Here is a 230,686-nt window from a genome sequence, read left to right on the forward strand (position 1 = left end):
ATTTCTTATTAATTATTTAGCGATTGGGTAAACAGAAACTTGTTTCTTATCGCGTCCTTTGCGTTCAAAGCGTACTACGCCTTCAACTTTTGCAAACAAAGTATCGTCTCCGCCGCGTCCAACATTGACACCTGCATGGATGTGAGTGCCGCGTTGACGGTAAAGGATAGAGCCGCCTGTTACGGTTTGACCGTCAGCTGCTTTAGCTCCCAGACGTTTCGCTTGTGAATCACGTCCGTTAGATGTGGAACCTCCACCTTTTTTGTGGGCGAATAATTGCAAGTTAGCAAGATTCATTTTTAACATAATGTTTTTCCTCCGTGTTAGTTTTCTGTGATAACTCTGGTTTGGACGAACTCAGATGAGTCCTCCGATAAGTTTGCCATTCCTAGGAAAAATGATTCAAAGAAAAGCTGAGTCATTTCTCTTTGGTGCGACGGTATATCCTGAGGAATTTCAACCTTCAGATAACCGCCTTCTATTTCGTTTAATTCTAAGTTTGGTTCGTAGCCTGCGAATTTCTCAACTGAATTGACAAAATTAATGGCGAGCGTCGAAACGGACGCACATACGACATCAAAGCCGTATTCACCACTCGCGGCGTGACCTGTGATTTCTGCACGCCTCAGTTCGCCATCTTCGGCTCTTTCAAAGACTGCTTGTATCATTTAATCTCCTTAAAATTAAGCGTTGATAGCGTTGATGACAACTTTTGTATATGGTTGACGGTGACCTTGTTTACGATGGCTGCCTTTTTTAGGTTTGTACTTGTAAGTAACAACCTTCTTTTGCTTGCCTTGTTTTTCAACAGTTCCGACAACAGTAGCTCCAGCAACAAGCGGAGTTCCTACAACAGTGTTTTCACCACCAACAAGAACAACTTCGTCAAAAGTAACGTCTTGACCAGCTTCAGCGTTCAACTTTTCAACGTAGATTACTTGACCAACTTCAACTTTAACTTGTTTTCCGCCAGTTTTAATGATTGCGTATGTGCTCATTATGCACCTCCTATGATTTTTTGGGGTTTCCCCGAATTTTGTGAAGACTCGCCTAGCATCGTGGGACGAACCGCTTCTATCTCACTGAGTGAGCAACGATGATCGTGCGGTTGCACAGGAATGTGCATAGTCAACTCTATAAGTATAGCACTTCTGCAGCTCTTTAGCAAGCTTTTTCATCTCATGAAAACGGATTTTTAAGAATTGTTTTTAGATTTTGTCTGCTAATGCACAAAGAATACTTCTGGTATCTGCTAACTGCTTTATTAAAAAAATATTAGTTCAAAAAATTTCTAAATATAACGCCTCACCCTATCTTGATAGTCTTGATAAGATTTCCCGAATTTTTCAAGACACCAGCGCTCTTCAGAGAGGATAATCCAGTGGGACGCAGTCTGAAACATGACTAGAATCAAAAAGAAAATCACTGACTTGGTCAAAAAAGCTATTCCCAAAAAACAAACAAGGTAAGCTACATACATGGGATTACGGGAATAGCGATAAAGACCCTTTGTATTCATGCCGTTTGCATCTGGTCTAGCGAAATCCCTCATACTGATAGCACACAAAGCCAAACCAAACAGGTAAATAGCCACTCCAGCATAAAAGAAAACAGAAGAATGAAAGTTGATTTCAAGGAAAAAAGAAATTATGAACAAGGCTAGATTGCTCAATTGATAAATCATATAAGCTATCTTTTCTTTTCCTTGGACTGGTGCAAAATAAGCTGCGCGTGACAAAGCGTTTTTGCCGAAATGACTCAATAAAGGAAAACGAATCAGCAAAAAAGGAATTAAGAGAAAAACAGCAAGCATAAACGTCACCTTCTCTCGCTTTTACAACAGCCCTTCAATCAACTCGTCAACTTCATCAGCCACTGCTTGTGGTGTGATTTCTGTAATCATGATGCCTGCAACAGCGCGCTCAACCAAGCCTTCAACATCTAGGTAAGTTTCGTACTTCTCAGCATTCTTGATTTTCGGATTGGTCTTAGGACGGTCTGGAGCAAAAATAGTACAGCAGTCTTCAAATGGCTGGATAGAGATTTGGAAAGTATCAATTTTCTCTGCAATCTCAATGATTTCCAGCTTGTCCATCGTCACGACAGGACGGATAACCGGTGTATTGGTCACTGCGTTGATAGCCTGCATACTTTCGATGGTTTGACTTGCCACCTGACCAAGACTTTCTCCATTGATAATGACTTGAGCGCCCCGCTCCTCCCGAATCCGGTCTGTAATGCGCATCATAAAGCGACGAGTCAGTGTCATCAGGTAGGCTTCTGGAGCTTTAGCCTTGATTTCCTCCTGAATCTCTGTAAAAGGGACTTCGATAAACTGAATATTGCCACCAAACTTGGTCAGTTTGCGAGTCAAATCTTGAGCCTTTTTCAACGAACCTGGACTGGTATAAGGCGGACTGGCAAAGTGAACCGCCTCGATATCTACACCGCGCTTGAGAGCTAGATAACCAGCCACCGGTGAGTCGATCCCACCAGACAGCATGAGCATGCCCTTGCCTGAAGTCCCGACTGGCAGACCTCCAGCACCACGAATTGTCTCGTAAGAGATATAGGCCGCTTCTTCACGGATCTCGACACGTAGCTCAATATCCGGCGCTTTCATCTTGACCTGAACATTTGGAATGGCTTCAAAAACAGCATCACCAAGCGTCTGGTTAAGCTCGCGGCTATCCAATTCAAAGCTGTGGTCACTGCGCTTGCTGGTAATCTTAAAGGTCATACCCTCTTGATAGACTTCTTTCATGATGGATTGGACAGCTTCGATTAGGGCTGGAACAGATTTTTCAATTTTATAAGACGGTGAAAAATTCTGAATTCCAAAAATCTGCTTGAGCGACTCAGCGACCGGCTGATAGTCTGTTCCGTGCAGATAGACATGAGTTCGGTCACGGTCAGCCTTGACATGGACTTTGGGATAGACTGACAAAACAGCCTGGATATTGCGTTTGAGTTTGTTGATAAAGCGCATGCGGTTCTTGCCCTTAGTAGACAGCTCACCGTAGCGCACCATAATTTCTGAATATTGCATTGTTTACCTTACTTTTCTGGTTTTTTCGTAAATGATTTTAAAGGTTGTCAAAAACTGCTCCATCTGGCTCATATCACTGTCAAGATCCAAACTGATACGAACAGCAGTCTGAGCGAGAGATTTCTCAACGCCCATAGCGATTAGGGTTCCTGCTGGCTTACCGGCCTTAGAAGAGCAAGCACTAGTAGTCGAGATATAGATCTCGTAGTCTTCAAATGCATGAACGACGACTTCACCCCGCACTCCCTTGATACCAAAGGTTAGTATATGAGGCGCAAAATTTTCCATGCCTGAGAAAATCACCACATCTGGATACTTCTGCAGCTCTTCAAGGAGAATCTTCTTCATCTGAGCCGTCCGCTGGGCAAATGCTTCTTGCTTTTCCATGGACAAACGCAGAGCCTTGGCTGTCGCTGCAATACCAGCTAAATTTTCTGTTGTAGAGCGCTTATCCGACTCCTGGCCGCCACCAGTCAAGAGGGGACTGATTTTCTTGCCAGACTTGATATAGACAAAGCCTACCCCCCGAAGACCGTGAAATTTATGACTGGAAAATGTCGCAAAATCCACACGATCCGTCAGATAAGCAGCCGTCGGAATCTTCGTAATAGCCTGTACAGCATCCACATGAAAGGAAATGGTCGGCTTATCTGCTAGCAGTTCGGATATTTTCTGAATGAGCTGAATACTGCCGATTTCATTATTGACAGCCATGATGGAGATCAGAGTGGTGTCTGGTCGAATCAGCTCCGCTAGCTTGTCTACATCAACAAAACCTGCCTTATCAACTGGGGCAAAATCTATTTCAAAACCTTGACTCTGCAACCAGAGGGCTGATTCTTTAACCGCGGGATGCTCAATGTTGGATACGATGATGTGTTTGCCAAAGGGAACTTTTTCAAAAGCAACTCCTTTAACCACCCAGTTGTCCCCTTCTGTCCCTCCTGACGTAAAAAAAATCTCCGACGAAGACTTGCCTAAAAGCTCTGCTATTTGCCGGCGTGAAGCTTCTAAGAGACGGGTTGCCTGATTGCCTAAACTGTGCAGACTGGATGGATTTCCCCAGATTTTAGAAGCAACTTCCGTGTAAGCGGCCAAAGCCTCGGGATAAGGCTTGGTTGTCGCTGAATTATCTAAATAAATCATGTTCTTTCCTCAAAATTTCAATACTCCTATTGTAACACGAAAGAGAAACTGGAACAAGAAAGAAAAAGCCCTAAATTCTGCTAAAACTTAGGGCTAAACTTCACCGGTCATAAAACTCATGTAATAAGCCAAAGAGTTCCTGTTGTTGAGCTAACAAGCTCTGACCGATGGTAGTAGATTTGATGAGGGTTCGTTCCTCTACATTTTCAATTACCTTTTTCAGGGAGGTTTGAGCAAACGGCGATTCAACGACTTTTTGAGCGTTTTGGAAAGGCTGATGGGTCACCAACTGGAAGCCATAGGAATTATTGAGCAGTGAATAGCCAGCCGTTCCAGTCTTCTTCTGATAGGCCTTGCAGAGGCCACCATCAATGACAAAGAGCAAGCCACCACCACGGATAGGCGACTCTCCCTTGCCCGTCTTAACCGGAGTATGACCATTGACCATCCTAGACTCTTGAGAAAAGAGGCCAAATTCTTCCAAAATCAGCTGGCAGACTTTCTCAGAATTACGATAAGAAAAATAAGAATTTTCCACTTCCTTGTGGGTGCCCTTATCTTCAATGAAATAGCGCTCCAAGGTAGTCATCTTTTCTTTGCCAAACAGAGGAGACAACTTGCCTTTCCAGCAATACCAAATCAAATCAGTCGACAAATCATCACCCACCTCCTTGTTCTTGGCCGACTGTCGAATATGATACTCAAAAAAATCCAGCAATTCCTTGCCCGCATAATGGGCTTGATTAAGAATGAAAGGCTGGAATTCTCCTGACGGCTCCAGCGGGATGCAGCCGTGAAAAAGCAAGTGCTGGTTGTAAATCTTATACATAGAGCCCTTGTTCATCAGAAGACTCATATGCTCAGCCATCTTTAGAGAACTTTGGAATGAGGCCAGCATACTGTCTACAGCTTGATTTTCTTCTGGTGTCAAAGCTGATGGATTTTCCGGATTGATAGTTTGGAAGCAGGTATTAACCAGGGCATGTTTAGTATCGTCAATCGTAATGCTTTCTTCCCAATAGTCAATCTTGTCCAACATGACATGGTCCTGCATCTGGAATTCAGGCCGTCGTTTGATGAGTTGATTTTCCAGCTTGAACTGGATAATCGCTAAGGCTTGGTGAACCTTTTCCAGCTGCAGAATTTCCTCATCTGAAAATTCCTGCTCTCTGCCTCCAAGAATGGGTCTAAACTTAGGATTAGACTGGTAAGTCTTATCCGCAAAAAGAGTCAAGGAGCGTAGGTTTAAACCATAATCTTTCTCGATATCCCAGAGATAGCCGTAGCGAGCTGCGATGCGCAGCACATTGAGCAAGCAGGCCTTAGAGCCAAAAAAGGCTCCCATCCAGATAATGTCGTGATTGCCCCACTGAATATCAAGCGAGTGAAAATGCTGCAGTTCATCCATGACCTGAGCACTGCCAGCTCCTCTGTCAAAAATATCTCCAACCACATGCAGATGGTCAATCAACAACTGCCGAATACTTCGGGCCAAGCCTAGAATAAAAGGCACCGCTTCCCGCAATTCAATCACATAAGTCAGGATATTCTCAAAATAGGATTTTTTATCAGCTAAAGCCCGGTCACTATAGAGCAACTCCTCGATAATATAGGCATATTGTGGCGGCAAGGCCTTTCTGACCTTGGACCGACTGTATTTGGCACCTGCAAAAGCCAGCAAGTTCAAGAGCTGGGGAATGGTTTCCTGATACCAGTCTTTGCCTTTAGTTTCTTCCCCCAGCACAAGCTCAGGATAGGAAACCAGCGCTGACAGGCGGTCTTTGTGATCTTCTGACAAGCTGTCTCCAAAACAGTCCTTAATCTTCTCATTGAGGATACCTGCACAGCTTCTCAAAATATAGTCAAATGCAGCAAACTCCCCGTGAATGTCACTGATATACAGCTCCGTTCCTTTGGGCAGATTCAAAATTGCCTCTAGGTTGGTCAGCTCTGTAATGACCTTCTGCCGACTGTCAAATTCTTTCAGTAAAATACGCTTATATTGCTCCATCATATGCCCTCACTCTATAACCGCTTTTTGCAATCTTCTCTCTTATCTCAATTTCTTCAAATGATCTTCAATCAAGAAAGCCGTCTCCTCGATTGACTTATCGGTGATATTGATGACATGAGCCCGATACTTTTTAAAGACTTCTTTTGAGTAGTCTAGTTCTTCGTATATCTTTTCCAGATCCGTGTAGCTGGTCGACTGGGTTAATCCCAGAGAATTCAAGCGATTACTGCGTATCTTAGACAGTTTTTCTGGCTCACATAAAAGGCCGATAATCCGCTCCGGATCAACCTTATCCAAAACTTGAGGCAGAGGGACTTCTGGAATCAAAGGCAGGTTAGAAACCTTATAGCCTTTATTAGCCAGATAAATACTGAGTGGCGTTTTAGAAGTACGTGAGACACCCAAGAGGACCAAGTCTGAATCTAAAAATCCTTGTGGTGCCTTGCCATCGTCGTATTTGACTGCAAACTCAATAGCAGAGATTTTATTAAAATACTCAGTGTCTAGCCGGTGCAGAGTACCCGGCACCTCTATAGGACTGGTGCCCGTCTTTTCTCTGATAATCTCAAAAAATGGATGCATCAAATCCAGATAAGCAAGGCCATTGGACTTACTGAACTCCCTAGCAGCTGCTGCCAAGTTGCCATCAACCAGTGTACTGATGACAAGGGCATCATCCTTGATGGCATCACGTAGAATTTCCAGCAATTCTTCTTCCTTGTTGATAAATGGGAAACGATAGCTGTTATTAAAAATAATATCTGGGTACTGGGCTGTCACTGCAGACAACAGCTTCTGCGAAGTCCCCCCCAAAGAATCCGAAATGCTGTAAACAATAATTTCTTTCTTCATATTTATTCCTCTTATCTATTAACCTCAGCGCTTCTGGCCTCTTGAATAATATAGTCCAGCAGAGCTGACTTGGTCACAGTTCCTAAAATTTTACGCTCATTATCCTTATCCACTACCGGCAGTGAATCAATCGCAAAATCCTGCAAAACCGCTGCCGCTTCCAAAATATTCATATCCTTGTAGCAAGTTTTTATATGGGGCATTCGGGTCATGCAGACCGCTACGGGAGTGCTGTCAATGTTAGTATTGAGCGAAGCCCGCAGCAGGTCCTTACGCGACAAAATCCCCAAGAGCAGCTTATGCTCATCAATGACATAGAGAACATCCGCATCATACATAAATAAGGTGATAATGGCATCTTGAATAAAGGAATCATGAGATACCAAAACAGGAGATGTCATAATTTCCGCCACTTCCTTTCGAAAGGTATCGAAAAAGAAAAGCGTCTCTAAATCTGAGCCCGAGTATGTGTAACCAACTTTAGGCGTAGCCTTCAAAATCCCAACCAAGGTCAGAAAAGACAGGTCCGAGCGCAGTGTCGCCCGAGAAATATCGAGTAATTCAGAGATTTTCTCACCGCTGAGTGGCTGGTGTTCTTTTACAATTTCTACAATTTTCTTTTGCCGTTCACTTAATTTCAAATAGGTCTGACTCCTTCTTTCTTTATACAGATGATTATCCTGATTTCGCTTAAAATTTAGGAATTATTGCTCATATTTCATTTTCAGACGTTTAAATAATCATCATTTTGTAACACATTATAACAAAAAAAGAAAAATTGTCAATAAAATAGAATCCTTTTTTCGGTTGACAAATATATGTGATGTATATTACAATGTAGTTGTCCTACAATATGACACATATTTCATAATTTTGGAGGTAAATATGGCGAAATGGATTTACTCCTTCGAGGAAGGATGTGCAGATGACAAGGCCCTGCTTGGCGGAAAAGGTGCCAACCTAGCTGAAATGACCAATTTGGGACTGCCTGTCCCTCCAGGTTTTACTATTACTACAGAAAGCTGTATCGAATATTTAGAAAGCCCTTATTTCTTTGAATCTTCTTTAAAAGAAGATATTTTGAAAGCGGTTACTGAATTAGAAGAAAAAACCGGTAAATATTTCAGCGGCAACGACTCTGCCTTGCTTTTAGTGTCTGTTCGAAGCGGAGCCAAGTTTTCCATGCCGGGCATGATGGACACTATTCTCAATCTAGGCCTAAACGATTTAAGAACCCAGACTCTGGCTGAGCAGACCAATGCTGACTTTGCCTATAACTGCTACCGACGTCTGCTGCAAATGTTTGCTGATGTAGTTTATGGCATTTCCAAGGATGAGTTCGATGACCTCTTGGGCTATTTTGAAAAGAATGCTGGCAAACAGGCCAAGGATTTCACATTGGATGAACATCAAGCATTAATCGACCAGTACAAGCAGCTTTATCGTGAGCATCATCAAACCTTCCCCCAAAGCTCGAAAGAGCAGCTTTATGCTGCTATCAAGGCGGTCTTCAAGTCTTGGAATAATCCCCGAGCTCAGGTCTACCGCAACTTGAATGATATTCCTCATGATTTGGGAACAGCGGTGAATGTCCAAGCCATGGTCTTTGGCAATAGCGACCAGTCCAGTGGTACAGGAGTTGTCTTCACGAGAAACCCTGCCAGTGGTGAGCATCAGTTATTTGGCGAATTTTTGCTCAATGCACAAGGGGAGGATGTCGTAGCCGGCATTCGGACCCCTGAGCCTATTGCTGCACTTGAGACGGCTCTCCCTCAGGCCTATGCAGCCTTCCAAGACTATGCTAAGATTCTCGAAAACCACTACAAGGACATGCAAGATATCGAATTTACCATTGAAAAGGGTAAACTCTATATTCTCCAAACTAGAAACGGTAAACGTACCGCCAAGGCATCTTTGAAAATCGCTTTAGATTTGGTAGACGAGGGCATTATCAGCAAAAAAGAAGCTCTCCAGCGTGTATCTCCTGCTACGATTAGCCAACTCATCCATCCTGTATTTGAAGAAAAAGCTCTGCAAGATGCTCCTTTCTTGGCTCAAGGATTGCCAGCAAGCCCTGGTGCTGCAACTGGCGAGATTGTCTTTACAGCTGAGCGTGCCAAAGACTACCACTCCTTAGGTAAAAAGGTCATTTTAGTACGGCAGGAAACTTCCCCTGAAGACATTGAAGGTATGGTCGTCAGCCAGGCCATCGTAACCAGTCAGGGCGGTATGACCTCTCACGCAGCTGTCGTAGCCCGGGGAATGGGAACCTGCTGTGTGGCTGGCTGCGGTGAGCTGACCATCAGCGAGGACAGCAAAACTGTTTCCTGCGGAAATCTTGTCTTGACCGAAGGTGACGTCATTTCAGTTGATGGCAGCTCGGGGCGCATTTATAGCGGTGAGATTCCGACCGTCCTAGTCGAAAATGACCAAGAACTCCAACGCTTGCTTTCATGGGCAGACGAAGTCGCACAGCTCAAAGTCCGTGCCAACGCAGAGACCGTTCAAGATCTGAAAACAGCTATCAAGTTTGGGGCAAAGGGCATCGGTCTGGCTCGTACCGAACACATGTTCTTTGGCCAAGAGCGGATTCTGGAAATGCGGCGTCTGATTCTAGCCGACAACGAATTGGAAACCAGATCCGCCCTCAAAAAACTGCTGGAGTTCCAAGAAAAAGACTTCTATCAAATGTTCCAAGCAGTTCAGGACAAACCTATGATTATCCGTCTTTTGGATCCGCCGATGCATGAATTTCTACCTAAAGATTCACAGGAAATCAAGGCTTTGGCTGACAAGCTGCACAAGTCACCAGAAAAACTGACTCGCCGCATTGAACAACTGCAAGAAAGCAATCCTATGCTAGGCCACCGCGGCTGCCGTCTGGGGATTACGCAACCAGAGATTTACAAGATGCAGGTCGAAGCCATCTTTAAGAGTGCTATCAAGCTGAGCCAAGAAGGATTAACCGTCAAGCCAGAAATCATGATTCCGCTGATTGCAGACAAAGCCGAGCTGGACTCTGTCAAAGCCGTTCTCAACCAACATATCAACAAATTCTTTAGGCATCAAGGTCAGGAGCCCTTCCCTTATGAAATTGGCACCATGATTGAACTTCCGCGTGCCTGTCTGGTTGCAGACCAGCTGGCTCAGGAAGCGGACTTCTTCAGCTTTGGTACTAACGACCTGACCCAGATGACCTACGGTTTCTCACGGGACGATATTGGAAAATTCATCGGCCATTATAAAGAGAAAGAAATCCTTCCTTTTGATCCTTTCCAAAGTGTCGACCGAGCGGGTGTTGGTGAATTGATGCGGATTGCTATCCGCAAAGGGCGTCAAGTCAAGCCTGAACTTCCTATCGGCATTTGTGGCGAGGTCGGTGGCGATCCTGCTTCCATCCCCTTCTTCCAAGAAATTGGTGTCACCTACGTCTCCTGCTCTCCTTATCGGGTTCCAGCAGCAAGACTGGCTGTCGCTCAAGCGGCACTCCAAGATGAGAAGGCGTAATTACTTTGCTATTCTAGCTCTAGAAGCTGCTCAACCAAAACTTGAGCAGCCTCTTTTCTTGACAGCAATCTTCTGTGTGCGTTTTCATAGATAAAAATTTGATTTTTTTAAGACATTTTCAAATAAAAAACGTATAATGAGAAATAAGAAATCATTGAAATTTTAAAAGGAGATTCTTTCAAGCATGGAAAACTATTCTCGCAGCAATAAAAATAAGACAAAATCATCTAAAAAACCTACTAAACAGCATATTAAAACCGGCCTTTCAGCCTTCCAAAAGACCATTGCAACGGTTGCCAGTATCTTGTCTATCATCATTGCCAGCATCACGATCATGAATCTGACTGGCCAAAAGGATGAAAAATCAAAAACTGATACCAGCAGCTCTACTGCAACGACTACCATTATCAAGGAAATCGAAAAAGAAACAAGCAGCCCTGCTTCAACAACTGCAACTGATACAGCAGCTTCCAGCAGTGATACAGCAGCCGTTGAGACTAGTGCGTCTAGCTCTGCTGCAGATACAGCAGCAGGCGATACTACTGCCTCTAGCTCTGCTGCAGATACAGCAACCAACACTCAGACAGAAGCTTCAAACTAAGAAAGCAGAAAACGCCCGGCTCATTGAGCTAGGCGTTTTTTTGTATTCATCAAGCAAGCTTGTTTGATGATCACTTCCGATACATCTTGACTTGAAGATAGAGGTCGTTGTAAGTCCCCAGCCATTTAGGGCCCAACTGCTCATAAACTTCCAGATGTTTCATCGTTTCCTCAGTCGGATAAAAAGCCTCATCTTCCTGAATTTCCTTAGGCAACATGGCCTTGGCAGGAAGATTTGGTGTCGAATAACCAACATAAAGGGCATTTTTATAAGCATTTTCCGGTCTCAGCATAAAGTTAATAAACTGATAGGCTGCTTTTTTATTTTTGACTGTTTTAGGAATGACAATATTATCAAACCAAAGATTACTGGCTTCTGTTGGCACGACATAGCGCAGGTCTTCATTGGCCTCCAGCATCTGACGAGCCTCACCAGAAAAGGTCACACCAATAGCTGCATTGTTCTGAATCATGTATCCTTTCATCTCATCAGCTACAATCGCCTTGATATTTGGCGTCAGAGTGTAGAGCTTATCAACAGCTTCCTGCAACTGATCTGCATCTTTGGAGTTAAGACTATGACCATCTGAGTTCAGACCAATTCCCATGACTTCACGGGCTCCATCAATCATCATGATAGAGTTTTTGTATTCAGGACGCCAAAGGTCATTCCAATGCTCAGGAGCTTTATCAACCATTTTTTCATTGTAGACAATGCCCAGCGTTCCCCAAAAATAAGGAATCGAGTACTGATTTCCTGGATCGAAAGGCTGGTCTAAAAAGTCAGATCCGATGTTTTCCAAGCCTTTAATCTGGCTATGATCTAACTTCTCTACCAAGCCTTCTTTCATCATCTTGGCAATCATATATTCACTGGGAATAGCAATGTCGTAGGTTGTGCCGCCCTGCTTCACTTTCGTATACATGGCTTCATTGGAGTCAAAGGTATCGTACTGGATTTGGACACCAGTTTCCTTAGTAAACTCAGTCAGCAGCTCAGGATCGATATAGTCACCCCAGTTGTAAATGACCAGCTTATCGCTCTCCTTGCTCTGCGTCCGACTTTCGATCTGGTAACTGACACCCCACAAGACTAGGATAATCAGTAGAATTCCCGCTAAAAATGAATAGAGCTTTCTCATACGGTCTCCTCCTTCTCACGGGTGATAAAGTAATACCCAATTACCAAAGCAATGCTGAAGAGAAAGACCAAGGCTGATAGGGCATTGATTTCCAGAGAAATTCCCTGACGAGCGCGGGAGTATATCTCAACAGACAGAGTAGAGAAGCCATTGCCTGTAACGAAGAAGGTCACTGCAAAATCATCTAGTGAGTAGGTAAATGCCATGAAGTAACCAGCGATGATGGCTGGAGTCAGATAAGGCAGCATGATTTCCTTCAGCATTTGCAACTGACTGGCGCCTAGGTCATAAGCAGCCTTAATCATATCATCATTCATTTCTTTCAGACGCGGAAGAATCATCAGCACCACAATCGGAATGGAAAAGGCCACATGGCTAGCCAGCACAGACAGGAAGCCCAGCTGGAACTTTGCAGTAGTAAAGAGAATCAGAAAACTTGCCCCAATCATGACATCCGGCGCTACCATTAGGATATTGTTGATGGACAGAAAGGCATCCTGATATTTCTTGCGGGCTTGATAAATATAGATGGCTCCAAAAGTTCCAATCAGCGTCGCAATCAGTGATGACAGGAAAGCCAGAAAGAAAGTCTGAACCAAAATCAGAATCAAACGTGAATCCTCAAAGAGATTCTGGAAATGGCTGAGACTGAATCCTGTAAAACGATTCATGTCTTCCCCTGCATTAAAGGCATAAGCAATCAGGTAAAAGATGGGGATGTAGAGCACCAAAAAGACAAAGGCCAGATAGAGATTTGCAATTTTTTTCATCGCCCTCTCCTTTCCTTGGTTGCCCACATGGTAAAGAGCATGGCAACAATCAGTACCACTCCGATAGTAGAGCCCATGCCCCAATTTTGAGTAGTCAGGAAGTGCTGCTCAATGGCAGTTCCCAGAGTAATCACTCGATTACCCCCGATTAAGCGGGTCAGCATGAAGAGACTGAGACTAGGGATAAAGACTGACTGCACTCCACTTCTGACACCATTCAAGGACAAAGGGAAAACGACACGACGGAAAGTCTCCCAGCGATTAGCTCCCAAGTCATAGCTGGCATTGATAAGATTAGGATCCAAATCATCCAGAACATTGAAAATAGGCAGAATCATAAAAGGCAGCTCGATGTAGCTGGCTACAAAGATAAATGAAAAGTCCGTAAAGAGAATCTGCTGCGGTCCTACTCCGATAAAAGTCAGAAATTGATTGATTGAGCCATTCTGACCGAAAATACCAATGAAAGCATAAGCTTTGAGCAGGAGGTTGATCCAGGTCGGCAGCACAATCAGCATCAGCCAGAGCTGCTTGTGCTTGAGCTGAGTCAAAAAGAATGCAGTCGGATAGGAAATCAGCAGTGTTACAACAGTAATAATCCCTGCATAAAGAACCGAATTCAGACTCATCTTGAGATAGGTCCAGTTCTGCGATGTGAAGTAAGTCTGGTAATTTTCCAGAGTAAACTGGCCTTCAATGTTGAAGAAGGATTTCCAGATAATCATGACAACAGGTGCCAAGACAAAAAGGAAAATCCAGAGCAGGTAAGGCAAGAGAAAAAGATTAGAGGTTGTTTTCTTCATCTCGTTCCTCCTCAATAGCATTGATCAGACCCGCTTCTTGCTCTTCTACTTCTACATATTCTTCGATACGGGCATCGAATTCTTCTTCAGTTTCATTGAGACGCATGATGTGGATATCCTCAGGCTCGAAATGCAGACCAATTTCTTCACCGACAATGGCCTTGCGAGTCGAGTGAATCATCCATTCATTGCCCAGTTCATCATAAGCGATAATCTCATAGTGAACGCCACGGAAAAGCTGGGTATCAACTTTAACCTGCAGCTTGCCTTCTTCTGGCAGAGTAATCCGCAAATCCTCCGGCCGAATCACCACCTCGACAGCTTCATTTGGGCGCATCCCACCATCCACTGCTTCAAAGCGCTTGCCATTAAACTCAACCAGATAGTCTTCAATCATCTTACCTGGCAGAATATTGGACTCGCCAATGAAGGTTGCAACAAAATGGTTAATGGGCTCATCATAAATATCGACAGGCGTCCCCGACTGAACAATTTCACCGTCATTCATAACGAAAATCCAGTCGCTCATAGCCAGGGCTTCCTCTTGGTCGTGCGTGACAAAGACAAAAGTAATGCCCAGACGTTGCTGCAATTCCCGCAGCTCATACTGCATATCTGTACGCAGCTTCAAATCCAGAGCAGACAGCGGCTCATCCAGCAAAACAACCCGCGGCTGATTAATGATTGCCCGCGCGATGGCTACACGCTGGCGCTGACCGCCCGACAGTTTGCGAATAGAACGGCGCTCAAAGCCTTCCAGCTGAACCATTTTCAGTACTTCAGCAACCCGCTCTTGAATTTCTTTTTTATCAACCTTGCGCAGACGCAGCGGAAAGGCAACATTTTCAAAAACATTCATATGCGGAAACAGTGCATAGGACTGAAAAACCGTGTGGACGTCTCGTTTATTAGTTGGAATATCATTGATGCGGACTCCATCAAGAAAAATATCCCCGTCCGTCGCGTCCAAAAGTCCAGCAATGATGTTCAGAATCGTTGATTTGCCAGAACCAGAAGACCCCAGCAAAGTATAGAACTTTCCTTCTTCCAGCTCGAAATTAATATCTTTCAGAACGACAGTATTATTATCTTCAAAAACTTTTGAAACGTTTTTAAACTCGATGATTGGTTTTTTCAATTGTCATAAATTCCTTCTTTCTCGTATTAACAGATTAAGGGTTCTGTCAGACCGCTGCTACCTCGTGAGGGCTGTAAAGGCCCTTTATAAATTCCGTGTCGATAGGCTTTCACCCCCTTACTAAGTTGCAGCCAGCTGCAGTTCCTTATCCAGCATACTTCTACTGGAAATCATATCTGTCTTACAGAGATTCACCAATGATGCGGACTTCGCGCTCCAGAGTAATACCTGAATTTTCCCGCACTCTTTCAATCACATGGGCAATAAGATTTTCATAATCCTGAGCCGTTCCTTTATCAACATTAATCATAAAGCCGGCATGTTTCTCAGATACCTCTACACCACCGATACGATGACCCTTGAGGCCTGCTTCACTAATCAGCTGACCAGCAAAGTGACCCAAAGGACGCTTGAAAACAGAACCGCAGGATGGATATTCCAAGGGCTGCTTGAGCTCTCGCAGATGGGTTAAGCGCTCCATTTCCTGACGAATCGTTCTGTGAACACCAGGAGAAAGAGCAAACTTAGCAGAAATAACAATGTCGCCTGTTTCCTGAACAAGTGAGTGACGATAGCCGAACTTCATATCCCGAACGTCCAACGTTTTGACTTGGCCCTGAGGAGTCAGTACCTTGCAAGATACCAAGACATGAGCAATCTCGCCGCCATAAGCCCCGGCGTTCATAAAGACAGCTCCGCCAACGCTGCCTGGAATACCACAAGCGAACTCAAAGCCAGTCAGACTATTCTGCAGAGCGATATGGGTTGTCTGAATCAGATTAGCTCCGGCCTCTGCCTCAATCATATAGCCATCCACCGCTACATTGTTGAGCTTGTCAAACATAATCACGAAACCTCGGATACCGCCGTCTCGCACAATGATATTACTGGCATTTCCCAGCACCATCCAAGGAATGTCTTCTTGATTGGCAAAATTAACAATACGAGCCAGCTCATAACGATTGCGGGGAAAAACTAAGAAATCGGCTGCGCCCCCGACCTTTGTGTAGGTGTATTGACTCAAAGGCTCATTGAAGCGAATGTCGATTCCTTCTAATTCGGTTTTTAATTTCTCTAGTTTTTGCATGATTTTCTCTCTTTTATGTAAACAAAATACACTCTATTATATCAAAAATCTATGGCATTTACGATAGATTACAAAGAAAAAGCTGAGAAAGGTCAGCTTTTTAACGCTTATAATTGTCTAGTAGTAAAACGCTGTGTTTGAGTAGAAAGAGCATTCCTGATGGCACCGAAAGCTAACTCACTCGCCAGAGCCTGTAATTCTAAATAATCCATAAAGTGAATTATCCTCCTTTAAGCTAGACCCATTATAGCACAGTTAGGTATAAAAAGATAGGGATATCCACTCCTTCTATTGTATACGTGTTCCTAGAAAAGAAAAAAGAGGCTCATGGAAAACCTCTTGATGATTTATTTTTCTACCTGGACACCCTCAGTATCCACCTGAAGCCGGAAGATTTGCCCCTTGAAATTCTGTTTTTGCAGAAGCTGATAAATCGTCTCCGTCTTGTGCTTAGGCGATAAGACCATAACAGTCGGTCCCGCTCCTGAGATATAGGTTGCGTAAGAGCCGTTTTTTCTGGCTAAGAACTTAATATCTGAAAATTCCTTGATTAAAGGTTGACGGTATTTTTCGTGGAACAAATCTGACTCGATAGCCCGACCAGCGATTTTCATATCACCTTTTAAAAGAGCTGCAATCGCAACATTGGCAATGGAACTAGCCGCAACAGCTTCCTTGTAAGAAAGCCGATTTGGTAAGACTTGGCGGCTCTCAACCGTCCGAAGCTCATAGTCTGGGATATAGGCGATGAAGTCTGCATCCGGAAAGTCCGCTACCACAGCAGATACCTGATTTCTAGATGAGCTAGATACGACCAAATTACCATAAATCGCTGGCGCAACATTGTCAGGATGACCTTCAATCTTTGTAGCAATTTTTAGCTTCTGATAATCCGACAAATTAAGATGAGCCAGCTGGTTGGCCAATTCAATCCCAGCCACAATGACCGAACTAGAAGACCCAAGTCCACGAGCCAATGGAATATCACTGGTCATTTTCAAACGGCGTGGCTGAATATCTGGAGCCAACTGCAGGGCAATCTTAACCAGTAAATTGCGTCGGTCCTTAGGAATTCTCGGATTGAGGTCATGCTCAATCACCCACTCCTGACTTTCTTCCAAGACTTCAATTTCCAGATATTTTGACAGGGCTACCCCAACGGAGTCAAAGCCAGGACCGATATTGGCACTGGTCGCTGGTACAATAATTTTCATCTTAATCTCCTAATACTTTGAAGGTATTGAGCAAGTCAAACTCAGCAACTTCTTTGAGCTTAGCAGTGACATTTTCCAGCTGTGTCTTACTGACAGCATGGGTAATAATCACCACGCGAGCCTTCTCACCATCTGTACCTTCCTGCAGAATCTGCTTAAAGGAAATATCCTCAGCATTGAAAATCTCAGCCAAATGCAGAACTTGGCCTTTAGAATCAGGTGCCAAGATAGAGAAGTAATAGCTACTCTTCACATCTTCTGGCTTAGCTAGCACAAGCTCACGGCTGAATTCATTAAAGGCCTTGCCAACTGTTCCTTCATTCAAACGGCGGCTGATACGGACAATATCTGCCACAACACTAGTTGCAGTTGGTTTTTGACCTGCTCCTGGTCCGTAGTACATGGATTCTCCGATGCCGATGGATTCGACAAAGACGGCGTTCATCACCCCATTAACACTAGCCAGGGGATGAGCTTTTGGCAGAAAAGTTGGAGCCACTTCTGCTGCAATACCTGATGCTGTTTCTTCGATAGAACCAACCAGCTTGACTACATAGCCCAGATCTTGAGCAACAGCCACATCTTCTGGTGTGATATGACGAATTCCCTGATGACCCACATCTTCAAACTTAACATTCATACCAAAAGCGAACTGACTAAGAATGACCATCTTGTAAGCCGCATCAATCCCATCTACGTCATTGGTTGGGTCGCTTTCAGCAAAGCCAAGGCGTTGTGCTTCAGCAAGAGCGTCTTCATAAGACCAACCCTCTTCCACCATCTTGGTCATCATAAAGTTAGAGGTTCCATTGACCACACCCAAGATACGGGTAATTTTGTCAGAAGCTAATGAATTAACCAAGGTACGCAGGATCGGAATCCCACCGGCAACAGCTGCTTCATAATAGAGAGCTACATTTTGCTTTTGAGCAATTTCCAGCAACTCTGCTCCGTGAACAGCCAGCAAGTCCTTATTGGCCGTTACCACATGTTTGCCAGCTTCAAGAGCACTAGTGATGAACGTTTTCGCTGGCTCGATTCGTCCCATCAATTCTACAACGATAGTAATCTCAGGATCCTTCAGAATTTCTTCAACATTTGTGACAAAGTTAAAGTCATTTCCAGCTGCTAAAAGACGATCTTTTTCAGCATCATCTTTGACCAAGACTTTAGCAACCTCAATCTCTGAATGAGCCGCTTGAACGATTTTTTCTCCGTTTTCTTTCAGTAAAAAAGGCACACCGCTTGCCACTGTTCCAAAACCAAGTAAAGCTATTTTAATAGACATGAAGCACTCCTTGAAAATTTCTTGTATAAAAAATATTATAACAAAATTATAAAAAAATGCCTACAAAACTACTTCTTTATTTGTTATAATAGATGTAAATTTCCGCAAGGAATTGTAATTTTTTAAAAAAAGGAGATATTATGACAGGAAAACACAGAGGAAATCGCATGCAGCAACGCAAAGCTAGGAAAAGAGCTATTTTGCTTTCTTTAACGAGTTTATTACTTTTTCTCGTCCTGATTGTAGGTGGCTTTTCTTTACTAGCTAAGCTGCAAAACTCGCACAACCAAAAAGAAGCTAATAACGTGTCAACGAACCAAGTCAATACTTCATCTAAAACTTCGTCAGCACCGACTCGGGAAAAAAAGACGACTTCGGATGACAGTAGCAAAGACAAGGTCAAATGGGTCAAGCAAGACCAGCCAGTTCAAGTTCCTATCTTGATGTATCATGCCATTCACGTCATGGACCCATCAGAAGCAGCTAATGCTGGTTTGATTGTAGATCCAGCTACATTTGAAAGCCATCTGAAAGCCTTGAAAGACGCAGGCTACTATCCACTAACACCGGCAGAAGCATACAAAGTCCTGACGGAGAATGTCCTGCCAGAAAACAAAAGAGTCGTCTGGCTGACCTTCGATGATAGTTTAAAGGATTTCTATACTAATGCCTTTCCACTTCTCCAGAAATATGACATGAAAGCAACCAATAATGTCATTACCGGATTTGTTCAAGCAGGGCGTGAAGATATGCTGACGCTAGATGAGATAAAGGAAATGAAGGAAAAAGGCATGTCCTTTGAAGACCATACCGTCAACCATCCTGACCTCTCAGCGACTGCAGAAGACCAACAAAAAATTGAGTTAAAAGACTCCAAGTCTTACTTGGACAAAGAACTGTCTCAAACAACTACTACCGTTGCTTATCCATCTGGACGTTACAGCGATGCAACCTTGCAGATTGCTGAAAGCCTTGGCTACAAGATGGGACTGACAACCAATAACGGTCTAGCTTCTCTATCCAATGGCTTGCTCTCACTCAACCGAGTACGCGTAAACCCAACCACCACTGCAGAAGACCTGCTAAATGAAATCGCAACAAACTAATCTTAAAAAAACCTGTTTCAGACGAAGCAGGCTTTTTCTATTCCTATGATTGTATCTTCTTCAAATCACAAAAAACACCAGTTCTTTGGAACTGGTGTAAAGGTTTATTTAGACTTGATATAGTTGATACCATCCGCTTTTGGAGCAACTGATTTACCAAAGAATGCGGCTAAAACAATGATTGTCAAGGCATAAGGCGCGATACGAAGATAAACCGCAGGTATATGAGCAAGGAAAGGAATCTGAGTAGAAACAACAGCTAGGGCTTGGGAAAGTCCAAAGAAAAGACTTGAAAGCATAGCACCTATTGGATTCCATTTGCCAAAAATCATGGCAGCTAAAGCGATAAATCCAGGGCCAACAATCGTCGTAGCAGAGAAATTAACCGAAGCAGATTGAGCATACAAAGCTCCACCTACTCCTCCCAAAAATCCTGAAATCAACACTCCGTAGTAACGCATGAGATAAACGTTAATCCCTAATGTATCAGCAGCTTGAGGATGTTCACCTACTGAGCGTAAGCGAAGCCCAAATTTCGTCTTAAACATGATGAACCAAGCTAAAAATGAGAATCCAACAGCAATGTAACCCATCAAGCTAGTATTCTTAAAGAAAATATCTCCAATAACAGGAATATTAGACAAAATTGGAAAATCAAATTTACCAAAGGACAAATCAATATTATTAGTTTGTCCTTTTCCATAAATAGCTTTCACAAGAAAGACAGCTAAAGCTGGCGCCAGCAAGTTCAGTACAGTACCGCTAACAACATGATCAGCACGAAAATTAATGGTTGCTACTGCATGAATCGCAGAAAAAATAAGACCAACTAAACCACCTGCGAGAAGAGAAAGCCAAATAGTCATTCCTCCTAAGCTTTCAGCGAAAGTCAGGTTAAAAACAACTCCTGTAAAAGCTCCCATGACCATGATGCCTTCCAAGCCAACATTAACTACACCAGCATGCTCAGAATAAGCACCTCCAATACTGGTGAAAATGAGAGGAGCGGCATAGACCAGCATATTTGATACAAGTATTGTTAGAATAGCAACAATATTCATCTTTACTCTACTCCTTTCATTCGTTTTTTAGGTTTGATATATTTTTCAATAATGTAGTGAGCACTTACAAAGAAGATAATGGAAGCTGTTACAATATTGACAAGTTCTGGAGGAATAGTAGCCGTTGTCATACCAGGCGCACCAGTTTGCAATGTCCCAAGTAGAAACGCTGCAAAAATGATTCCGATAGGAGAGTTGCTAGCAAGAAGAGCAACTGCCATACCATTAAATCCAACAGCCAGAGATCCTGCTTGAACATAAACGTTCTGGAAAGTACCTATACCCTCAACTGCTCCTCCAATACCACAAAGAGCTCCAGAAATCACCATTGAAAGAATAATAGTACGTTTCGCCGACATCCCTGCATAATCTGAAGCATTTGGATTGAGACCTACTGAGCGAATTTCAAATCCAAGTGTGGTTTTCTTTATGATAAACCAAATTACAGCAACAGCAATCAAAGCAATGAAAATTCCAATATTCATACGTGACTTAGTAAGCTCTGTAAGAAAGTCTAGACGATAGCTAGCGTTTGCCGAAACAGGAATACTCGATTCGGAATCAACCATTAGTTTTTTAGGAAAATTCCGAATAATTTCATTTCCAGCAAAAAGAACAATATAGTTCATCATAATGGTAACAATAACTTCGCTTGTACCTAAAAATGCTCTTAACAAACCCGGAATTAAACCGATTAAACCACCGGCAACTGCTGCTACAAGGACAGTCAGCGGTAACATTGCAAAACGAGGAATGGTTGGAAAAGATAGGGCAAACCAAACACCTGCAATCCAACCTGCCAAAGCTTGACCAGGTAAACCAACATTGAAAAAACCAGCACGACTAGCCACTGCAAACCCAAGAGCAATCAAAATTAGAGGCCCCATGGTTCGGAAAATTTCTCCAATATTTTTAATGGAACCAAAAGCTGTTTTGAACAACTCTTCATAACCCCACAAGGCATCATAACCAAAAATCCACATGATGATGGCGCCAAGTAAGATTCCTAAAAGAACTGAAATAAAAGGAATAGCAATTTGCTGTGTTTTTTTATCCATTAGAACCCTCCTTGATTTTTCCACCAGCCATGAGAATACCAAGTTCTTGCTTATTAGTTTCAGATGGCTTTACAATTCCTTGAATCTTTCCATCGTGAATAACAGCAATACGGTCTGATAAATTAAGAATTTCGTCTAATTCAAAGCTTACAACAAGAACGGCTTTTCCTTTATCACGTTCAGAAATTAAGCGCTTATGAATATACTCAATCGCACCAACATCCAATCCGCGAGTAGGTTGACTGACAATTAATAGATCTGGATTACGATCAACTTCTCGAGCAATAATAGCTTTTTGTTGATTTCCCCCTGACAAAGCACCTGCTGGAACAAGTTCACTAGCTGCTCTAACGTCAAATTCTTCCATCAATTTACGGGCATATGAATTAATTTGATTATAATTCAAAACACCTTTGTTACTGAGCGGTTCTTTATAGTAAGTCTGGAGAGCAATATTTTCAGAAAGCATCATTTCAAGTACCAAACCATCACGATGACGATCCTCAGGTACATGACTTACTTGCATTTCTGTAATCTTTCGTGGAGAAAGTCCTACAACTTCCCTTCCTTTGATTTTAATACTTCCTGATTTTACTTTTCGAAGTCCTGTAATAGCCTGAATCAACTCACTCTGACCGTTACCGTCAATCCCAGCAACTCCTACGATTTCACCTGCATGAACATCAAGAGAAAGCTCTTTAACAGCTGGTACACCACGATTCTCATTCACTATCAAATCAGAAATTTGAAGTACAACGTCTTTCGGTTTAGCTTCTTCCTTTTCAGTAACAAAAGAAACCGAACGTCCAACCATCATTTCAGCCAAATCTTTATTTGAAACGCCCTCAATGCTAACGGTTTCAATTGATTTTCCACGGCGAATAACTGTGACACGATCCGCTACTGCTCGAATTTCATCTAGTTTATGAGTAATCAGGATAATTGATTTCCCTTCTTTAACAAGAGTTTTCATAATATCCATTAATTCCAAAATTTCAGCAGGGGTCAATACTGCCGTTGGCTCATCAAAGATCAAAATTTCGGCACCACGATAGAGGGTCTTCAGGATTTCTACACGTTGTTGGGCACCAACAGAAATATCTTCAACCTTAGCTGTTGGGTCAACAGCTAAGCCATAGCGTTCTGATAATTCAAGGATATCTGCATTAGCTTTTTTCAAATCTAATACACCTTTATTCGTTATTTCGCTACCAAGAATAATGTTTTCAGCAACAGTAAATGCTTCAACCAACATAAAGTGCTGATGAACCATTCCTATTCCGAGAGCTGCAGCCCTAGAAGGAGAATCCAATTTTTCCGATTTTCCGTTGACAAAAATTTCTCCACTAGTTGGCTCTAAAAGACCAGCCAACATATTCATCAAGGTAGATTTCCCAGCTCCATTTTCACCAAGAAGTGCATGAATCTCACCTTTCCGCAGTTGTAGGTTGATTTTGTCATTTGCGACAAATTCACCAAAAACTTTGGTTATCTCACGCATCTCAATGACATTTTCATGTGCCATTAGAGTATTCCTTTCTAGAAAATTATATTTTATTTCAGTAGAGCCTACTAATCAAGTTAGTAGGCTCTATTGAGACAAAATGTCTCAATACCCTAAAAAAGCAACCCAAGAAGGTTGGGTCGCTTCTGGATCTTTATTATTTTTCAGGTGCTTTTACACTACCATCAATAATCTGTTTCTTAGCATCTTCTACAGCTTTTTTAGCATCTTCAGATAGGTTGGAAGTTGTCAATTCAACTCCACCATCTTTCAAACCAAATGTAATTACTTTCCCACCCGGGAATTTACCATCAGCTGTTTGAGTAGCAATCTCTTGAACAGTTTTGCCAACTTGTTTTAAGCTGGAAGCAAGTACAAAGTTAGATTCCTTGCCATCTTTAGACTTGTATTTACCTTCTTCAGCTTGATCACGATCGACACCGATTACCCAAACTTTTTCATCTTCATTTTTCTTCTCATTCAAGTCTTTTGCTTCTTTAAAGACACCTGCTCCAGTACCACCAGCAGCTTGATAAACCACGTCAGCTCCTGCGGCATATTGGGTTGCAGCAATAGTTCTTCCTTTTTCAGGATTATTAAAGTCTTCAGCATATTGAATATCAACTGAAATATCTTTGTTAACAGACTTCACTCCTGCTTCAAAGCCTTTTTCAAAACGAGTGATAACTTCGCCACGTGCTCCTCCAATAAAACCAACTTTGTTAGTCTTAGTAGTTTTTGCAGCAGCAACACCGGCAAGGTAAGCAGCTTCATTATCAGCAAAAACAGCAGATGCTACATTCTTCTTGTCTTTGATAACAGAATCAATAATAACATAATTAATATCAGCATTTTCATCAGCAGCAGCTGTAACAGCAGGTGCTAATTTATAACCAACGCCATAAACTAATTTATAGCCATTTGTAGCTGCTTGACTGAAGTTATTCGCAAAATCCGCTTCACTTGTAGACTGGTAGTAAGTAAAGCCGTTATCTTTAGAAAGACCGTTTTCTTTACCCCAAGCTTGCAAACCTTCCCATGCAGACTGGTTAAATGACTTATCATCAACACCGCCAGTATCAGTTACGATAGCAGCCTTCAGATCAGTTTTCGCGTCTGAAGAATCTGAGCGAGAAGCACGGTTTCCACATGCAGCAAGTCCGAATGCTGCGACAGTTACTAGACCAAGACCTAGCCATTGTTTTTTGTTCATTTCTGAACCTCCTAAATAAGATGTGCAACACAGTTGCAAGTTTGAGTTTGGTCAGATGACCGATAACAGACTTATGTTAAATCTGTAAAAGAATATGGAAGTAATTCCTTGACCGTCATCACGACCGTCGATTTATCTTTAGCGACCAAGGTCACTTTTAGATCCTCAGCAAAAAATTCTGCCATTACTTGGCGGCAGGCACCACAGGGTGATATGGGTTTTTCCGTCTCACCGTAGACAATCAGCTCCTCGAAGTCTAAAGCTCCTTCTGAAACCGCCTTAAAAATAGCTGTCCGCTCTCCACAGTTGGTCAAGCCAAAACTGGCATTTTCAACGTTAACGCCGGTAAATACCTGTCCGTCTTTTGCGACCAAAACCGCTCCAATCGGGAAATGAGAATAGGGGACATAAGCATTTTTGCTGGCTTGGACAGCCAAGTCAATCAACTCAGTAGTCGCCACTAGCTTCTTCTCCCTTCATAATCGCCACTCCAGCCGAAGTTCCGATACGAGTCGCACCTGCTTCAATAAAAGCCAGCGCATCTTCATAAGAACGAGCACCGCCAGAAGCCTTGACGCCCATGTCAGGACCAACTGTTTTTCTCATAAGGGCAACATCTTCGACTGTCGCACCGCCAGTTGAAAATCCTGTAGAGGTCTTAACAAAATCAGCTCCAGCTTTCTGAGCTAATTGGCAGGCCTTAACCTTTTCCTCATCTGTCAGCAGGCAAGTTTCCAGAATTACCTTGACCAAGGTACCGTTTGCAGCTTCTACAACCGCACGAATGTCTCGCTCTACCAAATCATAATCTTTAGATTTCAGAGCACCGACATTGATGACCATATCCACTTCGCCAGCACCCTTTTGGATTGCGTCCTTGGTTTCAAAAGCTTTCACATCGGAAGTGTTGGCTCCTAAAGGAAAACCAATTGGCACACAAACCTTGACATCTGAGCCTTTTAGCTGCTCCGCAGCAAACTCTATCCAGGTTGGATTGACACAGATACTGGCAAAATCATAAACTTTTGCTTCTTCAATTAACTTCAGAATCTGCTCTTCTGACGCTTCTGGTTTTAAAAGCGTATGGTCTATGTATTTGTTTAATTTCATGTTGACTTCTCCTAGAATTAAGCAATAACCTCGATAATTTCGCTTACTGCAACGCTTTCATCACCTATTTTAACATTTTTTTGAAATTCTGTAACTAGTTCTTGAGAAATTTTTTCATTTGAATAAATTTTTGCGAAAACTTCTCCAATTTCAACCTTGTCTCCGACTTTCTTTTCGAAAACAATTCCAGTTTCATAATCCAAGTCGTCAGATTTAACTGCACGTCCTGCTCCAAGTCTCATAGCAAAGAGTCCGAATTCCATAGCAGGCAGTTCAGTGATATAACCTGCCTGTTCTGCTTTCACTTCTATAATATGAGCTGCACTTGATGGACGATAGAGGTCTTCCAAGTCACCGCCTTGAGCAGCAATCATAGCTTCAAATTTCTTCAAAGCAGCACCGTTGGTCAACTGTTCTCTTACTTCTTCCACCGTTTTCTCAACATCTGCCAGTCCGAGCATAATCTGAGCTAATTCACAAATAAAAGTTGTGATGTCTTCACGGCCCTTGCCCTGCAAGATATCCAATGCTTCTAAGATTTCCAAACGATTGCCAATGCTGGTTCCCAAAGGCTGACTCATATCTGTCAGAACAGCTACTGTTTTTCTACCGACAGCCTTGCCCAAATCCACCATAGTGCGTGCTAGTACACGAGCGTCATCAATATTTTTCATAAAGGCGCCTTCACCGACCGTCACATCCAGAAGGATACTGTCTGCACCAGCAGCAATTTTCTTACTCATAACAGAGCTCGCTATCAGCGGAATCGTATCAACAGTTGCGGTTACATCTCGCAAGGCATAGAGTAACTTATCCGCTAGCACCAACTGATCAGACTGACCGATGACGGACAAACCGATTTCCTGCACCTGCTTGATAAAGTCTTCCTGACTGCGCTCTACCTGAAATCCTTTAATGGATTCCAATTTATCAACGGTTCCTCCAGTATGGCCCAACCCACGGCCGCTCATTTTAGCAACGGGCACACCAAAGCTAGCCACCAAAGGTACCAAGACCAGTGTTACTTTATCACCAACACCGCCGGTGGAATGTTTATCTACTTTTATTCCCGCGATTTCCGACAAGTCAAACTGTTCACCGGTTCCAACCATAATCATGGTTAAATCCGAAATTTCCCGAGTTGTCATGCCCTTAAAATAGACAGCCATCGCAAAGGCTGCCATCTGATAGTCTGGCACAGTCCCATCCACATAGTCCTCAATCAGCCACTGGATTTCCTGCCTGGTCAGTTCCAGACCGTCTCTTTTCTTTTGGATAATATCTACAGCACGCATCCTATTTTTCGCTCCTTAGTATATAGTAGCCTTTGTCCTTCTTGACAATCTCACAATTACTGAAGACAGCTTCCATCTTCGACTTGGCACTGGGCGCTCCTTGCTTCTTCTGAATCACAAGGGTCAAATCACCGCCTTCTGTCAAATGCTCATAGCTTCCGCTGATGACTTCGTGCACGACTTGCTTACCAGCACGAATAGGCGGATTACTGATAATATGGTCGAAAATGCCACTGACCTTTTCATAAACATTCGACTGGAAGATATCAGCTGAAATCTGGTTTCTTTCAGCATTCTTCTGAGCCAAGTCCAAGGCTCGCTGGTTGATATCCACCATGGTCGCAGTCACTCCCTGCGCTTTGGCTAAGGTCAAACCTAGAGGCCCATAGCCACAGCCAACATCCAGCACCTGTTCTCCAGCTTCAAAGTCCAAGACAGACAAAAGAACCCGACTGCCATAATCAATCATCTTTTTACTGAAAACACCAGCATCTGTCAAAAAAGTCAGCCGCTGTCCTAAGAGTTCCACATTTAATTCATGAATATCATGTTTGGCATCAGGATTTTCTGCAAAATACATTTTAGTCATACAACCATTTTATCATAATTTTCCTAGATTTGTAAATCGTTTTCATTTCTCCAAAAAGTATGTTATACTAAAGTCCATCATACAGGAGCAACTTATGACTAACGAATTTCTTCATTTTGAAAAAATCAGCCGCCATACATGGCAAAACCTGCATCGTAAAACAACTCCGCCTCTGACCCAGGCCGAGCTTAATTCTATCAAGAGTTTCAATGACAAAATTAGCCTGCAAGACGTGACGGACATTTACCTCCCCTTGACCAATCTCATTCAGATTTATAAACGTTCTAAGGAAGACTTGGCTTTTTCCAAGGGGATTTTTCTACAAAAAGAGAGCCGGAAACAGCCCTTTATCATTGGTGTTTCTGGCAGTGTGGCCGTTGGGAAATCCACCACCAGCCGTTTGCTGCAGATTTTACTTTCTCGGACTTTTTCAAATGCGACAGTCGAGCTGGTTACCACAGACGGCTTCTTGTTTCCTAATCAAATTTTAGAAGCTAACGGCATTTTAAACCGCAAAGGTTTCCCAGAAAGCTATAATATGGAGCTGCTTCTTTCCTTTCTAGACAGCATAAAAAACGGTCAGGATTTCCAAATTCCAGTCTACTCGCATGAGACTTACGATATCGTTCCTCAAGAAATGCAAGAGGTAAAGGCAGCTGACTTTGTTATTGTCGAAGGGATTAATGTTTTCCAGAATCCTCAGAACGAGCGCCTATATATGACAGACTTTTTTGACTTTTCAATTTATGTCGATGCAGAAGTCGAAAATATTGAAAACTGGTATCTGGATCGCTTTAAAAAAATGCTGACGTTGGCTGAAAACGACCCAAAAAACTACTACCACCGCTTCACCACGCAATCAGAAGAGGAAGTAGTAACCTTCGCCCATAATGTTTGGAAAAGCATTAACCTTGTCAACCTGCTAGACTACATTGAGCCAACCCGCAATCGAGCAGAAATTATCCTGCATAAAGCCGGAAATCATGAAATTGATGAAATTTACTTAAAAAAATAAAAAAGCTTGTCAAATCCTAATTTTTCATATATAATTAGATAGTTAGTATTTTCAATGGAGGTGAAACAACTTGGCAAACATTAAGTCAGCTATCAAACGCGCTGAATTGAACGTGAAACATAACGAAAAAAACTCAGCTCAAAAGTCAGCTATGCGTACTGCAATCAAATCATTTGAAGCAAACCCATCTGAAGAACTTTTCCGTGCTGCTAGCTCAGCTATCGATAAAGCAGAAACAAAAGGTTTGATCCACAAAAACAAAGCAAGCCGCGATAAAGCACGCCTTTCAGCTAAACTTGCTAAATAATGCATACAAAGGGAGCTCTCAGGAGCTTTTTTTGTTTCTCACACAAAGGAGGTAGGGATGAAAATAGCAATCATCGGTTATTCTGGTTCTGGCAAATCCACTCTAGCAGCACAACTGTCCAAGCACGGCTCCATTCCCAAACTTCACATGGATACATTGCAGTTCCAACCCGGCTGGAAGGATAGTGATCGTGATTGGATGCGAGAACAGATGGACAATTTTTTGTCAAAAAATACCGACTGGATCATTGATGGCAACTACTCTTGGTGTTTTTATGAACGGCGGATGGCAGAAGCCGACCAAATCATCTTTCTGAACTTCTCTCGCTGGAACTGCCTCTATCGAGCTTTCAAACGCTATCTAAAATACCGAAATCGGACCAGAGAAAGCATGGCTCCCGGCTGCCCCGAAAAGTTTGACTGGGAGTTTATCTGCTGGGTTCTTTGGAAAGGACGACGTCAGACTGCACTGGCAAGATATAAGAAAATCCGACAAACTTTTCCTCAGAAATTCTACGAATTAAGTAACCAAAAAGAACTGACCAACTTCTTACAGAACCTAAAAACAAGCGAGCCCTAATGACTCACTTGTTTTTATTTGATTTTCTTTTTCTGGGGAAAGAGGGGCAGACCTAAAGAAGCTATTTTTTCAGCTGGAACTTTCATACCGTCCTTAATCCACTTGGAAAGAACGGAAACAACTGCCGAACTCCAGAAGGAATTCATGTAAGAGTTAGTCGTTTTCTTAGCATTGCGATTGCGCTTTTCCAAAAAGTCAAACACGGCCTGAGTCAGCAGCTTTTCAAAATTATAGTCAATGGCTAGACTGATAACCCGAGCTTCTTTCTTGGCTTCCTTAAAAAGAAAAAGCCAAATTTGGTACATCTCAGTTTTAAAGTTAAACTCTTCCAATTTATCCGTAATACCTCGAACAGTGTTTTTAAAAATCTCTTCCAGAATCTGCTCTTTAGAGCTATAATTGCGGTAAAATGCAGCGCGGGAAACCCCTGCTCGCTCAACCAGCTCTGAAATCGTAATTTTTTTGAGTTCTTTCTTCTCCAGCAGCTGCATGAGAGAAATTTCCAGAGACTCTCTCGTGATTTGATTGGATTCCTGATTGTATTTCTTTAAATTCGCGAGTGATTTTTCCGATATTTTCTTTTCCGACATAACAATTTCTTCCCTCTTGTATCAGCTGACAGTTTCCGCTTTCTAGTAAGCATCCTTCATGTTATAATTTTAAAAAAAGACAGGTTTTTTGTCAATTTTTTTATTGTACATACTTGACAAAAAAGGAGAAAAATATGACTTGGAAAATTATAGCTGACTCTGGCTGTGACTTTCGTGAAATGGCAAACTTGGCCAAAGACACTCAATTTGAAAGTGTTCCCTTGACCATTCAAGTGGAAAATGAAATCTTTGTAGATGATAAGCAACTTGAAATTGACCTGATGATGGAGAAGATGTATGCTTCTTCTGCTGCTTCAAAGTCTGCCTGCCCTAGTCCAGATGACTATCTCAAAAGCTTTGAGGGAGCTGATAAGATCTTTGTGGTGACTATCACTGGAACTCTATCTGGCAGCAATAATAGTGCACAGGTTGCTAAGAAAATCTTTTTGGAAGAACATCCTGACGCACAGATTCATGTCATTGATAGTCTTTCTGCTGGCGGAGAGGTGGACTTGCTTGTGACTAAACTCAATGAACTCATTCAGCAAGATCTCAGCTTTGATGAAGTCGTTGAAGTCATTAGTCGCTATCAAGAGAAAACCAAGCTTCTCTTCGTTCTGGCAAAGGTAGATAACTTGGTCAAAAACGGTAGGCTTAGCAAACTTCTGGGAACCGTTGTCGGCTTGCTCAATATCCGCATGGTCGGTGAAGCTAGCCAGACCGGCACGTTAGAGCTTCTGCAAAAGGCACGCGGTCCGAAAAAGGCACTTGCTTCTGCAATCGAAGAGCTACTCAAAGCCGGTTACAAGGGTGGCCGACTCATTATCGCTCACCGAAATAACGAAAAATTCTGCCAACAATTTAGTCAACTGGTACAAGAAAAGTATCCTCAAGCTCAAATCGAAATGGTGCCGACTTCAGGTCTCTGCAGCTTCTATGCTGAAGAAGGCGGAATCTTAATGGGCTACGAAATTTAATAAGGTATTTAAAAAAGTAAAGAATTAGGCTAAGATAATTGACCTAATTCTTTACTTTTTCGATTTAATTCGCTATAATAAAACCAAGTAAAGGAGTTGATATTATGGCCAGAGGAAGAGGCGCAGCAAGCCCCCAAGACAAGGAAGCAAGTCTTCTCATTTCTAAAAAACTCAAAGAACTTCTCAAGGAAACAGGTAAGAAACAAGTTGAGCTATCTCGTGAAACAGGCATTCCTGCTAGTACACTCACTGGCTATATCAAAGGAACATCTCTGCCTATCGCAGCCAATCTAGAAAAGATTGCAAGATTTTTCGACGTAGAGGTTGAAGAAATCGACCCTCGTTACCGACTAATTGCAGATATCCCTCAACAATTTCCCGATTTAAATCGTATTTATCAGCAACTTGACCAAGACAGACAGGAGAAAGGATTAAAGCTACTAGAAGCTAGCCTGACTGAGCAAGAAACACAAGCCAGCTTAAAGGATGACTACTTCCCCTACTTGGTCTATGAGAATTACTATCTCTCTCAGCATAAGCCTGAACAAGCTGATTTAGTCTGGCTGGACAGAGAAATTGACTACGATATTGCCCTTTGGGTACGAACTGACTCGTTAGAGCCCAAGTATCCGAGAGATTCCGTAGCCCTAATCAAGCAGACTCATTTCGAACTTGCTGGCGCAATCTATGCTATTGACTATGACGGTCAAACCATTATAAAAAGAGTCTTCAACGATCCATCCGGTATTCGTCTAATTTCCCTTAATAAAAAATACAGTGATAAGTTTATCCCGCATGAGGAAGAACCTAAACTTATCGGTCGAGTTATGGCGACTTTCATGCCACTGGATGTAGAAAAAATAAAGAAAAACAAATAACAGTTCTGCAAATGTACAGAACTGTTATTTTTATGATTATCAGTCAAAAAATCAGAAAGTCTTTCGACTTCCTGATGCTTGTTTAATAAAATACTGCTAACTCTTCATTCAGCTTTTTCATGTAGTATTTGTGGACTATATAAGACAACACAGCTAATCCTACTAGAACTAGAGCCGCTATCATATAAATTACTAGAGGCGCAAGAACATTGGATATAAAGAAGAGAAGAGTAATGACAATCATCATTCCTAAAATAAGAGCGATGGCTAGGAGAGTTTTCACTATATTGTTATCTCGGCTCATCAATTCTGTGACATTGGACCAATTAGTCACCAGATGCTTGTAGTCTCGGTAGTAACCCCAAGAACTCCACATTAAACTAATCAAGACCCAAACAATCACCATGCCCAAGAAAGTGACTGGATGCATACCGGAAACAAGGCTGGTTATGAAAAACAAGGTCAGAGGCAGGATAGACTGGACGGCAAAGAGTTGCCAAAACTTCAGATGAATATATTGCTTCAAATCAAAGGGTAAAACCTTGAGATAATCAAAATTTTCCCTTTCCAGAGAAATCCCAATAGCCGTGAGGTTGCTGCCGCCTGAGTTTAGTGTTGCAATCAAAACAGCCAAGGCCATCATTGGCAAGAGGAAACGTGGTCCCAGATAAGAAGTCAAAGACAGGCCGCCTTGTATCATGCCCATTCCCATACTGAAAATGACAATGTAAGGGAGAAAGGCCGACATAAAGATGGCTTGCATAATGACAGAACCCTCGCTCAAGAGCCTGATATTGTAACGCCAGACAAACTTTTTAAGATTTTTTGCTTCCGCAATATTGATGTCATGCACGCGCTCCCGCTTTCCTACTGAAGAGCCCGTCATCAGGGCTGCCTCATAAAACTCAGGAATCACCTTGGTCTTTACGATGAAAAATAGAAGAGCCGCAACTGCCACCCATCCCAAAAATCCCAGCAGGGAAGCTGTATGAAAAGGATGAAGAATAAAATCATAAAAGGCTTGAACTGGCAGGAAGAAAGCTTTAACCTCTGTACGATTTACAACGCTTCTGCTATTCATTTGATTAATCATAAAATAGAGGAAAAAGGATCCGACGGAAACAAGAGCCAAAATGACATTGGACAGGATGGTCTTGTACTTTCTGAAAAATGCTGTCTTGGTAATAAAGTGGACGGCAATCAAAATCAGAAAGGTGATAACTGAACTTAAAATCAGAATAGCAAGCAGAGCCAAGGGCAGGCCCAAGAAAGGATTGCCACCTTGAAAAGCCAGAACCAAGAAATAACTGAACATAGGCAGAATGGCAATCAGCAAGGTCAGGATAACTGAAATGCTTTTGCCGACGATGATTTCTGCTTCGCTAAAAGCGTAGGGACGGTAAGATTGCAAGTCTTTGCTTTCATAAAAGACATTGTAAAAAACCAGGAAGCCCTGAGACATTGAAAAGAGTGCAAAAGCGGAAACCAAATTGGCAAAGAGACCAGGATTGCCAACCAGTTGGTTCAGGGAGCCCATCAAACCGAAAAGAAAGAGATAGACCAGTCCTAAGATCAGATACATGCGGATAGCCTTCAGCGATACATTGACCTTACGCTCAGGATTCTTAGCTTGCATCTTGCGGTACTGCTGCAGCTGAGACGGCTGAATGGCGTATAGGATATTGATATCGACTAGTTTTTTTATAGCTTTAATACGCATCAGGACTCACCTCTTCTCTGCGGCCCGCTAGGCCAAGATAAATGGTTTCAAGAGACTGTTCTGGATGTTGGCCTTTTAGTTCTTCAATCGTTCCATAGAAAATCAATTTCCCTTTTTTGAGAATGGCCACCTTATCACAGAGCTGCTCTGCCACTTCCAAGACGTGGGTTGAAAAGAGAACTGTATTTCCTTTATCTGCATGTTGGCGCATCATCTGCTTGAGGTCAAAAGCTGCCTGCGGATCAAGACCCGTCAGCGGCTCATCCAGCACCCAAATATCCGGGTCAGACAAAAGCGCAGCTATGACAAAAACTTTTTGCCGCATCCCATGAGAGAATGAATCAATGACCTCATACCGATGAGAGCCAAAGTCGAAAAGATGGAGCAGATTTCCCAATCGCTCTTCTACTTCAGCATTTGTCATATCGTAAGAAGTCGCTACCAGTTCCCAAAACTCATTGGCAGTTAGACGCAAAAATAGATCTGGTGAATCAGCTACATAGCCAATTTTTTTCTTGATTTCCAAGCGATTAGCGGATAATTCTTTCCCATCCACAAAAATCTGACCACTGCTAGGATTGATAACACTGACCAATGACTTAATGGTAGTAGATTTTCCGGCGCCATTGTGACCAATCAGACCGACGATTTCTCCGCTTTGCAAGGTCAGATTCAGCTGATTGAGAGCTACCGTTCCTTCATAAACTTTAGTGACATCTTTAAATTCAATCATAAGAGAGCTCCTTTACCGATTTCTATACAGATTAGTATACTCTTTTTGCGGCTTTTTGTCTCGTCTCTGCCTAAGGTCAGATACAAGATAAAGCTAAAAGCAGCTGAACTTCATCTAACTATGAAATTCTAGCTGCTTTTTTAAACAGAACCTCTAACGTTGTGAGTATTTCTTTGCTAAACTAGATAAACCTAGTGTGCTGACCAGCAGAGCCAGGCCAAGATGCAGAATTCCCTTATCTGAATTACTGCCGGTTTCAGGTAAGGTAGCTGGAGCTTGCTGCTTGCTTATCTTCTGAACTTTTCCTACTGCCTGATCATAATGTTCTGCATAGTGAACCGCCAACTGAACTGACGGAACTTCTCCGCCTTCCTCGCTATCTAAGATATACTCAGGAACTTCTAAAATTGCTGGTGCGACTAATTTTGCACCAATAATCTCTGGTAGAGCTGCATAAACTGTATCAAGAGCATTCGGTATATAGTTTGCCTTTTGCAGGCGACTAGCTTCCAAAGTAGGTATTAGGGCACTGATAGAGTCCGTCTTGAAAGTCACTTCATATTGACGATCAATCGTGAGATCGCTTGGGTCGTACGTGTTGAAAACCAGAGCCAGCTTATGGCCTTTTTTCATCGTATAGAGATTAGGCTGCAAATAGACTGTATAGTCATGGAATTGACCAATTTGAGGATCAATACTATTTTGCGAGCTAGACGGCACATAGCCCGATTCTGGATTAGCCAGATTGACCCATCCTTTGGCAATGACTTTGTATTTGGTTTTGACAGTCGCAAAATTTTTGATATCCATATTGTTGAGATTGCTGCCCATCCAGAAGCCATCTTTCTGACTTTCATCGCTGGCTGCGCCGTGTCCAACCACATCAAACTCTTGGTCTGATACATCTACTAGGAGAGCATTGACCTGCAGATTACTGCCACCCCCCTTTGCTAGAGCCGCCTTGAAATGGACTGGGATATGTCCTTTAATTGTCATATTCTCTTTGACATCTGTCATAAAGGTCAAATTAGCCTTAGAAGAAGCTTTGCTAACCGCTTCATCACGCTTGCTAGTATCAATTCCCGATCCTGAGTAGTCACTGGAAATCGTTTCTTCTAAGCGCTTGGACTGAGCTGTCAGAATCAAGCGATTACTGCTTTTCCAATCATCATAACTGGTCCATTTATTTGGATCATAGTTATTTTGCGCCAAAACAGCAGGCAGTTTGCTGACATCATTTTCTACATCATAAAGGTAATGAGAGAACCAAGTATTGAGCAGGTCATAAAAATCTTGCTTGTTAGCTGTAATACCAAAGCCTCTAGATATGGCAGCTGGATTGATATGATTTCCTTGGTGAAGATAAAGTTTCACATCTTGGCCGGCTTTTTTTAGCGCATCATACATGAGCTCAAAGTGCTTGGTTTTGACATTGTCATCATTCAAACCATGAACTAGCAGGGCACTGGTCTTTATCTTTTCTGGATGTAGCGTGTAATCCCGCTCCTGCCAGACCGGACTGTAATTGCGGCCGTGGGCATTCTGGTCCTTATTTAACTGATTAATGTAGTCAGCATACTTGTTACTGATAGCAGCCCAATCCTTTTGATCCAGCAACCGTGTAGCAACATAGAGCGACAGCCAAGATAAATCACTGTAGGGCGGATTGGTGTAAGCCGACCCTTGACTATTGAAATAATCATACCAGCTGGCAATTCCAGCTGCTGGAACAATGGTTTTCAAGCCTTCAACGCCAGTCGTTGCCACACCGAAAGTTGTCGTACCAGCCCAAGACAGACCAGTCATACCGACCTTGCCATTAGCCCAGTCGGCCTTGATTTCGATATTGTTAGTTCTGTCTGTGTAGGCCGTTCGTTTACCATTGACCCATTCGACAATATTTTTAAATGCTTCAATTTCTAAATCAGAGCCAGTTGTATTAAAACCTTCAGAACCTTTGGTTCCTAGACCAGCGCTAGAAACAAAGGCATAACCTCGGACGAGGAAATAATCATACCAGTTCAAGTTTTCATAGTCATAAATCCCCTCATATGGACTGTAATAATACCAATCCGATGACATTGCTCTTTTTGCTGCATCAATACTGCTCATGCTAGAAACTGGCTGGCGCTTAGCTGGCTGATTGCGCAGGCTCTTCATGTCATAAGAACCGTTTGTCGGCAGATTGAGACTTTCTAGCGTCACATGGTCTTCGTCCAAGGTTCCAGCGACATAGGGACGAGCTTCCAAGATTGTCGCAGCCTTATAATCACCCTTAGCAGCTGCTTTAGGAAGCTGCACAATAGCCTTGACTAAATCTCGCTTACCGTCACCATCCGTATCGTAGTCAGTCTCTACATAGACTGGGAAACGAACAATCTCACTGCCTTCATAAGTATACTCCTCATATCTGTCTTCACCACTACTATATGGAAAAATTGGCTGTGAACGACCATTCAAAAAAAGGGGCTCTTTCTTTTCGGAGCGATAAGCATCATGCAGTCGCTTGGCAACCGAATACATAGATTGCAGATTAGCACCCTGGACACTGGCTGTCAAATCAGCCTCTTTTTCAATCATCCCCAGACTCTTTGCTAGATTTGCTCTATCCTCGGCACTGCTACCCAACTGAGAATCACTGACTGCTGCCCACTTGAGCAATTCATCTACAGCCTCCTGCAGGGTTAGTTCCTTATCTGAGAGTGAAGGATTTGAAAGACCGCCGGTATAGGCAGATAAATCTTGACCTTTCACAGCAGTTGAGGCAGCGGAAGGTGCTGAGCTGACATCTTTAGCCAAAGCAAGAAGCTCCTGCTCCTGCGCTGGGCTAAGGCTAGGTACCGTTCCCTCAGCCGCAAGCGGTGCCTTGTCTTGCTTTTCCTGCACCGAATCTTCTGAAGAAGTCTGATTTGAAGTTTCTACTGCCGTTGACTCTTGGTCCTTGGAGCCAGTTTCAGAAGCCTTTACAACTGTTTCTGTCTTGAGATTGTCCGTGCGCTCGCTGCTAGCTTGAGTCGCCTCATCCGCCTGAACAGCTTGCGCCAATACCAAAGGTGCAAGTAACAAACTTGGCAGGAGTAATGTAACTAGTCTTTTCTTTCTCATAAAGACACCTTTCTTTAGATAAAATCTTTTATAACAAGTCCATTATACTATGTAAGCGCTTTTGTTTCAATCTATTCTATCTTTTATCTATGAAAGATGTCAAAACATCTATAGAAGCAGAAAGACGCAAACGATTGCGCCTTTCCCCTTCTTTTGGTACAATAAAGCCAATCAGTAAGAATTAGAGGAATCACAGTATGGAAAATCAAACCTTAATGCAGTATTTTGAATGGTATCTGCCAGATGACGGTCAGCATTGGAATCGCTTAGCGGAAGACGCACCAAACTTAGCAGCGAAAGGAATTCGCAAAGTCTGGATGCCGCCAGCTTTCAAAGGAACAGGATCTAATGACGTCGGCTATGGTGTATACGACCTTTTTGATTTGGGCGAATTTGATCAAAAAGGGACCGTCCGCACAAAGTATGGATTGAAAGAAGAATACCTCCGAGCGATTGAAGCACTTAGCCAGAACGGTATCGAAGCTATTGCTGATGTGGTCCTCAATCACAAGGCCGCAGCTGACTACAAAGAGCGTTTTACTGTCGTTGAAGTTGATCCAAATGACCGAAATGTAGAAATCTCAGAACCATTTGAAATAGAAGCGTGGATGCATTTTGCATTCCCAGGCCGCAAAAAAGCCTATAATGACTTTGAATGGCACTGGTACCACTTCACTGGCACTGACTACGATGCCAAAAACAACAAGTCAGGCATTTTCCTCATTCAAGGCGACAATAAAGGTTGGGCAGATGATGAGCTGGTGGATAACGAGAACGGCAACTACGACTATCTGATGTATGCGGATATTGATTTCAAGCACCCCGAAGTCATCCAAAATCTCTATGACTGGGCTCATTGGTTCATTGAAAGCACTGGTGTACATGGCTTTCGCTTAGATGCTGTTAAGCACATCGATTCCTTCTTTATGAAAAATTTCATCCGCGATATTACTGAGAAATACGGCGATGATTTCTATGTCTTTGGGGAATTTTGGAATAGCGATGAGAAGGCCAATAATGATTATTTAGAAAATATTGACTACCGCTTTGACCTAGTCGATGTTAAACTTCATCATAATTTATTTGATGCCAGCAAATCTGGAGCAGACTATGACCTGCGAACTATTTTTGACCAGACACTTGCAAAGAATCATCCTGAATCAGCTGTAACCTTTGTGGACAACCACGATACTCAGAGAGGGCAGGCCCTGGAGTCTACAGTTGAAGAATGGTTCAAGCCTGCGGCCTATGCTCTCATACTTCTAAGAGAAGCCGGATTGCCTTGCGTCTTTTACGGAGACTACTATGGCATTAGCGGAGAATTTGCCCAAGAGAGCTTTCAAGAGCTACTGGATAAACTCCTAGACATCCGTCTCAATCTAGCCTATGGTGAGCAGATTGACTACTTGGACGATGCCAATTGTATCGGCTGGACTCGCCAAGGCAAGGACGATGGTCAACCAATCGCTGTTCTTATCAATAATGACCAAGCAACCAGCAAATCTATGCTGGTCGGTACGGAATGGGCTGGCAGAGAATTCAGCGACTATCTAGGCAACAGCTCCCAAATCGTAACTATTGACGACCAAGGCTGGGGAGAATTTCCTGTGGAGGAAAAATCAGTTAGTGTCTGGAGTGTCAGATAAGTCACAGCAAAAATATGGAAAAAGAAAAATAAGACCAAATTGGCCTTATTTTTTTCGTTCTTTCTTGGAATGTAGTAAGCCAACGGAAGCCAAAAGGCTGATAATTGCTGCTCCCAAGAATGATGAATTTGTGTTTCCAGTATTTGGTAATTGATGTTTGGACACTCGAGACAGAACAGGAGTAGTCTCAGAGTTTTCAACCTTTACAGGACTCTTCTGCTCAGAAGTTTCTGTTCCCAAAGCTATTTGAGTATTCGTTTTTGGCACGTATACATAAGTTCGAACGCCATTTGCTTCCGTTACAGAAACAAAACCATATTTTTCAAAATTCTTAGCATCTAGCAAACCAAATTCTGCTGCTGCCAATGGCCGTCCATCTACATCTAGGAAAAGAGTGATTTCAATAGCCGGCTTGTCCACAATCGGAGCGTCTGTCGGTAATTCATGAACACTTGCTCGGTAGACATGGGTGCGAATGCCATCCTCATCACTGCTGGATTGGAAATCATAACCAGCGATGGTCTTAGACGCCACCAAACCACGCTCTGGGTCTGATAACTCTTGACCTGATTCATCTACAAAGCGAGTCATCGACATGACTGGGCGCTCTTCACTTGGTGCATCTGTCGGTACTTCGTGCACACTTGCTCGATAGACATGCGTACGAATGCCGTCCTCATCACTGCTGGATTGGAAATCATAGCCGGCAATAGTCTTAGACGCCACCAAACCACGCTCTGGGGCTGATAACTCTTGACCTGTTTCATCTACAAAGCGAGTCATCGACATGACTGGGCGCTCTTCACTTGGTGCGTTTGTCGGTACTTCATGCACACTAGCACGATAGACGTGGGTGCGAATACCGTCCTCGTCACTGCTGGACTGGAAGTCATAGCCAGCGATAGTCTTAGAAGCTACTAAACCTCGCTCTGGATCTGATAGCTCTTGACCTGATTCATCTACAAAGCGGGTCATTTCCAAGACAGGCTTGTCCTCGCTTGGAGCGTCATTTGGAAGCTGGTGCTGGCTGAGTTCATACTCATAGACGATTTCTTTGGTTCTTCCTGCTTCATACTCTCCCGATTCAGCATCATAGGCAGTTAGCCGAGATTTATAAGTATAGAGCTTGTTATTATAGGAAATTAGAGGTTTAGGACTGACTGTATATCTAGTCTTACCTGGTTGCTCATCCGTAATAGGGTTAGCAATAGCATGCCCCTGCTCGTCTTGGTACCGGACAAGAACCTTGCCCGGTTCGGTCTCTCCTTCCCCAACCTTCTTAACATCCGAAACTTTAAAGACGAAACCTTCAGCTTTGACCGTTCTGAAAAGTTTATCTAGCTCTCCTTGATCAGGTTCATAACCACCTGTTGTCTGTCCACCACCAGGGATAGTATCTTCTATAAACTTGAAGCCACCATCTGGTGTTTCAGCAATATTAGGAACTCCTGCGATATCAATCGTATAGTCTCGATCAAAATAATAACGAGTCTTATCATTAGGTTTCATCAGATATAGTTTATAGTGGAAGGTCTTAATATTATCCTTACCAAACCAGGGTCTCTCTAGAGAAGGATTTTTACCCAGCCAATCAATATGTACAAAGGGCTTTTCATATAGATTATATTTTCTCAAAATATTATCTGCAACATCATCAATGGCACCATTATTTAAACCTCTATAAAACCCCCAAAATTGATTGCCTATAGGATATAGAGTGTTATAATCAAAAGAATCAAAATAGATGTGATTTGTAGCGAAATTATCCCTTGAATCTACAAGTGAATAATTTTTTCCTTTCCAGTAAGTGTATTCATCTCCAGCTTCCTTTCCACTGATAAGCAATTTTTGAAAGAAAGGGTTCATATAATAACTAAATTCTTCAGAACTTGCTTGAATTTGGAATAAATTAGGATTAGTAAGAATAATCTGCTTAATCTCTTCCATAGACAATACTCTATTATCTGACTCAGGTAAATACTTTCTAGAAAATGCCTCTTCAAATGTTAAACCTGAGTGTTCCCATACCTTCATCTGCAAAAATCTCTTTGTAGGAAAGGTTTCCTCGACAGTCAAATCCAACTCAGAACGCGGAATGATGGCTTTTGGTATCTTCGCTACTTCTTCTGGACTTGGATTTGGATTGAATATAGCCTCCCACTTATTCAAAAAGAAGAGGGCAGTATTATTTTGAATTAGCGATTGACCATAATAAACTTCTCCTGAAGGAACTTCTTGAAAGTGTTCATCTCTGACTAGATTTAAATCTTTTACTTGCTTTAAATCAATGTATTTAAAGACACCATCCATCTTACGGATCGCATAAGCATGATCATACTTTTTAGCTGCTTCTTCTATTTGCTCCACCGACTGTATCTCAGGCATGACAGATGTCATGGTTGCAGCCTTAGTTATTTCATCTCTCTCTCCCTTGGTATGATAGTCATAAAATTCTTGAGCTAATTGTTTGATTTCAGGCGTGACTTGGGCCGCACCCTTCTCTCCTTCTTCTGAGATGGTCAGACCGGAAGCTTCCTCTGCTGGTGTATTTTTGATTGTCCCATCATTTGGCAGTTCTTGATTGACAGGAGGTGTCGCCTGGTTATTCTGGACTTGATTCCCCTCTGTTTCACTACTTACCTCCTCTGCTTGTACAGTAACTGCCATTGTTCCAGCAAGCAGCAAGGACAGAGGAATTGGGACTAATTTCATTCCCAGTTCTAATTTTTTCCCTAAAGTCTTTTTCATCTTCTTCTCCTTTTAATCTCCTATTTTAGACATTTTAAAAACTTTTTCCCATAAATTGACTAGTAGCTCTCTGTTATAGCGATTGGCAAGTTCTTTGGATCTTGCCGACAATCCCCTCCATTCTTTTTCTCCAAATTGGCTAAATTGCTCCAAATGGACAACATATTGATTAGCGTCATTTTGCGGTATAAGCCATCCATTCTCTCCATGCTTAATATAAGCGCGATTAGCATAGCGCACATCCAGACCAATCAGAGGCAAGCCATTGACCAGAGCCTCATAGAGCGATGTCGCAAAGGCTTCCGATAAGGAAGTGCTAATATAGGCATCATAAGCTTGATAAGGTATTTGAGACTGATAGCCCTTAAAGTGAACCAAGTCTTCCAAATCATTGAGCTCAAGGACATCTTGCAGCATGGCCATGTCAGGACCATCTCCATAGATGTCAAGAGTAAACTGCCTATGACCTTTAAATTTCAATAAAGCCATAATTTTCAACAATAACAGAACATTTTTCTCCTCAGATAAACGACTGACTGTCACCAAGTGAATATCCTTTGAATCAAATACCCTCTCTCTTGGATATTGGACTACTTGTTCTGCATAGGTGGTTGGAATAAAGAGGGCCTTATCCCTCATCTTTTGAGGCAGATAGGCCTCCTGACCTTCGCCAACCAAAATCAAAGAGTCTAATACATCCTGATCAAGCCAGCCCATGACTTTTTTATTTAACTCTTGTCCCAGGGCAATCATGTGATCCTGATGAAGGACGCGTGCTACATGAAAATCTTGCTCACGCCTCAAGAGAATATTTTCTGGAATATCCAGACGCTCCATCATCAGCCAGTCTTCTGGCTCAAGCTCCTCCTCAGCAAACTCCTGAAGACTCCTACCAGCTAATTCTATGCCCAGAAAACGGACTTTACTCCTATCAATTCCCAAGGCTTTATAACTATCCAGCACAAGCTGCCTAGAAGAGGCATTAGCATATATATCTGTATCCGCTTCAGAAACCCACAATTCATAAGGGACTTTCATTTCTTCAAAAAGCTCAAAACGATTGCGGAGGGCAATATCAATCCCAAACGCCCTAGAGCGGATACAAGCATCCACACAAACTACTTTCATTTTCTCCCTTTTAACCTAAAGTAATTCTATATAATAATATCTCACAACTTACAATTTTATGCAAGCGTTTCAGATGATTTTTTCTAAAATTTGATTGCTCACTCCACCAAGCCACTCCTTAGATAAGCATCCACCATGCGCTCTGTCGCAACAACTGAATCAATATGGGTACGCTCATAAGAGTGGCTGGATTCGATGCCGGCACCTAGCAGAGCATGCTTGACTTCTGCTCCTGCACTCATAGCTGCAGAGGCGTCTGATCCGTAAAACGGATAGATGTCCAGTTTGTAAGAAATGTCCTGCTCCTTGGCTAAATTTACCAAATGCTGGCGGAAGCCATAGTGATAAGGTCCTGATGCGTCCTTGACACAGATGGAAACCGTATACTCATCTGTCTGCTGGTCGTCACCCATAGCGCCCATATCAACAGCCAGATACTCCACAGCTTGCTCCGGCAAGCTGGAGTTAGCCCCATGACCAACCTCTTCAAAAACACTGAAAGCAAAATGAGTCGTCACCGGAAGCTGAATATTTTCCTCTTTATAAACTCGCAAAAGATTGAGCAAAATAGCTGCGCTGACCTTGTCATCCAAAAAGCGAGACTTGATAAAGCCAGACTCGGTAACTGTGGTACGAGGATCAAAGGAAATAAAATCACCGACTTCGATTCCTAAATCGCGAGTTTCTTTCTCACTTGTCACCTTTTCATCCAAACGAACTTCCATATTGTCCTGAGTACGTTCAACCGTCCCAGCATCCTTATAGACATGGCAGGAAGTCTGGTGAACTAAGATAGTCCCATTGATAGTCTTGCCACTGCTGGCCACATGGACTAGGCAGTTTTCTCCTTCAATCATGTTCCAAGGGAAACCACCAATCCGATCCAGCTTGAGACGACCGTCAGACTTAATAGCCCGAACAATAGCCCCCAGAGTATCCACATGGGCAGTCACTACCCGATGCTGGGCATCATTTTCACCCTTAACCACAACATGGACGCCGCCTTTATTGGTCCGGACAGGCTCATAGCCCATTTCCCCCAGCGTTTTCACCAGATAGTCTGCCACCTCAGCCGTAAAGCCTGTTGGCGAAGGGATAGCCGTTAATTCTTGTAAATATTGAACAGTTTGATTCATGAATGTCTCCTCATCGTTTTTCTTTATTATAGCACAAAGAAAGCCTGAGCAAATAGATTTTCAGCAGGCTTTTAATGATCAAATGCAAGAAAAACTCCTCAATTACTATCGCTGTACTGCTGCTCTTTATCCTCCTGGACTTAATTCTTTTTCAACTCCCAAAAGAATAGATTGCCCAACAATCCTAAGAGAAAAAGCAAGATAGGAATGGCATAAGCTGCTAGGGGATTATAAGCTTCTCCAGCACTAATTTTCATCTGAGAGCCATATGGAGCTATCAACTGATAATAATTAAGACCGCAAAACAAAATCGAAAAGAAAAAGATAGAAAAATAAAGCCGATAGAGATGCCCTAGCAGCTGTCCTTTGAATAAATAAGTAACTTCCCCCATCAGTGTTGCAAAATTCATAACAGCAATTACAAAATAAACAATGACAACAGGAACTAAAAATAGAAAAAGGTAAAGATAACCATAAACAACCCCCGGCTCTGGCTCAATTCCCCAATAACCGTACTGAAAAACCAGTAGATACAAAAATAGGGGCAAAAAAGGAATCACCCTAAACTTCTTATTTTTCATCCACATCTCCCTTTAAATAAAGAAACTTTTTCTTATTTTATTATAACAAACCTTCTTTATAAAACAAGAATTCTCTTTTATTTTAAAGTATTCATTGACTGTGAAATCAAGCTTAGCAAATTTCAGCCACCGTAAAAAACAGCCATTCAAATGCCTGCTTACTTTAGAGTTTATATGTTTAAGCGTCAGTACATTATCAAGGATAGATGGTGACAAAGACAAAAAAATCATCTCAGCTAGCTGAGATGATTTGTCTGGCTAAAATTAATTAGCTTTTTTGAAACGATAGACAAGAGCTGATAAAAGAATCAGTGCAAATCCTGCTGCTATCGCAAAGATAGATGTTTCACTGCCAGTTTTCGGCAAAACTTTTTTGCCAGTTGCTGATCCACGAACATCTTTTCCATCTTTATCTGACGAATTACCTGGGGTTCCATCCGTCGAACCGCTTGGTTTATCACCAGATGATGACGGTGGTGGTGTCGAATCTGAAGAAGATGGTGGTGGTGTTGGTCCTTGTGGACGTCTAGCTTCAAATGTCCATGTGCCTGTAAATTTGACATCTGAGCCTGCAATAGTTTTACTATCCGCGTCATATTTAAGGAATTTCCAAGTACCTCCAGTTACTTCAATAGAATCCTTAGCTGGCTGAACCGCTTGAACTGCAGTACCATCTGTGTATTCATTGGCATCGGTCGGCAGCAATTCTGTTACCTCTGCAGGTAAGGCGCGATTCGGATCTTCGCTTACAAATTCATACGTCACCTTATATTTCGGCGCTGGAATGAAATTCCATTTACCAGTAAATTTAAGGTCCTTATCCGCAACAGTCTGTGCATTCGTTTCTGCATAGCCTTCGAAAGTCCATGTGCCTTCAGTAACTGTAACACTTGTTTTAGCAGGCTGCTTAGCGTCTACATTAGTACCACTAGTGTAGCGATTAGTATCTGCTGGAAGCAAATCAGTTACTTCTTTTGGCAGGTTTGGATAGGCTGGGTTAGAGCTGAGAAACTCATAGCTGACACCATAGTCTTTATAACTGTTGGTGAATGTTGGATTGTTACCTGCGACAGCAGCTTCCAATTTAGCATTGTTTTCAGTCACTGTGACAGTCACAGTATGTTCTTTACTGTCATACGTTACTCCAGCTTCATTTCCAGCCACTTCTTTCAGCTTGTAGGTATAAGTCCCTTCTTTATCATAGTTGATCTCAGGAAACTTGATATTACCATTGGCGTCATTTGTTGCTTGAAGTTCCACGTTATTTCCGCCAACCTCAGTCAGCTTGAAAGTGTACTTACCAGCTTCAAGTGCTTTACCATCCAGAACTTTCTTAGCGGTAATCGCTGCAGTTGCTGGCTCTAACTTGTAGGTATTGGTGAAAGCATCACGGTCATAGGTAACCGCTGCTGTCTTGACGCCGTTGTTGTCTGTTACAGTAACAGTAACATTGATGTCTGAATTTGCATCGTTTGTCACACCTGGCAGATTGCTTGCTCGTTCACGAATGACATAGTTAAAGGTTCCCTCATTTTTGAAACGAAGTTTCTTAAAGGTGACGGCACCGTCTTTGTTTGTTACCGTTTGAACAACTTTGTCGTTGTCATCCTTATTGATCAAATCAAAAGTAAATTCACCATCTGCCAAATTGCGGCCAGTCAATTCCTTTTTGACTTTGAAGATAACTTCATCCGAACGGGTACCTTCCCCGACACCATCAAGAGTTGTCAAAGGTGCAAATGGACGTGATACTAAATCTGGCATCTTTTGTCCATTAGACGTAACGGTTACATCGTTAAAGGCTTTTTTGGTCACCTTATCAACTGGCTCTGTCAAACGTGTCCGATAGATAACATAAATACCTCTTCCACTCAAATCCCCAGCATTGACTGTGAAATGATTGGAGTCAGTGATTGTCACAATCTGGCTCGGATTAAAGGATTGACGTGTGCCAGAAGCACCTTCCCACTCAGTAAAGTAGTAACCTGTAATCCCTGAATCTTCATCCAGCTCTTGGCCTTCTGGAATAGCGTCCTCAATGACAACTTGACCAAGATTTTGGACATCACGATTGACACGGATACGCCAGTTGACGTAGTTTGGATCCTTAGAATCCTGAACCCCCCACTTGGAATACCCCTGAGGTTCTTCATCAACCTTGATACGCTTCAGCCTATAGGTTCTAGCACCTGGGAAATTAACTTCTTGCTCTTGGTCATAAGGCATATTATCAGCCCAAACCACTGTGAAAGAAGATTGAATACGCTTGGTATCTGGCATTTTCGCAAAATACTCAGCATTTGTGACTGTAATGGTCGCTGTATTGGTAACAGGATCTGTCACCAACTTGGCAACAACAGTACCATCCGGTGCACTTATGTTTTCCTCCAAAGTTCGCTCAATTTTGAACTGTGATGGAACACGATAAACCATGGTATCACCATTATTTAATACTTTGCTATCCTCAAATGTATAGGTCGGAGCAATGTAAAATTTACCTTCACCGTAGCCTGTATCCTTTAAAGGATTAGTATTAATGGTAACATCTGTAGTTAGCTGATAATCACTTTCACCTAACTCTGCAGCAGAAACCCTAGGACTTGAGCTTAACAAGGGAAGAAAGGTTGATACCAAAAGCAGCAAAGTCATCAGAGCATGAGACACTTTATGATAAGTTTGTTTCACCTTGAATGCGGTCCTCCTTCTTTTTATATTTTATTTTAGACAAATGCTGGCAGGCACACCATCACCTGTCTACCCCCTCATTTTCAGCCGGTTCTAAATCAAGATTTATTACCAAACTAAAAATGATAGTACTCGTATATGATAAGCAAATATGACATATACATATCAATTATAACATAAAAATTATAATTTACGCCTTGTAAACTATAATTTTTATTAGCATTTTTCTATTCTTTGTCTACTTTCGTTACAAAAAAGTTACAAATTGGTTTTTAATCTAACTCGGATGGATTATTATTGTTTTATTAGAAATAAATGGCAAAAAATACCTAGACTTTTTATAGTCTAGATATTTTTAGTATTTCTGAAAAACATTTTGCCGCTTACTTATTAAAGATTGACTGTCTGAAGTCGTCTGTCTCACGAAGATAAGCATTGTAAATCTTCTTCTTGAGCAGGTTGACCCAGCTAGCATCAACACGGCTGGTAGCATTAGTAATGTTGCGTACATCCTCTGCCACTGCTTCGTCCATTAGCTTCTGCATCTCTTCATAAGAATGAATGGTTACTTTCTTAGTACTGTTTGGATTTTTAAGCTCGTACTCAATAGTGATTGGCTTGAGCTTAGTCAGCTGATCAATCCGCTCCTTATACATAGCTTTCTTGAAGGCTACCCAGGAATCATATTCACCCTTGAATACATTTTCCAAGACTTTCTGGTCAGTTACGAGACCAACATCTCTTCCGGACCATCCATCCCACGTTTTCTTACCTTCATCAAAGGCTTCCTTAGAGTACTTACCAGAAACATACGGGATAAATCCTTCATGGTAACCCTTAGCTGCTAGTAACTCATAGGCTGTACGGCGGAACATGACATCACCCGGAGCTCCATTTGGATTGCTCAAGGCTGAGTAGATTGGTGAGAAGAGGCTGAGACTGAGGTAGCCATTTCGACCGTATTTCCCACTATCCTTATTCTCCCGACGAGTGATGACATCATTTTCAATCAGAGAGTCAAAAGTCTTCAGATGCTTGATTTCCTCAGCAGTAAAGCTTCGCGTCTGGTTACCTGCATGGGTCTCCTTACCATACTTATCTGTAATATAGTAATTCTCCATCTTTCTGAACCACTGAAGTTTAGCATCATCGCTCTGCTTCAGCATAGAAGTACCTTCTAGGTAATCTAGGGTGTAGATCATGTCAAACATACCATGGACATAGTGCTGCAGGTCTTCTGCATTTTGAACGCGTTCCTTGAAGTTATATGTGTGTAGACGCGTCTTAGAATCCTTGTCCACCTTGAAGAGGGTATTGAGAGTAATGGTAGCTTCGTCTGCACTTGGAGTGGACTGCAAGAGACCGCGAGCATAAAGCTCAGCTCCCAGACCTTCGCGGCGGCCATTGCCCTCAAAGTAAATGCCACCGTCAGAATTATGGGTCATTTCATGCGTGTAGACAGAGTTACCATAGTCTTCTAACAATTTAGCTGCATCAAAGTGGGTTACACTTCCTGTAGCATAGGCATTATAGCCCTTGCTAGGATACCACTTGCCGGCTGGTCCAAAGAATTCCTGCATAGCCAGTGATTTTTTGTCATTAGCTGGAGCCCAATATTTTTGACCATTCTTGTCAACCAATGAGAATCCATCGTAAACCAGAACAGAACGGAAGAGCTTGTCCTTGCTTTCATCGCTTAGAATCTTATACCAGAAGTCATAGTGATCGCGCTGGTATTCAGCAGTTTTTCTCACTCTGTCTTCGACAAATTCAGCTAGCTCTGCATCTGTCCGAACCCTGCCATTGGCATCAAGGCGATAACGGTCATAAGCCCCCATGGAGATGGTAGACATATTGGAGATAGCATAGACACCCTTCTCAGTCATGGTCAAGAGTGGCAAGAGCATGCCCTTGTGTTCCCAGTTATCAGCAGTAATCTTGTCGTAAACGCCGACAGAATACTTACTCTTGTCCTCAGCTGCATCCTGAAGCTGTCTCGCTTCTGCTACATCCGACTTAGCCTCAACGATGTAGGCTTTTGTATTGGTCTTGAGCCATTCATTATTGCTCTTGTCCGGCAGGAAGAGCTGACGATAGCCTTCTAAGTAGTTAAAGAGCCCTCGCTTACCAGTCGCTTCAGAGAGAGAGGTATCATAAGCCATATAGTTGTTCTTGGCTTTAAGATTATTAAAGCCTGACTGACCTAGTGAAATGATGGTATCCAGCGTTGAAGCATTATGATTTCCAAAGAAGTCAAACTTATAGGCCGACAAATCCTTAACATTGATATTGTCATAGTTGATATTATACCAACGGTTGAGATAGGTCAGACCCAACAGGAAGGCTTCCTTATTGGCTGTAATCTTCTGAGTTACATAGTCAGCCACGACATCGCCTTCAGTATTGATGGACTTGTCCATAGCCAGAACCTTGCGTAACTCTTCTGACAGCTTGGTCTTGACTTGGTCAAAGGCCGTATCTAGATAGAGATCATCCAGAGAAGTGTCAGCATTCACGCCTAAAACAGTTCGCATAGCCGGTGAGTCCAGGACAACCTGGTTCAACTCCGGCAGCACTTGATTGAGAACCCTGCTATAGTCTGATAGGAAGGCTTCTGGTGTATAAAGGAGGTCTAAGCCATTTACACTGTACTCTGCAATTGCCTTATATTTGAAATCTCCCTTATAGGTCAGATCCAGGTAGTCAACTGTATTATCCTCAAAGTGCAGCATCAAGCGGTTAATTCCGGTCTTATTGCTATTGATATCAGTGATAATCTGGTCGCCCTTCATCGGAACAACGTCCAGCAAGTACTCTGTATTGAGCTTGTGATTATCTGGAAGTTTATTTCCATAGGCAACAATGGTCTCCTTATTGTAGAATGGAAGGAGTTTTTCCATGTTAGCATAAGCTATTAAACGGTCTTCTCGAGCATTCTTTTCCAGAGCATAGTTGACAGAATAAAGGTTGAGATTCGTGTCTTCCAGCGTGGTCGTAATGTCTAGGTTAGTCAGCTTTTCTTCTGCCTCGTTCAGAGTCAGTGTCGAAGTGACAAACTTGTCATTTTCCAGTGTTTTATTTCCTTCAACAGCATAAGCTTCTGTGATACGGTTATTCTCATATCCCTGATCGCCAGAAATACTGTAAACATTTGTACCACTGACGTTACTGATAACATTATCAATCAAGCCATTGAAGTAATTGGAACCTACTACGCCACCAATCTGACCGTTCTTAGTAGAATTTTGAATCTTTCCAGCTACATAAGAACGGCTGATGCGGGCATTGTTTTCTAAACGGCCAACCAGACCGCCGAAGCGTTGGTTGTTGGCTCTAGCGCCTGCTAGAATAGTCACATCTGCCCTGCTTTGGCTAATCAAGGAGTTTCCTCCCTTAAGATTGGCAACCAAACCACCGACATTGTATTCTTTGCCCTGCTTATCATTTGATACGATAGTTCCAGTAAAGGAACTATTGGTGATTTGGGTATTGTTAGCAATAACGACCAAACCTGCCACCTGCGAAGCATTTTCTTTTACTTCTACTCTACCTTGGACAGAAACATCTGTGATTCGAGCATTTTCTGCATTGCGGGCCAGGGCAGCTGAGTCATAAGTACCAACAATATTGACCTCTTTCAGGTCCAGATTAGAAATAGAGGAACCACTCTTGAGGTTTTCAAATAAAGGCTTGGCTAGATTATAAATCGCGTACTGCTTGCCATTATGACTACCAGTCAGACTGCCTGTGAAGTTTCCTTTGAGGTAGACATAATCCGCAGGTGCCAGACTAACCTCGCTAGCATCCAAATCAGCTCCCAGAACGTAGTTGCCAGCCATATTTTGTTTCATAGCGTCTACCAAACTAGCAAAGCTAGTGTAGATATTTTGCTGACTAGGAACAGCTGCCTTACTGATATAGAAGTCATAGCCAGACTTATAGCCTGTCTCACCTTCTTGGACCAGCTCAGGCAGAGAGACTGTCACCTTATAGACATCCCTGCCATCCTTATGACTTTCCGCTATGCTGTAAACCGGCAGGAGCATTTCCTTAGATTCACTTGATTTGACTTTGACGAAGTAGGTAGACAGATCCGTAGGCATAGAGCTCATGGACACGACGCGCTTAAACTGGTCGTTTTCTTTTCTGTAAAACTCTGCCGAATCAATATCTCGGAAGGCAATCTTCTTGTATTCCAATTCAAAATTGCGGCTGTCCGTTTCAAGTTCTGTGAAGCTGCCATTATCCAGTTCATAAGTCAGCTTGGTTTTCAGGGTATAGCCTGTGTAGTAGTCTAAGTCGCCAATCTTCAGACTTCCTGCGAAATTGGTAATCGGAAGAGTGCGAACAAGCTGATCCCCCTGGTATAATTCAGCAGTCGCTGAACGGAAGGACTGGGACTGGTCTTCTAATCTATATTGGACTGTAACCGACTTGTCATCTGCATTTTCTGTCAGACTTAGAATGGAAACCGTTGGCTTGACTTTAGGCACTCCATTTAGAGCATCTTTGGCTGCTGTCAGGCTAGCAAAAGCTTGATTGACCTGCACTTGTGTGGCAGTTTGATTGTTCAGAACTACTTCTGCCTTGGCTAATTCGTCAGTATAAGATGTCTGCTTCTCTGAGTCAGCATTTTTATATTTTGGAGCTGCTTTGATAGTTGGATTTAAATCGTATTCATTTTGAAGAGCCGTTTTGACAACCTCAAGACCGCTTAACTGAGTCTTGGCTTGATTGATTTGTTCCACCAGTTGGTTGACTTCTTCTTGGCTAGCATGTGATCGGTTCAGGATTGCTTGACCTGCTGTCAAAGCAGTATCATAGCTAGATTGATGGCTCTGACTATCGTTGAAATAACGTGCCTGAGCTTTAATCTGATCCGCTTCTGCTAATAGATTGTGAAGTGGAATTAAATCGAATTCTTCTAAAGTTTCTACTTTTGGCGCATCGTTCGGTACCATGCTTGGCTTAGCCGTACCAACTTTAACAACTTGCGTTACTGGAGCTAGAGTTTCCTCGTTGGACAACTCCTGGCGGTCAACTTCTTGGCCGTTGGAGCTGTAAACTCGGGTCTTGATAGTTCGCTCGCCCTCAACACCTGGAGTGGCAATTTGACGGGCATCACGAACCAATTCGTCCGTTTCTTCTTCTCGAATGCTGAAGTTGATTTTTTCTACGCGGGTTTCGTCTGTGTAAGTCAGCGGATACTCTGGCAAAACATCTGCTTTTGGCGCATCGTTCGGTATCATATGCGGCTTAGCTGTTCCGACTTTGACAACTTGCGTCACTGGAGCGAGAGTTTCCTCATTGGACAACTCTTGGCGGTCAATTTCTTGACCATTGGAACTATAGATGCGGGTCTTGATAGTCCGCTCGCCCTGAACGCCCGGTGTTGCGATTTGGCGAGCATCTCGAACAAGTTCGTCCGTTTCTTCTTCTCGAATTGTGAAGTTGATTTTTTCTACTCGAGTTTCGTCCGTGTAAGTCAGCGGGTACTCTGGCAAAGCGTCTGCTTTTGGCGCATCACCTGGTACCATGGTTGGCTTAGCAGTTCCGACTTTAACAACTTGTGTTACTGGAGCCAAGGTTTCTTCATTGGACAACTCTTGGCGGTCGATCTCCTGACCATTGGATCTGTAAACACGGGTCTTGATTGTTCGCTCGCCTTGCACACCTGGAGTCGCGATTTGACGGGCATCACGAACTAGTTCGTCTGTCTCTTCTTCACGAATGCTGAAGTTGATTTTTTCTACACGCGTTTCGTCTGTGTATATCAGTGGATACTCTAGCAAAGCCTCTGCTTTTGGCGCATCGTTCGGTACCATGTGCGGCTTAGCAGTACCAACTTTAACAATTTGCGTTACTGGTGCTAATGTTTCCTCGTTAGAAAGCTCTTGGCGGTCGATTTCTTGACCGTTGGAGCTGTAAACACGTGTCTTAATCCTCCGCTCGCCCTGAACGCCAGGAGTCGCGATTTGACGAGCGTCTTGAGGCAATTCATCAGTATATTGCTCTTCAATATTGAAGGCGATTTTCTCTACACGCGTCTCATCCGTATAAGTCAACGGGTATTCTGGCAAAGCGTCTGCTTTTGGTGCATCATTCGGTACCATATGCGGCTTAGCTGTTCCGATTTTGACAACTTGCGTTACTGGCGCTAGAGTTTCCTCATTTGAAATTTCTTGGCGGTCAACTTCTTGACCGTTGGAACTGTAGACACGAGTCTTGATTGTTCGTTCACCCTCAACACCTGGAGTCGCAATTTGACGGGCATCCTGTGGCAACTCATCAGTGTATTGTTCCAAAATATTGAAGGCTACTTTTTCAACACGCGTTTCGTCCATGTAAGTTAATGGGTTCTCTGGAAGAGCATCGGCTTTTGGTGCAACGTTCGGTACCATATTTGGTTTAGCCGTACCAACTTTGACAACTTGCGTCACTGGGGCTAGAGTTTCCTCATTCGATAACTCCTGACGGTCAACTTCTTGACCATTGGAACTATAGACGCGAGTCTTGATTGTTCGCTCACCTTGCACGCCTGGAGTCGCGATTTGACGGGCATCACGAACCAATTCGTCCGTTTCTTCTTCACGAATGGTGAAGTTAACCTTTTCAACACGCGTTTCGTCCGTGTAAGTTAATGGGTACTCTGGAAGAGCATCGGCTTTTGGTGCATCGTTCGGTACCATATTTGGTTTAGCCGTACCAACTTTGACAACTTGCGTCACTGGGGCTAGAGTTTCCTCATTCGATAACTCCTGACGGTCAACTTCTTGACCATTGGAACTGTAGACACGAGTCTTAATAGTTCGCTCACCCTCAACACCTGGAGTTGCAATTTGACGAGTACCTTGGACTAGCTCGTCAGTCTCTTCTTCACGAATAGTATAGTTAATTTTCTCTACTCGAGTTTCGTCCGTGTAAGTTAGCGGGTATTCTGATAGATCTTCTACCTTTGGTGCGTCAGCCGGAATCAGACTTGACTTACTTGTACCGACCTTAATAATTTGAGTGACTGCTGCAAGAATTTCTTCATCCGATAAAACTTGGCGGTCAACCTCTTGGCCATTCGAGGTATAGATACGAGTGGTAATCGCCCGCTCACCCTGGACACCTGGTGTGACAATTTGGCGACTGCCTTCTGGAATCTCATCAGTATACTGTTCTTCGACGGAAAAATCTATCTTTTCTCTTCTTGTTTCATCCGTCGCAGTCAGCTCTAATTTTGGGGCTTGATGCACAGGTGCTTCATCTGGTGCGGTACCATAAGTTGTTAGTTCCGGAACTTCTTGTACTGGAGCAGTGTCTGGTGCAGTGCCATAAGTCGTTAGCTCAGGCACTTCTTGAACCGGTGCTGTATCGGGCGTTGTGCCATAGGTTGTCAATTCTGGGACTTCATTTACAGGTGCGGTATCTGGTGCAGTGCCATAGGTCGTCAATTCTGGAACTTCTTGTACTGGAGCGGTGTCTGGTGCGGTACCATAAGTTGTTAGTTCCGGAACTTCTTGTACTGGAGCGGTGTCTGGTGCAGTGCCATAATTCGTTAGCTCAGGCACTTCTTGAACCGGTGCTGTATCGGGCGTCGTTCCATAAGTAGTCAATTCAGGGACTTCTTGAACTGGCGCCTCTTTTGGCACAGATTTTACTGCAGCAGTTCCAACCAGCACAATTTCTGAAACTGGCTCTGCAGTTACCTGGTCTGAAATCACTTCACTTTTTACAATTTCTTTACCTGCTATATAATTGCGAGTGACGACAGTGCGTGTTCCAGCGACACCTGCACGAATGACCTGAGATTGCCCCTCTGCGAGTTCATTTGAATATTGGTATTCTGTTCGATAAGGCAGGACTTGGGTCTGGCTACTTTCTTGGCTCTTGAATTCCAGTTCTGGTACTTCAGTGACTGGAGAAAGCCGAGCAAATTCACGCTCTTTGGCAGCAATAATCTCTTTTTCTTGCTCAGTCAGTTTCTCTGTTTCAGTAGATACTGGCTTGTTGGCAGCACCCGGATTCCCAGAAAGACTAGCAGATTTACCTGCTTGCTGATCGACTTCAACAGCTGATAAGTCCTTTTGTGCCGTAGGAAGCTGATGACTTCCTGCTACATTCTCCTTGCCCTGTTCACCGCTTTTTAGATAGCCGACATACTCAAAACCAGCAATCTCTAAAGGTTCCGGCAGTTTATCTCCCACCGTCAAATTCAGCCTTTGATTGTAGGCGGCTAATTCAATATTGGTCACCGCAAATACAGAAGGAGCTAGGAGAATAGAGCCTAGACCTGTCACCAGCAAAATAGAAGACAGGTACCGCTTACCATTTCGACCTCGTGCAATTACTAAGACTGCTAAGGTCAACCCAACAGCTGCAAATGTCGCTTCCCACAGACTTGAGTAGCCCGTCTTTGGCAAACTTTTTGCCGAAAGGCCCTGGGTCTTAGGACGGTAAACCAGATAATAAGCATCAGAGTTTTCTTCCACAAACTTTGGAAGCTCCTTAACAACTGCATTCTTCTCAGCTTCAGTCAGTTCAGACTCTACTACGTAGTGATACTGAACTGGAACGGTTTTGCCGGCTGAGACTTCTGCAGCCTCAACCGTGCTTATATTTCCCCCTATGGCGGTACTCAAAAAGAAGCTTCCGATAGTGGCGGAAACCAATCCTACTGATAACTTTCTAAAAGAATAGCGCTGGAGCGTATCGCCAGTGATTCTTTTTTCCATAATAATTCCCTTTTCTTCATATAATAATCTCTTAAAATTTTACAGAATTTCCTACAAAAATTCAATGCTTTTGCTTAAAAATATATCTTTGAAGGCTGAAATCATCCAGTTTTTGAACAACCTGAAAATAGTGTTCATTTTTAACTAAAAAAATAAAAAAACAAATCTTCGGTTAGAAAATTTGCTTTTTAAAATGTGATTTACTTTGTTAGTCAGGGGTTCAAATTCAACTCAAAGAGACCATACTCATGCTTGTCTCCTTGAAGTTCTGCCGCATAGTGGCGCGTGACAGTTTTTTGATGAATCAAGGCTCCAATAGCTGAGGCTTGTCGCTTCTGCGCTTCTTTAAAAATCGGATAGGCCAAGGCAGAGCCCAACCCCAAGAATTGCTCATCTACTCCTAGATACATAATCGTATAACGTTTTGGAAAACGCTTGGTCCAAAAAAGCTTGGCTAGGTTAAGAGGAGTCAGTTTTTGATAAACCAGAGAACCGTAGTCCGGCATGGCAATCAGAAAACCAGCTAGCTTGCCCTCCTTATAGGCCAGCTTAACCATAGAAAAATCAAGAATGTACTGGTATTTCTGAAAAATCTGACTGAACTGCTGACTGGAAATAGACCGATAAATCGGAAAATCTTGATAGAGACGATTGAGAAGCTCAAAAACCTGCAGCGAGGCTTCTTCCCAGTCCTTCTTTTTGGGAGAGCAAATGGTGAAACCCGCTTCTTCAAAAGACTCAAAGCGATGAGCCAGCTTGTCCTGATGAGTTTTATTGCTGACCTTGGGATAAAAATTGGACAGATAGAGTTCTTTGATCTCAAAACCAGCAGCCTGCCACAGCTCAGGATAATAGGCTGGATTATGAGGTTCTCCAGTAAAAGGGACCTCCTCTGTTCCAGTCAGCTGCATTCGATAACCCAGCCAAAAACTTGCCTGTACCGGACCGATAATCCTGCTAGCTCCGAGACTTCGAGCAAAACCTGCTAAATGCTCGATAAAAGCAGATGCAATCTGTTGATCATTGATCGACTCGAAAAATCCCAAGTAAGCAGCCTCATCATCTGGATAGAAGGTCAGGAGGCCTCGAATACAAGGCTGGCCCTCCTCATAGCCAATAAAGGCATAGGTTTCTAAGTCAGAACTCAGCGGGTGACTGCCCTCAATCAAAGCCATCTCTTCCTCTTCCGACTGCATGAGGTGATCTGGCTGGTAAATCTGCTTGGGCAGAGCTAGAAAATCGGCCAGCTCTGTCGTATTAGGTTTGACTGGTTTAATTTCAAGCATAACCTTCCTCCTTGATCAGTCGAATCTTGCCAGTAAGGCCATCCATCTCAATCCAATCACCGTTTTGCAGCTGGCTGCAGGCGCCTCTGACATTGACAATGGAAGGAATACCCAACTCGCGGGAAATAATGGCCGTGTGCGAGAGCAAAGACCCCTGCTCGGCAATGACACCCTTGGCTTGGGTCAGAAGATAGACCCAGCCCGGATCGGTCATCTTGGTCACGATAATCCGGTCCTGAGCAGACTCAATCTCCTGCACATCTTCCACGACCAAAACCTGAGCCTTGACGCAGCCAGGTGAGCAGCCAATCCCTTGTAAGGCTTGATTGCCCGTATTATGACTGCTGGTACGGTTTTGCGGTTTCAGATATTTCTCAAAGACCTGTCCAGCAAAAACGTAGCGACTAAAGGTTGGCAGCTCCTTATCAGCCTCCAACTTCTCTCGACGCTCGGCTATCAAGCCGCTAACATCTCTGGGTTTTCTGGTCAGCTCAAACAATTCTTCCTTTGTCAGGTAAAAAACATCGTCAGGCGTAGCCAGCAGTCCTTGCTCGGCTAATTGCTGCCCAAGCGTTCGGAAAATCTGTCGCATCATGCCATAGATTCGTGTGCGGTTTAAGCGGGAGCTCTCCCGATATTTAACACCAGTCATGGCTCGCTTGCGAAGAAAATTCGTCCACCAGCCTGATTTTTGCTCAACTTCTTCAAGTTTCTGAGGGGCCAACTTTTTCTCCTCTTGTTGGTACATTTGCAGCAGGAGCTTGAACAGACGCTCTGGGTGCGTTCGGAAGGTTGGTGTTTCTAACTTCAACTCTTCCGGAGCTCGGTCACCAAATTCATGGATAAAATGAGTAATTTCTTGGACCAAAGGATGATGGCGACTTAGAAAAACTGCTGGACTTTCAGTTTCCATAGCCTGTCTAATCTCTGCATTTTCTTCTGCTTTCAGCTGAGCTGTTAAAGCCTGCAGAGCCAAAGCCGGTCTCATGCTTTCAATCTGCTCAATTCCCGCAATCTCAGCCTGAACCGCTCCGCCGCGCCGCGACTTCTTCAGGAGTCCAGTATAGACAAAAGCATAGAGGTCATTGACCAGTGTAATGTCCCAGTGAGCCAGAATATCCTCTTTCAGCTTGCTGACCAAGCCAATCAAGGTCTCCGCATCTGCATCGGGAGAAAAGCTCGCTTCGTATTGGCGCTGAATCTGGGCGAACTGCTCTTCCAATTGCCTCATTTGTTTGGGTGCCGTCCAAAACTCTCGGATGATTCGGAGCATGATTTGCAGGCGTTTGAAAGCAGACAGGTGCACTGGCATCTGAGGCACCTCTGTCTCTCTCACTCCCAGCATATCCTGCCAGATAGGAATGATTTTCTTAGAAAAAGGCAGAAGCTGCAAGAGCTGATACCAGCTCTGGATCTGGTAATAAACCCGACTGTTGACTGGTTGTAGCATATTTTGAAATGTGGATTCATAAGCTGCCAATTCAGGGGCATTCTTGCCAACCAATCGCTGGGCCAGACTGCGGAAAATGCTAGCATAGGCCTCCTGGATAAAGCTAATGGTCAAAGGACTAGAAACGCCCGGATAGCTCTCGACAATGTTGCTGTTATCCAGAATAATCTGCTGGCCTTCTAGCAAGGTAGTAATAGGTCGTGCTTGCAAAAGATAGAGCTGGCCATTTGCGAAGGTAAACTCCATATCCATATAAGGTCCGAAAAGCTGACTTACCTGACCAGCCAAGGCCTGTAAGTCCTCGAGTTGTTCCTGTGATAATTCTGGTGAGTCCTCCGTCTGCTCAGTATAAAAGAGCTGGTCCTTGGGATGGAGCGTCACCATGGTTGTAGGAATCTTATCCTCGACAACCTTATTGCCCAAGCCCCGACCGATGACAATGATGTGCTCGTTCAGAATGCCCTTGGGATTAGCTGTGAAGTAAATCCCAGACAGTTCTCCCTCCTGCATGACCTGAACAAGGCAAATCATCTGTGCCTGCTTCAAGGATAGTCCCTGCTCAAATAGATAACTAAGAGCCGACTCCTGATAAAGAGAGAGCAAAGTCGCTTGGACGGCTTCTTTAAGCCCCTCTGGCTTCACATTGAGCTGGCTCTCAAACTGACCGGCAAAGGATGAAGCCTTCCCATCCTCAATGGTTGCTGATGAGCGAACCGCAAAGCGACAGTCTGTCTGAGAAAACTCCTGATGAATCCAGTTTTCTGCTGCTGTCAGATCTTCTTGCGCAAACTGCTCTTTAGCCCAATCCTGAAATTGCTGACTGAGTTGGGACAATTCCAACTCTCCGGACCGATAGGCTACTTCCATCTGCTCCAAGTCAGCAGAGCTGGCAGATTCTTGAAAAAAGTCAAAAGCAAATACTGCAAAGTCAGGAACCGGCAAACCAGCAGCCTGCATTTTCAGCAAATGATAGGCCTTGCCTCCGACCTGGTCAAGCCCTGTCTGCTTGATTCTTTTCATCAAAGTACCCCCATCAAGAGATAAACAGCAACGGACAGAACCATTGTCGTCTCTGTGATATAAGTATAACGCTCCACCCGCTCCCGGATATTAAAGCGAGTCGGATCCTTGATAAACTGCTCAAACTGGACGGTCATCCAAATGACATTCAGCACCAAGATTACCACTCCAACATGGGAAATATTCCAGAGAAGGGCAAAATTGGTCAAGATATCCAGCAGAGTCACCACCTTGATAAAGCGAGTAGCTTTTTTGTAGCCAAAAAGCTTAGAATAGGTCACATACTCTGTCTCGTCTTTTGGCGCTCGAATCTTGCGGCAGACTTCCCAGATCAGACTTGGGAAATACATGGTAAAGGCCAGCAAGACAGTCGGCAGGGACAAGAGAGGCAGATTGTACTTGTAGCAGACAAAGGAAATAGTATAAAGATTCAAAATCATCATGACCGGATTATGGGTTACTAGAGCCAGTGGCAGAGAATTTTGAATCTTATCACGCTTAAAGAACCAGAAGGACATGAGAGTTCCGTAGATGTAGAGAAAGAGGAACCAGCCGATATTGTTCATAAAGAGGATATTGAGAAGTACAGATACAGCTACGATAAAGCTGAGGGCAATAGCCAGGTCCTTCTTTTTCACCCGGCCAGATGGCAGAGCCCGATGAGGAAAGAGGCGTCTGTCGGTCTCATAGTCCTTGAAATCATCCGCGATCCGCAGAATCATCAGAAAGACGAAAATGGTAAAAATTCCGATCAACTCCTGATGGTCAAAGCGAAACTTGGTCACTCCGTCATTGAGCAAGAGGACAAAATAAATCTCAAAAAACATGATAGCAGCCACAAAAAAACGCGGCAGCAAGGGAAACATTTCCTTATAATAAACAGCTAATCGTTTAAACATAGCTTTTCTCCAATCTTTTCACCCATTTGAATCTGGGTTTCTATTCCAAGGTCTGAGTAAGTCAGGATATCCTGATCCAAGCGAATCGTGCATGCTGGATAGAGGACAAGAATGGTTGAGCCGCCCAGACCAAAGCAGCCCTTCTCCTGTCCCCTGACCAAATGCTCCTGACTGTGATTGTATATTCTTCCGACCAAGAGAGCCCCTACTTCCATCTGCAGGACAGGTCCTAGGTCGGTATCTAAAAGACAGTATTCTCTTTTATTTTCCTTGTAAATCAAGCGCCGCTTCTGGGCTACCTGCCTGACCGTATGGAGGCGTCCCTTGATTTTTCGTCTTCGGGTAATTCTGCCGGATTCAGCCGCCAGATAGCGGTGCAGGTCTTCTACTCCCAAGCGATAGACCAGCGCTGTTCCGCCAGTGAACAGCTGAGCTAACTCTTCATCCAACAGTAAGTCAGCTAGCCTGTATGTCTGACCCTTTATCGTCAGCTGCAAGTCCTGACTAATGGTAAAAGCCTCCAGCTTGGCATCTGTCACAGCCAGTACTTGACTGTCAGGACAGACCGGACGTAGAGCGGGCTTGATTTTCCTCTGGAAGAAAGCCGCGAAGCTAGGATAGGGGCTATCTTCATAGTCAGCCAGATTCAGCTGATAATTTTCAACAAAAGCTGCTATTTTCTTGCGAGAAAAAGGAGTGTAGTCTTTCAAAGTCAGAAGATAAGACAGGCTAGGTCGGGTCAAGAAAGGCAACAAGATGCGGCCCCAAGCAGTACCATAAAGCTTGTCTAATAGACCCGCCTTGTATTCTGTCGGTTCAACTACTTGGCCAGTCCTTCTCTGATAGACCTTAACCATGCGGGAGAACCCCCAGACCAATCAAACTTGCAACAGCCAGAATCGCAAAGATCAGATAGGCCAGCTTATTGGGCTTGGGAATCCGGCAGTTGTAAACAAATAAGAAGGTCAGCAAAAGAGACAAGCCCAGCCACACCCAAGGAAAGAAACCAGGCGCCAGCCATTGACAGACCAGATAGGTCAGAGGAAAAAAGAGGGCGCTGTAGGTCACGGGCAAGCCGATAAAATAAGAGCCAGAGCCTTCATCATGCTTGGCCAAGCGATTAAAATGAGCTAAGCGCGTGACCGCAGCCAAGACATAGAGGACAGCCAAGATGATATTGGCCGCTCCCAAGGGCAGCTGAGTCATGAGGAGCACAGCCGGGAGAGCCGCAAAGCTAATCATGTCGCAGAGGGAATCAATCTCAATGCCGAAGCGCTTCTGACTTTCAGTCCGCTTCATCCGTCGAGCCACCACACCATCAAAGAGATCACAGATACCGCTAACGATAAAGGCCATCATGGCCAGCCGCCGCTGGGACTGAATGATGGCATAGACCGCCAACAGCGAAAAAGCAGCGCCCATATAGGTCAGGATAACAGATTTGTCGTATTCACCAATAAACAAAGGTTCATTCTTCTTCATGAATTCTTATTTCTCCTCTTCTTCCATCTAAAGATACAAGCATGCCAGTTTCTAGCAGCTGAGTTGCATTCTTAGCGCAGACCAGAGCTGGAATCCCGCATTCCCGAGCGACAATAGATGCATGGCAGAGAACCCCACCGTACTCTGTCACAAGACCGCCTAGAATACCGAAAACATAACTCCAACCCGTATCTGTATAGCGAGTGACAAGAATTTCTCCCGGTTCAATCGTCTCAATATCAGCCAAATCCAAGAGGACTCGAACCCGACCGGTCACCTGACCACTGCTGGCTGGCATTCCCATCAGCAGAGCCTGACTATCATGTGCCACCTCTTCCAAGCTCATCTCTTTGTCGGTCAAATCACCCACTGGTTCAAAATTCCGATAGGCCTGGCAATAATGCTGATTATCAGCAGCCTCTTCTTGAAGCTGGTCAGCAGTCTTTTGCCCTTCCATAAAGGAAGTCAGGTTTTCTTTCTTAATGAAAAAAATATCTTGTTCATTTTTCAGAAAACCTCGCTTTTCGTAGGCTCGGCCAAGTTTAAGGCTAATCTGGCGAACGAGGTGGTAATAGCGCGTGGAAATATCCTTGAACTCCTCCCGCCACCAGAGCAAGTTCCGCAGATCTTGACTGATTTTTTCTATCTTTTTCTGCTTGGCTCGAGATAGATGAGCCAAATCCAGCTCAGACTCTGAGACAGGACTGAGCGAAGCTTTGGCCGCTTGGTAATACGCTGAATCAGCAACCAATTGCTGAACCGCTGTCAGAACCTGATGAGCATCTTCTTCGTAACTCGCTACTCGTAAGTCCAGCTCCCGAGCCGAGTGATAGCCAAAGTCCTTTTGGAAATCCTGAATCTTGATGAAATCTGATCGCTCAGGATATTGTGCAGTCAGTTCCTGCAACTCTTCCACCGATAGCTTCAACCAATCGTCTGTCAGTTTCTCGTCTGCCAAAACAAGATCCGCAGCTTCCAGCATTCGAGCCAAAGGCTTGGTATGCGAAACATTTCCTAACTTAGCTATTAGTTGGAAAAATTCATCAATCGTCAGCCATTTGAGCAGACTGGTCTTTTTCATAGACAACTGGACCGTATTGATGTAGGCCTGCCAGAAATAAGTTCCCTCACTGTCTAAATAAGCCTGATTTAGCACCAACTGCCAAAGACTTTCGACCTGCTGGAGCGGGCTTTGGTCGTTCAGTTCTCGTATTTCCTGATTCAGGCGGGTAAATTGCTGGCGCAGCTCTTGAAGCTTGTCTGGTGCCTGATGCAGAAAAGTCTTAGTTACTTTTTGCGTTTTCAAAGCTACCCGCAGGAAATTCAAGAGCAAGGCTGGACTTAATTTGCTGGTAAAACCTTGACCTTGGTAGTCTTTATTAACTCCCAGCTCATCATCAAAGTCTCGCTCAATATAGCCCGGAATCTGCTCCATACCTTGCTTGACCACGCCTAAGTTCCAGAAGGGCCGTGCATAGTGCAGGCGCATCAGCGGTGGCATCACACCATCTGGCTCTAGGCCAATTGCCAGCAAAAAGCTGGAGAGTGCCTCTTGCCAAGAATGACGGTAAAGGCTCCACATCAGGTTTGGACAGGGCTGGGCCGCCACGCCTCCATCCCGAAAATTCGCTGTCGTCCAGCGGCCACTGTCTATTTTAGTTGGTACTGTTGTGATGGGCCGAGCCTGCAGCAGATAGACTTGCTCTTGGACAGCGCACCACTCAATATCCATCGGCCGACCAAAATACGCCACAATCTGCAAAACTTGCTCGTGCAGCTTCTGCAAGACTGCCAGAGGGATTTCAGTCTTTTCAAACTGGAGCCAGTCCGGCTTGTACCAAGCAAGAGTCAGCTGCTCAGGATTGACTTGACCGCTAACCAAGCTCTCAGCCGAGCCTTTTACATACTCAAGCAGCATAGACTGGTCCTGATTAGTCGCCACATCTAGGGAAAAGCAGACACCGCTGAAGTCGGGCTCTATCTGCTCCTGAATCAGCACTGCCATGGCAAAATTCTGCTCCGCCAGACCCTGACGCTGCCAGTAGGCCAAGGCTTCTGGATTAAAAAGAGAAAGCAGACAGGAACGAATGCCCTGCTCAATTTCTGACAGTGTCCGGCAGTCACCAATCGAGTCATATTGACCAGCAAATGACATGGTCTGTCCGTCTTCTAAGATGGCACTGCTGCGAACGATATAAGCTTGATTTTTCTGACAAAAAGCTGCTAACTCCTGTAGCCAAGCTGGCTCCAAGGGATATTGCTGCAAACGCTCGGCAATTTCCTCCTTGCCCAGTTTGATTAACTCTTCAAGTCCCTCTTTTGAATATTCTGGCAGAGCCGCTCTTAGCCAAGCCATTACTTGATCCGCAGGCAAAATCAAACCCTTAGGAACCGAAAGCCCCAGCTGACAGAGGTTGATTAACTGATTGATTTTACCGCCATAGACGACCGAAGGCTCTTTTTCCAGCCATAGTTCTTTCATCAAATACTCCCATCTCACATACGATTTTTTCTAAGCTTAGCCCAGTAGAGCAGACAATTGACTCCTAGATGCGTGCCCGCCCCTAGGATGAGTATGCCCAGCATCTGCTGCCAGGACAGAGGGATATAGAAAAGCAAGAAAATAATACAGCCAATCAAGGAATCAATCTGGTCTATCCAGATAAAAGTCCATTTCCAGCCATTCTCCGCCGTCTTGCCCTCTCTGATTTCCAAACGGCGCTTGATAAAACTATTGGGCAGCTCAAACAAAACATAAGCCAGCCCCAAAAGAGCGCCAAGCATCAGATTAAACAGCACGGTATTTTCGTAGAAAGCATAGACCAAGTGCAGCGTCTCTAGGGTAGGAATACTCTTCAAGAGCAATCCCCAGAGAATCTGAGCCAAAGCTCCCCAGAGAATCATGCCAAGGAAACCTTTCCAGGTCTTGTTAGCCCCAAAAAGCCTCTTCCCATCCTTTAAAATCAGCCCAGCATCCATTGGTCGATAAGCCGCCTCTAGCAGTGAAGACTTGCAAAAGATCATATTCAGAACTCCAGCCAGAATGACCGGCATCAGGGTGATATATAAGGCAAGAATCGAACGCATACTTATTTCCTATTCTTTTTATGAAAATCAGTTTGAAAAGATTAAGAGACTTCTCAAACTTTTATGACTTCATTATATCATAAGTCACTAAAGCCCTTACACAACAAACTGTCAACAACTGTCACATCTGATTATGGTACAAAAATTCGTTATTCTAAAATGTTGCTTCCCGTCGCATCTGTAACTACCTGATTTTTTAAGAAATACTAAGAGTTAGTAGCAACTAAACAAGATTTCAGATAATATGTCAATCAATCTTCTTTTTATTATAAAATGCTTTTAAAAATTTGTAAAGAAGGGTTTTATAATAAAAATTAAAAAACCAGCTTTTCTAGCTGGTTTGTCAGTTTATCCTCTATCATCATAGCCATTTGGATGACTGGAGTGCCATTTCCAAGCAGTTTCGATAATGGTTTCGATATTGTCAAATTTCGGCTGCCAGCCCAGAATTTTTCTTGCTTTCTCAGAGGAAGCAATCAGCGTATCCGGATCGCCTGGGCGCCGCTCTGCTATTTCCAAAGGAATAGGATGTCCGGTCACCTTTCGAGCTACTTCTACAATCTGCAGGTTGGAAAAACCAGTCGAAGAGCCAAGGTTAAAGGCATCTGAAGGCTGTCCTGCACGCAGATGCTCAACAGCCAAAATATGAGCGTCAGCCAAGTCGAAAGGATGGACATAATCTCGGACATTGGTGCCGTCTGGAGTATCGTAATCATCGCCAAAGACGGCAATCTTCTCACGTTTGCCCTGAGCCACTTGAAGCACAATGGGCAAGAGATGAGTTTCAGGTCCGTGGTCCTCGCCAATAGAGCCGTCGGGCTTGGCACCCGCCACATTGAAATAACGCAGGGCTACAAACTTGATGCCATAGGCCTGGTCTGCCCAACGCATAATAGTCTCCATCATAAGCTTGCTCTCACCATAAGGATTAATCGGCTTTTGCGGGGTCGTTTCCAGAATCGGCACTTCCTCAGGAATGCCATAAGTCGCAGCGGTTGAAGAAAAGACAATGTTTTTAACGCCGCATTCCTGCATGACTTCCAAAAGAGAAACCATACCGGCTGTGTTATTGTCAAAATACTTGAGCGGGTCCGCCATAGACTCTGCCACCAGTGAAAAGGCTGCAAAGTGAATGACTGCATCGATGGATGGATGCTTAGCAAAGACATCACGCATAAAGTCCTTATCCGCCAAATCCCCCTCATAAAAGACTGCTTGCGGGTGGACGGCTGCCCGATGACCAGTCACCAAATTATCAACAACGACTACCTCTTCCTTACCTGCTGCTATCAAACGGTCAACCATGTGCGAGCCGATATAGCCAGCTCCACCTAATACTAAAATTGCCATAAAACCTTCCTTTCCCTGTTACGCTAGATTCATTATAACACATTTCCTAGGGCTGGATGCCGACGGATTGGACGAAGCGCATGAAAGCCTCCTGCCCTTCCTCTGTTCGCTTGTAAACTCCCGCGTCTTCCAGTACTCGGCTGAAAATTTGTCCAACCGATGCCTGAACTACTCCTTCCACCGTCTCAGCGGTAACATCTGGATTCTGGTCTTTGAGTTGATTGACCCAATCCCTATGATAGGCAGCGACTTGACAGTCATCTCCCAGCAAGAAAAGTTCCACTTGCTTGAGTTCTTCCTTGAGCCGAGGCGGCAGAATAGCCAGCCCCATAACCTCAATCAGGCCGATATTTTCTTTCTTAATATGCTGCACATCCCTATGAGGATGGTAAATGCCGTCCGGATGTTCTGGGGAAGTTTGATTGTCCCGCAAGACCAAGTCCAGCTCAAAAGATCCATCTTTCCTGCGGGCAATCGGTGTGATGGTATGGTGAGGCTCAACCTCAGACTCTGCCAACACCTGCACACTTGGGTCAGAATAAGTTCGCCAAGCTTGCAAGATCTTGTCAGCCAACTCAATCAACAATTGCTTTTTCTCAGACCTTAGACGAATGACGGACATGGGCCACTTGACAATGCCTGCCTCCACCTCTTCAAATCCGCTAAAAGTAAAGCTGCAATCCAGCTCTGCTATTTCCATAGGGAAGGTATGACGTCCGCCCTGATAGTGGTCGTGGGTCAGGATAGAGCCGCCGACAATAGGGAGGTCGGCGTTAGAACCTGCGAAATAGCCTGGAAAGGTCTCAACGATGTCCAGCAGACGCTCAAAGGTCAGCCGACTGATAGCCATGGGAAGGTGCTGGCTGTGGAGAAAGATGCAATGCTCATTAAAGTAGGCATAGGGGGAATACTGGAAGCCCCACTCCTGTCCAGCCAAGTCAAATCGAATAATGCGATGGTTGGCACGGGCTGGGTGGTCCAAGCGCCCTTGGTAACCTTCATTTTCCATACAGAGCTGGCAGGCTGGATAATTACTATTCTTAACCTTTTTAGCTGCCGCAATTTCCTTGGGATCCTTTTCTGGCTTAGAGAGATTGATGGTGATTTCCAAATCTCCATATTCAGTCGGTGCTTTGAAAGCAATGTTTTTAGCAATGGCCTTGACCTTGATATAGTCATTCTTTTGACTAAGCTGGTAAAAATCAGCTACAGCTTGCTCAGGATTGGAGGCATAAGTCGTCCAGAAGTCCCGATTGAGCTGGCTAGGGGCAGGTGTGATTAAGTTCATGAGCTCAGCTCCCAGTATATCCTGCTCAGCCAGAGTATCACCAATCTTCCCATTCTTGACAGCCAAAGCTACCAAGTCATCCTTCAGGTCAATTAGCTGCTCAGCCTCAGTCTCCTGCTCTGCCACTGCCTCTCCAACTAAAGCCATGACACGATTGCTCAGATAGATGGTGTCCATTTCTTCAAAAGTACTATTGTCAATCACTGCAGATACAAAAGCAGTCAGTAACTTCTTGGACATAGATCTTCCTTTCTTTTGCTAGTAAAGAGAGTGGGACAGAAATCGGTAATTCGTTAGAATTCGATTTCGTCGTCCCACCTCCGCACAGTTGATTAGGGCTGTAAAAGCTGATGAAATCAGCGTAATAGAGCCCACTCAACCACTGCGTCTTGCTCGACAATCCAAAGACAATTGAGAGGCTAGGACTTTTGTCCCAGACCCAAGTTTCTTTTCTGTGAATTAGTCCAGCACTCGGCTTCCGCCAGCTACTTCTGCAATGTAAAAGCTAGGGGCATAGCCGACAACTTCTTGATACTTGCGGCCGACATTTTCTTTGAAAGATTCCACCGCATCCTTAGCAACTAAAGCAATGGCGCAGCCACCGAAGCCTGCTCCAGTCATACGAGCCCCCAGAACACCTTCTTGCTCCCAGGCCGTGTGAACCAAGGTGTCCAGCTCTAGACCAGTCACTTCATAGTCATGCTCTAAAGAAACATGGGACGCATTCATGAGACGGCCGAATTTGTCAAGATCGCCTGCCTGCAAAGCTGCCCGCGCTTGCAAAGTCCGTTGATTTTCCAAAACAGCATGGCGAGCCCGTTTGAGACGATTTTCGTCCTCTATCAGATAGCTATACTCATCAAAGGCCCACTCGTCCAACTCACCCAAGGTAGCGATAGACAGCTTGCGATTGAGCTCTTCAACAGCTTTTTCGCACTCCGCCCGACGCTCATTGTATTTAGAGTCAGCTAACTCACGACGCTTGTTGGTATTCATAATCACTACGACATTATCCTTAAGATCAAGCGGCACCAAATCATATTCGAGAGTATTGGTGTCTAAGTAAATAGCCCGCTGGTCAGCACCCATTCCGATAGCAAACTGGTCCATAATGCCAGAATTAACCCCGATAAACTCATTTTCAGTTAATTTACCGATTTTCACTAGGTCCAAACGTTCCAACTGCAAATCAAAGAGTTTCTCAGCAATGACACCCGTCAAAAGCTCTAGCGATGCAGAAGATGATAAGCCAGAACCATTTGGAATATTTCCATAAACATAGACATCCATACCTCGGTCAATTGTATGGCCTGCCTCCTGCAGAAAATGCAGAACTCCTTTCGGATAGTTGGTCCAGTTATGCTCAGGCTCAAAGTGCAGGTTTTCCAGCGACACTTCAATAATCCCTTTTTCTTCAAAATTCCCTGAGAAGAATCTCAAGAGCTGATCGTCCCGCTTGCGAGCCGCTCCATAAGTTCCTAGAGAAATCGCAGCAGGAAAAACATGGCCGCCGTTATAGTCCGTATGCTCACCAATCAGATTGATCCGACCGGGTGAAAAGAAAGTGTGGTCCGCTTCTACTCCAAAAACCTTGGCAAAATCTGCGCGGACTTGCTCCGCTGAAATTAGGTTTGACATAAGCTAAACTCCTTTAAAATGAATGATCGACATTGTAATCGTTTTCTTATATTTATTATAACTGTTTCCGAGTAAAACTTCAATAAATTTAGTAAAATTTTACTTAACAAAATGTTTACTAAATTCTTCTTTGTTATTTACTAATTTTTAAGTTATAATTTATGTAGACAGTAAATTGAAAAGGATCAAATCAAATGGCTACTATCAAAGATATCGCTCAGGCTGCTGGTGTTTCTCCCGCAACTGTTTCGCGGGTTTTGAATTATGACAAGTCCATGTCTGTCAGCGATGAGACGCGTAGGAAGATTTTCGATATCGCTGAACAGCTCAACTACAAAAAAAGCAACAGACAGAAAAAGACTTTGCCTCAGACCCACCGCATTGCCATCGTTGAATGGTACACTGAGCTGGAAGAGCTGGATGATCTTTACTACTACTCCATCCGCTTAGGCATTGAAAAGAAAGCCCAGAAACTGGGCTATGATATCGTGCGTATTTTCAACAACGACTCTCTAAACCAGCTAGAACAGATTGACGGCATCATTGCCATCGGAAAATTTAGCAGCAAGCAAGTCAAGGAGCTGGAGCAATACAGCCCTGCCCTAGTTTTCGTGGATAGCGATACTCTCGACCAAGGCCACAGCTGTGTGACAACGGACTTTGAGCATGCCGTTACTCATGTTCTTGACCATTTTCTTCAGCAGGGCATTCAAGAAATCGCTATGATTGCTGGACGCGAAGAGACTACAGACGGAACGACAAGTCTTGACGATCCGCGCTTGGCCTGCTTCTGCCGTTACCTTAGTGACAAAGGCCTTTATCAGCCGACTTATGTCAAGACAGGCAAGTTCTCCTCAGAGTCGGGCTACCAGCTGATGAAAGACATGATTGACGAACAAAAAGAACAGATGCCCAAAGCATTTTTCATAGCCAGCGATGCTCTGGCTGTCGGTGCCCTCCGTGCTCTTCAGGAAGCGGGAATAGCTGTTCCCCAAGATGTCCAGATTATTTCCTTTAATGATACATCCATCGCCAAATACGTCTATCCGCCTCTCAGCACTGTGACAGTCTTTACAGAGGAAATGGGCAAGCAAGCTCTGCAGATGCTGGACCAGTTGATCAAAATAGACGAAAGCCCCATCCCTTATATGATCAAGCTCTCAACCAAGCTGACACTAAGAGAAAGCAGCCTTTAAGCTAGAAAGACCACCTATGAAAACCTACGAAAAAATCTTTGACATCCTCAGTCAGGCTGACGACTATGTCAACGGCGAAAAAATAGCCCAAGAATTGGGCATTTCACGAACTTCCATTTGGAAAGCCATCCAAAAACTGGAAAAAGAAGGTATTCAAATTGAATCCGTCAAGAACCGGGGCTATCGATTGACAACTGGTGACTTGCTGATTCCTGATTGGATTGAGGAACACTCACCTGTTCAGGTCTCCTTTAATCCTGACTGCCTGTCCACTCAGATGGACGCCAAGGCTGGCATGGAGGCCGGACGCCCGGCCAACACTCTTTATCTGGCCGCTGCCCAATCTGCTGGCCGTGGCCGTTTCGATCGTGCCTTCTTCTGCCCCAGCCAGGGCGGCTTTTACATGTCTCTCCACCTCAAGCCCAACCTCCCCTTCGACCAGCTCCCCTCCTATACAATCTTGACCGCAGGAGCTATCTATAAGGCAGTAAAAAATCTAACCCTTATGGAGGTTGATATCAAGTGGGTCAATGACATTTACTATCGAAACAAGAAAATTTCCGGCATCCTGACCGAGGCTACAACTTCTATTGAGACAGGGCTCGTCACTGATGTTATCATCGGTGTTGGCTTTAATTTTTTCATTAAAGACTTTCCAGCTGAGATTAAAGAAAAAGCTGGCTCCCTCTTTGAAGAGAAACCAGCCATTAGTCGCAATGAGCTCATTGCCGAGATTTGGAAATGCTTCTACGAAAGTGACCCAGAAGAGCTCATCTATCTCTACAAGCAGCAATCCTTGGTGCTGGGACGACAAGTGACCTTTAGCCAAAAAGGCGCAGACTACCAGGGTTTGGTCAAAGATATCTCAGACAGCGGGCAACTCTTAGTCCAGCTGACTGATGGTCAGGAAATCTGGCTCAACAGTGGCGAAGTCTCACTGACCAGTTGGTAATCAAAAATTTCATTTCAAAAGGACTGAGTCTCATAGCTCAGTCCTGTTTTCATTATTTCGGTCCTAAATGTTTATCGATTTCATCCACAATCCGCCCCATGACATAGGAAATCTGCAGATTGCGCAGCACTAAAACTGCCCAGAAAGCAGCCATAAAATAGCGCCCCGCCATGATAGATTCATTGAAAAAATAGGTTTCTAAGGCCGTAAAAACAGCCATTACAATAAATTGTCGTCTGTTCATAGTTTTATTATAACACGAAAGCCTAGAAAAATCTTTTTTAATCCTCTTGAATGGTAATTTTTTCTGCTAAAAAGTCAAATCCCTCCGGAATCAGGCTTTCCTCTTCCTTCTCTTCAGCCTCTGTCTTGCCATTGCGGCTGCGAGCTGAAAAGTCCGCCCGAATCTTGGTCCACTCTTCCAAGGAAATAGCCAAAATCTCTGGTGAAAAGCCTGCTGCATTGCTGAGGATATTGCCAAACATGGTATTGAGATTGTCCCGCTTCATGGTCTGCTCAGCGTTGAAATTAGACTCAAAAGCTAAGATAGCATGACTTTCATTGGCCGCCACCGGCTGCGAGCCTGCCAGCAAGGCCTTATCAGCTCCAGCCAGACTTTCGATAATCTCACCCCAAGCATTCTGCAGCTTTGTTAGGTTACTACGAGCCAGACTAGGATTCTCAACAGCCTCTTCTAGGATGGCATTGACCTTATTGCGGTCTGCTCGGTAGCCCTTAGACTTCTGCGGTCGAATATCCGAAGTTTTGACAGCTGCTGCAGGTTTCCCATTGCCATTAGCCAGCTGCTGTTTAAGACTATCTATCTCTTGTCTCAGACCCTTGAGCTCATCAGCTAGATTATCTGGAATGACTGCCGCTGCAGGAAGACTGCTGGTCTCTGCCAGTCGAATGGTCATCATTTCTGTATAAATCTTGGGCTGCAGGCTGTTCTTGATGTCTGCCAAACTCTTGGTCGCCATATCTATCATGGCAAAGAGAGTGTCCTGCGGTGTCTTGAGGTTTTCCAGAAAGAGCTCACTAGCATGATGGTTCTCCCCGCCAGTTTTGACAATAATCAAGTCACGCAGGTATTGCAGGAGGTCCGTCACAAAACGAGCCATGTTTTTACCGCTGTCAAAAATCAGATTGAGATTATCCAAGGCTGCTACTGCATCATGAGAAATCAAGGCTGCTACATAGGCATCCAAGGCTCCTAAGCTGATGGATCCAGTGATTTCTTCAGCTATGTATGTAGTTAAACGATTTTCCTGAGTCAAGCTAAGAGCCTGATCGAGGATAGACAAGGCATCCCGCATACCGCCCTCAGCTCGACGGGCAATAATCTGCACACCTTCTTGCTCAAAATTAATACCTTCCTGCTCCAAAATCCACTCAATATGACCAATAATGTCCTGCGTCTCGATAGACTTAAACTCAAAACGCTGGACGCGGGAAAGAATGGTCGCTGGAATCTTATGCAGCTCTGTCGTCGCTAGGATAAAGACCACATTTTCCGTTGGCTCTTCCAAGGTCTTGAGCAAGGCGTTAAAGGCCCCAGTCGAGAGCATGTGGACCTCGTCAATGATATAGACCTTATGCTTAGCTAGACTGGGTGCATAGGTAGACTTGTCCCGAATGTCACGAATCTCATCTACTCCATTATTAGAAGCAGCGTCGATTTCGATGACATCTTCAAGGCTCCCCTCAGTAATAGCCTGGCAGATATAGCAGTCATTGCAGGGCTCACCGTCCTTTTGATTCGGACAATTCATAGCTTTGGCAAAAATCTTAGCAACACTGGTCTTCCCTGTTCCACGAGGACCAGAAAAGAGATAAGCATGGCTGATTTTCCCTTGCTCCACAGCCTGCCGCAGGGTGGTGGCCACTACTTGCTGACCCACTAGCTGTCCAAAGGTCTGACTGCGATACTTTCGATATAAAGCTTGATACATTAGGCTTTTTCTCCAAACATTTCAAAAATCCAAGTCGTTTTTTCAAGCAAAATCTGAACAAACTTTTCCAGATATTCCTGATCTACCTTATCATAATCACCTGTCAAGGATGAGTCCAAATCCAGCACTCCAAGCAGTCGGCCGTCTTTTACCATGGGCACCACAATTTCGCTCTTAGCCCGGCTATCACAAGAGATATAATTGGCATGCTGGGTCACATCATCTACGATAATCGTCTCTTTTTTCTCAGCAGATTCCCCACAGACACCCTTGCCCAGCGTAATATGGACACAGGAAACACCACCCTGAAAAGGCCCTAAAATCAGCTCACTCCCATCAAAAAGATAGAAACCTGTAAAAACCGAATTTGGCAAAGCTTGATTGAGCAAGGCGCTAGCATTGGAAAGATTAGCCAAAGCATTGGTCTCACCCTCTAACAAGGCTTCCAGCTGAGCCAGTAAAAGTTGATAACTTGAAATTTTTTCTTTTGTATTCATAGAGTCTATTATATCAAAAAGCCGGTCTTTCAACCAAGCTTTTCTTTAATTTTGTTATCCAAAAATTCATCAATCAGTCTATTTACAATATCGGGTTGGTCGGTATTAGAATTATGTCCCGCCTTATCAATCCATTGAACAGACTTCCCAGTATTTCTTTCATAGGCCTTCAAATATCGTATACAAGACCCTGCACGATCTTCTTTTCCACATATAACCAATTGTGGACATTTTACTTCATAAGAAAGTTTCTTCTCTACTGCTTCTGAAAATATCTTATATCCGTATCCCGCAAGACGAGCATACCTTTCTTGATCACCATCATAAACCATCATCATATCATACATAAGTTTTCTTCCATAGTCTGTTGTTGATACGCTTTTAGGGCCTGATTTCAAAAGAGATTTCCATCGATAGATTCTATAAATTGCTTCCATATTTTTTAAGAGCCACAACTCTATAGCTGTATAATAGTTCCTTTGCAGAGAAGGTGAATCAATCGTAACAAGGCCTTTTAATTTCTCAGGAAAAAGTTGATCATAAACCTGTCCTACATATCCTCCCATTGACTGACCAATTACTATTGGATTTTCTATTCTCTCTTTGATAAATATTTCATCCAGCCAAGTTGCTAAATCAAATAAAGTAAAATCGAGACGAAATGGATAAGATGAAGCGTGTCCAGGTGCGTCCCAAACCAAGACTCTATATGTATCTTTAAAATATTCTATTTGTTTTTCAAATAACCTATGATCAGCAGTTAGCCCTGGTAAAAAGATAAGAGTACTTTGGGATGATTCAACAGCATCATTTGTCCAATAATGAATTATTCCACTTGGTGTTTCATATATTTTTTCAATCAAAGTTCAATCCCCGCATTCTAATTTGTTTAATCTAGTTTATCGCAATTTCACTCATTCCTTTTATTATAGTTTCTCAAGTAGGTTCACTAGAACATATATTCTGATTACTTATCCTCCAAAACCTTCACTTCTTCACCCTCCACAAGCACAGCTTGGCGATTATTGAGGGAAAGCAGATTCAGCTGGTCGCTGTATGTATCCAGAGTGTCCTGGGCACTTTCGACAAAGGGTTCTTCGCCAAGATGAGGCAGGACATAAAAATCCACCTCGTTTAGTCCCTCTGTATTGCTCAGTTCTTCTGCAACGGACTTATCATCCATAAGCTTGTTATAGTCAATGTCCTTAGCTGTGATGATAGCACCAGCAGATTCGCCCACATAAACCATGCCATCCGCAATCTGCTCTTTTATCAAGGACAGAAGCTGCTTTTTCTTTAGTTCTTGCAGAAGATAAAAAGTATTGCCGCCAGAGACATAGAGGAGTTTGCTTTGGAAAATTTTTGCTTGAGCTGTTTCTCTATCACAAGCTGAAATATCTAAAATTTCTACCTGAAATCCTAAATCTGCAAAGGTCTGCAGGGCTTCGTCAATATAACCTCTGTACTCTTCTACATTTCCAGACGTCGGGATAAAAAGCACATGTTTGCCCAATTGCTTTTTAGATGCATATTGTTTAAATAAGCTCTTAACTCCCGCAAAATAAGAACATAAAAATAATTGTTTCATAGGATACCTCCTTATTTTTTCCTGATTTTATAAAGAATCCATTGACCCTTTCTTTGGCTATTGATGAGATGTAGATTCAAGTCTGTCAAAAAGTTTTCCAGTTTTTCTTGCTTTGTAAAGCCTGGTAGGTAATAAGCTAATTTGCTCCATTCACATGCCAGTAAGATGATTCCATCTGGCTTAAGTTCTAGGAACGCCTGAGTTAGATTCGATTAATAAAAATGAGTTTAAAATGCTGTAATCAAATTCTTTGATTGGTAAATCAAGTAAAGAAAAGCAAGAATAATCAGAAGGCCAATCATTGCTATATAAATCATCTGTCTTCCCCCTCATATCTTCTGCCATAAAGCTTTTTAGCTTTCTCTGTATAGTTCTTGATAAAATCCGTTTTCGCCTCTGTATAGGCATCACGGTTGTGCTCATATTGCTTCCACAAGGATAGCTTGAGCTTTTCATAGTCTTTAGCTACAGCAGGGTGCTCCTGTAAATAGTCTCTAAAGTAAAGTTCATCATGATCACCCTCATAGCGCAGATGCAGATGGAAAACCCGCTCGGCAAAACCACTCGGTGTGTAGCCTTTATTGAATGACATCCGCCCTTGGCTTTCTGACATGAGCAGATAACCATTTTGCAGTAGCAAGTCTTTCATTACCGCCATATCTGTTTCTTTGGGAATTTCCAGTAAAATATCCACTATTGGCTTGGCCCAGATGGTCTCTACCGATGTTGAGCCAATATGGCTAATCCGAACCAGCTGTTTTGCGGGCAAAAAAATCAAAAGCCGAAGCCGCTCCTCCTCATACCAGTCTTTCCACTCATCCTGATGCTCTCTTAAAAAAATCGGAAAAAGCTGCCACAGCTCCTCCAGTGACATTTCCTCTAAAGATGGACTCATAAGCACCTCCTTAGGTAATTTATACAAGCTTTTTCTCTAGTTATGATTATAGGAAAAATACACATCCTAGTCAAACCTAGTACTTATTGAACAGATATTTATTTTTGTAATATTTTTGAAAGGTTTTAGTTGTCAAACAATCTATTTTTTAGTAGAATGATGTCGGAGATATATTATTTAAAAGGAGTTCTTTATGAAAAAGTTTAGGTTTGGCACTTGGCTTGTCCTGTCAGCCGGCTCTTTGTTGTTACTTTCACAGGCTCTTCCTGCAGAAAATGCTGCTGCCAATCAGAAGAACCAGATTAAGGTCCAGCTGCTTAACCATAGCGATGAAACAGCTATCGGGACTCTGGAGTTGAATGGAGAGTATCAGCTAAAGCTTGGGAAAAAGGACAAATACGGTCGGGCTACTGCTGCTCATGTACAAATGCAGGAGCAACACAAAGCCAAAAAGAAAAAGGAGACCAAGGTCACTTACAATCCCATCGGTTGGCACAATTACAAATTTTACTACGGAAATGGAGATGATCGGGCTTGGCTCATGAATCGAGCTCATCTGATTGGCTTCACTTTCAGCGGCCTCAATAACGAAGGGAAAAACCTCGTTCCGATGACCGCTTGGCTCAACTCTGGCAGTTTCCAAGGACTGGATGACAATAACCCAGATAGCATGCTCTATTATGAACATCGCTTGGAGCGCTGGTTAGAGGAAAATCCAGATTATTGGCTGGATTACAAGGTTACTCCGATTTACACGGACAATGAGCTTCTTCCTCGCAAGATTGAGCTCCAGTATGTCGGGCTTGACGCAGAAGGCAATGTTGTCAGCATCCAGCTAGGAGGCAAGGAAACCATAGATGAAGACGGAATGTCTCATGTCCTCTTGGACAATGTTTCTCCAAATGCAGAGATTGACTACCAGACAGGCACTGCTGTCAATACCATGATTGAGTAGAGTTATAGATCAGAACATACAAACAGACCATCGCTATGATGATCTGTTTTTTTATTTTTTTACCAATACAGACAGCCATAAACCAACAAGACTGCAATCATACTGAAAAGCGAGCCAATCAGGTAGTATTCAGCAAAGGACTGGCTTTCTGAAATCTTATTATAGCGGGCAATAGACTTAGCCGTAAAGACTAGCCCAATGGCAGTAAACTGCCCGAAAATAAGAGAAAGTCCCATAATCAAGCGCTCCAAAATCCCAATCATGGCACCAGCCCCCGCAATAGTCTCTCCGCTGTCTTCCCCTGCCTGATACTTACTAAAGAAGAGTTTAAAGAGGATATTAATTGGCTTACCAGTAAGGGCGAAGAAAAAGAGAGCCTGCAGCATGAGGTAACGGTCAGTCAGCCAATTTGGTGCTGGAATTTGCTGCTGCCCTAAGAGAAAATAAAGAGCAAAAATGCTCATCAGATGTAAGAGCTGATCCAGTAAAAAGGCTGACTTTTGAGCATGCTGCCGGACAATCAATGAATTCAGCCTATTCTTCAAGAAGTCAATAAGCGCATGACTGAGCCAGACCAAAGCGAAATATAGCAGATAATTAGGTAAGATGAGCACCAAGAGCAACAGGGGCAAGAGAACAATTCCCAAGTGGAGAATTAAGAAATTCATCCGCCGGCTTTTGAGGTCAGCCATCTTCTGACTTTGAAGCTGAAAATCAGCTAGTACATGAGCCAGCAAAGTCAGTACAAGAATCGGATTCTGCATGAAAAATTCTGAAAATCCCATAAAATTTGTCATTGTTCAGCCTCCTTTGCTGCCTGTAGAATCATTCTCATAGCTAAACGGCGATTTCTCAGATAAATCTTCAAACCAGACGACTTGAGCCGCTTACTAAGCGCACTGGGACTAATCTGCAACAGCTCTGCTATTTCTCCATGAGAAAAATTCTCGTCATAGATATATTCCATGAGCATCCGCTCCAGAACCTCTCTCTGACTGCTATTCCACTTACTCTGGATAAATGAAGTAGCTGCCAACACCGTATTGACCGACTGACTGAGCTCTTCATCTCCCAAGGATACAGCTATACGGCTGCTGCCGTAGTCGTTCTTCTCATGAATAACATCAATGGCCGCGCGTGCCCTCCAGTAGGCCGGACCGTCCGCACCAATACTCTGCTCCCGATTGATATCCGTCACAATCTCCCCCAGACCAAGTCCAAAGCGAATCGGATGAGGAAAGCCCAAGGCAATCTGATCAAGGAGCTGCATGATCTCTGGATTAGGCCGTAGCAAAGCTTGGAACTCATCTCCAGTCGTTACCGTGAAAGGTGACACCAGATAATCCCGATAATCCTGATTTAGCACCGCCATCATGTCCTGCAGGTTCTTCTGAGCCTGCTTACGATTTTTCAGCTGTTTGGATTCTATTAAATCTCCAATAAGAGCAATATAAAGCATACCAAACCTCCTTTAAGTCCATTATAAAAGAAAATTTAAAAAATGTCCATTCAAACGGCAACTTTTTAGAATATCCATTGTAAAGGAAAGACTATTTTTTCTTTTTTGGTGCTGGTAAGGCAGGATAGGAAGCTTCAATCAAATTACAGAGAAAGGCAGCATCTTCTACTTCTTTTATATGAAGCATTGGCTTTGCGCCTGGATAAGGAAACTCATAAACCGGATTTTCAAAAAAATCCAGGGCTGGCTGGACTGACTCAAGCAACAAGCGATTGTCATAAATCCCGCCAAGTAAGCGCCCCCGATAATAGAGCAAATACTCTCCCATCATCTTGCGAAAGCTAATTTCTTGGCCTAAGCCCTGCAGCTGCTTCAGAATAAAATCCAAATATTCTTGACTAGATGCCATCGGAATACCTCCATGAATTGATACTTTATTATACCAAAAATGGATGAAGATTTCCTGACTAAGAGATCAACTCATCTCCTTCAATTCGTAGTTTGTCTATCCTCAGGTAAGTAGAAAAGTTAGACATTATAACGGTGGTTTAATATATAGCAGTTTAAAAATAGCTCTCTCTCCAGTATGATACATACAAACCTATCAAAATAATTATTAGGAGAGCATAAAATCTTTCAGCAGATAATAAAGAAGACATTAAATGATATCTTGTCCTCTTTTTATTTTATATATTCCTTAAAACACTTATAAATTATATAAATTTATCGATGGCTAGTCTGTATGCTCTTGATTTTCTGTAACATATCCATTAGTTCATCTTTATCAATTGGGTTCTCTTCATTCTCAGTTCCATTATGTAATGCTCCACCTGAGCAACGCCCATGAATAACATGTAATGTGTCAATGATCTCCGAATTGTTTTCGATTTTCTTTAATTCTTCCCAGTTGATTCGGCTTTTTTTATTACTATATTTAGTAGGTACTTGCTTATTCAAAATTATTTCATCAATAGCAAATTCAACCGATCTTCTTAGTTTACTGCAAATAAGCTGTTTACTATTATCTGACAATGGACTCTCTAATAATGATTGTTTAATATCAGAAATATAATTAGATAAGTTTTCAGTTTGTTTTATTTTTATGATGCCTTTTCGGTCTTTTCCTTCACTCAAAGTTTCATAAAGATAAACATGCTTACCTTTAGATTTATTACATCCTCCGTTTGTATTTTTACATATATGACCTAGTGAACTTATCATGAATCCATCGAGAAACATTTTATTATGGGTAAATATAATAATTTGGTTTTCTAATGACATTAATAATTCAGAAAAATTATTCATAATGCGATGGTCCAAACTATTAACAGGATCATCAAAAATTATAGCACTTTTATTGTTTGAAAGACTAATTTCAGAGATAAACAAAGCTAAAGCGGTGGCTTTTTGCTCACCCTCACTCAAGATGTCTTCTATATTTTTATTGGCACCTAAAACCAACTCTGTTTGTTGTTTCCCTTTACTGTTAGAACCTTGTAATTCAATAGATAGATTATTTAAACCAAGCAATTTCAAATTTTGTTTAAATGTTTTTAAGAGATTGTCTGTAAGCAAGGCAGTATGTGCTTTTTTACTTAAAAAACTTAATTTTGAAATATTTATCTCAGATACTGATTTTCTTTCTTGAAATAATCTATTTTTTTTCTTAATAAATTCACTAAGTTCGATAAATTGAGAGCTCAGCGACTCTTTCTCTTCAAGTATTATTAATTGCTGATTGTATTTCTTTAAAGATTCTATTCTCTGAGACTGTTCAGAATTTAATTCAGTATGCAATTGTTTGGTGCTATCTATTTCTTTAGACAGGTTATTTAATAACTCTTCTTGTATTTTAGGTGCTTCTATAAGATCTTGCTCTCTCAATTTACTTAAAAGTGATTCTGTATTTTTAATTATCTGCTCATTTAAGGTCATAAGTTCAGACTTTTGTTCAAGGGAAAGTTGAATCTCTTCGCTCTGTAAATCCACCAAAGAAATGGTCTGTAATTTTATAATTTTTTCCTTTATACTTGCTGTATTTTCGTCTAATTGAGTTTGGGTAGTGTCTTTTATAAATTTTGAGTAAGCTTTTGTAATCTCTAACGAGGTTTTATCATAAGAGCGATGACAATATGGACAGGTATCCTTCAATTTAAATTCTTCACAATAAATTATTCCTGATTTAATAAAATTAATCCAAGTATCACTATCGGTACCAGGTATCTTGCTAAAAAGTTCGAACTGTTGTCTAGCAGTTGAATGCTCCTGTCTTAGTTTCAACCTTCTCATAACTAGATTATCTACACTTTTTTGCTCTTCCTCAAGGAACATAATTAAGTTCTTGAATTCTAACTTTATTTTTTTGAGTTTATCAAGTTTTATTTTATTAATCTTAATTGCATCATCTGAGTTTGTTTTTTTAAGATTTTCTATAGATTTTTTAACATTTTCAAGTTGCCTTTGCTCTTCTGAGGAAAAACTTTCAAAGCTTTTTATTTTATCAATATCTTGCTTCTCAAAACTATCTTTTTTTAAAAATTCTCTGAAATCTTCTGTAACCTTATCAAGATTAATATTCGGTAATGACTCCTCATCCGATTTGATTTTTTCTTCTGCTAATTCTTTTATTTTGACTATTAACTCACTTATCTCAGAAAAATATGAAAGTGCATAGGGTTTAATTAGTAGTTCATCTGCGTTTCTTTTCTGTAAATATTTATTAGTATATTCTGTATCAAAAACTCTAATTGATCGTAAATCTGAAATAGTCGAAGTATTTGACCAAGCGCTTGATTTTGGGGTGCCATCTATACTATATCCAATATTAACATTAATATTCTTTGGAGACTCACTAAAAATATTTTGCAAAATATTTTTAGATTTCATATATCCCGTCATATTATTTAGTATTCTGAAGTAACTACTCTTTCCAGTACCGTTAAGGCCATAAATGATGTTAATTTCTGAAGAGAAAGAAAGGCTTTGTTCTTCCGAAAGGGCATTTACACCCGAGTGATGTTCTAATTTTGTTAATATTATTTTTCGTTTTTTGTACTAAAATTAGTAGATGGAGATACTATATTTGGTATTTTTTTTCTCTGAAGTAAATAATCAGCTAAATCATTCTTTGCATTATCATCAATAATTCCTTGTTTCTCAATAAAGAATTTTATAATATAGGATAACCAAGCATTACAATCACCTTTTTCAGCTAGGTCTATTAAATAATCAATGGCGTTGTTTTTCATATATACTCATACCCCTCTTTTTATTTAGAAATAACTTAAAGCTACCGCTTTTATTATATCATATTGTAAAGATAAAGTGAGGCAGAGCATAGCCTTAAGCAACTTTTTAAAAGCTATTTTTCACATGACTTACCGTGTAGTTTATCGTATTCTACTTTAATATTTTGGTTGGAAAAATCAGATAATGTAAAGATTCATTAGAATTTCTAAATTGACGAACGATTCGTAAAATTAAGCCAAACTTACAAAGAAGGACAAAAACAACTTTAGCCTTTCATTTCTAAATTAATCGAAAAACTCTCCAAACAACAAGAAGACAGCCACGATATCTCTAAGTTTATAGTAAGAATTTTGAAATGTACAAAACTTCCAGAATTAATTGACAAGGCTGTAAGTGAGCTGATTGATAAAAATACGATTAATAAGCTAACTAGTACAAAACACAATCGTATTACCCAAATAAAGATTTTTTGCAATTCCGTAAAAAACTAAGTAACAAAAAGTGAGCCAGATGAACTAACCCACTAACATACCTAAATTAACTAAACTGCTTTAAATCAGTCTAACAAAGTCTAACTTTTTTGCTTATTTTTTTAGAAGTCCTTCCTTGACCAGATAGTCACGCGCAACAGCTTCCGCTTTTTTGCCTTCAATGCCAACTTGATAATTCATCTGGCTCATCTGGCTTTCCGTAATTTTACCAGCCAGCTTATTGAGAACACCTTCCAATTCAGGGTGCTTTTCTAGCAATTCAGCTTTCAGGAGAGGTGCCCCTTGATAAGGAGGGAAAAGATGCTTATCATCTTCTAAAATCTGAAGTTGATAACGCTCAATTTCAGGGTCAGTTGAGTAAACTTCCATAATCTGGATATCGCCTGATTGAATCGCATCATAGCGAAGGGCTGGCTCCATAGTTGATACATTGAGATTCAGTCCATAGACAGATTGAAGCCCCTTGTTTCCATCTTCACGGTCATTAAATTCCAAGGTGAACCCTGCCTTGAGCTTGTCTTGAACTGCCTTAAGGTCAGAGATGGTTTTAAGATTGTATTCTTTGGCGACACTCTTGGGAACTGCAATTGCATAGGTATTCTGATAGGCCATGTGATTGAGCAAGACTAGATTGTCCTGTTTTTTGATTCCATCACGTGCTGCTTCAAAAACTTCTTCAGCATCAGTACTGACCTTTGGAGCAGGCTGCAAGAGAGTTCCGGTAATCGTACCGGTAAACTCAGGATAGATATCAATATCACCTTTCTTTAAAGCTTGATAAAGGAAGTCGGTTTTACCAAAGTTTGGTTTGACCGTCACAGTCATATCCGTATTTTCCTCGATGAGGAGTTTATACATATTCATGAGAATTTCTGGCTCTGGACCCAATTTCCCAGCTATAACCAGATGATCCTTCTCCTGCTTGGGAAGCAGACTCGGTGTGTAAGACGCACCAAGTCCGAGTATTAAGACAGCAAAAGCTGTAAATACAGTCCGAAGCTTAGCCTTTTCCATCCATTTAAGGAGACTGTTGAAAAGAATAGCCAAAACTGCAGATGAAATAGCTCCAATCAAGATCAGACTGGCATTGCGACGGTCAATTCCTAGAAGGATAAAGGAACCTAGTCCACCAGCTCCGACAAGAGCTGCTAGAGTTGCTGTCCCGATAATCATAACCGTTGCTGTCCGAACTCCTGACACGATGACAGGCATAGCTAGAGGCAGTTCAAACTTTTTGAGTCGCTCCCACTTGGTCATCCCAAAGGCGACTCCGGCTTCTTCTAAACTAGGATCAATCCCATTCAAAGCCGTGACAGTATTTTCTAAAATCGGGAAAATAGCGTAAATCACCAGAGCAGTCAGTGCTGGTAGTGTACCAATCCCCATAAGGGGGATAAAGAGTCCCAGCAAGGCCATTGAAGGAATGGTTTGAAAGATTCCTGCAATTTGCAGCACCCAATTGGCTGTCTTTTTGTGACTATGAAGATAGATAGCGAGCGGAATGGTCAAGAAGATCGCCACTAATAAGGTCAGAAGAGACAGCTGGAGATGTTGCCCTAAGGCTGCCAACCATTCGCCAAAGCGCTCCTGAAAGGTAGAAAACAAATTAGCCATGTTGAACACCTCCAAACAAATCTGCTACAAAGCTGGTCGCAGGTGCAGATAAGATTTCCTCAGGTGTCGCCACTTGACGAATCTCTCCTTCCTGCAGAACAGCAATCCGATTCCCCAATTTCAAGGCCTCGTCCGTATCATGAGTCACAAAGATTGTCGTCATCCCAAACTGGTCATGGATACTCTTGGTCAAGCTCTGCAATTGCTTTCGCGAGATAGCATCAAGAGCAGAAAAAGGCTCGTCCATCAGCAGGATTTTGGGTTGGGCGATAATGGCACGGACAATACCCACCCGCTGCTGCTCACCACCAGACAGCTCGCTCGGCATACGCTGGGCATAGTCATCAGCAGGCAAGCCTACTAGCTCCAACAATTCATCAGTCTTCTGCTGAATATCTGCCTTGCTCCATCCTTTCATTTCAGGAATGAGAGCGATATTTTCAGCCACCGTTAGATTTGGAAAGAGGGCAATCGCTTGTAAGACATAGCCTGTAGAAAGGCGCAGCTCCCGCTCATCATAGTCTTTGATGCGCTTGCCATCCATATAGATGTTTCCATCTGTTGGCTCTAAAAGACGGTTGATCATCTTGAGCATGGTTGTCTTACCGGACCCAGAAGGACCTACTAAAACCATAAATTCACCATCCTCAATCTGTAAGTTGACATCTCTCAAGACATCCTTTTCTGTATAGCCTAGCGCTACATTTTTATATTCAATCATTCTTTGTCCTCAATTTAAAACTTCCCTCGATTAGTTAAGTCTTCTACCTTAGGCATGACTTCTTTATTGTCCCAATGCTCCACAATTAATCCATTCTCCAAACGGAAGATGTCATACTGGGCATAAGCCACCCCATCTATCTGAGTCTGCCCATAGCTAACCACATAGTTCCCTTGACCCAAAAGCTGGAAAACAAAGTCAAAAGTAAGATCGTGCTCAGCTACATAGTTTTTATAAGCCTGACTTCCTTGGCCAATCTCATGATTATGCTGAATCAAATCTTCTGCCACATAATCACTCCACTGCTCTAGCTCCCCATTTTGGAAAATTTCTGTCAAGAAACGACGAACGGTTTTTTTATTTGCTACTGTCTTGTCCAAATCCTTGATTTCAAAATCTCCAAAGATCTGGTCTAACTGTCCATTTTCTGGAACACGATAGTAGTCAATGACATCCCAATGCTCCACGATACGGCCATTCTCATCCGCACGGAAAGTATCAGTCGTCACCCATTGAGCTTCCCCGCCATTGAGATATTGATGAACATGGACGAAGACTAGATTGCCGTCTTCAATGGTGCGAACAATCTTCATCTCACGCTCGGGATGGCGCTCAAAGAAATTTGCAAAGAAAGCCGCAAACCCTTCTTTCCCATCTGGCACACCTGTTGAGTGTTGAATGTAGGTATCCCCTACAGACTGAGCTTGAGCCTCGGCAACGCGCCCATCTTGAATGGCATGAATGTATAAATTTTGTGCATTTTCAACTTGTTTTGACATGATTTATGCCTCTTTTTCTTTTAAATTCGCTAAGATGCGTTCCTGATAACTTTCAAACTGGCGAATTTCTTCCTCTGAGAAACCTTTATAAAAAATAGCATCCAATTTTTGACTGATACGATGGCCAACTTCTTTCTGGGACCAACCTTGCTCCGTCAACTTGACATATTTTTTTCGCTTGTCTAAACCACACTGACTAAAGGTCACCAACCCCTGTTCTTCCAACTTTTTCAGCATAGTCGTCAGCGTATTATTGGCCAGTCCTGTCGCCAGCGCAATATCTGTGGCCGTCGCACAGCCCGTTTCACTATTCCATAAAACTGTGAGAATCTTGCCCTGTTCACTCCGATAAAGGGCTTCAGGATCCTGATTCAGTAACTTTTGAAAAATCCGCCCATTCAACAAACGAATATGATAGGCTACCAAATGACTGTCTTTCATACTCCCTCCAATTTATTTCTATATCGAATCGTTTTTAAATTGTAACATCTAGAATTATATCTGTCAAGCATTTTGTTCTATTTGGAAATAATTTTAAACTGAATAAAGATTATAAACAAAAAAGCCCAGTATAAACAGGAAATCCCCTTCTTACACTGAGCTTCTTTTTTATATTAGTAATATTCACCCTGACGGTAATCCCATGAGTTAAAGGTATCAGACAGGTGCATCATGATTTTGTCGATGTCCAAGCCTTTGCGGATGACCACTGGTGCTGGTGAGATGGAACGTTGCCCACCTTGTTCTGGAATCAGTTTTCCATCCTTGTCTACCATAGAGACCATAACACCTTGCTCGTAGCGAGTTTCAATGGTCTTGTCTGGCTGGATAGAGGCTACATAGTCGTCTGCTTCAATAACCAAATCAACAGCATTTTCGATGCGCTCGCCAATTCCTTCTACCTTGCCGCGGTTTCCTTTACCAGATGGGTTGGCTGAGGAAGCATAGACCATCTTGCCTTCTTCCCAAAGCTTAGCTGCCAGCTGCTCGCCCGCCTTACCAAACTTAATAACAAAACAGCTAGTGCCACGAACATCTGTCATCAGCTCTTCCCGACCGTCGCCAAAGGCCTTGAGCTTTTCAAAAGCTTCTGGCTTCCATGGAAGGATACAGCCCAAGAGGATGTCTTCATCCCAATGCTTTTGATAAAAAGCTTCAATTTCCGGATTTAGCTGAGCCAAAGCACGGAGCTCATCCATACTGCCACAGAGGACAACACCTGGCTTATTACGGTTACGAGCCTTAGCTTCGAACTTACGCTCCAAGCCAGCTTTATCGCTGGTCATGATGATGTAACCCACCTTGGTCGGGCAAACGATACAGCCACCATCGCCTTTCAAGATATCATAACCTTCTTGTGAAAGCTGTCCGTTCCATTGAATGTGTTTTGTCATAAGTTTCTTCCTTTTCTATTAAATTAAGATTTATTTTACCATATATTTTTATCGGAGACAAGGTTTTTTCAGAATTTTCTCAATATAGAAAAAATAAGGTTACTGCCAATAAGATGGACGATTTTTTTCATATTCTGCAATCAAATCCTCATACTGCAGTGTAATGCCAATGTCATCTAGACCGTTGAGGAGCTTGTGCTTCCATTCTCCATCAATGTCAAAGGAGAATTCTCCAACCGGCGAAAAAATCTTCTGCTGCTCCAAATCCACCGTCACTTCATCTGTCGGCTTCAGATTCGCCAAGGCTTGCCGTACTTCTAGCGGCTGGACGATAGGCAGCATACCGTTGTTAAGCTCATTATTGTAGTGAATATCTCCGAAAGATCCAGCAATGACTACCTTGAAGCCATAGTCAGCCAAGGCCCAGGCAGCGTGCTCCCGAGAGGAACCAGCCCCGAAATTATCCCCTGTAATCAGAATAGTTGCCTTGCGGTACTCCGGTCTATTAAAGACAAAATCAGGATCTTCCGTGTACTGATTGTCTAGATAGCGCCATGCGTACATGAGGTACTTGCCAAAACCTTTTTTATCAATCAACTTGAGAAACTGCTTGGGCAAAATTTGGTCCGTGTCAATATTATCGTTCATGAGGGGGACTGTTGTCCCCGTGTAAATTGTAAATTTTTCCATAAACCTTCCTTACTGGACCTCCGGTAGCTGGCGGACGTCTACAAAGCGCCCGGCAATGGCTGCCGCTGCTGCCATGGCTGGACTGCAAAGATGAGTCTTAGCTCCAAATCCCTGCCGATCCTCAAAGTTCCGATTACTGGTCGAGGCACAGTGAACTCCGTCTGGCACCTTGTCTGGATTCATTCCCAGGCACATAGAGCAGCCGGGATCGCGCCACTCAAAGCCTGCATCCATGAAAATCTTATCCAGTCCCATCTTTTCAGCAGCCCTCTTGACCGGACGAGAGCCTGGTACGACGATAGCTGTCAGATTGGGAGCAATGTGCTTACCAGCGACAAACTTAGCAGCCAGCTGCAAGTCACTGAGTCTGGCATTAGTGCATGAGCCGATAAAGATATAACCTAGGTCAATATCTTCTGCTTTCTTACCCGGGGCGAGGTCCATGTAATTGTAGGCGCGCTCGTCGTTCATGTCGCGGATTTCTGGGAAAGCTGCACCGAACTCTACTCCCATAGAAGGATTGGTTCCCCAAGTCACCATTGGTGCAAGCGTGGAAACATCAATCTCAATGACCTTATCATAGACGGCATCAGGATCACTGACCAAAGTCTTCCAATCAGCTACCGCTGCTTCAAAGTCCTTGGGAGCGTCCGGCCGCCCTTTAACGTAATCATAAGTCTTCTGGTCGGGATTCATAATGCCCATCTTAGAGCCAAACTCAATGGACATATTGCAGATGGTCATGCGCTCTTCCATGGTCAGATGATCAATCGCATCACCAGCATACTCGACCACATGACCAACACCAGCGGCCACACCATATCGGGCAATCAGAGCGAGGATAAAGTCCTTGGAATAGACACCTTTAGGTGGCACCCCAGTAAATTTGACCAGCATTTTCTTAGGCTTGACTTGCCAAATGGTCTGCGTGGCAAAAACGTGCTCCACCTCCGAAGTACCAATTCCAAAAGCAATAGCTCCAAAAGCTCCGTGAGTAGCCGTGTGACTGTCACCGCAGACGATGAATTTGCCCGGCTGAGTCTTGCCCGTTTCCGGTCCAACCATATGGACAATCCCCTGCAGTTCCGATCCGTGAGCCGCGTGTTCAATGCCAAAATCCTTGACATTCTCAGAAAGTTTATCAATCTGAGCCTTGGAAATCACATCCCGAATATCATAGATATTGACCGTAGGAACATTATGGTCAAAGGTTCCAAAGGTTAAATCCGGCCGTCTAACTTTGCGACCTGCATCTCGAAGGCCCTGAAAAGCCTGAGGGCTGGTCACTTCATGAATATAATGCTGATCCACATACATAAGCTGGGGCTGGCCTTCTTCACCAGTTATCAGATGCCTTTCCCACAGCTTATCAAAAATCGATTTTCCAGCCATACTAGCTTCTCCATATGTAATATAAAATTCCAATTTCCACTATTATTCCGCAAATCCAAGCCAGCCAGAAATACCATTTTCTGGTCTTGTGGTGAAAGAGTCGACCGCCTAATAAAGCGCCCAAACCTCCGGCTGCCAATGCTGACAAGAGCAAAGTCTTCTCTGGAATGCGGTAGTGATTTTTCTTAGCCTTACGCTTATCCCAGCCATAAAGCAGGAAAACGATAAGGTTCCAAAGTAGGCAAATACCTGTTAATATCCATTTCATAAATTATTAATAATTGACTCCGTCATTTGAGCTGTTGTCGCCTGACCGCCCAGATCTCGGGTTAAAATCCCTTGAGCCAAAGTCTTCTCCACTGCTGCTTCAATAGCTTCTGCAGCTTCAAACTCTGCAAAACTATCCCGCAGCATCATGGCTACAGAAAGGATCATACTGATAGGGTTGGCAATACCTTGCCCTGCAATATCAGGAGCTGAACCATGGATAGGCTCGTAAAGACTGGGTCCTGCAGCCGAATGACTGGCCGATGGCATAACTCCCAGCGTCCCTGACAAGACACTGGACTCGTCTGAGAGAATATCGCCGAAGAGATTTTCCGTTACCACAACGTCAAACTTAGCAGGATTGGCAATCATGAGCATCGCAGCGCTGTCCACCAGCTGGTGCTCCAAGGTCACATCTGGATAATCCTTGGCCACCTCATCTGCTACTCTACGCCAGAGTTTGGATGTCGCTAGCACATTTTGCTTGTCAATACTGGTCACGCGCTTTCTGCGAGCACGCGCAATATCAAAGGCTTTACGGACAATTCGTTCCACCTCTTCATAGCTGTAGTCGTTAATATCACGAGCAGATTTATCCTCCAAAATATGCTCACCAAAGTAAATCCCACCAGTCAGCTCGCGCACGACCACGAAATCCACACCAGCAATTCGCTCTGCTTTCAAAGGAGACAAATGCTTAAGAGCATCAAAAATCTTAACTGGACGGATATTGGCATAGAGTTCAAGCCCCTTACGCAGAGCGAGCAAACCTTGCTCCGGCCGAACTGGGGCATTATCATACTGGGGACTACCGATAGCTGCTAGGAGAATAGCATCCGCCTCCTTGGCTGCTACCAGAGTTGACTGAGGGAGAGGATGACCTTCCGCATCAATACCAGCCCCCCCAAAAGCCTTCTCCGTGACATGATAAGTAAAGCCGAACTTGTCCGCAACAGCAGCCAGCACTTGAAGACCCGCTTCCATGATTTCTGGTCCGATACCATCACCCGCCAGAGCTACAATTTCTTTTGTCATAGTCGCTTCCTTCTAATTATTTGCAGGCAGATCGCGGTAGGATACCTGATGGCCGATTTCACCAGCATTTTCCTTTTGCACAAAGGTATTGGCATGGATATAGGCAATGGCGCTGGCCTTAAGAACATCAAAGTCAATACCAGAGGAGTTGAAAATTGTATCTGTATCCGTATTTTCAACAGCTACCAAGACGCGAGCCTGAGAGTCAATACCATCCGTTACCGCCTCGATGTTATAAGACAAAAGCTGAACAGACTGGTTAAAGAATTGGTCAATGGCATTAAAGATAGCTTCGACACTTCCCTTACCTTCTGCTACACAGCTGACCGTCTCGCCGTCGCCATTAACCAGCTGCACATCCGCTGTGATGGTATGGTCGTCATTGGTCGTCAACTGTAGATCATCAAAGTGGAAGCCTTCAGGATTTTCGACAGTCGTTCCGGCAATCAGAGCCCGAATGTCAGCGTCTGTGACTTCATTTTTCTTATCAGCCAAGACCTTAAACTTAGCAAAGAGATCATTGATTTCAGATTCTGCAAAGTCCAGAGCTAGTTCTTTAAGTTTTTCGACAAAGGCATGGCGACCAGACAGCTTGCCAAGCGGCAGTGAATTGCTCTTGACTCCAACCAGCTCAGGTGTGATGATTTCATAGGTCAGTGGATTCTTAAGAACACCATCCTGATGGATACCGGACTCATGAGAGAAGGCATTGCCACCAACGACTGCCTTGTTCTTAGGCACTGGAATACCTGAGAAGCGGGACACCAGCTCAGAAGTGTTGATGGTTTCATTAAGGACGATATCCGACTCAACCTGATAATAGTCCTGACGAATCTCTAAGGCAACTGCTACTTCTTCCAGTGCTACATTTCCAGCCCGTTCACCGATTCCATTGATAGTCCCCTGAACACGACCAGCACCGTGCTTGATAGCCGTCAAAGTATTGGCCGTTGCCATGCCAAGGTCATCATGGCAATGAACACCAAATACCACCTTATGATCAGAAGTCACATTTGCCACTAGGTAGTCGAAAATATTTGCAAACTCTTCTGGCGTGGTAAAGCCGACTGTGTCTGGAATATTGATATAAGTCGCACCTGCATCAACCGCTGTTTGTACCACCTGAAAAAGGAAATCCAGCTCTGTTCGTGTCGCATCCTCTGGTGAAAACTCGACTATATCAAACTTGGAGCGCGCGTAGGAGACATGCTCTTTCACAGCTTCTAAAATCTCTTCCTTGGACTTTTTCAGCTTGAACTCTCTGTGAATAGGACTGGTCGCAATGAAGACATGAATCTGTGGATGCTTGGCATCCTTGAGCGCTTCATAGCAGGCATCAATATCGGATTTGACCGAACGCGCCAGACCAGTAACAGAAGCTTTTGTAATGACTTTAGCAATCTCGTGCACCGCAGCAAAAGAATCTGGACTCGCAGCAGGAAAACCAGCTTCAATGACTGAAATCCCCCACTTCTCTAACTGCTTGGCAATTGCCACCTTCTCCTTGATAGAGAAATTCACTCCTGGTGTCTGCTCGCCATCCCGGAGGCTGGTATCAAAAAACTCAACTTTGCGTGTCATAGACAACTCCTTTTCTAAGATACATAGACCAATTAGGAAAAATTCTTTCCAAACTTCTAGGTCGTGTTCAATGACTGAGACGGTCTGAGACAAATTGATTTCAGAAAAATCAAGATAAACTCCCACTCCCGTCGCTCCTTTAGAAACCATTTCTTCCTCATCAGAGTTTGAGGTAAGATAGGTGAAATAAAAAACATCTCACTTGAAGAACAAGCGAGATGTTGATTTACTCCCGCTTGGTAAGCCAAACAGGACTAATGCTTTTGCACTAGCCCGAGTAACGCAACAACAAAGCAAAGTTTGAAGATTGGGTTGACTTCATGTTTGACTAACTCCTTCTTGAGATGGTTTCTTATTGTTTAGTATTCTAACACAGTATCATAAACCTGTCAAGAAAAAGTCGATATTTTCTGAAAATTTTTAATATGCTGGATTATTTTTGGGGATTTAAACTGTAAATACGAGAAAAAGGAAGTGAGGTAACTTTGCTTCTTCTATTTTTTCAGGAATCGTAGCATAGTTTATTTACTCACTTCATCCAGCTTATTCTGAAAGCGTCTGTTCTCCTGATAGCGAGCTTCTAGAACATCGTCTATGCGCTTTTTGTATTGCTGATGGTATTGTTCCAGATTATCCTCTATTTGAAAAATATAAGGTTGAGCCGCTGTCAAAGGAACCTCTCTACATGCATAAGAAATTGCCTCTAAGAGTTTGTTCGTCTCTCTGTCAAACTTATAGTAGTATGTATCTAAGTCTGTCTCTACTCGCTCAAACTCACGCATTTTTAGAGCATGTTCATCTTCCAGTTCCTGAAGCTTCTTTTTATCCAGCATTGCCTCACCTCCTATCCCTTAATCGGGCTATCCAAAGAAGGCATCTGCATCGTCTGAGTTAGATGAGTTTCAGCAGCTTGCGCTGCCTTCCCTTCAAATCCACCCTTAATATCATTGACATAGTTAGTAGAAGCATAATTTTTCATATCCAAAGCCGCCGCCTGTAGCTGAGCTGCCAGATCTAATCCTTTTGCAAGGATAAGCAGCTCTTTGGCCACTATCAAAGCCTTGATAGCCTGCCTCTCCTGCTCCTTCATCTTTTCTTTAAACTGTCTCTCTAACTCCACTCTAGTTACGAGCGCATCATCATTTGGTATAAGCATTTTCAATAACCCTCCATGATCCTTTCACATCTGCTAAGAGATTATTGAAATCCTCAGCTTGCTGAGTATCGACTGCTGCAAAATCTCCACTTGCTCTGACCAAAGTCGTTCCCAACTGTTCAATCTCTGTCAGGAATCCTTTTGCGGATGTGTTTGTATTTGTTTCAACCGAATCGTCCCAGTAGTGCTTTATATCGAAATCAATCAATAAACTCTCCACTTCTGAGTCGCTCAAATAAGTAGCAAGACCGAATGCCTCTGTTCTTGCGTCATTAATTATCTTTTGGACAGATTCCTTGGCATCCGACAATAAGGTTTTGACATGCTTAACTTTATCTTCTATTTCAAAGATAGCCAACTGAGCTGCGGTCTGAAGGAGACGAGCACGAACTAAAATTCTCTCTTCACCTGTAAGATTGCCATTTCCAAGCTGTTTCTGATAGCTTGGAATCATCTTCTTGTCCCACTTCATCGACTCTCTACGTGCTTCATCAATGATTGCTTGATAATCCCGCTTAAATTCATAGAAAGCAGATGTAGAAATACCTGCACGCGCAAAATTTGCTGTTCCAAAAGAAGAAACGTCAACAACAGCATTCATGAATTTTATCGCCTCATCATCAGTCAAACCTTGCATACGAAGCAAATCTAAAAATTTCGCTTCTAATCTCGCAAGCTTCTCCCCTGCTCTCAGAAGTTCTGGATGAAAATCTTCTGAAGCGACTAAAAATCCCCCCTTGCCGTCTGCCTGAAAAACACCAAAATCATGAGCACTATCAGACATAAAGTCAAAGCGAGTATAATGAAGAGGCACAACTATATGAGCTGTTCCCAATTCCTTACGAGTTGGCTTTTCTCCAGGTTTCTCTAAATTATAGATTGTATTTTCACGATTGAGCATACTAACAATATCAAAGGGATTGACATAGTATTCAAGTTTTGCGCTAATCGCTTTAATCCTATCATCATCAACTCCCATTTTTTTCAAACTATCGGTAGTATCCGGTCCATCGAAAAGAACGACCTTTCCAATTTTATCAAATTCTTGTTGGCTCAGATTAGCTATTCCTTGAACTGTCACCATAGTCCCCAGCGAGTGGGCTGTAAGATCCATCGTAGCATTGGGAGCTTTCTCGCTCATTTCTGCAATGGTGGCTTTCATTCCCTCCGTTGCTAGTCTAGCCTGAGGTATATGCGAATCAAATAAAGCAAAATTAGCATCATTAACAAGCCAGTCATTCAGATTTAAAGGCTTAATTCCTTCTTTCTTAAATCTCTTAATATTAAAACCATCACTGCCTCGAATAGCCATATAAGTATGCTTTGTATCCTTGCCCAAAGTCGGTGTATCTGTTAGAAAATATGCATTAAAGCCAACTCTCTCATTAGTTAAACGACCTTTCTGGTAAGGGCCTAAACCTGCTTTCTCTTTATAATCAGCAATTTTCTTATCATTATCATCCACAAAGGGTAAATCTAATCCCTTTTCAACATGCAAATCTGGATCTGGCTGCAAGTAAACTTTGCCATCATTATCGAGTTTCTTACCTCCAGGGGTGACTTCTGTTACCTTCCCATCTTCATCCCTTACATAAGCATCATTTGAGAAATCAAATTCTAGAGAGCCACCATTATCTAATATTTTTTGATTATCTTTCAATTGAGACTCATAGGGGAATCTAATTGGTCTTCCATGGTAAGCAGATTGAGCTAAATCTGCATAAAAATTATCAAAGTTTTTTAAATTACTATTACTCAAAAATTCTACCTCCTACTCGCAATGGGCTTCCTTGCATCATAGTATCAAAAGCAATTTGCTCATTTTTAATTCTAAACATAACCTGCCATGTTGATCCCTCTATGTTATTGAAGCCTCCTCCAACTATTACAACCTCACCTCCTCCTTGCGGTGTTCCATTTCCAACTTCTTCCCACATGGTTTCATTCCAATCTATCTGAACAGATTCTATCTTTGAATTTTGAGATTTTACAAACTCCTTAATCTCTTCTTCATGCTTCTTAAGATAAGCCAGCTGTTTTTCATGTGGGTCTTGCTCTTTCTTTTTCTCCTGCTTAGTTCCATGTATAAACAAATTTTTATTTTGAAGTGTCATAATTGTTCCTCCAATAACTAGAGTAGCGGTTAGCGCTACGATTGATAGAGTAGCTATTTTGCCTTTTTTCACCATTTGTCCTCCTTGTGAATAGAAGTTACTATTATTATATCATGAATGCATTAAAAAAATACTTTTGAAAAGTATTCTCATCAAATTAGAAATTGGCTGACTGCGCTAAATCTTCACATAAATTATCAAATGTTTTTAAATTGCTGTTACTTAAAAAGCTCACCTCCTAATCTTATACCATTGCTGATACCCATGCTTTCTAAATCAACTTTTCCATCTTTGATTTCTATTAGAACATTCCAGTCTGAATCTTTTAAATTATTAAATTCACCAAATATACTCACAACTTCCCCTCCGCCTTGTGGGGTTCCATTTCCAACTTCTTCCCAGCGCGTTTGATTCCAATCAATTTGAACTGATTCTATCTTTGAATTTTGAGATTTCACAAACTCCTTAATCTCTTCTTCATGCTTTTTAAGATAAGCAAGCTGTTTTTCATGCGGATCTTGCTCTTCCTTTTTCTCCTGCTTAGTTCCATGTGTAAACAAATTTTTATTTTGAAGTGTCATAATTGTCCCTCCTATGACCAGAGAAGCTATTACTGCTGCCACAGATAGAATCGCTATTTGTTTTTGTTTCATCTTCTAGCCTCCTTGTGCATAATAATAAGTTACTATTATTCTATCATGAATGCATTAAAAAATACTTTTGAAAAGTATTCTCGTTAAATTAGAAATTGACTGACCGCGCTAAATCTCCATAAAAATTATCAAATGTTTTTAAATTATTATTACTCATATTTGTCCCATCCTCCATTTTTTAATACACTAGGTGGATTTAGCATTCCAATTAAATCTATCGAAGGGATAGCATTCTCATTTTCTAGCGGAAAATCTACTGTAAAATCAGAATCTTTTATATGATTGAAAGTTCCTTTCAACGATAGATTAAAACCCGCTCCTTGAGGAGTCCCATTCCCTATCTCTTCAACAATTAAACTATCCCAAATAAGCTGAACTGATTCAATCTTTGGATTTTTAGACTTTACAAACTCTATAATTTCCTCCTCATGCTCTTTCAAATAATCCAATTGCTTTTCATGCGGATCTTGCTCTTCCTTTCTCTCCTGCTTGGTTCCGTCTGTAAACAAATTTTTATTTTGAACTGTCATGATTGTCCCTCCAATAACTAGAGTAGTGGTTAGCGCTACGATTGATAGAGTAGCTATTTTTCTTTTTTTCACCATTTGTCCTCCTTAAGAATAGAAGTTACTATTATTATATCATGAATGCATTAAAAAAATACTTTTGAAAAGTATTCTAGTTAAATTAGAAATTGGCTGATTGCGCCAAATCTGCATAAAGATTGTCAAAACTCTTTAAATTACTGTTACTCATAAATATCCCACACATTCCCTTCCAAAATTCTTATCGGCTGCATTTCATAAATAACTAGCTTATCAGGAACTTCATTTGAATCGTAGTTTAAAGGGATTCCTAATGTAAATTCAGTGTCTTTGTTATTATTTATTCTACCATCCAAGGTCAAAATATATCCACCGCCTTGTGAGGTGCCATTCCCTATGTCTTCGACCTTCATACTGTCCCAATTAAACTGAACACTTTCAACCTTAGAATTCAAAGCTTTAACAAAGTCGGTCAACTCTTCTTCATGCCTTTTGAGATAAGCAAGTTGTTTTTACGCGGATCTTGCTCTTCCTTTTTCTCCTGATTAGTTTCATGTGTAAACAAATTTTTATTTTGAAGTGTCATAATTGTTACTCCAATAATCAGAGTAACAATTAGCGCTATAATTAATAGAGTCGCTATTTTGCTTTTTTTCATCATTTTTTCTTATATTTCTAATACTTTCTATAATTTCACAATATCACTTCTTAAGACACTTCGTTTCTAAGAAAATATACACACTCATCTCCTCATATACTGAATGCCTCAGAAAAGGAGAAAAGCTGTTAGAATCAGGGAAACAAGCCAGATGGTCTTCAGGAGGTAAAATTGAATCAGATAGGTAGAGATGATGGCTCCGACTACAAAGCTTGCCAATAGAGCAACAAAGAAAAGGCCTTCTTTCAAATCTTTCCCTTTCTTGTTTCGAGCATAGCTACCAAAAGCTACCATGGTTTTCTTGATATTCCCCGTCATAAAGGAGTTGTTATAGACAATACCGTCCACCTCGCCAAAAGCCGTCGCGACCAGACCCATGCAGAAAGCCAGTGGCGGCACGATATAGAGATGGGGGACATTTGCTGGTAAAAATCCAGCGATAACTGTCGTCAATATCAAGGGAAAAACACTGGACAGCCTGCGCCAAGAATGCTCAAAATGATGCTGAAAAACGGTCATCAGAAAAATACCCAGCATAAAGGCCAGCATAGTTGCCAATTTTACTTCAATTCCTCTTGTCTCTTGATTGATAAGCTCAACCGAAAGGAAAACGACATTTCCCGTCTGTCCTGCCACCAAGGTGCCTCCCCTCTCAATGAAGGTATAGGCGTCAATAAATCCTGCACAAAAGGTCAAGAGGCAGGCAAAAAATTTTGAACGAGAGTGAAACTCTCTTTTTACAAATTGTTTCATAAACCACCCACAAAATAAGGGAGTGACCAGACTCCGAAAATCATGGATTTCAGTCCGTCCACTTCCCCTTGCTAAATTACATTTCAAAAATCTTGCAGCTACTGCGATTCACCAGATTGACAACTATTTATTTCCTCAAATGACAGAACTAAAAAGCTGCCTGTCCTAGCCTTCTCTGGCTTCCTTAAGGATTTTTTCAATCTTGGTCGTAATCAGGTCAATAGCCACCTTATTAGAAGCTCCCTCTGGAATGATGACATCCGCATAGCGCTTGGTTGGCTCGATGAACTGATGGTACATAGGCTTAACGACACCCAAATACTGCTCAATAACGCTATCCAAACTGCGGCCACGCTCTTCCATGTCCCGCTTAATCCGGCGTATAATCCGAACATCATCATCTGTGTCCACAAAAATCTTAATATCCATCAAATCCCGCAGACGCTGGTCCTCTAAGACCAAAATCCCCTCAACGATGAACACATCCTGAGGCTCCTGACGATAGGTTTTTTTGCTGCGGGTATGCTCCGTATAGTCGTAAGTGGGAATATCCACTGGCCGACCAGCCAAGAGCTCTTTGATTTGCTCAATCATCAGGTCCGTATCAAAGGCAAAAGGATGGTCATAGTTGGTCTTCACCCGCTCCTCAAAAGTCAGATGCGTCTGATCCTTATAGTAGGAGTCATGCTCAATCATGGCAATATTTTCGTTTGGAAAATTAGCCAAAATTGCTCGAGAAACACTGGTCTTTCCGCCTCCGGAACCACCAGTTACACCAATAATAATAGGTCTATTTTGCATTATAAGCTCCATCTCTTGTTATCTTATCTATTTTACCGCAATTCATGTTATAATGAAAGAGCTAAAATAAAAAAAGTACATGCTTAAAAATAGAAAAAAGGAGGTTTTTATGCTCAAACTTGGAATCATCGGAACAGGTTCTATTTCTCATGAGTTCATCAAGGCTGCTCACTCAACAGGCGACTATCAGCTGGCAGCTGTTTACTCTCGGACTCTGGCTTCTGCTGAGCGCTTTGTGCAAAACTATGAAAATACAGCCGTCTATACTGAAATGCTGGACTTTCTGTCATCTGATATCGATGTCGTTTATATCGCCAGTCCCAACAGCCTGCATTTCAATCATGCCAAGGTAGCTATTCTGGCTCGTAAACATGTTATTGTCGAAAAGCCGGCGGTCTCTCGACCCAAAGAATGGCGGGAATTGGTCAAGCTGGCTGACGAGCATCAAGTCTATCTCTTTGAAGCTGCCCGCAACTATCATGAGCAGGCCTTTGATACGATCAGTGATTTTCTCAAGGACAAGACCGTCTTGGGAGCCAACTTCACCTATGCCAAGTATTCTTCTAAAATGCAAGCTCTGCTTGCAGGAGAGCAACCCAACGTTTTCTCAGCTAAGTTTTCCGGCGGCGCTTTGATGGACTTGGGTGTCTATCCAGTCTATGCGGCTATCAGACTTTTTAGCCATCCCCGCTTCGCTCGCTACAGCGCCCAGCAGCTAGCTAATACGATTGATTTAAATGGAGCTGGCTGTCTCATCTATCCAGATTTTCAAGTTCAGATTCAGGCCGGTAAAAATATAAACAGCAATCTGCCTGCAGAGATTTACACAGATCAGGGAACTCTGACTTTAGACGGGATTGAATTTATCAGCTCTGCTATTTTCCAAAATCTGGACGGCCAAGAGGAGGTGCTACCTATCAAGCGTGCTCCCCACACCATGCTGGAAGAGGCTCAAGCTTTCGCGCGAGTGCTCAAGGGCGGACAGGATGCGGCTTACGAGAAATGGTTGGATGCGGCGGCGGCTGTTCATGAAAGCTTATTTGGCATGCGCAAGGACGCTGGCATTAGATTTGAGGTTGATGATGATTAAGGAACAATTTCCCCCGAGCTGGCAAAATCAGCTGGCTAAACTGGGCTTTGAAGATTTGACGGCTATTCAAGAGAAGATGTTTGAGCCTATTTCTGCAGGCGATACGGTGCTGGGAATCAGTCCGACTGGTACTGGTAAAACTCTGGCCTATCTCTTTCCCAGTCTGCTCAGGCTGACACCTAAAAAAGCCCAACAGCTCTTGATTTTAGCTCCTAACACCGAGTTGTCTGGACAAATATTTGAGGTCTGTAAGACTTGGGCGGAGCCTTTAGGGCTGACAGCCCAGCTTCTGCTCTCCGGCTCCAGCCAGAAGCGACAGATTGAGCGTCTTAAGAAAGGCCCAGAAATTATCATCGGAACGCCTGGACGAATTTTCGAATTAATCAAGCTCAAGAAAATCAAGATGATGAATGTCGAAACCATCATTTTGGACGAATTTGACCAGCTGCTCAGCGATTCTCAGTATCACTTTGTAGATAAAATCACCCACTATGCGCCTCGTAACCACCAGCTGATATATATGAGCGCCACCGCTAAGTTCGACCACGATAAGATTACTGAAAATACTCTAGAAATCAGCATTGACGACCAAGTTTTGGACAACATCCAGCACTTTTACATGCAAGTCGAAAAACGTGATAAGGTGGACTTGCTCCGCAAATTATCCAATGTTGAAGATTTCCGCGGACTAGTCTTTTTCAACGCTCTGTCAGACTTAGGAAGCGCTGAGGAAAAACTCCAGTATCGTGAAGCCAACGCGGTTTCTCTGGCCAGCGATGTCAACGTTAAGTTCCGCAAGGTGATTTTGGATAAGTTCAAAGAGCACCAGATTACTCTCCTGCTAGCCACTGACCTAGTTGCTCGCGGCATTGATATTGACTCCCTAGAATGCGTCGTCAATTATGAGCTTCCGCGCGATTTAGAAACCTATACCCACCGCTCTGGACGAACCGGCCGCATGGGCAAGGAAGGCTATGTCATCACCCTCATCAGCCATCCTGAAGAGCTGAAAACATTGAAAAAATACGCTTCCGTTCGTGAAATTCTATTAAAAAATCAAGAACTTTATGTAACGAGTTAAACTGAAAAAGCTTTGGAAATCTAATGTTTCCAAAGCTTTTTGCTTTTACTCATTGCCAACAACGATTTCAAACATCTAACCCCAAGGACCGTCTTAGTCTCTGCCGTAATAAATACGATGCGGCTCTATTTGGCCTTCCAGCAGCTCATCGACCGTTACCAAAGTATAGCCGTTACTCTTCAGATACTCGAGGACACTTGGTAGGGCGTCAATACTGGTCTGGTGAATATCATGCATGAGGATAATCGAACCTGGCTGAGTTTTAGCAATCTCTTGCATAATAGCTTTAGTATTGCGTGTCTTCCAGTCTAGGCTGTCCACATTCCACATGATAAAGGACTGGTCAACCGAATTTTGGATTGTAGTATTAATAGCTCCATAAGGAGGCCGCGTAATCATTGGCTTGATGCCTATGACATTGTTAATAGCGGTCTGGGTATCAAGGATTTCTTTTTTGGCTGACTCCAGAGGTAGTTTGGTTAAGACTGGATGGTCCCATGTATGAATCCCAATCTGATGACCTTCATTGTGCACTCGCTTGACAATCGCTTCATTACCAGCAATGTTTTGCCCAACCATAAAGAAGGTCGCCTTGGCACCGTATTTCTTAAGGATATCCAGAGCCTGCGGTGTTGTCTTAGGATCTGGACCGTCATCAAAGGTCAGAGCAACCATTTTCACATGCTTCTTAGCTTCAAAATTCTGATAAGCAGCCAAGTCATCGCCAGTCAGATAGTCCGCATTAATCTGGTCATAGAAGCTAGACAAAGGAACGTCAATGCTGGTTAAGCCTTGCACTTCCTTACTCAGCTTAATAGAAAAATGGCTGTACTCATAACGGAAGGACCACTGACCCAACTCCGTTCCATTGAGGGTGTTGAGAATTTCCGTCTGCACCGCCTCATCGGCCTGTCTAAAGGTCAGCTGGCTGGATATTTCGTTGATGAAGATTTCCTTAGCTGCATCAGGATCCTGAAAGAGCTTATCCAGAGTGAAAGGGCTGTCGTCTGGACCGAGATAGCTGTCAGCAACTTCCCGCTCTTCTCCTTTACTGATTTTCATCTCTTTAACATGATAGTCCTTGCGATGCACCAGTACTTCTTTGACATCCTTCAGGCTCGTTTCTTTTTCCTCAGCATAGTAGAAGGTCAATTCCTCAATCTTATCGTCCTTCTTCTGATTATCCTTAATCGTCTGGCTATCAGCGTCCATCTGCTCCTTGACGCTTGCCATAACCTGACCATCTAGCAGAGGATAGAAGGACTCCACATAGTGGCTGCCAATCATCTTGCTCTGCTTTTCAGTTTTTTCAGCGTGGTAGGTCTCTTCTTGAGCAATCAACACACTAACTTTCTCTTGCAGTTCCTTTTCTTGGAAAATAGCGTAAATTTTTACAGCACCCAGAAATAGAGCAGCAACAAAAGTCAAACCTAGTAAGCTAAGAACAATGAGTGTTTTCTTACCGTGTTTCTTGTTATTTTGTCTTTTCATACACCTGTCCTAAATGAATAAAAATCATCATTTATCTTGCAAAATTAACTGCAGCTAGATGTTAGAGACTCTTCTCACGAATGACTTCCACCTTGTAGCCATCAGGATCTTTTACAAAATAATAATTAGGCGGGTTACCAGGAAGACCCTTTGGATCTGTCACTTCATAGCCTTTAGCCTTGTGCTCAGCGTGCAGACCTTCCAAGTCTGGCGTGCTAAGTGCCACGTGAGCAAAACCGTCCCCAATCACATAAGGACCATGGTCATAGTTATAGGTCAGTTCCAGCTCATAATCATCACCTTCCAAACCTAGATAAACGATAGTAAACTGATAATCCGGAAAATCCTTGCGACGAAGCTCCTTAAAACCAAAAGCCTCTGCATAAAAAGCGATAGACGCTTCCAAATTCTCCACACGCAAACAAGTATGTAACATTTTTGATGCCATAATTTCACCTCATTCTTTCTTGTTTATTATTATACCCTATTTTGGGCAAAACTTATATTAAATTTTTAAAAAAGTAAATAAAAGCAGATAAAAAGCAAGCCTCAAGGCCTGCTAAGAATTGTTTTTCAAAAAATGTTCAATGAAGTCGCTATACGAATTCCATTGAGGCATGGGAATGCTTTCTTTCTCAGCACTTCTTTTGATTTCAAAATATTGATCAACCCATTCGGCATAGCCTGAATGCATGTGATTTGTGACCATTTCGGCAACCAAAGGCTGACTCAACATGAACTTCATTACTGGAACCAAGAGAAATAGGGGCAGGGATAGATATTTAGTAGGTTTATAACGATGTTTAGGAATGCCATATCGCTGACAGAGTTCTAAACCTTCTCGCCAAGCGCAAATCATCTTTCGAATTGCTTTTTTATCTTTCAAGAGTGCATCAAAAGTCCCCGCTTCTGCAACTGCACCTGCCATTACTGCCTCCTGAAGGCAGTGAACCTTCATCCAAGAAGCCAAGTCAGGCATAGCATCAATGCCTATACCACTAGCTGTGAAGATAGGAGACAACTCTGCTGTGTAAGAATCATCATCAAGTAACGTAGCTTCTTTGAAAATGATAGCTTGGATCCGACCATCACTCTTTCGCCCTCCTCCAACAGAAGAAGGAAAAGCTAACGACACCTGCTTTCTGTTCAAATAAGAAGGAATCTTGGAGTTGATATTCCAGTTATTCTGTAAAATAAGTAAATGAGCTTTTTCCTTTATATCCGCCAAATGATTCAATGCCTGCTCTAGTTGCAAACTATTTACCGTTAAGAGAATCAGGTCATAGTCTTGAGCAATACTCGTCACCAGAGGCGGCTGGAAGTGATGTTCTTTATAGACCTGATCATCTTTTCTTAAATCTTTAATAGAAAGTGTGAAGCCTTGCTCTAAAGTCGACAGCTTATGCTCTCTAACTAAGACAGTAACTTGATGTTGATTAGACAGTAACCAAGCGTATGTCAAACCAATTGTGCCAGCACCATAAACCAAAATGTTCATATTAGGCCTCTCCCGCTATTTTACAGAACGCTTTTTCGTTTCTTTCAGTAGCAGTTTAACTTCAAAGACCGTACCTTTTGGTTTGTTGTCCTTGACATAAATAGAGCCCTTGAAAGCATCGACAATCTGCTTGGCTAGAGAAAGTCCCAGACCAAAGCCACCTTTCTGACGGGTCCGAGCCTTATCCACCCGATAAAAGCGATCAAAAATCTTCTTCTTATCTTCATCGCTGATACCAGGACCATTGTCCGCCACTCGGAAAATAAGGTAGCGATCTGTCGAAGTAGCCATGACACTGATTACGCCATCATCATCTGTATACTTTATAGCGTTGTCAAATAGAATGGTCATCAGCTGTTTGAGAAAAATTTGATCGGTCACAATAGGGTGCTTGATCATATTTTCTGAATGAAAGGCTTTTTTATTCTCCCTTGCGATAATGCAGTAATTAGCAAAGGTCGTATCAAAAAATTCTGGTTCAACTTCACCATATTGAGGCTTGATGCCATCATCGCGACGGGCCAGATTGAGCAGATTGGTCGTCAGCAAGCGCATATTCCGTACTTCATCCAAGCTAGAAGCAATATTTTCACTGCTCTGCATAATTGTAGCTTCAGGCTTACGAAAGAGCGTCTCTAAGCGGCTCTGCAATACTGCCAGAGGAGTCCGTAGCTCGTGACTGGCATTTTCCACGAAAGCCTTCTGCTTCTGGATACTTTCCAGCAGAGGCTTGACACTCATCCGAGCCAGATAAATACTGGCAATCAGGGAAATTCCCCAAAAGCTGACCATAACCATGGCAATCAGTTGCTCATGCTTGCTGCTGGTCTGCTCCAGCTGGCTGATACTAGTCATGACCACAGCGTACTTGATATCAGGGTACTCATTTTTAGGATCAATATCAAAGAGATAAGCCCGATAGCTTTCTGTCTGACCAAAGCTGTTGCCAAACACAATCTCCTTGATTTGATTCAGATAGGACTTGTTAAACTCTAATGAATTAAAGTCCAGAAAACCATCGCTCTTGCTGGTGGAAATATTTTTATAATCATCATCCAAAAGCAGGGCAAAGGTATTAGAGCTGACATTTGGCGTAGTTAGATTGTTAGGCTTAGGCTCTTCATCTGAATCACCATCTGGCTCTTTACTGCTTTTAGGACTTTTAGTGTTGACCTTATTGCTCGGATCAGACTGCTGACCTGTCGTCCGATAGGCCAAATCAGCTACCGAACTAGGATCATTACTCAGATTCCTCAGATTTTCATCAACTGACGTATAAAGGCTGGAGCGCATAACCTGAATAATAATCAAGGTCATGGCTGAGAAGATTAATGTAAACAACCCAAAATAGCGAATGAAATAAGAGAAATCATCCGCATAAAAGGTCTTCTTGATTTTATTCAGCATCTTTTAAAATGTAGCCGACACTACGAAGAGTATGTAGGTTTTTCGCAAATGCCGTTCCTTTCAGTTTTTTACGAATCTTTGAAACGTACACTTCGACAACGGAAACAGTGGTATCACTGTCAAAGCCCCACAGACGGTCAAAAATTTGAGTCTTAGGCAAGATTACATTTTGATTTTGCAGGAAATAAACCAAGAGGTCGAACTCTTTACCAAGCAACTCTACATCTTTACCCGCCTTCGTGGTTGAATTTGTAGATAGGTTGACAGTCACATCACCATAAGAAAGAGTATTCTCGTTGAATTTACCAGCGCGTTTCAAGAGCGCTTGGATCCGCATTTTCAGTTCTTCCAAATAGAAAGGTTTTGTCAGATAGTCGTCAGCGCCGAGCTCAAAGCCATGTCCTTTGTCATCCAAGCTTTCCTTAGCTGTCATGATGAGAACAGGGGTTGTAACCCCTTTTGCTCGGAGATCTTTCAGCACTTGGAAACCATCCTTTTCAGGCAACATGAGATCCAGTAAGATGAGGTCATAAACACCGCTTTCTGCTTCATATAGACCTTCTTCACCATCAAAAACCTGCATTACATCTGCAAAATCATCTAAAAAATCAAAAACTGAGTTTGACAGTCCAAGGTCATCTTCTACCAATAGAATTTTAATCATTTTTCTTTCCTCCAATAAAACTTTCCAAGATTATGTCTTTTGGTTTTTGTTTTATTTGCTATTCTTATTATATCATGACTTGGGTCAAAATCAGTAAGTTTTTTCTACGACTGCGACGTTTTATTTTCTTTTGTCGACTTATTATTGTTCTTGTCCGATTGTTCATTTGTGTTCGTTGAAGACTTTTTCTTGTTTTTCTTCCCGTTGTCATTTTGCTGAGCAGAAGAATTCTTGCTCTTGTCATTGTCAGACTGCTGGCCGTCTTGAGGCGGCATTCCTTGGTCTTGACCGTTCTGTCCTGGACCACCATCCTGCGGCTGCATGCCATTACCCGGTCCACCATCCTGCGGCTGCATGCCATTACCCGGTCCACCATTTTGACCATTCTGACCAGCTTGTGGCGGCATTCCATTTCCTGCATCCTGGCCATTCTGACCCTGCTCCGGTGCTCCAGGCATAGCAGCTGGCTGTTGAATAGCTGATTGCTGATTGTTTGTTCCGTGAATAGCTGTCGCAAGACCATAGCCACCTAGAAGTCCGACTGCTAGAGCACCACCCGTCGCAACCGTCAGCCACCATTTAGTACTTTTTTCTACAACAATCATTTTTTCCATATCCATTTAATACGTTCCTTCTTTCTTTTGTAAATTTTTCTATCTGTTTCTATCAAACAAGAAGCTAATGCAGCTTACAAGTCATCCTATACACATCCTTTCACTTGAATAGCATTATCATATAGATTTTTACTTAAACAGGACTGAATTTTTTCTTAAAAAAGGCTGAAAGATAGGGAAAATGGTTTATGAAAAGTGCTTTTTCAATATACGGCTATATTTATCTAATAAAAGAAAATCAGCTAATCTTGAAGACAGAAGATTGAGTTTAGCAAACAAAGATGCCCCTCGTCCCATTAGGATGACTCTTTGATGAGACTTAATACCTTTTAGCAAAGCTAGGCAAACTTCGTCTGTAGTTGAAATCTTAATTCCCATTTCCTTCCAAACAGGATGGTAAGGCTTTTCTGAGGGTGTGTCCGCAGCATTGGGACAAAAATAGGTTAAATACACCTTTTTCTGCTCCTGCTTTAATTCGCGATTCATTGATTCAATAAAAGAAAAAATCCCTGCACGACTAGCCACATCTACGCTATAGTAAGGGAAAGCGAGCCGCCCATCTGCAAAACCGCCAGAATGCACAATTGTAGCACCTTTTTCATTTGCTAATAAGGGCAGAAAAATCTTGCTAATCAGAATGGCGCCAGATAAATTGATCAATAGTGTCTGATCTATGTCCTCAAGGGAATGCGCTGACAAAGATTTTCTTACATCAAAACCAGTTGCATTGATAACAATATCTATACATTCCGACCACTCTTGTATCTCTGATACTACATTTTTTAGAGACTCTTCACTTGTAATATCCACTGAGCTTATTGGAATAAAAGACGAAAATTCTTGCACAAACATCTTTAACTTCTCTATATCTCTTCCTAATAGATATAACCTAGCACCTGCTTGATGAAAAGCCCGTGTATAGACTCTTCCCAAACTACCACTTGCACCAATAATTACAACCTTTTTATTTTTAAAATAATTATCAAACATATAATTCTCCATTCTCTAGTGAGTCTTTTGTGATAAGTTCAATAAAACAAGTCCGACAATAACTAGACTTATCCCTAAAAGGCTTACAGCTGTTACTTTTTCGTGCCAAAGCAGAATAGATAATATCGTTGTCCCTACTAGACCTATTGCAGACCAAATAGCGTAAGCTAGATTTAACTGAATGCCCTTTAAAGATAGAGATAAAAAGAAAAAGCACAAGCCATAAAACATCAAAGCAAGGCAACCGAAAAATAGTTTCGAAAAACCTTGAGATAGTTTTAAAAGACTTGTGGCGGCAATTTCAAATAGAATTGCGAGAGATAAATAAAAATAGTAAAACATTGTTTTCCTCCTAATATTCTAAATAACTAAAAAGTTAGCAGGAAAATCAATAGAGCTATCCGAGAGAGGAAACAAAGCAAGTCCAAAGTGTACAGGCATTTGTCAAAATCATTGATTTTATGCTCGAATCTTTGGAGATAGATAAAGCTTTTCGACCACATAGCTCATCTAATGAAATCTGGTAAAAATCGGCTAGACGAATAAGACTTGCACTATCTAGAATCGTCTTATCATTTTCCCAGTTCGAGATGGTCTGCCGAGTCGTTCCTAATGATTCTGCAATCTGAGCTTGGCTATAGCCTCTTTGCTCCCGTATAAACTTCAATTGTTTTCCTAACATTATCTTTTCCTCCTCATCATACTTATTTTTTAGTTGTTTGGCTAGATGAAATTCTTTAACATTAGTGATTATTGTAGGTAAAAATTCTTTGACATGGCTATTATAACACGATTTACGTTCATCTTAAAATACTTGCCTATCTAAAACACTTGATACATCTATCAAACATTTGCCCCAAAAATCCGCAGCAAAAAAGACTGGGACAAAATTGTCTCAGTCTAAATTTATCATGTTCAAAATCTCTGGATGCAGGAGCTGTTTATCTTTTTATGACTTTTTCTTAGAAAGACGGAAGCCGGCTGAAGCTAGCAAGGCCGCAAAGCCAAGATAAGTGAGAAGAGAGCTCGAACTGCTTCCAGTTTTAGGCAATTGACCTTGACTGGTTTGGTAGCTGACAGATAGCTGCATGTTGCTTGGTTGCTTACTTGCAGATCTTTGATGCTGCAAAGTCTGGTTTGAAAGAGGCTCAAATTTTTGCGCTGTTTGAACAGTAATCTCTGCAGGAGGTGTCGAAACACTAACCTGATTGGATTCTATCCGGTATTGATTATTAATCAGCAAGCTGAAATGATTGGTATAAGTTCTGCCTGAATACAAGAGTCGACCGACTGCTGCTGGAGCTAGGGTCTCGGTCGCAGAATTCAAGTCAGCATTGTAGCGTTCAAGCAGACCTGGTGCAGCAACAAAAGTCAAGACTCTGGTGCTCGGGTCATAAGAAACCTCGTAACCAGAACTTTTCGCTCTAGTAGCTTCTAGATCTAATTCAAAACCTTCCGGCAGGCGATCTTCCAATACGAAAGAATGAATTGGCAGGCGATAAGCAGGCAAAGCATCCGTTACCAGATTAAGGACAGCAAAACTTCCCTGGCTAACCTCTTGTTGATGAATATTCTTCTTGGACTCATCCTCCAACTCTTCTCTGACTTTTAACTGGATAAAAAGCTGGTTATAGTGATAAGTTTGAGTCGGCGCTTGCGGACGGCTTGGCAAAGCTTGATAGCTAGGTTCAGCCGGCTTTTGAGGAAGCTCTTTATAGTTCGGCTTGTCAGGCTCAGCAATCAAAGGCAAGTCACTTTCTCTGATAGGTGACTGGGGTTCAGGCTGAAGAACTGGTTCTTGAGGAAGCTGTGGTTCCTGCAGATAGCTTGGCTCCTGAGACAGCTCCTCTAAAGCAATTTCTTCTTCATAAACAGGCGGTTTCGGAGCCTCACCCGTGCTTACTTCAGGATCTTTTTGAGGTTTCTCTGGTTCCTTCAAATAAGATGGGAGCTGTGGTTCCTGTGGCAGCGCTTCTTCAACCGGAGCTTGCGGAAGACTCAGCAAGGACTGCTCCTTCTCATAGGTCGGCTCTTCAATTGCATCCAGCTCTTTCAATAAAGAAGGGGCGCTAGGTTCGTCTGGCAACTCCTGATAAGCTGGCGCCTGCGGTTGAAGCGGCTCAGCCTTATAAGTCGGCTCTTGCGGTAAAACTTCCAAATCTCTTTCCGGTAGAGCTACTAGTTCCTCAGGCCGACTTGGAAGAGCAAGAGGCTGAGTTTCTGTCGGCTGGCTAGGAAGTTCTTGATAGGCTGGCTGAGCTGGCTCTTCTGGCAAAGGTTGATAGACTGGCTGACTCGGAAGAGGCTGCAAGGCCTTGACTTCCTCATAAGCCGGTTCCTGAGGTTGAGCAACTTCTGTCGGAGCAACAGGCTTCATTGGAACACCTTTGGCTTTAATATCAGAGTTAAATACAAACCAAGCAGAACCCCGATTTCTTGAACCAATATCAAAGGAAATGACATCTCCCTGTGCCTTACCTACGATAGCGCCATACCAGTTATAGGGACTGTTCGGCGAGTCCCATTTGTTATACTCAAAGCGAGAGCCTTCCCGCTCAAAGTTAATTGAAATATCAGCGTGAACACTAGTATCTGGGTGAACATTAATGGCAGAGCCTGTAATAGGAATATATTCACCATTAAAATTCTTGATATATTCAATCGCAACTTTGTTCGTATTTAAAGACGAGAAGCTGACAAGCGAACCTGTCATATCAAGCTTTTCTCCAGCCTCATCGAAAAACTCAGCTTGAACATTGACCCGAGAATGGCCATGAAAATCCAAGGTCCAGACAGTCAAGGTCGGATCCTTAACTAAGAAAACTGGCAGCTTATCCTGACTCTTCGTTGATTCTTTCAGAGTATAAGTGTAGACAACTTTAGCGATTTTCTTGCCCTGAATACTGGAATTTTTGATATTGGTATAAGTAGCTACCAGAGGCACATCTTTTTGCAAAATGACTTTAGTCTGATGCTCTTTCCCTTTTAAAACACTGGTCAAAGCAGTTATTCCTTGTTGATCCATTCCCCAAGAACGCACCTCATCAGTCAGCTCATCATTGGTATAGGTTCTAATAGACGGATCAAGCGTCAAGACAGCCTGGGGCTCAGATTTGAAAACAAAAGGCTGGCTTTCAACCTTACTGAGATAGCCTTCTTCATTTTTCTTAGCTTCAGCTTCCTGCAACTCTCTCTCAAAAGTTACAAGAGCTACATCATACTTAGTTTTGGCTTTATCATAGGCAGCTTTTGCCTTCTTATATTCTTCCAAGAGCTTATCATAGTCAGATTTCAGGCGGGCATTTTTTTCCTCAATGTTTGCATTTTCCTGCTCAATCACTGCGTTCTGTGCTGAAATAGAAGCAAGGTTTGCCTCATAATCTTCTTTTAGTCTTTGATTTTCTGCTTCAATCCTTGCAAGATTTGCTTGGTAGGTCGCTAAGTCAGCCTGATAAGCAGCTAATTTATTCTTGTTTTCCGTTTCAATCCGAGCAGTCGCCTCCTGATAGGTAAGTAAGGCTTTCTCATATGCTTCTCGATTTTTCTGGTTGCTTTCAGTGATTCGAGCCACATCCTGCTCATATTGAGATAATTGATTTTTATAAAGCTCTTGTTTTTCCTGATTTTGCTGACGAATCTGGGCATTTTCAGCTTGAATGGCAGCATTACGGGCTGTTACTTCTGCTTTTTCTGTCTCATAGGCAGTTTGCCGCTTATTATTTTCAGCTTGGACACGCTCAAGTTCAGATTGATAGGCAGTCAAAGCTGCTTGATGATCTCTCGCTTTGGCATCATTGGCCGCCTCGATTTCAGACCGATTCTTTTGATAAGCAACTAATTTGCTCTCATAGTCTTTCTCTGCCGCTTGATTTTTTTGTCGAATCTCAGCCAATCGCTCTTGATAAGCGGCTAAATCAGCCTGATACTGCTCCTTTAAGGCTGCATTTTTCTTCTGAATAGCTAGATTTTGCGCCTCAATCTCTTTATTCTGCTCTTGGATTTTAGCCAAGACCGTCTCATAAGATTGTTTTGCTGCTTGATTGGCTCTTTGAATGCGTTCTACTTCCTGTTGGTAAGTCGTCAATTCTGACTGATACTGCTGTTCTAGCTCGGCATTATCTTTATGAACTCTAGCCAACTCTTTCTCATAATCAGCCAAGGCAGCTTGATAAACGGCTTCTTTTTCTGCCTTAACCTGAGCCAGTCTGGATACTTCAGCTTCATACTGCTTGACTGCTTCCTGATAGCCTTTTTCAGCTGCCTGATTTCGTTCTGCAATGGCTGCATTTTCAGCTTGAGCAGCTTCATTGTGATCTGAGACCTGAGCAAGCTTTGCTTCATAGCGACGCTTTGCTTCTGCATTCTTCTCCTGAGTAGCTTTCAGCTCTGTAGCATAGCTCTCCATAGCAGTTTGGTAGTCTGCTTTTGCTTGAGCATTTTCTTGTAAAATCCGTGAACGCTCCTCTTGATAGGCAGCTAAAGCTGCTTGATAGGAGGTTTCTTTCTCTTGATTGATTTTTACTATACGGTTCAATTCTGCTTGATAAGCAGCCCGTTTCTGCTCATAGTCCGCCTGTAGCTGAGCATTTTCAGCTTGAATACGACTGGACTCTTGTGCATGGTAAGCCAGAGCCTTGTCATATTGGTCTTTCAAGGCTTGATTGGCAGACTCTTTCTGACTGAGTTCTTTCTCATAAGTCTTCAGTTGCTCTTGATAAGCTGCTGTGGTTTCACGTATTTCCTTGACTTGGGTCGCATAATCTGTTAGGGCTGTCTCCCGTTTACTAGCAGCTTCTTCTGGATCTCTAGCTGTTCCTAAATCAACAGTCGGCTCCTGCTTTAGCTGAACTCCTGCTTTCCCGGCCTCTGCCAAAGCTTGGTCAATTTCTGCATGAGAAACCTCCAAGGGAAGCTTGTCTTGATTAACTGGCTCTGACTGAGCAGGCGCAACAGTTGGCTGGGACGCTTCGGTTGGCGAAAGAGTAGCTTCAGAAAGGGCAGACTGTCCTGCTGCTGAAGATACCTTTTCCTCTGCTTGAACTGATCCGGCAGCTACCAACAAAGCCGCACCCAAAACAGCTCCGCACAAGCCCTTAGAAAGGCGGCTCTTGCGGAAGCCATAGACTATTTTCTTTTCCATTATAAACTCCATTTCTCCTTTAAACAGTTTCCTGTTTATTTCACATACTTTTCTATTTTATCAAAGCAAAGGCATATTAGCAATGTTTAAATACTCAAAATGATAAAGAAAAAGCCTGAGATAGGCTACTATCTCAGACTTTCTAGTCAATTTAATTAAATCCATCAGATCGCAGCTCGAATTGCTTTTTCCACTGCTTCTTTCTCACGCTTAACCAGTTCAACACGCGCAGCGATTTCCTTGATTCCCATGCTGATGTTTCGGCTAATCGCCATATCGTCCAACTGCGGTTCAAAGAAGGCTTTGTACTCTGCCAATCTCTTCTCTGTCTTGAAGACCACTGCTGGGCTAATGACAAAGCTATCAAAGCTCATGTCGCCACCTAGTGCTGCCTTGATCCAGTCCCAATTTTCACGCGCCCAAGTCCACACTGCTTCTTGAGTAAAATCTTGGCTGAGGAAACGGGCATACCAAGCTGACAAATCCTGCGGTTTCACAGTAAATTTATCCTTCCAAGTCGCTAACAGTTCATCCAAGGTTTCCTTGTTCTTCGTATAAGAAAGGGCTGTAGAAAGAGCATTTTTGAAGCTTCCATCATTTGAAGCGACATAGAGGTCCAGATAAAGCTTAGTCAGCTCCTTGCTTTCATGATGCTTGATTTGGTTGACCAATACCTGCAAACGAATAGCAGCAGGGAGTTTTTCCAAATTATCACGATAGCGGTCAAAAATCTGGCTTGCTTGAGCTTTAGCTGTCTCATCGTCAGCCTTAATCATATTACCCACAATTAGCTGACGAACCATCTCATCTTCATCGCTCTCTCCCTCCTGTTTTTCAAAACCAAGACGGTCGAAATTACTTTGACTAAGTACTTTCAGCAGGGCTTTGTAATCTTCTTCAGTCTGACTGCCCTCATCCACAAAGCGGTTCAATCCTTCTAGCACTTGGGAAACAGCTGAAACCACCATATAAGAAGTTTCGTTTGCCAACTTGCTGATAACTGGCAGCAGATCCGCATAGGAAATCATACCTGACTCTGCCAGAAGTCGGCGCTCTTGCACGATTTGCAGCTTGCTGATATTGTCCAAAGAGCTAAGATTATTCAGAAGAGCATCCAGCAACTCACCCTGATAATCTGTAATATAGTGGGCAGTGTTTTCTGTATTGAGACGCAGGGCCCCGTCATTTTGCGCTGCCAGGGCTGCATAATTAGGAATTTCCAGTCTTTCTGTCGTCAGAGTATCAGGAAGTCCTTGCCAGTTACTGTTAAGAGGCACTGGCCAGAGACGACCTTTGTCTTCGTGCTCCCCAATGAAGAACTGCTTCTGGGTCAAAATCAAGCAGTCATTTTCGACCTTAGCAGTGACAACTGGATAACCCGGCTGCTCCAGCCAAGCATCCATAAAGGCAGCTACATCACGGCCAGAAGCTTGAGAAAGAGCGTCCCAAAGATCACGACCGATGGTATTGCCATACTGGTGCTTCTCAAAGTAGGCACCTAGCCCCTTACGGAAGGCATCATCTCCCAGCCAACGGCGCAGCATGTGCATAAGACGACTACCCTTGGCATAGACAATCGCTCCATCAAAAAGAGTATTGATTTCATCAGGATGCTTGACCTCTACATGGACCGACTGGACGCCATCTGTCGCGTCACGCTTGAGGGCATAAGGAGCTCCACTGGTCTGGAAATCTTCAAAAATCTTCCAGCTAGGCTCAATCGCATCAACTGAGACATACTCCATCATATTGGCAAAGCTTTCATTGAGCCAGAGGTCGTCCCACCACTTCATGGTCACTAGATTTCCGAACCATTGGTGGGCTAGTTCGTGTGCAACAACCAAGGCAACTGTCTGACGGCTCAGAGCTGTTGAATTTTCATCCACCAGCAGATAAATTTCCCGATAGGTCACCAAACCCCAATTTTCCATAGCACCAGCAGAAAAGTCTGGCAGGGCCACATGAAGTGACTGAGGAATAGGATACTTGACTCCATAGTATTCTTCATAAAATTCGATACAGCGAACCGCAATGTCCAAAGCAAACTCTAGATTGCTGGCTGGGTGGGCCTTGGTCGCATAGACTCCTACCAAGGTTCCATTCTTGGTTTTAGCAGTAATTCCTTGCATATCACCTGCAGCAAAAGCCAAGAGATAGGAAGACATACGTGGAGTCGTTTCAAACTTCCAAACGCCAGTCGCTTTGCGGTTTTCAACATCAATTTCTGGCATATTAGACAGAGCCAACTCACCCTCTTCTTGGTCAAATTTCAAAGCCAAATCAAAAGTTGCCTTAGCCTCTGGCTCATCCACACTCGGAAAGGCTTCGCGGGCAAAATGGCTCTCAAACTGCGTAGAAATAATCTCTTTTTTCACACCATCTACCGTGTAGTAGGATGGGTAAATTCCCGTCATATTATCCGTAATCTTACCAGTATAAGTTATTGTCATCACTACAGGCCCAGCTGCTTCCAGCTCGATATAAAGAGCTTCATTGTCCTTATCAAGAGTGAAAGGACGAGCTTGGCCAGCCACCTCTACAGCTTCAACTGTTAAATCTTTTTGATGTAGGGAAATCTTACTCGTCTTAGCTTCCCCAGTAATGGTCACGTTGCCTGAAAAAGTCTTGTCGGCACGATTCAGATCCAAAAAGAGATCATAGTGCTCAGGAACAAATGTTTCAATAAAATGTTTAACTGCTTGCATCAGCTTCTCCTCATCTAGCGAACAACGAAGCAAGATTACTCTGCTATCCTTATCCGCTTATAATCTGTTATTATTGTATCATATTTAAAAGATTTCGTTGCAGAATAAATGCAAACAAAAAGACAGGGGAATAACCTGTCTATGTAGTTTATGAAAATGGAAGAAAGGTCAAGAGTTCTTCTTTTCTTTCTCAAGTTCCTCTAATTTTTTATTATAGATTCGATTTTCTTCGTGATAAGTTTTGTTTAGCCGTTCTTCATAACGCTGAATTTTTCTGTCAAAAATTTCTCTATTTTCTTCTATTTGTCTTAATTCATATGAGGGCACGGTATCAGGACTATTGCAACAAAAAGAAAATATCCATTCGCTCATTTCCTCTGAAACATTTTTAGCCTCTCGTCTCATATCTTGGTAATCCCATTCATACTCACTAACTTTCTTTCGAAAAGCTATGTGATCGTCATCAAGACGATCAATCTTTTTCTGAATATCCATAAAGCCTCCTATAAGATAGGGCTGGTCAAACTAGGCTTAGGAACAGCGCCTAGTACCTCCTTGATTGAATCTGCTGCTCCACCTGTGAAAGCTCCAGATAAGTCAGCAGGTACTTGAGTAGAGGCAAAAGTTTTCATAGTATCTGCTTGACTATCTAGCCAACTCTGCAAAGCTTGACTTTCTTCAAGAAGGACAGCTATTTTAGCTGAAATTAAACCACGAATAGCAATACGTTCCTGAATCTTTAAATATTCTTTTTTTATACGTTCGGCTTCAGCTCGATCTTCTGTATTTGGTTCAATCATGCGTTTCCTCCTATTTTTTTGTGAAAATCTGGGCGCCTTTTTGATCAATCGCTACGATATTATCAGCGGCCTTGTTTAAATTACCAGCGATTTCCGTCATTTTAGTCGTATATTCACTTGCTGAGGCGAGAGTAGAGGCTTCTGTTCCGCCATTCCAAGTTTTGGATAAGGTCAGTTCAGACAAGAGATCTTCTACTTCTCCAGATGAAAGGTTGTGAGCTAATGTAAAAGATGCGTTTCTTAGTTCTGAGATGTGCGCCTCAACTTTTGATTTTGCACTTGCTAACTTATCTTTAATCTCTTGCTCATAGACCTCAGCTTGAAGCTGAGCAGTTTGAGCACTTGTACGAACGAGTTCCTCTCTTAAACTAATTGTTTTGTCGCCAGAACTGGTTCTTAACGAGGCATGCAATTCATCAATGTATTCTCTATTTATAGCGATTAAATCCTGCTTAGAAGGCTCAGGAGCGAAGTCTCCATATTCCTTTAAATACTCAAGGACATAATGATCAGGATTTTTTTTGCATAGTCTAATCCATAATTTGCGGTTGCGGCATTTATTTCGTACATTTTTGCTTTAAGTTTTGCAATCTTTTTGACTTGCTTTTCGGTCATGCCAGAGCAGAAAAGACCATTTTTTTCATACCATTCAAAATCTGGCCTATTACCTTTAATCTTTGGTAACCCAGCATTATGATGTTTTCCCTCTACAGTAAATACTTTTCCATACGGAATGTTCCCTCCATGACCATCCCAACTTGTTAAATCTTTCCCTTGATCACTGTATGAATGTAAATGTTTATTAATATATGCTAATTCTTCATCACTAATACCTCTATAGTCGGCTGTATTTTTTGTCAACGAATTCCACGCACCCCAGTCCATGAAATTTGTAATCTTTCGGACTTTCATTTCCGCAGCTACTTTAGCAACTGCTGGTCCCGCTTGACTAAATCCCGACATATTACTGATATCAACTTCTTGTCCTTTGCCAGCCATTTTTTTAGCACTAGCTAATGATTGATTATAAAATTCTCGAACGTCCTTTGTCTGTTCTGTTAATTGATTTCTTGCCATTACTGCATTGAATCCAGATTCTAAAACATGATTATTAATATCTCCGTTAGGTGCCTGAGTTCCAGCTACCACGATGGTCGTTTGACTGTAGTCTGGTTGTCCTTGCTTATTAAGAGGCGCAACGGCAATGGCTTGGGTGGTTTCGTTGACTTCGTTGATTAAGACATATTTTTGTCCTCCCCTTTTTAACGAAAAATCTTCACCAACATCATGGTCTTTAATTATTTTTAGAACTCTTGTTTGCAATTGCTGTACCTGTTCATCATTCAACGCCATTCCCACTCATTTCCTTTCCTAATTTCTGTATTATAGGCAACTTCTGCTTCTAGGCTGCCTTTTTCACTTTTAACCACATCTTTTAGTTGTCCATCTTTAACAAGTGCTTCAATATTTTCATCCATTGCGGGGTTGATTGTTAATTTAGCTTTTGGAGGCAAACTTTTGTAATTCGTTATATCAAGAAATTTACCATCTACATCAATTTCAATCACTTCCTCATCAAAACCATTAAAATCTAACCGTAGATCTCCTAAAAGACCGTAGCTTGCATATCCATGCTTACCAACTTTTCGCCCTAAATAAGCCTTATTCCCATGATTGTCATAAATTACGGGAACGATATTAGCATCGAACATAGTCTGCCCATCCCCACCTTGCACAAAAATTGGTGAAAACTCAATTTTACTAACTCCTGAATAGTGTTCTTTGATATAAGTTGCTAGTTGTTCTTCCAACAAACGAAATCCGCGTTTGTAAAGTTTTACTCCTTTATCGTCTAAAACATCACTAACATTATACGGCGAGTTTTGATGTTCAATCCATTTTGTCATACAGTATCCCCCTCCTGAAACTAAGGTAATTAATACAGCTATAATTGCAAGTTGTTTTTTCTTCATTAACTGTCACCTCTATATCTAAATGAAAACGAATCCATTTTTTCTGTTTATAGTATATCACAATATTGTATTTTTTGCCGAGTACTTCTGCCATATTATCCATAAACAGAAACCTCCCCATTTAATCAAAGATTATCCCCATTCTGAATAACTCCCTCTTTTAATTTATAAGTTGTAGTCTAATTTCGGCATTCGGACTTCCTACATCTGATTCCTTAACATCTTTTAGCCTTACTAAGTGTTATTTAATATAAACAATGCCATTCTGTCAACGCCAATCCAAATAGTCTCCTTTCTTAATTTCTGTATTATAGACAATTTCCGCTTTTTGACTACCTTTTTCACTTTTAACCACATCTTTTAGTTGACCAGCATTGACAAGCGCTTCTATATTTTCATCCATTTCTTTAACAGAATTAAGTTTTACATTTTCAGGTAAACATTTACTATCAGATATATCAATAAATTCACTACCAACTCTTATTTCAATGATTTCTTCATCCCAGCCATTAAAATCGAGTCTAATACTACTAAAATCATCATAATGAGCAAATGTTTGATTTCCAATTTTTTTACCTAAATACGCCTTATCTCCATATTCATCATAAACTATAGGAACAATATTGGCATGAAACATATATCGTCCGTCACCTCCTCGAACTAGTATAGGTGAAAATTCTATTTTAGTGACTCCGGAATAGTGCTCTTTAATGTAAGTTGCCAGTTGTTCTTCCAACAAACGAAATCCTCGTTTGTAAAGTTTCACTCCTTTGTCGTCTAAAACATCACTAACATTATATGGAGAGTTTTTGTGTTCAATCCATTTTGTCATACAATATACTCCTCCTGAAATTAAAACTATAAGAACTGCAATGATCGCAAATTTTTTTTTCTTCATTGTTTACCTACCTCACACCTTTATGAAAACGCTTTCATTTTTTATTTATAGTATATCATAATATTTCTAGTCATACCATTATTTCTGGTTTCATTCATTTTTTATAAAAGCGCTCTCAATTATCTGTTTATAATACCTGGAGTCTTTTACATAAAAAAGTTTTATTTCAAATCCTATAAATAACTTCGCTTTCATTCTTTACGTCTTTCTTAAGATCTAACTACATTCTTCGAACCTCTTGATCGGGCAAAGCCACATCATTCTTCCTCTTTACTTAGCTTAACATTGTAAATGATTTCAGCTTCTGGGCTTCCTTTTTCATCCTTAACAACATCCTTTAACTGACTGTCTTCAACCAATAAAGAAATATTTTCATCTGTACTTCTAGCCTTCGTGAGCCCTGAACCATCAAAATCAAGAAATGTATGAGTAAGCAAACCATAGCTATTAGGTGTGTAGTTCTCTATTGTTGTTCCTAATGTTGCTTTATTCCCATATTTATCATAAATCGTCGGACGTACATAGGCATTTAGCATAGAACCACCATTATCCCCTTCAATATAAATCGGAGAAAATTTAATCTTCTCAATACCTTTATAGTGTTCTTTGAAATAGGTTCCATATTGTTCTTCTAAGAGTCGAAAGCCTCGCTGATAGAGCTTGGTTGTTTTGGGACCTAAGTTAGGTTTTGTTAGTTTGTTGTATATATAGATTCCGCCTGAAATTACAATGAATAGAATTGTTAAAACAATAATAATCTTCTTTTTCACTAATATACCTCCATTATAACGCGTTTTCATAGTTCTTTTCTAATAGAATAGCATAATACCTTAGTATTGTCATATAAAATCTTTTCATTATTTTTAGCAAACTTCTATCCTCAACTACCTAAGAAAATAGTTGTATTTGTCGCTTAGTTCACGCCACATCATCCTTCCTCTTTGCTTAGTTTAACATTGTAAATAATCTGTGCTTCTGGGCTTCCTTTTTCATCCTTAATAACATCCTTTAACTGACCGTATTCAACTAATAATTCCATATTCAAATCAATCCCTTTAGCTCTTGTGAGTTTAGCTTCATCAGGTAAATGTTGCGCGTTAGAAACATCAATGTTATTCCCGTTTGAGTCCTTTAAATCTATAGCTTCATTTCCACCTCCATCAAAATTAAGAATTATATGTGAGACGATACCAAAGCTACTTGGATACACATTATTAACTTTAGTGCCAAGAGTGGCTTTATTTCCATGCTTATCATAAATAGTTGGACGGATATAGACATTTGAGAAAGTTGACCCTTCCTCAGTAACGTAGATTGGGGAAAACTCAATCTTTTCAAGCCCTGAGTAATGCTCTTTTATATAAGTTCCTAGTTGCTCTTCCAGAAGTCTAAAGCCTCGCTGATAGAGCTTGGTTGTTTTGGGGCTAAAGTTAGGTTTGGTTAGTTTGTTGTATATATAGATTCCGCCTGAACCTAACATGACCAAAACAGTAATCATTATAAGGATCTTTTTCTTCATAAATATTCTCCATTATGTACCCATATAAAAATATATAAATTTTAACTCTACTCTTGTAGTATAACATAGTTAGTTGTAAGTTAAAACACAAAACAGAATGCTAACCATACTTGAGATTATACAAAAAAGACACGAAATAAATCGTACCTTTTTTATCATCACAACTCAATAATTTTACCTGTTTCAAAGTAAACAACCCATTCACAGATATTCTTGGCATAGTCGCCGATTCGTTCCAAGTAAGAGATAACTTGGAAGTAGTCACGGCCAGTCACAATCAGCTCTGGATTTTGTTTGATTTCCTCAGTAGCGAGATCGCGAATATCATCAAAGTATTGGTTGATTTTCTCATCCATCGCTGCTACGGCATAAGCTTGGTCTACATTTCCATTGAGGTAGACGTTCAGGGTTTCTTCGACGAAGTTCTTAACATCGCGACCCATCTTGCTGATGGCATCTTCTACAGACTCGATGCGAACTTCTCCCTTCATCCGAACAGTAGCTTTGGCGATAGATACGGCGTGGTCACCCATGCGTTCCAAATCACTGCTGGCTTTCAACACGGTAATAACGGTTCGCAAATCCTGAGACACAGGCTGCTGCAAAGCGATGATTTCTAGAGATTTCTTCTCCAGTTTGACTTCGTATTCATTGACTTCAGCGTCGTCTTCAATGACCTGACGAGCCAGTTCACGGTCATGTGTGACAAAGGCACGCACCGTCCGGTTAATCTGCGATAGGACTTCGTTTCCCATCGCGTAGAATTGATTATGAAGTTTTTCTAAATCTTCTTCAAATTGTACTCTAAGCATAAGATTCCTTTCTGTTATCCGAATTTACCAGTAATGTAATCTTCGGTCTCTTTATGGGCTGGATTGAGGAACATCTTCTTGGTTTCATTAAATTCAATCAAGTCTCCACCAAGGAAGAAGCCGGTCTTTTCAGAAATCCGAGACGCCTGCTGCATGGAGCGAGTGACCAAAAGCATGGTATATTTGTCTTTCAGGCTGTAGAGGGTTTCCTCGATTTTCCCAGCTGAGATTGGATCCAAGGCTGATGTCGGCTCGTCCAAGAGAATGATCTTAGGACTAGTAGCTAGCACGCGAGCCACACAAACCCGTTGCTGCTGACCACCGGAAAGACCGATAGCGGAATCATGCAGACGGTCCTTGACCTCGTCCCAGATAGAAGCACCAATAAGGGAGCGCTCTACTGCTTCGTCTAAAACTGCCTTGTCCTTAACACCATTAATCCGAAGTCCATAGACCACATTTTCATAGATGGTCATAGGGAAAGGATTGGGCTGCTGGAAGACCATTCCGATTTCCTTGCGAAGCTCTACCGTATCTGTCCTCGGACCATAGATATTGTGACTGTTATAAATGACCGTTCCTGTAGTTGTTACTTCTGGATTCAGGTCGCCCATTCGGTTGATAGCCTTGAGCAAGGTTGACTTACCTGAGCCTGACGGTCCAATCAAAGCCGTAATCTCATTTGGCATGAAATCAAGTGAAACGCTATTAAGGGCTTTCTTTTTATTATAATAAACCGACAAGTCCTTGACTTGCAAAATAGGTTCTGTCATACGTTTTTCCTTCATTTTATTTTACATTCAACCAAAGACTAAGCTTGTTGAATCGTGATGAATACGGACAGCTGCTTAACCAAAATGACCTGAAACATAGTCATTAGTGGACTGAAGCTTAGCGTTTTGGAAAATATTAGCCGTCTTATCATACTCAATCAAGTCGCCCAGATAGAAGAATCCAGTGTAGTCACTAGCACGGGCAGCCTGCTGCATATTGTGGGTCACAATGATAATGGTATAGTTGTTCTTAAGTTCGAACATGGTTTCTTCCAGCTGCATGGTCGCAATCGGATCCAAGGCTGACGCTGGCTCATCCATGAGCAGAATGTTTGGCTTGACCGAGATAGCACGGGCAATGCAGAGCCGCTGCTGCTGACCGCCAGAGAGAGTCAGGGCTGACTTGTGCAAGTCATCTTTGACCTGGTCCCAAAGAGCTGCTTGCTTGAGCGAAGTCTCCACAATCTCATCCAAAACCTTTCTATCTCTGACACCAGCCCGTTCATGGGCAAAGGTGATATTTCGATAGATAGACTTGGCAAAAGGATTTGGTCTCTGGAAAACCATGCCGATATGCTTGCGCATTTCATAAACATTGATTTCAGGGCGATTGACATCAATCCCCTCATAGAGAATCTCTCCAGTCACATTGGCAATATCAATGGTATCGTTCATGCGGTTGAGGCTGCGAAGATAGGTTGATTTACCTGATCCAGAGGGGCCAATCAAAGCAGTGATTTTGTTTTTTTCAAACTGCATATCAATGCCCTTGATGGATTCCTTTTTACCGTAGTAAACATGCAAATCCTTGGTCGACAGGGCTACCTTTTCTTCAGGAAAAGTAATGATATGTTTTTCATTCCAATTATATTCTGTCATTTCTTCTCCTTTAAGCAGAGGTTAATTTCTTATGCAGATAGCTGCCCAGTTTGCGGGCTCCCAGATTGAAAATCAAAATGAAGATCAGGAGAACTGCTGCTGAACCAGCAGAAACAGCTGTGCCATCAGGAATAGTTCCTTCACTGTTGACCTTCCAGATATGGACAGCCAAGGTTTCAGCCTGACGGAAGATAGAGATAGGGCTGGTAACGCTGAAAATATTCCAGTTGGACCAGTCAAGAGCCGGCGCTGACTGACCTGCTGTATAAATCAAGGCTGCTGCCTCACCAAAGATACGACCGGAAGCTAGTACAATCCCTGTCACAATACTAGGCAAAGCTTCTGGGATGACCACATGCAGGACCGTTTCCCATCGGGAAATTCCCAAGGCCAAACCAGCTTCACGCTGGGTATGATGGACATGGCGCAGACTGTCTTCGACATTGCGAGTCATCTGTGGCAGATTAAAGACAGTCAGAGCCAAGGCACCAGAAATGATTGAGAAGCCATACTCAAACTGGACAACAAAAATCAAATAACCAAAGAGCCCAACTACTACCGAAGGCAGGGAAGACAGAATTTCAATACAGGTGCGGACAAAGTTGGTCACTGGTCCTTTCTTAGCATATTCTGACAGATAAACCCCAGCCCCCATAGAAAGAGGCACAGAGATAATCAGAGTAATCACTAGCAGAAAGAAGGAATTATATAGCTGAATCCCAATACCGCCTCCTGCTTGGTAAGAAGAGGATTTCCCTGTCAAAAAAGACCAGGAAACATGCGGAAGACCTCTAACTAAGATATAGAGGATAAGAGAGGCAAGGATGGCAACAATGATACTCGCTATTGTGTAGAGAATACCAGTCGCCAATTTATCTAATTTCTTAGCGTGCATAGTTTTTCTTACCTCTTTCTTTTGTAATTAGTTTAATCACACTGTTAAAGGCTAAGCTCATCATCAAGAGCACCAGAGCCAAAGACCAGAGAACGTTATTGTCCACTGTTCCCATAACGGTATTTCCGATTCCCATGGTCAGGACAGAGGTCAGTGTAGCTGCTGGTGTTGTCAAAGAGGTTGGAATCACCGCAGAGTTCCCAACGACCATTTGGATAGCTAGGGCTTCACCAAAGGCACGTGCCATTCCAAAGACCACAGCTGTAAAGATACCTGAGCGAGCAGCCTTGAGTGTTACCCGCCAAATGGTCTGCCAGCGCGTTGCGCCCATAGCCAGACTAGCTTCACGATAGTGACGTGGCACAGCACGCAGACTGTCCGTCGTCATAAAGGTTACTGTCGGCAAAATCATAACAAAGAGCACAAAAATACCAGACAAAATCCCAAAACCAGTACCGCCAAAGACTGTACGGACAAAAGGAACCACGATTTGCAGACCGATAAATCCATAAACAACAGACGGAATACCAACTAAAAGCTCAATAGCCGGTTGCAATATCTTTGCTCCTTTTGGAGAAACCTCTGTCATAAAGACAGCAGCTCCAATCGCAAAGGGAGTTGCTATCAGGGCTGACAGAATGGTAACGATAAAGGAGCCTAAAATCATTGGCAGGGCACCAAATTCCTTACCAGAAGGATTCCAGACACCACCAAAAAGAAAATCAAAAACATTAACGCCGTTGACAAAGAAAGTAGATAGACCTTTCTGAGCAACGAAGATTAGAATCATAGCCACAATCACCACAATCAGTGACAGACAGGCAAAAGTCAGATAGCGGCCAAACTTCTCCAAGCGAGAATTTTTAGAAGGCGATAACAACTTTTTGGTTAATTCCTCATTTTTCATTTTGAATCTCCTTCTATTGCTGTGACATTCCCATCAGCGTCCTTGCTGACTTTCATATCGTTGATTGAGATATAGCCCATGCTGGTAACTACCCCTTTTTGAACATCATCTGACAGCATATAGTCCAGAAACTCAGCTGCCAGACCAGTCGGCTTGCCCAGTGTATACATATGCTCATAAGACCAGAGCGACCAATTATTGGTAGCAACATTCTCTGCTGTTGGTTCGTAGTTGTTGAGTTTCAAGGTTTTTACAGACTCATCAACATAAGCAAAGGCAAGGTAAGAAATCGCACCAGGAGTTTGCGAAACGATATTTTTCACCATACCGTTGGAATCCTGCTCTTGACTCTGCACAGCTGATTTCCCATCCATGATGACACTGTCAAAGGTTGCTCGGGAACCAGAGCTAGCAGCACGATTGATAATCGAAATCTCCAAGTCCTTACCGCCCAGCTCTTTCCAGTTGGTGATTTCACCAGTGAAAATTTTCTGCAGCTGCTCGGACGTTAGATTATCCACGTCAACTTCTTTATTGACAATCACAGCAATACCAGCCACAGCGACCTTATGGTCCACCAAGTCAGACGCTTTGATTCCTTCCTTCTCTTCAGCGAAAACATCCGAGTTCCCGATTTCAACAGCTCCTGACTGCACTTGAGACAGACCTGTACCAGATCCACCACCCTGAACATTGACTGTTTTACCGATGTTGTTAGAGCCAAAGTCATCAGCTGCCGCTTCAACTAAAGGCTGCAAAGCAGTTGACCCTACTGCTGTCATAGATTCACCACGGTCAATCCATGATGAACAAGCTGATAAGGTGAGTCCTAAGCCCAGAGCTGTCAGCGCTAAAGCAAATTTTTTCAATTTGTTCAAAAGATTTCTCCTTTAATAAAATCAAGAGGATGGGAAGTATCTTTAGTATTTCTTACTTAGCAGAAAGAAGCTTTTTTTCAATACATTCACATCTTCAACTATATCATATAATACCAGCTTTTCCTAATATTTTATCTAAATCTCAGGCCTTTTGGGAAATAATTTTTCAGGGTTTTTCCAGTGACTTTTGCAAAGCCCAGGCCGTTTCCGCCAAGGACTAGTTGGTACCAGCCGTTTGGCTTCGTTTCTGCCAGTTCAATCGTCTCGCCAGCCACATATTTCTTGAAGTCCTGATTATTTATTTCAACTCGATTTAGAACTTCGCTGGGCTTCATAGCCAAGCCTAGGGCAAAGCTAGGCTCAAAGCGATTCTTCTTAAACCTTCCTAGATGCAAACCGTTACGAGCAATCTTTAGCTTGGACAGGTCTGGCAGGCCAGAAGGCAACAAATAAAGATTGTCCCCAAAGGTCTGCAAGTCTCCGGTCAAGACTTTTTTTAAATGCTTGCTCTCAAAGTCCTGCCATAGCTTTCTTTGCTCGCTCGTCAAACGATTCTTACCTGATTTAATCTTCTTGCTACAATTCTCACCAGTAAAGCGAAAGTGAGCTGCAAACTGACCTTCACCTTTGAAGCGATGCGGATACATCCGAGCTGTCTCAGGAAAGCCAATCCCTTCAGTCATCCCGTTTATCTTAGGAATATCAATCAATTCAAGAGGAAATTCTTCCAATAACCAAGCAACAATGTCTTCATTTTCCTCAGGAGCCCAAGTACAGGTCGAATAAACCAGACGACCATCCTTAGCAAGCATGCTCATAGCAGCTGTTAAAATCTCTCGCTGGAGCTGGGCGCATTGGGCTGGATAATCCGGAGTCCAATACTGGGTAGCATCCGGCTGCTTACGAAACATGCCCTCGCCCGAGCAAGGTGCATCTAAAACAATCAAGTCAAAATATCCGCTGAAAACCTGAGCCAGACGGTCAGCAGATTCATTGGTAACAAGCACATTTCTAGCACCAAAGCGCTCAATGTTCTCCACTAAGATTTTAGAGCGTTTACTATTGATTTCATTGGAGACCAGCAGGCCCGTATTATCTAAAAAAGATAAAAGATGAGTTGACTTGCCACCTGGTGCTGCCGCTAAATCTAGGACCTTCATACCCTTAGATGGCGCTGCTATCTGAGCCACCATCTGAGCTGCTGGCTCCTGCGAATAAACCAGACCAGTCACATGCTCAGCAGACTTGCCAGACACCTTGCCATAAAAGCCCCAGTCTGTCTGAGGAATGGCATCTGAGAAATTCTGTTGGCCTTCTTTCAGAGGATTGCTGCGAAAGGCCGAAATCGGCTCCTCGTCAAAAGTCGCAAAAAAGTCCGCCACTTCTGCGCCTAAAATCTGCTCATATTTTTCTTTAAAACCTTTAGGAAAGTCCATCTACTGCTTCCCCTTTTCTAAATAAGGCTTCAGAGCCGATAGTTTGCACTTAGGCGCCATCATGACAGGCTGCCGAGTCTGGAAATTTAGCTGACTGCCATCTAAGGTCTGGACGATAAAGCCTAGCTTTTCCGCCATAATCGAAGCCGCCGCATAATCCCAAGGCCAGTTGTAGGAAAAATAAGCCAAGAGGCCGCCAGACAGTACCTTGCTAAAGCTAATCCCAGCACTGCCATAAACCCGAACCCCTAAACATTCCCGAGCCAAGTTTGCCAAGCCCCAATCATTGGCTTGCAGCATACCGGCATTAGAAGCCATGAGAAAATCTTGAAAAGGCCGGTCCTCAAAAGCAGGAAGTTTTTGGTCGTTACAATAGACAGCAAAGTCTCCGCCACCATGATAGAGCTGGTCTCTAGTCACATCATAGATCAAGCCAAAACGACCAATGCCCTCTTCAAAATAGGCAATCATAACAGCAAAATCAGCCTTCTGAGTGATAAAGTTGGTGGTTCCGTCAATCGGATCGATCACCCAGACATTGCCATCAGTAATATTATGTCGGAGTCCATTTTCCTCTGCTAAAATAGCATCCTGCGGATAGCGGGCTAGAATCTTAGCCACCAAATCATCCTGAACCCTCCGGTCCATCTGGGTGACCAAGTCAGTGGCACTGGTCTTTTGACTCACATCCAAATCATCATAGAGATGTTCCCTCAAAAAAGCACCAGCTTGGTAGATGATTTCTTTAGCAAAATGAAATTTATTTTCCAAGAGAAATGCTTCCTTTACCTTTACTTTTTGCCTCTTGAACAGCACGATAAAGCGAATAACCGCTGACGTTTTCAAACTCACGGCCGATTCGCTTCTCTTGGCCCTTGCTAGGAACAACTTGCTTGAAAGCCGCATAGGACTTCAAGAGCTTTTCCGCTTGGACTTTCTGCTCATAAGCTGCTTCTACATCATTAAAAAAAGAGAGCACCGAAGCAAGCTCTTCAGTGCTCCACGATAAATCTAGTGGGTAACTATAATTTTTGTTCATCTTTACTGAATATCTGCCCGCATGGTTGCGGATCTTAACTCTTCCTTACGATAACTACGAGGCAGAAAAGCACGAATTTCATCCTCGTTAAAGCCGATTTGCATCCGTTTGCCGTCTAAAATAATTGGGCGTCGCAAAAGACTGGGATTTTCCTCAATCAACTGAATCAAGGTTGAAATGGACAAATCCTCCACATCCAAATCTAATTTCTGAAAAATTTTTGAGCGAGTTGAAATAATGTCGTCTGTACCGTTCTCTGTCAGAGAAAGAATGTGTTGCAATTCGGGAGCTGACAGAGGGCTCGTCATGATATTATGTTCCTGAAAGGGCACTTCATGATTTAGCAGCCAAGCACGCGCCTTACGGCAAGAAGTACAACTCGGCGATAAAAATAATGTAATCATGCGTTTCTCTTCTAATTCTGTATAATAACTACCTCTATTATACTAAATTTTATTTGGCTTGACTATATTTTTTTGAAAATTACTGCCGAATGTCATGAAAATATAAATTTTTCAACTATTTCGATAACCAGTCCAACTTCTAGCGATCCGTTCATCACTCTGCAGCTGAGCAATCAAGCTGTCAATACCATCAAACTTGACCATCTCGCGAATCTTATCCAGCCAGAAAATCCGAATGCTATCGCCATAGATATCCTGAGAAAAATCAAAGATATTGACCTCAAAACGGAGTTCATCACCGTCAAAAGTTACATTTTTCCCAACACTAGCCATACCACGATAGCGCTGACCATTGTGCTCAACATCCGCGACATAAACGCCATCTCCTGGAAGCAGGACTCGATCCAAAGGAGCTAGATTGGCTGTTGGATAGCCAATCGTCCGTCCTCTGGCATTACCATGAACCACAATACCACGAGTAGAAAGAGGGTATCCTAGCAATTCTTGAGTTTTCAGCATATCTCCGACAGTAATCGTCTCCCGAATCCGAGTGGAAGAAATTTTCCGATTATCCAGATTAACCGAAGGAACGATAACAATCTTACCGTTAAAATAATCTCTCAGCTCATGTGACTCTTTGCGGTCTGAGCCAAAATGATAGTCAAAACCAGCTACCACAGCCTTGGCGCGCAAACGAGACACGTACTTCTCAAAAAAGTCTCGGGCTGTATTCCCCGCAAAATGGCTAGTAAAATCAATCAGGTAAAGATAGTCAACACCTAGACTTTCCAGCTGCGCTATCCGGTCTTCAGGACTAGCCAGATGCAGCATGAGTTCAGGCTGATAGCGGACAAAGGCCAGCTTAGGAGACTCTGGGAAGGTTAGTACTGCAATCTTGAGACCTTGCTCCGTTGCAATCTCTCTCGCTTTCTCAAAGAGTGCCTGATGCCCCTTATGCAGTCCATCGAAATAGCCTAGAACAAGGACCGTATCTTCTGTCTGATCAATCCCTTTTTCATCTATAATTCTCTTGGTTATCATCATTCCTCTATTTTACTACGCATTTGCTATTTTTACAATATCCGTTCCGTGCTAAACTGCAAAATAATCAAAAAGATTTTTACCATTCTAAGACAGGATGTTTTTCAAAATCTGAAAAAGCAAAACAAAAGGACAGCAGTTGTGCAGTTGCTGTCCTTTTGTGAGGTTTAATGAAATCATTATAACATGCAAGCGCACATTTCATATTACAAAAGAGTAACAATCTTTTGACAATTCTACTGCGGATATTAAAGGAAGACTTTGCGGGGCTTGTAGGCAGCTTCCCGCTTTTCCAAAATGGCTACTAACTTCTCCTTATAAAAGCCAGCTAGCTCAGCTTCTTCTGACATCAAGCTGATAAAACGGCCGTTCCTCACGTCCTCAACTTGCTCGTCAGAAAGCTCAACCTTCACTAAATCTCCGATTCCTAATTCGAGTGGTTGGAGGAAGGACAAATCATCTACTGCTACTCGCTCTGCTATTTCATCCAAGGTCAAGGCATCATCTAAGCTCATACCTGCTGAGGAAGTCCGTGTCAGCTGGGACATGTGACTGGCAAAGCCAAGCTTGGCTCCCAAATCAACAGACAGGGTTCGGACATAGGTCCCCTTGCTGCACTTGACTCGAAAACAAAAGCGTGCTTGTTCACCTTCATAGGAAACCGGACTGGTACGCTCAAAACTATAGATGGTCACCTGCCGCTCTGGCCGCTCCACTTCTTGACCCGCCCTTGCATACTCATAAAGCTTGCGACCATTGACCTTGACTGCAGAATACATGGGCGGAATCTGGCGAATCTCACCAGTCATTGACTCCATCGCTTCATCAATGAGAGCTTCTTCTAAAAGCTCTGTCACTGGCGTCCGCTCTAGGAGGTCTCCACTGGCATCCTCTGTCGTTGTTGAGCAGCCTAGTGTAATCTCCCCCTCGTAGACCTTGCCTTCCTCCTGCATAAACTCGACCAAACGCGTCGCCTTGCCCACAGCAATCGGAAGCACCCCGACCACATCTGGATCCAAGGTTCCCCCATGACCAATTTTCTTGGTTTTTAAAATCTTTCGCAGCTTAAATACCGCATCATGCGAGGTCATACCCGCTTCTTTTCTTAAGTTGATAATTCCGTTCATTGGTTAACTTTCTAAAAATAGTAAAACTCTCTTTTGGAAATCCTTATGCCCTTCATAGAGTGCGTGACCACAGTCTGGCAAAATAGTGAGCTGGCTATCTTTGATATGGTGATGCAATTCGAGCGAAGCTTCTACACCTAGAACGTCATCTTCTTCTGCTCCGATAACTAGCGTAGAACAGTTGATCTTTTGCAGAACTACCAGACTATCATGTCTTAAGCAAGATGTGGCCTGAATAGCAATCCGATGTTTATCTTTAATGCGACCAAAGATTCCCATTATTCGATAAAGGTATTTAAACTTTCCAAAGGATTTAGGTGTATAAGAGTGACTTGCAATATCCAACATTAGTTCCTTATAGGATCCAGTCTGACTCAACTCAAGCCAGCGAGTAATCCGCTCCCTACCAAGATTGTTCAGTTTCGCAGTAGTAACTGTCAAAATTAATTTTTCAACTCTTTCTGGGAAATCTGCTGCCAACCATTGGGCAATCATACCACCTTGAGAAATTCCTAGGACAGCTACCGTTTTCAAACCTAAAACATCCATTGCTTCAGCTATATCAGTCGCCATATCTCGTGTTGTATAATTTTCTGGCAACTCATTGATTCTGCTAAAAACATACACTTGGTAAGCTGTTGCGAATTTCCTATAAGATAGAGCAAGCATTTGCGCCATTCCCTTAACAGTCGCCAAACCATCTCCTAGGCCTGGAATGATGAGCAGAGGCTTCTTCCCTTTTCCAAAGGTCACATAATCCATGCTCTTATCGTTAAAATGCAGGACATGATTTTTTGCGAGATAGACCATATTCAGAATCCTCTCAAAAGCTTACTTATAAGAATGGACCAAAACCAGTTGTTAGTTTTTCAAAGCCATGATTTTCGTAAAACTGATAGGCTCCCTGTCTAGCATCCGCAAGCCAACTGTTTAAGGTCAATACCTCGGTCACATTCTGACAGGACGATTAAGTAGCTGTTCGGCAGTTCGATTTACTTCATGACCACCTTCAAGTCCTAGTCAATCTCCCATCTCTGTCTTGACAAGCAAGGTCGGACAGGAAATCCTTGTCTGCTCTTGCATCATATTCTTGACAGGTCTGAGCCTGAATCAGCAGTCACTTTCTATTCTTGATTTTCTCCAAAAATTTCATCAGTTTATATGGATGTTAATGATTGACTTCAAAAACTTAACGAAACCGTCACACTTCTATCCGACTTTCAAAAATCTGATAAAGCTGTTCAAGGCGGCAGTCCTCAGTAGTCGTTATTTCTTCCTCCGATAGGAGAACATTTTCCAATATTGGAAAAAAACCTTGAGCCAGTTCCCGACTGTTCAGCCAATCTGTCATCTGCTGGTTAAAGGCAGGATTGTCCGAAAAAATATAGTCAAAGTGGGCATAATCCTTGGTGTAATAGTAGTAAATCTCCTCCAGAGCTAGTAGTGCCTTGATGGGATCAGCTTCCTCCAGCCAAAGACTCCTATCTAACAGATGGCTGGTTTCGAGGCCAGCCAGATCAAACATAACCAAATAAACCGCCACACCATCAGCTTGACTGGGTCTAAAATTAATCGTATCAAGGATAAACTGACGTGAGAAGCGCCGCATAAAATTTAACTCCTGTGGCTTCCAACTGTCACTTTCAAAGTGACACCGATCCAGATTAAGAGAATCATCGACTCTGATTTCAATGTAGTGAGCAGTCATCTCTAAAATCCGAGGCAGAAAATGCCTGATTTGGTAGTCGTCATCACTCTTATTAACCACCGCGTTGAGGTATTCATAGATTAACACCTCACTCAGTTCCCTGACAGGAATGGTTTGCAAAGCTCTGAGATTCTCCTCGGAGATGCAGACGGGGCAGGTACAAAGGGTCAGAGGAAAGTGTAAATCGCAATTAAACAGGGTGTAGGCCTCTTCTAAAAGGGCTTGCATAGCAGGGCTGAGGTCGGGCTCCTTCGGTATTTCCGGTCTAGTCTTAGCTTTTTTCTTTCCCATACTCATCCTCCTCTACATTAGCTAAGCTAGTCTGGCGAAAGCCATGTTTTTGGTAAAAAGCATGCGCAACCAACCGTTCATCATTAACGCCGTTGTTTAAGGCCATAGCTTTTGCACCATCTTGACTAGCTATCTTCTTGACCTTGTCCATCAGAGATGTCGCAATTCCTTGCCACCTGGCATTTCGACTGACCGCCAGAGCTAAGATCTGATAGTAGAAAGCTGTGGACACGAAAAAGTAAAGCTTGGCATAGCCAATAAAGCCAAGAATCTGAGATTCTTTCTCAGCAACTAAACAACCGTAAGCTGGATTAACAAGAATATCCCTGAGTCTGCTTTGCAATTCATCTTTTTCTGCTGAATAGCCCAATACTTTATACAGGGGCGGCAGAACTTTTGTGTCTTCTTTCTGATATTCTTGAACAGTCAATTGATCTATCATTTTTCTATTTTTCTTTCAAAATACTGCTTATAAATAGTTACCGCTATCTGACGTTTTTTCTTAATAACTAAGTCAGTCGCCTCTTCATCGTCCATAAATCCAATCCCTGAAAAAACTAACAAACCCAGTCCAAGATAAGGTAAATCCTTAACAGATAAGGACATCCCTTGAAAAAAGACTAAATAGCAAAGTACTAAAAAATAAACTACATTAGCTAACAGTACTTGTTTGCCTCGTTCAATCCAAATTTCTTTACGTAATTCGGAAGAAGCAGCTTGCCATTGCTGATTAAAAGTTTCCTTCCCTTCTTGTGGCAGTCTTTCTATAATTCGATCAATCTCAGCAAATTTGGTTGATTGTATCCAACGGGTTGTTAAGTCCATTTTTCTCACTCCTTCAAAGCTTCAAACTTAGCTTTCATGGTAGGATTTTTGCGCGTCATTTTTTTGACAGAGACGTCGTCCAGTTTGTTATTTGCTAAGCGCAGCTGGTTTTCAGAGGTCGTCAGGAACTTCTTGATTTCTTCCATCCGGCGGATGGCCTTATCAATCTCCTCGATAGCCTTGCCAAAGTTGGTCGAAGCGGACTGATAGTTCTTGGCGAAAGCTACTTTAAAGGCATCCAAATCTTCCTCAAAATGCGTAATATCAATATTCTGCTCCCGCACCAAGGCCAGTTCCTGCTTATACTGGAGCGAGTTGAGCGCAGCATTACGCAGGAGGGTAATCATGGGCAGAAAGAACTGAGGCCGGATAACATACATCTTCTCATAGGCATAAGATACATCGACAATACCCGAATTGTAGAGCTCGCTGTCAGCCTCAAGAAGTGTCACCAGAATAGCATACTCACAGCCTTTCTCCCGCCGATCCTTATCCAACTCTTTGAAGAAATGCTCATTTTTCTTCTTGGTCGCTGTCTCATCGCCTTCATTTTTCATCTCAAACATGATGGAGAGAATTTCCACGCCATTTTCATCCACCTCACGGTAAATGTAGTCACCCTTGCTGCCTGTTCTGGCATCATTGTCCTTGCCAAACTCAGCTCGTGGGAACATCCCCATACGGTTCTTGTTAAACTCGTACTCGCAGTGCTGTTCCAAACTCTCACCAATCATCTTAGTGGACTGCTTGGCTTTAAAATCCTTATAGAACTCTATGGTCTCATCTTTCTGCCGCAGCTCTACCTCATAGCGCTCTTTAAGCGAGGTCTGAGCCAAAGCTGCTTCCTTTTCTTGCAAGACTAGCTGGTTCTTAACCTCGTCTCGCTCTTTTTCCAGCGCAGATAAGGTCTTTTGCAGTTGATTTTCATGCTCCAAGCGCAGAGTAGTCAACTGACTTTCCAATTGCTGAACTTCCTTTTCCTTCTCCTGCAATTGAAGACTAGCTGCTTGCTCTGCCTCTTTCTTAGCCAACTCCTGCTGGGTCTCAAACTGAGCAATTTGACTTTGAAGATTGCTAATCTCCTGCTCTTTCTGCGATAGCAGGGCTTGTTGGGTATTCTGGAATTTTTGCTCTGCTAAAGCCAGCTCCTGCTCAATCCGAGCATGAATCTCCTTGTCAAACTCTGCAGTTCGAACCTGCGACAAAAGCTCACTGTACTGGCTCTCATTAACAGTAAAAACCTCCCCGCAGTTGGGACATTTGATTTCGTTCATAGGGTACCTCTTTCTCTGTAGTTAAACTCTTTATTCTTTTTCTTTTCCGACCCGACAGTTCATGCAGCCTTCATACATTATTTGGAGCTGACAAGGAAAAATCTTATTTCCCATTGATAATTCTCCCTGCCAAAGACACTTTTTATCACTGTAATATTCGTGAATAATTGTAATAATAAATTGCGGATATTCTTTTAGAAAATGTTCTAATGGATAGTAAACACCAGTGAATGCCCGATTTTCTTGACTGTCCAAAATGTAGATTTGACAATAATCAAGCTCAACATTTTCAAAGCAAATGCCAGCATCATAATACTTTTCGCCCTCCTGACTATAATCAATCATATAATCAAACTGAACATGCAAATGATTGCTTTCCAGCCAAATCTTCCGAGTGCTCAAATCATGCAAACTAAAGGCCCGGCCAGGAGGCCGCTTCTCTGCTCTTTCCATCTTTCTCCTATTTCTGCTCGTTAATCTTTATGATTATTATACCATCCTTTCTCGAAATTAAAAACAGCAAGCCGTTGGCCTGCTGTTTCAGATTATCACTCCTCCATATCAATCCGCCAGCTGGCGGCTGTTTTTCTTTCTTGGATAAATTTACTGTAGATACCTTGTTTGGCCAGTAAGTCTTGGTGTTTACCTTGCTCGACAATGCGGCCTTGATCCAGCACCAAAATCTGGTCTGCATGCTCAACCGTCTTGAGTCGGTGGGCAATCATGATAATGGTCTTATCGCGAGTCAGAGCCTGAATAGCCTGCATGAGGGCTTCTTCGTTTTCTGGGTCAACATTGGCTGTCGCTTCATCCAGAATGATAATAGGCGCATCCTTGATAATTGCCCGAGCAATGGAAATGCGCTGGCGCTCACCTCCAGAAAGACTGGCACCTCCTTCACCAATCTTAGTGTCATAGCCATCAGGCAGCGAGAGTATAAAGTCATGACAGGCGGCTTTCTTAGCAGCCTCTATTACTTCTTCTTGACTGGCCTCCGGCTTGCCAAAACGAATGTTATTGGCAATGGTATCCTCAAAGAGATAGACGCTTTGGAAGACAAAGCTGAAATTACGAATCAGGCTGTCATAGCTGTAATCCCTGACATCATGCCCGTCCAAACTGATACTTCCCTGATCCACATCCCAGAAGCGGGCGATGAGGTTACAGAGCGTTGTCTTGCCTGATCCAGAAGGTCCGACCAGAGCAGTTGTTGTTTTTTCGGGAATGGTGAGGGAAACCTGGTCAATGATTTTCTTATTTCCATAAGAGAAGCTAACATCTCTCAGCTCAATCCTGCTGCTCTTAGGCTCAATATCCTGACCGCTGATGTCCATCGGCTGGATAGCCAAAACTTGATTGACCATATCAACCGACAAATCAACAATGCGCAGGAGAGAAGAGAAAGAGCCAACGCCGTCTAGATTTTCATAAATCATAAAACCACTGACAATCATCATAATGGTTACCAACAGCTCCATACTGCCATTGAGATAAAAGTAGATAGAGAAAAGCCCCATAAAGAGACCGGTCAGCTTGGTCACCATACCCTGGAGGGCGATGTAAGGTGAGGTCACGAGTGTCATTTTGGTATCTAGCTGACTCTTGCCTTCAATAGCCTTGGACAGCTTCTTGGCAGAACGGTTGACCAGATTGTAGTTCTTAACTTCAGCAATCCCTTGGCTATACTCCAAAACAACGGCTACTAGGTCCGTATCCGCCTGATACTTGTCATCAGAAACCTTGCCAACTTGCCAACGCATAAGGGTATTTGGCAGGAGAAAGAGGACAAGACCCACCAAGAGAACCAGACCAACCCGCCAGTCATAGAGAAAGACCAAAATAGTGATGAGACCAGTCGTCAGAAAGCCCTACACAGTCATCATAACCACTCGCGTAGCTACATCAGACAACCCTTCCAGCGTATTAGTCGTAACACTGGTAATCTTGCCCAAGCTATTTTGATTAAAGTAACCCATGGGCAGATAGCGCATGTGCTCAGCAATTTCAATCCGCTTCTAAGCACAGGTATGATAGCCCGCTTCCGTCTGAAGCATGGTGATTTTCAGGGTAATCCAGACGTTTAGCACTGTGGATACCAGCATGATGCCCAGAGCCAGCCAGAAAGTCTGCATAGAGAGATTCTTCTCAATCAGTCCCATAACGACTAGGCCGATTGCTGGAATACGCAGAGCGATGATAAAAGACTTGATGATGCCCAGATAAATAGATTGATAAAATTTCCTACGATCCTCTGCCGTACAGAAATCAAAGAATTTCTTCAGTATATTAAGCATGAGTCAGCCCTCCTTCCATCTCACCACTATCCCTAGTAGCTATATGGGCCTGCCACATGGAAGCATAAAGCGGACTGCCTGCCAGCAACTCTTCATGCCGACCTCTAGCTTCAATCCGACCATCATTGACCAGGACTATCTGGTCTGCACTCATAATAGTAGACAGCCTGTGGGCAATGACAATCAAGGTCCGTCCCTCAATCAGACGAGCTAGACTGGACTGAATCCGTGCTTCATTTTCCGGATCTGTATAAGCAGTCGCTTCATCCAAAATAAGAATCGGCGCATCCTTGAGCATGGCACGGACGATAGCAATCCGCTGACGCTCCCCACCAGATAGATGCCCGCCGCCAGATCCGACCTGCGTCTCAAAGCCGTTTTCTAAGTTCATGATAAAGTCATAACAGCCGCAGCGACGGGCAATTTCGATGACCTCTTCATCAGAAGCTGCTGGATTTCCCATCCGGATATTTTCCATAATAGTCTCATCAAAGAGATAGTTATCCTGTGTCACATAAGCAATCTGCCGACTGTAATAGTCTAGCGGAAGCTGGCGAATGTCCAAGCCACCATAGGTAATCTGACCAGAAGTGACGTCCCAGAAAGAAGCTAAAAGCTTGGCAATTGTAGACTTGCCTGAGCCTGATGGACCGACTAAAGCATTGATGCTGCCAGCCTTAATATCTAGCGAAATGTCGTGCAGTACTTCCTCTTCATCTGTATAGCCAAAGCTGACATCCGTCATGACCAGATCCCTTCCTTTTGGAAGTTCTCTCAGCTCCTGAGGCCTTTTCAAATCAGGCTTTTCCAAAATATCAATGACTTGACCAAAAATAGTCCCGATTTTCCGTAAATCGTCCATGTAGCTAGCTACTAAAATCAGAGGAGTCAGAAGACTGAGCGACAGAATAATCATTAGAATGAAATTGCCGGCAGTCAAGCTACCTTGCAGATAGAAATAACAGCCAGCCGGTAGTAGAAAGAGCAAGCCTGATGGCAGAAAAGCAGTCACAATCCCCATCTCCAGATTGAACTTGCGCATCCACTCAATAAAGCAGTCTGCTCCTTCTCTAGCAGCTGTCACAAACTTATCATAAGAAAATTTTTCCTTGCCAAAGACCTTGATAACCTCAATCCCATTGATGTATTCCACCGCTGTATCATTGAGCTTTTTGGTCTTGACCAGAGTATTTTGATAGTCCGCTTCGCTATTGGCAGCCATCCGAACATAGGCCAGCACCACAATAGGAATAGTCAGGAGAGACAGCAAGGTCAGCCGCCAATCAATGATCAGCATGGCAATGAGGACAATAATCGGACCAAAAATTCCAGCAGTAAACTCTGGAATCAGGTGAGCCAAGGTCGTTTCGGTCGCATCCACCCGCTCAACGATAATGTTCTTATAACTTCCTGATGACTGACTGAGTACTGTACCTAGAGGCAGCCTCGCTAGCTTGTCTGTCAGGCGATGCCGCATTTCCGCTAGAATCTTAAAAGTAGCCGTATGCGACAGCATGGTGGAAATACCATGGAATCCCCAGTAGCCAATCCAGGCCAGACCTGCCCACGCTGACTGCTGCAGGTAGAAATCCCAGTTTTTATTGCCAGCCAAGAGCTGATTAATCATTCCACCAATAAAGAAATAAGGCAGAAATCCTGAAAGCACAGAGGCAAAGGCAAAGATCAGACTGAGCACAAAATATATTTTATGAAGGGAAACAAAGTCCCAGATCCAAGCAAGGACAGATTTTTTCTTCATAGAATTTCCTTCTTTCTATCAAAAACCTAGCAAACCTCCCCAGTCAAACAAGTTCATGATGGAATGGCAAAATTCCAGCGCCTGCTCTTGGGGCCAGTCTTGAGCCAAGGGCTCAAATACAGCAGTGTAATAAGCTGTCATGCACGATCGCAGAAACTCGTGTTTGACCAAATGATTGATCTTCCCCTCTTTGTAAGCCAGCTCCAAATAGCGATAAGTCTCGTCTGCAGCCAAATGAGGCAGACGCATCCTAAAGTCCGCTTGCGAAGATCCCTGAGATTTAAAGAGCAAGAGCTGCATAATATCCTTATGTTCATAGAGAATCCGCATCAGGGACTGGAGATCCTCCAAGCGATGGGCCCACATATCAGACAGGTGTCCCACTTCTAGGAAAGCATAGTCACGTCGCTTCTGCTCTTGTCCATACTGGTCTAAGGCTATCAGAGTAGGCTCAAGCAGGGCAGCAAAGAGACTGTCCTTACCCTCATAGCGCTTATAAAGAGCCCCAGTCGTCAAGCCAGCCGCGCGACAAATTCTCCGCAGTGAAGCATCCTGATAGCCATAAGCCAAGAACTCACTCCTCGCGCTTTCCAAGATTTTTTCATTTAACTCATCTGTTTCTTTTTTCATGATTTTAATTCGATAACACTGTTATCGCCCTTCTTCTTTTATTATAAATTCTGACAATTTAACTGTCAAGGAAAAACAAAAGAGACCGAGAAATATTTTCATCGGTCTAGTTCTATTCCTTTTTTTATTGTAGACATGACAAAAGGAGCTTGCGAACAAGCTCCTCCAGAATTTTAATTTTTATTGGGTGCATAAATCATGCCAGTACAGTCGAAATCTTCCTGTCGGCGAAAGCCGAGCTCTCGATAAAAAGCTAGATTTTTATCTGACTGCTCCGTTGCCAACTGGATTTGGTAAACATCCTTAAAACTTTCCAACGTCTGCTGAAGAAGGCTCCGACCAATCCCCTGACGCTGGTAGAGTGGATACACCAGCAAATCCTGAATAAAGACAATGGTAAGCCCATCTCCGACCACTCGGATCAAACCAACCAACTTGTCTTCGTCATAGGCCGCCATCACAAACAAGGACTGATGGAAGGCCTGCTCTAACTGCTGAGGACGATTAGTGTAATTGCTCCAACCAACCGAAGCGTAGAGGTCTAGCACTGCCGCAAAATCTAGCTGAGGATTTATTTTATAATGAATCATGGCTATCTCCTTGTTTTTTCTCTGTTTGATTGCATAAACCATTCTAACGCTTTATCGAACTTGAGTCAGCACTCCGTCTTGCATCTCATAAACCTTATCAACCTCGTCCAGCAAGCGGGTATCATGGGTAATCATGACCACGCTCTTATGGAATTTCTGGGTCACCTCTTTGAGTAGATGGACCACGCGCTTAGCCCGCTCTGTATCCAGACTAGCTGTCGGCTCATCAGCCAAGATAATATCAGGGCTATTGTAAAGTGCTCGGGCGATAGCAGCTCGCTGCCGTTCTCCGCCGGACAACTCTTTCGGATACTGCTTGAGTGTTCCTTTAAGATCCAGCAGCTCAATCAGACTGTCTAGATCTGTTCTTTCCTTTTTAGATAAGCGGTCAATAAGCTGGAACTGGTCTTCGATTTTCAAAAAAGGTATGAGATTGGAAGACTGCAAAATAAAGCCAAAATCATTGAAACGCAGAGCAGCCCGTTCCTTTTCCTTGAGCTGGGAAGTATCTTTCCCATGCAAGAAAATCTGTCCTTTTGAGGGAGTTTGCAAATGGCCCAGCAAGGTCAGAAAGGTTGTTTTACCCGAGCCCGATGGCCCAATAATAGCTACAAACTGCCCTGCTTCCAGTTGGAAATCAGTTGGTTTCAGGGCTTGAACCAGCGTATGCCCCTGGCCGTACTCTTTTGTAACACCTTTTAGTTCTATGATTGACATTTACTCACCTCCGATTGCTGTGATAGGGTCAATTTTCAGAACCCGATGAATGGACAAGAGTCCGCCAGCCAGTGACATGAAAACAATCAGAACAATCAATCCTGCATAAGCTCTCCAGTCACTATAAAAAGGCATAGAAGCCGGCAAGACTAGCTGGGTTCCCAAGAGAGCCAAGACAGCTAAGCTGATTCCCAGAGTGGACAGGATGAAAATCTGCCAAAAAATAGAAGCAATAATCTTCCCACTGGCAATCCCTTGGGCGCGCATAATGCCGTAAAGATGCGTCTTTTGGATGGTAATGATGTACATGAAAATTCCCAATACCAAAAATGTAATCAGAACCATGGCACCAATCATAAAGGAAAAAGTCAGTACCTGAGGCTGATAACCAGGGATATTTTCTATAAAATCGCTCATAGAGAGCTGACTAAGTCCAGCTTCTTCAATCTTCTGACCATCCTTGACCACAAGTGCACTGATATTCTTAACCTGACTAGAGCCGTACTTTAATTCCCTGAAATCATCTAGATCCATAAAAATTACAGGTTGCGTAAAGAAGCTATTATCCTCTGTGAAACCAACAACCTGATAGAGGCGCTCACTTCCATTAAGCTGAAGCTGGTCGCCTAGTTTCACACCTTTTTGCTGCAGACGCTTATCCGCAATGACTTCATAAGCAGTCTCAGCAGGACGTCCCTCAATAATGTCAGGCGCTAGAAAACTATCCCAAGAGAGACCAAAAACCTGAGCATTGAGTTTATCAGTCCCATCTTCATAATTGGCCACTGCTGACGTCTGACCTAAAGCCGCAATTGAGTCCCCTTGAAGCAGACGGCTGTATTCCTCTTCCTTGAGAGTCGAAGCTATTAGATTCTTATTGGCGTACTCCGACAATACGATTGACTCAGCCTGCCATTGGTCCAAAGCCAAGCGATTGAGCCTAGCCAAACCAACGGAAAGACTGGATAAAAAGAAAACCATATAGGTAATGAGAAAGACCACAGCAACCACCAAACGATAGCGTCCGCGGCTGTAGACAATCTCTTTAAAAGCTAAAAACAAAGCTGTCCTCCTTTGAGATATTCGAGACTATTATACCATAAAGAAACAAACTGGAAAAACTATCCTGTCAATCCCCCTCCATATGCTCTCTGACAAAACCTGCTAAACCAACAGCGGTCACCCTAGCATGAAAATCACTCATTTGCTGAACCTGATAGCGAGGATGAGCCAGCCAGTAAGTCAGAGTTCCCATAAAGGACGCGGCTTGATGATTCAGGAGCAAGTCCACCTCAACCTCCTCTAAATGTGGATCAGCCAAGGAAATACTCTGCCAGAAAATCTCCCTCACAGCTTCCTGCAACCTCCTCGAACTAGTTGGACTGCCATTTGGTCCCAAAAGAATGGCTAAGTCTTCCAAGTAAGGCTCAAAAAAATGAAAAAGATTTTGTTTCTCATGGATAAAGTCTTCTACTTTAAAATCCTTTTCTAACTTGAACAAGCAGGCAGATTCTAGAGCCTCTTGATAATAGGCCTGCAAATCATCTAGCAAGCGGTCTTCTATCTTCTCCAGCAAATCATATTTATCCAGATAATGCCGGTAAAAAGTACTGCGATTCACCTCCGCCAAATCAATCAATTGGCGAATACTGATCGTCTCAAAAGTATGCTCTTTCATCAGCTGCAACAAGCTAGTCTCTATCTGCTTTTCTGTCTTTCTTCGTTTTTTCTCATACATGCCATTCACCTCAAAATGCAACAGTCTATCTAAAATTGATGCTTGTCTACCATCCAGCTCCCACTATATAATAAATATAAGCAGAAGGCAAGAACAGGAGGATTAAAAGATGAAGATTATGATCAATCAAAAGGAAGTCAGTCAAGAAAGAATTGAGCAATGGCGGAAGCAGAGAATCTACAAAGCAGCTAAGATACTTAATCTACAGCTGCCCAATACTGACAACACGGAGATTTTAGACCAAGCCCTACTGGAAGCAAAAATGAAGCTGACATACGAAGTGCTAATCCAGCAAATCGGAACCAAACTCAAATGGAGCCAATATTTGATGAAATGGGCAGCCAAATGGTCCAAGAAACCACGAAAACGAGCTGTTGTAACGATTTTTGCAAGTGGACTGACTGCTGCTTCTTTCAGTAAAAGGCTAGAAAAATTGATGTTAGAAAAGACAAATGTTCATAAACGAGTCAATCTTGGTGCCTGTCCAGACCATTATGCCTTGCAGCCGCACGGCGATAAACTAGAAGTCATTGAGACCGCAGGAAACAGCCCGCTGCCGACACAGTTTTTTCTTAACCTTGGTGGTGAAGCTGAGATAGAGGAGCCTCGTGATGCGTCTTATCCCTTCCAAACTGTCGGTGCCGCCAGTCTAGCGAATGGTTGCAATATCGGTGGTATTCGCCATCAGTTTCGCGACACAGAAAAAGGCCTAGAAGCCCGATTCTGTGTTGAATTCCCCAGCCTTTGTCCAGACAGCCTTATCAAAGAACACCAGCTCCACCTGGCCGCCGAATGGTCAAGGTGGATAGCTTGGTGCAAAGAGCATAAAGAATGAATTTCCTTCCAAACAAAAACTGCCTACTGCCATCTTAAAGAGACCGCAGCAAGGCTGTTTTCTTCTTTACCTAATCAAAGACAATCATGGACTTAATGGTCTTGCGTTCATCCATATCTTTATAAGCTTGATCGATATCTTCCAGTTTGTAGCTTGAAGTAAAGACCTTGCCCGGATTAATATCGCCGTCAAGAACTGCCTTGAGCAAGATTTGCTTGTCGTAAGTCGTGACAGAGGCTGCTCCGCCTGCCACTGTAATATTTTGAGCAAAGGTAGAACCAAGTGCTCGGTTATTATAGTGTGGCACACCGACAAAGCCTAAGCGGCCGCCGTTGTGAAGAACTCCCAGAGCTTGATCAACAGCTGCTTCTGTTCCAACACATTCCAGAGCTGCATCTGCACCGCCACCAAGGATTTCACGGACCTTGGCAATTCCTTCTTCACCACGTTCTGCAACAACGGCTGTTGCACCGGATTCAAAGGCCATTTTTTGGCGATCTTCGTGTCGGCTCATAAGAACGATTTGGGAAGCACCACGCATTTTAGCTGCGATAACAGCGCATTGTCCAACAGCTCCGTCACCAATCACGACTACCTTATCACCAGGCTTGACGTCTGCCACACGCGCGGCATGGTAACCCGTCGGCATGACATCTGCCAGTGTCAAGAGGGATTTGAGCATACCTTCTGTATAATTAGAAGGCTGACCCGGAATTTTGATAAGAGCCCAGTTAGCAAATTCGAAGCGCATATATTCTGCCTGCACCCCATTTGACCAGTTATTCCCAATATGAGAATCACAAGTGCCATCAAATCCTGCTCGGCAGGCATCACATTGCCCGCATCCATGAGTAAATGGTGCAATAACGAAGTCACCAGGTTTAACAGTCGTTACTGCACCGCCAATTTCTTCGACAATTCCAATTGCTTCATGCCCGCTATTTTGATGGCCTGCTTCAATATCTGGACTGCGGTAGCGCCATAGGTCAGAGCCACAGACACAGGTCCGAACAATCCGAATAATGGCATCATCTGCCTCAATGATTTGCGGACGGTCAATGTCAGCGAGCCCAACTTGACCCGCTTTTGTATAAACTGCCAATTTCATCGTTTTTTCTCCTCTGATATCTTTATAGTAACTATTATACAACTTAGGGCACCCCATAAGTCAAATTTTTGGTATCATTTACGATAAAATTCTCATAAAAAAGGAAACTCCTTTCTCAGAGTTTCCTAGTTAGATTTCCTCACTGCTCTTCCTGTTGTCCTGAGCAGAATGAGAAGCGCTTTACTGCTTGTTAAAGGTCAGAGTGTCTGGATCATCATCCAATTCGTCCACAATCAGCTGATTGCCATTTTGGCGGTAACTTTTGACATCATCACCAACTATCAGTCTTTGATTAGCACTATCTACTTGTACCTGCTTGATTTCCTTACTGCCATCGACCTCGGTCTCAGTCCAAGTACCAGTCGTACCATTGATTTCTAGGACATGCTGGTCACCATCATGGTCGGTTGCTTGGTAGCGCCCATCTAGATTTGTAGCCTGCCCTGTATTTGATGATGACGAAGGCTGATTAGAGGAAGATGCAGCTGATGACTGCGAAGTCTGATTTTGCGCAGATTGTGATGTCTGGCCTTGCGTATTCTGTGATGAACTAGTATTCCCTCCTTGGTTGGTATTGCCTGAGCAAGCAGCCAATAGGACTGCCACTGTCAGAGATAGAATTCCGATAAAGGCTTTTTTTGTAGTAGTCATATCGCTTTCTCCTTTTTCTACATTTGTAGTTTATACTTATATTCTACACTTGTCTGTTTCATTTGTCAAGAAAAAGCAGTTTTTATTATAAGGAAAATACACATTAAGCGCTAGCAATAGTTTTCGACTATACCCTACCAGCAGAATTAACTATTTTATTTGCCGAGGGATTTTCGATACAATAGACCATAATCCCTAATGAAAGTGAGAAATCTTATGACGAAATCAAAATTTCAACTGGTTGGATCTCTTCTGCGCCCAGAAAATCTCCGCCAGTATAAGACAGAAATTGAGCACCGCGATGATATTCAATACCCCTTCTATGACAGCTTCCCAGGCTACCATGAGACGGAGACAGCTGACATCAAGGAGATTTTCGCTGAGCAAAAGGCTAAGGGAATTGACATCCTAACGGATGGAGAATACTCCAAGTCCATGTGGCATCTGGACTTTGTCTGGGGACTTAAGGGAATCGAGCGCTACATTGCTGACCACGGCTATACCTTCAAGGACCACGACGGCGGGCAATACGAGACCCGCAAGGATATTGGTATCCGTATCACAGCACCACTATCTGGTAAAAATCACCACTTTATCGAGATTTATAAGCTAGTCAAGGAAGAGGCTGCTGGTGAAGATACTAAGCTGACTGTCTGGGGGCCTGCCCACGCTTATACTGAGTTAGCTGTCTTTGACCGCTTGGCTGGACCAGGACAAGTTTATGAGACCAATGAAGATTTGAAAAAAGGCTTGATTCAAGCCTATAAGGAATTTTTGGACGACTATAAAGCTGCTGGCGGACAGATTATCCAGTTTGACGACTGTCTCTGGGAACTCTTTGACGAATCCAATCCTGCTAGCTTCTTTGCGGAGGGCAATGCTAGTCTGGCTGACCTGGCAGACGAGTTTGTCGCTATTAATAACGAAGTCGTAGACTACGCTCATGAGCTTGGACTGACTGTCTGGACCCACAACTGCCGTGGTAACTACGAAAGCCGCTCTGCTGCTGAAGGTACCTACGAAGCTATCGCGGAAAAATTCCTGCGCGACCAACACTATGATCGCTACTTCCTAGAGTGGGATAGCGATGTAGCTGGTGATGTATCAGCCCTAGCAGCTTTGAAGGACAAGAATGCGGAAGTCGTTTTAGGACTGCTTTCCAGTAAGACGACAGGCTTGGATGACGAAAAACGTGTCCTAGACCTCCTCGAGAAAGCAGCAACCGTTTTACCAAAAGAGCGACTCCTGCTCTCCCACCAATGTGGCTTCGCCTCTTGTGACTCTGGAAACGAACTCACCATTGAGCAGCAGTGGGCCAAAATAAAACAAGGCCAAGAAATCGCCCAGAAATTCTGGGGATAATAAGCAAAAAAAGCGGTGTGACCGCTTTTTTCTATGCTCTTAAAATCAATTTGGGGCTGAATTAGATTTCTTTGATGAACTCCAGTTTCATCTACATCTGTTCAACATATTAAATCTTGGAGTATCAGGAAAGTTCAATTCGCTTGAGCCAATTTTCAACCAAGGCCGTAAAGAGAGCCTCTTGATCTATCTGTGCATTGTGGCCAGCAAGATCCATTACAGCATGAGTTGCCCTTGGATAATAGTGAGACAGCTGGGCTAACTGCTGGAAGCCCACGACTTGGTCCTGCTTTCCTGCTATAAAAAGACTGGGCTTGTCATAGCTCTTTTCCTGTATCTCTTGATCCACTTCAAACGAAAAAGCATAGTTTTCTTGCAGCTTTTGGACAAAGGGAGCATTCATCATCTGAAGCCCTACTAGGATTTCTTTTGCAAACCGTCGATAAGTTTCTTTAGTCTGCAAAATCGCTAAATCAACAAAATCTTCGCTTTTGCCTGCTATATCAAAACCTACCTCTCTAATTAGCAAGCTGTCTTTTGGCAGAATTCTTTCTTGCGGATTGGGTGCAACTACTGGACAAATAAGCAGCAAACCATCAATCTCTGACCTTTTCTTAGCCAAAATTCCTCTAGCAAGATAGCCACCATAAGACTCTCCAGCTAAGAGAAAGCTGTGTCCGCCGATTACAGTCTCTATAAAGTTCAAGAGCATCTCTAAAATCGCATCCGCACTTGCAAAAGCAGGATTGCCATCAGACCTACCCATGCCAGGTAAATCTAAATAAATCCTTTTATAGTCAGCATGTTTCTCAAAAATAGGTTCCAAACATCCTTCCATCAATTCAGATGAACAGCCCAAACCATGAATTGCCAAGACTGGCTTTCCTTGACCAATCACTTTATAATATAATTTATTTCCCTGATAAGTAAAAAACATTATTTCTCCAATCATACCTTAAAGACACGTTTTGCTCGAGGTGGAGCCTTTATCGAAACCAGTCAAAATAATATTGTTTATGAGACTAACAAATTATTCTTATCATCTACACCCCTCAAAGCTACTAGACGAGCAAGCTTATTCTTTCCCCTTGATTTCAGAGCTTCATGCTTCATCCCCAAATAACAAAGTGGATTTTTGCAGATAAGGGTTGGGATACTTGACTAGCAGCTCCTTTACAGCTGTTACCAAGTCTTTTTGCTCAGCCTGTCCGGATTGGTAACGAAGCAAAAGATGCATAAAATCTTCTTTTTCAATCGTACTGGCTTTTTTCTTAAAATATCCCCAGATATGTTGAAAGGCATTGCAGACCTGACCGCGATTTTCAGGCAAGGCTACCGCCTGATCAATCAATCCTTGAACATGTGCTGCTTCCACCGAGTCGCTTTTTAGATATTGGCGGATTTCCAGATAGATCTTACTGGAATGACTGAGAACCAGATACTTATTTCTAGCCCAAAGAGTCTGACATTGGGATATTTGGTTTGAATTTTCCATGATTACTTTTCCTACTGATTTTTAATTTCGAATACTTCTCGTTTCGTCTACATCATTGTTCGCAACTCAGTAATAAGCTTGCCAAGACAGAAAGCTAATCAGCTATGATTTAAATAGGTTCTAGAAGAGTATTAATCAAAATCCCCAATCACATGACTGGGGAATCGTTCATTAACGGACCTCTGCGCCGAGTTTTTCAGTCAGGGATTTTTCGATTTTTTCCATGTATTTAGCTACTTCTTCGTCAGTCAGGCTAGATTCTGGATTTTGGAAAGTCAGGCTGTAGGCCATAGATTTGAGGCCAACACCCAGCTTGTCACCAGAGAAGATATCAAAGAGCTTAATATCTGTCAAGCGTTTAACACCAGCCGCTAGGATTGCATCAAGGACCTCTTGGTGCGTGATTTCAGCCTTGAGCAAGAGGGCCACATCACGGCTGACAGCTGGGAATTTAGTGATTTCTGTAAATGGCTGGGCTGGCTGAAGCTGCTCTTCGATAGCAGACAGATTGAGCTCAACCACATAAGTTTCAGGAATATCGTAAGCCTTGGCTGTCGCAGGATGGACTTGGCCGACAAAGCCAACAGGCTGGCCATTGATAGAGATTAAAGCAGTCCGACCAGGATGCAAACTCTTAATCTGGTTGCTAGCCGCGTATTCAGCTGTCAAGCCCAACTTAGCAAAGAGTGCTTCCACTACACCCTTAGCATAGAAGAAATCAACTGCTACTGGCTTGGTCTGGAAGTCTTTTTCATTAACCAGACCTGTCAAAGCAAAGGCAAAGCTATTGATTTCATTTGGCAGTTCTTCCTTAGGATTGCCAGTCTGCTCAAAGATTTTTCCAATCTCATAGAGAGCTAGATTCTTATTCTTACGAGCTACATTGTAGGCTAGGGAGTCCAAAATGCCGGAAACCATGTTCTGACGAAGAACAGAGCGCTCCACTGTCATCGGCCACATGAGCTCAGTCAAGTTGCTAGGATTGAGAGTGAACTCAACCGCCTTTTCTGGCGTCGTCAAAGCGTAGGTGATGATTTCTGTCAGTCCAGCTCCCTCTGCTAAGGTCCGTACTCGACGGCGCAGTTGTTGCGTTGCAGTCAATTCACCAGCAGTTCCGTCATCTTTTGGCAGGCTAGCTGGCAATTTGTCATAGCCGTAAATACGAGCAATTTCTTCATAAAGATCTGCTTCAATTGAAATATCCCAGCGCCGGCGAGGCACGCTGACAGTGAACTGTTCAGCATTTCCTGACAAGCCAAAGCCAAGTCTGCGGAAGACATCCACAATATCTGTATAAAGCAAGTCTGTTCCCAAAACTCGGTTGACATCCGCAAGACTGGACACCACTTCTACATCGCTAGTATCCAAGCTGCCAGCGGATACAATCCCAGCCTGAACAGTCGCTCCTGCCAAGTCCGCAATCATGCTTGCTGCCGCATCCAAAGCTTCATTAACAGTTGCTACATTGATGCCTTTTTCAAAGCGGGAAGATGATTCCGAGCGCAGGTTAAGGCGACCGCTGGTCTTGCGAATTGATTTTCCACCAAAAACAGCTGCCTCCAGAACAACACGAGTGGACTGGCCAGAGATTTCTGTTGCTTGACCACCCATAACACCAGCCAGTGCAACTGGCTTATCCGCCACAGTGATGACTAAATCGCTGGCTTCCAGCTCGCGCTCTTCGCCGTCCAGCGTTACCAGTTTTTCACCAGCACGCGCTTCCCGCACGACAATCTGGTCACCCTCAAACGTATCCAGATCAAAGGCATGCATGGGCTGACCAAAGTAGAGCAGAATATAGTTGGTCACATCCACTACATTGTTAATCGGACGGATTCCTTCGTTCATGAGGAGATTTTGCAGCCACTGAGGACTTGGGGCAATAGTGACATTTTCCAAAATACGAGCTGCGTAGTAAGAGGCTTTCTCTGTCTCAAGGGCAACTGAAAGGCTGTCAGCTGCTTGCTTTTCATTTTCCACCAGCAGAAAATCTTTGAAATGTACTGACTTATCATAAATCGCAGCCACTTCATGAGCCACCCCACTCATAGACAGAGCATCAGCCCGGTTTGGTGTGATAGAAAGCTCGATAATCTCATCGTCCAGGTCCAGATAAGAGAAGACTTCCTCACCTGGCACTGCTTCCTCAGGTAGGATTTGAATGCCATCCGCAAATTCCTTTGGCACGACAGAATCAGAAATGCCCAGCTCACCGAGAGAGCAGATCATGCCCAGTGACTCCAAGCCACGGATTTTTCCTTTTTTAATCTTATAATTGTCGGCAATGCGAGCACCTGGCAAAGCCACCATAACCTTGATGCCTGCGCGAACATTTGGAGCACCACAGACAATCTGACGGTTCTCCTCTTCTCCGACATTGACTTGACAGACATGCAGGTGGGTATCTGGAACATCCTCACACGATACCACCTCACCAACAACAATTTTCGACAAGCCAGCAGCTGGTGATGTCACACCTTCCACTTCAATTCCTGTCGTTGACATTTTCTCAGCCAGCTCAGCGCTCGCCACATCAATGTCTACTAACTCTTTTAACCACTTATAACTTACTAGCATATTTAAGATACCAAGGGCGTCAAAAACGACTGAAAAATAGGAGATTTGCTAAGCATTCGACGAATGATCGCAAGTCTATCTTTTTTTCGAGTTTTTAGCCCGGGTTCAATTCCTTTCTCTATTCTATCGCTGAGGAACTTGACCGACCAAATTTTAGGGATTTGTCTGAAAGTCTGATTTCAGAAACAAATCATCTAAATTTCGAGCTTTTAGGTCGTATCATTTCCTCTCTTTAAATTTTCTTGTTTATTTCAATTTCTTGCGCAGTAGCCAGTCTGTGTCTACCGTCTCACCAGTGATATAGTCGTGCTGGCTGAATTTTTCAAAGCCATATTTGAAGTAAAAATCTTGAGCTCTAAAATTCTTTTCCCAGACGCCTAGCCAGACCCAGTCAAAGCCTCGTTTCTCGGCTTCATCTAAGGCAAATTCAAACATTTCCTTGCCCAAACCTTGACCATGGTAGTCTTTCAAAACATAGATTCGCTGAACCTCAAAGGCCCGAGGCAGTTCTTGCTCTGTTTGAGCCTGTCCCCAGTTAAACTTCAGAAAACCAGCAATTTCACCGTCTTTGACAACAAAATAAGTCTCTGACTCAGGATCTTCCAGCTCCTTTTCGATAGTTGCAAGCGACAACTCATTGTCAAAATAATGAGCCATATCAGCTTCCTTGATAAATGGACCAAAGGTTTCTTGATAGGTCGCGACCTCCAACTCCCGTAGGAGGATCGCTTCTTCTTTTTTGACTCTGACTAACATACTGCACTCCTTTCTCAGAAAAGCTGCATCTATGAATACAGGTTTCTACTTAAACTGCTGAGAAAAACGAATATCTCCTTGGTAGAAGCCACGAATATCGTTGATACCGTAGCGGAGCATAGCTACCCGCTCTTGACCGAGACCAAAGGCAAATCCAGAGTATTTCTCCGCATCAATGCCGCTCATTTCCAGCACGCGCGGATGCACCATACCAGCTCCCATAATCTCAATCCAGCCGGTCTTCTTGCAGACATTACAGCCTGCACCACCACACTTGAAGCAAGAAACATCCACTTCAACAGACGGCTCTGTGAATGGGAAGTAAGACGGACGCAGACGGATACTGCGGTCCTCGCCGAACATCTTCTGGACAATCAGCTGCAGTGTTCCTTGCAAGTTTGCCATGGAAATATTTTCTCCAACCACCAAGCCTTCAATCTGATGGAACTGGTGGGAGTGAGTCGCATCATCGGTATCTCGACGGAAGACGCGCCCTGGTGAGATCATCTTGAGCGGCCCTTTAGAAAAGTCATGAGCGTCCATAGCTCGCGCCTGTACCGGACTAGTGTGGGTTCTGAGCAGGATCTCCTCTGTAATGTAGAAAGTGTCCTGCATATCCCGTGCCGGGTGATCCTTTGGCAGATTCATCCGCTCAAAGTTGTAATAGTCCTTTTCCACTTCAAAGCCGTCCACGACCTGATAGCCCATCCCGATGAAAATATCTTCGATTTCCTCACTAGTCTGACTAAGAATATGACGGTTCCCTACCGGAATTTGACGGCCTGGTAAGGTCACATCCAAGGATTCTTCAGCCAGTTTCAGAGCTACTAATTGCTCTTCCATCTCTTGTGCAGTCTTTTCAAAGGCTGCTGTCAGAATGTCACGCGCTTCATTGACATGCTTCCCGATAATCGGCCGCATTTCAGCTGAGATATCTTTCATCCCTTTCAGGACTTCAGTCAGCGAACCTTTCTTACCTAAGACAGCTACACGCAAGTCTTGCAGTTCCTTTTGATTCTCCGCCTTGAGCTGCTTGAGAGAAGCTAGAGTCTCTTCACGCAAACTTTTTAGTTGTTCTTCAATCGTTTTCGTCATTTTCCCTCCAAAATAAAAAGCGCGCCAATCTCCATAAGCGGAGCGTTGACACGCGGTACCATCCGTTTTTTATCTGGCAAGCCAGACCTTACTTATCAATCCTTGAGCAAGTGAATTCACCTAGCTTTCATCTAGAGAGCTTTCAGTCGATGGCTCCCCTCCCTGTTAAACTTCCCCTAGGTTACTGGTCTTGCGGATTGCTATTCAGTTATATTTCATTCTAACAGATTTCTAAACATTTCGCAAGCTAATCCAGCTGAATTCTAGATTGAACTAAACCTCTACCCTTTCATCCTCTTTTTGAAAATCCAGACAGAAGGGATGAAGAATAGGAAAGCATAGAGCAGAACCCAAAACAGATGAGGCAAAAGTGAATTTAAATCTTGAGCCAATGCCAACTGAACAGCCTTTGCTGCATGGGCAAATGGCAAGGCATTGCAAAATGCTTCAAAACCACCTCCTATCATCTCAATCGGAAGCACTGCTCCACTGAGAAAAACCGTGGCATTGACAAGAATAGTTCCAAAACCACTGACTGAATTACTGCTAGAGAAGGCTGAGCCTAAAAGCAAGCCCAACGAAATAAAGAGCAGAGCTACTGGAATCAAAACCAAGAGAGCGTAAAAAGTTCCCAGATTTAAGGATAAGCCAAAATTCATTGCAGTCGCAAAACTAGCTATGCCCTGTAAAAGAGCCAGAGGCAGAACTGGAATCGAATACCCTAAGATATAATCCACGCTTCTAAGCGGTGTAGATAGCAGCCGCATGAGAAAAGAGCTATTGCGGTCCGTAGCCATTAAACTGCCAACAAAAATAGTTAGCCAAGAAGCACCAAACACCATCATACTTGGAGCAAAATTTTCAATGGAAAATATAGCTGGCATCCCTTTGAGGCTCTGTTTCATAAGGGACAGGGCGATAATCAGAAAGACAGGAAAACCAATTCCCATCAGACTGCTGACATAATCACGCATGATTTCTTTGAAATTACGCTTAGCAAAAATGAAGGCTCTCATGCTAATTCCCCTCCTTCCGTATAGGACAAAAAGGCCTCTTCAAAATCCTTCTTGCCGGAATCTTGGATAATTTCCTCGGCTGTCCCCAAAATCTGCACCATTCCCTTATCCATAATGCAGAGTCGGTCGGCCAAAGCCTCGGCTTCTTCTAGATAATGGGTGGTCAGAATCACTGTAACTTTTCCCTTTAGTTGCTCAATATTCTTCCATAACTCCCTTCTAGCCCGTACATCCAGCCCCAAGGTCGGTTCGTCCAGAAACAGAATCTTGGGCTGACTGATTAGAGCCATTGCAATACTGAGCTTGCGCTGCCAGCCACCTGACAGGGACTTGGCCCAATCATGCTGCCTGTCCGTCAGGTCAAATGTCTCCATCAGATGCTCTGTCTTTTGCACCGCTTCTTCCATAGAAAATCCATATAAACGAGCAATCATCTCCAGATTTTCCCTAACTGTCAGCTTGGGAGCAACAGCTGTTTCCTGAGGCGAAACATTAATCATTTCCTTGACAGCATTTTCCTCCTTGCGAATGCTATAGCCTAGCATTAGGGCATCTCCTGCTGTCGGCTCAACTAGACAGGACAGCATCTTAATCGTTGTTGTCTTCCCCGCACCATTAGAGCCCAGCATGGCAAAGAATTCACCCTCTTCAATTTTTAGATTCAAACCATCAACAACCGTCTTTGAGCCGTATTGCTTGGTCAAATCTTGCATCTCAACTGCATACATAAGGACATCTCCTTTCATCAGATATGAGGAAATAAAAAACGAAATGTAATTTAAAGATATGAGTTTGACATCTAAAGTTAATCACAACTTACTCATTTAGCTAAAAACTGAGCTATTCTAACTCAATCTCGAAAGAGTTTGGTATAATTTGTATAACTTCTTATACTTATTATACACCCATTCATTAGTAGTAGCAAATAAAAGCAAAAGAAAAAATCTGCTTAAGCAGATTCCGATTTTATAAATCACTTTTTGAATTCTTATCTCCATTGAAGGTCTGATTAAATAGATCTTCATAGAGCTCGTAACGCTGGATGGCGATGCCTTGCTGGGCATCTGCAAAGAGGACCAGAGCATCCCCAGGTTGAATTCCAAACATATCTCTCACTTCTTTTGGAATGACAATCTGCCCCTTGGGACCAACCTTGACCGATCCCATATAGCGGTTTTTTTGAATATCTTCTTCCATTCTTTCTTGACTAACTCCCTTTCCGCTTCTATTTCTTCGTAAAATCCACTGGAGCAAACTGCACTTCATTTGCTCTTCTCATTCACTTGAGCCAATTCTATTATACAACTGCGAGAAGGGTTTTACAAGAAGAGACTATCGAGAAAAAGAAGCCTGTCAAGCAACAGACTTCCTTCTTTCTATTTGATTACCTGACCTGCTTCTTTCAGAACATCTTCTGGTACAGTAATGCCAAGTTCTTTGGCATTTTTTGTATTAATGACAGATTTACCTGTATCGAAAATATCTACTGCAGTGTCAGCAGGTTTAGCACCTTTAAGGATTTTAGCTGCCATTTTACCAGTCGCAACACCTAGGTCATACTGGTCTACAACGACAGAGGCAAGACCTCCTTCTTCTACCATGGCCGTCGCACTTGGATAAATCGGCTTCTTAGCTTCTTTATTGCTGGATACAACTGTCGCAAAAGCTGAAGCAATGGTATTGTCAATTGGAATCCAGATAGCATCAACCTTGCCAGTCATGACATTCATGGTTGAAGCAATTTCATTGGTTGAAGGAACAGAGTATTCCTCTACCTTGTAGCCTGCCTCTTCAGCTAATTTTTTGAACTCTTCTACCTGAGCTTTGGAGTTATCTTCACTGCTAGAGTAGAGCGCACCGATAGTCTTAACATCTGGAGTCAATTTTTTAATCAACTCTAGTTGTTGCTTGGCTGGATTGCGGTCAGAGACACCAGTGATATTGCCCTCTGGCTTGTCCAGATTTTTCACTAGGTTTGCTCCGACCGGATCTGTGATAGCTCCCATGACAATAGGCTTGTCCTTAGTAGCTGCAGCCAGTCCTTGAGCAGAAGGAGTCGCAATCCCAATCAGTACATCATTGTCATTGGAGACTAGCTGCTTGCTCATAGTAGAAACCTTACTCTGATCGCCCTCAGCATTCATAAAGTCAATCTTAATCTTGTCGCCCTTATAGCCTTCCTCAGCCAGACCATCCTGAATCCCCTTGTAAATCAAATCTAGCGAAGGGTGGCTGACATACTGCAGCACGCCTACCTTGACTGTCTGACTGTCACTGTTAGTCTTCGTGGTGTTGCCTTTGCTGTTCAAGCTGGAATAGACAATCCCACCGATTGCCAAAACGGCCAAAAGGCCTAAGATAGTTACTAATCGTTTGTTTTTCATGTTCTTTCTCCATTTCTATGTTTTATATTTTCTATCAATCCCTAGGGACGCCATCGTTTAAACATAGGTAATTCTCCTTGTTTTTTATAATAAGCAACAAAAAACCTCACACAGGCATTCTGTGTGAGGGCGAAAATCGCGGTACCACCTCAATTATGGAAAATAACTAATATTCCCCATATCTCTGTCTTGTCATCAAACAAGCTGCACTGTAAGGTGTGCCCACCGAATTCTTATTGTTTCAAATTCATTTTATCCATTAGCCCAATTTCGTAAAGATTTGCTGCTCATTTCCACCAACCACAAGCTCGCTAAAAACAAATACATTTACTACTTTTCTAATTTCCTATATTTTAAGTTTTTCCTGAAAGGATGTCAAGACCTTTTTGAAAATTTTTATAAAATGTTCGGATTTGGTTTATAGAAGCAATTATAGACAAAAATTAAATTGCTTTTTGGCGAGACTTTAGAAGCTTTTAGCTTGGTTTTTTGTTATAATTTTCTTTAGCAAGTTTCAAGGAGAAAAACATGTCTTTCGACGGATTTTTTTTACACCACATGACAGAGGAGCTCCGCCGCGAATTGCTGGGCGGCCGTATTCAGAAGATTAATCAGCCCTTTGAACAGGAGCTGGTTTTACAGATTCGCAGCAACCGTAAAAGCCACAAGCTGCTCCTATCAGCCCACTCGGTCTTTGGGCGCGTCCAGCTGACAGATACCACGTTTGAAAATCCAGCTGTTCCCAATACCTTTATCATGGTCATGCGCAAATACCTGCAGGGAGCCGTCATTGAAGCAATCCAGCAAGTGGAGAATGATCGGATTTTGGAAATCAGCGTCTCCAATAAGAACGAAATCGGCGATAGCGTGGCTGTGACTCTGGTCATCGAAATCATGGGCAAGCACAGCAATATCATTCTCTTGGACAAGTCTAGCGGTAAGATTATTGAAGCCATCAAACATGTCGGATTTTCTCAGAATAGCTATCGAACCATCCTGCCTGGCTCAACCTATGTCGCACCTCCTCAGACTGGCAGTCTCAATCCTTTCACTGTGGGTGATGAAAAGCTCTTTGAAATCTTACATACTGAAGACTTAGAGCCCAAACGCCTGCAACAAATTTTTCAGGGTTTGGGCCGGGATACAGCTACTGAGCTCAGCGGCCGTTTGACAGCTGACAAGCTCAAAACTTTCCGAGCGTTCTTTGCCAGTCCAACTCAGCCAAGCCTGACCGAAAAATCCTTCTCTGCTCTGCTATTTTCTGACAGCAAGACCCAAATGTCCACGCTATCCGAGCTTTTAGATACTTTCTATAAGGACAAGGCTGAGCGCGATCGGGTCAACCAGCAGGCTAGCGAACTGATTCGTCGAGTAGAAAATGAGTTGGAAAAGAACCGAAAAAAGCTGGTCAAGCAAGAGGAAGAACTTCTAGCAACGGAGAATGCAGAGGAATTCCGTCAAAAAGGGGAGCTCTTAACTACCTTTCTCCATCAAGTGCCCAACGATCAGAATCAGGTAGAGCTGGACAATTACTACACAGGTGAGAAGATTAGCATCTCGCTTGACAAGGCCCTAACCCCCAACCAAAATGCCCAGCGCTATTTTAAACGCTACCAGAAGCTCAAGGAAGCCGTCAAACACCTGACCAGCTTGATTGAGGAAACACGGACTACGATTCTCTATCTAGAGAGCGTGGAAACAGCCCTTGCTCAGGCCAGCCTGACTGAAATTGCAGAAATTCGGGAGGAACTAATCCAGACTGGCTTTATCCGCCGACGCCAAAGAGAGAAAATCCAGAAAAGACAGAAACCGGAGAAATATTTGGCAACAGATGGCCAAACTATTATCCTAGTTGGACGCAATAATCTACAAAATGACGAGCTGACGTTTAAGATAGCCAAGAAGGACGAGCTTTGGTTTCACGCCAAGGATATTCCAGGTAGTCATGTGGTGATTACTGGCAACCTCCAACCTAGTGATGAAGTCAAGACAGACGCTGCCGAGTTAGCAGCCTATTTTTCCAAAGCCAGACTCTCCAATCTGGTCCAAGTAGATATGATTGAGACTAGAAAGCTCAACAAACCAACCGGTGGAAAGCCAGGATTTGTCACCTATACGGGCCAGAAAACCCTGCGCGTCACACCGGATGAAGAGAAAATTAAAAGCATGAAGATATAAAGTTACCCTCTTTAACTATCAAACTGACTTAGGAGCAGGACAGTCATTAGCCAGCTGAAGCATTCTATTATCTCCATCACTTTCAAGAATTTTTTGATAACAAAACAGGTAGAACTTATGTTCTACCTGTTTTTGCGCTCTCCTGAAATTCTTCTAGTTCATTGGCGAAATTTCTTCAAGCCTATTTTAGTCTTCAGACTTTTTCTTTCTCTTCTCTAAGCCCATCAGCCCCAAACCTGATACTCCAGCAAGTAAGATTGCTGCTAAGTATGACGTTTCTTCTGTACCTGTCTTAGGAAGGGCTTTTGCACCCTCACTCTTGGAAAGAGACGGTGGTGCAGGTGTAATCGTCCGCTCTGGCTGAACAGGAGCTTCTTTTACAGTCGGAACGTAGACTGCTGAAATCGTCTGACCATTGCGGTCTTTGCGAATCACTGTCACACCGTCAGCTTGGCCGACAAAGCCAGTTTCCGGTACAAAGGTCACAGTGCCATCTGGCGCAATCGTGTAAGTTCCTTGGCCTGGAACAACCTTTTCAGTACTGCCATCCTCGAAAGTTGGCGGAACAGTTGGATCCACGTCGCCTTCAAAGATTGGTTTACCAGTCTGCGGCTGGCCTTTGAGACCCGTGCTGCCGGTATCTTCTGTGGCAGTGCTTCCCAAAACAGTTGGTGTATAGGTAGCCGTCACGGCATTTCCATAAATATCTGAACGCTTCACGACAACTCCACTAGCAGTTCCGACAAAGTCGGCTTCCGGCACAAAGGTCACTGCCCCTAGCATAGTGAACCGATAAGTTCCTTCTCCTGGGACAACCATTTCGGTGCTGCCGTCCGCAAAGGTTGGTGCTACTGCCTGGTCAATCGCTCCTTCAAAGCTTGGCGTGCCCGTTTGAGCTTGGCCCTTGCGGCCGCTAGATACACTGTCCTGACTGGTTGATGGTTCAACTACGGTAGGAACATAACGAGCCGTAACTGAGGTGCCATTCTTATCGCGACGGTCAAGAGTCACACCAGTACCCAGACCAAGGAAATCAGCATCTGGAGTGAAAGTGACTGTACCGTCTGGTGTGATGGTATAAGTTCCCTCACCTGGAATGGTCTTCTCCTTGCTGCCGTCTTCAAAGGTTGGCGCAATCGTTTCATCAATTGGAACCAATGAATCACCTGCTTCGAAGACAGGTTTTCCAGTTTGAACATGGCCTTTGATATTCGTAGAGGAAGCATCTTTACCAGTTGGAGTTACCTTGGCGAACTCTGGACTGTATGTCGCAGTTACTGGAGTGCCATTTTTATCTACTCGTTTCACAGTGATGGGATCAGGTTTGCCTACAAACTGCTTATCTGGGGTGAAGGTCACTGCGCCATCTGGAGTGATGGTATATGTTCCTTGACCTGGAATAGTCTTTTCCTTGCTTCCGTCGTTGAAGCTTGGCTCTACTGTCTCATCAATTGGAACCAGTGGATCACCACCTTGGAAAGTTGGTGTACCTGTTTGCGGAACACCCTGCGGACCGGTGCTAGTCGCTGTGGTGCCGGTTGGAGTTACCTTAGTAAACTCTGGGCTATATGTTGCAGTTACTGGCGTACCATTTTTATCCACACGTTTTACAGTGACTGGATCTGGCTTCCCTACAAATTGCTTGTCTGGGGTGAAGGTCACTGCCCCATCTGGAGCAATGGTGTAAGTTCCCTGACCTGGAATGGTCTTTTCTTTACTTCCATCTGCGAAGGTAGGCTCTACTGAGTCATCAATTGGAACCAGTGGATCACCACCCGCAAACGTTGGAGTACCGGTTTGTGGAACACCTTGAGGACCAGTGCTAGTCGCATTGGTGCCAGTTGGAATCACTTCTTTCACTACTGCTTGATATTTGACGGTGATAGGAGTACCGTTGGCATCCACACGAGTTAATTCGAGTTCCGGTGTTTCACCCTTGAATTGTTTGTCTGGTGTGAAAGTCACCTTTCCATCCGCATTCACTTCGAACTTGCCGACATTTGGAACTTCTTTCACTGTTGAATTGTTATCAAACAGCGGAGTTGAACCAGCTGGGAATGGAACAGAGTCATGGCCTGGGGTGAAGCTTACTTTACCTTCTTGGACTTGACCTTGAAGACCTTCTGTCTTATCACCAGTACCAGTTGGAGTTACCTTGGTAAACTCTGGACTGTAGGTCGCTGTCACTGGTGTGCCGTTCTTATCCACTCGTTTTACTGTGACTGGGTCTGGTTTACCTACAAATTGCTTGTCTGGAGTGAAGGTCACTGCTCCATCCGGAGTGATGGTATACGTTCCTTGACCTGGAATGGTCTTCTTCTTGCTTCCATCTTCAAAGGTCGGTTCAACTGTTTCGTCAATCGGAACCAATGAATCACCACCTGCAAAGGTCGGGGTGCCGGTTTGTGGAAGGCCCTGAGGACCAGTGCTGGTTGCGTTGGTGCTGGTTGGCGTAACCTTAGTAAACTCTGGGCTGTAGGTAGCCGTTACTGGCGTACCATTCTTGTCCACACGTTTCACTGTGATTGGGTCCGGTGTGCCTACAAATTGCTTGTCTGGGGTGAAGGTCACTGCCCCATCTGGAGTAATGGTATAAGTTCCCTGACCTGTAATAGTCTTCTTCTTGCTTCCATCTTCGAAGGTTGGCTCCACTGTGTCATCAATTGGAACAAGTGGATCGCCACCTTGGAAGGTTGGGGTGCCGGTTTGTGGAAGGCCCTGAGGACCAGTGCTGGTTGCGTTGGTGCTGGTTGGCGTAACCTTAGTAAACTCTAGGCTGTAGGTAGCCGTTACTGGAGTGCCATTCTTGTCCACACGTTTCACTGTCACTGGTTCTGGTGTACCAACATATTGTTTTTCAGGTGTGAAAGTCACTACGCCATCTGGTGCAATGGTGTAAGTTCCTTGACCTGGAATCTTTTTCTCCTTACTTCCATCTTCGAAAGTTGGATCAACTGTTTCATCAATTGGAACTAGTGGATTGCCTCCTTGGAAAGTTGGTATACCAGTTTGCGGAACACCCTGAGGACCTGTGCTGGTTGCGTTGGTGCCAGTAGGAGTTACCTTGGTAACAGTCAGCGTATAGCTAGCAGTCACTTCCGTGCCGTTCTTATCTACTCGTTTCACTGTCACTGGAACTGGGGTACCCACATACCGCTTATCTGGAGTAAAGGTGATGGAACCATCTGAGTTAATAGTGTATACCCCTACTCCTGGAACAGTCTTCTTAGGTTGACCATCGTCAAAGGTCATTGGAGAATCCATATCAATCGGAACAGCAGAGTCGCCAGGAGTAAAAGTAGGTGTTCCATTTTGTGGCTGACCTTGAATGCCAGTCGATTCAGCATTGGTGCCAGTAGGAGTTACCTTGGTAACGGTCGGTGTATAAGTTGCAGTTATTTCTGTACCGTTAGCATCGACTCGTTTAACCGTAACAGGTGTCGCCTTGCCAGTAAATTGCTTATCTGGAGTGAAGGTAATGGAACCATCTGAATTAATGGTATAAGTTCCTTGATTAGCCACTACCAAAGTGTCAGTCCCATTTTCAAATGTCATTGGTTTCGTCATGTCGATTGGAACTGCTTGGTCACCTGGGCTAAAAGTTGGCTTGCCACTTTGCGGTTGACCTTGGAGACCGGTTGATTCAGCATTTGTACTAGTTGGCGTTACCCGTGTTACCGTTGGCGTATAGGTGGCAGTAACTTCCGTGCCATTCTTATCTACACGTTTAACAGTCACTGGAGCTGGGGTACCCACATACCGTTTGTCTGGGGTAAAGGTGATAGTACCGTCTGAGTTGATGGTATATTCTCCTACTCCTTGAACTGTCTTCTTAGGTTGACCATCTTCAAAGGTCATTGGAGAATCCATATCAATCGGAACAAGTGGATCACCACCTTGGAAGCTTGGACTACCTGTTTGCGGAACCCCCTGAGGACCTGTGCTAGTCGCGTCGGTTCCTCTTGGAACCACTTCTTTCACAACTGCTTGGTATTTGACTGTAACAGGAGTGCCATTAGCATCGGTGCGAGTCAATTCAAGTTCTGGTGTTTCACCCTTGAACTGTTTATCTGGAGTGAAAGTTACAGTGCCATCAGCATCTACTTCAAACTTACCGACATTCTGTACTTCTTTCACTGTTGAATGGTTATCAAACAATGGAGTTGAACCAACAGGGAATGGAACAGAATCATGACCTGGACTGAATGTAACTTTACCTTCTTGAACTTGACCTTGCAGGCCTTCTGTCTTGTTTCCAACACCAGTTGGCTTTACAGCTGTCACTGTTGCTTGATATTTTGCCTTAGCAAGGGTACCGTTGACATCTGCACGACTGACTTCAATTTCAGGTGTTTTACCTACAAATGTCTTGACCGGGGTAAAGGTAATATTGCCATCAATATCCACTTCAAACTTACCAACATTTTCAATTTCTTTCACATTGGTACCCGTGTCAAAAACTGGGGTATTGTCTGCTGAAAAACCTACTTCTGGTCTTCCAGCTTCAAAAGTAATTTTACCATTCTGAACCAATCCTTGTGGACCTTCAGTCTGATCGCCAGTTGCGTTTGGAATAACTTCTTCAACAGTAGGAGTGTAAGTGGCCGTTACTTCTGTTCCGTTTGTGTCAACTCGTTTAACCTTGACTGGGGTCGCCTTGCCAGTAAATTTCTTCTCTGGCTTAAAGGTGATGGAACCATCTGAATTGATGGTATAAGTTCCTTGATCAGCCACTACTAATGTATCAGTTCCATTTTCAAAGGTCATGGGCTGGGTCATATCTATTGGGACTGCTTGGTCACCTGGACTGAAAGTTGGCTTGCCGCTTTGCGGTTGACCTTGGAGACCGGTTGATTCAGCATTGGTGCTGGTTGGTGTGACACGCGTCACGGTTGGTGTGTAAGTGGCCGTCACTTCGGTACCATTTGTGTCTACGCGTTTGACCGTCACTGGAGCTGGCGTGCCCACATATTGCTTTTCTGGAGTGAAAGTAATCGTACCATCTGACTCAATGACATAAGTCCCGACCTTGTCTACCTTCTTAGTTGTTTGATTATCTTCAAAGGTCATTGGTTGAGCCATATCAATAGGCACAGCTTTGTCACCTGGTGTGAATGTCGGCTTACCACTTTGTGGTTGTCCTTGCAGGCCACTTGAAACGGCATTGGTACTGCTTGGTGTAACCTCCGTCACGGTTGGCGTATAGGTTGCTCTTATTTCGGTGCCATTTTCGTCAACTCGTTTGACCGTCACTGCGGCTGGGGTCCCTACATATTTCTTATCTGGTGTAAAGGTAATGGAACCATCTGAATTAATGGTATATTCCCCTACGCCCGCAACCGTCTTCTTAGGTTGATCATCATCAAAGGTCATTTGCTTGTTATAATCGATTGGGACCGCTGGATCGCCTTCCTTGAAGACTGGCGTTCCTGTTTGTGGAACCCCTTGAGGACCTGATGAAGTAGCAGGTGTGCTGGTTGGTGTAACCTTGGTCACGTTAGGTGTATAGGTTGCAGTCACTTCGGTGCCATTGGTATCAACACGTTTGACTGTCACTGGAGTCGCCTTGCCAGTGAATTGCTTAAGTGGCTTGAAGGTAATGGTATCATCTGAATTGATAGTATAAGTTCCTTCATTAGCTACTTCCAAGGTGTTCGTCCCATTTTCAAAAGTCATGGCTTTGCTCATGTCAATTGGGATTTGTTGGTCACCTGGGGTGAAGGTCGGCTTACCACTTTGTGCTTGACCTTGGAGGCCAGTTGATTCAACATTGGTGCTTCTTGGTGTTACTTGGGTCACATTAGGTTGGTAGCGTGCTCGGTGTGCTTTACCATCGGCATCACTGACTTGAACTACCACTGGGTCTGGCGTACCATAAAAAGTTTTGATAGGTTTGAAGGTCACTTGGCCGGTATTTGGATCTAATTCATAGGTCCCGACTTGCTGGCCATTGGACATGGCTGGCACCGTGTTGCCTGCTACTGTCTGACCGTTAGCATCCACAAAGCTGGCAGGATGGGTAGCGTCTGGCATGACAGGGGTCGTATTCGCATCATCATCGTTAAAGACTAGCGTTTTATTTTGGTCCAGTCCCTGAAGACCACTTGATTCGTAGTTTGGAATCTTACGAACTGTCGGCACATAACGGCCGTCCATACTAGTCAATTGATCATTTTTATTAGGGTCAGAAGCATCCGTCGAAGTCCAACCAGTTGATGTACCATTGCTGTCAGTCAAGCGAATATTAACTCCGTCAGCAGTTCCAGAAAATTCCGCATTTGGTGTGAAGACTACTTGAACATCATTGCCATTGACGGTCAAGCGATAGGTCCCTTCTGGACGAATATAGTTGCCATCAACAGGCGTCAGAGCATTGCCTTGTTTATCCAGAACCTGAGGCGCTTGGGTACTCATAACTGCATTGACACTGTCGTCTGAACGATCCGTTCCTTTAGGTGTGAAGTGAAGGACAGCAGTTTGAGTCTCACCTGTAAAGCCGTCCGTAGTCTGCTTTTCACCTTTAGGAGGATAAATGTGGTGTAAGAGCATATCTTCTACTTCACCACTAAAGGCAATACCGGTTGGTTGTTCAATATCACCTTTATTAGTCGCAATTCGGAAACGCATACCCAATTTGTCTACTTGACCGCCAGTAATATTTGGGTTGGCATTGAAGGTCAAGGTATAGTCACCAGCAGCTGTAATCTCTTGTAGGTTGCTACCTTCGCTTTCATTGAAGACTCCATCATTGTTGAAGTCTATCCATGCCTTGACATAGGATTTAGCATTGCCATTTGGATTAGCTTTGATTTTAATTGTGTAAGTTCCATTTTTTGCTTTGTCTAAATCAAGCAAATCATTAGAAGCGCTTAATTGATCGTCCGCTAGTAATTGGCTGGCCCCCTCGTCCTTATGCTCCTTTTTATCATCCAGAACCCAGTCATTAGCTGACTCAACATCAATATCAGCTGGCGTTGTTCCCAAATAAGGTTGCTTAATAGGAGCATCAGTCACCGAATCACGGCCTGAAATGGTATGGAAGGCTTCGCCATAAGTCGCTGGTGCATCACTGCCATCTACCACTAAGAATCCCATCATCATAGCCTGTTGCCCAGATGATGCTACATAGAAACCTACTTCAGATGCCCCACGCGTCATCACCACAGGAACCGTCCGTTCGTTAGAGCGGTTTGGCCCAAAGACCTGAGTCCCCAAGCCACCTGTCACTGTATCCGGACTGAGGTACTTATACCAGTCTACGCTTGTATCTCTTAAAATTAAGAGACCTCTTCTCTTTACATTTTCATCATCCAACATTTGCTTGGTAATAACGGTATAGGCTTCTTTGGCAGTACTCTTATTCTTCCATTCACCGAGATATTCCCATCCTTCTCCGTTAGTAGTGAAGATAGCAAATTCACCTGGGTTGGCATCTTCACCATCGGCCATAACCACCGTAGGGGCTACGCGCTTGCCTAGATAGGTAGCTTCAATTTGGAATTTTACTCCCCAGTTGGTTGAGTTCTCTGGGTAAACCAGCTGGGTCTTTCGTCCTTGCGTATTGAACCCTTGATCACGGATAGAAGTCCATTGGTTCTGGATAGCTCCTGTCACCGAAGGAGGGGTTTGACCATACTTTGCTGCAGACTTTAAGTATCCATTCTGAGCATTTGGGTCATAAGTATTTGCTGTCGGTGTTCCTTCAACCCGTTTTCTATAAGTTTCAGTCGAGTTAAAAGGTTTAAGCTCAGTGACCGTCAGGGTTACTTCATAGCCAGGTGAAATTTCCTTCTTGAAGGTCGTTCCTACTTGGAGTCCGCCTCGTGAATCCAATCCTTTCCAACTTGCAGTATCCGAAAAATCAAGCCAAGTAATTTGTTTGGCTAATTGGGTACTATCTTTCTTGACAGATTCCTCCAAGCTTGGTTTAGGTACTCGTGGCGTAGAGGTAGCATCATCTGCCCCAGCTGGTCCAGTACCTATCGGAACTCCTGTTGTTACGCTGTTCTGTTGTCCAGTAGGTGTAGCATCCCGTCTCACACGACGAGACCGATTAGGCTGAGCTAGATCTGCGGTTGCTTCTGACTTTTCAGCCACGACAGCCGCGTTGGATGTTTCTGGTTGAACAGTGATTGGTTGAGTATTCTCAACTGGTTTAGTTGTTGTAGATTCAGTAGGTTCTTCAACTTTCTCAGAATCTGAGCTTCTTGGACTAGGATTATCATCTGATTGAGAGGGCTCAGTAGCAAAAGGAAGTGCTGAACTTTCTTTTGCATGTAAATGTTCAGAAGCCACAGTTTCAGCAGAATTCACTGATGATTCGGCTATTCCTGTTTGCGAAACTTCGTTTTGGGCACCAGAATCACTAGCTTCATCAGCACTAACTTGTGCCGCTGCTCCCAAAAGAAGCAGGGTTGACAAGAGCACAGAACAAACACCGACGTTTAGTTTCCGAATCGAAAACTTACGCAGGTGAGGATTAAATAAATCTTTTCCCATAATAATCTCCTAAATAATCATCTAGTTACAATAGTTTTATTATACAACATTCCATTTTAGTTAGCTATATATATAACTATAATTATATAAAAAATTTTTAAAAAATTGACACAAAGCATTTTATAGTCTATTTTTGAAAACAAAAGAAAAAATAGATCGTAGAAAAATACCTATAAATTAAATAAATCTAGGAACATTTCAGATTCTACTTTAATGTTTAACATTTTAGAAATGCTATTATTATGAAGTTTTTAAGATTTATTTCTTTGGATATAAAGAAAAAAGATTCACTAATGAATCTTTCCTCTTTTAATTCAGTATCTGAAATCTAAATTCTTAATTTTTAGTCTTCAGAATTCTTCTTTCTCTTCTCTAAGCCAATCAGTCCTAAACCTGATACTCCCGCAAGTAAGCTTGCAGCCAAGTAGGAGGTTTCTTCTGTACCAGTCTTAGGAAGGGCTTTTGCACCCTCACTCTTAGAAAGAGATGGCGGTGCAGGCGTAATCGTCCGCTCTGGCTGAACAGGGTTTTCTGTCACAGTCGGAATGTAAACCGCTGAAATCGTCTGACCATTACGGTCTTTGCGAATCACTGTCACGCCGTCAGCTTGACCGACAAAGCCAGCTTCCGGTACAAAGGTCACAGTGCCATCTGGCGCAATCGTGTAAGTACCTTGGCCTGGAACAACCTTTTCAGTACTGCCATCCTCGAAAGTTGGAGGAACTGTTGGATCCACGTCTCCTTCAAAGATTGGTTTACCAGTCTGCGGCTGGCCTTTGAGACCGGTGCTGCCGGTATCTTCTGTAGCAGTGCTTCCCAAAACAGTTGGTGTATAGGTAGCCGTCACAGCATTTCCATAAATATCTGAACGCTTCACGACAACTCCACTAGCAGTTCCGACAAAGTCGGCTTCCGGCACAAAGGTCACTGCCCCTAGCATAGTGAACCGATAAGTTCCTTCTCCTGGGACAACCATTTCGGTGCTACCGTCCGCAAAGGTCGGTGCTACTGCATGGTCAATCGCCCCTTCAAAAGTCGGCGTGCCTGTTTGAGCTTGGCCCTTGCGACCGCTGGATACACTGTCCTTGCTAGTTGATGGTTCAACTACGGTCGGAACATAGCGAGCCGTCACTGAGGTGCCATTCTCATCACGGCGGACAAGGGTCACACCGCTTCCCTTACCAAGGAAACCAGCTTCTGGAGTGAAAGTGACTGTCCCATCTGGTGAGATTGTGTACGTTCCCTGACCTGGAATGGTCTTTTCCTTACTGCCATCTTCGAAGCTTGGTGCAATCGTCTCATCAATTGAAACCAGTGGATCACCTGCTTCGAAGACAGGTTTTCCAGTTTGAACATGGCCTTTGATATTTGTAGAGGAAGCATCTTTACCAGTTGGAGTTACCTTAACAAACTCTGGACTGTAAGTTGCAGTGACTGGAGTACCATTCTTGTCCACTCTCTTAACGGTAACTGAATCTGGTTTACCTACAAATTGCTTGTCTGGAGTGAAGGTCACTGAGCCATCTGGGGCAATCGTGTAAGTTCCTTGACCTGGAATCACTTTTTCCTTGTTGCCGTCTGCGAAGGTTGCCCCTACGGTTTCATCAATTGGAACTAGTGGGTCACCACCCGCAAAAATTGGGGTGCCAGTTTGTGGAACACCTTGAGGACCTGTGCTCGTTGCACTAGTACCAGTTGGAGTTACTTCTTTCACTACTGCTTGATATTTGACGGTTACTGGAGTGCCATTGGCATCGGTACGAGTCAATTCAAGTTCCGGTGTCTCACCCTTAAACTGCTTGTCTGGAGTGAAAGTCACCTTGCCGTCCGCATCAACTTCAAACTTACCAACATTCGGTACTTCTTTGACAGAAGAACCATTGTCAAATAACGGAGTCGAACCAGCCGGGAATGGAACAGAGTTGTGCCCTGGAGTGAAGCTTACTTTGCCTTCTTGAACTTGGCCTTGCAAGCCTTCTGTCTTAGTGCCAGTACCAGTTGGAGTTACTTTCGTAAATTCTGGACTGTAAGTCGCAGTCACTTCCGTGCCGTTCTTATCTACACGTTTCACAGTGACTGGATCTGGTTTACCAACATATTGTTTTTCAGGTGTGAAAGTCACTACGCCATCTGGTGCAATGGTGTAAGTTCCTTGACCTGGAATCTTTTTCTCCTTGCTGCCATCTTCGAAAGTTGGCTCTACTGATTCATCAATTGGAACTAGTGGATCACCACCCGCAAACGTTGGAGTACCGGTTTGTGGAACACCTTGAGGACCAGTGCTAGTCGCATTGGTGCCAGTTGGAGTTACCTTGGCGAACTCTGGACTGTATGTCGCAGTTACTGGAGTGCCATTCTTATCAACACGTTTAACAGTGATTGGATCAGGTTTGCCTACAAACTGCTTGTCTGGAGTAAAGGTCACTGAGCCATCTGGAGCAATGGTATAGGTTCCTTGACCTGGAATGGTCTTCTTCTTGCTGCCATCTTCGAAGTTTGGCTCTACGGTTTCATCAATCGGAACTAGTGGGTCGCCACCCGCAAAAGTCGGAGTGCCCGTTTGTGGAACACCTTGAGGTCCTGTACTTGTTGCGTTAGTGCTGGTTGGCGTTACCTTAGTAAACTCTGGGCTGTAGGTAGCCGTTACTGGTGTTCCATTCTTATCAACACGTTTCACAGTAATTGGATCTGGTTTACCTACAAATTGCTTGTTTGGGGTGAAGGTCACTGAGCCATCTGGATCAATCGTGTAGGTTCCTTGACCTGGAATAGTCTTCTTCTTGCTGCCATCTTCCAAGGTCAGCTCAACGGTTTCATCAATTGGAACTAATGGATCACCACCTTGGAAAGTTGGTGTACCAGTTTGAGGAACACCCTGAGGACCAGTGCTAGTCGCATTAGTACCTACCGGTGTAACCTTAGTAACAGTTGGTGTGTAAGTTGCGGTAACTTCCGTGCCATTTTTATCAACACGTTTTACTGTAACTGGTGTTGGTGTACCAACATACTGTTTCTCAGGTGTAAAAGTGATAGAACCATCTGAATTGATGGTGTATACCCCTACTCCTTGAACAGTCTTCTTAGGCTGACCATCTTCAAAAGTCATTGGAGAATCCATATCAATTGGAACCGCTTGGTCACCGCCTGCAAAGGTTGGGGTACCGGTTTGTGGAACGCCCTGAGGACCTGTACTAGTCGCATTGGTGCTAGTTGGGATTACTTGAGTCACTGTAGGTTGGTAAACTGCTTCTGCTGTAGATCCGTTCTTATCCCTTACACGAAGACGCGCAGGAGTTGGCGTCCCATAAAAATCTGGTACAGGTTGGAAGCTAATATCTCCATTAGCTTGAACAGTGTAGGTTCCTTGTAGCTTGCCACTTGCATCATGCACAGGCAGACTATTAGCTTGTTGAATTTGCCCATTAACTACAAATTGTGGTCCCTCTGGCGCTAAAGGCACCATCGCATTCTGTCCATTAATACTTGCTTGACCTGGAGTAAAGTTTAGGTGACTCGTTTGAAGTTTCCCTTGTAAACCAGTAGACTGTGTATCTTGACCTGTTGGGGTTGCGGCCTTAACTTCGGCTTGATAAGCAGCGGTTACTTCTGTCCCGTTCATATCAACACGTTTAACAGATTCAGCACTTGGACGGCCAGTGTAGCTAGGAACCGGTTGGAAGGTTACACGACCTGAGTTATCAACCATATAAGTTCCGACATTCGGAACAACCTTAGTTGTTTGACCGTTATCAAAAGTTGGAGCAACTGCCTCATTAATTGGCACACGATTATCACCTGGCGTAAAAATCAAATTACCAGATTGTTCAGCACCTTGAATACCCTCAGAGCTTGCTCCTTGTGCTGTTGGAACAAGACGCGTTACTGTCGGTTGATAGGTTGCGCGGTGCTCTGTTCCATCGGTATCATGCAATTGTAGGTTAACAGGGTCAACTGTCCCAACAAATGACTTATTCGGAGTGAAAGTCACACGCCCAGTAGCTGGATCTAACTCAAATGTCCCCACTTCTTGGCCTTGCGAGGTTGCCTTCGCACTTGTTCCAGCAATACGATTGCCATCAGCATCCAAGAAAAAGACAGGATTCGTTGCAGATGGTTGAGCAGGTGTCTTAGCAGGATTGCCATCATTAAAGATAATATCTTGCACTTGTTGTAAGCCTTGAGCATCTGTTGAACGATGCTCGTTAAAGTTGAGTACAGTAGGGATATAGCGGGCATCCATATTATTCAACTTATCGTTGATAACAGGTTCTCCATTATTCTTCGCAATCCAATCTGTACTTGCACCATTAGTATCAACACGGCGGATATTAATTCCTTGAGTAGTACCGATATAGCCAGTGCTAGGTTCAAATACCACATCCACATTTGCACCCTTAGCTGTTACTTTATATCGTCCCTCAGCAGTACTGTACCAACCGTCGCCATCTGCTGTTAATGTATTGCCAGCATTGTCCAAAACAAGAGGTGCTACAGTTGTATCAATAGCCGCTTTCTTGCTTTCATCATTTTGATCGATACCTTGAGGTGTAAACTGAAGAGTAGCTTTCTGAGGCTGGCCGATTATTCCTGAACTTTCCTTCTTTTCTCCCTTTGGTGGATAGGTCAAGATGACTTCTAAGTCTTCAACTTCCCCACTAAAGGCTGTTCCATTAGGTTTTTCAATATCTCCCTTATTTAAAGCGATGCGGACCCGCATTCCCAGCTTGCTAACTTCAGGATTGATCATCGCTGGATTATTCTTGAAATTAACAGTATAGTCACCAGCCGTTGTTACTTCAGTAAATTCGCTGGCCTCATTTTCATCAAAAACACCGTTTTGATTGAAATCAATCCAAGCACGAACATAGGCCTTGCTATTACCATTGGCAGAGGCTTGCAGGCGAACTGAGTAGTCACCATTTTGAAGACGATTGACTCGGAAAAGGTTATTCGTCTTACCGGTCAAATCAGAAGGCAAGAGCTGATTAACCCCTTCGTCTGCGTGATCAGTATTGTCATCATGCATCCAGTTATTACCCGAAGTAGTATCAATATCAGCTTCAACTCGACCCAAGAATGGCTGAGGAGTTCTTGCACCTGTATTGGCATCATAACCAGAAATAGCATGAACAGCATTTCCATAAGAAGCCGGAGCATCTCCCTCATCAACTACCATAAAACCAATCATAGCAGCTTGCTGACCAGAAGAAGCAATATAAATCCCAACTTCTGAAGCGCCACGTGTCATCACAATCGGAACTGTGCGATCTTTAGAAGTATTAGGACCAAAGGCCTGGGAGCCTAAGCCTCCTGTTTTTTGATCTGGATTAGTAAAAGCAGTCCAGTCAATTACAGGTATAGTCGCATTATCCCCTATGTATTGACCATATCTATTAGGGTTCATCGGTGCATAAGTGTCGGTAATTACAGACCCATCTGGCCGAACACGTTTCCACTCTGCCAAGTGTTCCCATCCTTGGCCGTTGGTCGTGAAGATAGCATACTCTCCTGGGTTGGCTTCTTCTCCATCTGCCATGATAACCGTCGCTTTTACAGGTTTCCCAAGGTAAGTCGCTTCTACCTTGAACTTTATACCGTAGCTAGCACCATTTTTAGGAACTTGTAATTGAGTCTTTCGGCCATTGGTGTTAATCCCTTGGTCTCGGACAGATGTCCATTGATTCTGCTCCGCTCCTATAATTTTCGGTCTAGCTGAATCTCCTTCGGCTTCTTGCTTTCTATAGTCTTCGTTTACATATCTGAACCAAGTGTTTTTCGCATTCGGATCATAGCTATTTTCATACGCAGTACCCTTGACGCGGTCACGATAAATCTCTGTTGAGTGGAAAGGTTTTAATTCCGTCACTGTCAGTTTGATACGATAGCCTGGTGAAATTTCTTTTTCATAGACAGTACCAACTTTAAAGGAATCGTCCGTATCTAAGTTGCTGATGGCACTTTTATCACCAAGATCCAGCCAGTTAATCTGCTTCATCAAGTCTGTGGGATTCTTTTTTTCAGAGTCAGCCAAAGTAGGCTTCTCAATGGTGTTGTTAGGGTCACCATCTCGCAGACCAGTAGGTGCCGCATCCCGTCTTACGCGACGAGAGCGACTAGGCTGAGGAGTCTCTGTAGTTCCTGCCGGTTGAGCAGGAGCTGGTTGGCTGTTTTCCTTAGACTTAACTTCTGCAGGAACAGTTGTTTGCAAAGAGGTAGTTTCTGCAGCTGGCTGCTCACTTGTTGGCTTATCAACTGAATCAGGCTTTGCAGTCGCTACCGCAGACGCATCTTCTGCTTGAACTGCAATAGTGTCAGGCTTACTTTCCTCAGCTGGTGAATTTACTGATTCTGCAGTACTTCCTGCGGAACCTGCTGTACCTGTTTGCGAAACCTCGCTTTGGGTATCAGAACCAACAGTTTCATCAGCGCTAACCTGCGCAGCTGCTCCCAAAAGAAGCAAGGTTGATAAGAGCACAGAACAAACACCGACGTTTAGTTTCCGAATCGAAAACTTACGCAGGTGAGGATTAAATAAATCTTTTCCCATAATAATCTCCTAAATAATCATTTAAATTGCAGCTTTTATTATACACTATTCTATTTTAGTTATCCATATATATAACTATAATTGTAAGAAACTAAGATTATAATTGGACACTTTATTAAAAACAGTCTATTTTCAACAAAAAATAGGAAAGATCCATAAACGAATCTTTCCTATTTTGATTTAGCGGTTGGAAGCTAAGTTCTCACCTCTTAGTCTTCAGACTTTTTCCTCCTCTTCTCTAAGCCAAACAGTCCCAAACCTGATACTCCCGCAAGCAAGCTTGCTGCTAAGTATGAGGTTTCTTCTGTACCAGTCTTAGGAAGGGATTTTGCACCCGCACTCTTAGAAAGTGATGGCGGTGCAGGTGTAATCGTCCGCTCTGGCTGAACAGGGTTTTCTGTCACAGTTGGAACGTAAACCGCTGAAATCGTCTGACCATTACGATCTTTGCGAATCACTGTCACACCGTCAGCTTGACCGACAAAGCCCGTTTCTGGTACAAAGGTTACAGTGCCATCTGGCGCAATCGTGTAGGTACCTTGGCCTGGAACAACCTTTTCAGTACTTCCATCCTCGAAAGTTGGCGGAACAGTTGGATCCACGTCGCCTTCAAAGATTGGTTTCCCAGTCTGCGGCTGTCCTTTTAGACCTGTGCTGCTGGTATCTTCTGTAGCAGTGCTTCCCAAAACAGTTGGGGTATAGGTTGCCGTCACGGCATTGCCATAAATATCTGAACGTTTCACGACAACTCCGCGAGCAGTTCCGACAAAGTCTGCTTCCGGCACAAAGGTCACTGCCCCCAGCATATTGAAACGATAAGTTCCTTCACCTGGGACAACCATTTCGGTGCTGCCGTCCGCAAAGGTCGGTGCCACTGCCTGGTCAATCGCCCCTTCAAAAGTTGGCGTGCCCGTTTGAGCTTGGCCCTTGCGGCCACTGGATACACTGTCCTTGCTAGTTGATGGTTCAACTACGGTCGGAATATAGCGAGCTGTCACTGAGGTGCCATTCTTATCACGACGGACAAGGGTCACACCGCTTCCCTGACCAAGGAAATCAGCATCTGGAGCGAAGGTGACTGTACCGTCTGGTGCGATAGTATAGGTTCCCTCACCTGGAATAGTCTTTTCCTTGCTTCCGTCTTCGAAGGCTGGCTCGACTGACTCATCAATTGGCACCAGTGGATCCCCTGCTTCGAAGATAGGTTTGCCAGTCTGAACATGGCCTTTGATATTTGTAGAGGTCGCATTTTTACCAGTTGGGACTACTGCTTTCACTATCGCTTGATATTTGACAATAACAGGAGTTCCGTTAGCGTCTAAACGAATCAATCCCAATTCTGATGTTTCACCCTTGAATTGTTTTATTGGAGTGAAAGTCACCTTGTTATCGGCATCCACTTCGAACTTACCAACATTTGGTACTTCTTTAATATTCTTTCCGTTACCAAAAAGTGGAGTCGAACCAGCGGGGAATGGAACTAATTTATGTCCTGGCGTGAAAGTCACTTGACCTTTTTGAACCTGACCTTGCAAACCTTCTGTCTTAGTACCGGTGCCTGTTGGAGTTACCTTGGTAAACTCTGGACTGTAGGTCGCTGTCACTGGTGTGCCGTTCTTATCCACTCGTTTTACTGTGACTGGATCTGGTTTGCCTACAAACTGCTTGTCTGGCGTGAAGGTCACTGCTCCATCCGGAGTGATGGTATACGTTCCTTGACCTGGAATGGTCTTCTTCTTGCTTCCATCTGCAAAGGTTGGCTCAACTGTCTCATCGATCGGAACTAGTGGGTCTGCACCTTTGAAAGTTGGAGTGCCGGTTTGCGGAAGACCTTGTGGGCCAGTGCTCGTTGCGGTGGTGCCTGTTGGAGTTACCTCTTTGACTACCGCTTGGTACTTAACTGTAACAGAGGTACCATTGACATCAGTGCGAGTCAATTCAAGTTCTGGCGTTTCACCCTTGAATTGTTTGTCTGGAGTGAAAGTAACCTTGCCGTCTTCGTCCACTTCAAACTTTCCAATATTTGGTACTTCTTTAACTGTGGAACCATTGTCAAATAACGGAGTCGAACCTGCTGGGAATGGAACAGAATCATGGCCTGGAGTGAAGGTAACTTTGCCTTCTTGAACTTGGCCTTGCAAGCCTTCTGTTTTAGTGCCGGTACCTGTTGGAGTCACCTTGGTAAACTCTGGACTGTAAGTCGCAGTTACTGGAGTACCATTCTTATCCACACGTTTCACAGTGATTGGATCTGGTCTGCCTACAAACTGCTTGTCTGGAGTAAAGGTCACTGAGCCATCTGGAGTAATGGTGTAAGTTCCCTGACCTGAAATAGTCTTTTCCTTGCTACCATCGTCGAAGCTTGGCTCAACTGTTTCGTCAATCGGAACCAATGGATCACCACCTGCAAAGGTTGGGGTGCCAGTTTGAGGAAGGCCTTGTGGGCCAGTGCTAGTTGCGGTAGTTCCTATTGGGGTCACTTTCTCAACAGTAGGCGTGTACTTAGCCGTCACTGGGGTACCATTCTTATCTACTCGCTTAACAACAACTGGATCTGGTGTTCCAACAAATTGCTTGTCCGGTGTGAAAGTGACAGATCCATCTGGTGTTACTTCGAAGATTCCGACATTTGGAACTTCCTTGCGTTTGCTCCCATCATCGAAAGTCGCTGGAGTATCATTATCCAGTGGTACATTCGGGTCGCCACCAACAAAGTTTGGTTTACCAGTTTGTGGACGGCCTTGTGGGCCAGTGCTGGTTGAGGTGGTACCTATTGGAGTTACCTCTTTCACTACCGCTTGGTACTTGACGGTTACTGATGTTCCATTGGCATCCACACGAGTCAATTCGAGTTCAGGTGTTTCACCCTTGAATTGTTTGTCTGGAGTGAAAGTTACCTTACCATCTGCGTCCACTTCAAACTTACCGACATTTGGTACTTCTTTAACTGCGGTACCATTATCGAATAATGGAGTTGAACCAGCTGGGAATGGAACAGAGTCATGGCCAGGTGTGAAGGTGACTTGTCCTTCTTGAATTTGACCTTGCAAGCCTTCTGTCTTAGTACCGGTTCCTGTCGGAGTTACAGCAGTCACAGTCGCTTGATAGTTAGCCTTAGCTACTGTACCATTGGCATCGGCACGGCTGAGTTCGATTTCTGGTGTCTTACCGACAAACGTTTTAACTGGAGTAAAGGTGACATTACCCTCTCCGTCTACTTCGAACTTACCGACTTTGGCAATTTCTTTGACATTCGTGCCAGTGTCAAAGACTGGCGTACTGTTTTCTGGGAAGCCGACTTGCGGATTTCCTGCTTCAAAAGTAATCTTACCTTTTTGAACTTGGCCTTGAAGCCCCTCTGTCTGAGCACCTGTGGCTCTTGGAGTCACTTTCTCAACAGTTGGTGTGTACTTAGCCGTCACTGGTGTACCATTCTTATCTACCCGCTTAACAACAACTGGGTCTGGTGTGCCAACAAATTGCTTGTCAGGTGTGAAAGTGACAGATCCATCTGGTGTTACTTCGAAGATTCCGACATTTGGAACTTCCTTGCGTTTGCTTCCATCATCGAAAGTCGCTGGAGTATCATTATCCAGTGGTACATTCGGGTCGCCACCAACAAAGTTTGGTTTACCCGTTTGTGGACGGCCTTGTGGGCCAGTGCTGGTTGAGGTGGTGCCTGTTGGAGTTACCTCTTTCACTACCGCTTGGTACTTAACTGTAACAGGGGTGCCGTTGGCATCTACACGAGTCAATTCAAGTTCTGGCGTTTCACCCTTGAATTGCTTGTCTGGAGTGAAAGTCACCTTGCCATCCGCATCCACTTCGAACTTACCAACATTTGGCACTTCTTTAACTGTGGAACCATTGTCAAATAACGGAGTTGAACCTGCTGGGAATGGAACAGAATCATGGCCTGGAGTGAAGGTGACTTTGCCTTCTTGAACTTGGCCTTGCAAGCCTTCTGTCTTAGTGCCAGTACCAGTTGGAGTTACCTTAGTATACTCTGGGCTATATGTTGCAGTGACTGGAGTGCCGTTCTTATCAACACGTTTCACAGTGATTGGATCTGGTTTTCCTACAAACTGCTTGTCCGGTGTGAAGGTCACTACGCCATCTGGAGTAATGGTGTAAGTTCCTTGGCCTGGAATATTTTTCTCTTTGTTTCCATCGTCGAAGCTTGGCTCAACTGTTTCATCGATTGGAACCAGTGGATCTCCACCCTCAAAGGTTGGGGTACCAGTTTGTGGACGGCCTTGTGGACCGGTGCTGGTTGCATTGGTACCTGTTGGAGTTACTTTAGTAAACTCTGGACTGTAAGTTGCCGTCACTGGAGTGCCGTTCTTGTCCACTCGCTTCACTGTGATTGGGTCCGGTTTACCTACAAACTGCTTCTCTGGTGTGAAGGTCACTGTGCCATCTGGTGCAATGGTGTAGGTTCCCTGACCTGGAATGGTCTTCTTCTTGCTTCCATCTGCAAAGGTTGGCTCAACAGTCTCATCGATTGGAACTAGTGGGTCCGCAGCTTTGAAGATTGGAGTTCCTGTTTGTGGAACACCTTGAGGACCGGTGCTGGTAACGGTAGTACTTGTCGGAGTTACTTCTTTCACTACCGCTTGGTACTTAACTGTAACAGGAGTGCCGTTGACATCCACACGAATAATTCCTAATTCTGGTGTTTTACCCTTGAACTGTTTGTCTGGAGTGAAGGTCACAATGCCATCTGCATCCACTTCGAACTTACCGATATTTGGTACTTCTTTAATATTTTTTCCGTTACCAAAAAGCGGAGTCGAGCCTGCTGGGAATGGAACTAATTCATGGCCTGGCGTGAAGGTGACATGACCTTTTTGAACCTGACCTTGTAATCCTTCTGTCTTATCACCAGTACCGGTCGGAGTCACAGCGGTCACAGTCGCTTGGTAGTTGGCCTTGGCTGCTGTACCGTTGACATCTGTACGGCTGAGTTCAACTTCTGGTGTCTTACCGACAAACGTTTTGACTGGTGTGAAAGTAACATTCCCCTCTGTATCAACCTCGAACTTACCGACTTTGGCAATTTCTTTTACAGTAGTACCAGTATCAAAGACCGGTGTGCTGTCGGTTGGGAAGCCGACTTGCGGACTTCCTGCTTCAAAAGTAACCTTGCCTTTTTGAACTTGGCCTTGAAGCCCCTCCGTCTGAGCACCTGTCGCTCTTGGAGTCACTTTCTCAACAGTTGGCGTATACTTGGCTGTCACAGGAGTGCCATTTTTGTCCACTCGCTTAACAATAACCGGATCTGGTGTGCCAACAAATTGCTTATCTGGGGTAAAGGTGACAGAACCGTCTGGTGCCACTTCAAAGATACCGACATTTGGAACAACCTTGCGCTTGCTTCCGTCATCGAAAGTAGCCGGAGTATCATTATCCAGTGGAACTCCCGGAGTGCCGCTCACGAAGTTTGGCTTGCCTGTTTGTGGACGGCCTTGCTCACCAGTGCTGGTGATATTTGTTCCCGTTGGAACCACTTCTTTCACCACTGCTTGGTATTTGACGGTAACAGGAGTGCCATTCACATCTGCTCGAACCAATGTCAGCTCAGGAGTGATTCCCTTAAACTGCTTGTCTGGCGTGAAAGTCACCTTGCCATTCGCATCCACTTCAAATTTACCAACGGTTGGAATCTCTTTAACAGTCAAACCATTGTCAAAGAGCGGAGTTGTTTCAGCTGGGAATGGAACTGAGGCATGACCAGGTGTGAAGGTAACATGGCCTTCTTGAACCTGACCTTGCAATCCTTCTGTCTTATCTCCAGTACCAGTTGGAGTGACTTTAGTAAACTCAGGACTGTAAGTCGCAGTGACTGGTGTACCATTCTTATCAACACGTTTCACTGTCACTGAATCTGGCTTTCCTACAAACTGCTTCTCTGGTGTGAAGGTAACTGTGCCATCTGGTGCAATGGTGTAAGTTCCCTGACCTGGAATAGCCTTTTTCTTACTGCCATCTTCGAAGGTTGGCTCAGCGGTTTCATCAATTGGAACCAGTGGATCACCACCTTGGAAAGTTGGGGTACCAGTTTGCGGAAGACCTTGTGGGCCAGTGCTAGTCACATTAGTACCAGTTGGAGTAACTCTGGTGAATTCTGGGCTGTAAGTTGCAGTAACCGGTGTGCCGTTCTTATCAACACGTTTTACAGTAATTGAATCTGGCTTTCCTACAAACTGCTTCTCTGGTGTGAAGGTCACTGTGCCATCTGGTGCAATGGTGTAAGTTCCCTGACCTGAAATAGTCTTTTCCTTGCTTCCATCTTCAAAGGTTGGCGTGACTGCTTCATCAATCGGAACTAGCGGATCACCACCTTGGAAAGTTGGAGTACCTGTTTGCGGAAGACCTTGAGGACCTGTGCTAGTTACATTAGTGCCCGTTGGGGTTACTGATGTAACCGTCGCGATATAAGTGACTTTCGCTGCAATACCATTTGCATCTTTGCGAGAAATGCTAATTTCTGGTGTTTCACCCTTGAACTGTTTGTCTGGCGTGAAGGTGACATTGCCCTCCGCATCTACTTCAAACTTACCGACTTTGGCAATTTCTTTTACGTTCGTCCCTGTGTCAAAGACTGGCGTGCTGTTGGCTGGGAATCCGACTTTTGGATCGCCAGCTTTAAAAGTTACACGGCCCTTTTGAACTTGTCCTTGCGGACCTTCTGTCTGATCTCCAGTTCCCGTCGGAGTCACAGCGGTCACAGTCGCCCGATATTTGGCCTTGACTACTGTGCCATTGACATCTGCGCGGCTGAGTTCAACTTCTGGTGTCTTACCGACAAACGTTTTGACTGGAGTAAAGGTGATATTACCCTCTCCATCCACTTCGAACTTACCGACTTTGGCAATTTCTTTGACATTCGTGCCGGTATCAAAGACCGGTGTGCTGTCGGTTGGGAAGCCTACTTGCGGACTTCCTGCTTCAAAAGTAACCTTGCCTTTCTGAACTTGACCTTGAGGGCCTTTCGTCTGAGCGCCTATTGCTCTTGGGGTTACTTTCTCAACAGTAGGCGTATATTTAGCTGTCACAGGAGTGCCATTTTTGTCCACTCGCTTAACAACAACTGGATCTGGTGTGCCAACAAATTGCTTGTCTGGTGTGAAAGTGACAGATCCATCTGGTGCCACTTCAAAGATTCCGACATTTGGAACCACCTTGCGCTTACTTCCATCGTCGAAAGTCGCTGGAGTATCATTATCCAGTGGTACATCTGGGTTGCCACTGAAAAAGGTTGGCTTACCTGTCTGTGGACGGCCTTGTTTACCAGTACTTGTAATGTTTGTTCCAGTTGGAGTAACAGCAGTGACTGTCGCCTTGTAGATAGCTGTAGCTGTGCTACCATTCCTATCTGTACGAGTAATCCTGATGTCTGGCGTAAGGCCTTTAAATTGTTTCTCTGGAGTAAAGGTTACATTTCCATCCTCATCCACTTCAAACTTACCAACAGTAGGCACTTCTTTAACAGTCGAACCATTGTCGAAGAGCGGAGTTGAGCCAGCTGGAAAGGCCACCGTTTGTTTTTGACCGTTGACTTGCGCAGAACCTTCTGTGAAGCTGACTTTTCCTCGCTGAACTTGACCTTGTACACCACTTGTTTCAGTATTCGTTGCACTTGGTGCTGCTGCTTTCACATCAGCCTGATAGGTAGCTGTTACTTCTGTTCCATTGACATCTACTCGCTTGATAATCTCTGCCGCTGGCCGTCCAGTATAAGTCGGTAGTGGAGTGAAGGTAACTAAGCCTTGATTATCCACCTGATAGGTACCAACACCAGCAACTGTTTTAGTCTGGCTGCCATTATCAAATGTTGGAAACTTCTTGCTATCAATAGGCACACGATTATTGCCTGGATTGAAGGTCAATTGCCCTGTCTGAACTGCACCTTGAATGCCCTCGCTGCTGGCACCTTGAGCAGATGGTCTAACAGGAGTCACCTTTGGCTGATAAACAGCTTGGTGCGGAATACCTTTGCCATCAGTCAGCTGAACGGAAATAGGGTCTACAGTCCCAACAAAGTTTTTGTTTGGTTTGAAAGTAATCTTACCTGTTGCAGGTTGGACTTCAAAACGACCGACTTCCCGACCATTTGATAAAGCTGGAACTCTAGTATCATCTGTAGTCGTTCCATCCGCTTTCACAAATTTTACTGGATTTGCTGCAGTCGGATTTGCCGGAGTTTTGCCAGCATCACCATCATTAAAGACAGGCGTCTTTTCTTGCGTTAGTCCTTGAGCATCTTTTGTTTCATACTTAGGAACATTGAGCACAGTTGGTACATAGCGTCCATCCATGGTGTTGAGCTGGTCATTGATGACTGCTTCAGCCTGATTCTTGGCAATCCAATCCGTACTTGCGCCATTAGTATCAAAACGACGAATGTTAATCCCCTGAGCAGTACCGACAAAGCCCGCCTTAGGCTCATATACCACATCTACATCAGCACCGTTTGCTGTTACTTTATAACGGCCTTCAGCAGTGTTATACCAGCCTTCTGCATCAGCTGTCAGGGCATTTCCTCTCGCATCCAATACAATCGGAGCTTTAGTAGTATCAATCGCTACTTTCTTATTTTCAGTATTTTGAGCAATCCCCTGCGGAGTAAAATGAAGAGTGGCTGTCTGTCTCTGATCACGGATTCCAGTACTTTCCTTCTTCTCACCTTTTGGTGGATAGGTCAGTTCAACTTCTAGGTCTTCCACCTCACCACTAAATGCAGTTCCGGTAGGCTTTTCAATATCTCCCTTGTTCAAGGCGATACGAACACGCATTCCCAACTTGCTAAGTTCAGGATTGGTCATAGCTGGATTCTTCTTAAAGTTGACAGTATAGTCTCCCGCAGTTGTTACTTCGGTAAATTCACTGGCTTCGTCTTCGTCAAAGACACCATTATTATTGAAGTCAATCCAGGCACGGACATAGGCTTTTTCGTATCCGTTAGCTGAAGCATGGATGCGGAGAGAATAATCTCCGTCGTGCAGACGGTTTACTGGAAAAAGACCATTAGTTTTCCCGACTAAATCATCAGACAAGAGCTGATTAATACCTTCATCGGCTAAATCATTCTGATCGTCATGTTTCCAGTTGTTGCCAGACGAGGTATCAATATCAGCCTGAACACGGCCCAAGAATGGCTGTGGATTTTGACCGCCAGTTTCAGCATTGTATCTTGAAATAGCATGGATAGCTTTTCCATAAGAATCCGGTGCATCGCCTTCATCCACTGCCATGAAACCAATCATCGCAGCCTGCTGACCAGAAGAAGCTATATAAATACCAACCTCTGATGCACCACGTGTCATGACAAGCGGAATTGTATTGTTTCTAGAAATGTTCGGTCCGAATACTTGACTTCCCAATCCGCCTGTCTTTTGGTCCGGACTGACATAGGCCTGCCAATGAACCCCAGTACCGTCATTTCCAATAAATTGGCCTTCTGTAGTAGGCTTCATTGGCTTATAGGTTTCTGTAATCTCAGTAGTCACACCATTTGCGTCTGTAACTGTACGCTTCCACTCGGCCAAATGTTCCCAACCCTTACCATTGGTTGTAAAGATAGCATACTCGCCAGGGTTTGCCTCTTCTCCATCAGCCATGACAACGGTTGCTTTAACAGGCTTCCCACGATATCTAGCTTCAACTTTGAACTTCACACCGTAGTTGGCTTCATCTTTAGGAACCTGCAGTTGGGTCTTACGGCCTTTAGTATCAATTCCTTCTGACTTAATAGCAGACCATTGATTTTGAGCAGCACCAGTAATTTTAGGGCGGTAATCATCACCATACCAATACTGATAAGCATAATTATTGCTATTGGTATATTGAAGCCAAGTATTTTTTGCATTGGGATCATAACTGCTTTCGTACTCAGTCCCCTTTACTCGATCACGATAGATCTCTGTCGCATAGAAAGGTTTCAATTCCGTCACAGTCAGTTTGACCACATAGCCCGGCGAAATTTCCTTCTCATATACTGTTCCAACTTTAAAGGAGCCATCTTTATCTAGATTTCTCAGTGATTTAGTATCACCAAAATCTAGCCAGTTCACTTGCTTCATCAACTCATCAGAGCGTTTTCTTACTGATTCTTCCAGTGTTGGTTTAGAAACTGTAGGATTAGGTGTTGCATCTTGTATAGCAGAGCTAGCTTGACCAGCAGGACTTGTAGTACGGAATGATGTTCCTGTCTCCATTGGCTGGCCGTTACGATCAGACCTTGGCATAGCCGCAGAACTTGGTTTTGGCGTATATTGCACTGAATAAGAGCGCGTCCGACTAGCTTCAGCTGGTCTGGCTTCATTAGAGGTCTCAGCTGTTTGATTAGCTTCTTGCGCCTTTTCAGGTGTCGCTTGCTCTGGGGCAGCAGCTGGGCTTACCAGCTGATTTTGATCAGCACTTGCTTCTGAGTTAGCTGTTTCAGGAACAGCAGATGTTGCTGTATTCTCAAGAGCAGGCTGACTGACTGGCTGACTCACAGCAGAGTCCGTCGGCTTTTCTGGCAGTGAGATATTTTCATCTACAGATCCGCTGGCAGTTTCATCTGCATTGACCGTAGCCGCAGTACCTAAAAGGAAAACGGTAGATAATAATACCGAGCAAACTCCGACATTTAATTTTCGAATTGAAAACTTATTTAAATGGGGGTTAAATAATTCTTTTCCCATAGAATCTCCTATATTAATATTTAATAGCAATTGGTATTATACAACATTTATATATAGTTAGCCATGGATATGACTGTAGTTGAGGGGCATAGTGTCCAAAAATAGACACATAAAAAAAAGACTCCATTTTTATAGTAAAAAAAGAAGACTCGCAAACGAATCTTCTCACTTTTAACCTTCTGATAAAACCTTATCTAATTTTTCCTGTAGGGCTGCTAATTCCCAACCATCAATTTCTTTTAGCTCATGATTGGTTACTGCCAGCCCCTCATATTCGAGTCCGCAGTTCTGGCAAAAGCGGCTCATCACGTAGTCCAGCATTTCAATTTCTTTGCTGGGCTGAGAACCTTGCAGGAGGAAAAACACCCTTTTGCCCTTGAGTACTTCCTGAGGCTCATGCACATCAGCCAATCGGTCCAACAGGGTTTTTAGCAGACCCGAAAAAGACCACCAATAAATAGGACTGGTAAAGACCAGTACATCAGCCTGACTCAGTTGCTCATAGACTTGAAAGAACTGGTCGTTTTCTGCTGACTGGCCATATTGCTCAATGTGGTAGTCCACTAATTGAAGAGCCTCATAATCTCTATCCCGCAGAAAAAAGTGCCCCAACTTAAAACTATTACCATTCCTATTCGGGCTGGCGTTTACCAAATAAATCATAGCTTCTTTTCTCCTTTATTTTTTCCAATTATATCAAAAAAGAGGGAAGCAAACAATGCTCACCCCTACTATTTATTCCGACTTTTCCATATCTTCTTTCATCTCATCCATATTAAACTTAGCAAAGAGATACTTACGATCTTGTACTGGGAAACGCTGATCCAGCTGGTCTACAGCACCCAACTCGACGACACCTTCTTTGATAACAAAATCCATAACATGTCCGCCAAAAGTCAGATCGTCTGATACAAAATGCAGATGATAGCCTGCCAGACTGACTCCGTGAAAAATCTCAGGTGTCCAGATACCAACGATGGTGCCCGTGACATTTTCCTTACGATACTCAGGCTGGTTGACTGCTACTTCTGCAAACTTCCGCTCCGTCGTAGACTTGGGAATCATCCGAACATGCATATGGGCGAAATCGCCATGAATCTTGATAGAGCGGAAAAGATTTTCCCCATCATAGTAAGACTCAATCCGCTTTTCCAGTTCCTTATCGTTCATCTCAAAGCGCTGACGGAAAATGACCTCCGCCTGATGGGGAACCACTGCCGCGTAAGGCACTGTCATATCTGGTGACACCTCAACCACTTCTGGCACTTCTCCAGATCCCTTTGCCTGATAAGCCTTACCATTGAGAACAATGAGCTCACCATCAATAGAGTCCAGCGTTCCCAAGCCCAAATCTCCATACTGCAGCAGCTCTCCAACAGTCATACTGCCATCGTAAAGACCAGCCATCAAGGCTCCCAAAGTATTATATTGAAATAATTTGATTGGTTCTGCCATTCTTTTTCCTTAATCTTTCTCTTCCTAAAAATATTATTGCCCATCCAGCTAAGTTTTTATCATCTTTATTACATGTGCTTACTGAATTTCTACCGCCAATCATTATACCATAAATTGTGGGAAAGGGCTGAGCAAGTGCTTCTTGAGCTTTTATAAGCTTTCATAAAGCTCCTGCATACTCCCATCATCAGGTACCAATCTCAGGTAAGAAGCAGCAGCCCTTTTAGCTTCTTCAAATCGGCCTAGCTCTCGCAAAAGATAGACATACTGCTCCAGAAACTCTGGATTATCTTGCAATTCACGAGCCAGTTGATTATAGAGTTCCTCAGCTTTTTCCAGATTTTCCAAGGCCTGATAAGCACGCGCCAGATTCCAGCGGGTCAAGGCATTATCGACTTCTTGCTCTGCAAATTCTAAAATATCCTCATAGCGCTCCTGCTCCAAGTAAAGAGTAGTCAGTCGCAAGGTAATCTCTTCCAAATCATCCGCATCTTCCTGAGCCTGCAAGAGATAATGTTCAGCCGCTTTCTCATCATGAAGTTCATAAGAAAGCTGTGAGGCTAAAAGCAAGAGCCGAGTCTCAAAAGGATTCTTAGCCAAGCCCTGCTGGGCAAGGGTCAGGGCTTCAGCCGTCCGATGATCCGCATGAAGAGATAGGGCATAGCCATATTCGTAGCCTTCAAAATCCGGTGACAGAGTATCCAATTGCTTGAAATAAAGATTGGCCTTTTGGTATTCTTCCTGGTCCGCTAATATAGTTGCCAGCTCATAAACCGCAGCATCGTCGTATTCCAGATCAACAGCTTTCTCCAAAAACTCAATGGCCGCTGCAAATTTTCCAAGACTGGCATAGCAGACCCCAATCCGCTGATAAGTTGAGACGCCTGTCTGCTCAAAGATTGTACGATTATCTAGCTGGGCGTATTCCTTAATCGCCTGGGAAAAATCCCCCAGCTCCAAATCTATCTCAGCCAGACCAAAAGTTACCAAGGGCTCATCAGTCAGCGCTGCTGCCTGAGCCAGTTTCTCACGAGCTACATCAGGCAGCCCCTCTAGCTGATAGAGATCAGCCTTAGCCAAGAGAGCAGCAACATACCAGTCACTGCCTGGCTGAATCTCCTCCAGATAGGCAAATGCCTGCTCCAAGTCCCCATCATCACTGGCAATAGCTGCCAGACTGATATAAGAAGCTGGATAGTCAGGAGCCAACTTTTCAAAAATACGCTTGGCCTGAGGGAAAAAGCCGATACTCTCTAAGTAATCGGCCAAGTCCAATAATTCTTCTTCGCTGTCTGTAGTCAGGGCTTGCTCGAAATAGCGATCAGCCAGAGCTAGGTCCTGCTCCTGTAAAGCTGCCAACATTTGCTCACTCTTGCTCACTAATTTCTCCTTCTTGTTCAAAATCGGCTTCATAGAGGCCACTTACTTTCTGATACCACTTAAAGATGGCTGCAATAGCTACCTTGGCTGAAGCATAGGCGGGAATTCCCAGGAAAACGCCCCAAATGCCAAACATGGTACCAGAAGTTAATAATACGAATAAAATCGTAATTGGATGAATACTGAGCTGACTGCCCAAGACCAAAGGAGAAACAAAACGCCCCTCGATTGTCTGCTCAACGATGAAAACGACAATGACTTTAGCCAGCATCACTGGACCGCCAGCAATCAAACCGATTGCCAGAGCCGGAAGCATAGCTAAAAAGCTGCCCAAATAAGGTACCAGATTGAGAACTCCTGCAATTACTCCAAGAGTGACACCATAGCGCAGACCAATAATCTTGAAGAAAACGATAAACATCAGAGCTACAATGATAGCGACCGTCACCTGACCGCGCACATAGTTGGCCAGCTGGCTGTTGATATCCGTCATCACTTGACCAAAGGATTCGCGGAATTTAGTCGGCAGAAACTGGGTCACATAGCCTTTCAGATTTTTTCCGTCTCTCAGCAGGTAAAAAAGGATAAAGGGCATGATGATAATAGCCACGATAATCTGCGAAGTTGTACTGATTAAGTTCCCCGCCCAATTAACTGCTCTAGATGAAAAATTGCTGGCCCAATCGGTAATCTGGCTAGATAGATTGCTAGTGTATTCTTCAATCTGCGGCTTAAAATCTGCCGAAATATACTTAGTCACGACATCATCGATGAACTTGTCAGCCTGCTTCAGATAAGCTGGAACATTTCTGACAAAGGCCATGACCTGATGCTGCAAACTTGGAATAGCAACAGCCAAGCCCCAGATAATCAAAAAAGCAATTAAAACAAAGACAATGGTAATAGCAACCAGTCGATTAATCTTATGCTTTTCCATCCAGTCGACGATGGGATTTAACAGATAATAAAGCAGGCCAGCTAAAATAACCGGCAGCATAATCACTCCCAAAAATTCAATGACTGGACTAAAAATAAAACTGATTTTACTAAGTATAAAAATATTCAGCCCCATCAAAAGGGTCACTAGAAATACTGTAATGGCCTTGTTATCTAAAAACCATTTAAAAAACCAAGATAGGCTAAAATCTTTTTCTTTGTGCTCCATATTCTCCTCCTTTAACTCGTCATTTCATTGTAACATTTTTCAGAGAAAAATTCTTTGCTCAGCTATAGGGAAAAGCAAAAAAGAGAGGAGACAGAAGACTTGTATTTTTCGCAAAATACAGCTTCTGACTTCTCTCTTCGGTTCCTGCAAGGCCAGCTAGAATCCAAGGTTATTTCTCGACAGTTGGCAGATAAATGCTAAAGCGCATTTTCCGCCCATCAACAGCTTCAAACTGATATCGCAGACCATGCTTGTCCAAAATCTGCTGAACGATAAAGAGTCCCAGACCAGTCCCGCCATCCTTGCGATTGCGACTGTAGTCTGGCCGATAGAAAGGCTGAAAAATCTGCTGAATTTGGTCTTTGTTTAAGACTCGTTCTGCTTCATTTTCGATGACTAGCTTACGCTCTTCCAGCCTAAGTAGAATCTGTCCGCCTTCTACTGTATAATGAAAGGCATTGTCCAGAAGATTTTTGATAGCCTTGAGCAGATAGGTGCGGTTACCCTTGACCTTCGCTTCTGCCAGCTCAACCTGAAAATGGTAGTGTCTGACATCTGCTAAAACTCGATAGGTGCTCAGATTTTCCTCCAAGACCTGCTTGAGTGAAAAGACTTCCTGTTCGGTTTCAGTCTTCATCTCCAGTTTAGAAATGGCTAAGATAGACTGGACTAACTCCGACTGCTCCTCTAGGATTTCTCGGCACTTCTGCAAGTACTTGTCGCGATCCTTGAACTCTCCTACACCATAAATCATGCCATCAACCATCCCCATCATGCTGGTAATGGGCGTCTTGAGCTCATGCGATGTCATTCGCAGAAACTCAGCTTTCTCTCGCTCGCTTTCTGCTACCTTTTCATTTTCTAGGCGCAGAGCCTCAATACTGGTCAGCAGATTAGCATAGAGATGATTGATGTCTTGGGCCAGTTCGGCAATCTCATCACGCCCCTTGACTTGACAGGTCACATCTGGAGCCAGACTCGTCATTTGACGGGTGCTTTTAGAGATGGCTTTAATCCGCTGACTGGAAGTCCGGCTGTAGAGATAGGCAGCCAGACCACCCAAACTCAGAGATACCAGCAAGACAAATGGATAGAGATTGAGCAAAATCCGACTAGCATCAGAAACAGGCTGTAAGGAATATTCTCCTCTCAGGACAACTTCTTTACCATCTGAAGTTCGAAAGCGTTCTGATAAACTCTTGCTCTCATAGTCACTGTTGGCAATTGTTGGGACGATAGTCAGCTGCAGAGAGCTTTCATCGCCAGCTTCGAGTGAGGGATAGAGAATAGTATTGTCTTTCGCTAGCAAGGTAAACCAAATCAGATTGCTCTTTTTACTATAATCGCTCAAGAGCTCGCCGATTTCCTGACTGGACTTTCCTTTGACTTGCTTGGAAACTTGGTCAAATTCCCTCTGAGCTTCTCCACTCTTAACCTGCTGATAATACACCGGCATGGCAAAGTAAAGACTGGCTAGAACGATAGTCACCACCACGAAAATGATAGAGGAAGTCAGAAGAAAGTTCTTTTTGACAATTTTCACTTGTCTTCTCCTCCAAGCTGGTAGCCCATACCCGTAATGGTTTTCAGCGGCACACCAGGAATCTTTTTACGGATATTCTTGATATGATTATCCAGTACCCGACTATCCAGTTCGCTGTAGCCCCAAATGGTATTCATCAGCTGATCTCGGGTCACCAAATGGCCTTTCCTCTTAGCCAGAGTCTGCAAGATTTCATATTCTTTCTTGGTCAGAGGCATCTTCTCACCCTGCCAGTAAACCGTGCAGTCATCAATAGAAACCGTCAAATCTCCAACAGCAATCTCTGAAGCAACAGTATTTCTGCGCAGAATATTCTCAATCCGTTTGACCAAGATTAGCGGTGAAAAAGGCTTGGTTACATAATCACTGATGAGATGGTTAAAGCTGACCAGCTGGGTATACTCGTCATCCAGAGCTGTCAAAATCATGACCGGAATCTGAGAAGTCTTGCGGATTTCCTTCAGTACTTCCAGACCGCTCTTGGTTGGCAGCATCATATCTAAGATGACTAGATCAAAGGGCTCTTCTTCAAAAGCCTGTAAGGCCTCGCCTCCGTCAAAGACTGGCCTTACCTCATACTGACTTTCCTTTAAAAACTCGCAAATCACTTGATTAATCGTCGTATCATCTTCCACCACTAGAATCTTGTGCATACTTAGATTTTTCTCCTTTACCTATTCAAATCGCAGGGCTTCGATCGGATCCAACTTAGATGCTTTCACAGCTGGCAGGAGCCCAAATACTACTCCTATTATACAACAAAAGAGCAAACTTACAAAGACAGAAAAGAGGGATAGAATATACGGATAGGCTAGAGACTGGGTGATGGCAAAGCCCGAGGCGATACCAGCCACCACGCCAATAATTCCTCCCATCAAGGTCAGGATGACTGCCTCAATCAGGAACTGCTTGAGAATGATCTTCCGCCGAGCTCCCAGAGCCTTTTTAATCCCGATTTCACGAGTCCGCTCTGTCACTGAAACCAGCATGATATTCATAACACCGATACCTCCGACTAGGAGAGAGATGCTGGCAATACCAGCTAGCAATACGAAGTTAGACTTGTTGAGATTGTCCAGCTGCCGTTCAAATTCCTGCAGGTTGAGCACACCAAACATATAGTCTGACGGTGGCATTTGCTGATTGAGATAATCACTGACCTTCTTGGCCACTTTCTTCAAATCATCAGCCTTGTGGGTTTGGACAGTCACTTCAGGACTGACATTAATGGTATCAAAAATCCGATGCCACTGCTGCAGGGGAATATAGGCCACCTTTTCCGCACCAGCTGTTAAACCACTCTGCTCAGTCGACTCAAACACGCCAATAACCTTAAAGGGATTTCCCAAGACTTCCACATACTTGCCGATACCATCACCCTTTGGAAAAAGACTGTCATAAAGTGACTTTTCCAGATAGGTCACTTGCTCTTGATTTTTAAAAGCTTCTGAGTCAAATCCTTCACCTTCCAGCAGACGTTGCTGCTTGATGTCAGCAGCTGTCTGCGAAACAGCCTGAATCTTCCCAGATGACTTTTGGCTCAGATAGTAAATCTTCTCATCTGTACCATAGGTCAGCATAGCATTCTTGACTCCAGAGATTTCCTTAATCTTACTCAACACATCCTCTCCCATAAAGGGAATATAAGAAGGCTTCTGAGCTTGAGATTTCTCTGGAATGGTCGGATCGATGGCGCTTTTCTTGTCATAGACGACCTTGATTGTGTTATTATTCCCGCCAATGAGCTGACGCTTGGTATTTTCCGTATTTCCCTCAATGATGGAAAAGATAGCGATAATAGCGCCTATCCCGATGATAATCCCCAACATGGTCAGCATAGAGCGCATTTTATGCGACAAGATTGAATTCAGAGCTACAAAAATATCTTCCATACAGCTTCCTTTCTATCCTATCGCTTTGCTCTCTATATTACCGTCCCGCAGGATAACCGTCTGCTTGCAGAGTTGGGCTACTTCCGGCTCATGGGTAATGATGACAATGGTCTTGCCCTCATCATTAAACTGCTTGAAAAGGTCCATAATCTGCACACTGGTCTTGGTATCCAGGGCCCCCGTTGGTTCGTCACCAAGGATGAAGCTGGGATTGGTTACCAAGGCTCGCGCAATGGCTACCCGCTGCTTCTGACCACCGGACAGCTCCATAGGCTTGAAATCACTTCTTTCTTCCAGCCCGACCAATCGCAACATTTCCAGAGCTCGCTCCCGTCTCTCTTTTTTAGGAATTTTCATGTAAGTCAGAGGCAGTTCCACATTTTGGCAGGCCGTCAGCTTGGGCATGAGGTTAAAATTTTGAAAAACAAAGCCAATCTTCTGATTACGCAAATCGGACAGCTGATTGTCGGACAGTTCAGACACATCGGTTCCTTCAATATGATAAGTCCCAGAACTTGCCTTATCCAGACAGCCGATAATGTTCATCAGAGTGGACTTACCAGATCCAGACGGTCCCATGATAGCTAGAAAATCCCCCTCTTTCACATGCAGATCAATTCCTTTTAAAATTGGAAATTCCTGACTGCCCTGCTGATAAGATTTGTGGATATCCTTAAGCTTTAACATGCTGTCCTACCTCCATCCCTTCTTCCATCCCTGCTCTCGGTGTTGAAATGGTATCCTGCATAGTCAGACCTTCTGTAATCTCTACTAAACGGTCAGAAACTTTCTTGGTCTTGACTTCCTGCAACTTCAGAGTCTTGCCTTCTACCTTCCAGACATAGGTCTTGCCATTTTTATTGAAAGTATAAGCCTTATTGACGACTACCTTTCCTGCCTCGGGAGCATTCTCCACGATGTTGACATAGGAATGGGAGCCCACTAGCGGCATTTCGCCACCCTGATCCAGCTCAACTGTATAAGGATACTTACCTTGGTTGGGATTTTCCTGTTGCTTATTCCCACCATTATTATTGGAAGTATTTTCTGCTGTCAGGCTGCCGACCTGAGTTACCGTACCACTCCAGCGTTTCTTAGGATCCTTGCGATCCACCACTTCCACTTTCTGACCGACACTCAGCTTTTCACGGTCAAATTCACTGACAGTACCTTTGACCAGAGTTTTGGACTTGTCCATAATCTCGATAAAGTTTTCTTCTTCCTTTTTGGCCTTGGACTGATTGGGCAAATCTTCATTCATAGAGGTAATTGTTCCTGCTGTATCGGCAGTCACAGTATCATACTTCATCCGATCTGATTCTGTCTGAGCTGTCACCTGAGCCTTTTCAGCCTCAATCTGAGCTGTCGTTACTTCATTATCTGCCGTCTTGGCATCGCTCAGCGCCTGAGCCAGCTCGTCTTCAGCAGACTTAATCTGCTCTAGCAGTGACTCATCCTGACTGGAATTGTATTTGTCTTTGAGAGCATTGAGACTGGCCAACTTACGATTATAGGTTTCCCATTTAATCGCAGCGCTGTTTTGAGCTGCTGTAATGCCATTAGCCTTGGACTGGGCATCATATTGAGCCGACTGGGCTGTCAATTGCTGCTCTGTCGCATAGGAAAAGAGCGGCTGTCCTTGTGTAACGGTATCACCATTTTTGACAAATACTTCCTTGACTTCCCCTTTAGACGGGTCAATCTTGACCTTACTGCTATTGTTGGCAACTACTTCCCCAGATAAAACCAGGCTTGTTTTTTTGCTGTTATTGACAGCTTCTTGGACTGTCAGAGAATCAATCGCCTTATCTGCCATTTTCATGGCCTGTTGTTGATTGATCTGTCTAAAATACAGATAGCCTCCCAGCCCAGCACAAGCAAGAATGACCGTGCTGCCCAATAGAATGGTCTTACGATTCATTTTTTTTCTTCGAAACATATTGCCTCCAACCTACATGTTTTAACCTTTATTCTGCTTCTGAGCTAGATCCTGATCCATCTTCTGGAATTTCCTCGCCATCTGCTGGGATTTGGATAACGTTCCCATCAGGCATCGTGTATTCAGTCACTTCTTTGCCATCGACTGTCTTGGTCTTCTTATCAACAGCATCCTTCTGGAAGTCCACTTGTTTCCCGTCCTTAATTTCTGAGTTATCTGCTTCTTTATTTCCGCATGCGGCTAAAAAGAATCCTGACATTCCGATAAGAGCAACTAGCATAGCAATTTTTTTTACGTTCATTTGATTTCTCCTTTGTTTGACAAGCAGGAAGTTTGTTGCTTCCTGACAGTAATTGTTTTTTTGAACAATTCTATTCTAACAAAGCCATCTATCCCCTTCCTACCCGCTATCTGTTTTTTATCTGTTTTTTTTAAACCAATACTATTCTTTTGAAAATCGGGCAAATTCTACGCTCTAAGCCCTATCATCTGCTTTTATGATATAATAGTAGCAAGCAATCTAAATATATACGAGGTAATATCATGACACAAACGGTTTACTTTGGAACCTATACTCGCAGAGATTCCAAAGGAATTTACAAAGCAGATTTTAATTCTAACAAAGGAACTTTAGAAAACTTGACCTTGGTTGCTGAAGAGCCCAGTCCAACCTACCTAGCCTTTGATAAGGCTGGACATCTCTATTCTGTCGGAGCAAAGGACGAACAGGGAGGAATTGCAGCCTTTGACAAGTCAGGCCAGCTCCTCAACCATGTCGTTGAAGAAGGAGCTCCGCTCTGCTATGTGTCAGTTGACGAAGAACGCGACTTGGTTTACGGTGCCAATTATCATAAAGGACAAGTCTTGGTCTACAGACGCCTAGCTGATGGCAAACTGGAACTGGCTGACTCAGCTAGCCATCAAGGTCAAGGACCACACGCCAATCAGGCCTCTGCTCATGTCCACTACGCTGATCTTACACCAGATCAATACCTGATCACCTGCGACTTGGGAACTGACGAAGTAACCACCTATGATGTTGCTGAAGATGGAAAGATCGCTCCTCTGGATACCTACAAGTGTGCCGCTGGAGCTGGTGCCCGCCATATCGTTTTCCACCATCATTACAAAATCGCCTATTTGATTTGTGAGCTTAATTCTACTATTGAAGTCCTAATTTACGATGGAGTCGGCCATTTTGAACACCTGCAAACTGTCTCCACCTTACCAGAGGACTTTGAAGGAGCTAATGGAACAGCTGCTATCCGTCTGTCTGCTGATGGCAAGTTTCTCTACGGTTCCAACCGCGGCCATGACTCTCTTGCCGTTTACAAAATCTTAGCTGATGGCAGCTTGGAGTTAATCCAGATTGCACCTACCAATGGCCAAAATCCGCGGGATTTCAACATCACACCAGACCAAAACCATATCATTGCTGTCCATCAAGACTCTGATAATGCAACTATCTTCAAACGCGATGCGGAGAGTGGAAAATTAACAGAAATCTCCCACGATTTCTACGTTCCCGAAGCTGTTTGTGTGACCTTTAAATAAGCAGAATTCTTGTCTTTCTATTAGAAATTTGATTAAATAATATAAAAAATTACTAAGGAGTAACAACTATGAATCCAGTAGATTTATTTAACCAAGTAAAAGAAATGATTGAAAAGAAAGACTTTGATGGCGCCAAAAAGTTTATCGAAGAAAACAAAGACAAACTCGGTGAATACCTAGAACAAGCTAAAAAATTAGTAGCTGGAAATGAAATGGCCAGCGGTGCTATTGATAAAGTTAAAGGTTTGTTCGACAACTAAGAAAACAAAAAACGCTTGATTTTTCAAGCGTTTTTTGTGTATCATTTTTTATACAATCAATGGTAAGAAAATTTGTGCTAAGCCTAGAAAAGCTAGATAACCTAACACATCTGTTGCCGTGGTAATGAAAATGGTTGAGGCTAGAGCCGGATCCTGATGCAGGGTCTTGATAATCAACGGTACAAAGTAACCAAATAGAGCACCACATGCTAGATTGATCATCATAGCCAATACCACAATAACAGACAGATAGAAATTTTGATAGAAGACAAACATGACAATCGCTGCAATCAAGCCAGTAAAGAAACCATTAACCAAAGCTAGCACGATTTCTTTGAATACTAAATTCCGATCTTCTTTCAGATCCAGTTTCCCCAAGGCAATTCCCTGGATAACCAAAGCAAGTGTCTGAGAGGCAGAATTTCCTCCCATTCCCGTAATAATAGGACTAATCGCTGCTAATGCTACAACTTTTGAAATCGTATCATCAAAAAGTGCTACTGTCGCAGAAGCTAGAAAGGCTGTTACTAGGTTAATCATCAACCAAGGTAAGCGTTTCTTGAGTGATTCTTTGAAAGGTCCTCCAATTTCTTCACTTTCTTGGACACCACCCATCCGCAAGATATCTTCTTGATACTCTTCTTGCAAAACATCGACGATATCGTCAATAGTGATGATTCCTAACAATACCTGCCGATGATTGACGACCGGTACGACAGATAAATTATATTTGGCAGAAAGCTGTGCCACTTCCTCTTGGTCAACCTCTGGCGTTACACTCACTATCTGAGTATTCATAAATTCACTGAGTTTCATCTCCGCATCATGAATAAACAAATCACGGATATCAATCCAGCCAACTAGCGAATGATGCACATTTCTAATAAATAAGGTATCAATAACTTCCGTATTGGGCGAAATCTCCCTCAATTTATTGAGAGTTGCTGAGACGGTCAGATTTTCATTTAAGGTAATGAATTCTGTCGTCATCAGACCACCAGCTGTCTGAGGATCGTAAGCCAACATAGCTTTCAAATTCTCTTGACTGGTATTTTTCATCATACTTAAGTATTGCTTACGCAAGTCCACACTCAAGTACCCCAAAATATCTACCACATCATCATCTGGCATAAGATGAAAAAGAGTGCTGGTACGTTTGAAAGAAATCGATTGGATAATCTTTCGTTGCAACTCTGGCTCGGCTTCTTTTAAAATCTCTACTAATTGATCATCACTAGCCATTTCCGTAAAGGTTTTGAGGAGATTCCCTTCCTCATCCTCCAAAGCCTCCAAAGAAAGAGCAATATCAATGGGATAGTAATCATCAAATATCTGATTGAAAACTTCACTATCCTGTGATAGTAAGACCTGATTTAATAATTCTTCCATTGTACTCCTCCTTCCACTTTGCTAGTATACCATAAAAGACTGATTTTGATACAAGAAAGCTATAAAATCTTCAGTAAATCGCTCACTTTTTCAAGCATGTAGTCACAAGGAAACGCAGGGATCTCTTGATTATATTTTCCGAAAGAAAAACTGTCATCTTGTCCTCAATTTTTTCAAGGGAAAGAGCATGACCAGCCCTACACACTACTTCTAAGCAATATTCTCGGAAAAGATGATAAATCACCCTCTCATCAACTAGGGTGGTTCCTAAATCAAAAAATATCCATTGTTATATCTTTACACATCAAAAAAGCTAGGACTAAGTCCTAGCTCCTCTTAAAGGTTGTTAGATTATTTTTTCAAGTTATAGAAAGCTTGAAGACCTTTGTATTGAGCAACTTCACCAAGTTGATCTTCGATACGAAGCAATTGGTTGTATTTAGCAATACGGTCTGTACGTGAAAGTGAACCAGTCTTGATTTGACCTGCGTTAGTTGCAACTGCGATGTCAGCGATTGTTGAATCTTCAGTTTCACCAGAACGGTGTGATACAACTGCAGTGTAACCAGCTTCTTTAGCCATTTCAATCGCTTCAAAAGTTTCAGTAAGAGTACCGATTTGGTTAACTTTGATAAGGATTGAGTTAGCAGCACCTTCTTTGATACCACGTGCAAGGTAGTCAGTGTTTGTTACGAAGAAGTCGTCACCAACAAGTTGTACTTTCTTACCAAGACGTTCAGTAAGAGCTTTCCAACCATCCCAGTCATTTTCATCCATACCATCTTCGATAGTGATGATTGGGTATTTGTTAACCAACTCTTCAAGGTAGTCGATTTGTTCTGCAGATGTACGAACAGCAGCGCCTTCACCTTCAAATTTAGTGTAGTCGTATACTTTACGTTCTTTATCGTAGAATTCTGATGATGCACAGTCAAATCCGATAAATACGTCTTTACCTGGAACATAACCAGCAGCTTCGATTGCAGCGATGATAGTTTCTACACCATCTTCAGTTCCTTCAAAGCGAGGAGCGAATCCACCTTCATCACCAACGGCAGTTTCCAAACCACGAGATTTAAGGATTTTCTTAAGAGCGTGGAAGATTTCAGCACCGTAACGAAGAGCTTCTTTGAATGTTGGAGCACCAACTGGCAAAATCATGAACTCTTGGAATGCGATTGGAGCATCAGAGTGAGATCCACCGTTGATGATGTTCATCATTGGAGTTGGAAGAACTTTAGTGTTGAATCCGCCAAGGTAGCTGTAAAGTGGCACTTCAAGGTAGTCAGCAGCAGCACGAGCTACAGCAATAGACACACCAAGGATTGCGTTCGCACCCAATTTACCTTTGTTAGGAGTACCGTCCAAAGCGATCATTGCACGGTCGATGGCTTGTTGGTCACGAACATCGTAACCGATAATAGCTTCAGCGATAACGTTGTTTACATTATCAACTGCTTTTTGTGTACCAAGACCACCGTAACGAGATTTGTCGCCATCACGAAGTTCAACTGCTTCGTGCTCACCTGTAGAAGCTCCTGAAGGAACCATACCACGTCCGAAAGCACCTGATTCAGTATAAACTTCTACTTCAAGTGTTGGGTTACCGCGTGAGTCTAGGACTTCGCGAGCGTAAACATCAGTAATAATTGACATTTCTTACTCTCCTTATTATTTAAAATTATTTACTAGTCTATGATACCTCAAAAACGCTTTTTTTTCAAGGAAAAAAAGAGAATCTAAGCAAATTTGAGAATTTTTGCACAAGAAAACGATTCCAAATTTACTATATAAAAGCTTTTCCAGCAAATCAGAACAAATATTCAACCTTTTAGAAATTCTCCTTTTATGGTACAATTTTATTATGACTGATATTAATAAAGTAATCATGGAAAAAGCTCAGGGCGGAGTCAAGCTCAATCCTGATGAACAGCGTAGATTTTTAGGGACTTTTGAGGAGCGAGTGCTAGCCTCCTGCTCTATTGAGCAAGCCAACGAGACCCTCATTCGCAGTCATTTCAAGGAAATGCTCAGTAGCATCATGAAAAACTGCCAACCTGTAATTGTTAAAATTTCTCCGGAAGTCGAGTCTAGCAATCAAATCTTTTATCTAAAAACCTCCAAGGAACTTGGCTGCGAGGCTACTATCGTCTCAAGCGATTACCAGTCTTCTCCTTTTGGCCTGATTGTCCATAGCGACCATCTTGTCCAAGTAGATGATAAGGACATGAGCCAACAGTTTGCTAGTCTCCTTCAGCCAGCAGAAAAACCAGTAAAAGAAAAGCGCTCCCTATGGAAAAAATGGTTTGGATAAAATGACAAATTTAGAAAAACTTTTTGCCTTTTTTGAAGCTGAAAACCAGCGTGATTGGCAAACCTATCAGACCTTTCTTTCTGATCATGTTAGCTGGGAATTAGAGGGTGACACAATCGAAATCATCAAAGGTAAAGCAGACTACTTGACTAATATTCAAAAAGTCTACCATAAGAACCCCGTCCAATTTTCTTGCACTTATTATCAACTTAGTCCTGACCAGAATCGGATTGTGACCATTTTAGAAAATGACTTGGGTGACCTGTCTTGTGACATCTTCTTCTTTGAAAAGGGCATGATAGTCAAAGAAATTGAATACCTACTAAAAAAAGCGGACTAACCGCTTTTTTTCATTTTTAGTACATTGCCAATATTTCTTGCTGTTCGAATCAAATTTCGCTCCGCCTGCTCTAGTATCTTATCTAAACTATCTGCTTGTGCAATAATCGGAAAAGCTGCCTGAATATTCTCAACTGGGAAATCCGGTAAATCATCTGCCAGACTACCGCAAATAGCCAGTACAGGGATGCCTTCTGGTGTTCGTCTTGCGACTCCGACTGGTGCCTTGCCCGCCAAAGACTGACGGTCCAGCCGTCCTTCGCCCACTACGACCAAGTCCGCTTTTTTGACTCTTTCATCAAAATCCAGTAAATCTAGACAGGTTTCAATACCCGAAACAATTTTTCCTCCAGCAAAAGCAACCAGTCCTGCTGCCATCCCGCCTCCGGCTCCAGCTCCATCCATATCAATCGCCTGAGGATCGACCAACTGATAGAAAGCAACCATTGCTTGGTCTACTTGAGAAAAGAGTAAGGGAGATAGACCTTTCTGACCTCCGAAAACAGTTGTCGCACCGCGCTCACCACAAAGAGGATTGTCAACATCCGTCAAAATCTCAATCTCAACTTCTTTCAAGAAAGCAGGAACCTGCTCAGCTGATATTCGAGCGACCTTTCCCAAAGACGAGCCAATGGGGCGCAGTCTATGGTTATCCGCATCGAAAAATTCATAGCCCAGGCCCGCTGCTAGTCCAATCCCACCGTCGTTGCTAGCCGAACCCCCAACACCAACTAAAATCTTTCTGACACCGTCTTCAGCCAGGTGCACAATCAATTCTCCCAATCCTTTGGTTTCTATGGCCAAGGGATTTCGTTTTTCCTGAGGAATAGAGCCGAGTCCAACCAAATCAGCCATTTCAAAAAGCGCTTGCTGACCATTTCTGGCGTAGGGCATTTTTACTGGCTGGCCAAAGGGTCCGGTTACGGTGTGGTAAAATTCAGCCCAGCTCAAGGCTGCTGTCAGCGCAGCCATTGTCCCCTCGCCGCCGTCACCAACCGGCAGCAAGTCAAAGCTGGCATCTGGCAAGGCCTGAGAAAATCCTGTCTGCAGAGCTTGAGCAACCTGAGCAGCTGACAAACTTTCCTTGAATGAATCCGGTGCAATTAGAATATGCATGCCTCTCTCCTATACTTTTCTATTGTCTAAAAGATCAATGACCCGATAGAGATTACATTCTTGAATCTGATAAGGAGCCTGCTCTCGCACAATTGGCTTGGCCATAAAGGCAATTCCTATTCCTGCTGCCTGAATCATAGGCAGATCATTGGCACCATCCCCCATAGCGATTGTTTGATTTAATTCCAACATATTTTCAGCTGCCCATGCTTTTAACATGGCAAGCTTGGTATCCTTAGTGACAATCTCTCCTAAGACTTGTCCTGTCAAAAACCCCTGTTGAATTTCCAAACGATTTGCCTTGACATAGTCAATTCCAAGCTGCTCAGCCAGTCTGTCCACCGTCTCATGAAAACCACCTGACACCAAGCCTACTTTATAACCACGTTTATGCAGCTCCTTGACCAAGTCCTCGGCTCCTGGCGTGAAGTGGATCCTTTCAGCAATTCGAGCAAAAATATCCTCTGGCAGACCTTTTAAAAGGGCGACCCGCTCACGTAAGGCAGCTTCAAAGTCCAACTCTCCTCGCATGGCACGCTCGGTAATAGCCGCAACCTGAGCTCCTACACCCGCTTCCTCTCCTAGCAGGTCAATCCCTTCTTCCATGATTAAGGTGCTGTCTACATCCATGACTAACAAACCTTTGACTGTTTTCATTGTCCGACCTCATTCTTTCTATTTTTTTGTATTATACAGGAAATTCTATTTCAAAACAAGCTGGGAAAAATTGAAGTCTCAGAATCCTTGTTACTAACTGTTCTCTAGCGTTCTCTTTGTAAAAGAAAAAAAGTTCCCGAAGGAACTTCTTTTAAAAACGAATATTCTCGCGTGTTTTTTCGTAGGATGTCACAAAACGCTCTGTCACGCCTGGCTCGACAAGATCCAAAGCTTTTGAAATGATTTCCAAGGATTGAGCGTAGTCGTAGTCATGTTCAAAGACATACAAGGACTTGTTGAAAGCTGCTTGTACGTTATCATCAAAGGAACGATAGCGGTTTGAATACTGCAGCAGCTGCTCAGTCAAGGTAGCATCTTGGACGATACGATAGGTTTCTTCTTCCAATTGCTCCATATCATTTCCTAGAATTTCCAGCCAACGGTTAACTGATTCGATATTGACTCGTGTAGCTTCCAATTCCTTCACCAACTCTTCAATATTATTGCTGGTTGAAAAGAAAATTTCTAAGAAAGCGTCTGGAATACCTGGCAAATTGCGTTTTTCCATATATCTCTTAATGGTATGCAATTTGTTAGCATAGATATTGACCTTCTGGCGAGCATTGGCATCATCTTTTTCAATCTCTGCCAGTGCTTCACCAAGAGAAATCTGCTCATCTTCGATTTCTTTCAAACGCTCTTGGATAGCTTCCAACTCTTCCTGAACCACAGAATAAGCTTGCTTGGTTTCAGAAGAATCTTCTACCGCGCTAAGTACCACATCTTCCTGGGCTGAAAGCTCAGCCTGCAACTCCTTGACATGAGAAGTTTCCGTATCAGAGAGAAGGAAAGTTTGAGACAAACGTTCTATCTCTTTTTGGAGTTGCTGGTTGTTTTCCTTTGTATGAGCCAGATAGCTAGGCAAGTTCTTAATCAGCTTCTCCACTACTTTGTGGGCTTCTATTTCTCGGGTAAAAATTTCATAGAGAGCGTTAATCTCTTCTTGCGCCTGCTCATTTTCATACTCAGCATTATCCAGCTCTAGGGCTGAAATATTAGCTTCGTTGCGTTTGAGACTTGCATGGAGCTGCTGGAAGCGAGACTCTATATCTGTTTCAATAAAGTGATAACCAGATTCCAAGAGCTTACGGTGACCAGATTCTAAGTCTTCCAACTGATCTGGCAGATTCACAGTCAACTCTTCGACAATGGCAGGAACTTTCTCAACGATATGCGTCAGAGCAAGAATATGATCCTCTGCCTTGTCCAAGATTTCAGCTGCTTCAACCGGGTCACCCGAAGAATTAAGAGTCACAAACTGAGAAAATTCTGACTGGATATTTTCCAGCTGTTTCTCAATCTCAGCTAGGGCTTGCCCATACGAGTCAGCATTCTCAGCCACCTGAGTTTGCAGTTTTTCAAACAAATCCAAGGCATGGAGCACTCGGCCACTGTTCTTAGACTCTTGCTCTTTAAGATCTTCCAAGGCAGCACGAATCATCTTGATATCTTCGTCAATCAAATCAATCTGACTCTCAATATTGCCGATGGCATGCTTGGCTTTTATGAAACGGAAAGAATTATTGTAACCTTCTGCTTCAAATAGATTATTTTCGATATCAGCAAATGAATTTAAGGACAAGTCTACCCATTTTTGATTCCATTCACGGAAGGCTACCTGACTCTGTCCAATCAAATGCATATTTTTTACTTCTTCAACTTCATCATTTACAGGGAGATTATAGAGTGCTTCTTTTCTCTCCTCCAAATTTTGAAGTAAAGCTTCATTTCTCTTTCTCATCAGAACTGCAGTACCATAGCCGACAACCAAAAGCAGAGCTACCACAGCAACGAGAATAACTAGTCCAATAGACATATAGAACTCCTTCACATTGTTACTATAAAGCAAACATAATGATTATATCATATTTTTGCCCATAATGGTTGATTTTTCTGATTTTTTTAGACGTCGAGCGTACTGTATACAGCATTTTCTTCGATAAATTCACGACGAGGTTCAACGCGATCCCCCATCAGCATGTCAAAAATCTTGTCAGCTTCCGCTGCATCATCCACTGAAACCCGTGCCATCAAGCGATGTTCAGGATTCATAGTTGTCTCCCACAGCTGATGGTCATCCATCTCTCCGAGCCCTTTATAGCGCTGAATGGTTGGCTTGGAGCGACCTTCACTGTAGCGAGCCAAAGCAGCTTGAAGCTCTTCTTCTTGGTTGGCACCTGGCTGGATGTATTCTTTGACTTCACTTCCGACCTTAACACCATAGATTGGCGGCTGAGCGATATAGACAAATCCAGCTTCCAGAACCGGCTTCATATAGCGGTAAATCAAAGTCAAGAGCAGGGTCCGAATGTGAGCACCGTCTACATCGGCATCGGTCATGATGACTAATTTTTGGTAGCGGGCCTTGCTGACATCAAAGTCAGCACCGAAACCAGTTCCCATAGCAGTAAAGAGACTGCGGATTTCTTCATTGGCCAATATCTTGTCCATGCTGGCTTTTTCAACATTGAGAATCTTACCACGAATTGGCAGAATGGCCTGAAATTCACGGTTACGACCGGACTTAGCTGAACCACCCGCTGAATCCCCCTCCACGATGAAAAGTTCAGTTTCCTGTGGGTCGTTGGACGAACAGTCAGCCAATTTACCTGGCAGATTGGAGATTTCCAAACCAGACTTCTTGCGGGTTACTTCCCGAGCTCGCTTGGCAGCAATTCTGGCCTTAGAAGCCAAAATTCCTTTTTCAACGATTTTTCGAGCCACAGCAGGATTTTCCAAAAGAAAATCTGAGAAAGCTTCACTAAAGAGGCGATTGGTAATCTTGACCACTTCGCTATTGCCCAGCTTGGTCTTGGTCTGACCTTCAAACTGAGGATTGGGGTGCTTGACAGAGATGACCGCTGTCAGTCCCTCACGAACATCTTCCCCAGTCAGATTGTCCTCGTTTTCTTTGAGAAGCTTGTTTTTCTTGGCATAGTCATTGATAACCCGAGTCAGGGCAGTCCGGAAACCTTGCTCGTGCGTTCCACCCTCGTGGGTGTGGATGTTATTAGCAAAGCTCATGACTGTTTCATGGTAGCCAGTCGTATACTGCATAGCTACTTCAACCGTAATGTCGTCCATTTCGCCGTCAGTATAAATCGGCGTTTCAAAGATTACATCCTTGTTTTCATTGATGTATTGGACATAGCTGGCAATCCCACCCTCATAGTGGTAATCCTTGACCTGCTCCATTCCATCTCGCTTATCAGTGATGGAAATTCTGAGACCACGATTGAGGAAGGCCAGTTCTTGTACCCGCTTATTGAGCTTTTCAAAGTCAAATTCTACTGTTTCAGTGAAAATCTCTGGATCCGGTGTAAAGTGAACTGTCGTACCAGTACGGTCTGTCTCACCGATGATTTCTAGGTCCGCGACTACATGACCGCGACGGTATTCTTGGTAATGAATCTGGCCGTTTTTATAAACGCGGACATCCAGTTGAGTGGACAGGGCATTTACAACGGAAGAGCCCACACCATGCAGACCTCCTGATACCTTGTATCCGCCACCACCGAATTTTCCTCCGGCATGGAGGACGGTAAAGACGGTTTCCACGGCTGGGCGGCCAGTTTTCTCCTGAATATCAACAGGAATTCCCCGACCGTTATCTACTACCGTGATGGAATTGTCTTTTTCGATAAAGACTTGAATGTGACTGGCAAAACCAGCCAGCGCCTCATCAATTGAGTTATCAACAATTTCCCATACTAAATGGTGAAGACCTTCCTTGGAGGTCGAACCGATATACATTCCTGGACGCATACGAACGGCTTCTAAGCCTTCTAAGACCTGAATCTGACTGGCATCATATTCCTGGGCCTGTATATCTTGCTGCTTTTCTTCTGTCATAGTGTTCCTTTTCTAATCAATATCTATAAATTCTTCAAGATGCTGCATATTATCAAAGAGATAGGTATCAAAGCCAGCTGCCTGCCCTGCTTCAATATCCAGTGGACGGTCACCAATGACCAAGCCAGAGGAAATCTGATACTTGTCTTTTAGATAGAGCATGGAGTCTGGTGAGGGTTTCCTTGGAAAGCCATTCGCCGATGTCACCACTTCTGTAAATGCTGATGCAATGGCCGTTTTCTCCAAGATTTCCAACACTTGGTTGTCCCGGTGGGAGACCAGAAAGTTCCGACCACCCTTGGCCACAATCTGCCTAAGCAAGTCTGCCGCTCCGTCAAATAAGACAGGATGAGTCAACTCTTCTGCTTCATTGGCCTTATAAAACTTTAAAAAGTCTTTTTCTTGGGGAGCAAACTGCTGGACTGCATAGTCCGTAGACACCTTGAGGGCCTTATAAACTTCGTCGTGACCAGCTTGCAGACCAAACTCTTTCAAGGTTTGAACAAAAGCTGCTGTCGAAGTTTCATAATTATCCAAGAGTGTTCCACCTAAATCCCAGATGTAATCTTGATAATTCATACCTTTCATTATACCATAATTTTCATGAAAAAGGGGCTAATATTTGCCCGAATCCAGCACTTTTCCGACTTTTTCAGCCCTTTTTCTAAACAAAATATCTCAAAAAATCCAAAATTTAAAAAGGATGATGGTTTCGTTCTTCTCAACAGCTCTAACCCCCTACCAAATAGAGGACGACAAAGGTGCATAAGGGTTCAAAAAAGCTGGGACATAGTTTGAGTCCCAGCCTATTTTTAGTTTCCAAATACATCTGTATAAAGCATGGCATCAGCCAACTGGTCAGCGTCTCCGCCCAGCTGACGAACCAGCTCATAGGCAAAAGCCAAGGCAGTTGATGGACCACGACTAGTAATCAACTTCCCATCAACAAGAACTGTTTCTTTACGGTAAGTTCCATTTTCAATATTGTCTCGAGCACCATCATAGCAAGTGAAATACTTACCAGTCAAGATACCTGCGCGATCAAGAGCAATGGGAGCAGCACAGATGGCAGCGATGAATTTGTCCGCCTGCTGAAATTCCTGCAAAAGCTGCATCAGGCGGTCATCATCACGAAGATTGGCCGATCCTGGCATCCCACCTGGCAAAATGACCATATCGTAGTCATCCAGTCGCCCCTTCCAGACCTGATCCGCTTGAACAGTGATGGCGTGAGAGCCAGTCACTGATTCATCAAAACCAATCATATCACAGACAAGACCTGCACGGCGCAAGACATCCACAACCGTCAAGGCCTCGATTTCTTCAAAGCCGGGAGCTAAGAGTAAAGCTGCTTTTTTCATGAAAATATCCTTTCTGATATGAGCCAATCACAAAAAACACATCTGATTTGTGAGTCAAAAACTTGCTTTTTTATTTTAATTTCTTCAGTACGACTTTTTTACGGACAGCTGGAATTCGCTCCTTCTTTTCATCCGTCAGGCTGTTCTGATAGGAGACGGATAGTAGGAGACCAACACCGATAAGATTACTAATAATGGAAGAGCCCCCCTGTGAGATAAAGGGCAGCGGAATCCCTGTCAGAGGCAGAATTCCTGTCACCGCTCCAATATTTTCAAAGATATGGAAGAGCAGCATCATGATAAAGCCGGTTGAGATATAGGTATAAAACTGATTGTTGGATTTAATCGTAATCTTGAGCATGCGATAAATCAGCAGTAAATAGAGCATGATAACCAAGGTTGATCCTAAGAAACCAAAATCTTCTGCAATGACAGTGAAAATCATATCACTTTCCCGAACAGGCACCAAGAGATTAGAGACATTAAAGCCTTGACCAGTCAGACCACCGCTTCCGACAGCGATTTGTCCCTGTGCTTGCTGGAAGGTGGTCGTCTGAGCGTAGTCAAAGGGATGAAGCCAAGCCAAAATCCGATTGATTTGGTAGGTTGGCATGCCTAGATTATGCAGAAAGGCACGGCCGCCATCGGAAATAAAGATAAAGAGAAATCCTCCCAACAGCAGGACTCCCGTCAGAAAGACCGGCAGAATAATCTTCCAAGAAACACCTGACAGTAGAACGATGCCGCCGTATATAGCAACAAAAACCAGAGCCGTCCCCAAATCACTCTGAAGGGTTAACAGAACCAGAACAGGCACTGTGTAGAGCCCAAGCTTCAGGATCAGAAAAAAGTCTAAAGCCAAGGTTCGCTCATCCTGCTTGTGCTGCTGGAGAAAATGAACCACCAGCCGCGACAGCATGAGAATATATGAAATCTTCATAAACTCCGAGGGCTGAAAGAGGGTCACACCACGAATAGCAATCCAGTTTTTGGCACCAGTGGAGGCTACCAGCGATTCACTGTAAAAAATCAGAGGCAAGACCATGAGGCCTAGACCAAAAACATAGAGATAAGGCGTAATTTTCCAGAGAAACTTGGTGTTAAAAAACATGAGGATAAAGCTGAGCAGGAAGCCCACCGCAATCCAGGCAATCTGCTGACCAACCATGGGCCAGGCATTGTCAGGATAATCATGACTAACAGCAATGTAAATAGCTACAACACCGATTGAGAGCAGCATCAAAACAGGCAAAATTAAACTATAATCAATCCGAGACTCAAACGTCCGTCTTTGATAGGGCATAGTCCCTCCTTTTTAGAAAAAATACTGGATAATCAAGCTAGAAACAGCGACGCAAAACCAAGCGAAGGCACCAGTCAGCAAAGGCGCTGCTCCTGCTTGCTTAAACTGCTTAAAGGAAACCTTGGCACCAATAGCTGCCAAGGCCATAGCCATCAGCCACTGAGAAATGAATTTTGTATAGGGGATGACAGCAGCCGGCAGAAACCCAAGACTGCTGATAAGTGAAGCTAAGACAAACCAAGCTATAAACCAAGGAAAAATCTGTTTCAAGTTTGTCTTTTGTGCTGACTGCTTAGACTTGATATAGCGATAAGCTGCGAAGAGCAAGCAGGCCGGTACAATCATCAGAGCCCGACTCAGCTTGACAATGGTCGCCAAGTCGCCAGCTGACTGGCTATATGTATAGCCTGCCGCCACTACTGACGAAGTATCATTGATGGCTGTTCCAGCCCAAGTCCCGAAAAAGGCGTCCGACATCTGTAACAAATGCCCTAAAAAAGGGAAGATGAATACTGCTAAAATATTGAAAAAGAAAATAGTGGAGATAGACAGAGCGATTTCCTCTTCATCAGCTTCCAAGATTGGTGATGCGGCCGCAATGGCAGAACCGCCGCAGATGGCTGTTCCAAAACCAATTAAAATAGTCAAAACGCGGTTCATCTTAAAGAAACGCCCGGCCAGATAGGCCGCCAGAAAGGCTATCAGAATCGTAATAAGACTGATACGAAGAGAAGAAATCCCCGTCTCAGAAACCTGACCAATGGACATGGCAAATCCCAAAAAGATGATGGAATACTGCAACAATTTCTTCCCCGAATAGCTGAGTCCTTCCTGAAAAACAGACGGCAGCTTAATGCTGTTGTTCAAAACAATCCCCAAGACAATAGCCAAAACACTAGAGCCTATCAAGGGAAGCAAGCCGCCTAAAAAGATAGAAACAGTCGCTATGCCAAAGGATAACAGAATTCCTGGTAAATATTTTTTCACGAACACCCCTTCTTTCCTATGCCTCTCATTATAACAAATTTTGTCCCAAAAATCTGAATGAACCTAAAAAATCAGCCAATAAAAATCAGCTGATTTCAGATAGTTTCAGTCAAAAAATTCTTGTAATTCCTGCATAATGGCTGCCTCTGGCAGAATATCTAAAGAAGCCAATTGTGATAGATGATGCTGAATCTGCTTGCCATAGCGTTTACTAGAAATGCGATTGTCCAAAAGAATAACAGCTGACTTCTGATGTTCATTGCGCCGGGTCCGGCCAATAGCCTGCTTAAGCCGTAAGATGGCAAGAGGCAGTTGATAATCATAAAAGGCATTCTTACCTTCCGCTTTCAAGCGGCTGTTAATCTTCTGCACGAAGAAATCCTTGGGATTGTCAAATGGAATCCGCGTGATCAGCTGAATAATCTGATCTTGCTCAGCAAAATCCGCCCCCTCCCAGAAGCTGCCAGAGCCCAAAAGGATACCTGCCTCTCCTCTATCAAAACGGCGTTTGATATTGCCGGCATCGCCATTTTTATATTGGGCCAAATGCGGCAGAGCCAGCAAGTCCGAAACAGCCAAAAGCAAATCTTTAGAGGTGAAGAGGACGACGATAGGCAGACCAAGTTCTGCCACTTTCTGCAGGCAAGCAACAATCTCTTGAGCAAAATCCTCAGTTGACAAATCCACTACTGCTGGAAAATTTTCATCTAAAAAGAGCTTCTGCAGTGGCTTCTTCTTGCTTTTCAGCTTATAAAAGTGATAACATTCAAAGCCTAGCAACTGCGCCAGATTAACCTTAGAGCTAATTTCCAGAGTAGACGAAACCAAGATAACCTTAGCATTTTCAGGCAGGAAGTCAGTAAAATGCAGCAATTCTGAACGACCAGCATGCAGAGTCATCAAGCGATGATCCGCCAAAACTTCATCAACCAACCAATAATACTGGTATTTGCCACTGAACAAGTGCTGCAGCTCAGGCAGTGCGCTAGTCTTTAACTCGGACACATCCTGAAGCAGTCGGGCAATCTTTTCCGGACTTAGCTCAGATGCTTTCCTGCGATGCTTCTCCGCAGCATCAGCCAGCTCAAACTGAATGCTTTGCAAGAGCCTCTGCTGCAGAAGCTCCCCTTCTTCCTGAAGGAGATGATTTATCTGCTGCAGCGTTTTAGTTAGATTTATACTGGCTTGAGAGAAACTTTCCAAGGCAAAAAACATCTTCTGAGCTTCATCAACTACCAGAACACGATTGTCCAGCAAAGACTGGTCATCCTCTAAACGCGTCAGTAGATAAGCATGATTGGTAATCACGACTCGACTGGTAGCTGACTTGACCTGTCCCAACCGCCAAAAATCTTCCTCATAAAAAAGAGAATGTTTGCTTAGCTTGCCATCATGACGGATTTCATTGAAGTAGCTTGAGAAGCGATGAGCTTGCCCGATTTCGTTCAAATCACCTGTTTTAGTTTCTGTCAGCCAAACCAAGAGTTGCAGCTTGCAGCGATTAACCAAACGGTTGTCATATTCCCTGTCCAGTGTCTGATAGAAATGATCCAGCTTGATATAATTCTCCGGACTCTTTAGACTGTGAAAGGAAATACCAAATACTTCCTCCAACAATCGCCCTTCCTTTCGCAGCAGCTGGTCCTGCAGAATCTTAGTCGGAACCGTCACTAGTACTTTTTCCCGGCCTCTAGATAGAATGGGCAGCAAGTAGCCAAAGGTCTTACCTAAGCCTGTCTGGGCTTCTAAAAAACTAGGCTCCTGCTGGTCTAGAGCTTCCTCCATAAAGCGAGCAAACTTGAGCTGTTCTGGCCGCTCTTCTAAGCCCAGCAGGTATAGATTGGTGAGGAAATCCTGCGACAGCTTCTTTTCCGAAGTCAGCTTTTGGGGAAGTCGCAGGAAAATACCATGGCAGGATTGCAGTTCCTTATCTTGCTGATCCGGCATCGTCTGATAAACTTCCTCGATAGCCAAGCGCGACTCATAGATAATACTGTCCGCCAAAGTTAGCATTTTCTCAACCAAGGCCTTGGGCAGGCTCTTGATTTTGTCTTGTATTTTTAAAAATAGCTGAGCCGTTGCTTGAGCATCTGCCAGAGCAGTATGGGCGTTTTCCAAAGAAATATCCAGTAAATTACAGAGATTGCCCAAGGAGTATTTATCAAAAGTCGGGTAGAAGACCTGAGCCAACTCTACCGTGTCCACACGCGGTGTCAGCAAGTCAAAACCTTCCCAGAAAAGGGCCTCTGCTAGTAGATTAGCGTCAAACTTGACATTATGAGCGACAAAAATCGCATCCTGAATCAACTCATATACCTCAGCTGCTACCTGAGAAAACTCCGGTGCTCGGCCAAGCCGTTCATCATCCAAACCTGTCAGCTCTTTGATATGCTCATCCAGTTCCTCATGAGGATTGACATCTGTTTCATAAGTCTTGGTAATAATTCCATTCTCAATCAGAACAATGCCAATCTGGATAATCTTTGCATTGCTGCCCGTTCCTGTAGCCTCCAAGTCCACAACGGCATACTTATAATCATTTTGTGTCATACTGCTATGATTATATCATAAAAGCCATTCAGAGACATCTGAAAATTTTTAGCCATAGCCTATGAAGCAATTCTGTGCAAAAAATCCGCTTTTCTGTTACACTCAATAGCAGAATACATTTTCCGAGGAAATCAGATGAAGATTCATAAAATTATCAACCTTGTTGCTTTTGAAAATACCTATATCTTAGAAAATAATCAGGGTCTCCTAGTCGTCGATCCTGGCAGTGACTGGAAAAAGATTGAACGCAAGCTGGAAGAACTCACCAAGCCTGTGATTGCTATTCTCTTGACCCATACCCATTATGACCATATTATGAGTTTAGAAAAGGTCCGGGAGCACTATGCTGCCCCACCTGTCTATGTGGCTGAGAGTGAAAGCAGCTGGCTCTACACACCGACAGATAACCTATCTGGTCTGGCGCGCCATGCTGATCTGGATGATATTATCTGTCGACCAGCAGAAGAGTTTTTCTCCTACGAAACAGACTATGATCTTGGATGCTTTCACTTCTATGTGCTTTCAACACCTGGCCACTCCATCGGAGGTGTCTCTCTAGTCTTTCCAGAAGACCGCCTTGTTTTGACAGGTGATTCCCTCTTTCGGGAAAGCATTGGACGAACGGATCTGCCGACTGGAAACATGGAACAATTGCTGACGTCCATTCGCCAGAAACTTCTGGTATTGCCTAAAGACTACGCTGTTTATCCCGGTCATGGTCATGATACCACTATTTCACATGAAAAAATCTTTAATCCATTTTTAGCTCAGTAGCCATTAAAGCAATTATCTATAACAAAAATAGAGTTTGAAATTCTTCAAACTCTGTTTTTTTACGATTTATTAAATCTTCAAGAAACGTCTCATAGAGATGATAGATCCCAATGATCCGATAAGAATTCCCAACACAAAGAGTGCTGCTATCATAATCGGACTAAAGAGTTTTGGATCAATCATAGAAAGTCCTTGACCTACCAAGCTCTTATTCATAGTCTGGTAGGCTATACCATATGTCAAATACACTACAAGTGACGGAACTGTCGCTCCTAGCAAGCCAATCCATGCTCCTTCAAACAGGAATGGTCCGCGGATATAGCTATTCTTAGCACCAACCAAGCGCATGATTTGAATCTCGCGACTTCGGGAAATAATGGTAATCCGGATAGTATTGGAAATGAGAAGGATAGCAATGAGAATCAGAAGCGCTGTCCCAATCAATCCCCATGTTTGGATGAAATTAGAAAACGCAAAGAGATTTTTGGTATTGGTACCCCCATTTTGAACCTCTGATACACCATCAATCTTACGAGCATCTTTTGTAACAGATTCTACATACTTAGGTGCCTTGGTCTCAACAATATAAGCATCGTAAAGAGGATTATTTTCTTCATCAAAAACATCCCACTCACTACCCATGGTCTCTGTTAGCTTATTATACTGCTCTTGCTTGCTAGAAAAAGTAACCTTCTCTACATTTTTCATAGAAGTCAGAGCATCGTAGACCTTGTGGTAGTCCTCATTCTGAACTGTTTGGCCTTCTTTTACAATCGTTTCGCTATTATCGAAAACATCCTTACGCATGTATACCATGACGCGGACATTATTGGAAATATCATTTGCCAGCTTGGCTGTATTTAAAATTACTGAAGCAAAAACAGCTACTAAGCTCAGGGTAATCATAACCGAGCTGACAGCCGCTACAGTCATCCAACCATTCCGCGTAAGACTCTTAAGCGACTCAATCAAATGACGAAAAAATCTTCTAATCATCGTATCCGTATTCTCCTTCCGCTTCATCACGTACCACACGGCCATTTTCAATAGCAATAACGCGGTGACGCAGAGTATTTACAATCTGGCTGTTGTGGGTTGCCATCAGGACAGTTGTTCCCTGAAGGTTAATCCGCTCCAGCAGGTTCATAATCTCCCATGAATTATCTGGGTCCAAGTTTCCTGTCGGCTCATCCGCAATCAGGACTTTAGGGTTGTTAGCAATAGCACGCGCAATGGCAATCCGCTGCTGCTCACCACCGGAAAGCTCATTAGGGAATGAGCGAACCTTGTGCTTAAGACCAACCAGATCCAGCACTTCCATAACCCGCTTTTTAATATTGCGGCGGCGCTCACCGATAACTTCCATAGCGTAGGCAATATTCTCATACACCGTCTTTTTAGGAAGAAGTTTATAGTCCTGGAAGACAACTCCAACCTGACGACGCAGCATTGGAACATCACGCTTCTTAATCTTAGCTAAGTCAAAATCAGCTACTTTCAGACTTCCCTTATCCAGCTTTATCTCCCTGTAAAGCAAACGAATAAAGGTTGACTTTCCTGCTCCCGAAGGGCCTACAATATAGGCAAACTCCCCAGGTTCTACGTTAATAGACACACTACGTAAGGCAGTGGTCCCGTTGCCATACTTCTTGACAACATCTTTCATTTCAATTATTGACATCTATTGAAATTTCCTTTCAATCTAATTCTAATCTCTTACATTTCCTAGTTCAAACGCCATTTCAAATAAGCGTCGATGAAACCATCCAAATCTCCATCCATCACCTTGTCCACCTGTGCTACTTCGTAACTGGTCCGATGGTCTTTGACCATAGTATAAGGCGTAAAGACATAGGAGCGGATTTGGCTGCCCCAGGAAATCTCCTTCTTATCTCCCTTGAGTGAGTCGACTTCGGCTGCTTGTTTCTCTTGCTCTAGCTGATAAAGCTTAGCCTGTAGCATCTTCATCGCCCGATCGCGGTTTCCATACTGAGTCCGGTCAACGGTAGACTGCACCACAATTCCTGTCGGAATATGGGTCAGTCGCACACCAGTAGAAACTTTATTGACGTTCTGTCCGCCGGCTCCTCCCGAACGGAAAGTGTCCATCTTAATATCGTCATCGCGAATTTCCACCTCAATGGTGTCATCCAACTCCGGCATGACCTCTACTGAGGTAAAGGAAGTATGACGACGTTTAGCTGAGTCGAATGGCGAAATCCGGACCAAACGGTGGACTCCCATTTCTGACTTGAGCAGACCATAAGCGTGCGGTCCTTCAAATGAAAGTGTAACCGACTTAATGCCTGCTTCATCTCCAGCTTGATAGTCCAAGACCTCAACTTTGAAGCCCTTGGCATTGCCAAAGCGTGTATACATACGCAGCAGCATATCTCCCCAATCCTGGGCCTCTGTACCACCAGAGCCCGGGTGAATTTCAAGGATGGCATTGTTATTATCATAAGGCTCAGATAGGAGCAGGGTCATTTCATAGCTGGTCATCATTTTCTCGAGTTCAGCCAGCTTTTCTTCCAACTCACCCTGAACCGACTCATCTTCAGCCAGAAAATCAAGCAAGATTTCCGATTCATCAAAAAGCTCGGTCATTTGATGGAAATTTTCATAGGTTTGCTTGAGTTCATTTAGCTCTTGAGAAGTCTTCTGGGCTGCAATGTTGTCATCCCAAAAGTCGGGTTCTGTCATCTTATTTTCTAAGATGGCAATTTCTTCTTCCAGACCTTCTAAGTCAAAGAGACCCCCTGAAAGAAGCTAATTTTTCACGATTTGCGTCAATCTTTTGACGAATTTCTGAAATGTCCATAAATACCTCTTTTCACATATCGTTTAATTATAACATAAATTAAACAGTTTGCCTAATCTCACATTCAGCAGCTTACATTTTATCGGATTTTCCCTAGCTAGGCAAGACAAGCGACTCCTTGTCACTTAATTGTTAGAAAAGTAATATAATGACATGGGGTTGGAAGAATTATTTCAAGCCTTCCTAGACTTCATCTATGGATAAACGAAATACAAAATTACGATAATTTATGAGGTGTTTAGATAAAAGGGAGAAACTCCATAGGACCTTAAGCATTTTCAAGTTTTGAAAAATATGCTAGACTAAAATTATGACAAGAATCGGATTTATGAGCGACCTCCATCTGGACTCCAACCAGTTTGGAGATTTTGAGCGGCAAGTTCTTCGCCAGCTTTTAAAAGAGGAAGGGATTGACCACCTACACATTGCAGGAGATTTGTCCAACGACCTGACCAAGATCAGTTTGCCCTTTCTTGAAACTTTGAAGCAAGAGATTCCCCTCTCTTTTAATCTGGGAAACCACGATATGCTGGGACTTTCTGAGCAAGAAATTTCAAACTATGATTTTCAGATCCAGCAATTTGGCCAGACCAAGCTCATCAGCTTTTCTGGCTGGTACGACTACAGCTTTGGTCCAGAAAAAAGCAAGGAAGAGCATCTGAGAACCAAGACTAATTTCTGGTTTGACCGCAGATTGGAGCGTCAACTCGACGACCCTAGCATTACAGCTCAGACACTGCAAGAGTTAGAAAAACTGCTGATGACTTTAGATGGTCCCATTATTGTTGCTCTGCATTTTGTCCCCCATCAAGACTTTCTATACGACCATCCCTACTTCCAGCGCTTCAACGCCTTCCTAGGAAGCCAAGCTTTTCATCGGCTCTTTGTCAAATACAGGGTGAAAGAAGTGATTTTTGGTCATCTCCATCACCGCCACCAAAGCCGTGTTATCGAAGGTGTCCGCTACCATATGCGTCCTCTGGGCTATATCCGCGAATGGGAACTGACTCGAAACTTTTTTAATGACTTTCCTCAGTATAAAATTCCCCAGATGTACCGCCTGCACAAGCGTTATAATGCTGTTAAAGATTTAGCCGAATTTCGAGACTATAAGAAAAAACACCTAGCAGACGAACTGCGAGATGCTTTAATGGTGATTGAAGTTCAGTAATGGAAATGTTGAATTGCAGCTCTCAGCTCATCTGAGAGCTGTTTTTGCTGTCCAACTGCACATAGACTTCTAATAAACAGGAACGAAAATTGGAAAAAGCAATGAAATCTTGGTTGCTATAAAAAAAGCCATCCGTAGATGACTTTTTGCTGTTAAATAGCATTCTTATCCATACCTAATTTACGTTGGATGAACTTAACAATTTCAACAATGACAATCATGGCAAAGCTACCAACCAAAACAACTGCCCATTGTGACAAGTCCAGCTTAGTCACATGGAAAATCTTTTCCAGTGGATCAATTACAATGGTTGAAATCAATAGGATGAAAGAAACCAGGATAGACCAGTTAAAGGTCTTAGACTTGAATGGCCCAACTGTAAAGATAGATTGATAAACAGATTTTACATTGTAAGCATGGAAGAGCTGGATGAGGCCAAGCGTTGCAAAGGCCATTGTCAGAGCATCCGCATGAATAGCCTTGACATCACCGACATGGACGGGATTAGAGATAGCATAACCATAAACCGCCAGAACCAAAGCTCCTTGCAGGACACCCTGATAGATGATAGAGCTCATCACTCCGCCTGAGAAGAAACTTGACTTACGACCACGAGGTTTATGATTCATAGCACCAGGCTCAGCTGGTTCAACTCCCAGAGCAATAGCTGGGAAGGTATCTGTTACTAGGTTAATCCAAAGTAGGTGAACTGGCTGCAACACATCCCAACCAAATAACGTTGCAAAAAATATCGTTAATACTTCTGCTATATTAGCTGAAAGTAGGTATTGAATAGTCTTTTGAATATTAGAAAATATTTTCCTTCCCTCTTCAACAGCTACGATTATTGTCGCAAAATTATCATCCGCTAAAATGATATCTGAGGCACCCTTAGATACTTCTGTACCTGTAATACCCATACCAATACCGATATCAGCTGTCTTCAAAGCTGGTGCGTCATTGACACCATCACCTGTCATGGCTACGACCTTACCTTGGTTTTGCCATGCTTTGACAATCCGAACCTTATGCTCAGGCGAAACTCGGGCATAGACAGAGTATTGGCCAACAACCTTTTCGAATTCTTCATCAGAAAGCTCATTGAGCTCTGCACCAGTCAGGACATGGTCTTCAGTATCTCCCTCTTCGATGATACCCAAGCGCTTGGCAATAGCTTCTGCTGTATCCTGATGGTCACCGGTAATCATAATCGGACGAATACCAGCTTCCTTGGCTACGCGAACAGCTTCTGCTGCTTCTGCACGTTCTGGGTCAATCATACCGATTAAACCAGTAAAGATTAAATCATTTTCTAGATTTTCAGATGTCAAGTCAGTCGGAACTGCATCAATAATCTTGTAGGCGCCAGCCAGTACACGCAGAGCTTGGTGAGCCATCTCTGAGTTGTTCGACTTAATCAGCTGTGAAGTAGCATCATCAATTGCTGCAACATCTCCATCCTTATCACGGGCAACACAGCGTTTCAAGAGTTGATCTGGTGCTCCCTTTACTGCCACAAGGAATTTCCCATCTGGCAATGGATGAACGGTAGACATGAGCTTACGGTCTGAATCAAATGGCAACTCAGCTACACGAGGATATTTCTCTAAAAAGGCCTTCACATCATAGCCCTTGTCCAAAGCATACTGGATAAAGGCTGTTTCTGTTGGGTCACCAATCAGTTTTCCTTCCTGGTCGATCTTAGTATCATTAGCTAAAACAACTGAACGTAAGAGAGGTAGCTCCAAGCCAAGTTCAATATCTTGTCCAGCTTCATTCAGGACTCCGTCATAAAAGACTTTTTCGACCGTCATCTTATTCATGGTCAGGGTACCGGTCTTATCTGAAGCGATAATCTCAGTTGAACCCAAAGTCTCAACAGCTGGAAGCTTACGGACAATCGAATTCCGCTTAGCCAAAACCTGAGTTCCCAAAGCAAGCACGATGGTAACGATAGCAGGCAGACCTTCAGGGATAGCCGCAACTGCCAAGGCTACAGAGGTCATCAGCTCATCCAATGGATTTTTACCTTGAATGAAGACACCAACCACAAAGGTCACTGCAGCAATCACCAAGATAGCATAGGTCAGAACCTTAGACAGACTATTAAGATTTTGCTTGAGCGGTGTGTCCGTTTCATCCGCATCCTGCAACATACCTGCGATGTGACCGACTTCCGTATACATCCCTGTATTGACAACCAATCCAACCCCACGACCATATGTCACATTTGAGTTTTGGAAGGCCATATTCAAACGGTCGCCAATACCAGCATCTGCAGCTACCTCAACAGTCAAATCTTTCTCAACCGGAACAGACTCACCTGTCAGAGCCGCTTCTTCGATTTTCAGTGAATTAGCTTCTAAAAGACGCATATCCGCTGGGACAACGTCGCCGGCTTCCAGTCTAACGATATCGCCAGGTACCAAGTCCTTAGAATCCACTTCTGTGACATGGCCATCACGCAGGACACGCGCAGCCGGGCTGGACATAGACTTGAGAGCCGCAATCGCTTCTTCAGCCTTGCCTTCCTGATAGACACCGAAGATGGCATTGATGATTACGACTGCTAAGATGATCAAAGCATCTGCAATGTCTTCACCACCTGATGTGACAACAGACAAGACAGCTGCTACCAACAAGATGATAATCATCAAATCCTTAAACTGCTCCAAAAACTTCATTAAGAGAGTTTTTTTCTCCCCTTCCTCCAGTTCATTACGGCCATAATCAGCTAGACGCTTGGCTGCTTCTTGACTAGACAAACCTTGCTCTGAAGCGTCCAAAGTTTTGAAAATTTCCTCAGGACTCTGGGTGTAAAAAGCTTGGCGCTTTTGTTCTTTTGACAATGTATTCCTCCTCTTGGCCTCTTTTATTTCTGAACTTTTCTGACCACTACGACTTATCATCTCGAGCCACATCAGTCATATCCAAAAAGTCAGAAACAAAAAAGAGACCTGTTTATTAACAAGTCTCGCTATTTCATACAAGGCCGGAAATTTCTTTCGTATTGACGACCTTGTAACGGTTATTCCGTTAGCTACTCCCTTGAGTTAGAAACTATTATACCAAATTTTCACGCTTTTGCAAGGGGAAACATTATGATTTTCAAGAGTTTTCTTGGAGAATAGCAATTAACCCCAGCTAATCTCCATTTCATAGCTGGCAAAAATCTGCTCTCCATCAACAGTTTTCAGCTGATAATGAAGTTGCAGAACCTGCTTTGTAAAATCAACCTTGTAGAAAGGAGTATCGGTCACAAACTGCTGCAAGCCCACAGGTGTATGGATGCCAACCAGCGCCTGCCCTTGACTGATGAAGCGCATGATGGACTTGGGCTCAGAAAAGCGCGTCATAACCAACTCTTTATCATGAAATTTCAGAACTACTTTCTCTCCTTCTTCATTTTTGTATAGCAGATAATGAAAGTCTCCTTTTTGCGTCCAGTCCGTATCGTAGACCTGATCGATTAGCTCGGTATGCCCGTCCAGTTGGATGTGATTTTTTATTCTGATTTGCATCTTTATCTCGTTTCTCTTTTTCTTTCCCTATTTTATCAAAAAAAGGACAAAATTGCTCTTCTTTCAGTTGCAGCTTTGATTTTTTTCCTACTATGATTTGTGGTATAATGGTAGCATGATTGAAAAAGTATTTCGGGACCCGGTTCATAATTATGTTCATGTGGACCATCAGGTTATTTATGATTTAATCAATACCAAAGAATTTCAACGGCTGCGCCGCATCAAACAGCTGGGTACTTCCGGCTATACTTTCCACGGCGGGGAGCACAGCCGTTTTTCGCATTGTCTGGGAGCTTATGAGATTGCCCGGCGCATCACCAAGATTTTCAATGAAAAATACCAATCCAACTGGGACAGCCATGAAAGCCTACTGACCATGACAGCCGCTCTCCTGCATGACTTGGGACACGGAGCTTATTCACACACTTTCGAGCGCCTTTTTGATACTAATCACGAGGACATTACGCGGCAAATCATCACCAGTCCAGAGACGGAGATTCATCAGGCCCTGGTGCAGGTTTCACCAGATTTTCCAGAAAAGGTAGCTAGCGTCATCAACCATACCTACCCCAATAAGCAGGTGGTCCAGCTGATTTCCAGCCAAATTGATGTGGACCGGATGGATTATCTCTTACGCGATTCCTTCTTTACTGGCGCTTCCTATGGGCAATTTGACTTAACCAGAATTTTACGAGTGATTTGTCCTGTAGAAAACGGCATCGCCTTCAAGCGCAATGGCATGCATGCGGTAGAGGACTATGTAGTCAGCCGCTACCAGATGTACATGCAGGTCTATTTCCACCCGGCCAGCCGTGCTATGGAAGTTCTGCTGCAAAATCTGCTCAAGCGGGCTAAATTTCTCTATCCGGCTCAGAAGGATTACTTTGCGCTGTCATCGCCCAATCTCATTCCATTCTTTGAAAACAGAGTGACTCTGCAGGATTATCTGGCCTTGGATGATGGTGTTATGAATACCTATTTCCAAGTTTGGATGACTAGTCCAGACAAGATTTTATCTGACCTGGCTCAGCGTTTTATCAACCGCAAGGTCTTTAAGTCTATCGTCTTCTCTCAGGAAAACGAAGCGCATTTGGATATCATGCGAGACCTAGTTGGACAGGTTGGTTTCGACCCTGATTACTATACTGCTATCCATCGTAATTTTGATTTACCTTACGATTTCTACCGGCCTGACGTTGAAAAACCTCGGACCCAGATTGAAATCCTACAAAAAGATGGCAGCTTAGCAGAACTGTCCAGCCTGTCTCCTATCGTTCATTCGCTAGCAGGGACCAGACAGGGCGATAATCGCTTCTACTTCCCCAAGGAAATGCTGGCAGAGACCGGACTTTTCAGCGAAAAAAACCAGACCTTTATGCACTATATCAAAAACGACCAATTTACCTACGGAGAATAAAATGTCTATCAAATTAGTTGCCGTTGATATTGACGGTACCCTTTTAAATAACCAAAAAGAAATCACTCCTGAAGTCTTCAGCGCTGTTCAGGATGCCAAGGCTGCTGGTGTCAAAATCGTTATTGCAACCGGCCGTCCTATTGCAGGAGTTCAAAAGCTTCTCGAGGAGCTAGAGCTTAATCAGCCAGACAACTATGTCGTTACCTTCAACGGCGGACTGGTGCAGGATACTGTTACAGGTCAAGAATTAATCAAGGAAACACTGACTTATGACGACTATCTCGATATCGAACTGCTCGGGCGAAAATTAGGCGTTCACATGCATGCCATCACCAAGGACGGCATTTATACTGCCAATCGCAACATCGGCAAGTACACTGTTTACGAGTCCAATCTGGTCAGCATGCCTATCTTCTACCGCACACCTGAAGAAATGACCAATAAAGAAATCGTCAAGTGCATGTATATTGATGAACCGGAAATTCTGGATGCGGCCATTGCTAAGCTGCCACCAGAATTAGCCGAAAAATATACACTGGTTAAGTCAGCTCCTTTCTATCTGGAAATTGTCAAAAAAACTGTCAATAAAGGAGCTGCTATCCTTCATCTGGCTGAAAAACTTGGCTTAAGTAAGGAGCAGACCATGGCTATCGGTGATGAAGAAAACGACCGCGCCATGCTGGAAGCCGTCGGCTCTCCTGTTGTCATGGAAAACGGCAAGGAAGAACTCAAGAAAATCGCCAAGTATATCACCAAATCGAACGATGAATCCGGCGTAGCACACGCTATTAGAGAGTGGGTATTAGACTAATGTTTAGTTACAAAATTGGAATTTCAGCTCAGGAACACGACGATTTTGTCACGGCTCATCCACAGGCCAATCTTCTGCAGAGTTCAGCCTGGGCTCAGATTAAGGATAACTGGGCCAATGAGCGCTTGGGCTTCTATAAAGACGACCATTTGGTTGCTGCAGCCAGTGTCCTGATTAAACCACTGCCCTTGGGGATGACCATGCTTTATATTCCGCGCGGCCCCATCATGGACTATGGTGACAAGGAGCTGCTGACCTTTGTTTTGGCGTCGCTCAAGAAATTTGCCAAGGAGAAAAAAGCGCTCTTTGTCAAGTTTGACCCTAGCCTCTTTCTAGCAGAAAGCAAGATGGGCGGTGAATTGCAAGACAAGGCAGAGACGATTGAGTTGATTCAAGATTTGCAGCGAGCAGGAGCTGTCTGGGTCGGACGGACTGAGTCTCTGGACGAAACCATCCAACCTCGCTTGCAGGCCAATATTCATAAAGAAGACTTCAGCGAGGATCTGCTTTCTAAGAGTACTCGTCAAGCCATTCGTACAGCCCGTAACAAAGGCATTCAAATCCAATTTGGCGGAGCAGAATTACTGGATGACTTTTCAGACTTGATGAAAAAGACAGAAAACAGAAAAAACATCCACCTGCGTGGAAAAGACTATTACCAAAAACTCTTGGACACTTATCCTGAGCACTCCTACATCACCTTGTCTAATATTGATCTAAAGGCACGATTGGAAGACTTGCAGGCTCAGCTGACCAAGACACTTAAAGAAGCAGAGAAATTTACCGAGAAAACCAAGCCTGGCAAGATTGAGAATAACCAGCAAGAACAGAAACGCCTCCAGGAAGAGATTGACTTCCTACAGGACAAAATCAGCCAAGGTGCTACTGTCGTTCCCCTGTCTGGCACACTGGTCTTGGAATACGGCAAAACCTCTGAAAATATCTATGCCGGAATGGACGAGGAGTACCGTCGTTACCAGCCTGCCATCATCACTTGGTACGAAACGGCCAAACATGCTTTTGAGCGCGGAGCGGATTGGCAAAATATGGGCGGAATCGAAAACGACCTCAAGGGTGGTCTCTATAGCTTTAAATCCAAGTTCAATCCGACCATTGAGGAATTCGCTGGTGAGTTTAACCTGCCAACTAATCCCCTCTACCACCTCTCTAATCTGGCCTACACTCTCAGAAAGAAACTGCGCAGCAAGCATTAAAAGAAAGGAAGCCTATGACCTTTAAACTTCTCAACCAAGAAGAATTCATCCAGCATACCTCAGCTAGCTCCCAACGCTCTTTTATGCAGACCGTAGAAATGGCAGAGCTGCTGAGCAAGCGGGGCTTCAGTACCCAGTATGTCGGCTACACTGACCCGCAGGGACAGGTCGTGGTGTCAGCTGTCCTCTATAGTATGCCTATGACTGGCGGCCTTCATATGGAAATCAACTGCGGTCCTGTCTCTACTGATGCTCAATACCTGACTCCTTTCTATCAAGCTTTGCAAGCCTATGCTAAAAAAGAAGGTGCCCTAGAGCTCATCATCAAGCCCTATGAGACTTATCAGGCCTTTGACAGCAATGGCCAGCCCACATCTGATGAAAAAGTCGAGCTTATCCAGCAACTGACTGATTTGGGCTTTGACTTTGACGGCTTACAGACAGGCTATCCAGGCGGGGAGCCTGATTGGCATTATGTCAAAGATTTAGCTGGTCTGACGGAGAAAGACCTACTCAAATCCTTCAGTAAAAATGGAAAGGCGACCGTCAAAAAGGCGAATACCTTTGGCATCAAGCTAAAAAGGCTAGAACGTGACCAACTCAGCGTTTTCAAAGACATCACAGCTTCTACTTCTGACCGGCGAGAGTACGATGACAAGCCACTAGACTACTATCAAGATTTTTATGATAGCTTTGGTCAGCAGGCGGACTTTATGACAGCCAGTCTCAATTTTCAGGACTACCTTCAGAACTTACAAAAAGACCAAGAGAAACTGGGCCAGAAAATCCAGAAACTGCAGGTTGACTTGGAAAACAATCCTCAATCTGAAAAGAAGCAAAATCAGCTGCGAGAGCTTTCTAGTCAGTTTGACAGCTTTGAAACCCGCAAAGTAGAGGCCCAAGATCTGATTGACAAGTACGGCGACCAAGACCAAGTCCTGGCTGCCAGCCTCTTTATCTATACCCCCCAGGAAGCAACCTATCTCTTCAGCGGCTCCTATCCTGAGTTTAATAAATTCTACGCCCCAGCCCTGCTGCAGGAATACGTTATGACCGAAAGTATCAAGAGAGGCATTCCATTTTATAATTTCCTCGGCATTATGGGAATTTTCGACGGTTCTGACGGTGTTCTGCGCTTCAAACAGAACTTCAACGGCTTCATCGTCCGAAAAATGGGAACTTTCCGTTATTATCCTAACCCACTCAAGTTTAAGCTGCTTCGGCTCATAAAAAAAATTCTAAGACGTTAAAAAACCAAGGAAAACCTTGGTTTTTTGTATGTTTATCTATAACGAGGTGTCGCAAAACCACGGATATTTCCATGACCGATGCGGTAAGTATTGCGTTTAACTACGTTATTGCTGTTGCCTTCAATCGTGTGAATGATGCCATTTTCAACTTTTTCGACAATACCGATATGATCAGCCCAGCCATCGTTTTGCTGGGTATCTTTGTCCCAGTTAAAGGTGATGATATCGCCTGCGCTAGGAGTCGAATTACCATCTTCATTCCAGATACCTAGTCTTTGGAAAATATGAATATGGCGCTCTACACCGCACTCACGGCCGATAAGATCGCTCAAGCCTTCTCTTTGGAAAATAACCGTCGTGAAAATGTCGCACCAGTCATCTGTGTTTTTTACAGCGTAGCCAACTGGCAGCGGTCTGACACTGTTATAATCGTTGACCAAGCGCTGATGCTCAGCACTACCTCCCCTGACACCTACCATAGCAGCTGCCGCCGCAAGAACACGGTCTCGCTGACTAGCTGCCTGAGGACGGTTTACAGAGATAGAGGTCTTTTCTCCACCAGCTCCCTGCAGCTGATTTTGATTATTTAAGTAATACAAGTGAACATTGTACTCGCCTGCATTATTCTTATGGTCACGCGCATATACATGCTTACGATAAGTACCATCAGCCTGACGATCCGCTGTGTACCACTGGACATCATCTTGGCCATTCGCTTCTGACCAAGTCGGCAGGTAAACTGTCTTGAGACCTTCTGGTGCCACAATACCTGATACTACAATATCAAACTCTCCAGTATCATTATTCTTATTTTGAATACTGATTTTACCTTGCGGCTTACTGATAGAAACGTTGGTCTTGATGCCACCTGCTCCTACCAACCTGCCATCATTTTGCACATAGTAGAGATGGACATTATACTCGCCCTGAACGTTGTTATGGTCGCTCGCACGAACTCGCTTACGATAGGTACCATCCGGCTGACGCTCTGCGTTGTACCACTTGATATCATCTTGACCGTTGGCCTCTGACCAGGTTGGCAAGGAAACATTCTTAAGACCGCCTGGAGATACGATACCTGAAACTACAATATCAAAATCGCCGGTTTCGCTGTTGCGATTCTGGATGCTGATTTTGCCCTGTGGTTTAACTGCTGACACATTGGTTGTAGTACCACCAACACCGACTAACTGCCCGTCGTTACGGACATAGTAGAGATGGATATGATACTTACCAACTGAGTCTTTATGTTTACTAGATTCAACAGTAACTTTATAGGTACCATTAGCCTGCTGAGTAGCTGTATACCAGATAATATCGTCTTGACCGTTAGCTTCAGACCAAACCGGAACACTGACAACAGACACTTCATAAGGGGCAGAAACGTTCGAAATCACAACATCAAAACTGCCGTTGACATTATTCTTATTTTGAATACTGATGTTGCCCTTTGGCTTACCTAGAGAAACATTAGTCTTTATGCCACCAGCACCAACCAGCTTGCCATCATTTTGCACATAGTAGAGATGAATATTGTACTCGCCCTCAACATTTTTGTGATCACTCACACGGACTCGCTTACGATAGGTACCATCCGGCTGACGTTCTGCGTTGTACCACTTGATATCATCTTGGCCGTTGGCTTCAGACCAGGTTGGCAAGGAAACTCCTTTCAGACCGCCTGGCGATACGATATCTGAAACCACAATATCAAAATCGCCAGTTTCGCTGTTGCGATTCTGGATGCTGATTTTGCCCTGCGGCTTGCTGATAGAAACGTTGGTCTTGATACCGCCTGCTCCTACTAACTTGCCGTCATTTTGCACATAGTAGAGATGCACATTATATTCGCCTTGGACATTGTTATGATCGCTCAGGCGAACTCGTTTCCGATAAGTACCGTCAGCCTGACGTTCTGCATTGTACCACTTGATATCATCCTGACCGTTGGCCTCTGACCAAGTTGGTAGGGAAACAGTCTTGAGACCGCCTGGCGATACGATATCTGAAACCACTATATCAAAATCGCCAGTTTCGCTGTTGCGATTCTGAATACTGATTTTGCCTTGAACTTTTGGTTTTTCTATAGAAATAGTCGTTTTAGTGCCATTTACACCTACCAAGCTGCCATCATTTTGCACATAGTAGAGATGCACATTGTACTCACCCTCAACATTTTTGTGATCGCTCAGACGGACACGCTTACGATAGGTGCCATCAGCTTGAAGCTCAGCGTTGTACCACTTGATATCATCTTGGCCGTTGGCCTCAGACCAAGTTGGCAGGGAAACTTCCTTCAGACCGCCCGGAGATGAAATACCTGAAACTACAATATCAAAATCGCCAGTTTCTTTATTTCGATTTTGAATACTGATGGTGCCCTTAGGTTTTCCAAGAGAAACGGTCGTTTTAGTGCCGCTTACACCAACTAAGCGGCCGTCATTTTGGACATAGTAGAGATGGACATTGTACTCGCCCTGTACATTATTATGGTCGCTTATGCGGACTCGCTTACGATAGGTGCCGTCGGCCTGACGTTCTGCGTTGTACCACTTGATATCATCTTGGCCGTTGGCCTCTGACCAAGTTGGCAGAGAGACAGTCTTAAGACCACCTGGGGATGAGATACCTGAAACCACAATATCGAAATCACCAGTTTCGCTGTTACGATTCTGAATGCTGATTTTGCCCTGCGGCTTGATGAGAGATACATTAGTTGTAGTACCGCCGACACCGACTAATTGACCGTCGTTGCGGACATAGTAGAGATGGACATTGTACTTTCCAACTGAATCCTTATGTCTGCTAGAATCAACAGAAACTTTATAAGTACCATTGGCCTGCTGAGTGGCTGTGTACCAGATAATATCGTCTTGACCATTAGCTTCAGACCACACCGGAACACTAACAACAGACACTCCATAAGGAGCAGAAACGTTTGAAATTACAACATCAAAGCTGCCGTTGACATTATTCTTATTCTGAATACTGATGTTACCCTTCAAAGGCTGCTTAGCAAGAGCAGACTGCTGGGTAAATCTTCCGGAATAGTCAACGCTATGGTCAAATACATGTTTGCCAGCTAACAGCTGAGCCTGAGCTGTAAACTGCCATGCTCCAGCGCCACTGTTGTATTTGAGAGATTTAGCTCCATCAAGATTTAAATTAGAAGACGGATACTGGGCTACCCAGAAGTTGCTATAGCCAAATTGCGATGTATTAACCGGTCCCTTGCTGCGAAGATTATTTTGATCCAGCCAGCTGGCGCTAGTATAATACATCAGGTTAGAATAACCCAGTCTGCGCATCTCATCCGCCCAAGCCTGGGTATGCTGGTTGATCCCATTTTGCATTTTAGGATCTTCCATGTCATTGACCATGACTGTGTTTTTAGGCAGGCCTAGTCTATTAGCAAAGGCAACGTAATAACGAGCTTCTGCTCTCGCTTCTTCATCACTGGTATAGTGCGAGAAGGCATAGGTCGATACTTGTAAACCAGCTCCCTGGGCATTTCTCACCTGAGACTCGGCAAATGGATTAGTGTAATGGGTGCCTTCAGTCAGTTTGACAACGACACCGCCAACCCCTTGCTGGGCTAATTTACGATAGTCGTCTATGCTGATATGGCCATTGTGGCTGCTGACATCTACAAAGGAAGTGCCTTTTATCTCCGCTTGGGAATTCCCGCGGGCTGCCTGAGCCTTTGAACCAGCATTGTAAAATACAGTTTTTCCAGCATTATTAGCTTTTGGTGCTGATGCTACTGCAGGACTGGCCTTGGGCTCTGAGGCAGTAGCAGAATCTGTAACAGAAGAGCTTGCTTTTGCTGACTGATCAGCTACAGTTTCATTCTGATTAGAAGCATTTGCTTCTGACTGACTTTGCCCTTCTAGCCTATCAGGTGCTACCTGAGTTTCTACAGTGGCTGATTGAGCTGCTCCTCCAGACTCAACAGCTGTTCCTACAGCGTTCGTTACTTGCTCCTCTTGCTTAACAGCTTGAACTGACTGTTCTACAGTTGACACTGCTACAGTCGACTGATTAGACGTTTGTGATGCGGCCGCATTCACTGTCTGATTCTGGGAACTAACAGACCTTTCTGTTTTTAAAACTCCTGACTCAGCGACAGTATGTTCCTCGGCTTTTGCAACATTGGCAGTCGCTGCCAACAAAATAGCCGTACTCGCTAAATAAACTAATTCTTTCGATTTCAACTTTTCTCTCCAACTTTTAAAAAACTTGTCACCTTTGGGAGGACAAGTCTTTTTTCAACATTTTTTTATTTTACAAAATCAAGCAATGCCAAGAAGCTTTCAGCTTCAAGTGATGCACCACCAACAAGAGCACCGTCAACATCTGGACAAGCCATGTAAGACGCAACATTTTCAGGTTTTACAGAACCGCCGTACTGAACGCGAACCTTGTCCGCTACTTCTTGACCAAAGTCAGCTGCTACAACGTCACGAACTGCTTTACACATCTTTTGAGCGTCGTCTTGAGTTGCTGACTTACCAGTACCGATAGCCCAGATTGGCTCATAAGCGATAACCAATGATGCAACTTGCTCAGCTGTCAAGTCTTTCAAAGCAGCTGATACTTGAGCACCAACGAAATCTACAGCTTTACCAGCTTCGTAAGTTTCAAGCGACTCACCACAGCAGATGATTGGCACCAGACCATTGCGGAAGATAGCGTGCGCTTTTTTGTTGATGTCTTGGTCTGTTTCATGGAAATAATCGCGGCGTTCTGAGTGACCGATAACAATGTAGTCAACTCCAACTTCTGCAAGAACTTTAGGGCTGTTTTCACCAGTGAAAGCACCTGCATCTTCAAAGTAAGCATTTTGCGCTGCAACCTTAAGATTGCTTCCTTTAGCTGCTGCCAAAACAGTTGTCAAATCAAGTGCTGGAGCAGCGATACCAGCTTCTACTAAATCTGAAGAAGGTAGCTTAGCAGCAACCGCTTCTACAAAAGCCTTTGCTTCTTCAGGATTTTTGTTCATTTTCCAGTTACCAGCAATAAATGGTTTACGTGACATATTCACACACCTCTTCTATTTTATTTATAGTAACATTGTAACATAGTTGAATGAAATAATAAAGGTTATCCACAGAATTTCATCAAATTGAAACATCTTTATTTTAAGGGGATAAGATCTGTGGAAAATTCTTCTCATTATCATTTCCCACCCGCATCTTCAAGCCAGCTCTTTCTCCACCAGAGCACGCACCTCAAAATCACTTCTTGAGTCTGCTAGAAGAAAAAACAGAACCTAGTCTGAGACTAAGTTCTGTCGCTGTTATAAACTTCAAAGAAAATCACTGTTTCTTCTCTTGCTTGTAAAACTCTTTTAAGGCATCTTGCCAAGTCGGAATGACAAAGCCTGTAGCCTTAGCCTTGGTCAGGCTCATAGTTGAGTTGAAAGGTCGCTTAGCCTTGGCCGGGAATTTGCTGGAATCAACCGGCTGGACTTCCACATCTGTATCTTTGAGAATTTCCACTGCAAAGTCATACCAAGTGGTGTCCTCAGCCGCATCATTAGACAGATGGTAATAGCCAAATTCCTTTTGATTTTCAGCCAGATGAGTCATAAACTCAGTCAGCGTACGAGTCCAAGTCGGACGGCCATGCTGGTCATTGACTACAGTCAGAGTTTTGTACGTCTTAGCAAGATTTTGCATGGTAAAGACAAAGTTTTTACCGTAGTTACCAAAGACCCAGGCAGTACGGATAATATAGAAACGGCTGGAATATTTCTCAACCAGCTCCTCACCCATGCGCTTGGTACGGCCATACTCTGTCTGTGGATCAGGCCGGTCATCTACTTCCCACTCCTCACCGACTGGCTTTTGGCCGTCAAAGACATAGTCTGTTGAGATATAGACCAAGGTCGCTCCGTGAGCTTCTGCAGCTTTTGCCACATTTTCGGTCCCAGTCACATTGATGGCATAGTCCAGCTCTTTTCCTTCGTCCTCAGCAGCATCAACTGCTGTATAGGCAGCGCAGTGATAAACCAAGCTTGGTTTGACCTCCGCAAAGACATTGTCCACCACTTGGGTATTGGTAATATCCATTTCTGCCACATCAACAGCCACATACTCTTCATTACGCTCATCCAAAAGATAGCGAAGCTCTGTACCCAGCTGTCCATTCGCACCTGTAATTAAAATCATTTGTCTTTCCTTTCACATCATAAACATTCAATGAGTTTATTATAACAAAAAAAGCAGAAAAAATCTGCTTGATTGAATCATACCTCTAGTCATTTTTAGAAAATAAAATCTCATACTTTTTACACTCCATATATAAATGATGCAACATTATGCAAGTAATAATCAGAAAACTTAGCATCATTTCAAATTGACAGTATAAACTTTAACAATGCATAATCATATTAAAATGAATCTTTTCTTTATTTCTCTCTTAGAAAGAATCTACTTCATGATAACAAATAATTCATTATTTTCAAGATAAATATTATATAACTTTGTTTCTTCAAGTAATGTATAATTTTCACTACTAAAATCTA

At 43.4% G+C, this 230,686-nt stretch carries 186 protein-coding genes, 5 pseudogenes and 2 other annotated features (1 of these 193 cut by a window edge); of the genes and pseudogenes, 28 read left to right on the forward strand and 163 right to left on the reverse strand.

The genetic code is table 11. The features are described from left to right. Positions 1–12: 12 nt before the first annotated feature. From rpmA to HMPREF9378_RS07370, 9 genes are all read right to left on the reverse strand, one after another. Positions 13–306 carry a 50S ribosomal protein L27 gene (gene rpmA / locus HMPREF9378_RS07410; protein ID WP_002895619.1) on the reverse strand — a complete coding sequence of 98 codons (294 nt, stop codon included), beginning with the start codon at positions 304–306 and terminating at the stop codon, positions 13–15. Positions 307–323: 17 nt separating this feature from the next. Then, positions 324–668 (reverse strand): ribosomal-processing cysteine protease Prp, encoded by a 345-nt coding sequence (locus tag HMPREF9378_RS07405; protein ID WP_002900460.1) that lies wholly within the window; start codon positions 666–668, stop codon positions 324–326. A 15-nt stretch (positions 669–683) separates the two neighbouring features. Next, the gene (gene rplU / locus HMPREF9378_RS07400) at positions 684–998 is read right to left on the reverse strand and encodes a 50S ribosomal protein L21 (protein WP_002900461.1); all 315 of its coding nucleotides are present in this window, start codon (positions 996–998) and stop codon (positions 684–686) included. Positions 999–1,032: 34 nt separating this feature from the next. After that, positions 1,033–1,120: a sequence feature (ribosomal protein L21 leader region), on the reverse strand. Positions 1,121–1,291: 171 nt separating this feature from the next. Then, positions 1,292–1,813: a methyltransferase family protein gene (locus tag HMPREF9378_RS07395; RefSeq protein WP_002900462.1), complete on the reverse strand. Its 522-nt coding sequence runs from the start codon at positions 1,811–1,813 to the stop codon at positions 1,292–1,294. Positions 1,814–1,834: 21 nt separating this feature from the next. Next, positions 1,835–3,049, reverse strand: a complete 1,215-nt coding sequence (gene thiI / locus HMPREF9378_RS07390; protein WP_002900463.1) for a tRNA uracil 4-sulfurtransferase ThiI — start codon at positions 3,047–3,049, stop codon at positions 1,835–1,837. 3 nt (positions 3,050–3,052) lie between these two features. Beyond that, positions 3,053–4,195, reverse strand: coding sequence for a cysteine desulfurase family protein (locus HMPREF9378_RS07385; protein WP_002900464.1), 1,143 nt, complete (start codon positions 4,193–4,195; stop codon positions 3,053–3,055). 100 nt (positions 4,196–4,295) lie between these two features. Continuing rightward, positions 4,296–6,206, reverse strand: a complete 1,911-nt coding sequence (locus HMPREF9378_RS07380; protein ID WP_032909532.1) for a fructose-bisphosphatase class III — start codon at positions 6,204–6,206, stop codon at positions 4,296–4,298. Between the two features lie 42 nt (positions 6,207–6,248). Further along, positions 6,249–7,067, reverse strand: a complete 819-nt coding sequence (locus tag HMPREF9378_RS07375) for a pyruvate, water dikinase regulatory protein (protein ID WP_080555413.1) — start codon at positions 7,065–7,067, stop codon at positions 6,249–6,251. 5 nt (positions 7,068–7,072) lie between these two features. Next, a complete protein-coding gene (locus tag HMPREF9378_RS07370; protein WP_002900467.1) occupies positions 7,073–7,702 on the reverse strand; it encodes a CBS domain-containing protein in 630 nt (209 codons plus the stop codon). A gap of 244 nt (positions 7,703–7,946) precedes the next feature. Between HMPREF9378_RS07370 and ppdK the strand changes: the two genes are divergently transcribed. Together ppdK and HMPREF9378_RS07360 are read left to right on the forward strand one after the other, a co-directional pair. Then, positions 7,947–10,568 (forward strand): pyruvate, phosphate dikinase, encoded by a 2,622-nt coding sequence (ppdK, locus tag HMPREF9378_RS07365; protein WP_002913609.1) that lies wholly within the window; start codon positions 7,947–7,949, stop codon positions 10,566–10,568. A gap of 184 nt (positions 10,569–10,752) precedes the next feature. Then, the gene (locus HMPREF9378_RS07360) at positions 10,753–11,169 is read left to right on the forward strand and encodes a DUF6556 family protein (RefSeq protein ID WP_002913610.1); all 417 of its coding nucleotides are present in this window, start codon (positions 10,753–10,755) and stop codon (positions 11,167–11,169) included. Positions 11,170–11,239: 70 nt separating this feature from the next. Here HMPREF9378_RS07360 and HMPREF9378_RS07355 read toward each other — a convergent pair whose 3' ends face one another. From HMPREF9378_RS07355 to HMPREF9378_RS07325, 7 genes are all read right to left on the reverse strand, one after another. Beyond that, a complete protein-coding gene (locus tag HMPREF9378_RS07355) occupies positions 11,240–12,310 on the reverse strand; it encodes an ABC transporter substrate-binding protein (protein ID WP_002913611.1) in 1,071 nt (356 codons plus the stop codon). After that, a complete protein-coding gene (locus HMPREF9378_RS07350; RefSeq protein ID WP_002900472.1) occupies positions 12,307–13,080 on the reverse strand; it encodes an ABC transporter permease in 774 nt (257 codons plus the stop codon). Before HMPREF9378_RS07350 ends, HMPREF9378_RS07355 begins: the two co-directional genes overlap by 4 nt. Beyond that, positions 13,077–13,883 carry an ABC transporter permease gene (locus HMPREF9378_RS07345; RefSeq protein WP_002895634.1) on the reverse strand — a complete coding sequence of 269 codons (807 nt, stop codon included), beginning with the start codon at positions 13,881–13,883 and terminating at the stop codon, positions 13,077–13,079. Before HMPREF9378_RS07345 ends, HMPREF9378_RS07350 begins: the two co-directional genes overlap by 4 nt. Continuing rightward, complete coding sequence (locus tag HMPREF9378_RS07340; protein ID WP_002906676.1) at positions 13,864–15,021, reverse strand: ABC transporter ATP-binding protein; 1,158 nt, start codon at positions 15,019–15,021, stop codon at positions 13,864–13,866. The genes HMPREF9378_RS07345 and HMPREF9378_RS07340 overlap by 20 nt, the downstream gene beginning before the upstream one ends. Before the next feature lie 181 nt (positions 15,022–15,202). Continuing rightward, positions 15,203–16,108 (reverse strand): UDP-N-acetylmuramate dehydrogenase, encoded by a 906-nt coding sequence (murB, locus tag HMPREF9378_RS07335; protein ID WP_002895636.1) that lies wholly within the window; start codon positions 16,106–16,108, stop codon positions 15,203–15,205. A 347-nt stretch (positions 16,109–16,455) separates the two neighbouring features. Beyond that, the gene (gene thrB, locus HMPREF9378_RS07330; protein ID WP_002900475.1) at positions 16,456–17,322 is read right to left on the reverse strand and encodes a homoserine kinase; all 867 of its coding nucleotides are present in this window, start codon (positions 17,320–17,322) and stop codon (positions 16,456–16,458) included. Between the two features lies 1 nt (position 17,323). Further along, on the reverse strand, positions 17,324–18,610 hold the full coding sequence (locus HMPREF9378_RS07325) for a homoserine dehydrogenase (protein WP_002900476.1): 1,287 nt from the start codon (positions 18,608–18,610) through the stop codon (positions 17,324–17,326). 140 nt (positions 18,611–18,750) lie between these two features. Between HMPREF9378_RS07325 and HMPREF9378_RS07320 the strand changes: the two genes are divergently transcribed. Then, on the forward strand, positions 18,751–19,716 hold the full coding sequence (locus HMPREF9378_RS07320; RefSeq protein WP_002900478.1) for a polysaccharide deacetylase family protein: 966 nt from the start codon (positions 18,751–18,753) through the stop codon (positions 19,714–19,716). Between the two features lie 104 nt (positions 19,717–19,820). Here HMPREF9378_RS07320 and HMPREF9378_RS07315 read toward each other — a convergent pair whose 3' ends face one another. From HMPREF9378_RS07315 to HMPREF9378_RS07280, 8 genes are all read right to left on the reverse strand, one after another. Then, positions 19,821–20,777 carry an ABC transporter permease gene (locus tag HMPREF9378_RS07315; RefSeq protein ID WP_002900479.1) on the reverse strand — a complete coding sequence of 319 codons (957 nt, stop codon included), beginning with the start codon at positions 20,775–20,777 and terminating at the stop codon, positions 19,821–19,823. A gap of 2 nt (positions 20,778–20,779) precedes the next feature. Next, entirely contained in the window at positions 20,780–21,835 is a 1,056-nt protein-coding gene (locus tag HMPREF9378_RS07310; protein ID WP_002900480.1) for an ABC transporter permease, read from the reverse strand. Further along, the gene (locus tag HMPREF9378_RS07305) at positions 21,828–23,360 is read right to left on the reverse strand and encodes an ABC transporter ATP-binding protein (protein ID WP_002900481.1); all 1,533 of its coding nucleotides are present in this window, start codon (positions 23,358–23,360) and stop codon (positions 21,828–21,830) included. The genes HMPREF9378_RS07310 and HMPREF9378_RS07305 overlap by 8 nt, the downstream gene beginning before the upstream one ends. A gap of 136 nt (positions 23,361–23,496) precedes the next feature. Then, positions 23,497–24,552 (reverse strand): BMP family lipoprotein, encoded by a 1,056-nt coding sequence (locus tag HMPREF9378_RS07300; protein WP_002900482.1) that lies wholly within the window; start codon positions 24,550–24,552, stop codon positions 23,497–23,499. A gap of 71 nt (positions 24,553–24,623) precedes the next feature. Beyond that, positions 24,624–25,013: a cytidine deaminase gene (locus HMPREF9378_RS07295; protein WP_002900483.1), complete on the reverse strand. Its 390-nt coding sequence runs from the start codon at positions 25,011–25,013 to the stop codon at positions 24,624–24,626. After that, entirely contained in the window at positions 25,000–25,662 is a 663-nt protein-coding gene (deoC, locus tag HMPREF9378_RS07290) for a deoxyribose-phosphate aldolase (protein WP_002897691.1), read from the reverse strand. Before deoC ends, HMPREF9378_RS07295 begins: the two co-directional genes overlap by 14 nt. A gap of 17 nt (positions 25,663–25,679) precedes the next feature. Then, on the reverse strand, positions 25,680–26,957 hold the full coding sequence (locus HMPREF9378_RS07285; protein ID WP_002913614.1) for a pyrimidine-nucleoside phosphorylase: 1,278 nt from the start codon (positions 26,955–26,957) through the stop codon (positions 25,680–25,682). Position 26,958: 1 nt separating this feature from the next. After that, positions 26,959–27,546, reverse strand: a complete 588-nt coding sequence (locus HMPREF9378_RS07280) for a class I SAM-dependent methyltransferase (protein WP_002900486.1) — start codon at positions 27,544–27,546, stop codon at positions 26,959–26,961. 94 nt (positions 27,547–27,640) lie between these two features. On the opposite strand from HMPREF9378_RS07280, the gene coaA reads away from it, so the two are divergent. The 3 genes from coaA (at position 27,641) to HMPREF9378_RS07265 (ending at position 29,447) form a co-directional block, all read left to right on the forward strand. Further along, the gene (gene coaA, locus HMPREF9378_RS07275) at positions 27,641–28,561 is read left to right on the forward strand and encodes a type I pantothenate kinase (RefSeq protein WP_002900487.1); all 921 of its coding nucleotides are present in this window, start codon (positions 27,641–27,643) and stop codon (positions 28,559–28,561) included. A 70-nt stretch (positions 28,562–28,631) separates the two neighbouring features. Beyond that, positions 28,632–28,868: a 30S ribosomal protein S20 gene (rpsT, locus tag HMPREF9378_RS07270; RefSeq protein WP_002900488.1), complete on the forward strand. Its 237-nt coding sequence runs from the start codon at positions 28,632–28,634 to the stop codon at positions 28,866–28,868. 57 nt (positions 28,869–28,925) lie between these two features. Continuing rightward, positions 28,926–29,447, forward strand: a complete 522-nt coding sequence (locus HMPREF9378_RS07265) for a DNA topology modulation protein (RefSeq protein WP_002900489.1) — start codon at positions 28,926–28,928, stop codon at positions 29,445–29,447. Positions 29,448–29,461: 14 nt separating this feature from the next. Here HMPREF9378_RS07265 and HMPREF9378_RS07260 read toward each other — a convergent pair whose 3' ends face one another. After that, on the reverse strand, positions 29,462–30,037 hold the full coding sequence (locus tag HMPREF9378_RS07260; protein WP_002900490.1) for a TetR/AcrR family transcriptional regulator: 576 nt from the start codon (positions 30,035–30,037) through the stop codon (positions 29,462–29,464). 134 nt (positions 30,038–30,171) lie between these two features. On the opposite strand from HMPREF9378_RS07260, the gene HMPREF9378_RS07255 reads away from it, so the two are divergent. Further along, positions 30,172–31,014, forward strand: coding sequence for a DegV family protein (locus HMPREF9378_RS07255; protein WP_002900491.1), 843 nt, complete (start codon positions 30,172–30,174; stop codon positions 31,012–31,014). A 104-nt stretch (positions 31,015–31,118) separates the two neighbouring features. After that, positions 31,119–31,892: an XRE family transcriptional regulator gene (locus HMPREF9378_RS07250; protein WP_002900492.1), complete on the forward strand. Its 774-nt coding sequence runs from the start codon at positions 31,119–31,121 to the stop codon at positions 31,890–31,892. Between the two features lie 82 nt (positions 31,893–31,974). On the opposite strand, the gene HMPREF9378_RS07245 is transcribed toward HMPREF9378_RS07250, so the two are convergent. The 3 genes from HMPREF9378_RS07245 to HMPREF9378_RS07235 form a co-directional block, all read right to left on the reverse strand. After that, complete coding sequence (locus tag HMPREF9378_RS07245) at positions 31,975–33,612, reverse strand: hypothetical protein (RefSeq protein ID WP_002912312.1); 1,638 nt, start codon at positions 33,610–33,612, stop codon at positions 31,975–31,977. Further along, entirely contained in the window at positions 33,602–34,345 is a 744-nt protein-coding gene (locus HMPREF9378_RS07240; RefSeq protein WP_002902824.1) for an ABC transporter ATP-binding protein, read from the reverse strand. Before HMPREF9378_RS07240 ends, HMPREF9378_RS07245 begins: the two co-directional genes overlap by 11 nt. Before the next feature lie 153 nt (positions 34,346–34,498). Next, on the reverse strand, positions 34,499–37,450 hold the full coding sequence (locus HMPREF9378_RS07235) for a CocE/NonD family hydrolase (protein ID WP_002913616.1): 2,952 nt from the start codon (positions 37,448–37,450) through the stop codon (positions 34,499–34,501). A gap of 197 nt (positions 37,451–37,647) precedes the next feature. Here HMPREF9378_RS07235 and HMPREF9378_RS07230 point away from each other — a divergent pair, with 197 nt between their 5' ends. Then, a complete protein-coding gene (locus tag HMPREF9378_RS07230; RefSeq protein ID WP_002902821.1) occupies positions 37,648–39,096 on the forward strand; it encodes an alpha-amylase in 1,449 nt (482 codons plus the stop codon). Between the two features lie 45 nt (positions 39,097–39,141). Here the strand turns inward: HMPREF9378_RS07230 and HMPREF9378_RS07225 are convergent, their stop codons facing one another. From HMPREF9378_RS07225 to HMPREF9378_RS07150, 16 genes are all read right to left on the reverse strand, one after another. Continuing rightward, complete coding sequence (locus HMPREF9378_RS07225; RefSeq protein ID WP_002902820.1) at positions 39,142–41,844, reverse strand: MucBP domain-containing protein; 2,703 nt, start codon at positions 41,842–41,844, stop codon at positions 39,142–39,144. 12 nt (positions 41,845–41,856) lie between these two features. Beyond that, positions 41,857–42,972 (reverse strand): glycosyltransferase, encoded by a 1,116-nt coding sequence (locus HMPREF9378_RS07220; RefSeq protein WP_002900503.1) that lies wholly within the window; start codon positions 42,970–42,972, stop codon positions 41,857–41,859. Between the two features lie 98 nt (positions 42,973–43,070). Beyond that, a complete protein-coding gene (locus HMPREF9378_RS07215) occupies positions 43,071–44,108 on the reverse strand; it encodes a M42 family metallopeptidase (RefSeq protein ID WP_002900504.1) in 1,038 nt (345 codons plus the stop codon). A 140-nt stretch (positions 44,109–44,248) separates the two neighbouring features. Then, entirely contained in the window at positions 44,249–44,695 is a 447-nt protein-coding gene (locus HMPREF9378_RS07210) for a hypothetical protein (protein WP_002900505.1), read from the reverse strand. Between the two features lie 258 nt (positions 44,696–44,953). Next, entirely contained in the window at positions 44,954–47,374 is a 2,421-nt protein-coding gene (locus tag HMPREF9378_RS07205; RefSeq protein ID WP_002900506.1) for an SHIRT domain-containing protein, read from the reverse strand. 383 nt (positions 47,375–47,757) lie between these two features. Further along, positions 47,758–56,094, reverse strand: coding sequence for a ZmpA/ZmpB/ZmpC family metallo-endopeptidase (locus HMPREF9378_RS07200; RefSeq protein WP_002913618.1), 8,337 nt, complete (start codon positions 56,092–56,094; stop codon positions 47,758–47,760). Positions 56,095–56,306: 212 nt separating this feature from the next. Next, complete coding sequence (locus HMPREF9378_RS07195; RefSeq protein WP_002913620.1) at positions 56,307–57,380, reverse strand: hypothetical protein; 1,074 nt, start codon at positions 57,378–57,380, stop codon at positions 56,307–56,309. Continuing rightward, a complete protein-coding gene (locus HMPREF9378_RS07190) occupies positions 57,373–59,850 on the reverse strand; it encodes a phosphoenolpyruvate synthase (protein ID WP_002913622.1) in 2,478 nt (825 codons plus the stop codon). The genes HMPREF9378_RS07195 and HMPREF9378_RS07190 overlap by 8 nt, the downstream gene beginning before the upstream one ends. Next, positions 59,850–60,749 (reverse strand): UbiA family prenyltransferase, encoded by a 900-nt coding sequence (locus HMPREF9378_RS07185; RefSeq protein WP_002913624.1) that lies wholly within the window; start codon positions 60,747–60,749, stop codon positions 59,850–59,852. Before HMPREF9378_RS07185 ends, HMPREF9378_RS07190 begins: the two co-directional genes overlap by 1 nt. Then, complete coding sequence (locus HMPREF9378_RS07180; RefSeq protein WP_002900512.1) at positions 60,734–61,606, reverse strand: phosphatidylserine decarboxylase; 873 nt, start codon at positions 61,604–61,606, stop codon at positions 60,734–60,736. The genes HMPREF9378_RS07185 and HMPREF9378_RS07180 overlap by 16 nt, the downstream gene beginning before the upstream one ends. After that, a complete protein-coding gene (locus HMPREF9378_RS07175; RefSeq protein WP_002900513.1) occupies positions 61,599–62,231 on the reverse strand; it encodes a CDP-alcohol phosphatidyltransferase family protein in 633 nt (210 codons plus the stop codon). The genes HMPREF9378_RS07180 and HMPREF9378_RS07175 overlap by 8 nt, the downstream gene beginning before the upstream one ends. After that, positions 62,218–64,713 carry a PEP/pyruvate-binding domain-containing protein gene (locus HMPREF9378_RS07170; protein ID WP_002900514.1) on the reverse strand — a complete coding sequence of 832 codons (2,496 nt, stop codon included), beginning with the start codon at positions 64,711–64,713 and terminating at the stop codon, positions 62,218–62,220. The genes HMPREF9378_RS07175 and HMPREF9378_RS07170 overlap by 14 nt, the downstream gene beginning before the upstream one ends. 14 nt (positions 64,714–64,727) lie before the next feature. Beyond that, positions 64,728–65,318 (reverse strand): CDP-archaeol synthase, encoded by a 591-nt coding sequence (locus HMPREF9378_RS07165; protein WP_002900515.1) that lies wholly within the window; start codon positions 65,316–65,318, stop codon positions 64,728–64,730. Between the two features lie 348 nt (positions 65,319–65,666). Next, on the reverse strand, positions 65,667–66,668 hold the full coding sequence (gene galE, locus HMPREF9378_RS07160; protein WP_002900516.1) for a UDP-glucose 4-epimerase GalE: 1,002 nt from the start codon (positions 66,666–66,668) through the stop codon (positions 65,667–65,669). Between the two features lie 46 nt (positions 66,669–66,714). Then, positions 66,715–68,196, reverse strand: a complete 1,482-nt coding sequence (galT, locus tag HMPREF9378_RS07155) for a UDP-glucose--hexose-1-phosphate uridylyltransferase (RefSeq protein WP_002900517.1) — start codon at positions 68,194–68,196, stop codon at positions 66,715–66,717. Positions 68,197–68,415: 219 nt separating this feature from the next. Then, complete coding sequence (locus tag HMPREF9378_RS07150) at positions 68,416–69,594, reverse strand: galactokinase (protein ID WP_002900518.1); 1,179 nt, start codon at positions 69,592–69,594, stop codon at positions 68,416–68,418. Between the two features lie 194 nt (positions 69,595–69,788). On the opposite strand from HMPREF9378_RS07150, the gene HMPREF9378_RS07145 reads away from it, so the two are divergent. Both HMPREF9378_RS07145 and birA read left to right on the forward strand, forming a co-directional pair. Further along, the gene (locus tag HMPREF9378_RS07145) at positions 69,789–70,790 is read left to right on the forward strand and encodes a LacI family DNA-binding transcriptional regulator (protein ID WP_002913627.1); all 1,002 of its coding nucleotides are present in this window, start codon (positions 69,789–69,791) and stop codon (positions 70,788–70,790) included. 16 nt (positions 70,791–70,806) lie between these two features. Continuing rightward, a complete protein-coding gene (gene birA, locus HMPREF9378_RS07140; protein ID WP_002913629.1) occupies positions 70,807–71,742 on the forward strand; it encodes a bifunctional biotin--[acetyl-CoA-carboxylase] ligase/biotin operon repressor BirA in 936 nt (311 codons plus the stop codon). A gap of 52 nt (positions 71,743–71,794) precedes the next feature. Here the strand turns inward: birA and HMPREF9378_RS07135 are convergent, their stop codons facing one another. From HMPREF9378_RS07135 to HMPREF9378_RS07110, 8 genes and pseudogenes are all read right to left on the reverse strand, one after another. Next, positions 71,795–71,986: a DUF3272 domain-containing protein gene (locus HMPREF9378_RS07135; RefSeq protein ID WP_002895701.1), complete on the reverse strand. Its 192-nt coding sequence runs from the start codon at positions 71,984–71,986 to the stop codon at positions 71,795–71,797. A 37-nt stretch (positions 71,987–72,023) separates the two neighbouring features. Then, the gene (gene dnaX / locus HMPREF9378_RS07130; protein ID WP_002913631.1) at positions 72,024–73,694 is read right to left on the reverse strand and encodes a DNA polymerase III subunit gamma/tau; all 1,671 of its coding nucleotides are present in this window, start codon (positions 73,692–73,694) and stop codon (positions 72,024–72,026) included. After that, positions 73,694–74,191: a GAF domain-containing protein gene (locus HMPREF9378_RS07125; protein ID WP_032911213.1), complete on the reverse strand. Its 498-nt coding sequence runs from the start codon at positions 74,189–74,191 to the stop codon at positions 73,694–73,696. Before HMPREF9378_RS07125 ends, dnaX begins: the two co-directional genes overlap by 1 nt. Before the next feature lie 29 nt (positions 74,192–74,220). Then, positions 74,221–75,054, reverse strand: a complete 834-nt coding sequence (locus HMPREF9378_RS07120; RefSeq protein WP_002900524.1) for an alpha/beta fold hydrolase — start codon at positions 75,052–75,054, stop codon at positions 74,221–74,223. Positions 75,055–75,158: 104 nt separating this feature from the next. Continuing rightward, positions 75,159–75,779: a Type 1 glutamine amidotransferase-like domain-containing protein gene (locus tag HMPREF9378_RS07115; protein WP_002913634.1), complete on the reverse strand. Its 621-nt coding sequence runs from the start codon at positions 75,777–75,779 to the stop codon at positions 75,159–75,161. Between the two features lie 11 nt (positions 75,780–75,790). After that, a pseudogene (locus HMPREF9378_RS11860) lies at positions 75,791–75,991 on the reverse strand (hypothetical protein); the annotation flags it as partial. Next, positions 75,960–76,124: a hypothetical protein gene (locus tag HMPREF9378_RS11725; protein WP_002913636.1), complete on the reverse strand. Its 165-nt coding sequence runs from the start codon at positions 76,122–76,124 to the stop codon at positions 75,960–75,962. The gene HMPREF9378_RS11725 and the pseudogene HMPREF9378_RS11860, both read right to left, overlap by 32 nt. Further along, positions 76,093–76,674: a GrpB family protein gene (locus tag HMPREF9378_RS07110; protein WP_002913638.1), complete on the reverse strand. Its 582-nt coding sequence runs from the start codon at positions 76,672–76,674 to the stop codon at positions 76,093–76,095. Before HMPREF9378_RS07110 ends, HMPREF9378_RS11725 begins: the two co-directional genes overlap by 32 nt. Before the next feature lie 193 nt (positions 76,675–76,867). Between HMPREF9378_RS07110 and HMPREF9378_RS07105 the strand changes: the two genes are divergently transcribed. Beyond that, positions 76,868–77,629: a DNA/RNA non-specific endonuclease gene (locus HMPREF9378_RS07105; RefSeq protein ID WP_002900528.1), complete on the forward strand. Its 762-nt coding sequence runs from the start codon at positions 76,868–76,870 to the stop codon at positions 77,627–77,629. Between the two features lie 59 nt (positions 77,630–77,688). Here the strand turns inward: HMPREF9378_RS07105 and HMPREF9378_RS07100 are convergent, their stop codons facing one another. The 5 genes from HMPREF9378_RS07100 to HMPREF9378_RS07080 all read right to left on the reverse strand — a co-directional run bounded on the left by HMPREF9378_RS07100 (position 77,689) and on the right by HMPREF9378_RS07080 (position 82,336). Continuing rightward, positions 77,689–78,426, reverse strand: a complete 738-nt coding sequence (locus HMPREF9378_RS07100; RefSeq protein WP_002913640.1) for a DUF3307 domain-containing protein — start codon at positions 78,424–78,426, stop codon at positions 77,689–77,691. Next, entirely contained in the window at positions 78,423–79,088 is a 666-nt protein-coding gene (locus tag HMPREF9378_RS07095; protein ID WP_002913643.1) for a SatD family protein, read from the reverse strand. The genes HMPREF9378_RS07100 and HMPREF9378_RS07095 overlap by 4 nt, the downstream gene beginning before the upstream one ends. Before the next feature lie 91 nt (positions 79,089–79,179). After that, positions 79,180–79,497, reverse strand: coding sequence for a TfoX/Sxy family protein (locus HMPREF9378_RS07090; protein WP_002913645.1), 318 nt, complete (start codon positions 79,495–79,497; stop codon positions 79,180–79,182). Between the two features lie 314 nt (positions 79,498–79,811). Beyond that, positions 79,812–82,127, reverse strand: a complete 2,316-nt coding sequence (locus HMPREF9378_RS07085) for an AAA family ATPase (RefSeq protein ID WP_080557341.1) — start codon at positions 82,125–82,127, stop codon at positions 79,812–79,814. Then, positions 82,124–82,336 carry a hypothetical protein gene (locus HMPREF9378_RS07080; protein ID WP_002913649.1) on the reverse strand — a complete coding sequence of 71 codons (213 nt, stop codon included), beginning with the start codon at positions 82,334–82,336 and terminating at the stop codon, positions 82,124–82,126. The genes HMPREF9378_RS07085 and HMPREF9378_RS07080 overlap by 4 nt, the downstream gene beginning before the upstream one ends. 288 nt (positions 82,337–82,624) lie before the next feature. Here HMPREF9378_RS07080 and HMPREF9378_RS11755 point away from each other — a divergent pair, with 288 nt between their 5' ends. Continuing rightward, positions 82,625–82,828, forward strand: coding sequence for a DUF4368 domain-containing protein (locus HMPREF9378_RS11755; RefSeq protein ID WP_223330905.1), 204 nt, complete (start codon positions 82,625–82,627; stop codon positions 82,826–82,828). A 93-nt stretch (positions 82,829–82,921) separates the two neighbouring features. Here HMPREF9378_RS11755 and HMPREF9378_RS07075 read toward each other — a convergent pair whose 3' ends face one another. The 19 genes and pseudogenes from HMPREF9378_RS07075 to udk all read right to left on the reverse strand — a co-directional run bounded on the left by HMPREF9378_RS07075 (position 82,922) and on the right by udk (position 98,981). Next, a complete protein-coding gene (locus tag HMPREF9378_RS07075; protein WP_002913650.1) occupies positions 82,922–84,442 on the reverse strand; it encodes an ABC transporter permease/substrate-binding protein in 1,521 nt (506 codons plus the stop codon). Continuing rightward, positions 84,435–85,163: an ABC transporter ATP-binding protein gene (locus tag HMPREF9378_RS07070; RefSeq protein WP_002913652.1), complete on the reverse strand. Its 729-nt coding sequence runs from the start codon at positions 85,161–85,163 to the stop codon at positions 84,435–84,437. The genes HMPREF9378_RS07075 and HMPREF9378_RS07070 overlap by 8 nt, the downstream gene beginning before the upstream one ends. Before the next feature lie 14 nt (positions 85,164–85,177). Beyond that, complete coding sequence (locus HMPREF9378_RS07065; protein WP_002913653.1) at positions 85,178–85,942, reverse strand: nuclear transport factor 2 family protein; 765 nt, start codon at positions 85,940–85,942, stop codon at positions 85,178–85,180. Positions 85,943–85,945: 3 nt separating this feature from the next. Continuing rightward, positions 85,946–86,383, reverse strand: coding sequence for a MarR family winged helix-turn-helix transcriptional regulator (locus HMPREF9378_RS07060; RefSeq protein WP_002900536.1), 438 nt, complete (start codon positions 86,381–86,383; stop codon positions 85,946–85,948). A 173-nt stretch (positions 86,384–86,556) separates the two neighbouring features. Continuing rightward, positions 86,557–87,336 carry an L-threonylcarbamoyladenylate synthase gene (locus tag HMPREF9378_RS07055; RefSeq protein WP_002897734.1) on the reverse strand — a complete coding sequence of 260 codons (780 nt, stop codon included), beginning with the start codon at positions 87,334–87,336 and terminating at the stop codon, positions 86,557–86,559. 99 nt (positions 87,337–87,435) lie between these two features. Next, positions 87,436–88,026: a 3-isopropylmalate dehydratase small subunit gene (gene leuD, locus HMPREF9378_RS07050; protein WP_002895722.1), complete on the reverse strand. Its 591-nt coding sequence runs from the start codon at positions 88,024–88,026 to the stop codon at positions 87,436–87,438. A 9-nt stretch (positions 88,027–88,035) separates the two neighbouring features. Further along, entirely contained in the window at positions 88,036–89,418 is a 1,383-nt protein-coding gene (gene leuC, locus HMPREF9378_RS07045) for a 3-isopropylmalate dehydratase large subunit (RefSeq protein WP_002913654.1), read from the reverse strand. Position 89,419: 1 nt separating this feature from the next. Further along, positions 89,420–89,686 carry a DUF1294 domain-containing protein gene (locus tag HMPREF9378_RS07040; RefSeq protein WP_002913655.1) on the reverse strand — a complete coding sequence of 89 codons (267 nt, stop codon included), beginning with the start codon at positions 89,684–89,686 and terminating at the stop codon, positions 89,420–89,422. After that, on the reverse strand, positions 89,683–90,720 hold the full coding sequence (leuB, locus tag HMPREF9378_RS07035; RefSeq protein WP_002913656.1) for a 3-isopropylmalate dehydrogenase: 1,038 nt from the start codon (positions 90,718–90,720) through the stop codon (positions 89,683–89,685). The genes HMPREF9378_RS07040 and leuB overlap by 4 nt, the downstream gene beginning before the upstream one ends. 12 nt (positions 90,721–90,732) lie before the next feature. Beyond that, the gene (locus HMPREF9378_RS07030) at positions 90,733–92,301 is read right to left on the reverse strand and encodes a 2-isopropylmalate synthase (protein ID WP_032911214.1); all 1,569 of its coding nucleotides are present in this window, start codon (positions 92,299–92,301) and stop codon (positions 90,733–90,735) included. Between the two features lie 521 nt (positions 92,302–92,822). Next, entirely contained in the window at positions 92,823–93,134 is a 312-nt protein-coding gene (locus HMPREF9378_RS07025; RefSeq protein WP_002900541.1) for a hypothetical protein, read from the reverse strand. Between the two features lie 11 nt (positions 93,135–93,145). After that, complete coding sequence (locus HMPREF9378_RS07020; RefSeq protein WP_002900542.1) at positions 93,146–93,457, reverse strand: hypothetical protein; 312 nt, start codon at positions 93,455–93,457, stop codon at positions 93,146–93,148. Continuing rightward, on the reverse strand, positions 93,441–95,216 hold the full coding sequence (locus tag HMPREF9378_RS07015) for a DUF2974 domain-containing protein (protein ID WP_002900543.1): 1,776 nt from the start codon (positions 95,214–95,216) through the stop codon (positions 93,441–93,443). The genes HMPREF9378_RS07020 and HMPREF9378_RS07015 overlap by 17 nt, the downstream gene beginning before the upstream one ends. Then, a complete protein-coding gene (locus HMPREF9378_RS07010) occupies positions 95,209–95,646 on the reverse strand; it encodes a hypothetical protein (RefSeq protein WP_002900544.1) in 438 nt (145 codons plus the stop codon). Before HMPREF9378_RS07010 ends, HMPREF9378_RS07015 begins: the two co-directional genes overlap by 8 nt. Positions 95,647–95,789: 143 nt before the next feature. After that, positions 95,790–96,224 (reverse strand): hypothetical protein, encoded by a 435-nt coding sequence (locus HMPREF9378_RS07005; RefSeq protein WP_002900545.1) that lies wholly within the window; start codon positions 96,222–96,224, stop codon positions 95,790–95,792. Positions 96,225–96,373: 149 nt separating this feature from the next. After that, positions 96,374–96,829, reverse strand: coding sequence for a hypothetical protein (locus tag HMPREF9378_RS07000; RefSeq protein ID WP_002900546.1), 456 nt, complete (start codon positions 96,827–96,829; stop codon positions 96,374–96,376). A 143-nt stretch (positions 96,830–96,972) separates the two neighbouring features. Beyond that, positions 96,973–97,430, reverse strand: a pseudogene (locus HMPREF9378_RS11760) (hypothetical protein). A 105-nt stretch (positions 97,431–97,535) separates the two neighbouring features. Beyond that, positions 97,536–98,180, reverse strand: a complete 645-nt coding sequence (locus HMPREF9378_RS06985; protein ID WP_002900549.1) for a YoaK family protein — start codon at positions 98,178–98,180, stop codon at positions 97,536–97,538. A 165-nt stretch (positions 98,181–98,345) separates the two neighbouring features. Continuing rightward, complete coding sequence (gene udk / locus HMPREF9378_RS06980; RefSeq protein ID WP_032909529.1) at positions 98,346–98,981, reverse strand: uridine kinase; 636 nt, start codon at positions 98,979–98,981, stop codon at positions 98,346–98,348. A gap of 79 nt (positions 98,982–99,060) precedes the next feature. Between udk and HMPREF9378_RS06975 the strand changes: the two genes are divergently transcribed. Together HMPREF9378_RS06975 and HMPREF9378_RS06970 are read left to right on the forward strand one after the other, a co-directional pair. Beyond that, positions 99,061–100,071 (forward strand): Gfo/Idh/MocA family protein, encoded by a 1,011-nt coding sequence (locus HMPREF9378_RS06975; protein WP_002900551.1) that lies wholly within the window; start codon positions 99,061–99,063, stop codon positions 100,069–100,071. Beyond that, on the forward strand, positions 100,061–101,152 hold the full coding sequence (locus HMPREF9378_RS06970) for a DEAD/DEAH box helicase (RefSeq protein WP_002912245.1): 1,092 nt from the start codon (positions 100,061–100,063) through the stop codon (positions 101,150–101,152). The genes HMPREF9378_RS06975 and HMPREF9378_RS06970 overlap by 11 nt, the downstream gene beginning before the upstream one ends. Before the next feature lie 93 nt (positions 101,153–101,245). Here the strand turns inward: HMPREF9378_RS06970 and HMPREF9378_RS06965 are convergent, their stop codons facing one another. From HMPREF9378_RS06965 to HMPREF9378_RS06760, 43 genes and pseudogenes are all read right to left on the reverse strand, one after another. Continuing rightward, on the reverse strand, positions 101,246–102,643 hold the full coding sequence (locus HMPREF9378_RS06965) for a polysaccharide deacetylase family protein (RefSeq protein WP_002900553.1): 1,398 nt from the start codon (positions 102,641–102,643) through the stop codon (positions 101,246–101,248). 61 nt (positions 102,644–102,704) lie between these two features. Further along, positions 102,705–103,091 (reverse strand): lactoylglutathione lyase, encoded by a 387-nt coding sequence (gene gloA, locus HMPREF9378_RS06960; RefSeq protein ID WP_002895748.1) that lies wholly within the window; start codon positions 103,089–103,091, stop codon positions 102,705–102,707. A gap of 111 nt (positions 103,092–103,202) precedes the next feature. After that, positions 103,203–104,141, reverse strand: a complete 939-nt coding sequence (locus HMPREF9378_RS06955) for a ketopantoate reductase family protein (RefSeq protein WP_002900555.1) — start codon at positions 104,139–104,141, stop codon at positions 103,203–103,205. Between the two features lie 15 nt (positions 104,142–104,156). After that, positions 104,157–105,548, reverse strand: coding sequence for a sensor histidine kinase (locus HMPREF9378_RS06950; protein ID WP_002913659.1), 1,392 nt, complete (start codon positions 105,546–105,548; stop codon positions 104,157–104,159). Then, positions 105,538–106,212 (reverse strand): response regulator transcription factor, encoded by a 675-nt coding sequence (locus tag HMPREF9378_RS06945; protein WP_002897753.1) that lies wholly within the window; start codon positions 106,210–106,212, stop codon positions 105,538–105,540. Before HMPREF9378_RS06945 ends, HMPREF9378_RS06950 begins: the two co-directional genes overlap by 11 nt. A gap of 104 nt (positions 106,213–106,316) precedes the next feature. After that, the gene (locus tag HMPREF9378_RS06940) at positions 106,317–106,832 is read right to left on the reverse strand and encodes a hypothetical protein (RefSeq protein ID WP_002902799.1); all 516 of its coding nucleotides are present in this window, start codon (positions 106,830–106,832) and stop codon (positions 106,317–106,319) included. A 180-nt stretch (positions 106,833–107,012) separates the two neighbouring features. Continuing rightward, positions 107,013–107,828: an SDR family NAD(P)-dependent oxidoreductase gene (locus HMPREF9378_RS06935; protein WP_002900558.1), complete on the reverse strand. Its 816-nt coding sequence runs from the start codon at positions 107,826–107,828 to the stop codon at positions 107,013–107,015. A gap of 3 nt (positions 107,829–107,831) precedes the next feature. Further along, positions 107,832–108,158, reverse strand: coding sequence for a DMT family transporter (locus HMPREF9378_RS06930; protein ID WP_002900559.1), 327 nt, complete (start codon positions 108,156–108,158; stop codon positions 107,832–107,834). A gap of 55 nt (positions 108,159–108,213) precedes the next feature. Beyond that, entirely contained in the window at positions 108,214–108,498 is a 285-nt protein-coding gene (locus tag HMPREF9378_RS06925; protein ID WP_002900560.1) for a helix-turn-helix domain-containing protein, read from the reverse strand. Positions 108,499–108,765: 267 nt separating this feature from the next. Next, entirely contained in the window at positions 108,766–112,968 is a 4,203-nt protein-coding gene (locus tag HMPREF9378_RS06920) for an LPXTG cell wall anchor domain-containing protein (RefSeq protein WP_002913661.1), read from the reverse strand. A gap of 152 nt (positions 112,969–113,120) precedes the next feature. Continuing rightward, positions 113,121–115,661: a M1 family metallopeptidase gene (locus HMPREF9378_RS06915; protein WP_002913662.1), complete on the reverse strand. Its 2,541-nt coding sequence runs from the start codon at positions 115,659–115,661 to the stop codon at positions 113,121–113,123. 168 nt (positions 115,662–115,829) lie between these two features. After that, on the reverse strand, positions 115,830–116,156 hold the full coding sequence (locus tag HMPREF9378_RS06910; RefSeq protein WP_002912237.1) for a hypothetical protein: 327 nt from the start codon (positions 116,154–116,156) through the stop codon (positions 115,830–115,832). Positions 116,157–116,164: 8 nt separating this feature from the next. Continuing rightward, positions 116,165–116,461, reverse strand: a complete 297-nt coding sequence (locus HMPREF9378_RS06905; RefSeq protein ID WP_002895761.1) for a hypothetical protein — start codon at positions 116,459–116,461, stop codon at positions 116,165–116,167. Between the two features lie 10 nt (positions 116,462–116,471). Then, positions 116,472–117,814: pseudogene (locus HMPREF9378_RS0110885) on the reverse strand (hypothetical protein). Continuing rightward, positions 117,805–118,434 (reverse strand): hypothetical protein, encoded by a 630-nt coding sequence (locus HMPREF9378_RS06900; RefSeq protein ID WP_032909734.1) that lies wholly within the window; start codon positions 118,432–118,434, stop codon positions 117,805–117,807. Before HMPREF9378_RS06900 ends, HMPREF9378_RS0110885 begins: the two are co-directional and overlap by 10 nt. Positions 118,435–118,702: 268 nt before the next feature. Further along, on the reverse strand, positions 118,703–119,332 hold the full coding sequence (locus HMPREF9378_RS06890) for a hypothetical protein (protein ID WP_002913663.1): 630 nt from the start codon (positions 119,330–119,332) through the stop codon (positions 118,703–118,705). Positions 119,333–119,589: 257 nt separating this feature from the next. Beyond that, positions 119,590–120,132: a hypothetical protein gene (locus tag HMPREF9378_RS06885; protein WP_002913664.1), complete on the reverse strand. Its 543-nt coding sequence runs from the start codon at positions 120,130–120,132 to the stop codon at positions 119,590–119,592. Between the two features lie 128 nt (positions 120,133–120,260). Beyond that, a complete protein-coding gene (locus tag HMPREF9378_RS06880; RefSeq protein ID WP_002913665.1) occupies positions 120,261–120,851 on the reverse strand; it encodes a hypothetical protein in 591 nt (196 codons plus the stop codon). A 158-nt stretch (positions 120,852–121,009) separates the two neighbouring features. After that, positions 121,010–121,663 carry a phosphate signaling complex protein PhoU gene (gene phoU, locus HMPREF9378_RS06875; protein WP_002895767.1) on the reverse strand — a complete coding sequence of 218 codons (654 nt, stop codon included), beginning with the start codon at positions 121,661–121,663 and terminating at the stop codon, positions 121,010–121,012. A gap of 14 nt (positions 121,664–121,677) precedes the next feature. Next, a complete protein-coding gene (gene pstB / locus HMPREF9378_RS06870; RefSeq protein ID WP_009660526.1) occupies positions 121,678–122,436 on the reverse strand; it encodes a phosphate ABC transporter ATP-binding protein PstB in 759 nt (252 codons plus the stop codon). A gap of 75 nt (positions 122,437–122,511) precedes the next feature. Next, on the reverse strand, positions 122,512–123,315 hold the full coding sequence (gene pstB / locus HMPREF9378_RS06865) for a phosphate ABC transporter ATP-binding protein PstB (RefSeq protein ID WP_002895769.1): 804 nt from the start codon (positions 123,313–123,315) through the stop codon (positions 122,512–122,514). 10 nt (positions 123,316–123,325) lie between these two features. Beyond that, the gene (gene pstA / locus HMPREF9378_RS06860) at positions 123,326–124,210 is read right to left on the reverse strand and encodes a phosphate ABC transporter permease PstA (protein ID WP_002913666.1); all 885 of its coding nucleotides are present in this window, start codon (positions 124,208–124,210) and stop codon (positions 123,326–123,328) included. Next, positions 124,200–125,117: a phosphate ABC transporter permease subunit PstC gene (gene pstC, locus HMPREF9378_RS06855; RefSeq protein WP_002895771.1), complete on the reverse strand. Its 918-nt coding sequence runs from the start codon at positions 125,115–125,117 to the stop codon at positions 124,200–124,202. Before pstC ends, pstA begins: the two co-directional genes overlap by 11 nt. Further along, entirely contained in the window at positions 125,114–125,995 is an 882-nt protein-coding gene (locus HMPREF9378_RS06850; RefSeq protein ID WP_002897767.1) for a phosphate ABC transporter substrate-binding protein PstS family protein, read from the reverse strand. Before HMPREF9378_RS06850 ends, pstC begins: the two co-directional genes overlap by 4 nt. 131 nt (positions 125,996–126,126) lie before the next feature. Continuing rightward, positions 126,127–127,431: an RsmF rRNA methyltransferase first C-terminal domain-containing protein gene (locus HMPREF9378_RS06845; protein ID WP_002913667.1), complete on the reverse strand. Its 1,305-nt coding sequence runs from the start codon at positions 127,429–127,431 to the stop codon at positions 126,127–126,129. After that, a complete protein-coding gene (locus tag HMPREF9378_RS06840) occupies positions 127,432–128,202 on the reverse strand; it encodes an inositol monophosphatase family protein (RefSeq protein WP_023916108.1) in 771 nt (256 codons plus the stop codon). Then, complete coding sequence (locus HMPREF9378_RS06835) at positions 128,192–128,470, reverse strand: UPF0223 family protein (protein WP_002897770.1); 279 nt, start codon at positions 128,468–128,470, stop codon at positions 128,192–128,194. Before HMPREF9378_RS06835 ends, HMPREF9378_RS06840 begins: the two co-directional genes overlap by 11 nt. 2 nt (positions 128,471–128,472) lie before the next feature. Next, a complete protein-coding gene (locus HMPREF9378_RS06830) occupies positions 128,473–128,874 on the reverse strand; it encodes a Spx/MgsR family RNA polymerase-binding regulatory protein (protein WP_002906786.1) in 402 nt (133 codons plus the stop codon). A 111-nt stretch (positions 128,875–128,985) separates the two neighbouring features. After that, complete coding sequence (locus tag HMPREF9378_RS06825) at positions 128,986–129,915, reverse strand: bifunctional riboflavin kinase/FAD synthetase (RefSeq protein ID WP_023916106.1); 930 nt, start codon at positions 129,913–129,915, stop codon at positions 128,986–128,988. Between the two features lie 248 nt (positions 129,916–130,163). After that, positions 130,164–131,042 carry a tRNA pseudouridine(55) synthase TruB gene (gene truB, locus HMPREF9378_RS06820; RefSeq protein WP_002900581.1) on the reverse strand — a complete coding sequence of 293 codons (879 nt, stop codon included), beginning with the start codon at positions 131,040–131,042 and terminating at the stop codon, positions 130,164–130,166. 3 nt (positions 131,043–131,045) lie between these two features. Next, positions 131,046–131,852 carry an alpha/beta fold hydrolase gene (locus HMPREF9378_RS06815; RefSeq protein WP_002900582.1) on the reverse strand — a complete coding sequence of 269 codons (807 nt, stop codon included), beginning with the start codon at positions 131,850–131,852 and terminating at the stop codon, positions 131,046–131,048. A gap of 391 nt (positions 131,853–132,243) precedes the next feature. Beyond that, entirely contained in the window at positions 132,244–133,041 is a 798-nt protein-coding gene (locus tag HMPREF9378_RS06810) for a hypothetical protein (RefSeq protein WP_002913670.1), read from the reverse strand. Then, positions 133,022–133,483, reverse strand: a complete 462-nt coding sequence (locus tag HMPREF9378_RS06805; RefSeq protein WP_002900584.1) for a GNAT family N-acetyltransferase — start codon at positions 133,481–133,483, stop codon at positions 133,022–133,024. The genes HMPREF9378_RS06810 and HMPREF9378_RS06805 overlap by 20 nt, the downstream gene beginning before the upstream one ends. Further along, entirely contained in the window at positions 133,480–133,866 is a 387-nt protein-coding gene (locus HMPREF9378_RS06800) for a hypothetical protein (RefSeq protein ID WP_002900585.1), read from the reverse strand. Before HMPREF9378_RS06800 ends, HMPREF9378_RS06805 begins: the two co-directional genes overlap by 4 nt. 5 nt (positions 133,867–133,871) lie before the next feature. After that, positions 133,872–135,140: a DUF2130 domain-containing protein gene (locus HMPREF9378_RS06795; RefSeq protein WP_002900586.1), complete on the reverse strand. Its 1,269-nt coding sequence runs from the start codon at positions 135,138–135,140 to the stop codon at positions 133,872–133,874. 30 nt (positions 135,141–135,170) lie between these two features. Next, the gene (locus HMPREF9378_RS06790; protein ID WP_002900587.1) at positions 135,171–135,593 is read right to left on the reverse strand and encodes a hypothetical protein; all 423 of its coding nucleotides are present in this window, start codon (positions 135,591–135,593) and stop codon (positions 135,171–135,173) included. Positions 135,594–135,688: 95 nt separating this feature from the next. Then, positions 135,689–137,434, reverse strand: a pseudogene (locus HMPREF9378_RS0110890) (ABC transporter ATP-binding protein). Beyond that, positions 137,427–139,193: an ABC transporter ATP-binding protein gene (locus HMPREF9378_RS06785; protein ID WP_002900590.1), complete on the reverse strand. Its 1,767-nt coding sequence runs from the start codon at positions 139,191–139,193 to the stop codon at positions 137,427–137,429. The pseudogene HMPREF9378_RS0110890 and the gene HMPREF9378_RS06785 overlap by 8 nt, the downstream one beginning before the upstream one ends. A gap of 18 nt (positions 139,194–139,211) precedes the next feature. Continuing rightward, positions 139,212–139,823, reverse strand: coding sequence for a TetR/AcrR family transcriptional regulator (locus HMPREF9378_RS06780; protein ID WP_002900591.1), 612 nt, complete (start codon positions 139,821–139,823; stop codon positions 139,212–139,214). Between the two features lie 173 nt (positions 139,824–139,996). Beyond that, positions 139,997–140,413: a GNAT family N-acetyltransferase gene (locus HMPREF9378_RS06775; RefSeq protein ID WP_002900593.1), complete on the reverse strand. Its 417-nt coding sequence runs from the start codon at positions 140,411–140,413 to the stop codon at positions 139,997–139,999. Positions 140,414–140,464: 51 nt separating this feature from the next. Then, positions 140,465–141,130 carry an ABC transporter ATP-binding protein gene (locus HMPREF9378_RS06770; RefSeq protein WP_002900594.1) on the reverse strand — a complete coding sequence of 222 codons (666 nt, stop codon included), beginning with the start codon at positions 141,128–141,130 and terminating at the stop codon, positions 140,465–140,467. Continuing rightward, positions 141,131–142,192, reverse strand: a complete 1,062-nt coding sequence (locus HMPREF9378_RS06765) for an ABC transporter permease (protein WP_002900595.1) — start codon at positions 142,190–142,192, stop codon at positions 141,131–141,133. 67 nt (positions 142,193–142,259) lie between these two features. Beyond that, positions 142,260–142,868, reverse strand: coding sequence for a TetR/AcrR family transcriptional regulator (locus HMPREF9378_RS06760; RefSeq protein WP_002902789.1), 609 nt, complete (start codon positions 142,866–142,868; stop codon positions 142,260–142,262). A gap of 109 nt (positions 142,869–142,977) precedes the next feature. Between HMPREF9378_RS06760 and HMPREF9378_RS06755 the strand changes: the two genes are divergently transcribed. Beyond that, a complete protein-coding gene (locus HMPREF9378_RS06755) occupies positions 142,978–143,703 on the forward strand; it encodes a hypothetical protein (protein WP_002900597.1) in 726 nt (241 codons plus the stop codon). A 70-nt stretch (positions 143,704–143,773) separates the two neighbouring features. On the opposite strand, the gene HMPREF9378_RS06750 is transcribed toward HMPREF9378_RS06755, so the two are convergent. Both HMPREF9378_RS06750 and HMPREF9378_RS06745 read right to left on the reverse strand, forming a co-directional pair. After that, complete coding sequence (locus HMPREF9378_RS06750; protein ID WP_032911160.1) at positions 143,774–144,811, reverse strand: zinc-binding dehydrogenase; 1,038 nt, start codon at positions 144,809–144,811, stop codon at positions 143,774–143,776. 180 nt (positions 144,812–144,991) lie between these two features. Further along, a complete protein-coding gene (locus tag HMPREF9378_RS06745; protein ID WP_002913674.1) occupies positions 144,992–145,462 on the reverse strand; it encodes an SP_0198 family lipoprotein in 471 nt (156 codons plus the stop codon). Between the two features lie 216 nt (positions 145,463–145,678). Here HMPREF9378_RS06745 and HMPREF9378_RS06740 point away from each other — a divergent pair, with 216 nt between their 5' ends. Next, a complete protein-coding gene (locus tag HMPREF9378_RS06740; protein WP_032911162.1) occupies positions 145,679–146,824 on the forward strand; it encodes a cobalamin-independent methionine synthase II family protein in 1,146 nt (381 codons plus the stop codon). A 124-nt stretch (positions 146,825–146,948) separates the two neighbouring features. Here HMPREF9378_RS06740 and HMPREF9378_RS06735 read toward each other — a convergent pair whose 3' ends face one another. From HMPREF9378_RS06735 to trpX, 9 genes are all read right to left on the reverse strand, one after another. Continuing rightward, positions 146,949–147,776, reverse strand: a complete 828-nt coding sequence (locus HMPREF9378_RS06735; RefSeq protein ID WP_002913677.1) for an alpha/beta fold hydrolase — start codon at positions 147,774–147,776, stop codon at positions 146,949–146,951. Positions 147,777–147,926: 150 nt separating this feature from the next. Beyond that, positions 147,927–148,319, reverse strand: a complete 393-nt coding sequence (locus HMPREF9378_RS06730) for a YbgA family protein (RefSeq protein WP_002913678.1) — start codon at positions 148,317–148,319, stop codon at positions 147,927–147,929. A 171-nt stretch (positions 148,320–148,490) separates the two neighbouring features. Then, positions 148,491–150,896: a phenylalanine--tRNA ligase subunit beta gene (gene pheT, locus HMPREF9378_RS06725; protein ID WP_002913679.1), complete on the reverse strand. Its 2,406-nt coding sequence runs from the start codon at positions 150,894–150,896 to the stop codon at positions 148,491–148,493. Between the two features lie 246 nt (positions 150,897–151,142). Then, the gene (locus HMPREF9378_RS06720) at positions 151,143–151,652 is read right to left on the reverse strand and encodes a GNAT family N-acetyltransferase (RefSeq protein ID WP_002900603.1); all 510 of its coding nucleotides are present in this window, start codon (positions 151,650–151,652) and stop codon (positions 151,143–151,145) included. A gap of 45 nt (positions 151,653–151,697) precedes the next feature. After that, on the reverse strand, positions 151,698–152,747 hold the full coding sequence (pheS, locus tag HMPREF9378_RS06715) for a phenylalanine--tRNA ligase subunit alpha (RefSeq protein WP_002900605.1): 1,050 nt from the start codon (positions 152,745–152,747) through the stop codon (positions 151,698–151,700). 281 nt (positions 152,748–153,028) lie between these two features. Continuing rightward, positions 153,029–153,763 carry an ABC transporter permease gene (locus HMPREF9378_RS06710; RefSeq protein ID WP_002900606.1) on the reverse strand — a complete coding sequence of 245 codons (735 nt, stop codon included), beginning with the start codon at positions 153,761–153,763 and terminating at the stop codon, positions 153,029–153,031. Then, positions 153,760–154,509, reverse strand: coding sequence for an ABC transporter ATP-binding protein (locus HMPREF9378_RS06705; protein ID WP_002913681.1), 750 nt, complete (start codon positions 154,507–154,509; stop codon positions 153,760–153,762). Before HMPREF9378_RS06705 ends, HMPREF9378_RS06710 begins: the two co-directional genes overlap by 4 nt. A gap of 220 nt (positions 154,510–154,729) precedes the next feature. Next, the gene (locus HMPREF9378_RS06700) at positions 154,730–154,960 is read right to left on the reverse strand and encodes an AbrB/MazE/SpoVT family DNA-binding domain-containing protein (protein ID WP_023916089.1); all 231 of its coding nucleotides are present in this window, start codon (positions 154,958–154,960) and stop codon (positions 154,730–154,732) included. Between the two features lie 179 nt (positions 154,961–155,139). Beyond that, complete coding sequence (trpX, locus tag HMPREF9378_RS06695) at positions 155,140–156,147, reverse strand: tryptophan ABC transporter substrate-binding protein (RefSeq protein ID WP_002900609.1); 1,008 nt, start codon at positions 156,145–156,147, stop codon at positions 155,140–155,142. A 122-nt stretch (positions 156,148–156,269) separates the two neighbouring features. Beyond that, positions 156,270–156,503: a binding site (T-box leader), on the reverse strand. A gap of 172 nt (positions 156,504–156,675) precedes the next feature. On the opposite strand from trpX, the gene fbpA reads away from it, so the two are divergent. Next, entirely contained in the window at positions 156,676–158,325 is a 1,650-nt protein-coding gene (gene fbpA, locus HMPREF9378_RS06690; protein WP_002913682.1) for an Rqc2 family fibronectin-binding protein FbpA, read from the forward strand. Positions 158,326–158,511: 186 nt separating this feature from the next. On the opposite strand, the gene HMPREF9378_RS06685 is transcribed toward fbpA, so the two are convergent. The 13 genes from HMPREF9378_RS06685 to HMPREF9378_RS06625 all read right to left on the reverse strand — a co-directional run bounded on the left by HMPREF9378_RS06685 (position 158,512) and on the right by HMPREF9378_RS06625 (position 193,737). Further along, positions 158,512–166,824, reverse strand: a complete 8,313-nt coding sequence (locus HMPREF9378_RS06685; protein WP_002913684.1) for a CshA/CshB family fibrillar adhesin-related protein — start codon at positions 166,822–166,824, stop codon at positions 158,512–158,514. Positions 166,825–167,167: 343 nt separating this feature from the next. Then, positions 167,168–173,371, reverse strand: a complete 6,204-nt coding sequence (locus tag HMPREF9378_RS06680; RefSeq protein ID WP_002900613.1) for a CshA/CshB family fibrillar adhesin-related protein — start codon at positions 173,369–173,371, stop codon at positions 167,168–167,170. Positions 173,372–173,580: 209 nt separating this feature from the next. Next, a complete protein-coding gene (locus tag HMPREF9378_RS06675) occupies positions 173,581–184,062 on the reverse strand; it encodes a CshA/CshB family fibrillar adhesin-related protein (RefSeq protein WP_002913687.1) in 10,482 nt (3,493 codons plus the stop codon). A 171-nt stretch (positions 184,063–184,233) separates the two neighbouring features. After that, complete coding sequence (locus tag HMPREF9378_RS06670) at positions 184,234–184,725, reverse strand: flavodoxin family protein (protein WP_002900615.1); 492 nt, start codon at positions 184,723–184,725, stop codon at positions 184,234–184,236. A 72-nt stretch (positions 184,726–184,797) separates the two neighbouring features. Continuing rightward, complete coding sequence (gene budA / locus HMPREF9378_RS06665) at positions 184,798–185,517, reverse strand: acetolactate decarboxylase (protein WP_002900616.1); 720 nt, start codon at positions 185,515–185,517, stop codon at positions 184,798–184,800. A 150-nt stretch (positions 185,518–185,667) separates the two neighbouring features. Continuing rightward, positions 185,668–186,897 (reverse strand): tetratricopeptide repeat protein, encoded by a 1,230-nt coding sequence (locus HMPREF9378_RS06660; RefSeq protein WP_080555431.1) that lies wholly within the window; start codon positions 186,895–186,897, stop codon positions 185,668–185,670. Continuing rightward, the gene (locus HMPREF9378_RS06655; RefSeq protein ID WP_002895838.1) at positions 186,884–188,062 is read right to left on the reverse strand and encodes an AI-2E family transporter; all 1,179 of its coding nucleotides are present in this window, start codon (positions 188,060–188,062) and stop codon (positions 186,884–186,886) included. Before HMPREF9378_RS06655 ends, HMPREF9378_RS06660 begins: the two co-directional genes overlap by 14 nt. 169 nt (positions 188,063–188,231) lie before the next feature. Then, entirely contained in the window at positions 188,232–189,605 is a 1,374-nt protein-coding gene (locus HMPREF9378_RS06650) for a sensor histidine kinase (RefSeq protein WP_002900618.1), read from the reverse strand. After that, positions 189,602–190,258 (reverse strand): response regulator transcription factor, encoded by a 657-nt coding sequence (locus tag HMPREF9378_RS06645; protein ID WP_002900619.1) that lies wholly within the window; start codon positions 190,256–190,258, stop codon positions 189,602–189,604. Before HMPREF9378_RS06645 ends, HMPREF9378_RS06650 begins: the two co-directional genes overlap by 4 nt. A 21-nt stretch (positions 190,259–190,279) precedes the next feature. Further along, positions 190,280–191,497: an ABC transporter permease gene (locus tag HMPREF9378_RS06640; RefSeq protein WP_002900620.1), complete on the reverse strand. Its 1,218-nt coding sequence runs from the start codon at positions 191,495–191,497 to the stop codon at positions 190,280–190,282. 12 nt (positions 191,498–191,509) lie between these two features. Next, complete coding sequence (locus HMPREF9378_RS06635) at positions 191,510–192,184, reverse strand: ABC transporter ATP-binding protein (protein WP_002895848.1); 675 nt, start codon at positions 192,182–192,184, stop codon at positions 191,510–191,512. Then, entirely contained in the window at positions 192,171–193,436 is a 1,266-nt protein-coding gene (locus HMPREF9378_RS06630) for an efflux RND transporter periplasmic adaptor subunit (protein ID WP_002900622.1), read from the reverse strand. The genes HMPREF9378_RS06635 and HMPREF9378_RS06630 overlap by 14 nt, the downstream gene beginning before the upstream one ends. Positions 193,437–193,464: 28 nt before the next feature. Continuing rightward, complete coding sequence (locus HMPREF9378_RS06625; protein ID WP_002895853.1) at positions 193,465–193,737, reverse strand: YgdI/YgdR family lipoprotein; 273 nt, start codon at positions 193,735–193,737, stop codon at positions 193,465–193,467. 242 nt (positions 193,738–193,979) lie between these two features. Between HMPREF9378_RS06625 and HMPREF9378_RS06615 the strand changes: the two genes are divergently transcribed. Beyond that, entirely contained in the window at positions 193,980–194,990 is a 1,011-nt protein-coding gene (locus HMPREF9378_RS06615) for a lactonase family protein (protein WP_002900624.1), read from the forward strand. 68 nt (positions 194,991–195,058) lie between these two features. Then, on the forward strand, positions 195,059–195,250 hold the full coding sequence (locus HMPREF9378_RS06610) for a hypothetical protein (protein WP_002900625.1): 192 nt from the start codon (positions 195,059–195,061) through the stop codon (positions 195,248–195,250). 48 nt (positions 195,251–195,298) lie between these two features. Here HMPREF9378_RS06610 and mgtE read toward each other — a convergent pair whose 3' ends face one another. After that, the gene (gene mgtE / locus HMPREF9378_RS06605) at positions 195,299–196,639 is read right to left on the reverse strand and encodes a magnesium transporter (RefSeq protein ID WP_002900626.1); all 1,341 of its coding nucleotides are present in this window, start codon (positions 196,637–196,639) and stop codon (positions 195,299–195,301) included. 351 nt (positions 196,640–196,990) lie between these two features. Continuing rightward, on the reverse strand, positions 196,991–198,295 hold the full coding sequence (eno, locus tag HMPREF9378_RS06600; protein WP_002897814.1) for a surface-displayed alpha-enolase: 1,305 nt from the start codon (positions 198,293–198,295) through the stop codon (positions 196,991–196,993). 208 nt (positions 198,296–198,503) lie between these two features. Here eno and HMPREF9378_RS06595 point away from each other — a divergent pair, with 208 nt between their 5' ends. Both HMPREF9378_RS06595 and HMPREF9378_RS06590 read left to right on the forward strand, forming a co-directional pair. Continuing rightward, positions 198,504–198,953, forward strand: a complete 450-nt coding sequence (locus HMPREF9378_RS06595) for a YueI family protein (RefSeq protein WP_002900627.1) — start codon at positions 198,504–198,506, stop codon at positions 198,951–198,953. A gap of 1 nt (position 198,954) precedes the next feature. Then, positions 198,955–199,293: a nuclear transport factor 2 family protein gene (locus HMPREF9378_RS06590; protein WP_002900628.1), complete on the forward strand. Its 339-nt coding sequence runs from the start codon at positions 198,955–198,957 to the stop codon at positions 199,291–199,293. Here the strand turns inward: HMPREF9378_RS06590 and HMPREF9378_RS06585 are convergent. From HMPREF9378_RS06585 to HMPREF9378_RS06545, 9 genes are all read right to left on the reverse strand, one after another. Then, positions 199,290–200,408 carry a glycerate kinase gene (locus tag HMPREF9378_RS06585; RefSeq protein WP_002900630.1) on the reverse strand — a complete coding sequence of 373 codons (1,119 nt, stop codon included), beginning with the start codon at positions 200,406–200,408 and terminating at the stop codon, positions 199,290–199,292. The two genes, HMPREF9378_RS06590 and HMPREF9378_RS06585, sit on opposite strands and share 4 nt — an antisense overlap. A gap of 9 nt (positions 200,409–200,417) precedes the next feature. Beyond that, a complete protein-coding gene (gene serB, locus HMPREF9378_RS06580) occupies positions 200,418–201,065 on the reverse strand; it encodes a phosphoserine phosphatase SerB (protein ID WP_002900631.1) in 648 nt (215 codons plus the stop codon). A 151-nt stretch (positions 201,066–201,216) separates the two neighbouring features. Further along, complete coding sequence (gene ezrA / locus HMPREF9378_RS06575) at positions 201,217–202,941, reverse strand: septation ring formation regulator EzrA (RefSeq protein ID WP_002900632.1); 1,725 nt, start codon at positions 202,939–202,941, stop codon at positions 201,217–201,219. Positions 202,942–203,027: 86 nt separating this feature from the next. After that, positions 203,028–204,977 carry a DNA topoisomerase (ATP-hydrolyzing) subunit B gene (gene gyrB / locus HMPREF9378_RS06570; RefSeq protein ID WP_002895870.1) on the reverse strand — a complete coding sequence of 650 codons (1,950 nt, stop codon included), beginning with the start codon at positions 204,975–204,977 and terminating at the stop codon, positions 203,028–203,030. Positions 204,978–204,989: 12 nt separating this feature from the next. Continuing rightward, entirely contained in the window at positions 204,990–205,556 is a 567-nt protein-coding gene (locus HMPREF9378_RS06565; RefSeq protein ID WP_032909617.1) for an HAD-IA family hydrolase, read from the reverse strand. A gap of 233 nt (positions 205,557–205,789) precedes the next feature. Further along, entirely contained in the window at positions 205,790–206,338 is a 549-nt protein-coding gene (locus HMPREF9378_RS06560; protein WP_002900635.1) for a DJ-1 family glyoxalase III, read from the reverse strand. Between the two features lie 70 nt (positions 206,339–206,408). Beyond that, positions 206,409–207,641, reverse strand: coding sequence for an FtsW/RodA/SpoVE family cell cycle protein (locus HMPREF9378_RS06555; RefSeq protein ID WP_002895877.1), 1,233 nt, complete (start codon positions 207,639–207,641; stop codon positions 206,409–206,411). 12 nt (positions 207,642–207,653) lie between these two features. Beyond that, positions 207,654–208,634, reverse strand: a complete 981-nt coding sequence (locus HMPREF9378_RS06550; protein WP_002900636.1) for a YeiH family protein — start codon at positions 208,632–208,634, stop codon at positions 207,654–207,656. Between the two features lie 99 nt (positions 208,635–208,733). Then, the gene (locus HMPREF9378_RS06545) at positions 208,734–211,178 is read right to left on the reverse strand and encodes a bifunctional DnaQ family exonuclease/ATP-dependent helicase (protein ID WP_002900637.1); all 2,445 of its coding nucleotides are present in this window, start codon (positions 211,176–211,178) and stop codon (positions 208,734–208,736) included. A 135-nt stretch (positions 211,179–211,313) separates the two neighbouring features. Between HMPREF9378_RS06545 and HMPREF9378_RS06540 the strand changes: the two genes are divergently transcribed. Next, positions 211,314–211,952, forward strand: a complete 639-nt coding sequence (locus HMPREF9378_RS06540) for an MBL fold metallo-hydrolase (RefSeq protein WP_002900639.1) — start codon at positions 211,314–211,316, stop codon at positions 211,950–211,952. 69 nt (positions 211,953–212,021) lie between these two features. Here HMPREF9378_RS06540 and ftsX read toward each other — a convergent pair whose 3' ends face one another. The 3 genes from ftsX to prfB form a co-directional block, all read right to left on the reverse strand. Continuing rightward, a complete protein-coding gene (ftsX, locus tag HMPREF9378_RS06535; protein ID WP_002900640.1) occupies positions 212,022–212,948 on the reverse strand; it encodes a permease-like cell division protein FtsX in 927 nt (308 codons plus the stop codon). Then, complete coding sequence (gene ftsE, locus HMPREF9378_RS06530; RefSeq protein ID WP_002895890.1) at positions 212,941–213,633, reverse strand: cell division ATP-binding protein FtsE; 693 nt, start codon at positions 213,631–213,633, stop codon at positions 212,941–212,943. Before ftsE ends, ftsX begins: the two co-directional genes overlap by 8 nt. 44 nt (positions 213,634–213,677) lie before the next feature. After that, a protein-coding gene (gene prfB / locus HMPREF9378_RS06525) for a peptide chain release factor 2 (RefSeq protein WP_097677707.1) occupies positions 213,678–214,773 on the reverse strand; the annotation gives its coding sequence in 2 pieces (ribosomal slippage) (positions 213,678–214,700 and positions 214,702–214,773; 1,095 coding nt in all). 310 nt (positions 214,774–215,083) lie between these two features. On the opposite strand from prfB, the gene HMPREF9378_RS06520 reads away from it, so the two are divergent. After that, on the forward strand, positions 215,084–215,944 hold the full coding sequence (locus tag HMPREF9378_RS06520; protein ID WP_002900641.1) for a metallophosphoesterase: 861 nt from the start codon (positions 215,084–215,086) through the stop codon (positions 215,942–215,944). Between the two features lie 152 nt (positions 215,945–216,096). Here HMPREF9378_RS06520 and HMPREF9378_RS06515 read toward each other — a convergent pair whose 3' ends face one another. Next, positions 216,097–218,793 carry a cation-translocating P-type ATPase gene (locus tag HMPREF9378_RS06515; RefSeq protein ID WP_032909521.1) on the reverse strand — a complete coding sequence of 899 codons (2,697 nt, stop codon included), beginning with the start codon at positions 218,791–218,793 and terminating at the stop codon, positions 216,097–216,099. Positions 218,794–219,078: 285 nt separating this feature from the next. Beyond that, on the reverse strand, positions 219,079–219,465 hold the full coding sequence (locus tag HMPREF9378_RS06510) for a YwiB family protein (RefSeq protein WP_002900644.1): 387 nt from the start codon (positions 219,463–219,465) through the stop codon (positions 219,079–219,081). A gap of 115 nt (positions 219,466–219,580) precedes the next feature. Between HMPREF9378_RS06510 and HMPREF9378_RS06505 the strand changes: the two genes are divergently transcribed. Genes HMPREF9378_RS06505 through HMPREF9378_RS06490 form a run of 4 tightly spaced genes read left to right on the forward strand, consistent with a single transcriptional unit; the run spans position 219,581 to position 224,157 of the window. Then, complete coding sequence (locus tag HMPREF9378_RS06505; RefSeq protein WP_002900645.1) at positions 219,581–220,882, forward strand: HD domain-containing protein; 1,302 nt, start codon at positions 219,581–219,583, stop codon at positions 220,880–220,882. Position 220,883: 1 nt separating this feature from the next. Further along, positions 220,884–221,693 carry a sugar-phosphatase gene (yidA, locus tag HMPREF9378_RS06500; RefSeq protein ID WP_002900647.1) on the forward strand — a complete coding sequence of 270 codons (810 nt, stop codon included), beginning with the start codon at positions 220,884–220,886 and terminating at the stop codon, positions 221,691–221,693. After that, complete coding sequence (locus tag HMPREF9378_RS06495) at positions 221,693–222,907, forward strand: aminoacyltransferase (RefSeq protein ID WP_002900648.1); 1,215 nt, start codon at positions 221,693–221,695, stop codon at positions 222,905–222,907. The genes yidA and HMPREF9378_RS06495 overlap by 1 nt, the downstream gene beginning before the upstream one ends. A gap of 14 nt (positions 222,908–222,921) precedes the next feature. Then, positions 222,922–224,157 carry an aminoacyltransferase gene (locus HMPREF9378_RS06490; protein ID WP_002900649.1) on the forward strand — a complete coding sequence of 412 codons (1,236 nt, stop codon included), beginning with the start codon at positions 222,922–222,924 and terminating at the stop codon, positions 224,155–224,157. A gap of 32 nt (positions 224,158–224,189) precedes the next feature. On the opposite strand, the gene HMPREF9378_RS06485 is transcribed toward HMPREF9378_RS06490, so the two are convergent. The 4 genes and pseudogenes from HMPREF9378_RS06485 to HMPREF9378_RS0110895 all read right to left on the reverse strand — a co-directional run. Continuing rightward, positions 224,190–228,371, reverse strand: a complete 4,182-nt coding sequence (locus tag HMPREF9378_RS06485; protein ID WP_002900650.1) for a GBS Bsp-like repeat-containing protein — start codon at positions 228,369–228,371, stop codon at positions 224,190–224,192. 65 nt (positions 228,372–228,436) lie between these two features. Continuing rightward, the gene (gene tpiA, locus HMPREF9378_RS06480; RefSeq protein ID WP_002900651.1) at positions 228,437–229,195 is read right to left on the reverse strand and encodes a triose-phosphate isomerase; all 759 of its coding nucleotides are present in this window, start codon (positions 229,193–229,195) and stop codon (positions 228,437–228,439) included. A gap of 280 nt (positions 229,196–229,475) precedes the next feature. Next, positions 229,476–230,330: a dTDP-4-dehydrorhamnose reductase gene (gene rfbD / locus HMPREF9378_RS06475; RefSeq protein ID WP_002900652.1), complete on the reverse strand. Its 855-nt coding sequence runs from the start codon at positions 230,328–230,330 to the stop codon at positions 229,476–229,478. A gap of 261 nt (positions 230,331–230,591) precedes the next feature. Then, positions 230,592–230,686 (reverse strand): annotated as a pseudogene (locus HMPREF9378_RS0110895) (glucosyltransferase domain-containing protein) (it continues 1,389 nt past the right edge of the window).

It is taken from the genome of Streptococcus sanguinis SK1 = NCTC 7863, from assembly GCF_000194945.1.
Taxonomy (GTDB): Bacteria; Bacillota; Bacilli; order Lactobacillales; family Streptococcaceae; genus Streptococcus; species Streptococcus sanguinis.

Excerpts from the sequence above, each read along its gene's own strand:
- HMPREF9378_RS06815 (WP_002900582.1), bottom strand. The coding sequence starts at position 131,852 with ATGGTCTATCTCGCAAAAAATCATGTCCTGCATTTTAACGATAAGAGC.
- tpiA (WP_002900651.1), bottom strand. The coding sequence starts at position 229,195 with ATGTCACGTAAACCATTTATTGCTGGTAACTGGAAAATGAACAAAAAT.
- HMPREF9378_RS07310 (WP_002900480.1), bottom strand. The coding sequence starts at position 21,835 with ATGGATAAAAAAACACAGCAAATTGCTATTCCTTTTATTTCAGTTCTT.
- HMPREF9378_RS06560 (WP_002900635.1), bottom strand. The coding sequence starts at position 206,338 with ATGAAAAAAGCAGCTTTACTCTTAGCTCCCGGCTTTGAAGAAATCGAG.
- ppdK (WP_002913609.1), top strand. The coding sequence starts at position 7,947 with ATGGCGAAATGGATTTACTCCTTCGAGGAAGGATGTGCAGATGACAAG.
- HMPREF9378_RS06750 (WP_032911160.1), bottom strand. The coding sequence starts at position 144,811 with ATGAAATTGGCAGTTTATACAAAAGCGGGTCAAGTTGGGCTCGCTGAC.
- HMPREF9378_RS06705 (WP_002913681.1), bottom strand. The coding sequence starts at position 154,509 with ATGAAAGGAGATGTCCTTATGTATGCAGTTGAGATGCAAGATTTGACC.
- pstC (WP_002895771.1), bottom strand. The coding sequence starts at position 125,117 with ATGAAAAATGAGGAATTAACCAAAAAGTTGTTATCGCCTTCTAAAAAT.
- HMPREF9378_RS07225 (WP_002902820.1), bottom strand. The coding sequence starts at position 41,844 with ATGAAAAAGACTTTAGGGAAAAAATTAGAACTGGGAATGAAATTAGTC.
- budA (WP_002900616.1), bottom strand. The coding sequence starts at position 185,517 with ATGGCAGAACCAATCAAATTATTTCAATATAATACTTTGGGAGCCTTG.
- HMPREF9378_RS07065 (WP_002913653.1), bottom strand. The coding sequence starts at position 85,942 with ATGTCAAAACAAGTTGAAAATGCACAAAATTTATACATTCATGCCATT.
- leuD (WP_002895722.1), bottom strand. The coding sequence starts at position 88,026 with ATGGAAAAATTTACAATTTACACGGGGACAACAGTCCCCCTCATGAAC.
- HMPREF9378_RS07110 (WP_002913638.1), bottom strand. The coding sequence starts at position 76,674 with ATGAGTCCATCTTTAGAGGAAATGTCACTGGAGGAGCTGTGGCAGCTT.
- HMPREF9378_RS06845 (WP_002913667.1), bottom strand. The coding sequence starts at position 127,431 with ATGGACTTTCCTAAAGGTTTTAAAGAAAAATATGAGCAGATTTTAGGC.
- HMPREF9378_RS06680 (WP_002900613.1), bottom strand. The coding sequence starts at position 173,371 with ATGGGAAAAGATTTATTTAATCCTCACCTGCGTAAGTTTTCGATTCGG.
- gyrB (WP_002895870.1), bottom strand. The coding sequence starts at position 204,977 with ATGACAGAAGAAAAGCAGCAAGATATACAGGCCCAGGAATATGATGCC.
- HMPREF9378_RS06730 (WP_002913678.1), bottom strand. The coding sequence starts at position 148,319 with ATGGAAAATTCAAACCAAATATCCCAATGTCAGACTCTTTGGGCTAGA.
- HMPREF9378_RS07020 (WP_002900542.1), bottom strand. The coding sequence starts at position 93,457 with ATGCTTATACCAAATGATGATGCGCTCGTAACTAGAGTGGAGTTAGAG.
- HMPREF9378_RS06555 (WP_002895877.1), bottom strand. The coding sequence starts at position 207,641 with ATGCCCTATCAAAGACGGACGTTTGAGTCTCGGATTGATTATAGTTTA.
- HMPREF9378_RS06825 (WP_023916106.1), bottom strand. The coding sequence starts at position 129,915 with ATGATAACCAAGAGAATTATAGATGAAAAAGGGATTGATCAGACAGAA.
- HMPREF9378_RS06630 (WP_002900622.1), bottom strand. The coding sequence starts at position 193,436 with ATGTTTCGAAGAAAAAAAATGAATCGTAAGACCATTCTATTGGGCAGC.
- HMPREF9378_RS07010 (WP_002900544.1), bottom strand. The coding sequence starts at position 95,646 with ATGGTGAAAAAAGGCAAAATAGCTACTCTATCAATCGTAGCGCTAACC.
- HMPREF9378_RS07195 (WP_002913620.1), bottom strand. The coding sequence starts at position 57,380 with ATGCTTGAAATTAAACCAGTCAAACCTAATACGACAGAGCTGGCCGAT.
- phoU (WP_002895767.1), bottom strand. The coding sequence starts at position 121,663 with ATGCTTAGAGTACAATTTGAAGAAGATTTAGAAAAACTTCATAATCAA.
- HMPREF9378_RS07175 (WP_002900513.1), bottom strand. The coding sequence starts at position 62,231 with ATGAAGAAGAATGAACCTTTGTTTATTGGTGAATACGACAAATCTGTT.
- HMPREF9378_RS06670 (WP_002900615.1), bottom strand. The coding sequence starts at position 184,725 with ATGATTTATTTGGTAAACGCCAGCCCGAATAGGAATGGTAATAGTTTT.
- HMPREF9378_RS07125 (WP_032911213.1), bottom strand. The coding sequence starts at position 74,191 with ATGAATACAAAAGAAAAAATTTCAAGTTATCAACTTTTACTGGCTCAG.
- dnaX (WP_002913631.1), bottom strand. The coding sequence starts at position 73,694 with ATGTATCAAGCTTTATATCGAAAGTATCGCAGTCAGACCTTTGGACAG.
- HMPREF9378_RS06785 (WP_002900590.1), bottom strand. The coding sequence starts at position 139,193 with ATGAAGAAAAAATCTGTCCTTGCTTGGATCTGGGACTTTGTTTCCCTT.
- HMPREF9378_RS07350 (WP_002900472.1), bottom strand. The coding sequence starts at position 13,080 with ATGAAAAAAATTGCAAATCTCTATCTGGCCTTTGTCTTTTTGGTGCTC.
- serB (WP_002900631.1), bottom strand. The coding sequence starts at position 201,065 with ATGAAAACAGTCAAAGGTTTGTTAGTCATGGATGTAGACAGCACCTTA.
- HMPREF9378_RS06505 (WP_002900645.1), top strand. The coding sequence starts at position 219,581 with ATGATTGAAAAAGTATTTCGGGACCCGGTTCATAATTATGTTCATGTG.
- HMPREF9378_RS07405 (WP_002900460.1), bottom strand. The coding sequence starts at position 668 with ATGATACAAGCAGTCTTTGAAAGAGCCGAAGATGGCGAACTGAGGCGT.
- gloA (WP_002895748.1), bottom strand. The coding sequence starts at position 103,091 with ATGGCATCAAAAATGTTACATACTTGTTTGCGTGTGGAGAATTTGGAA.
- HMPREF9378_RS06585 (WP_002900630.1), bottom strand. The coding sequence starts at position 200,408 with ATGCATATTCTAATTGCACCGGATTCATTCAAGGAAAGTTTGTCAGCT.
- HMPREF9378_RS07315 (WP_002900479.1), bottom strand. The coding sequence starts at position 20,777 with ATGAATATTGTTGCTATTCTAACAATACTTGTATCAAATATGCTGGTC.
- HMPREF9378_RS06915 (WP_002913662.1), bottom strand. The coding sequence starts at position 115,661 with ATGCAAGCAGTTAAACATTTTATTGAAACATTTGTTCCTGAGCACTAT.
- mgtE (WP_002900626.1), bottom strand. The coding sequence starts at position 196,639 with ATGGAAGAATTATTAAATCAGGTCTTACTATCACAGGATAGTGAAGTT.
- HMPREF9378_RS06520 (WP_002900641.1), top strand. The coding sequence starts at position 215,084 with ATGACAAGAATCGGATTTATGAGCGACCTCCATCTGGACTCCAACCAG.
- HMPREF9378_RS06490 (WP_002900649.1), top strand. The coding sequence starts at position 222,922 with ATGACCTTTAAACTTCTCAACCAAGAAGAATTCATCCAGCATACCTCA.
- HMPREF9378_RS07380 (WP_032909532.1), bottom strand. The coding sequence starts at position 6,206 with ATGGAGCAATATAAGCGTATTTTACTGAAAGAATTTGACAGTCGGCAG.
- HMPREF9378_RS07320 (WP_002900478.1), top strand. The coding sequence starts at position 18,751 with ATGACAGGAAAACACAGAGGAAATCGCATGCAGCAACGCAAAGCTAGG.
- thiI (WP_002900463.1), bottom strand. The coding sequence starts at position 3,049 with ATGCAATATTCAGAAATTATGGTGCGCTACGGTGAGCTGTCTACTAAG.
- HMPREF9378_RS06545 (WP_002900637.1), bottom strand. The coding sequence starts at position 211,178 with ATGACACAAAATGATTATAAGTATGCCGTTGTGGACTTGGAGGCTACA.
- HMPREF9378_RS07090 (WP_002913645.1), bottom strand. The coding sequence starts at position 79,497 with ATGGCATCTAGTCAAGAATATTTGGATTTTATTCTGAAGCAGCTGCAG.
- galE (WP_002900516.1), bottom strand. The coding sequence starts at position 66,668 with ATGGCAATTTTAGTATTAGGTGGAGCTGGCTATATCGGCTCGCACATG.
- HMPREF9378_RS07095 (WP_002913643.1), bottom strand. The coding sequence starts at position 79,088 with ATGCTTTATATTGCTCTTATTGGAGATTTAATAGAATCCAAACAGCTG.
- HMPREF9378_RS07005 (WP_002900545.1), bottom strand. The coding sequence starts at position 96,224 with ATGAAACAAAAACAAATAGCGATTCTATCTGTGGCAGCAGTAATAGCT.
- HMPREF9378_RS06775 (WP_002900593.1), bottom strand. The coding sequence starts at position 140,413 with ATGATTCATTATAAAATAAATCCTCAGCTAGATTTTGCGGCAGTGCTA.
- HMPREF9378_RS06710 (WP_002900606.1), bottom strand. The coding sequence starts at position 153,763 with ATGAGAGCCTTCATTTTTGCTAAGCGTAATTTCAAAGAAATCATGCGT.
- HMPREF9378_RS06950 (WP_002913659.1), bottom strand. The coding sequence starts at position 105,548 with ATGCTGAATAAAATCAAGAAGACCTTTTATGCGGATGATTTCTCTTAT.
- HMPREF9378_RS07150 (WP_002900518.1), bottom strand. The coding sequence starts at position 69,594 with ATGTCAAACCTAATTTCAGCGGAGCAAGTCCGCGCAGATTTTGCCAAG.
- HMPREF9378_RS07255 (WP_002900491.1), top strand. The coding sequence starts at position 30,172 with ATGACTTGGAAAATTATAGCTGACTCTGGCTGTGACTTTCGTGAAATG.
- HMPREF9378_RS06830 (WP_002906786.1), bottom strand. The coding sequence starts at position 128,874 with ATGATTACATTATTTTTATCGCCGAGTTGTACTTCTTGCCGTAAGGCG.
- HMPREF9378_RS07300 (WP_002900482.1), bottom strand. The coding sequence starts at position 24,552 with ATGAACAAAAAACAATGGCTAGGTCTTGGTCTAGTAACTGTCGCAGCA.
- HMPREF9378_RS07260 (WP_002900490.1), bottom strand. The coding sequence starts at position 30,037 with ATGTCGGAAAAGAAAATATCGGAAAAATCACTCGCGAATTTAAAGAAA.
- HMPREF9378_RS07170 (WP_002900514.1), bottom strand. The coding sequence starts at position 64,713 with ATGAAAGAACTATGGCTGGAAAAAGAGCCTTCGGTCGTCTATGGCGGT.
- HMPREF9378_RS06805 (WP_002900584.1), bottom strand. The coding sequence starts at position 133,483 with ATGATAGATCAATTGACTGTTCAAGAATATCAGAAAGAAGACACAAAA.
- HMPREF9378_RS07135 (WP_002895701.1), bottom strand. The coding sequence starts at position 71,986 with ATGAACAGACGACAATTTATTGTAATGGCTGTTTTTACGGCCTTAGAA.
- HMPREF9378_RS06610 (WP_002900625.1), top strand. The coding sequence starts at position 195,059 with ATGAATCCAGTAGATTTATTTAACCAAGTAAAAGAAATGATTGAAAAG.
- HMPREF9378_RS06900 (WP_032909734.1), bottom strand. The coding sequence starts at position 118,434 with ATGAAGAAAAAACAACTTGCAATTATAGCTGTATTAATTACCTTAGTT.
- HMPREF9378_RS06835 (WP_002897770.1), bottom strand. The coding sequence starts at position 128,470 with ATGAACAAAAATTATAGTTACCCACTAGATTTATCGTGGAGCACTGAA.
- thrB (WP_002900475.1), bottom strand. The coding sequence starts at position 17,322 with ATGAAAATTATTGTACCAGCGACCAGTGCCAATATCGGTCCTGGCTTT.
- HMPREF9378_RS06800 (WP_002900585.1), bottom strand. The coding sequence starts at position 133,866 with ATGGACTTAACAACCCGTTGGATACAATCAACCAAATTTGCTGAGATT.
- yidA (WP_002900647.1), top strand. The coding sequence starts at position 220,884 with ATGTCTATCAAATTAGTTGCCGTTGATATTGACGGTACCCTTTTAAAT.
- HMPREF9378_RS06770 (WP_002900594.1), bottom strand. The coding sequence starts at position 141,130 with ATGTCAATCATAGAACTAAAAGGTGTTACAAAAGAGTACGGCCAGGGG.
- HMPREF9378_RS06595 (WP_002900627.1), top strand. The coding sequence starts at position 198,504 with ATGACTGATATTAATAAAGTAATCATGGAAAAAGCTCAGGGCGGAGTC.
- HMPREF9378_RS07040 (WP_002913655.1), bottom strand. The coding sequence starts at position 89,686 with ATGAAATGGATATTAACAGGTATTTGCCTACTTTGGAACCTTATCGTT.
- HMPREF9378_RS06540 (WP_002900639.1), top strand. The coding sequence starts at position 211,314 with ATGAAGATTCATAAAATTATCAACCTTGTTGCTTTTGAAAATACCTAT.
- HMPREF9378_RS06920 (WP_002913661.1), bottom strand. The coding sequence starts at position 112,968 with ATGGAGTTTATAATGGAAAAGAAAATAGTCTATGGCTTCCGCAAGAGC.
- HMPREF9378_RS06745 (WP_002913674.1), bottom strand. The coding sequence starts at position 145,462 with ATGACTACTACAAAAAAAGCCTTTATCGGAATTCTATCTCTGACAGTG.
- HMPREF9378_RS06740 (WP_032911162.1), top strand. The coding sequence starts at position 145,679 with ATGACGAAATCAAAATTTCAACTGGTTGGATCTCTTCTGCGCCCAGAA.
- HMPREF9378_RS07265 (WP_002900489.1), top strand. The coding sequence starts at position 28,926 with ATGAAAATAGCAATCATCGGTTATTCTGGTTCTGGCAAATCCACTCTA.
- HMPREF9378_RS07325 (WP_002900476.1), bottom strand. The coding sequence starts at position 18,610 with ATGTCTATTAAAATAGCTTTACTTGGTTTTGGAACAGTGGCAAGCGGT.
- HMPREF9378_RS07355 (WP_002913611.1), bottom strand. The coding sequence starts at position 12,310 with ATGAGAAAGCTCTATTCATTTTTAGCGGGAATTCTACTGATTATCCTA.
- HMPREF9378_RS06685 (WP_002913684.1), bottom strand. The coding sequence starts at position 166,824 with ATGGGAAAAGATTTATTTAATCCTCACCTGCGTAAGTTTTCGATTCGG.
- HMPREF9378_RS07235 (WP_002913616.1), bottom strand. The coding sequence starts at position 37,450 with ATGAGAAAGAAAAGACTAGTTACATTACTCCTGCCAAGTTTGTTACTT.
- rplU (WP_002900461.1), bottom strand. The coding sequence starts at position 998 with ATGAGCACATACGCAATCATTAAAACTGGCGGAAAACAAGTTAAAGTT.
- HMPREF9378_RS07185 (WP_002913624.1), bottom strand. The coding sequence starts at position 60,749 with ATGTTTAAACGATTAGCTGTTTATTATAAGGAAATGTTTCCCTTGCTG.
- HMPREF9378_RS07030 (WP_032911214.1), bottom strand. The coding sequence starts at position 92,301 with ATGACACGCAAAGTTGAGTTTTTTGATACCAGCCTCCGGGATGGCGAG.
- HMPREF9378_RS07245 (WP_002912312.1), bottom strand. The coding sequence starts at position 33,612 with ATGCGTATTAAAGCTATAAAAAAACTAGTCGATATCAATATCCTATAC.
- HMPREF9378_RS06720 (WP_002900603.1), bottom strand. The coding sequence starts at position 151,652 with ATGTTAGTCAGAGTCAAAAAAGAAGAAGCGATCCTCCTACGGGAGTTG.
- pheT (WP_002913679.1), bottom strand. The coding sequence starts at position 150,896 with ATGCTAGTAAGTTATAAGTGGTTAAAAGAGTTAGTAGACATTGATGTG.
- HMPREF9378_RS07360 (WP_002913610.1), top strand. The coding sequence starts at position 10,753 with ATGGAAAACTATTCTCGCAGCAATAAAAATAAGACAAAATCATCTAAA.
- HMPREF9378_RS07305 (WP_002900481.1), bottom strand. The coding sequence starts at position 23,360 with ATGGCACATGAAAATGTCATTGAGATGCGTGAGATAACCAAAGTTTTT.
- ftsE (WP_002895890.1), bottom strand. The coding sequence starts at position 213,633 with ATGTCAATAATTGAAATGAAAGATGTTGTCAAGAAGTATGGCAACGGG.
- HMPREF9378_RS06700 (WP_023916089.1), bottom strand. The coding sequence starts at position 154,960 with ATGGAAGAAGATATTCAAAAAAACCGCTATATGGGATCGGTCAAGGTT.
- HMPREF9378_RS06940 (WP_002902799.1), bottom strand. The coding sequence starts at position 106,832 with ATGGATATGGAAAAAATGATTGTTGTAGAAAAAAGTACTAAATGGTGG.
- HMPREF9378_RS06655 (WP_002895838.1), bottom strand. The coding sequence starts at position 188,062 with ATGGAGCACAAAGAAAAAGATTTTAGCCTATCTTGGTTTTTTAAATGG.
- HMPREF9378_RS06970 (WP_002912245.1), top strand. The coding sequence starts at position 100,061 with ATGATGATTAAGGAACAATTTCCCCCGAGCTGGCAAAATCAGCTGGCT.
- HMPREF9378_RS07385 (WP_002900464.1), bottom strand. The coding sequence starts at position 4,195 with ATGATTTATTTAGATAATTCAGCGACAACCAAGCCTTATCCCGAGGCT.
- HMPREF9378_RS07200 (WP_002913618.1), bottom strand. The coding sequence starts at position 56,094 with ATGGAAAAAAGAATCACTGGCGATACGCTCCAGCGCTATTCTTTTAGA.
- HMPREF9378_RS07145 (WP_002913627.1), top strand. The coding sequence starts at position 69,789 with ATGGCTACTATCAAAGATATCGCTCAGGCTGCTGGTGTTTCTCCCGCA.
- HMPREF9378_RS06975 (WP_002900551.1), top strand. The coding sequence starts at position 99,061 with ATGCTTAAAAATAGAAAAAAGGAGGTTTTTATGCTCAAACTTGGAATC.
- HMPREF9378_RS07250 (WP_002900492.1), top strand. The coding sequence starts at position 31,119 with ATGGCCAGAGGAAGAGGCGCAGCAAGCCCCCAAGACAAGGAAGCAAGT.
- rpmA (WP_002895619.1), bottom strand. The coding sequence starts at position 306 with ATGTTAAAAATGAATCTTGCTAACTTGCAATTATTCGCCCACAAAAAA.
- HMPREF9378_RS07395 (WP_002900462.1), bottom strand. The coding sequence starts at position 1,813 with ATGCTTGCTGTTTTTCTCTTAATTCCTTTTTTGCTGATTCGTTTTCCT.
- leuB (WP_002913656.1), bottom strand. The coding sequence starts at position 90,720 with ATGACAAAAGAAATTGTAGCTCTGGCGGGTGATGGTATCGGACCAGAA.
- HMPREF9378_RS07055 (WP_002897734.1), bottom strand. The coding sequence starts at position 87,336 with ATGACAAAACACATTCAATGGAACGGACAGCTTTCACAAGAAGGTTAT.
- HMPREF9378_RS06590 (WP_002900628.1), top strand. The coding sequence starts at position 198,955 with ATGACAAATTTAGAAAAACTTTTTGCCTTTTTTGAAGCTGAAAACCAG.
- birA (WP_002913629.1), top strand. The coding sequence starts at position 70,807 with ATGAAAACCTACGAAAAAATCTTTGACATCCTCAGTCAGGCTGACGAC.
- fbpA (WP_002913682.1), top strand. The coding sequence starts at position 156,676 with ATGTCTTTCGACGGATTTTTTTTACACCACATGACAGAGGAGCTCCGC.
- HMPREF9378_RS06635 (WP_002895848.1), bottom strand. The coding sequence starts at position 192,184 with ATGTTAAAGCTTAAGGATATCCACAAATCTTATCAGCAGGGCAGTCAG.
- deoC (WP_002897691.1), bottom strand. The coding sequence starts at position 25,662 with ATGAAATTAAACAAATACATAGACCATACGCTTTTAAAACCAGAAGCG.
- HMPREF9378_RS06790 (WP_002900587.1), bottom strand. The coding sequence starts at position 135,593 with ATGGAAAGAGCAGAGAAGCGGCCTCCTGGCCGGGCCTTTAGTTTGCAT.
- HMPREF9378_RS06965 (WP_002900553.1), bottom strand. The coding sequence starts at position 102,643 with ATGAAAAGACAAAATAACAAGAAACACGGTAAGAAAACACTCATTGTT.
- ftsX (WP_002900640.1), bottom strand. The coding sequence starts at position 212,948 with ATGATTAGAAGATTTTTTCGTCATTTGATTGAGTCGCTTAAGAGTCTT.
- HMPREF9378_RS06675 (WP_002913687.1), bottom strand. The coding sequence starts at position 184,062 with ATGGGAAAAGAATTATTTAACCCCCATTTAAATAAGTTTTCAATTCGA.
- HMPREF9378_RS07105 (WP_002900528.1), top strand. The coding sequence starts at position 76,868 with ATGAAAAAGTTTAGGTTTGGCACTTGGCTTGTCCTGTCAGCCGGCTCT.
- HMPREF9378_RS06640 (WP_002900620.1), bottom strand. The coding sequence starts at position 191,497 with ATGGAAGATATTTTTGTAGCTCTGAATTCAATCTTGTCGCATAAAATG.
- HMPREF9378_RS07000 (WP_002900546.1), bottom strand. The coding sequence starts at position 96,829 with ATGGTGAAAAAAAGAAAAATAGCTACTCTATCAATCGTAGCGCTAACC.
- HMPREF9378_RS06760 (WP_002902789.1), bottom strand. The coding sequence starts at position 142,868 with ATGTATGAGAAAAAACGAAGAAAGACAGAAAAGCAGATAGAGACTAGC.
- HMPREF9378_RS06615 (WP_002900624.1), top strand. The coding sequence starts at position 193,980 with ATGACACAAACGGTTTACTTTGGAACCTATACTCGCAGAGATTCCAAA.
- HMPREF9378_RS06810 (WP_002913670.1), bottom strand. The coding sequence starts at position 133,041 with ATGGGAAAGAAAAAAGCTAAGACTAGACCGGAAATACCGAAGGAGCCC.
- HMPREF9378_RS07220 (WP_002900503.1), bottom strand. The coding sequence starts at position 42,972 with ATGAAAGTAGTTTGTGTGGATGCTTGTATCCGCTCTAGGGCGTTTGGG.
- HMPREF9378_RS06625 (WP_002895853.1), bottom strand. The coding sequence starts at position 193,737 with ATGAACGTAAAAAAAATTGCTATGCTAGTTGCTCTTATCGGAATGTCA.
- HMPREF9378_RS06495 (WP_002900648.1), top strand. The coding sequence starts at position 221,693 with ATGTTTAGTTACAAAATTGGAATTTCAGCTCAGGAACACGACGATTTT.
- HMPREF9378_RS07115 (WP_002913634.1), bottom strand. The coding sequence starts at position 75,779 with ATGAAACAATTATTTTTATGTTCTTATTTTGCGGGAGTTAAGAGCTTA.
- HMPREF9378_RS06910 (WP_002912237.1), bottom strand. The coding sequence starts at position 116,156 with ATGGATATTCAGAAAAAGATTGATCGTCTTGATGACGATCACATAGCT.
- HMPREF9378_RS06780 (WP_002900591.1), bottom strand. The coding sequence starts at position 139,823 with ATGAAAAAAGAAACAGATGAGTTAAATGAAAAAATCTTGGAAAGCGCG.
- HMPREF9378_RS07285 (WP_002913614.1), bottom strand. The coding sequence starts at position 26,957 with ATGCGTGCTGTAGATATTATCCAAAAGAAAAGAGACGGTCTGGAACTG.
- HMPREF9378_RS06510 (WP_002900644.1), bottom strand. The coding sequence starts at position 219,465 with ATGCAAATCAGAATAAAAAATCACATCCAACTGGACGGGCATACCGAG.
- galT (WP_002900517.1), bottom strand. The coding sequence starts at position 68,196 with ATGTCCAAGAAGTTACTGACTGCTTTTGTATCTGCAGTGATTGACAAT.
- pheS (WP_002900605.1), bottom strand. The coding sequence starts at position 152,747 with ATGACGAAAACGATTGAAGAACAACTAAAAAGTTTGCGTGAAGAGACT.
- HMPREF9378_RS06890 (WP_002913663.1), bottom strand. The coding sequence starts at position 119,332 with ATGAAGAAAAAAAAATTTGCGATCATTGCAGTTCTTATAGTTTTAATT.
- leuC (WP_002913654.1), bottom strand. The coding sequence starts at position 89,418 with ATGGCTGGAAAATCGATTTTTGATAAGCTGTGGGAAAGGCATCTGATA.
- HMPREF9378_RS07075 (WP_002913650.1), bottom strand. The coding sequence starts at position 84,442 with ATGGCTAATTTGTTTTCTACCTTTCAGGAGCGCTTTGGCGAATGGTTG.
- HMPREF9378_RS06945 (WP_002897753.1), bottom strand. The coding sequence starts at position 106,212 with ATGATTAAAATTCTATTGGTAGAAGATGACCTTGGACTGTCAAACTCA.
- HMPREF9378_RS07190 (WP_002913622.1), bottom strand. The coding sequence starts at position 59,850 with ATGAAAAGAATCAAGCAGACAGGGCTTGACCAGGTCGGAGGCAAGGCC.
- HMPREF9378_RS06755 (WP_002900597.1), top strand. The coding sequence starts at position 142,978 with ATGAAGATTATGATCAATCAAAAGGAAGTCAGTCAAGAAAGAATTGAG.
- HMPREF9378_RS07070 (WP_002913652.1), bottom strand. The coding sequence starts at position 85,163 with ATGATTGAATATAAAAATGTAGCGCTAGGCTATACAGAAAAGGATGTC.
- HMPREF9378_RS06795 (WP_002900586.1), bottom strand. The coding sequence starts at position 135,140 with ATGAACGAAATCAAATGTCCCAACTGCGGGGAGGTTTTTACTGTTAAT.
- HMPREF9378_RS06885 (WP_002913664.1), bottom strand. The coding sequence starts at position 120,132 with ATGAAAACGCGTTATAATGGAGGTATATTAGTGAAAAAGAAGATTATT.
- murB (WP_002895636.1), bottom strand. The coding sequence starts at position 16,108 with ATGCAAAAACTAGAGAAATTAAAAACCGAATTAGAAGGAATCGACATT.
- eno (WP_002897814.1), bottom strand. The coding sequence starts at position 198,295 with ATGTCAATTATTACTGATGTTTACGCTCGCGAAGTCCTAGACTCACGC.
- HMPREF9378_RS07210 (WP_002900505.1), bottom strand. The coding sequence starts at position 44,695 with ATGTGGATGAAAAATAAGAAGTTTAGGGTGATTCCTTTTTTGCCCCTA.
- HMPREF9378_RS11725 (WP_002913636.1), bottom strand. The coding sequence starts at position 76,124 with ATGGCAGAAGATATGAGGGGGAAGACAGATGATTTATATAGCAATGAT.
- pstB (WP_002895769.1), bottom strand. The coding sequence starts at position 123,315 with ATGACAGAATATAATTGGAATGAAAAACATATCATTACTTTTCCTGAA.
- HMPREF9378_RS07060 (WP_002900536.1), bottom strand. The coding sequence starts at position 86,383 with ATGAAAGACAGTCATTTGGTAGCCTATCATATTCGTTTGTTGAATGGG.
- HMPREF9378_RS07230 (WP_002902821.1), top strand. The coding sequence starts at position 37,648 with ATGGAAAATCAAACCTTAATGCAGTATTTTGAATGGTATCTGCCAGAT.
- HMPREF9378_RS07080 (WP_002913649.1), bottom strand. The coding sequence starts at position 82,336 with ATGAAAAACAACGCCATTGATTATTTAATAGACCTAGCTGAAAAAGGT.
- HMPREF9378_RS06645 (WP_002900619.1), bottom strand. The coding sequence starts at position 190,258 with ATGCACAAGATTCTAGTGGTGGAAGATGATACGACGATTAATCAAGTG.
- rfbD (WP_002900652.1), bottom strand. The coding sequence starts at position 230,330 with ATGATTTTAATTACAGGTGCGAATGGACAGCTGGGTACAGAGCTTCGC.
- pstA (WP_002913666.1), bottom strand. The coding sequence starts at position 124,210 with ATGCACGCTAAGAAATTAGATAAATTGGCGACTGGTATTCTCTACACA.
- HMPREF9378_RS06955 (WP_002900555.1), bottom strand. The coding sequence starts at position 104,141 with ATGAACATTTTGGTTTATGGTGCTGGCACAATTGGTTTGACATACGCT.
- HMPREF9378_RS07345 (WP_002895634.1), bottom strand. The coding sequence starts at position 13,883 with ATGAAGAAAACAACCTCTAATCTTTTTCTCTTGCCTTACCTGCTCTGG.
- HMPREF9378_RS06985 (WP_002900549.1), bottom strand. The coding sequence starts at position 98,180 with ATGAAACAATTTGTAAAAAGAGAGTTTCACTCTCGTTCAAAATTTTTT.
- HMPREF9378_RS06925 (WP_002900560.1), bottom strand. The coding sequence starts at position 108,498 with ATGTTAGGAAAACAATTGAAGTTTATACGGGAGCAAAGAGGCTATAGC.
- pstB (WP_009660526.1), bottom strand. The coding sequence starts at position 122,436 with ATGACAGAACCTATTTTGCAAGTCAAGGACTTGTCGGTTTATTATAAT.
- HMPREF9378_RS07025 (WP_002900541.1), bottom strand. The coding sequence starts at position 93,134 with ATGCTGGATAAAAAGAAGCTTCAGGAACTGGAAGATGAACATGCTCTA.
- HMPREF9378_RS06880 (WP_002913665.1), bottom strand. The coding sequence starts at position 120,851 with ATGAAGAAAAAGATCCTTATAATGATTACTGTTTTGGTCATGTTAGGT.
- HMPREF9378_RS07240 (WP_002902824.1), bottom strand. The coding sequence starts at position 34,345 with ATGATTGAATTTAAAGATGTCACTAAAGTTTATGAAGGAACGGTAGCT.
- HMPREF9378_RS06565 (WP_032909617.1), bottom strand. The coding sequence starts at position 205,556 with ATGAATTATCAAGATTACATCTGGGATTTAGGTGGAACACTCTTGGAT.
- HMPREF9378_RS06930 (WP_002900559.1), bottom strand. The coding sequence starts at position 108,158 with ATGTTTTACTATTTTTATTTATCTCTCGCAATTCTATTTGAAATTGCC.
- HMPREF9378_RS06905 (WP_002895761.1), bottom strand. The coding sequence starts at position 116,461 with ATGATTGAACCAAATACAGAAGATCGAGCTGAAGCCGAACGTATAAAA.
- coaA (WP_002900487.1), top strand. The coding sequence starts at position 27,641 with ATGACTAACGAATTTCTTCATTTTGAAAAAATCAGCCGCCATACATGG.
- ezrA (WP_002900632.1), bottom strand. The coding sequence starts at position 202,941 with ATGTCTATTGGACTAGTTATTCTCGTTGCTGTGGTAGCTCTGCTTTTG.
- truB (WP_002900581.1), bottom strand. The coding sequence starts at position 131,042 with ATGAACGGAATTATCAACTTAAGAAAAGAAGCGGGTATGACCTCGCAT.
- HMPREF9378_RS07180 (WP_002900512.1), bottom strand. The coding sequence starts at position 61,606 with ATGGTTAAGGTCTATCAGAGAAGGACTGGCCAAGTAGTTGAACCGACA.
- HMPREF9378_RS07100 (WP_002913640.1), bottom strand. The coding sequence starts at position 78,426 with ATGACAAATTTTATGGGATTTTCAGAATTTTTCATGCAGAATCCGATT.
- HMPREF9378_RS07280 (WP_002900486.1), bottom strand. The coding sequence starts at position 27,546 with ATGACTAAAATGTATTTTGCAGAAAATCCTGATGCCAAACATGATATT.
- HMPREF9378_RS07165 (WP_002900515.1), bottom strand. The coding sequence starts at position 65,318 with ATGCGTTCGATTCTTGCCTTATATATCACCCTGATGCCGGTCATTCTG.
- HMPREF9378_RS06935 (WP_002900558.1), bottom strand. The coding sequence starts at position 107,828 with ATGGAGAATTATATGTTTGATAATTATTTTAAAAATAAAAAGGTTGTA.
- HMPREF9378_RS06735 (WP_002913677.1), bottom strand. The coding sequence starts at position 147,776 with ATGATTGGAGAAATAATGTTTTTTACTTATCAGGGAAATAAATTATAT.
- HMPREF9378_RS07215 (WP_002900504.1), bottom strand. The coding sequence starts at position 44,108 with ATGAATCAAACTGTTCAATATTTACAAGAATTAACGGCTATCCCTTCG.
- udk (WP_032909529.1), bottom strand. The coding sequence starts at position 98,981 with ATGCAAAATAGACCTATTATTATTGGTGTAACTGGTGGTTCCGGAGGC.
- trpX (WP_002900609.1), bottom strand. The coding sequence starts at position 156,147 with ATGAAAAACAAACGATTAGTAACTATCTTAGGCCTTTTGGCCGTTTTG.